Source organism: Shewanella decolorationis (assembly GCF_004354305.1).
Classification (GTDB): domain Bacteria; phylum Pseudomonadota; class Gammaproteobacteria; order Enterobacterales; family Shewanellaceae; genus Shewanella; species Shewanella decolorationis.
Map to the genome: position 1 here is coordinate 2,671,352 of NZ_CP037898.1, position 230,686 is coordinate 2,902,037.

A 230,686-nucleotide genomic window follows, 5' to 3' on the forward strand; every position below is an offset into this window, starting at 1 on the left:
CAGAGCGTAATCTTCTAGTTGCAGTATCGAGTACAGCACCGCATACAAGCTCACCAGCATAGTGCCGACAATTGCACCACGCTTAAGGCTGGCGGTGGCGCTGCCGACGTAGGCGGAGACCGACAGCACTGGAATACAGGCGGCGATTAGATACGCTTGCAGGAAGGCAAGGTGCTCCGAGAGTGACAGTAATAGCAGGTAGAACAGGGCCATGGCGCTGCCAACCAACATATATTGCACTGTGCTCAGGCTGGTCTTTTGACCCAGCTCGAAGATAAATAACATGATAAAAGTCAGTACGATAAATAGCAGACCGTATTTGACTGAGCGCTCAATCTTGCCGTAATGGGTCACAGGCTCAAACAGCATGGCATTGGCCACCACTTCCGTAAGTGTTGACTGGTTACTCTTAATAAACTCTTGCGGATAGTTACGGGTTAAGTGGCTGATATTCCAGCTGGCAGTAAATCCATTGGCGGTGATTTCACGCTCTGCTGGGAGCAAGCCCTTAAAACTCGGGTGCGGCCAGTCGGCATGGATATTCAGCAGGGTTTGTTCGCCTAATGGCAGGGCACTAATCGACTGAGATCCGCGCAGCGTCATCGCAAAGTTCACGCTAAAATCACTCGCTTCACCGACTTGAATCCCTTGGTTAAAGCCTTTCTCTAGGCCGCCAGTCGTCAAACCTGTGCCCGACATCAGTGAGCCAGAGAGTAAGACTGAATCGCCCGTCACCTCAATCTTTTCTACCTTATCAATTGCTTGATTCGATGATACCCCAAAGACTAAACGGGCATTTTGATTATCGAAGGCGATAAGGTTAGGAATGTCGTAACGGTTTAAGCGAAAGTCAGCTTGCCCCTTAAGCGCCGCGTTATACACCAGAGATTGATAAATGCCGCGGGTACGGAAATCATGTTTTAGGTCTAAATCGAGGCTGAGTTTTTTCGGCAGGATCACCAGCTCATCTTGATAGGTGCGCTTCACTTCGTGGCGGGTTTTGCCGTCGTTACTGACTTCTTCCTGCATCACAAAATAACTGTAGGGGATCACTAACGCTGGGCCGGAGAGGGTCTGCTGCTCGCCCCATGAGCGACCGATTTCATCGACCACACTGTTGTAAAGCATTTCGCGATCGGACGTCATATCCATAATGATCCCGAGCGGTAGCAAGGCCACAATCGACAGTATGCCAATGGTTAAGGCCTTTAATAGATTAGTGTTTTTTGCCGTTCCCTTTGCAGTGGTTGCTGCCCACGGCTCTTGTGTTGACATATCGGTTCCTTGATCACGATTGAGTTTTTTAAGGAGTGCGCGCGCCACTAAATAAATTGCGCCGCCAAACAGCGCCAAACTCAGTAACGTGAGCACCCAGAAAATAATGTTAAACATGGATTTCATTCCCTATGAAATACGCGCGAGTCGCCATTGCATACTGTTGGGCTAACTCGATATTACGGCGGGTATTAAAACAGATTTGCCCACGGGAGTTGCGGGCAAGTTGCTGATCAATAGTGGCAAAATTATGGCAATCGCCCTGATACGAGCTAAATTCTAGGTCTCTGCTCGGGGCTTTTTGCCAAATTTGGGGTGTTTGGCCTCAAAATCATCTTCCTTGCGGATATGTTTAAGTAGCGTTTCAAGACATTCCTTGAAGATTTCGGTTTCTTCCGAGTAGACGGCGGCATGGTGTGAGAACCATTGGTGTTTTTCACGCTCACGATTATTGGCGTCAGGCCAAATACGTAGCTCATATTCATCGCCAATCACGACAATCGCAAAGTCGACGGCGCCATTGGTAAAAGTAATGCATTGGGGTAGATATACGGGCTGCTCACCTTTGAATAGCTCGTACCAAATGGCTTCGTTACGCCAAGAGACTATGGGCAAAGGCGCTTTGATGGAGCAGCCAATGGAATGATGCTGGTTAAACAGGACGGCCTGAATATCCTCCATGGCAAAAGGTTGTAAATCGCCATTCTTTTCAGCGAGTGAGTACAGCATATTCATCAAAAATGGCAGCTTAGTGCCATTGCCAGTTTTGCGGCCGCAGAGTTTGGCTTCGCGGTAATAGATATTCATTCATCAATCCTTAATGACGGGCTAACCTTGGATGAGCGCGTTGTTCGTCTCAAGGTAAAGCGATAGCCCTTAGTGAGGAAATGGCTTATGTTAACTCAAGTTGCCCGTGAGCTGGCGAATTCGCGTTAAGTTTGCGAAATATCCGACAAAAGTGAGACAACCATCCCTTGGATAATAAGCCGATAATGGCATCAATTTGAGGTGGTTATTCAAGGTTATTGGCCTTTGGAGAGTGCATGTCGAGCCCTTTTTCACCCCGCGAGTGGTTACAGCTAAATATGCAACAGCAAGGTTTACTGCAGCCTCAGGCTTCAGTTAGCGAGCTGATTAGTCGCCTTGGTTATGTGCAAATCGACTCCATCAATGTGGTCGAACGGGCACATCACCATGTGTTACACAGCCGGATGCCGCAGTATCAAGCGCAGATGCTAGATACTGCGCTGGCGCAGGGGGAGATTTTTGAATATTGGTCCCATGCGGCGGCCTATCTGCCGATTGCCGACTATCGCTTTAGTTTGCAGCGTAAACAGCTGCTACAAAATGGCGGAAAACATTGGTTTGAGCCAGACGATAAGGTGATGCTGGAAGTGTGCGCCCGCATTCGCGCCGAAGGGCCACTCAAGGCTAGTGACTTTGAACATACCGAAGGTAAAAACGGCGCCTGGTGGGACTGGAAACCCGCCAAAAAGGCGCTAGAGCAGTTGTTTATGCGCGGCGAGCTAATGGTGGTGAGGCGGGAGAAATTTCAAAAGTGCTATGATTTGACGGAACGTGTGTTGCCTAGTCATATCAATACCCAAGCACCGAGCGAGAGCGAATTTGCCCGCCACTTGATTGAGCGTTATCTCGATGCCCATGCCTTTGGTTCAGCGGCACAAATCGCTTATCTGCGCAAAGGTATAAAAGCGCACGTGTCTGAGCAATTAGCCGCTATGCAGTCTCAGGGTGAGTTGGCAAGCTTTAAGGCCGAAGGGCAATGGTATTTTTATCGTCCCGAGCTGCACATAACCGCTGCGATGCCCAACCGAGTCTGGCTACTCAATCCCTTCGATAATCTATTAATTCAGCGGCAACGATTAAAGCAATGGTTTGATTTTGATTATCAAATTGAAGTCTATGTGCCCGCCGAAAAACGCCAATATGGCTATTACTCCCTCGCAATTTTGTGGCGTGACCGCTTTGTTGGCCGTGTTGATGTGAAAGCCGAGCGGCAAAGCGGTTTACTGCTATTACAACAGCTGACCTTAGAAACTGGATTCGATGGCATGGATGATGGCTTTTGTGCGGCATTTGAGGCGGCAGTCACTGAGTATGCGCGCTTTAATGGTTGCAGTCGCTGGAAACTGGTGAAGGCTAACCATAAGGCATTTAAACAAAAATACGCACGGCAGCAGAAGATCTAATCGGGAGCTTTGTTGTTATCTGAAGGCTTGTCTTTGGTTGGTACATCCATCCAGCGAAAGCACAGGTACAGCAGGGCCAAAAAGAACAGCGGCAGGGCGGCATAGCCTAAGGATAATGAACTCTTCTCCCCGCGCGCGAGCCAGTAGCAGGGAATGTACACTAAGGGATAAGCAAGGGTTCCCCACAGAAAACTCTTATTCATCAGTCGGTAAAACCAATGCACTTTAATCGTGGTTTGGCTGGCAAGTCCCATTAGGCTTGCGAGGACTACAAAAGGATAACTGAGCAGTGGCAGGCCGCCAAGGAGTAATAATCCCCAAAGGAGGTAGTCCTGATAGAAAGTGGTGCTTGTAGTATCCATTGTATTCTTCCCTGACGATTCGAATTCGAGCGCTTAAGTCTTGGCGCCCACAACTATTCTCACTCGGTAAGCCCTTGCTGCATTTTAAGCCAAAAGCCTTGTTGGCAGAGATTGCTAAAGGACTTTTGCTGCGGCGAAATCGCCATATCGGCCGTCACGACGCGATAACTCAGCCAATAATCGGCACAAACCGTGTCTGACTCATCAGCCTGTGTATCTTGCTCGCTTAATAGGCTGACCACAACCCCATTGTCGAAGTGATACAGGGTTAAGGATTCGCAAATTTCAGCATTATCGTCCCGATAACTGTGCTGCTCTTGGCTATGGCTTATCACAGAAACCGGGCTTGGATAGCCTTGAATGGCGCGGATATAGCTGGCGAGTTGTTGCATGATTTCCCTAAGTGACTCAATGCTTGAAGTGTTAAAAACAAAAAAGCACAGCTGCGCTATCGCTAACTGTGCTCTTTCAAACATGCATTATAAGTTAGTCCGCGGCGTTCAGCTTTTTCTCAAGCTCGTTAACTTGCGCCTGTAGGGCTTCTAACTTTTCGCGGGTTTTCAGTAGTACATGCTGCTGTACTTCAAATTCTTCACGGGAAACTAGATCTAACTTGAGCAATTGATTTTGCAGCACTTGCTTGCTGCGCTCTTCAAATTCGCCGGCAAATTGCTTCAGGCCGCTGGGCAGGCTATCGCTCAGTTGCTTCGCCATTTCTTCGATTTTCTTGGGGTTAATCATAATCTTGTCCGCCTCTTTACTGAATGGGTGGATTGTAACCTAGTACGTTGGCTTTCAAAAGAAAACCACCTAGCAAAACCTACGTCTTAAGGGACGTAGGTTTCACTTGGATGCGGTTAGCTGTTGTGGGCTAGCCCGCTGGTATCTTCGTCAAACACAGGTAAAGGTTCGTGTTTTTCAGCAAGATATGTATAAATTACTGGTAATACAAACAGGGTGAAAATGGTCCCAATCGATAAACCTGCGACAATTACAATACCAATATTAAAGCGTGCTACTGCGCCCGCACCGGAAGCAAACAATAGCGGTAATAGACCCGCAATCATCGCTGCCGTTGTCATCAAAATTGGGCGTAAGCGGATGGTTGCCGCCAGTTTAATCGCCTCAAGTTTAGACAGTCCGCGGTGGAGTTGTTCCTCTTTGGCCACTTCGCACATTAAGATCCCGTGTTTAGTGATAAGACCCACTAAGGTAATTAATCCTACCTGGGTGTAAATATTGATTTTGGCTAAGCCAAACACATGGGTCCACCCGAGTACAATCAAGGCGCCGCTAATTGCCAGAGGCACAGATACTAAGATGACTAATGGATCTTTAAGGCTTTCAAACTGGCTGGCGAGTACTAAGAAAATAATCGCAATCGCCAGCAAGAAGGTGGCATAAAGTGCAGAACCTTCAGTCACAAACTGGCGCGCTTCACCGAGGAAGTCGTAGCTATAACCTTTAGGTAGCTCGTTATCACCAATATTTTGCAAAAAGTTGATGGCATCACCAATGGCTACGCCTGGCGCGGCTACACCACCCACAGTCAAGGCATTCATTTGGTTAAAGTGCGGCAGTGAACGAGGCTCGGCCACCATTTCAATATCAACTAAGCTGGATAGTGGAATGGATTTACCATCGGCGGCTTTGACATAGTAATTAGCCAGCGATTCTGGGTTCGCCCGCAGTTTACGCTCTACCTGTGGGATCACTTCGTAGGAGCGACCATCCAAGTTAATGCGATTCACATAGCCATCACTCATCATAGTGGCGAGAGTGATCCCAATGTCTTGCATAGTAACACCATAGGTCCCTGCTAAATCACGCTTGATATGCAGTTTCATTGTGCCTGAATCAAATTTCAGGTTGATCTCTGAGTACACAAACAAGGGACTCTTTTGCACCTTTTCCAGTACGCCAGTACCGATTTGGAAGAGGCTAGCGAAGGAGTTTGATGTGGTAATCACAAACTGAATCGGTAAACCACTCGACGCCCCTGGCAGCTCAGGCATTTGGAACGTTGTAATCGCCATTCCAGGAATGTGTTTTACTTCTTTAGCAAAAAACTCCTGCATTTGTTTTTGGCTCTTATCCCGCTCACTCCAAGGCACTAATGGCGCAATCCCGAAGGCTTGGCTGGAGCTTGGTACGCCCACGAAGGCGAGTGACGCGGCGGATTCAGGCTGTGCCTTAATCATATCCGTGACTAAGCCCATATTGGCTTGAATGTAGTCCAAGTTGGCAGTTGAAGGTGCCGTGCCCATCATCATCACCACGCCTTTATCTTCGTTAGGCGCAAGTTCTGACGGGATAAACTTAAACAGTACTGGCAGTGAAGCGAACACGATAATCGCAAAGGCGACGATCACTGGACGATGTAACATCACCGCATCGAGCATGTTGCTGTAACGGCGAGTTAGACCGGTGAGGAAGTTTTCGACCCCCATTTCGAAGCGATTTGGCGTGGTATGGGGTTTAAGGATTTTGGCACACATCATGGGTGACAGTGTCAGTGCCACTATGCCCGAGATAAACACAGAACCTGCGAGCGTAAGGGCAAACTCCTTAAATAATGAGCCGGTGATCCCGCCCATTAGGGCAATCGGCGCATAAACCGCTGCGAGGGTAATGGTCATGGAGATCACTGGCACAGCGATTTCGCGGGTACCGATAATCGCGGCTCTAAAGGGCGACTCACCCAGCTTAATATGCCTGTCGACGTTTTCGACCACCACAATCGCATCGTCAACCACCAAACCAATGGCGAGCACCATGGCAAGCAGGGTCATGAGATTTAGCGTAAAACCAAACATCTGCATGATGATGGCAACCCCAATCAGCGAGAGCGGAATGGTTACAATGGGGATCACCACGGCGCGAAGCGAACCTAAGAATAGGGTGATCACCACGATAACAATAATCGCGGCTTCACCAATGGTTTTAACCACTTCTTTAATCGATTCATCAATTGCGAGTGAGGAGTCGTAGAGAATGCTCGAACCAATGGATGGCGGTAAGTTACGCTCGATTTCAGGTAATAGGGCGCGGGTATCTGCCGCGACGGTAAGCGGGTTAGCCGTTGGCGTGACATCAAGGCCGATGACCACGGCTTCTTTGCCATTGGCTAAGGCGCGGTAGATATCATGGCTCTTTTCGAGGCTGACATCGGCAATATCACCGAGACGAACGACTAAACCGTCTTTACTGCCGATCACTAAGCGTTTTAACTCTTCGATGGTGGCAACTTGAGTGTCTGCGGTACCGTTGAAAAGGGTGTAAACACTGTTGGTTTGACCCACAGCTGACTGGTAGTTGTTCGCCTGCAGTACTTGCATCACATCGCTGGATGAGAGGTTAAACGCCCCCATTCTGGCTGGATCGAGCCAAATACGCATGGCGTATTTGATACCACCGTATAAATTCACTTTAGCAACGCCGTCAATGGTAAAGAGCTGAGGTTTGACGACGCGCTCAAGGTAATCCGTTAGCTGGCTTGAGTTTATCTGGTCACTAAAAAATGAAATATAGAGCACAGAGGTTTGCGAGCCAGTGGACATTTCGACACTCGGATCTTCAGCCTCTTTGGGCAGTTGCGATCTGACCGAGTTCACCTTGGCGAGAATATCGGCCAAGGCGCCATTGGGATCGGTATTGAGCTTCATATACACAGAGATTTTCGAGGTGCCGAGGAAGCTCTCTGAGGTCATAAAGTCAACGTTATCGGCCTGCGCTAACGCTTGCTCTAACGGTTGAGTAATAAAACCTTGGATTAGATTTGCATCCGCACCGTAATAACTGGTCGATACCGTGACGACGGTATTCGTCATCTTTGGATATTCACGCACTTGCATGCTATTGAGGGCATTAAAGCCTAACAGCAGCAAGAGAAAGCTGATTGAGGCGGCGAGTACGGGTCGCCTAATAAAGATATCTGTAAAGCGCATTATCTTGCTCCTATTACAGCTTTGGCATAGTGTCGGAGTGGGTCAGGGCTTGGTCTTCAACCACTGTCACTTTACTGTTGTTACTGAGGCGAATTTGCCCCGAGGTGACAATGCGATCTCCCGCTTTTAACGCGCCACTCACTAGTGCGTTATTGCCGTTACGCTCTAATACCGTCAGGTTGATTTGCTCGACTCTAGCCAGTTTTTTACCGTTTTCCTCGACCTCTTTGATGAGGTAAATAGAGTTACCATAAAGGGTAAAGTTGATGGCCGTTTGTGGCAGTACAAACTGGTTATCGAGTTCAGGTAACAGGATGGAGACTCGGGCAAACATACCGCTACGCAGTTTGGCGTTATCGTTCGGAATGCGTGCTTGCACTTGGATCAGACCGCTTTGGTAAAATACGGCAGGTTCAATCGCGGCAATTTCACCTTCGAAGGGTTGCTCTGGATAAGAATCCACAAACACATGGATTTTTTGGCCTACAGCAATGCGAGGTAATTGGGTTTGCGGAATGGTAAAGCGGATTTTCATTGTGCTGATATCTTCAAGGCGCACAATATCGGTACCTGGCTGAAGGTATTCACCTAAGTTAATGTTACGAATCCCCACTAAACCACTGAAAGGCGCGCTGATTTCACGGCGCTCGATAGTGGCTTTTAAGCTTTCAATATCCGCCTGTAAGGCCAGATATTTAGATTCGCTATTATCTAAATCCTGTTTAGAGACTGACTTTTGCGTATAGAGTTTTGATAGGCGTTTAAAGTCGGCTTCAGCGGCGGGCAGTTGTACCATTTTGCTTTTAAGGTTGGCTCTTTCGACTTTGGCATCGAGTTCGGCCAGCAGTTGGCCCTTTTCCACACGGCTACCGTTTTCAAAATTAATGCTGGTGACGCGTCCTGCTAATTCGTTGGAGATGGTTACTCCTTGATGTGGCTCAACAAAACCAATCGCATCAATTGTAGGTTGCCATTTTTGCACATCTAACGTCATGGCTGTTACTGGGAACTCAGCTTCAGGCATATTGGCAATCGCCTCTGCGATTTTATTTTTTACCATCAGGTTAAAGCCGATCACTGAGCCAAAGGCAAGTACAGCGATCGCTAGCATACTTAGAGTCCATTTTTTCATGGTGCTAAAGATTCCTAAAGTTAAGTTAATTCGTCACAGAAATTGCCTGAAGGCAAAGCTCACATGCCTGCTGGATCTCTGTATCTGTACATTGCAAATGGCCGCGGCGTAGGCGTTTACCTATAGCAACAGCCGGCTCAAAGGCGATAGAAAATAACAAGGCATTATTCAATGGTTGGATGACGCCTTGATCTTTCGCCTGCTCAAATAGTTGATGTAGCTGCTGGAAAATCTCCCTTTCAAAGGCTTGATGCTCAGGCGCATCGACACCTGGAAGGTGGGAATACTGTGCAAAACTTAAATTGGCATGAGATTGCTCACGCCCCAGTGCCACTATGTTGAACCATAGACGGCGAAATTTTTGGTCAAAGCTGCCTTCATTAATGTTTTCAAGCAACTTGCTGGCAATTTGTTGTAATACGTCTTTACGCAGCTCAATGATCAAATCTTCTTTGTCTTTAAAGTAGCGATAAATCGTACCTGCGGCGACTCCGGCATCTGCGGCAAGCTTTTGCATTGAAAGATTATGTAATCCCTCTGTCGCAATAATTTTTTCGGCGGAGCGGAGTATTAAGTCGCGTTTATTATCCATTCAATTTCCAATATCTAAATGCATGAATGAACGTTCATTCATGCTGATTTTAATCGTTGAAATTGACCTTAGCAACAAGTTAGCTCAAAAAATGGCAAAAGTGTGATTTTGGAAAGTCCGCTTGTAATTAATTTTTCTGCTTGAGACTAATACCAATCGTATTAAATATCTGTTCATTCAGCGGGAGTTAAACGGGCTTTAGACAAGGCGAAGGCTGGCGCTCTGTCGAAAGCCTTAAACGCAGTATAAAGCCCGTTCAACCCCGCCCTGTGAGGCTCTGAACTGATTAGATATTTAATGTGATTGGTATTTAGGGCGTGGAATGAGATTTATCACTAGTTTCTTGTGCCTTCGCGATACACGGGGATTTGTTGGCCTTAAAACCTTCGCTTCTGCTATGATCCGATCCCCCTTCTGAAGACTTGTTTGGATATTGCGCGACGATGAAACTCAATCCTGCCCAAAATGATGCTGTTCATTATGTTTCGGGTCCCTGCTTAGTGTTAGCGGGCGCGGGCAGTGGCAAAACACGCGTAATTATCAACAAGATTGCCTACCTAGTGCAAAAGTGTGGCTACAATGCGCGCAATATCGCGGCGGTAACCTTTACCAACAAAGCCGCGCGCGAGATGAAGGAGCGTGTCGCACAGTCTATGGGGCGCAAAGAGGCTAGAGGGTTGTGGATTTCGACCTTCCACACACTCGGGCTTGAGATTGTAAAACGTGAGCATAAAGTGCTGGGATTAAAGCCAGGATTCTCGTTATTCGATGATCAAGACACGCTTGCGCTCCTCAAAGAACTGACTCAAAAAGAATTACAGGAAGATAAGGACCTACTCAAAGCCCTCGCGGGGGCGATTTCCAACTGGAAGGGGGGGCTGATTATTCCCGACCAGGCGCGCAAGCTGGCAAAGGATGAACAGCAACAGTTGTTTGCCATGTTGTATCAGCGTTATGCCCAGCATATGAAAGCCTACAACGCTTTGGATTTTGATGACTTAATTCTGCTACCAACCCTATTGCTAAGGCATCACGAAGAAGTGCGTACGCGCTGGCAAACCAAGATCCAATACCTGCTGGTGGACGAATATCAAGATACCAACACATCCCAGTATGAAATGGTTAAGTTACTGGTGGGCGAGCGCGCGCGTTTTACCGTGGTGGGGGACGATGACCAGTCCATCTATTCATGGCGCGGGGCTAAACCGCAGAACTTAGTGCTGTTGGGCAAAGACTTTCCCAAGCTTAAGCTGATTAAACTCGAACAGAATTATCGTTCTAGCCAGCGAATTTTGCGGGCGGCTAACATCCTTATCGCCAACAATCCCCATGTGTATGATAAGTCGTTATTTAGCGAACTGGCTTATGGTGAGCCGATGCGGGTGCTGTTTGCCGCCAATGAGGAGCAAGAAGCAGAGCGTGTCGTCGCCGAAATTATTCGCCACAAGTTTGTCGGTCGCACCCAATTTGGTGATTACGCGATTCTGTATCGGGGTAACCACCAGTCTCGCCTGCTTGAACGGGCATTGATGACTAACCGTATCCCTTACAAGTTAAGTGGCGGCACTTCGTTTTTTGCCCGTGCAGAGATTAAAGACATCATGGGCTACCTTAAATTGGTGGTAAATCCCGATGATGATAACGCCTTTTTGCGGGTGGTTAACTTACCTAAACGGGGTATAGGTCCATCCACCTTGGAGCGTTTGGGTAACTTTGCCAACGAGAAACACATCTCTATGTTCGAGGCGATTTTTGATCCTGAGCTGAATCATCATTTACCGCCTAATGCCATGTCGGCTTTGTATCAATTTGGTCGCTTTATTGTCGATACGGGTGAGCACGCTGAACGAGGCGAACCGGTTGAAGCCGTAAAACAGTTGATCCGTAAGATTAATTACGAAGACTATTTATACGAGACCAGTACCAGTGCTAAGGCCGCCGAGATGCGGATGAAAAATATCTCCGAGCTGTATCGCTGGGTGACGGAAATGCTCTCTGGGGATGAATTAGATGAACCTATGACCTTGCCGGAAGTGGTTAACCGCCTAACGCTTAGAGATATGATGGAGCGTAACAGCGAAGATGAAGGCGGCGATCAGGTGCAATTAATGACGCTGCATGCGTCTAAAGGGCTGGAATTCCCCTATGTGTTTATGGTGGGGGTTGAGGAGCGCATTCTGCCGCATCAAACCAGCATAGATGAAGATAACGTCGACGAAGAGCGTCGCCTGGCGTATGTGGGGATTACGCGCGCCCAGCGCGAGTTGTGGTTTACTCTTTGCCGTGAGCGTCGCCAGTTTGGTGAGACCATGCGCTGCGAGCCGAGCCGTTTTCTGCATGAGTTACCGCAGGATGATCTTATTTGGGAAAACCGCAAACCGCAGCAAACAGAGCAGGAGCGCATGCAGACTGGGCGCAGCCATATCTCGAATTTAAGGGATATGTTTAAAAAGCAGTAATCCTATGGTAAATCATATGATTACTGCCTTTAGGCACAAACCTGTTGTTCGATTTTCATCAATGGAAAAGGGTGAGCTAGGGCTCCCCCTTGGCCAAAACGGTAGCCTAAAGATTGGAAAATTTTCACTTGCTCGGTACTCTGAAGACCATCAACAAAGGTTTGTAAGTCTAAGGTTGAGGCCGCCTTTTGATAGGCTGACATCAGTTTTATATGTTGCTCATCCTGCAACTGTTTAGTGATGTTGGCATCGAGCTTTAAGCCCTTAATCGGTAAAAATAACAAGCTATTTAACGGACTGTGGCCGCTACCGTAGTGGCTAATCCCTAAATTCACGCCCAGTTTTTTCAATAACTCAAAGCCACTAATGTGATTTTCTGTCTCTTGTACTAAGGCTTTTTCATTAAAAAATAACCAAAGCTGTGGCATGACTAATTGGGTTTGTTTGAGGGTGTTTTTTAAACCACGGAGTACATGCTTATGTTTTAGGTGTTGGCTTGATAACATCAGATGTAAATCAATGGTTTCCCCGTGACTGACGTGTAGTTGATTTTGACTCTTATCTACCAAATTTATCAGATATTTATCTAGCTCAACCATGAGGTTTGCTTGTTCGGCTAATTTATTGAGAATATCCTGTGGAATCGTTCCCCACTGCGGGTGTTCCCAGATTAATCGACATTCAAGCGCTTGGGTTTTCAGTGTGTGTAAGTCGATAATAGGTAGAAAGCTCAACTGTAACTCGCCCGCGTGCAATGCCTGTTTAAAATCATTTTCGAAGGCAATATCCTGCATCTTTTGCTGGGAGGCGCTATCGTCGAAAATCACATAGCAGCCTTTGCCATTCGCCTTGGCTTGGTACATGGCTGTGTCGGCATTACGTAGCATGGACTCGCTGGTATCCAGCTTATTACCGCTAATGGTGATCCCAATACTGGCTCCTGAGTGGAATTCAACAGCGCCTAATTTGTAGGATTGTGAGATTTTTTGAATGACCCGTTCGGCCACATCACGGGCATCGTTGATACCGTTGATGGTATCAAGCAGGATTACAAACTCATCGCCACCGAGTCTTGCCAACGTATCGTTGCTACGGATGCAGCCGCGTAAGCGAGTTGCGGTCTCAATTAGGAATCTATCGCCCTCTAAATGACCCATAGTGTCGTTAATCTGCTTGAAGCGGTCGAGGTCGATAAACAGCAGAGCAAACTGCTCTAGGCTATGGCGCCGCACATGTTTGATAGCCTGATTGAGTCGCTCCATAAACATCGCACGATTTGGTAATCCTGTGAGCGCATCGTGCTTAGCATCATGGACAAGTTTGGCTTCCATATTGCGACGCTGGCGGATTTCTTTTTCAAGATCTTTATTCAGCTCGGCGAGGGCAGTGGTCCTCGCCGCGACTTTTTCTTCCAGATCCTCGTAGCTACGGCGTAATGATTCCGCAGCAAGCTTTTTCTCAATAGCAGCCCCAATATGCTGCGAGACAAAGGTCAATAACTCCAAATCTTTAGTTTGGTAGTTTTGGGTCATGCTAAAACTATAAATCGTCAGCGCGCCGCGGACTTCATCATGGATAAACAGAGGTATACCAATCCATTGATGCATTGTCTGAGTGTGATTTAAGGCTGGTGCCTTAGCATAAATCTCTTTCGAGGCAATCAAGCCATTAATGTCATTTTGATCCAAGAGCAATGGGCGCTTGTGTTTAAGCACATACTCCGTCAGCCCATCTTGTAGTGGCCTAGTTCCTGGGTGTTGGTTGCCTAATTGGGAAACATAAAATGGGAAGGTTAAATGTGTACCCGCTTCATTGAGCAGGGCGATATAACAGTTATTGGCTGGAATAAGATGGCGGATAACATTATGCAACTGAGCATAGAAATCAGGGTTATCAGAGCCAGAACTCGCCAGCTCGGCGATTTCAAATAATGATTTTTGCAGCCGCTCAGCTCTACGTCGCTCGTACACTTCTTGCTTGAGTTTATCGTAGGCTTGGCTGAGCTCCTTGGTACGTTGCTGAATGGCTTGTTCTAGTTGTTCTTGATGTTTAAGCCTTTCCATCACGCCGGCAATGTGGTGGCAAATAAAGGTCATTAACTCGACTTCGATATCGCCGTAACTGACATTGGTATCATAGGTTTGTACAACGAGAACCGCAGTGACCGTATCTTCATGTTTTATCGGCACCCCTAGCCAAAGGTGGCAGGGTGAACCTAGATTAAGTATCTCTCCAGCTTGAACAAGTTCATCTACTTTTGCTTCATTACACAGTAGGGTCTCACCAGTGCGGAATACATAACCAGTCAAACCTTGCTGCAACAGTGTTGATAGTGACTGCTCTGGATACAATTGAGAAGGATGGGCGTCTTTTTCATCGGCGAAGAAGGGAACAGAAATGACCCCCGTGGTGACATCCAGTGTTGCAATAAAAAAGTTATCGGCAGAGATCAGTTGCTTTAAGTGATGGTGTACACCTAAATAGAATTCTTCGAGGGACGGAACTTGCGTCGCGATATGGGATAATTCGAGTAACGCATTTTGAACTACTTCCGCACGCTTATACTTATTCGCCAAATATTTAAGGCGATTAAGTCTCTTTTTTAAGCGTTCAACCTCATGAGCTCGAGGTGGGGTAGTTTCATCTTCATCCCTAAACATGATACTCACTAATCAGTTCTGCGTTAATTGTTTACCAAACGTTATAATTAACATGAAATACCGTAACATCCAAGTCATATTTACGCTGTCATTCCGCTGAAAAAGCATGCTAATGTATCAAAACTTGAGCAGTCAGTAAAAAAAGTGCAAAACAGCTATAGACTCAAGGGCTATTTGTCCATACTATATGCGGCGCTAACCAAGGCGAGCGCCCATAGCTCAGCTGGATAGAGCGCACCCCTCCGGAGGGTGAGGCCGAAGGTTCGAATCCTTTTGGGCGCACCATCTCTCCGAATGAGTTGTGAGCTTGAGGTTAGCAGTAAAGTGAAATTCAGTGGTGATTGTAGCTCAGTTGGTAGAGTCCCGGATTGTGATTCCGGTTGTCGTGGGTTCGAGCCCCATCAGTCACCCCATTTCATTTAACATCTCGGTGATTAGCGCAGTCCGGTAGCGCATCCAGATTTTTGGATAAGAGCGGACCAGAGGGTTTTACTCTCTTTAGCTAAAGTAAATTTCGGTGATTAGCGCAGTCCGGTAGCGCATCTGGTTTGGGACCAGAGGGTCAGAGGTTCGAATCCTCTATCACCGACCACATTCTTCGCATAACTAGCGCGTTTGAATTTTCAAGCAAATAGTTAACAGTTACGGTGATTAGCGCAGTCCGGTAGCGCATCTGGTTTGGGACCAGAGGGTCAGAGGTTCGAATCCTCTATCACCGACCAATTACATTGAAGCCTCAGCATTCTTCGGAATATCTGGGGCTTTTTTGTATCTGTCTTTTAAACGCCTTGTTGTCTCGTCGTGATTGCGCAATGAGGTGTTGCGATACTTTATTCAATCTCCCCTTCAAATAATTAAGGCTCCCGAAGGCTGTCTCTCATACACAAATCCCTGAACAATGCTCAGGGATTTTTTTTGAACTCATTCCCCGCATTGTGATCAGATCGTCTAGGGCTAAATATTCGAGGCGATTATGATGAAGATGATGGATCCAGAGCAGTGGGCGCAATGTCAATTTGGGCACGCAAACCTCAACGACCCAAGACGTACACAAAGACTTGTTTCACTGGCTACCTCNATTANCCAACAACCCGGAGTTGCCGTGTCCAGACTTCCCTTATCCCCCGCTGAGATGGAAGGGGCCTACCGATTTATCCGCAATGAGAATATTCAAGCCAGTGATATTGCTGAAGCGGGTTTTCAAGCCACCGCGCAGCAAGCTCGAGAGCATGACATCTTGTTAGCACTAGAGGATACCACCTCGCTGACTTACAAGCATGACAGTGTCAGGGAGGAGTTAGGTCATACCAATCAAGGGGATAAAAACCGTGCCATTCTGGCGCATTCAATCTTGCTGTTTTCACCGCAAAGCCAGCAAGTCGTTGGGCTGATTGAGCAACAGCGTTGGACGCGGGATATCACTAAGCGCGGGCAACGCCGCCAACATGCTACTCGCCCTTACGAGGAAAAAGAGAGCTACAAATGGGAACAAGCCTCCGCCAATATGTCTGCCCGTTTAGGCGAGCATATCAACAAGGTGATTTCCGTCTGTGACCGTGAGGCTGATTTGTTTGAATATCTGACCTATAAAACCCAGCACCAACAGCGCTTTGTCGTCCGCTCGATGCAGAGCCGATGCATTCAAGAGCATGCACACAAACTCTATGACTACTCGAATACATTACCGCTTGCAGCGACGAAATCTCTCCTCATTCCTCAGAAAGGCGGAAGGAAAGCCCGGGCGGTGACGCTGGAAATGAGATATGCCCGAGTGACCCTCAAAGCTCCAGCCAACAAACGCACTCAGGCAGACATCCCTCTGTATTACGTCAGTGTCGTAGAGCAAAGTCATCGTGAAGAAAAACTGGCATGGCACTTACTCACCTCCGAACCTATCACATGCTCGAAGGAGGCACTGGAGGTTGTCGGCTATGACGAGCGCCGTTGGTTGATTGAAGATTACCACAAGGTATGGAAAAGCAGTGGCACCGCGGTGGAAGAGCTGAGAATGCAGTGCCGTGAGAATCTGGAGCGTATGAGTGTGATACTGGCTTTTATCGCCACACGCTGACTCCAGCTTCGCTTTATGAAGGTATCCAAAGCGGAAGTGGCAGCACAATGTTGTGAAACGCTATTGGGTCAGAAAGCGTGGAAATGACTTTGGTTGAAAATGGAGGGACGTCCGTTACCTCAACAGGCACCCGATATGCAGTGGGCGTACGAGCGTCTGGCCAGATTAGGGGGTTGGAAAGATACCAAGCGGACAGGTCGAGCTTGTGTAGAGGTATTGTGGGAAGGATGGTTTAGGTTACAAACCATCCTTGAGGGTTACGAATTGGCCATGTCTCTCAATCACGAAGACTTGTGATCAAGAGACAGGCATTAGCAGGCTTTTATCATTTTATAGGATTAGTTTGCCTATAGATTGCCCAGTTAAACTGGATATTTACCAAACGGACGGATTAGCACTTGATCCAATAGGAGCCATAGGGGATAATCCGCGTCGTTCAGTGCTCATCCCTTTGGTGATACACTCGAAGTTATGGTGACCCTAGGGTCCCCCCGCAATGATAACTTGTGAACTCGGCCAGGCCCGGAAGGGAGCAACCGCAGCAAGCGACTCGTGTGCCGGGGTGTCGGCTCTAGGGGAACCTCCAAATCTCCTCATTATGTTTTAATAATCTTTATCTTTAACCAAAAACATTTTCCGTAACAGCTTGAGCTTATGTAGTTAGCCAGTTCAGCTACATCATTCGTTAAAGCTTAAAGGCTAACCAATGACGTTATGCCATTAGTGCACGATTTAGTTGCCTGCATCTTCTTGCTGCATTCTTTTTTGTAGATTTTGTTTAAGAAAGGCGCGAGATTTCTCTAATGCGGCTTGGATTTCACGTTTTAGCTCTTGTAACTCATTGTAATCTTCGAAAAAATAGGTGTCGACAAGGTGGCGGATATATCGCACAGGCAGTTGATTAAGGGTCACACAGCAGAGATCGGCTAAATAATCCTCCGGCAATTCATCCATTAGGCCTTCATCGGATAACATTTCCATTAAGAGAACTTCGTAATAGTTACGGATTTCGAGTTGCATCGCTGTGCTCCATGATGATTTTTATTGAGTTTGCTACCACAAATGGTTGGCTGCAATAAAAAGTTGGCTATGTCTTTGGCTTAATTGTAGTGCGTCTCGGCTATAGCCGCCGCCAATTACTGCTGCAACAGGAATATTTGCTGCTTTTGCCATAGATAACACGGTTAAATCACGTTGATACAATCCCTGTTTGCTGATCATTAGGTGGCCTAAGTCGTCATCTTGGTGGATATCGACGCCAGCGTCATACAGTATGAGATCCGGCTGATGGAGGCGAATAAGCAGCTCGAGAGTCTGCTCGACGGTTTCCTGGTAAGCGCTATCATCCGAACCCTTAGTCAATTCAATATCATAGTGGGATTGCTGTTTGCGACTGGGGAAATTCTCTTTGCAGTGGATGGAGCAACTGATAATGCCTTGATGCCTGTGGCTAAGGGTAGCGGTGCCATCACCTTGGTGCACATCACAGTCAAAAATCAGCACTTTATGTAGCTGTTGCTCGGCCATCAGTTTGCGAGCGGCGATAATCAAGTCATTGAAAATACAGTAGCCACTGCCAAAGTCATAATAAGCATGGTGATAGCCGCCAGTTAAGTGAAGGGCGATACCCGTTTGTAGTGCCAAGCTTGCGGTCAAACTCGTCCCCGATACCGAATGCAAGGTGCGCTCAACCAAGGCTTCACTCCACGGAAAGCCGATGCGTCTTAAGGCCGCACTAGCTAAGCTGCCTTGGATAAATTGTTCGACATAATCTTGCTGATGCACCTGCATAACATCTTCAGCCGTCATCGGTGAGGGAGTATGGAATTGAGCTGGTACAGCCAGTTGATTATCGAGCAGATACTGGTAAAGACGCGCGTATTTTGTAGTGGGAAAGCGGTGGTGGGAGGGTAACGCCAGCTTGGAGTAGCTGGCGTGATAAACCAATGGGATCATCTTAATTAGAGTTGAGAAATCGCCCAGCTCATAAATTCTTTACGTGTTTTCTCATCGGCCTGCAACCACCAGTATTGCAACATTTGCTGTGGATTCGCACCAGCTGCTTTCGATGTATCAACTGGAGCGGTTAATGAGGTAGCGTTAACGGCTGCCTGCGCCGAAGTAGGAGCTGGCGTGGCAACCACTGCTGCTGTACCTGCAGCGCCCGTTGCTGCAGCTGCAGTTCCTGAGACGTCTACCGCTTGATTACCGCTAAAGAGACGGGAGACAAAGCTCTCTTCTTCAATATTGGTGTTTGTCACTTGATAATTTACCTGACCTTTATCTGCGCGGGTTAACACAACTTGAGGATTTTGAGCGAAGGTTTTAGGCTTTTTAACGACCTTGCCCTCTGCGGCTTGCAAATAATATTGATGATCGCCGTCCACTTCTAAGGTCACGATAAAAGGCGATGACTTAACGAAGGTTTGGCTGTCACTGAAATCGTCTTCAACCATCTCATGGTAACGGATGGCGATTTTGTGAGTGCCGGGTGCCAACTCTAAGCTGCTTTTGTGGTTGAATACGCTGGACTCGACTTTTTTGCCATCGAGGGCAAGGTATTCGAAGGACATAGGGATATTCAGATCTGCGGCAAAGGCTGAGGCAGAGCCGAGTAACACTAGCAGGCTGCTGATTGGCAAAAGTGATTTCATTGTTGCTCCTTAACGATTATGGCTCTGATGCGGACGTTCGAATGCTTGAATGCGATCTTCAATATAACTGATGGCTTGCCTGCATTTACCCAAACGACGATGCATCAAAAGGATGTCATTTTGCAAACGGATTTTGTCAGCACTATGACAGTTTTCAAGTTTTGACTCCATTTCTGCAATTTTTTGTTCAAATTTCTTCGCCCAATTCAGATGCTTGTTCAATTCGGCATAGATTTCGTGGCTATTTTGTAACACATTGCTGGCAATCCAAGCAAACCCGCTGGCTTGGTGCGACTGATTCTGCTGTTGGGCAAAGCGTGCGCGTTTACTGGCACGTTGTTGATTTTTAGACTTTATATCGATTGATGTCGTCAGTAACGCCCGTTTAACTGCGGTAAAACGATCTTGAATACGTTCACAACTTAAGGCGATGGTTTGCGGCGCCAATTTCAGGGCGATCTGCTTCTCTAACTGACCGATACTATTACGTATTTGTTCAATACAAGGCATCAGCTGAGCGCCATTTTGAATAAACAGCGATTGATTAAAGCGCTCAATATCTTGCAGGAGTTTGCGCTGGCTCGGCGCAAGATGACTGTCGTGTTGCAGCACTTCTTGCTCAAGGGTTGTTAGCTGATTTTTCAACGTGCTGATTAGCTGCGAAGTGTTCAAAACCATGCGCTCCACGCCAGATTAGCGGCAATTGACAGGACAATTAATATAAACAACGGCCGAATAAAAGGCATGCCAAATTTTATCGCGCAGCGGGCACCGATAAAGGAGCCGAGCATCATAGATAACCCCATCCACAGACCGATTTGCCAATGGACTTGCCCTAGAAAGCCAAAAATCGCCAGCGCCGTCAAGTTGCTAGTAAAGGTCATCGCTCTCGCGAGTGCACAACTGTGTAAAAGAGGCAATTTATATAATGAACCTGAACTCACGGTCCAAAAGGCACCAATGCCGGGGCCTGCAAAACCATCGTATATGCCTAATAATAAACCCTGTAGGCTTTGTTTTAGTTTAGGTTGGGCTTTTGTTGGTGCCTGACAATCGGTATCCGAGATAGCATTTGGGCTCAGCAAGCTGTAAATCGCGATGCCAATAATGAGCAGCGGCAAGGCTTTTTCGAGCCACTGAGCATTTAACAGGTACACCAACACACTGCCGAGTACCGCGCCAATAAAGGTGGCGATAAACGCCATATACCAAAAATTGGGTCTGAGCAGATGTTGGCGATAATAGGTCCAAGCCGCCATGGACGAGCCAAAACTGGCGGCAAATTTATTGGTACCTAAGGCGGTGTGGGGTGGGATCCCGAGGGTGAGCAGGGCTGGAATAGAGAGCAGGCCTCCACCACCGACCACGGCATCGATAAAACCTGCAATTAAGCCAATGACAGCCAACAGGGCCCAATTACTGGGCTCGAGTAATAACTCCAAATCTTAATCCTACTCAATGACTCGTCTAAAGGGGGGCAGTGCGTCTAGCAAGGATTTGCCGTAACGTTTGGTCACTAATCGTCTATCGAGGATAGTGACTCGGCCATAATCCTGCTCTTTACGCAGTAATCTACCACAACTTTGGATAAGCTTTCGCGATGCATCTGGAATGGTAAGTTGTAGAAACGGATTTCCGCCCTTTATTTTCACATACTCGGCATGGGCTTGCTCGACGGGTGAGGTTGGCACGGCAAAGGGCAGTTTAGTGACAATGAGGTTGGTGAGGTAATCCCCAGGTAAGTCTAGGCCTTCAGAAAAACTGCCGGTACCGAACAAGATACTCGGCTCACCTTTGTCGCACTTGGCTTTGTGGGTCTCAAGTAATTGCTGGCGCGGTGCATTACCTTGAATAAGAATTTCCTGCGTGAGCTTGCCCTCGAGCAGCTCAGCCACTTTCTCCATTTGCCAGTAAGAAGCAAACAACACTAAGGTGGCCATTTCGCCTTCAATCAGTTCCAAAATGTGTTCGGCAAGCTCAGCGGTATAGGCATCATCCGTCGGCTCGGTTTTCATCTTAGGTAAGTAGAGCGTGGCGTTATTCGGATAATCGAAGGGGGATTGCAGGGCGAGATAACGACTGCCGTCCTTTACCGATAATCCCACCTGATGGGCGAAATGGTCGAAGTTATTCAGCGCCCGCAGCGTTGCGCTGCATAATACGACGCCAGCCGCCTTTTGCCACAGCATAGACTCGAGCATAAACCCAACTTCAATCGGCGAGGCGCTAAACAGGTAATCGACCTGTTTGCCCGTGAGTAATTCAATCCAGCGGGCGAGGGGCGCGCCTTTAGTGGAATCTTCCTTGGCCATCATTTTCCAGAGCTTTTGCAGGTTTTCGAGTCGCTGCAACATAAAGCCCATTTCGGCCTGTAGCGCTTCTGCTTGATGCTTAGGAATATCGCCATCTTTTATCGCCTCGGCCAGCAATAATTGCATCTTGTTAAATTGCTTGAGGGCAAGATTAGAGGTGGCCGCGAGATTTTCGGCTGGGATTTTTAGTGCATCGGGCAATTTACCGTGTTCGAACCGATAGCGGCTCTCGGGATTGGCAAACTGTTTGGTTTGAGTGTCACAAAAGTGGGCGACTTGATTGAGCTGAGCGATTAAGTCACCGATATGATCCTGCATCGCCTGTGCTGGGGCGATAATATTGTTACTCTTTATCTGATTTTGTAACTTGGCGCTGGTCTTACCGACTTTTTCGAGCCAGTCGGCAGCGCCTCTAAGTGTTGCCTGTGCGCTAGAAAAGTCCCGGGCAACGATAGGTAAGTGATGGGCTTCGTCAATGACGTAAAATACGTCTTCGGGATCGGGTAAAATCACCCCACCACCGAGCTCTAAGTCTGCAAACAGCAAACTGTGGTTGGCGATCAGTACATCCCAGGTATCCACGTCCTCGCGGGCCTTGTGAAACGGGCAATTTCGATGACTGGCGAGTTGCCGATGACAACTATGTTTATCGCAGGCGATTTGCTGCCAGAGATGGTCTGGTATCGGTGTCGATAGCGTATCGATTTCACCGTTCCAGCGGCCTTCATTAAAGTCGCTGAGTAGCTCCTGCAGCATGGCAATTTGGCTGTTATCCGGCTTTGTTTGCCACATGGCCATTTGGGTACTGTTATCATCGCCGATCAGCATGGCAAGCTTGGATAAACAGACATAACGCTGGCGCCCTTTGACCAGACCGAAGCGAAAGTTTAGTCCTGATTGTTCGAGAAAAAACGGTAAGTCTTTGTGCAGTAACTGCTCCTGCAGCGCCACGGTTGCCGTAGCGATACAGACCTTTTTCTTACTCGCGAGTGCAAGCGGGATCGTGCCCAAAATATAAGACAATGATTTACCAATCCCCGTACCCGCTTCGACCACTATGATGCGTCTATCTTTGTCATAGTCGCCAGCTAGGGTCTTAGAGATTTCTGCCACCATAAAATTTTGCTCGCGGCGTGGCCTAAAATTAGGCAAAGAGGCGGCAATATCTTTATAGATAGCGCGGATCTGGTTTTTTACGTTGTCAGGTAACATGCGGCACTACTTTATCGAATTAATGCTGTACATAATAACAGTGATTGCATAGCCTAAGAAACTTTTCTGCCATTTTATGGCAATTTTATTCTGTGTCCCGAGAATCAATAAACAGCGAGAGCCTTAGAGTGAAACCGCAGTTGAATCCCCCCGAGAGTCTTGCACATGATACGGCTGCGCCTGTGAGTGTACAGGGACGCGTCCTCACACGCCATGCTATTACGCGCGGTGCAACGCTTGTGCTGCAGTATTATCTCGCCACCGTTTCAGGCCCTGTACTGGTGGAGTTACCTGACTCTGAGTACATTTGTTTTTGTCATCAAAGCGATATGGCGGCATTGCAGTTACAAACGCCGGGGCTGGCGCTGCGCTTTGTACCGCTTACGCTTAAAAGCTTTAAAAGACAATCCGTGGCGGCAATATATGCTCCATCGAGTAGTGTGTTTCGTCACTTGCAGCGGATAGCGACGGATGCGGGGATTCCCTTATTTGAGGCGGATATCCGTCCCGAGCAGCGTTTTTTAATCGAGCGTTTTGTGGCGCTCGATGTGGCATTTTTAGGGCATTTTGTCGGCAAAGTAGGCATAGATGGACAGTTACCTGTTTTTAGCGCCATACGGGCCAAAGCGGTTGCGCCGCAGCCAACAATTAAACTGCGCTCAATCTCCCTCGATTTTGAATGCAGTTTTGACGGTTTACTCTATTCCGTGGCCCTTTATGGACGCGATGTGCAATCTCAGCCCTATGAAAAAGTCATTATGGTGGGCGAGGCGCTGCCAGATGCTGCAATCTATATCGAATGGGTGAACGATGAGGCAGCGCTTATCCATCGTCTCATCGCTTGGTTTACTGAGTTTGATCCCGATGTGATCATTGGTTGGTCGGTGGTGACCTTTGATTTGGCCTTGTTATATCGGCGTGCGTTACTGCACCGGATCCCGCTGCGTATCGGTCGAGGTGGCGCGCTCCTTGAGTGGAAGGTGGAGAATAAATTTCGGCCAGAAACCTTAAGTTTGCCTGGGCGAGTGGTGCTCGATGGTATCGATTGGTTAAAGGCAGCCTTTTATCAATTCGAGCGTTACTCTTTGGAATTTGTCGCTCGAGCTTTACTGGGAGAAGGCAAAGCGATTCATGATGTGGAAAATCGAGCCCAAGAGATTGATGCGCTATTTGCCGAAAACAAACAAGGGCTTGCTCACTATAATCTGACCGATAGTCGCTTAGTGTGGGATATTTTTGAACATACTCAATTGTGGGATTTTGCCCTCGCTCGCGCCGAGTTAACGGGGTTAGAACTTGGGCGCGTAGGCGCCTCGGTCGCTGCATTCAACCACTTGTATCTACCGCATTTACATAGAGCGGGTTTCATCGCGCCTGCTGAGCCTGCCAGTCAAGGGATTGAAAGCCCTGGCGGTTATGTAATGGATTCTGTCCCTGGTTTTTATCAGCATATTTTAGTGTTTGACTTTAAAAGCCTTTATCCATCGATTATCCGAACTTTTTTAATTGATCCAAAAGGGTTAATTGAAGGTTTAGATAATGAGGATGGATCTGCATTAACTGAGCCTGAAACTGTTCCGGGTTTTTTGGGCGCGCGTTTTAATCGGCATCAACCTATTCTGCCCAAACTCATCCAAAATCTATCAGAGCAACGTGAAAAAGCTAAGCGGGAGGCGAATGCACCTTTATCGCAAGCGATTAAAATCATTATGAATTCGCTCTATGGGGTTTTAGGCTCCCAAGGCTGTGTGTTCCACGATGCGAAACTGGCAAGCTCCATCACCATGCGCGGTCATCAAATTATGAAACAAACCCGCGCGTGGATTGAGGAGATGGGCTACCAAGTCATTTATGGGGATACGGACTCCACCTTCGTCTATTTAGGCCCAGAACCCGATCTCAGTGATATTAATGCCTTAGGTAAGCAGATTGCCGCGCGAATGAATCAGCAATGGCAAAGTAAAATTGCGCAGGAGTTTCAGCTAGAAAGTTTTCTCGAGCTGCAATTTGAGCGCCACTACGAACAGTTTTTTATGCCGACCCTGCGCGGCTCGGAAGAGGGGAGTAAGAAGCGCTATGTTGGAGCGTGGCGTAACCATAGCGGAGCGTTAGAAATCACTTTTAAGGGAATGGAGCAAGTTCGTAGCGATTGGAGCCCCTTAGCCCGTAAGGTGCAGGCTGAACTCTATGAGCGCATGTTTAACCAACGGGATATTAGTGGTTATTTGGCTGATGTTATCGGCGAACTTCAAGCGGGCAAGCGCGATGATGAGTTAGTGTTTAGTAAACGTATGCGCCGAAATTTAGACGAATACACGGCTAAGTCTTCTCCCCATGTGAAAGTCGCGCGCCAGCTTTGTGAGTTAACAGGAAAGTCATCCTTTGGCAAGCGAGGGGCGCAGATTGATTATGTAATTACTGTAAACGGTCCTGAACCTGTTTCGCATAGATCGTCTACAATTGATTATCAGTACTACATAGATAAGCAAATAGGCTCTATTGCAGAGCCTGTTTTTTCAATAATGAAACTAAATTACACCAGCATTACGTCGAATCAGTTATTGTTAATTTAGTGTTTGCATTGTGGTTTTTATGTTTTATTTGCGGTTGTTTGTAGTGATTTAAGCTGTTTTGTAGAGGTTAAGCGCGACGTTTTTGTGATGTTTATCTAGATATTCCTTCGGTTTCGCTTGGAGAGTTTGATGAAAGTTTGCTACTCTCGGTGGGAAATTGTAAGGAAATATAACAACGGAATGACGTTGATAAAACTATAGACGAAAAGGTTAAGCACCAAATGAACAAAACGTTAGTAGCTACTGCGCTAGCAGCACTCTTTCTCGCCCCAACGGTATCAGCAATCGAAATCTACAAAGACAATAAAAATGCGGTAGAGATCGGTGGCTTTATTGATGCGCGCGTAATCAACACTCAAGGTGAAACTGAGGTTGTTAATGGTGCTTCTCGAATTAATTTTGGTTTCAGCCGTGAGTTAACACACGGTTGGAACGCCTTTGCCAAATTGGAATGGGGTGTGAACCCTGTCGGCAACAGCGATATTGTCTATAACAACCGCTTCGAATCAGTGCAAAATGAGTTTTTCTACAACCGTTTAGGTTACGCAGGCATTAGCCATGATGAATACGGCACTATCACTATTGGTAAGCAATGGGGTGCTTGGTATGACGTGGTTTACAACACCAACTACGGTTTCGTATGGGATGGTAACGCTGCGGGTGTTTACACCTTCAACAAAGATGACGGTGCGGTAAACGGTGTTGGTCGTGGTGATAAGGTTGTTCAATACCGTAATAGCATAGGCGATGTGAGTTTTGCGGTTCAGACACAATTAAAAAACAGCAGTTTCTATACCTGTGATATTGAAAATATCACAGAAGAAGCCTGTGAAGTGGAATGGAACGCTGGTAAGAAAGAAGCGCAACAAGTCACCTATGATTACACCTATGGCGGCTCTGTAACTTACAAAGCGACAGATAAGCTTAGCTTGATGGCGGGTATCAACCGCGGTGAATTTGATATTGCCTATGGCAATGGCGATCAAAAAACCGCTGTTGATTTGATCTACGGCGTGGGTGCAACTTGGGGCGACTTCGATAAAGATGGCTTATATGTTGCGGCCAACGTTCACAAAGAAGAAAACCATGATACCGATAACATTGGCCGCTTGATCAAAGATGCCTATGGTGTTGAAACTTTAGTTTCTTACAAGTTTGATAACGGTTTACGCCCATTTGTGTCTTACAACATTCTGGATGCCGGTAAAGATTATGTAATTCAACCAAACTTTAACGCCGATCCTAATGATGTGTTCAAGCGTCAGTTTGTAGTCGTAGGTTTACACTTTGTTTGGGATCCAAGCACGGTACTCTATGTTGAAGCACGTAAAGACTTCAGCGATTTTACCAGCGCAGACCAAGCGCAAGAAGCCAGAATGTCATTGTCAGAAGACGACGGTATCGCCATTGGTATCCGTTATACGCTTTAAGCCTCAGCTGTTTATCTAGAAACTAGATAACTAAAAGTTAACAAAAAACGCCAGTCAGCAATGACTGGCGTTTTTGTTTATGCCGCCGTCATTCAGGTCTCCCACAGTATCTTTTATTCATTTTGTTTTATTTGTTTATTTTATGTTGATTAAAGGTTTTATATGTGATTTTATTGTTTCTGTTGAGTACTCCGTTGTTTTGCGAGGTACTCCTGTTTGAAACTGCTTATTAAATAAGCGGATTATAATAAAGACATAATATGTCCAGGGAGATAGACAATGCATAAGAATAACTTTTTAGCCAAGTCTGTGCGTTTCGCATTGATTGGTGGTGTAGCTGCAACAAGTTTTGTTACTTTTGCAACTCTTGCTGCAGAAGCTGATGACAAATCTGCTAAAAAGGAAGAAGTAGAGCGTATTGAAGTTACAGGCTCTCGCATCAAAAGAACCGATATGGAAGGTGCTGTTCCTGTAACCGTAATCGATCGTGCTGCGATTGATATGTCAGGTCAAACGTCAGTTACTGATTTGCTTCGTAACACTACATTTAACTCTGCAGGTTCTTTCCGTCCACAATCAGGTAGCAGCGCTCAAGGAACGGCATCTCTTGATTTACGTGGCTTAGGCTCTAGTCGTACATTAGTTCTGGTAGATGGCCGTCGTCTGACCATGTCCCCTTCTACTGGTTCAAGCCAAGATTTAAACTCGATTCCATTAGGTGCTGTTGAACGTATTGAAGTGTTAACAGATGGCGCCTCAGCTATATATGGTTCTGATGCTATCGGTGGCGTAGTAAACGTTATCACTCGTAAAGATTTTAACGGTGTGCAATTAAGTTACACTGAGGGTACGCCAAGTATTCCGAAAGACGGTGGTGATAGAAGCGCTGGTAGCGTTTTATTCGGTTCCTCTGGCGAGTCTACATCGCTATTGGGCGGCGTTTCTTGGAACAAGCGTGATATTGTATTTGCCAGAGACTATCCATGGACAGAGCCCGGTGCATCGACTTACGGTAATAACTGGGTCAATTCTGGATTTAAATCTATTCCTGGTGGCTGTACTGAGGATAATTTTAATTTAGCTGGTGAAGGATGTTATTATAACTTTAACGCAACTAACGCTAATGAAGCCTCAACAGATAACCAATCATTGTTCCTCAAAGGTGAACATCAGATTAACGATGACTGGAAGGTTTTTTCTAATGCGAGTGTTGCAAAAACAGAGTCTTTTGGTCGATATGCTCCAGCACCTGATTTAGATACTGTTCGTGCTGATAGCTATAACAACCCAACCAATCCAGATGCGTGGTTCTATGATGCTCGTAATCCTGATGCAGTTGCTTATGACGCGACTGTAGTTGGGGCAAATAGAGACGTAACTGTTCGTCATCGCTTTGCTGCTCTAGGAAATCGAGACACAACTGTAACAAATTTAAATACTGATTTTCTTATCGGTGTTAACGGTATGATTGGTGATGTCGTTGAAACAGAAGCTGGTTTCCGCCGTGTTCGAAATAAATCTGATGAAATTGGTAATGGGTATTTAGCTAAAGCTACAGCTTGGGGCTTCGTAAATGACTTTAATCCTGGCTACTGTGAGGATGGTTCTTTTGATGCAGTCAATTGTCGTTATGGCTATGATCTCCAAAAACCTAGCTCAAACCCAGATTTAGTTCTTAAAGGTTCTGCTGCAACTACGGCTCGTATCAGTGAATTCAATATCGATGAAATTTATTTGAATGGCTCATTTGATATTGTCGAGTTACCAGCTGGGATGATTCAGATGTTTATCGGGGGCGAATACCGAAAAGAAACCTATTCAGATGCTTATGATGCTCAATCAGAGGCAGGGCTTATTGGAGGCTCAGCAGGCAACTCAGCAGGTGGAGACCGTAATGTTAAAGCTGCTTATTTTGAAACCTTAATTCCAGTATTTGAAAGTTTAGAGCTATCGATTGCAGGTCGCTACGATAACTATTCAGATTATGGATCTGATTTTTCTCCTAAAGTATCTTTACGCTATGAACCTATAGATGACATGGTGTTACGTGCATCTTATGGTAAAGGTTTCCGTGCACCAACGTTAGATATATTAACTCAAAAAACAGCATTCTCTGCAGATACTGTTGTAGATGAAGCAACTTGTAAATATTTCTTTGCCGGAGACCCTGTAACATTAAACAAGTGCCTAAAAGATGGTGTTCAAGTAGATGCTTACAGATTAGCAAATTCTGAATTGGGTTCTGAAAGTTCTACTCAAATGGCAGCTGGTATTGCATATCAACCTTTTGATTGGCTGAATTTTGCTGTTGACTACTACAATATTAAGATTGAAGATAGGATTGCGTTTTTTAGTTCACAAAATTTAATTGACCGAGAAGAAGCTGGTGACCCAATACCTGCAGGGCTTGGTGTTATTCGAGATTCTGACGGTGTAATTGACTATATCAATACTGGCTATGGCAACGAAGGTACATTAGAAACTTCGGGTTTAGATTTAAACTTAAGAACTAATTTTGATTTTGGTGATGTTGGTACATTAAGCCAAACCCTACAAATTAGTCATATGTTAGATTACAGTATTGATGGTGGACGTAATACAGTTAAAGACCCTGGATTACCGCAGCAACGTATTAGCTTATCGAACGTTTACACTGTAAGTGACTTCGATTTTGCATGGAACATTAACCTTGTTGGCGATCAATATGAAGATGTTGTTAATGGTGTGCAAGAAGGACATATAGGTTCTTGGGTTACACATGATATCCAAGTAACTTACAGCACTCCTTGGAACAGCAAATTAAGTGTTGGTGCAGAAAACGTTTTCGAAAAATACCCACAACTTATTGGCTATGATGGACGTGAGTATAACTACAACCTATATAACGGTTGGGGTCGTGTAGTTTACGCTCGTTTCACTCAGTCTTTCTAATATTTGATTTTAGCTGGGTATACAAAGGCGGGCTAATACCCGCCTTTTTCTATGGTGTTTTATGGAACAATGGACCAAATATTGGCGGAAAACCACCGCATTAAATAGTTTCGCCGAGGGACAAAGTGCTTTAGGCTATTACGGTGAGCTTGAACTCTTATGGCAAGCACAGTTAAAGCATTTGGCAAATAATGCCAGTTTATTGGATATTGGTACGGGTAATGGTGGATTAGCGGTACTCTGTTATCAATACGGTAGAATATTAAATTATCAATGGAGTATACATGCAATAGATGCGGCAGATATCAATCCAATATTAAATAAATATGAAGACCAGACTATCAACGCTGCAATATCGCAAATAAAATTTCAGGGTAATACTCCTGCAGAGGCTTTGCCTTATGCAAATGATTCTTTTGATCTCGTTTGTAGTCAGTTTGCAATCGAATATACCAATATTGAACTTGCTTTGCCAGAATGTATTCGAGTTTTAAAACACAATGGTAAGTTTGTGGCAATTATGCACCATCAAGATTCATCTATTGTAGCTGATTCATACATAGGCTTGCGGGTGTTAGATCTCTTCATGGTCGAATCAAATGTCTTTGTGAATATAAAAATGTTACTTGAGTTAGCCGCAGTACTTATTCTACAAGGGACAAATATCAAATCTAGCGAAAAATTCAATCAATTGAATCGAGCCCTGTTCCAACAATTCAAACAGTTGCAAGGTCATTTTTGTGATGAAGCAACCGCAAAATGGTGCCAACGGTTTATAGCATCAATTGTGCCGCTACTTTATGAGCTGACACCACAGAGTCCAGCACTATTAGAGGATTATCTAAGACAATTAGTTTTGTATCGATTACGATTAATGGATCAAATAAAGGCTACATTGACAACTAACCATCAGCATGAGATAGAGAAATTACTCTCAAAATATCAGGTTAAATATAGTTTGGAAAACGTAGTAATAGATAGGAAGATATTTGGGACTCTTCTTGAAGTAAATAAATTCAACTGATATAAACATTAGAGTTTTAATATGGCTTACAAAGGTAAAGTGAGATGAAAAAAGGAATTTTTTGGTTAGTCATCATGTTGTTTTCAAACTTAGCTGTTTGCGTAGAACAGCTTCCGGTAAGGGATTTTTTTGAACATTCTCAAGTAGTGTTGATGAAAATATCGCCAAACGGTAAAAATATTGCCTTTACCTATGAAGAGGGGAGCGAAGTGCGTTTGGCGGTAATGGACTTAGATAAGTCCAAAATTTTAAGTAGTTTTAGCTTTGGTGAAAATAAACATGTAGTAGGTTTCTACTGGGCTAATGATCACCGAGTGCTGATGGAAGTTACAGAAGTTAAAGGTAACTTAATGAGTATACGCGGTAATCAAGTCGATTTGTACGCTGCTAATATCGATGGAAAAAAACGCGATTTAATATTTAAGTCTGGCATGTCTGTTTATACAATTTTAAATTTACTGCCTGATGACCCTGATAACATATTAATCGGTAAATATCATTGGGCTGAAGATGATGGTATGCGGGCTTTTAAATTAAATATTAACAAAGCCACTGAGAAATTTTTGAATCAACAACCAAAGGGGGTGATATCTAAACTCATGGCTGATAACGCTGGTATTATCCGATTAGCAGTCGAGAATGCTGAAGGTGAGAACGAAGACTCATTTGATAATGAAACTTTTTTACACTTCTTGGATGACGGCAATTGGCAAAAGTTGACTTTAGAGACTAAAAGGGATAACCCTTATTTTAATCCAATCGGGTTTTCTGCCGATAATCGCAAAGCTTATTTCTCATCTAATTTTGATATTGAAAAAGACGATACCATTGGTTTGTTTTCCTACGATTTTGATACTAAAAAAGTGTCTTTGATTAGTCGGCATGTCGATTCTGATGTTAATTCGACTTTTTATGGTCACGATAATGAATTATTAGCATTAAATTATGTGTCAGCTCCACTAGAGTATGATTACTTAGATGCTAAAAATCCAGATGCATTGTTATTGGCCGGGCTAACTAAATCGTTTCCAGATGAGCAAGTGACTATTACTTCATTTTCTAAAAATGGTCAGTTAGCTATTTTGGGGGTCAGAAGCGATCGTAATCCAGGACAATATTATCTTTATGATAAAGAAGCTAAAAAGGCGCGATATTTAGCTTCAAAATTACCCAAGTTGGATAATAAGCCATTAGTACCAATGACTCTGGTAAAGTTTAAAAGCCGTGATGGAATTGATATCCATGGGCTGTTAACTGTTCCTGTCAATCAGGATAAAAACCTGCCGTTGATCGTCAATGTGCACGGTGGTCCCTTCGGCGTCTATGATGAGTGGCGTTTCAATCCTGAAGCTCAATTTTTTGCAAACCGTGGTTATGCTACCTTGCAGGTCAATTATCGTGGCTCAGGTGGCTATGGTGAAGATTTTGAAAAACTAGGTCGCTTACAGTGGGGTAAGGCGATGCAAGATGATGTGGCTGATGCTACTCATTGGGCAATTAAACAAGGCATTGCAGACCCAAATCGAATTTGTATTTATGGTGGCAGTTACGGTGGTTATGCGGCTTTATGGGGCGTGATAAAAGAACCTGATCTGTATAAATGCAGTGTCGGCTATGTGGGTGTTTATGACATGCAGCTGTTTTTTGATGGCGATGGCTCGGATGCGAGTCGCAGCAAATCAATTGCTGGATATTTAAAGACGCATGTTGGCGAAGGTACCGATTATCTTAAATCAATTTCACCTGTTGAAAATGTCAATAAAATCAAAGCTGACTTATTTATCGTGCACGGCTCAAAAGATGTGCGTGTGCCGATTGTGCATGCAAACAATTTAAAAAAAGCACTTGATAAAATAGGTAAACCTTACAAATGGATGGTAAAAGAAGAAGGACATGGTTTTTATCAAGTTGATAATCGAGAAGCACTTTATACCGAAATGTTAGCATTTTTTGAAAAAAATATTGGTAAAGGAGTGTTATAGACTGTTATTAGCCCAACCTGAACTATTTTGAGTTGGGCTAATCTAGCTGGTCCACATACTGCTTCAGTTTTTCATAGCCGTTCTTATGACTAAGGAATGGGAAGTTGTTTCCATAAAAAGCAGTCCCGCATGTTTCTTTAAAAATTAATGCGTGCACTATTTCATACGTTAATGCGAACCATAAGCATTCTATCTTCTTGATTCTCTGAAAGCATACTGATAGAGCCTGTAACATTGATCTGGGGTTGTACTTGAACTCAACCAAGGCCTTAGTACTTCTTTGAATGCTGTAATTTGTAGGATAAGCATGAAAGTTTTGGCTTTGCCGCGCACATTAACTTTCAGTTCTGATTAAAAAAACATCCCCCATAAAAAAATTCATAACTAAGACTTCTTTACACTCGTTTTTACGTGTCCCGAATGTTGACACAGGTCAACATTTTGTGAAATGATGCCAGCGGGTCTATGCCTGCAAAGGCATAGGAAAGGGAAGAAAAAACTAAGAATCACAAGAGAAAGATGAACTTACAGTAAGCATTTACTAAAGTAAGTCTTGCTTAAAGTGATGTTGCTGTTAAGTTAACTTTTTTATTCACTTCAAATTGGTTGGGAACTATGTCCAAGGTAAGCAATAGAACAAAAATCGCTACTGCACTTGTTGGCGTGCTGGCATTAGCGAGCAGCAACTTAGTAGTTGCAGATCCTCTTACCGACGTGCAAAAAGCGGATAGTATGATCCATGCTGATGCTGCTGCGTCGCAAAAGAACGTTGATAAGTATTTTGATCAAGCACAAGACATGCTCTTCGAGTATGGTTCTGTTGCTGATGAGCGTGAATCACTAAAGTCCTATAACGATTACGTTGCCAGCTTAGTTGCTGATCAACAAAAAACAATGGACTCGATTCAAAATGACATCAACGGCGTTGACAAACTGCGTCAAGGTGTTGTGCCTTTAATGTTTAAAATGGTTGAGTCTTTAGAACAATTCGTTCAATTAGATCTGCCATTTAACTCTGAAATTCGTGCTAACCGCGTAAAAGAGTTAAAAACACTGCTAAACACTGCTGAAGTGACTTTAGCTGAAAAATATCGTTTGATTCTGGATGCGTACAGCATCGAGCGTGAATACGGTAGTGCTGTTGCAGTTAACCAAGGTAAATTGACCCTAGATGGTAAAGAAGTATTGGTAGACTTCTTTAACTTAGGTCGCGTAGCTCTTTATGCTCAGAGCTTAGATCAGAAGACTGGCTGGATGTATAACCCACAAACTAAGGGTTGGGATAAGTTAGATGACAGCTATTTGCGTGAACTGACTAAAGGTATCCGCATTGCCCGTAAACAAGGCGCTCTAGATCTATTCGCGTTACCAATTCCTGCTGCGGAGACTGCACAATAATGAAGAAGTTAATTACTACAGCTGTATTAGCTGCAAGTTTTTCTTTAACTGCTGGTATGGCAAGCGCTGCTGATGCGCCTAAGACCATCGATCAATTATTGCAGCAAGTTAAAGTTGATCGCGCTGCTGAAGGCAAAGTTAACAGCAAACGTGAACAAGAGTTCCAAGCTGAGCGTGGCGATAAAGCGGCTCTGTTAAAGCGTGAAAAAGATGCTTTAGCGGCTGAAAAGCAACGCGGTAAAGACCTAAACCAAGCTTTCTTAGACAACGAGCGTAAAATTGCTCAGTTAGAAGAAGACCTGAAAACTGCTCAAGGTGACTTGGGTGAGATGTTCGGTGTGGTTAAAGGTGAAGCGGGCGATTTCGCTGGTAAATTAGCGAGCTCAAACGTCAGTGCACAATACCCAAATCGCGATAAATTTATCGCTGATTTAGGTGCGCGTAAGCAATTACCAAAAATCGAAGAGTTAGAGCAATTCTGGCAAGAACAATTATTCGAAATGGCACAATCTGGTAAGGTTGTTAAATTCGAAGGTTCTGTAACGGGGATTGACGGTAGCGTTAAAAACACCACTATTCACCGTATCGGTACTTACAACTTAACTGCTGATGGCAAGTATGTTGTTTACAACCATGAGTTAGGTTTAATTCAAGAGTTATCACAGCAGCCAGAAGGCTACCAAGTGAGTGCAGTGGGTAAGTGGGAACAAACTACTTCTGGTACTGCGCCATTCTATATCGACCCAGCTCGTGGCGTGCTGTTAAACATCTTCACTAACAAAGCAAGCTTTGAAGATCGTTTAGAAGCGGGTGGTACTATCGGTTACATCATTATCGCTCTGTTAGCATTAGGTCTGTTGATTTCTATCGAACGTCTAGTGACTATGACTATCATCGGCGCTCGTGTGAACAGCCAACGTAAGAACATTGATAAGCCAGGTAATAACGCCTTAGGCCGTATCCTGAAAGTGTATCAAGAGAACAAAGACGTTGACGTTGAAACATTAGAGCTGAAACTTGACGAAGCGATTCTAAAAGAAACGCCTGCGTTAGAGTCTCGCATTTCAATCATCAAAGTTCTGGCCGCTATTGCACCTATGATGGGTCTGTTAGGTACAGTAACGGGTATGATTGCAACCTTCCAAAGTATCCAATTATTCGGTACAGGCGATCCAAAACTGATGGCTGGCGGTATTTCTATGGCGCTGATCACTACAGTTCAAGGTCTGGTTGCGGCTCTGCCACTGATGTTAATGCACGCAGTTGTTGTTGCTCGTAGCAAGTCAATCGTGCAAGTTCTGGAAGAGCAAAGTGCTGGTATCATCGCAGCGCACGCTGAGAAGAGGGCTGACTAATGATGATCTACCTGATGGACATATGGGATTCCGTCAGGGGCTTCATGGCCTCCGGAGGCGACGTCCTCTGGTTAGTAGCGTTTGTGCTGTTCTTAATGTGGGTATTGATGCTTGAGCGTTACTGGTATCTTAATTGGATATCACCAAAGCAACATAAAGCAATCATAGCTGCATGGGATGCAAGAGAGGAAACCACCTCTTGGTATGCACACCGTATCCGTGAAGCTTGGCTGTCCCAAGCGAAGCAAGATTTGAATGCACGTATGCTGGTCATAAAAACCTTAGTAGCGATTTGTCCTATGATAGGTTTGTTAGGTACTGTTACCGGTATGATTTCAGTGTTCGATGTGATGGCAGTTCAGGGGACGAGTAATGCTCGTTTAATGGCGGCTGGTATTTCAATGGCAACAATGCCCACTATGGCGGGGATGGTTGCAGCATTATCGGGAGTATTCTTCAGTACTCGCCTTGATGCCAAAATGAAAATCAGCTTAGAAAAGCTAAAAGACAGCATGCCGCACCACTAGAGAGAGATTGAACATGGCACGTAAAAAGCATTCCAGTGTAGACGAGGAAGCGCAAATTGATATGACACCGATGCTCGACATCGTGTTTATCATGCTGATCTTCTTCATTGTAACAACGTCATTCGTGAAACCATCTGGTTTGGACTACAACAAACCAAAAGCTTCACAAGCGACTTCTAAGCCTTCGGCGAACATCTTTATCGGCGTCAGCAAAACTGGCGTGATCATGATGGAAAACCGTCAGGTTGATATCGAGCGTGTAACTGCAAACGTTGAGCGTATGCTAGCTGAAGCGCCTGAAGCAGCAGTGCTGATCCAGGCCGACAAAGATACGCAACACGGCTTAGTTGTTAAAGTTCTAGACCAAGTCAAAGCGGCTGGTATAGATAAGATTTCGGTATCTGCGGGGAACGATTAATATGCTAAGAGCACTAGTATCAATCATTATTGGTGCTGCTGTGACTTTTGGTCTGTTCGCTTTTATGGCGTTCTTGGTCGGTGGTGGGGCGCAACGCGCTGAAACATCGGCCGAGACCCCTGTAATTGAAATCACCATGGATAGACAGGATGCAAAAGCACAGAATAAACCAAGGGTAGTGCCTAAGCCGCCACCACCACCAGAGCAACCACAAAAGCCTGATACTACGCCACCAGACACTTCATCAAATATTGATACGTCTATGTCGTTCAATATGGGTGGTGTTGAAGCTGGTGGTCATAGTGCCGGTGGTTTCAAATTGGGTAATATGATGACGCGTGACGGCGATGCAACACCAATCGTCCGTATTGAGCCTCAATATCCAATTGCTGCGGCACGTGACGGTAAAGAAGGTTGGGTGCAGTTACGCTTTACCATTAACGAGTTGGGTGGTGTTGATGATGTTGAAATTATCAATGCTGAACCTAAACGTTTGTTTGATAAAGAAGCAATTCGTGCACTGAAAAAGTGGAAATATAAGCCAAAGATTGTTGATGGCAAGCCACTTAAACAACCTGGCATGACTGTGCAATTAGACTTCACTTTAGATAAAGGAGGCAAATAACAATGCGTAATGCAAATAAAATCGCAGTTGCGTTATTGCTGTCTCTTTGTGGTGGTGCATTATCGGTTTCATCAGCTGTTGCAGCTGAGAAATGTGAAGTAGATAAGCGTCAATCTAAAGCGGTAGGCGAAAGTGCTGCTAAAAAGGTTCAGAAATCCTTTGAAGCTTATACAAATGGTCAGCTTGATGAAGCAATCGCTATTTTGTTAGAAGCAAACCCAAAGAATGATTTCGATAAAGCGTATGTTGCGCGTATGCTCGGTAACTTCTATGCCGAAAAGGGCAAGATGGATACTGCGATCAAGTACCTGAAACAAGCCGTTGAAGCGGATATTTTAGGTGGAACAGATCACGCGGCGACACTGCGCCTCTATGCCGACTTATTGTTACAAGAGAAGAAGTTTAAGGAAGCGATTCCTTATTATTACAAGTGGATGGACTTTACTTGTAAGGCTGATTCTCAAATGTATCGTCGTATCGGTATTGCTTACACAGAACTGAAACAGTGGGACAAAGTGATTGAAGTGGCTGATAAAGGTCTTTCTCTCGCCGAAGCTCCTGATAAAGGTCTGTATCAGATGAAACTGACGTCTTACTTCAACCAGAAGAAGTATAAAAAAGCCGTTGGTGTGTTAGAAGTCATGGTGCCGTTATTCCCGGATGATGGCAGATTATGGGTTCAGTTAGCACAGTTTTATCTGATGGTAGAAGACTATGATAAGTCGCTCGCGACTTATGATTTGGCTTACCGTAATGGTTTCTTGGATACAGGAGCTAACATCACTCGTTTAGCTCAGCTAATGGCACAGAAAGGTGCGCCATACCAAGCTGCTAAAGTATTTGAGAAGAACATGAAGTCAGGTCTAATCACTCAGGATGCTAAATCCTATGAGATTCTGGCTGGTTTCTACCAAAACGCGAAAGAGTTCAAAGAAGCTGCTGAGTTTTATGGAAAAGCGGCTGCTATCAATAACGATGGCAAGCTGTACCTGAAACAAGGTCGTTTACTGAGTTTGAATGAGAAATACTCTGAAGCGATTCCTGTGCTTGAAAAAGCCATCTCTTTAGGTATTGAGCATCCAGGTGAAGCAAACTTCGAATTGGCGCTAGCCCATTTAAGTTTGAAACAGTACAAGTCAGCTTATAACCGCGCTGTATTAGCCGCGAAGGATAAGAAGACTGAGAAGAGTGCAAACAGCTATATCGCTTATATCAAAGAAAAAGCGCGTATGCACAACGTCGAACTGTAACTCACTGTATTCGCAATGCAGATCTAAAAAGCCCCGTAAGGGGCTTTTTCTTTATTGAAGTTTTATCAGTGCTTGCGATTGATTTTGATCGCGCTCTAGCTCCAATGACAACCTGGAGACATGATTAAATAATGATTCTATTTTTTGTTCTTGGCTCGGTAAGCAGATGCAGGCTGCGAGTTTATAATCAATCTTCAGCTTATGATTTTTTCCAAATTCTTGGTTAAACTCTTGAATATGTTTCGCTATCCTTTTTAAAACGACTTCCGTACCTTCCTCATCAATATTGAAAAGTCCTAACGCAAAATGGTTGTGATCTAACCTTGCAATCAAATCTGTCGCCCGTAGCAGTGCTTCTTGTACCTGTTTAGTAAAGAATTCGAGTAAATGGGGTTGTTTGACGGTTTCATGAATGTGAGGGCACAGATACAATAACGCCAAGCTTTGTTGCTCGCGTATGTGCCTGTGCCACTCTCGGTTGAATACTTCCATGAAATAGGTTTGGTTATAGACCCCTGTTTCAGGATCCCTAAAACCTGAGTTACGAAAAGAGTAGATCATAGATGAATCCCGTAAGCAGACTTTGAACTAAGTATAGGAAGAGTTTGGCTATCACGGACCCAAAAGGAGAAATATATAAGATGAAATTAAGTTTATTAGCGGGAACGATAGCGTTAGTGTTTGCTTTACAAGGCTGCTCAAAGCCGGAAACAACGACAGCAGTACAGGAAGGTACGACCCAAGCCGCTCCGGCGCAAAGTGAAGCTCAAACCGCTGAGTCTAAATACGCTGCCTTAGTCGATGCCTATTTTAAAGATTACTTAAAGTTAGAACCGATTTACGCCACTTTTGTCGGTGTTAATGATTACAACGCGCAGTTTGGTGGAGACTTAACCGAGGAATATCTTAAGGCGCGTCATGATCTTAATACCCGTTATTTAACGCAAGTGAGAGCGATTGACCTTGAGCAATTGCCAGCCGATTTACAACTCAGCTATGCGCTGTTTGTGTATGACCGCGAAATGGCCTTAGTAGACGAAACTTTCCCATCACGCTTTATGCCGATCAGCCAGTTCTACAGCACAGTGATCACTATGGTGCAACTGGGTAGCGGTGAAAGTGCACAGCCGTTTAACACAGTACAGGATTATCGTAACTGGGAGCAGCGTGTTAACGGCTTTATTGATTGGATCCAATTGGCCGAGAATCGCATGAATGAAGGTATTGCCAGTAAAGTGGTGTTACCGCGCGTGTTAGTTGAGCGGATTATTCCACAGCTTGATGCCATGCTTACTACGGATGCTAGCCAAAGCATTTTCTATTCACCGATTAATCACTTCCCAGAAGGGTTTTCGGATCAAGATAAAGCTGAGCTAACGGCAAGTTATCAGGCGATGATTAATGAGCGTTTAGTACCTGCATTAACGGGGCTGCGCGATTACTTCAAGCAGACTTATTTGCCTAAGTCACGTGCAACCGACGGTTGGTCTGGTCTGCCAAACGGTAAAGCTTGGTATCAGCATTTAGCCAATTCACATACCACCACAACCATGCCAGTGGATGAAATTCATCAAATCGGTCTGAATGAGGTTGCGCGTATTCTTTCTGAGATGGACAAAGTCCGTGAGCAGGTGGGTTTTAAAGGAGATTTAAAAGCCTTTTTCGCCTCCTTATCGTCTGAGCCACAATACTTCTATAACGATCGCCAAGGCCTAATCGATGGTTATATGGTGTTAAAAGATAAGATTAACCAAGTATTGCCACAGTATTTTAATGTGATGCCAAAGGCCGACTATGTGGTTAAACCGGTTGAAAGCTTTAGAGAGCAATCGGCTGCGGGCGCGTCCTATGAATCGCCAGCCGTGGATGGTAGTCGTCCTGGGGTGTTTTATATCAACACTTATAACCTGAAAGCGCAGCCGAAATGGGGCATGACGACGTTATCATTACATGAGGCCGCGCCTGGTCACCATTTTCAAATCGCCATTAAGCAAGAGCTCACTGGCGTGCCTGAGTTCCAACGTTTCAGTGGCTATACAGCCTTCGAAGAGGGCTGGGCGCTCTATGCTGAATACTTAGGTATCGAAATGGGGCTCTTTAGCGACTCTTATCAATACTTTGGTAAGCTGTCAGATGAAATGCTGCGTGCAATGCGTTTGGTGGTGGATACGGGATTACATGCCAAAGGCTGGAGCCGCGAGCAAGCGATTCAATATATGAAGGATAATTCGCCCATGGCCGAGTCGGATATTATTGCCGAAGTTGAGCGTTACATGGCGATTCCGGGGCAAGCGCTCTCCTACAAAGTAGGCCAGCTAAAAATCCTTGCCCTACGTGAGCGTGCTGAAAAAGCCCTAGGTGATAAGTTCGACCTCAAAGCTTTCCATGATCAGATCCTCACTTCTGGCTCGCTACCTATGGCGGTGATGGAGCAGAAAATCGATCGCTGGATTGCGGCGACTAAGGCTTAATACCGAGTCAATTATGTTGCGCCGTTATCGATAACAAAATCAATCACGGCGCAGTTTAAGACTTTTTAATTAAACAGAATGTTTTTATACTCAACATTCACATCCCGTTTTCAGTCATAAAACGGGAACCATATGATATTTGGGGCAAATGTCTCAGGATTATTCAGGGAGTTTTACCATGGTTCAGGCTACAGCAAGACATTTGTTAGTGAGCAGCGAAGAGCAGTGCCAAGCACTTAAACAACAGATCCTCGATGGTGCCGATTTTGCGCAAATCGCCCGCGCCCATTCCTCATGCCCATCGGGTGCTCAAGGTGGCGAATTAGGTTCATTCGGCCCAGGGATGATGGTGCGTGAATTTGATGAAGTGGTATTCAGTGCGCCTTTAAACGTGGTTCAAGGTCCAGTTAAAACCCAGTTTGGTTACCACTTACTTGAAGTGACCAGCCGCGGTTAATCGTCTCTTTGCCGAGAAAATGGCAGCGTTTGGCTGCCATTTTTTTTAGTTCGTCCATCCATTGGGGAGCCGCTATGCTTGAACTCTATACCGACAGATTAAGACTTCGCAGTTTACAAGAGCAGGATTGGCCACATTTCTTGGCATTACACCAAGATGCTGACATCAATCGCTATGTGCGTATTCCTGAAGCTCCCGAAGTGATCAGGCAAAAGTTTGAGCAGCGCTCAGCCACCTGGGACTATGCCTCTGGCGATTGGCTCACGCTGGTAATTGAAACCCTTGATTGCGGTGAGTTTATCGGTTTAACCGGGCTTCATTGCCATAGTGTGGAGGAGCAACGTGCCGAGGTCGGTTATTTGCTGGCGCACGCGGGGCAAGGTAAAGGGTATGCCACTGAGAGTTTACAGGCGGTTGTTGATTGGGCCTGTTTGAGTTTGTCAGTCCATAAATTGGTTGGGCACTGCGCCAAAGACAACATCGGTTCGGCTCGGGTGATGGAGAAATGTGGCTTTCAACTCGAAGGCCTGTTTCGGCAGCATTTTAAGATAGGCGATGAGTGGCAGGATGAATGTGCCTATGGGCTGCTCGCCGATGAAAGGCAAAGATAAGTTAAATTATCTGCATCCCATGGGACATGCTGCTATAATGCCGCAGGTTTATTTTTTGAGGCGTGTTTAAGTGGCGCAAATTAATCAGTTAGCTTTGTATCCTGGCGAAGATTTTATTGAATTGTACAAAGTATTAAAGGTACAAGGCATGTCGAATGCCGGTGGCGAAGCAAAGCATGTTATTGATGAAGGTTTGGTTACCGTCAATGGCGAAGTGGAAACGCGCAAACGTAAAAAAGTTGTTGCGGGTGACATCGTCAGCTTTAATGGTCAATCGGTTCAAATCATTGCGGCTGAATAAGCCAGATACTGTGGAGTAGGATATGCAATTTCCAGACGACGATAATGGCAAAATGCTGGCTGCGATGGCCGAAGCCGGAATTGACCTCACTAAAGCCCTAGATGTTGATTTCTTTTTAGTTTTCGATGATCAGCGTGATGCTGAATCTGCACTCGAAGAGTTAGCCAACTCCGATTTAGAAGGCGAAGTTGAGCTGAACCTTAACGATGAACTTGGCAAGTGGGAAATCATCGTATGCATCAACATGGTGCCGGACTACGATGACTTGGTTGAGCAAGAAACCATTCTCAATGATTTTGCGGCCGAGTTTGGCGGCATGACCGATGGATGGGGCGTGATGCAACACCAAGAAGGTGATGATGAGTTTATGGATGACGACCATGTTCACGATGAGCATTGCCATCATTGATAATTGATTTTAATAGTAAAGGAGCCGAATGGCTCCTTTACTATTTTTACGGTTACATTCCGTGATTCTTCATTTAATACGATTGGTATAAATTCATTGCTACAAATCGAAATGTAGACGGGTCAAACCGGGTCTTAGTTAAGAATATGGGGTTAAATGAATTAGTGAACACAGTTTGAAGGAGGACAGTATGCCGATTAGCATTCATCTTGCGGCAATGTTGAGCTTAGCGATAAGCGTGAATTATTTTTTGTCTGGCAAAAAGCAAATTAGCGATTCCTTCAAAGCGAACAATATTGATGAGTCGCATAAGCAAACATTGCGTAGCTTATTTCTATGCCAAATTGGTTTTTTTGTCACATCTTGCTTATGTTTATTCGCTTGTGCATTTGGAGTTGTTTCCAGTATGTACAGCTACGGTTTACTGCTTTTTATCGGACTTAACTATGGTATTTTCGCCATATGGCACTGCTACATTGCAATCTTGAGCCCACCTAATAACAAGCTGCGTTTGTACCTGTTGGGAATGATATTTTTATTGATCTCACTATGTTCTCTATTAGGCGCATTTATTTAGTGCGCCTATGGTTTTTCAGTGAACATGTTTAGAGTTGGCAGAGTGTTCAATCACTAGTTCTAGGCCGTACTGACGAACTAACTCTTGTAGCTTGCCATTTTGCTGCAGTTGATTTAACCAAAGATTGAGTTTTTCAGGGCTTAGCTGCGAATTTGGATTTAATAAGATCCCATGATAGTAATGTTGGTCCCATTGATTTGACACAAATAATCGTTGTTGTTCGTGGGGATTTGTTGCTAGGTAATAATTAAGATAGGAAATGGTGACTGGTGCAACTTCTGCCCGCTTTCGAAGTATGGTTTCAATCGATGCTTTATTACTATTAACAAAAACGACCTTAAATTCATTTTCAAGTTTTACCGGATCGGTTTCAAAGTGGGCAAAACGATAGTGGTAACCTTTAACGAGTGCCAGTGTTTTATCTTTAAGCTGTTCAAAAAATTCAGGGTCTTTTGCTTTTTCTTTCAAAGCGATAAAGATCTCGCCATCATGAATGTGCAAAGGAATAAAGGCGGTATCGAATTTTTCCCAGCCCCAATGGGGGTTTTCAAACATGATCATCTCAAATCGACCTGCTTCATAGGCTTTATATCGGTACTCAATACTCGTAGATACAAACTCAAAACTGATTTCTTGCTGAATTTGATTTAACGCATTGATAAGATCGAGTGTTAAGCCAGTATAACGTCCGTCTTCCTTTAAATTAACGTAGGGAGCAAATTGGTAGCCACCAACACGAATGATCGATTTTAACTGAACCGCTGAGAGTGTATTGGCCATGGCAATACCTGAAAAATGGATTACTAGGCAAAATAGTAAATTTATTATTATGGCTAGCCGCATAGATTCTCCCATTGGTCTTTAAGACTTAAGCTTATCTTTATGTGAGACAAGTTAATACAATTAATTATTGCACTGAAGTGAGTTAAATGCGTATTTTTGTGTAGTGGATGTTGCTTAGGGAGCTTTGAGATTGCGTAATCTTACCTCACAAGTCTATGAATGGTTGGAACAGGGACACATCACGTCCACCCAGGCAAACGATCTGTTTCGACAGTTATCCGTGCCGCCCAACGCCGTCCGTTGGCGCAGCCTATTGGCTCAGCTTTTACAATGGGCTGGGGCGTTAAGCTTTGCCTGCGGTGTGATTTTCTTTTTTGCCTTCAACTGGCAGTCACTCGAGCGAATGAGCAAGTTTGCGCTGATTGAAGCAGCGCTATTGATTAGCCTTGTCAGCTTTATTTGGTTGTATTATCGAAGTGCATCGAAGCGGCTCGTTGACCCAGCTCAATCATTATTTGGTGCAACCCTTGCCAATGCCGCGCTGCTAGTGGTGAGCCTGTTGGTGGGAGGATTGTTAGCGCTGGTCGGGCAAACCTATCAAACTGGCGCAGATCCTTGGCAGTTATTCGCCATATGGGCGCTTGCGATTCTTCCCTTTGCTTGGGTGGCAGGCTTTGATGGCCTATGGTTACTACTGGTGGGGCTGGTTAATTTAAGCCTTGGGCTTTATGTTGATACCACTTCGTACTGGTTAGATGAACAGCAGTGGTTATTTATCTTCGCCGTGATAAATCTGACGCTGTATTACGGTTTTGTATTTCTCGGCAGCACAAGCAAACGCTGGCATGCGCCGCTGGTACAGTATTCAACTTCCCTTGCAGCCATGGCGTGTTTTACCTTACTTGTGTGCTGGATGATTTTCGAGCCGAGCGATGCTAAGCCTCTGCTTGTGGGTGTGTGGGCTGGTTACATTGTTCATTTATTGTTTGGATTCTGGTGGTTCAGGTACAAGCGATTGCAGGTTTATCCTTTGGCATTGGGTGGCTTTAGTTTGATCACCGTCGGTGCGGCGTTGCTAACAGAGCTACTGTTTCACGATACTGACCCTATAGGCGGCTTTTTATTTATCGGGCTCTACATCATTTTGGCGAGCACAGGTCTGAGTTCGGTACTGAGGCGGTTACATAGGCAATTCAGTGTTGATTTAATGCAAAACGTCTGCGCGAGTGAGGGATTACACCATGAGTAAATTGAATCATGAGTTCAGTCCCGCAAGTGGCGTATCTGCAGCACAAACCCTGTGGGATAGTTTGTATGCTCAGGGCGCAGTAAACTCCGCTGAATTACCCGAATCCCAAGATATGCCCTGGTATATCGCCTTGATGCAAGCTGGAGCGGCTTGGATCGCCGCTTGGTTTTTACTAGGTTTTATGGTGTCACTTTTTGATAGCCTATTGGGGCGATTCGAAGGCGGTACAGCACTTTTTATTGGTGGCAGTTATTTAGGTTTAGGGCTTGCCTTATATTGGGGTGGGCGCCAACAGCACTTCTTGCAGCAGTTTGCCTTTGCCTCTTGTTTAAGCGGCACGCTTGCCTTGGCTTGGGGACTGTTTGATTTACTCGGCGATACCTTCAATCAGGCTTGGTATCTATGCATGGCGGCATTGTTTTTACTGCTTTGGGGGATTATCAAGCACGCTGTGGCCCAGTGGGTATTTGCATTTGGCTGTAGCGTCTGTGTCACCGGCTTGTTGGCCGAGTGGCATCTCTTATCGTTAACGCCGACGCTGTGGCTATTGCTATCAAGCATTATGCTATTCAATCTTCACCACACTGGGCACCACTATCAACGGGCGAGAATGTGGATTTTTGCCACGAGTGCAAATCTGCTCACCATTCAACTTATGTATGTGTTTAGTCTGGATAGGGAGTTTTCGCAGTTGTATGCCGTGGGTTGGCAGTCGGGTATAACCGCGCTTCATTTACTGGTCGTGTTTGCCATCTGTAGCTTTTTACTTCTGAGTCTGTGTAAACAATGGCAGTTCCCATTCACTCATCCCGCCATATTGTTCGCGTTTTTAGGGTTAGTGCTTATTAGTGCACTGTCTTTGCCTATGCAGGGCTTATCTACGGCTGTGCTACTCATATTGTTAGGGCACTACGGACACGAAGCGTGGCTTAAGGGGATGGGGATTGCCTCTGGGCTGGTGTTTGCGGCGGGCTATTATTATTCCCTAGAGACGACCTTGATGCTTAAATCTCTGTATTTGATGGGATTAGGCGGAGTGCTTCTTGTCGCGAGGCTACTTATGTGGCGCTTTTTCCCCATCACGCAAGTACCTGTTGTACCAAAGGAGCAAGCATAATGGATAAAGCGACCTTAGCATTAAGCCGTTATCATAAGCGTGCCTTAGTCTTAGCGGTGTTTACCGCCGCGGCACTGCTGATAAGCATCAACTGGCGAATCGCCCAGTTTGAACAGTTATTACAGGATGGCCAAGTAGTACGTTTTGCCTTAGCGCCAGTGGACCCTCGCTCGATTATGCAGGGGGATTATATGGCCTTGGAGTATGCCATTGCGCAGGAGGTGCGCGCCGCGTTGCCTGAAGGAATGACGCAGGGACAACTGTTATTGACGCTCGACTCGCAAAAGGTGGCGCACTTTGTCGGTATTTACCGTGACCAGCCCAAAGCCGCCGATCAACTCACCGTGGATTTTCGCCTACGTAATCATAGAGTAAAGCTGGCTTCAAATAGTTTTTTCTTTGAAGAGGGCCAAGCCGACCACTTCAGCCAAGCAAAGTATGGTGAGTTTAGAGTTAGCGCTCGGGGAGAATTGTTGTTAGTCAGCCTACTCGATGCGCAGTTGCAGCCGCTATAACAGGAAACCGAAGATGGTGAGCCATGCTCGCCATCTTTATCTGTTTTTCCTAGTTCAAACTGCTAAATTTTTGTCTAAATATCCATCTTAAGTTGCAACTTTGGTGCAACTAATTTGTAACCTTTATTCCCTATAGTATCGTCAGTTTTCGAAGCTGAATGCTTCGTGAAATGGTCAATCATAAACTCAAATATCAATATAAAAGATACTTTTAGGGGTCATTATGTTTAATAACAAAACGCTGTTGGCGTTAGCCATCAGTAGCATCTGTGGCGTTGCTCATGCTGCCGATAATCTGATTATTTCTGAATATGTTGAAGGCAGCGGCAATAACAAAGCCATTGAGCTGTACAACCCAACCGCCAACAGCATCGACTTAAGCCAGTATCAATTGCGCTTCTATTTTAATGGCAGCACAAATGTGGGCACGACTATCGCCCTGAATGGCACCTTAGCGGCAGGGGCAACTTATGTTGTCGCTGATAACGACGCATCGGCCGATATTCTGGCGGTGACGAATCAACAAAGCAGCGCGAGTTTTTTCAATGGTGATGATGCCATTGTGCTGACCTATCAAGACCAAGTGATTGATAGTTTGGGCCAAGTGGGTGTCGATCCCGGCAGTGAATGGGGCAGTGGTGATTTATCGACACAGGACAATACCCTGCGCCGCAATCCCGATCAGTTAATCGCCGATCCTATTATTGATGATGCTGTCAGCTTTAATACTTGGTTGGGTTTTGCTAAAGACGATATCTCTGATTTGGGTAAGTTCAGCGCGGGTACTCCAACCGATCCTGTTGAGCCGCCGCCGAGTTCATTAGCCTGTGGTGAAGCCTCAACGCCTATCCATGCCCTGCAAGGTTCGACTAATGTCAGTCCATTAAACGGACAAACCTTAGTGGTTGAGGCCATAGTGGTGAGTAATCAAGAAGCTGGCCTCAAGGGCATCTTCGTACAAATGGCCGACAACGAAGCTGATAACGATCCACAAACCTCGGAAGGGGTGTTTGTTTATACCGGTAATGCGCCTACGGGTTACGTGGCGGGCGATCGTGTACGCTTAAAGGCTAAAGTCACTGAATATCAAGGTTTAACGGAACTGACTACCGTTGCCGATCATAAACTTTGTGCAGCAGGACAAACCCTACCGACAGCCGCCGTGGTGACCTTGCCTGTGAATTCGAGCGATGACTTTGAACCCTTTGAAGGCATGCGCGTACGCTTTAGCCAAGATCTGGTCGTGAACGAAGTCTACAACTTAGGTCGCTATGGTGAAATTTCACTCGGTAGTAGCCGTCACTTTATTGGGACGCAAGTCGCCGCCCCAGGCGCCGATGCCTTGGCCGTCACGGCTGCTAATCTCAAAGACAGTATTTTACTCGACGATGGCTTAACGGCGCAGAACCCTGATCCTGTGATTTTCCCTGCGCCAGGTTTAAGCGCATCGAACACTGTGCGTGTGGGTGATAAAGCCACAAGCCTTACTGGTGTTATGCACTATGGCTTTAATCTTTATCGCATTATGCCGACTGAGCCAGTTAATTTTGTGGCAGAAAATCCGCGTCCACAATCGCCAGTGCTTGCCGAAGGCGGCAACCTGAAAGTCGCTAGCTTTAACGTACTGAACTACTTTAATGGCGATGGACAGGGCGGCGGTTTCCCTACTGCGCGCGGTGCCAATACCCTGAGTGAGTTTGAGCGTCAAAAAGCGAAGATTGTCAGCGCCATGGTGGGGATCAGTGCTGATGTGTTTGGTCTGATGGAAATCGAGAACGATGGCTTTGGTTCAAACTCGGCAATTGCCGATCTCGTGGCGGGCCTCAATGCCGCCGTGGGTGAAAATCGCTATGCCTATGTTATTCCAAAGGTTAATGGCACTAACTTAAGCGCAATTGGTACAGATGCGATTACCGTTGGTTTAATCTACCGCAGTGATAAGGTTAGCCCTCAGGGGGATGCGCGTATTTTATCAAGCGCTAACTCTCCCTTAGATGATGCCGCGCAGCCGCTATTCGACGACAGCAAGAACCGTCCTATGTTGACGCAAGCCTTCGTGCTTAATGGCAGTGAAGAGAGCGTGGTGGTTGCAGTTAATCACTTGAAATCTAAGGGCAGTGAGTGTGCTGGCGATCCAGACGTAAACGATGGCCAAGGTAACTGCAATATTACCCGTACACGCGCAGCAACGGCGGCTGGGCAGTGGCTTGCGGCGGAATATCCAGAGCAAGGCGTACTGCTGATTGGCGACTTAAACTCTTACGCCAAGGAAGATCCGCTAAGCGCATTGGCTAACGCAGGCTTTAGCGAGCTGTTCGCAAAACTCGAAAAAGCCAATCCTTATTCCTATGTATTCTCGGGCGAATCGGGCCAGTTAGACCACGCGCTCGCGAATGCTGCGTTAGTGGATAAAGTCGTGGATGTGACTGAGTGGCATATCAATACCGATGAGCCACGCGTGTTAGATTACAACGAAGAATTTAAAACCCCTGCGCAGGTGCAAGACCTATACGCCAGTGATGCTTATCGCTCATCGGATCATGATCCTGTGGTGATTTCACTTCTCCTTGAAGCTGAAAAAGTCGCCCCTGAAGCCAGCTTCACTCAGGTTGTGAATGGTGCGAGTGTACAATTTACCTCTATTTCAACAGATAGCGATGGCCAAATCGTTTCTACTCAGTGGGACTTTGGTGACAACACTCAAGCCATGGGAGAGGCCGTATCCCACACCTATGCGCAAACTGGTGATTATCTTGTGACGTTAACTGTGACCGATAATGACGGCTTAAGCCATAGCAGCTCGCAAATGGTGTCAGTGGTGGTTGAAAATGTGAAGAAACCACCCGTTGCTCAAATTCAGCGCATCAATCTATGGTTGGTCGACATGTTTATTTCGACTAGCTATGACACCGACGGTGTTATCAAGCAGCACAAATGGAAGTTTGACAACGGCACTCGCGCCAGTGGTCCCGTAGTGTTTCGTCAGGCTCGTCGTGGAGAGCATACAGTCGAGTTAACTGTGAAAGACAATGATAAATTAACGGATACGACAACACTGACATACCGTTAAGCGTTAGCCTCTTTCTTTAAATATCAAAAGCCTGCTGTTGCAGGCTTTTTACTTTGATTCACTTACTTAATTGACTATATTAACGGACTATAGCGTGCTTGAAATTCAAGCTAAGTCGCTGTAAGTACATCCTCGGTTAAGCTAAGATGACGCCACTTATGGATTTTTACTCACAGGGAGTACACTCATCGCAATGAATGCATACACCTTGGCATATCTCAATCAACATCAATTAACCTCAGTGATGAACCTGACTAAATGGCGTAAGCTTGAGCAGGCACTCCATGAGGCACCTGAGTTTGTGCCCCATGTGCGTTATAAGCTGCTAGAGGATGAGGGGCCAAACCCTGGTTTTACGCCAGTGTGGTGGGACGAGTTACTCGCAATTTGCGATAGGATTGAGTGGCTTGAGATTGATCCGCTCAAAAGAGAACACCGCGGCAGATTACTACCGGAAAAAACTACGGATTTTACTGATTACATCGAGGCGCAACTGCACAAGTATCGGCTCTCCTACAGTAAAGAAGCTCAAGGGATCCGGATTTGGGGCTATCTTCGCAGCGATGCGGCTATGCCAGTATTTTGTATTGCAGCTGGTGGAGAGATGATAAAGGAAGCGTAAGCAAATTCAGACGACAGATAAGAAATTGGGGCGTTAATTGATTAGCGCCCCGCTAAGGATTAAAGCACGATATAAAGCGGCCAGCCGAGTAGACCGACGAGTCCTTCTTTATGCTCGAATCTTTCTAAACGCTCAGGGGAGGCGTCGCTAAGCAGCAGTTCGCGATAGCTTTTCGCGAAATGCAGCGTACGCAGCAATGCTGGTGCAAAGTTTTTACCCAAATCTTTACCGATAGTCTCGGTCAGCTCCGCGGGAAGCTCCGCCAAGGCTTGTTGGGTTTGCTGCTCGATATACTCGAGGCTAAACCATTCGTCCTGCAAGCTGATTTTGGCAATGCGCTTTTTCAAATCTTGTCTGACTTTGGCATTATCAAACAACATTCGATACAGCACCGCTTCGGCCAATACGCTCTCCAGATTTAAGAAATCCAAAGGATCGTAGCTGGTTTGGGCATAAAACTGTGCCATTAGCGCCGCAATCGATTGCTGACGTTGGTGTTCGGCCAATGCGTCCTGGTAGGCCTCATAGCCCAGCCACTCTTCGGCGTCAGGTGGCGTAGAGACTTGTTCCAGCAGGAATTTATCCACGTCACCATAGAGCGACTTACCATTCACCAGCTTATGTTTGCTGACGACGCTGAGCATGCTCCAACCCTTTTGGAAGCATTTGACCACGCCATCGGCGGTGAGCAATAAACGCACTGCTTGCTGTTGATCCTGATCAGACAGTTCCATTAATCCGAGACTGACGACGCCAATCACATCGTGCGCCGCCTGTTCCAGTAAGTGCATCTTGTACTTGTTGTAGAACTTATCCGCCAATTTGAGGCTCATCAAAATGGCTTTAGATTTGATTTGTGCGAGCTGCTCACCGCTAAGGGTGTCGTCTGCTTGGCCTTTAGCCAACACCTTGCTCAGGTATGGGCCTTGGTCTAAATCACGCAGTACCAGTTGCATCTAGGGATCCTTAATCTAAAAAGCTAAACATATCATCCACTTCTGCGTATTCGTCCGTGACTTGGTTTTTCTCTTTTGCTTGGATAACCAGTTCATTGACGAACTTGTTAATGATCATTTCCCAGCCAGAGCTTTCGTTACGCAGCAGGTTTTTAATGGCTTTTTCTACATCGGGCGCCAGCTCATGGATTAACGCCATCAGACTACGCGGGTCATCGAGGCTTAAGCTATGGGCTTCTTCACTGGCGACACGGCTGTCATAGCCGACGGTGTCGGTATCTTCTTCATCATCATAATAATCGTTGAAGTGGTCTTCATCGTCGTGGCGCTCGCCCAGCATCATCTCGATAAAGGGGATAGACAGATAGAAGAGGCCAGCGGGATCTTCGGCAATACACTCTAAAATGGCAGTTTGTTTTTCTTCGCTGTCTTGGATGCGAATTAAATAAGTCAAAAAATCAAAGGTATGCTGAATGAGTTCTTCTGCATTATTCTTGATTTTTTCTTCCCAATACAAAGGTTGCTGACAGACGATGTCGCGAATTTGCTCTGGGGTCATCAGCTCCGACATAATTGACGGGCAGGATATATCGTGGTGACTGTTGATTTGCGTCAGGGTCACAATATCCATTTTTTCAATAACTTCGACTAATTGCTCATCGTTCATTGTGGTGGCGATGAGTTCGAAACGTTTACTGGCCTGTTTTGGCTCGACATCGGCGAGCTCTTTAATCTCGGCAACGGTTATTTCAATGAGACTAGTGTTCATTAGCGGTCCTCATCATCGTACTGATCGTAATAGCCATCTTCCTCTTCGCCGTCATCATCGTCGTCATCGGAATAATCGGCGTAATCACTGTCTTCGTCTTCAAAATCATCGTCAGCGCTACGTTTAGGGGCTGGCGCACTTTTGCCTTGGTTTTCCAGTAAATAGAGTACGGCGCAGCTTTCAATCAGCAAATCTTCTGAATAGGCGCGTACCGCCAACACTAAGGGTAAATCGGCATTGTTAAAGCCAATAGTGACCTTGAACTCATCCCATTCGGGCTGCGTTGCGGTGTTTATCCAGTGAGCCCACTTGAGCTTGGCATCACTTGGAAATTTGACTCGGCCATAGAGTGCTACAGGCAGGTACTCGGGCACCGACTCGAGCATTTTAGGATCAGCCTGTAATACTTTTTTGATTTGACTGGTAAATTGTTCCAGTGCCTTGGGGGTATCCGGGTCATCATAGGACTCGATATTGTCATAGGCATTGGTCTTAAGCTCATTAATGCGTGAGATATTCAGTTTTTTGGCCATGGGCATGTCTCAAAATAAAAGCTATCAAACAAACAGCTTCTTAAATAAATCGTGTTGCAATAAAAGGTCCAAATTAAGGGGCTTGGCAAACTAAGCTCATTAATTTGGCACTCCCAGTGTTGCACTGGAAAAAACCGCTTAAGGGTAAAACTGATCCCATAATTCGCGCATGGCGCCATTGGGATCGGTCACGATCACATTATTGAAGTCTCGGATAAACGCATTTCTAAGCTTGGGATCTGAGAGCACCTCATAAGCTTTTTTAACGCGCTCAAGTTGTTGTGATGCTTGCTCTTTTTCTTCATCAGAGGCACCTAACAACTTATCGGGATGGTATTTGTTTGAGAGCCGGCGATAGGCTTTTTTAATGTCGTCTTCTTTGGCGCTAGGTTTAATACCGAGCACACTAAAGTGGTTAATCATATTTGTACCTGCAGGCGATGGGTTGTTATCGCAAGATAAAAGCTAAGTGCTGATTATCTGTCAATTTGTGGAATTATGATTAGTCAGCGATGGATCATAGCAGAAATGCGCATTAGGCGGCAAACGACTCTGTTGGCATTTATGACTGAAATCGTGGCGTTAATTAGGCTTGATGACAATTGCCGGCGCTTTTGGAAATGAGATATATAAAGCCAAACAGGGGGGGGGGAAAAGATAAGTAACCTGTGTGAGTTGACTGCTGGTTACTTGGAAGGGATTTAAACCAACAACCTTCGCCCGCTGTTTGAGCCCGACGCGCGAGTAGTTACAACTGATTGAAACAAATAAGGGGCACAAGCAGTGAATTTTAGGCATAAAAAAACCAACTTAATGCTGGCCTAATGATATTAAGTCGATAATTGGTTGCGGGAGCTGGATTTAAACCAACAACCTTCGCCCGCTGTTTATAAGGGGCTGAGCCCGACGAGCGCGCTATGGTCATTTTTCTATATGAATTTTAGACACAAAAAAACCAGCTTAATGCTGGCCTACTTATAGTAAGTCGATAATTGGTTGCGGGAGCTGGATTTGAACCAACGACCTTCGGGTTATGAGCCCGACGAGCTACCAAGCTGCTCCATCCCGCGTCCGATTATTACTTCTATTTTTTATCCATCAATTGGTTGCGGGAGCTGGATTTGAACCAACGACCTTCGGGTTATGAGCCCGACGAGCTACCAAGCTGCTCCATCCCGCGTCCGATATTGATGATTTACAAGATTGGATATCTTTTTGAATATCATCACCTTGGCTTTAAATTGGTTGCGGGAGCTGGATTTGAACCAACGACCTTCGGGTTATGAGCCCGACGAGCTACCAAGCTGCTCCATCCCGCGTCCGTCTCTAAAGCGGGGCGAACTATAACGGCAGCGCAGTGGCATTGCAAGGAGGAATTTCAAAAAAATGGACGAGTGCTTAAATATAAATCGTAATGGGGGAATTTCGGACAATCTGAACGCTATGGCATGTTAAGAGATGGATAAAAGCGTGCTAACTGTCTGACTAAATCGAGTTTCGGCTAATAACTGTTTATCTTTTATGTCGCTTCACAGGTATAATGTCGCTTTGATTTTGACTGCGTATTGATTATCCCATGCTTAATTTTTTTGCTGCCGCCCCTAAGGGCTTTGAATATAGCTTAGCCCAAGAACTGACAGAATTTGGTACGACTGAGATTAAAGAGAGTGTTGCCGGTGTCTATTTTACCGCGCCGCTTGCCTTAGCCTACCGTATTACCCTGTGGACGCGTTTGGCCAGCCGTATCGTGTTGGTGATCTATAAGGGCCCCTGTGAGTCGGCGGAGCAATTATATAACGCAGCTTATTGTATTGATTGGTCAGCTCATTTCTCCAATCGCAACACCTTTAGTATCGATTTTCACGGCACTGGCGGTTTTATCAACAACACCCAGTTTGGTGCGTTAAAGATTAAAGATGCGATTGTTGACCGTTTCCGTGATGACGGTGATGCCCGTCCAAACGTCGCCCGTATCGATGCCGACATTAAAATCGATGCCCATTTCCGTAATGGGGTGCTCACCATTGCGATGAACTTCTCGGGACCTTCTTTGCATCAACGCGGTTATCGCTCTACGACGGGTGAAGCCCCGTTAAAAGAAAACCTCGCCGCTAACATGTTGGTACGCAGTGGCTGGAAAGCCGCGCCAACCACCTTACTCGATCCTTTCTGCGGTAGCGGTACTGTACTAATTGAGGCCGCATTAATGGCTGCAGATATTGCACCAGGGTTGCAGCGCAGCCGTTTTGGTTTTGAGCATTGGCGCCGCCACGATAAAGCCACATGGCAAGAAATTTTAGAAGAGGCCAAGGCGCGTGCATCTTTAGGTGTAAAACGCTGCGAAGTGAAGTTCTACGGCTCGGATATCGATTCGCGCTTAGTGGCGTTGGCAAAACGTAATGCACAAAACGCCGGTGTACTTGATTTGATTGACTTTAAAGTCGCTAATGTGCTCAATGTCGAGCCGCCCGCCGCCGAAGGTTACTTGATTACTAACCCTCCCTACGGTGAGCGTTTAGGCAGTGTGTCTGAATTATTACAGCTGTATTACCAATTAGGCGACAAGTTTAAAAAGGAGTTTGGCGGCTGGAAAGTGGCTATGCTCTGTAGCGATATCGAGCTGATTTCGGCACTGAAACTCAAAGCCGATAAGCAGATGAAGATGTTTAACGGTGCGCTGGAGTGTGCCTTTAACCTGTATACCTTGCACGCGCAAAGCACTCGTCGTGATACACCTGTACTGCCAGAAGGGGTGGACATTGCCGATATCGCGCCAGCATTTGCGAATCGTATTAAGAAAAATGCCAAGCAATTAGAAAAGTGGGCGAAAAAAGAAGGTATCGACAGCTACCGTTTATATGATGCCGATATTCCCGAATATAACGTAGCGGTCGACCGCTACTTAGACCATATCGTGGTGCAGGAATATATGGCGCCGGCCAGTATTCCTGAGGCCGTGACAAAACGTCGTTTAAGCGATGTGCTCTTGGCGCTACCTGCTGCGATTGGGGTCGAACCGCACAAGATCACCATGAAGACCCGTGAACGTCAAAAGGGCACCAATCAATATCAAAAGCTCGATGGGCGTAAGCTTGAGCTTATCACCACCGAATATGGCGCTAAGTTTAAGCTGAATCTGACGGGCTATTTGGATACTGGGTTGTTCCTCGACCACAGATTAACCCGCCGTTTAGTGGGACAAAAATCGAAAGGACGCCGTGTATTGAACCTGTTCTCTTACACAGGTTCTGCCTCTGTGCATGCCGCATTAGGTGGCGCTAAGTCGGTCACGACGGTTGATATGTCAAACACTTATCTTGCGTGGGCGAAGGAAAACTTTGCGCTAAATGATCTCAGTGGCAAACAGTATGAGTTTGTGCAGGCCGATTGTTTGCAATGGATCCGCGATAGTGCGCTCGAGAAATCCGCGCAATACGATTTGATTTTTATCGATCCGCCGACCTTCTCTAACTCCAAGCGGATGGAAGATTCCTTCGATGTGCAACGTGACCATGTGAATTTACTAGGCATGCTTATCAAGCTGTTAAGTCCAAACGGGGAGATAGTGTTCTCCAACAACAAACGCAAGTTTAAGATGGACACCGACACCTTGACCAAGATGAACATCAAGGTGGAAAACATCGATGATGTGACTTTACCCATGGATTACAAGCGCAATCCCCATATCCATAATACTTGGCTTATCACCCATGCATAATGTATTGCCTGAGAGCTACGTGCTGTACCACACCGAAGGCTGTCACTTATGTGAACTTGCAGCGACATTGCTTCATGCCGCCGAGGTGACTTATACGGCCATCGATATTTGCGATGATGAAGCCTTAGCTGAACGTTATGGCGTGTGTATTCCCGTGGTGAAGGCCGCGGATGAGCGTTGCCTCTTTTGGCCCTTTGACGCTACCCAATTACAAGAATTTTTAGGAGCTTAGTTTGAGTCTGGTTCGTATCAATAATGGCTCGTTAGCCTATGGTTATACTCCGCTGCTGCAAAATGCCGATTTCACTATCGAGCGCGGCGAGCGAGTGTGTATTGTTGGCCGCAACGGTGCGGGCAAGTCGAGTCTATTGAAGATTTTATCCGGCGATGTGCTGCTCGATGAAGGGGAATTCAACATCGATGGCAGCGTCACCGTTAGCCGTTTGCAACAAGATCCACCAAAGGCGGAGCAGGGCTCGGTTTACTCTTATATCGCTGCGGGCTTAAAGGAAGTCGGTGAAGCGTTAGAGCAATACCATCAACTGTCCCACGATGTGGCTTATGCCGAACCTGAGCTGATGGAGCGCATGCTTAATCAAATGCAAAAGCTGCAGGAAACGTTGGATCATCACAACGGTTGGCAGCTTGACTCGCGCATCAAACAAAATTGTGAGTTATTAGGTCTCGATCCCGATAAATCCTTAAGTGAATTATCCGGTGGTTGGCAGCGTAAAGTGGCGCTTGCCCGTGCCCTCGTGAGTGGGCCGGATTTATTGCTGCTCGATGAACCGACTAACCACTTAGATATCGATACCATCGAATGGCTGGAAAAATTCCTGCTGGATTTCCAAGGTGCTATTGTGTTTATCAGCCACGACAGGGGCTTTATTGCCCGCATGGCGACCCGCATCGTCGATTTAGACCGTGGCGTGGTGACCTCATGGCCTGGCAATTACCAAGCTTACCTCGATGGTAAGCAAGAATGGTTAAGGGTTGAAGCCGAGAAAAACGCCTTATTCGATAAGCGATTAGCCGAAGAAGAAGTCTGGATCCGCCAAGGCGTTAAGGCCCGTCGTACCCGTAACGAAGGCCGCGTGCGTGCACTCAAGGCGCTGCGTCAAGAACGCAGTGAGCGCTTGAATCGTCAGGGCAATGCCAAGATGGCGGTGGCCGATACCGAGCGTTCGGGTAAGTTAGTCTTCGATGTGAAGGACTTAAACTACAATCTGCCCGATAAAAATCTGGTTAAGAACTTTAATACCACGGTACTTCGAGGCGATCGTATTGCGCTTATCGGTCCAAACGGTTGTGGTAAATCGACCCTTATCAAGCTGTTGATAGAGAAGTTACAACCCCAATCGGGTGAGGTGAAAGTCGGTACTAAGTTAGAGATTGCCTATTTCGACCAATACCGTGAGGCGCTGGATCCTGAGCAAACCGTTGAAGACAACGTAGGTGAGGGTAAAAAGACCATCACCATTAATGGTCAAGACCGCCATATCTTAAGTTATTTGCAGGATTTCCTATTTTCGCCGATGCGCGCCCGTACGCCAGTAAAGGCATTATCGGGTGGTGAGAAAAACCGTTTATTACTGGCTAAGTTACTTATTCGTCCGGCTAACCTGATTATCCTCGACGAACCGACAAACGATCTTGATATTGAGACCCTAGAATTGCTAGAGTCGCTGCTGACTGAGTATCAAGGCACACTGTTGCTTGTGAGCCATGATAGGGCCTTTATCGATAACACTGTCACCAGCAGCTGGTGGTATGCGGGTAATGGGCATTGGAGCGAGTATGTTGGTGGTTATCAAGACGCAATTGACCAAGGGGCAAAGTTTTATTCTGAGGAACCTAGTCAACCAAACACGGTCGAAGCTCCTGCGACAGTAAAAACCGCTGAGGTAAAAGTGGCCGAGCCCGCCAAAGCCGCGAAAAAACTGTCCTATAAGTTACAGCGTGAATTAGAGGCCATGCCTGAGTTGATGGAAACATTAGAGGCAGAAATCCTCGAATTGCAAACCACAGTGGCAAGCCCAGATTTTTATAGCCAAACACAGGATAAAATCAATTTGGTATTGAACTTGTTGGCGGATAAAGAAAAGCAATTGGAAGTTTGCTTCGAGCGATGGGAAGAGCTTGAGTCACTGAAGTAAACCAATAATAAAAATGGGAATAGAATTAATGAAGTCAAAGTTGGATAAAGCCCTCTCCTTGGTTGCCTTAGGTGTCCTTGGCGTATTACACAGTGCCCATGCTGCACCCGTCTATGAAATTGTTAATATTGACAATTATGATTTGCAAGGCACGCTCGAAGGCACTCGTAATGGTTATGCCTTAGGCGTGAATGCCAACGATGAGTTAGTCGGTATCGCTAAAGGTAAGAAAAAACTCAGTACATCCGATGTGGAAGGTGGGGTTATCGACGTTGAAGATGGTATCGCCCCTGAAGAAACCATTACTTACTCCATTACTGCAGCTATTGTTGCTAATAACTTTGCGTTTATTGCCGCGCAAAATGGTGCAGCTGGTGCATGGTTACCAACGTTTGACAGTATTAATGGCACTACGCCACCGAGTGATACTTCAGTTGTCAACTCAGTTGATACTTTTTACTACGGTATCAACGATGCTGGCGTAAAAGTCGGCAGCATGACTGCACCTGAAAAGAAGACGGAAAATACCGCGACGACAGATGACGCAACCGACTACTGGTATTACCGTGATTACGAATATCGCGGTGTTGCAAAAGTTGGCGATAGCGAAATCCCATTACCGCCACCTTATACTCAGTATGTGAAAGATGATAAAACCGTTGAGTTAGGCGGTTGGTCTGCGGCGACGGCTGTAAATAATAATAATTTAATTGTTGGTTATGCCAGTACTGATATCAGTAAATATGGCGGCGATCGGGTTGCTTACTGTTTAGGTACTGATAATACTTTACCGTTAGATGTGTGTATTCAGCGTGAGCAATATCCCAATACCCAAGGTACTCGCAATATTCAGTACCAAACCCGTGCCTATGTATGGCAACTGGAGAATGGCGCCGCAACGGGTACCGCTTTACCCTTAGGATTAACCCCTGCTAGTGATAATACGCTGACGTTTACTGCCCAAGCTCTGGGAGTGAATAATGACGGTGTGGTGGCGGGACGCTCGCATGTTTACCGTAACGGTAATACTGATAACTTACGTCAAGATGCCGCCTATTGGAGCAAAGATGCTGAGGGCAACTATCAATACCATTGGATCCCTATGGGGGATTCTGTTTCGAGTTCAATTGCTTACGATGTAAACGACAGTGGTATTGTCGTGGGAAGCTATCGCAGCTATATCCAAGGATATTTACGCGATAAGTTCTTCTACTTTGATATCAATACACCAGAAGTGCCTTATGTAACCCCTAATGATTTTGCGGCGACGACAACGGATCTTTCCAGCAAACCCAAAGATATCAATAATAAAGGTCAAGTCGTTGGCTATATTGAAACTACCTACGATAAGGAAAAACCGCGACCAAAGGCGGGCTTCTTATATGAAAAGTCAACAGGTGAGTTCAGTAACCTTAATAACTTGCTGACCTGTGAATCTAAGGGTTTTGAAAAGGGAGCTGATGGAAATTGGGCTCGTCATAAAGTTGAAATCACGGATGGTTCAGGTAAAGTGCTTAGCTACAATAGTGATATTCTGGTTGTTGAAGCCGCGAGTATTAACGAAGAGGGAACCATTGTCGGTACCGCCTTTATCCGTAAGCCTTCATATCAGTTAGATGCTAATGGAAATGTTATCGTGGGTGAAAATGGCCTGCCACTGTTTGAACTGAGCGGTAATGGTGAGCCTGTTACAGCCTATATTCCACGTATGGTCGTGTTAAAACCAACCACAAACGGTGAAGCATGTTCTGTGGATGACAGCACTGATACCGGCAATTACGAACGTAAAGGTGCCGCATCTCTAGCTTGGTTATTGGCCTTACCTTTGGTCTGGTTACGTCGTCGCGTTCGCTAATTTTTCAGCTTAAATTCAGACTCAAAAAATCGAGGCAAAATGCCTCGATTTTTTTTAATCATGATCTCAATAGTTTAATAAATAGTCGATAAAATGAACGATTTTTTGATTGATCTCGGCGCTGAAAAGCACTATCTCTATGGATGAAGCTGTTGCTTCTATATCACGTAGAACAGAGGACGCTTGCATGAAAAGACAAAAACGAGATCGTTTAGACAGAGCTTTTTCCAAAGGATTCCAGGCTGGTATTGGGGGCCGCTCTAAAGAGCTTTGTCCTTATGCAAATCTTGATTCGCGATCACAGTGGTTAGGTGGTTGGCGTGAAGGTGTGGATGGCCGAGTTAACGGGCTATTTAATAAATAACGAGTGTTTCTCGTGGATTAAATAGCCCAAAACAGACAGAGTAATGCAGCATAATTGCCCTCAGACGAGGGCATTTTTGTATCGAGTTGTGTAGGGTTCAGCACTGATTAGAAGGTTGAAGTGTCGCTAAATACGCCAACTTTTAAATCGGTCGCGCTATAGATTTGACGACCATCGACTTCTAGGATGGCATCGGCAATACCCATGACTAACTTGCGATGAATAGTACGCTTGATATTTAGCTTGTAGGTGACTTTTTTCGCGCCGGGTAACACTTGTCCGGTAAATTTCACTTCACCTACGCCCAGTGCGCGGCCTTTACCCTCTGCGCCTTCCCAGCCGAGATAAAAACCCACTAACTGCCACATCGCATCTAAGCCTAAACAGCCAGGCATAACTGGGTCGCTGATAAAGTGGCAGCCAAAGAACCATAAGTCTGGATTAATATCGAGTTCAGCAACAATTTCACCTTTGCCGAATTCACCGCCGTTATCGTTAATGGTAATGATCCTGTCGATCATTAGCATGTTGTCTACGGGTAGGCGAGGGGAATTTGGACCAAATAATTTCCCATGGCCGCAGGCGATGAGTTCTTCTTTATTGAAACTGTTTGCTTTATTCATTGTTTTACTACTCCAGCAATAAGAGCCGCCAAGATTAGCGAACACGTGTAAGCTAAACAACTCCGATCAGCTAATTAATGGCGAAATAATCCCAGTTTTGCGAGTAACCTCGTTATTAGGCCAATCTCCTCTTCGCCATTTCCAGCCAGCTTATCGAGCCGTTCTTGCACTAAGCCGTATAAGGAATCTTCTGGGAAGTCATTATCTTCATTGGCCACTCCGGCGGGCATCTGCATCAGCAGCTCCACTGCTTCGTCCATATGCTCAATCGCATAGATATGGAATAAGCCTTTGCCTACAGCTGTAATGACTTTGGGATGCAGATTCAGCTGTAACACATTTGACTTAGGCATAATGACGCCCTGTTCACCGGTGAGACCGCGACGTTCACAGAGATTAAAGAAGCCTTCAATTTTCTCATTAATCCCCCCAATAGCTTGCACATTACCGAATTGATCTAAGGCGCCGGTAATTGCAAGCGACTGGATAATCGGCTGCTCGGCAATGGCCGACATCAAACAGCAATATTCTGCGAGCGAGGCGCTATCGCCATCGATCTCTTGATAAGACTGCTCGAATACAATGTTGGCATTAAGGTGTAACGGTGCATCGCGACCAAAAATACGATACAAACAGGCAGAAAGGATCATCATGCCTTTGGCGTGGATATTACCGCCTAGTTCCGACTTTCTTTCAATGTCGGCCACTTCTCCATCACCATAATGCACGGTTGCAGTGATCCGCGCGGGTTCGCCGTAGCTATGGTCAATCGCATCGATAACTGTCAGGCCATTGATCTGACCTACCATAGCGCCTTCAGTTGGCAGATTTATGAAATTGTCATCAAAACTTTGCCCAGAGAATTCCTCAGAGCTGTTATGACGGTAGTTGGCTTGTTCAAGTGCGCGCTCAACACTGGCGGCATTGATTGTGGCTTTGCCGCGATAAACCTTAGCCTGAGCTATTAATTGGGCAAAATCGAGCATAGACAGACTTAAACGGCGTTGATGTTCAGTTAACCTTGCGCTGTATCTAAATAGTGGCGCAAGGCTTGATTGCTCTAGGCCGACATTAACGCTCTGCGCTACGGCTTGTAACCAACTGGCATATTGCATTTCTTTAAAGCGTGTCAGATCGAGTTCACTTGCCAGCTCAGCAAGCAAGCTAAAATGGCGCTGAAATTGCCAGTCTTCAGAGCGGATTTGGCTGTAGATTAAGCCTGCGCCAATCAGAATAATTTTACAATTTAGCGGAACTGGGCTGAGGTGACTGCTTATCTGATACTCTTTTTGCGTCAAGATTTGCATCACCAAATCCCATAAACTTTCGCGCTTCCACAGTGATTCGGCGCAAATAAACACATAGTGACACTGGGCGAGTGCACCCGGTTGATATTTACTAATGCTGCCAGATTGCACCATACGGCCAAGTAGATCGGCACGGCGGATATTGCCACTCAGGTAACGGTAACTGACATTTTTCTCGGCGATGGCGCCTTGACTGTCTAGTGGTGCGTCATATTGCCAATGGAATTGAATCGCTTTTTCCACTGGTCTCGTCGCGACTAGATATGCTGCCGATAATGGCTCTACGGTTTCCATTAGGGCTTGCATGATTAATTGTCGGTCGATGCCAGGAAAATCGGCGAGGTAGAGCTGTTGATCGGCAATGGCGTTATGTAACTTAAAGGCATCCAATACACGTTCTTGCCCTAAAAGAAGGGCTTTTAACCCTGTGGCCGATTGCGGCAGGGTAGGAAGGTTAAATTCAGGCGCGAGTGAGGATGATGGTATCAAGAGTGAATTCATATAAGCATTTACCATAAAAAGTTACTGCGATTTTACCATACCAAGACGGCAAGTCTCTTACTGTATAGGTGTTTTTGCGTTGGTTTACTCAGATATTGCTGAAAATTTGTCGGCTGTTTGCCTGAAAAAACATCTTGGTGAACATAAGATGAGCATTTAACACAATATTGAAAAATTGCTGTTTACAAGCACCGGTGATGCTTATATCATTTGCGCCATTCGGAGGGGTGGCAGAGTGGTTTAATGCACCGGTCTTGAAAACCGGCGTGGGTTTATAGCCCACCCAGGGTTCAAATCCCTGCTCCTCCGCCATATTCTACGGAAAAGCCATCAGCAATGATGGCTTTTTTGTTTGCGGAATTTGAATCCCAGGGTTCCTTATTCGAAGCACAGCCCCTACGTTATATTCCGCGAAATGCCATCAGCTATGATGGATTTTTTGTTTATAGAATTCGAACTTTGTCACTTTCCTATAATGCATTTAACCGTCACTGAGCAGAGTTAGCTCGACCAACTAAGTGTTTGTCTAGTCCTGAAATAAGTTAACTCTCATTTACTTAAGCAAACTTGTATTTGCCTCGCGAGTTTCTTCCCATATTCTTAACTACTTATTAGTACGGGCACTTGCATCGCCAATTTGCCTTCATATGCCTTTAGTACGCTTTGATTTGAGTGACTTTATATCGAGCCTTTATTACGGCTATATAAAGTGGCTACTTTAAGGGATTGTTGAGTTAAATGGGTTAAAGGGGCGTGTGTATTGAGCGCAGCGTGTTTGTGCCTAAGTGGCCATAAGCGCCACCTTAAGTGTGAATACAAGGGATTTTGGGTGAAGATTAGACGTTATTCGATGGTTTTATCGACGGCTGCATATCAAATCGCCAATCAATTCAATTAATAATAAATTTAGGTTTACAACCCGAGGGGAGATAGCTATTATCTCGCTCGTTCGGAGGGGTGGCAGAGTGGTTTAATGCACCGGTCTTGAAAACCGGCGTGGGTTTATAGCCCACCCAGGGTTCAAATCCCTGCTCCTCCGCCATATTCTACGGAAAAGCCATCAGCAATGATGGCTTTTTTGTTTGCGGAATTTGAATCCCAGGGTTCCTTATTCGAAGCACAGCCCCTCCGCAATATTCCACAGATAAACCATCAGCAATGGTGGCTTTTTTGTTTTTGGCATTTGAACCCTCGGGTTCCTCATGCTAAGCGCTGCTTCTCCATCTAATGTTATACAAGACTGCTAAACAATTCGCGGCTCTTTGCATTTTGGCCTTCCATTCTATTGTGTTTAAAACTTGCGGCGTTGAGCACACTCTTGGCCATTTGCCGTGAATACCGAAACCAGCAGCGCCCTAAGCGCAGAATTTAAACTGGGTTAATGAGTCCGTTGTTCCTTTAAATATCATCTAGTTAACAATATTCATTTTATGCTTTGCGAAATGCCATTGTTGGGCTAAATTACCCTGATAACCTATATTCCGGTTGCGGTATTCTGATTTGACTACACTGTGTTAGTCGACATTGGTTAAAGGTGGATAAAAGTTGATATCGATATATTTAGTTGACGACCATGAGCTTGTAAGAACTGGGATCCGCCGCATCTTAGAAGATGAACGTGGGATCAAAGTCGTGGGAGAAGCGCCAGATGGCGAAACCGCGGTACAGTGGGCGAGACAAAATGAAGCCGATGTCATCTTAATGGACATGAATATGCCTGGGATGGGGGGGCTTGAAGCCACGCGTAAAATTTTACGTTATCAGCCCCATGCCAAGATTATTGTGTTAACTGTGCATACTGAAGATCCTTTCCCCAGCAAAGTGATGCAGGCGGGCGCGTCCGGTTATTTAACCAAAGGGGCGACACCTCCCGAAGTACTGCAAGCGATACGTCAGGTTTCCCGTGGTCAGCGTTATTTATCTCCAGAAATTGCCCAACAAATGGCATTGAGCCAATTCAATCCCGCCGATGAGAATCCGTTTAAAGCCTTGTCCGAGCGTGAGCTGCAAATTATGTTGATGATCACCAATGGTGAAAAGGTCAATGATATTTCTGAGCAGCTCAACTTAAGCCCAAAAACCGTTAACAGTTATCGTTACCGCTTGTTTGCCAAACTAGGGATCAGTGGTGATGTGGAGCTGACTCGTTTAGCGATCCGCTATAAAATGTTAGACGCTGGCCATTTCTAATGGCCGCTTGTGTCAATGTTTCTAACATGAATTAAGTGTTAGTTGTGAGTGTGAAGACGATATATCAAGTTGTGTTGAAGACCGTGAGTAAAAGAGTGGGTGTATAACGATGTCGACAGGTTTTAACGCCCAGAGTTTTTTACGCACGGTTTCATCCTCTGCTGGGGTTTATCGCATGTATGATGTCAATGGTGACGTCATCTATGTGGGTAAAGCCAAAGATCTTAAGAAGCGCTTATCTTCCTATTTCCGTAAAAACCTTGGAAATGTGAAAACCCAAGCGCTGGTGTCCCATATCCATCATATCGATGTGACGTTGACCCACAGCGAGACCGATGCGCTGCTGCTTGAGAATGACTATATCAAGCAGTACATGCCCAAATACAATGTGTTACTGCGGGACGATAAGTCATACCCTTATATTTTCTTGAGTCAGCACGAGCATCCACGCCTCGCATACCATCGCGGGCCGCAGCGGGAGAAGGGCTATTACTTTGGGCCTTATCCTAATGGCGGCGCGGTGCGTGAAAGTTTACACTTGATGCAAAAGCTGTTTCCTATCCGCCAGTGTGATGATCTCTATTATAAATCTCGCACTCGCCCCTGCCTGCAGTACCAGTTATCCCGTTGCAGTGCACCTTGCGTCGGTAAGGTCAGTAATGCGGAGTATGATGAGCAAGTTAAACTGGCGAGTCTGTTCTTAAAAGGGAAAGACAAGCAAGTCATCAGTGAACTCGTGGCTAAGATGGAAGAGGCTGCCGAGCAGCAAGCCTATGAGCAAGCCGCGCGTTTTCGCGATCAAATTATGGCGCTGCGCCGCGTGGCCGAGCAGCAAGAAGTCTCAGGTAATACTGGGGATATGGATGTTATCGGTGTGCATTACGCCTCGGGCATTGCCTGTTTTCACTTGCTATTTATCCGCGAAGGTAAAATTTTTGGTAGCCGCAGCTATTATCCAACGGTGCCTGCGCAAACGGATATCGAAGAAGTCTTACGTTCCTTCCTATTACAGTTTTATTTAAATGCCGATATTCAACGCACCATTCCTAAGGAAGTGGTGATAAGCCATCACTTTGAAGAATTGCATGAGTTAGAAGCGGCCGTCTCTGAGGCGTTAAACAAAAAGTTCAGCATCAAAACCAATGTGCGCGCCGATAGGGCAAGCTTTTTGCGCCTTGCGCTGACCAATGCCACCAATGCGGTGATGACGCGTCTGTCCCATAAAAACACCGTTGAACAGCGTTTTGTCTTGCTGGAGGAGATCCTCGAACTCAATGCGCCAATCCAGCGGATGGAGTGTTTCGATATCAGCCATACCATGGGGGAGAGCACGGTAGCCTCCTGCGTGGTGTTTAACCGCGAGGGGCCACATAAAGCCGAATACCGCCGCTACAATATCGAAGGCATTACGCCCGGCGATGATTATGCCGCGATGAAACAAGCCATTAGTCGTCGATTTGATAAAATCGATGCCAGCGGCAAAATTCCTGACATCTTATTTATCGACGGTGGCTTGGGCCAGCTACGTATCGCCCAGCAAATTGTTGATGAGAAATTTGTCAATTTAGATAAAGCGCCGCAACTGATTGGGGTGGCAAAGGGGGAGAGCCGTAAACCCGGGCTTGAAACCTTAATCTTTGGCGACACTGAAAGTAGCTTTTCCCTCGAAGATGACTCGCCAGCGCTGCACCTTATTCAACATATTCGCGATGAGTCCCACCGCTTTGCTATTACTGGCCATCGCAATCGTCGCCAGAAAACCCGTAACACCTCGACGCTCGAGTCGATTCCTGGGATTGGTCCTAAGCGGCGCAAGGCGCTATTGCAACATCTTGGTGGTTTACAGGAAGTGAAGGGGGCGAGTGTGGCCGAGTTAGCGAAAGTACCCGGTATTAGCATAGAAATGGCACAAACCATTCATGATACATTGCGAGGGTGATAAATTTAAGGCAAGATTGGCGCTGCTTTTGACTAACTGGTTTGATCATGCCGTTTAACTTACCTATAGCATTAACCCTTTTTAGGCTTTTTTTACTGCCCATCTTCGTGGTGCTTTTTTATCTGCCGTACAGTTGGACTCCCTTCGTTGCTGCATTTGTGTTTTGGCTTGCCGCCATTACCGATGCCTTGGATGGCTATGCCGCCCGAAAACTCAAGCAACTCACGCGTTTTGGGGCTTTTCTCGATCCCGTTGCCGATAAACTGATGGTGATCACCGCGCTGGTGTTGCTGGTGGAGCAATATGCCGATATCTGGTTAACGCTGCCGGCACTGTTTATGATTGGTCGCGAAATTGTGATTTCAGCCTTGCGTGAGTGGATGGCCGAATTAGGTAAGCGCGGGACGGTTGCGGTTTCTTGGATCGGCAAATATAAAACTGCTGCGCAGATGGTGGCGATTATTGGCCTGATCTGGCAATACAACCCACTCATGATCACCGCGGCATTTGTGCTGTTATATATCGCTGCCGTGTTAACCTTCTGGTCAATGATGAGTTACATTTTAGCCGCTTGGAAAGATTTAACGGCTGAATAGCACAATAAAAGATCAAAGAGATTATTTAGTGCGCAAGCAGTAAGTTATCGATAAAACAGCGGTTGACACTGCATCGTAAATAGGTAGAATGCCTCCCCGTAGACGAGAGACGAAGTGAAAACAAAATCTTAACTCTGCATGATGCGACATTAGCTCAGTTGGTAGAGCGATACCTTGCCAAGGTATAGGTCATCGGTTCGAACCCGATATGTCGCTCCAATCTAAATGATTGGAAAGATGGCGCGATGGCAGAATGGCTATGCTGCGGATTGCAAATCCGTCGATCTCGGTTCGACTCCGGGTCGCGCCTCCATAATTAAGATATTAATGACACGATTCCCGTCGTTAATATAAAGAGTTTGCCCGAGTGGTGGAATCGGTAGACACAAGGGATTTAAAATCCCTCGCTGGTAACAGCGTGCCAGTTCAAGTCTGGCCTCGGGTACCATTATTATAATGGTGACAGCTCAAAGCGAGCTGAAGCATTAAATTTCGTTATTTATATTTTTGAAATATAAGTAAAGTAACGAAGTAAAGAGTTAAACAATATCAACAGCACTGCTTGCGATATTCAGAGTTTGCCCGAGTGGTGGAATCGGTAGACACAAGGGATTTAAAATCCCTCGCTGGTAACAGCGTGCCAGTTCAAGTCTGGCCTCGGGTACCATTATTCTTAGTGAATAGTAAAAAGCCTCGACATTAGTCGGGGCTTTTTTGCATTTAAAGCACGCGATTTTTTCTAGGTTTGTTTTGACATGTTGTTGATTTAGAATGGATGGCCATATTTATTTAGTGTGTGATATTTTTTATGCACAAACCCCTTATATATCTCGATCTGAATATCGTAAGTGCTCAGGCAAACGGCAAGCTTACAATTCAGAAGCCTAATGATGCAGTGTTAGTCTATTCGAAAGAGCACTTTTCAGAGATACGAAGATCTGCCGATCCAGATAAGTACCTTGATGTGCTCGAAAGCTTTGACGCGCAATTAGTCGATTCAGAGTTAGACGCGTCATTCAAGGAGACTGGGCGAACGTTGCTAATACAAGGAAGCAGTCCTCAGCACCATTTCAACCAATATCTCGAAGCTATCAAGGACACTTCATACAATGAAGAAGTCATTTATCCTTTAATTGCGTGGGTCAATGGAGGGGCGGTGTTAGATAACCTTGTTCAAATGCCTGTAGTTATGAAGGAGCAGTTGTCCGAGCTCCTAGCTATACTGCCTGATGAGTATCGACATCGACTAGGGGATGTGGACGCGGTTCAAGATAGCTTTGAAAAAGCCATAAAAGACATATCGGAGAATGATAATCATATAATGCAAACTCGTGCGGCGTTTGGTGTTCCGAGATCCGGATTAACAAACATAGAAGGCCCCGACCAGCTTAAAAAGATATGGGAAATAGTCTCAACAAACGTTTCTCAGCCAACAATAGACGAGTTTTTTGGGTTCAAGCCCAACAACGTATTCGTGCCAGCAAACACTGAGGTGAAGTATGGCATCATCGCATGTTGCGCAATGTTCGATCTGTTAGGTTTTCACGCAGAGCAAAAGTCCCGAAAACTTGGATCTATCGCGAATGTTCAAAGCGACGCCCGACATATTGCCATGGCCGCAAGCTGCTCAGCCTTGTTGACATCTGATCATCGGATGGCTGAAAGAGCCAGAGCTATATACGAATACCTTCAAAACGGCACAACTGTCTGTGAGGTTCAAATAAGGAAATTGCAAAATCAGAAAAAGTAAATATTGTCAATAAAGTGGTTGCTAACTTCCGACGATGCTTTGGTTGAGCATTAAAAACGAAGGTTTATATGCCTTGCCCTCACAGGACTCAGATAAGTCTTGGAGTTTCGCTTTAAAATTAGTCTCTATTATCATTATTATAGGCACCTTTTGCTGCTTGCATTTTTATGTGATTAAAGCACAAGAACTCATATAAACGCCCTTAAAATGGATTGCTTGATGGCAGCTATGGCTGTAGTGCATGGTTAAGCGACTGACTTTGCGAGCTTTAAAATGGATGGAATATTTATTAGGCCTCTTACCATCAAAACTCATTATCAAACTTAAATCGTTAACTTGTATCCACAAAAAAGTGCCGTAGTTTAACGACACTTTATTCACATCCTATCCATTTACTGCTTGTTTAAGCGCTGTCGCTGCTTTAAAACTTGGCTGGTTAAAGCCTGCAATCTCCATCATCTCGCCAGTTTGTGGGTTCCGACCCGATTTAGGTAAATGGTAACGTAACTCGAAGGTGCCAAATTGTGGCAGGAAGACTTTCTCACCTTCGCTTAAGGCGATATGGATCTGTTGCAGGATCTGTTCGACAACAGGTTTAGTGCTGGCCTGGGACTGTTCAAGCGAAGTGGCAATACGTTGGATAAGTTGTGCTTTGTTCATTGAAACCTCTGAATTCAGCGAAAGAGCAGGAAAGGGGAGTTATAACAAGCTCGGGATCAGATTGAAAGCCTAGGTTTACCAAAGTGGCTTAACTGCTGCTTTATTGGTTAGTGGTGGTAACTCACCTTTTCTTTGAAACGGAAATACTCCCCATATAAGCAGCGTTAGGCCCTAAGTTGACCTGTAGCGTTTAGCGCTAAAGTGGACGTTAGAGGATCAAGCGTTTTAACACTGATAGTTACGACTGTTCCAACTTTGATAGGGTGTAAGAAATGGCATTGCTTTCGCTGTGTATAAACAACACTGTGTTTACTGAGCGCCCTTGCGGGCGCTGTAAGAGTTGGTTTAAGCGGTGGAATTATGGCTGGACTTATCGCGGGCTTAAGAAAATAACGTTTCTTCCAATGTGCGTCCTTTCAGCAGCATCTTATATTGCCAATGCTGCTGCTTAAATAGGGCGAGCAGGGCAGTTTCAAACTCATAATGGTGATTTGCCGTGTCATCTAATTGGATAACAAATACATGGGCTTGTTTTGAGGTGATATTCACTACACCGGGTATTTGACCTACTGTTTGGATAAGCGTTTCACTGTCGCAGTGTTCCATGGTGAGGGTGAGATAATCACTGCCGCTATTGGATGAGCGCATCGAAATGGATTGGCCCAACTCACCTTTATCTAGATACAGCACTTGGTCACAGAGCTTTTCGAGCTCGTCCAAGTTATGCGAGCTGATAACAAAGGTGGTTGTGGGCGAGAGCGTTCTGACGAGTTCACGGATTTTCTTAGCATTGGCCGGGTCGAGTCCTGCGGTGGGCTCGTCGAGTAATACCAGCTTGGGTGAGCCGATTAAGGCTTGGGCAATCGCCACTCGTTTACTCATTCCATGGCTTAGGCTCGGTGGCTTTTGCTGCGCCACCTCGGCTAAGTCCACTAAATTCAGTACTCGCAGGGCTTCTTGATTTGCCTGTTTGCTATCCATTCCTTGAAGACGCGCAAAGAAGCTTAACTGGCTGATAATGGTTAAATTGGGATCGAGCGTTGCATCCTGTGGAAGGGCGGCAATTTGGCCTAATAATGTAGGACTATTGGGCGCTTCTCCCAAAATATGCACCTTGCCCGCGCTTGGGGTGAGGTAACCGCAGAGCAGGCTAAACAGTGTGGTTTTACCTGCACCGTTAGGGCCAACCAAAGCGATAGGCGCTCCTGATTCGAGGGTTAAGTTAACGTTATTGAGCGCTTTTTTGCTGCCATAGTGTTTGGACAGTCCTTGGCATTGAATGAGGATCATAGTTGACTCCTTTGGATATAAATGCGGCCAAGGAAAAGGGCGAATGCGGTTTGTAATAGGGGAATAGGCGCGTAGACAAAGCTATTGAGTCCATTGGTGTTGACCATGTTCGACAGTTGAGCGCCCGGCAATATCCATTGTAACCCTTCAAATAAGCTGGATTGATTACCCAAAATCAGCAGTGCAATCGAGACGACCGTCCACAAGATGGTGGCGAGCACCATGGCCTGTCTAGCCGTGTTGGCATAGAGGGACAATAGGGTCATGACCGCGGTAAAGGGTAAAATCACGATAACTAGGTTGACGCCGACCAAGGCGCCCGACGTTAATGCGGGTAATAACAAACCAATATCGCGCGTTAATGCTAGTGCTATGGTGGCAAGGATGGTCAATAAGATCAGTAGACCTTGGATTAGGATTTGCCCTAAGAAGCGACCAAAAAGTAGGCTATCTTTGCTAGTTCTTATGGTATAGAAGCGCAATGTGCCGCGGGTTTTGTCTGAGGAGAACTGATCGGCGGCAATCAAAATACTGAACATCGGAAACAGATAAAGTGCAAAGCACCAGAAGATGGCCATTTCCGCCACGGGCCAGTCAAACAGTACATTGAGTGCTTGGTTGCCTAAGAGGCCGTCGATCAGATCTTTGATATTGGGCTGCATCAATAGGGTCGAAGCGCCTTGGATGGGGTAGAGCAATAGCATGCCCCACACTAATGCAAAGGCGATAAGGGCGATAATCCCGCGAAGGTTAAATAGAAATTTTCGACATTCAAAGCCAGCGATCAAAAGCATGTTGTTGAATGTACTGGGAGCGTTCGGTGTCATTCGCTGTCTCGTTAGTGAGTGAGCGGACAAACTTTCACGTTAGTCATCATTAAGAGCGACCATTCGCGAAAGTCGTCCGCGGCGCGGTTAGGATAAAGAAGCGATAAGCGAGTCTAACTTATCTTTAAGTTCAGCCACTTGCTCTTCAAGCTGCGTGACTCTCGCTTCCAGTTGTTGTCTATCCTGCTCGTTTAACGGGTGTGCATCTGTATTGGTGGCATTGGTGAATGACGCGGCGCTAATTTGCTCTGCACCTTGGGAGAATAACTCAGTATAACGACATTCACGCTTACCCGGCTCCCGTGGTAGCTGAGCTAGCACGGGTTTATCTCGCTCCATCAATTGCTTAATGCAGGCTTCCACTTCGAGCACATCTTTAAAGTCGTGCAGCCTGTTGCTGCGGGTACGCAATTCGCCCGGCGTTTGTGGGCCGCGAAGTAGCAGCAAACAGACAATGGCTACCGCCGCGCTGGAAAGTTGTAACTCGCTAAATTCGGTGTTACAGAATCTGTGCTTATATTTGACGACTCGGCTACCAAAGCCCGATTGCTCGCTGATTAAGCGCTTTTTATTCAATGAATCGAGGGCATCTTGAACCTGCGCTTCGCTTAAGTCCAATACGGGATCGCGGCTGGTTTTTTGATTACAGGCGAGGGTCAGGGCATTGAGTGAAAGCGGGTATTGCTCTGGGGTGGTGACTTCTTTTTCAAGTAGGCAACCGATAACTCTGGCTTCGTGTAACGTGAGTTCCATATAAGCTCCAAAGAAAAAAGCATGGCTTTGTTATAACAGAGCCATGCTTAATATCCTAGCGCTTGTCTGTAAACCGAGGTTTAAGGCCAACTATTTGTACAAATAAAGCACTAACATTAGGGGGCGAGAGTGCTAAGTTCCGTAATCGGTTGACTATTCTGCCTACTCAGTCTGCTTCCGTCAGGCGTAAGCCATCATCGTCGATACTTAATTTACCCGCTTTAAACAGGCCGCCGATGCTCTTCTTGAAGGCTTTTTTACTCATACCGAGTTGCTCGTAAATCACTTCGGCATCGGTTTTATCGGTCAGCGGTAAGAAGCCTCCCGCTTGCTTGAGTTTTACTAAGATAATGTGAGCGTGCTTATCGAGCTCTTGCTTACTGCCTTGCTGTAAGACCAGATCGATTTTGCCATCGCGGCGCACTTGTTTGATAAAGCCTTTAACCCTTTGGCCAAAACGCAGCTTTTGGAACACTTCATTTTGGTAAATCACGCCCCAGTGGGCATGGTTAATAATGGCTTTGTAGCCTAAATCTGTGGTGCCACCGATATATAAGTCGACCTGTTGACCCACTTCGTACTGAGCCGGGGTTTTATCGAGGAACTTATCGATTTTTGATGAGGCGACAATACGTTCATCCGCGCGGTTAACATGCACGTAGACGAGGTAAGAGCGGCCTTCTTCGATGGGTTTATGCTGCTCGCCAAAGGGCAGCAGTAGATCTTTATCTAATCCCCAGTCTAAAAATGCCCCGTAAGGACCCGTTGCCACGGCTTTTAAGTAGGCAAATTCTCCTACTTGCGCTAAAGGCTTACGAGTTGTGGCAATGACGATATCTTCAGAGTCCAGATATAAAAATACCTCCAGCCAGTCACCGACTTGGCAATCTTTTGGGGTGGCTTTGTTGGGCAGTAACACTTGGCCAAATTCGTGGGCATTTAAATACACACCGAAGCTGACTTGTTTTACCACCTCAAGTTTGCAGGTTTTTCCTATCTGTACCATGGAACTCTCTATCTAAGGATGTCATTCGGCGGTGATTATAACCGCTTTATCTGTAAACGGCAGCTTCCAGATAGGCTTTTACGTTGATAGTCGTAAATGAACAGTCGCGCTGCGATAAAATAATATTGCTGATGTGTGCAAATGTTATCGAATTATCTTGATTGGCTATTAAAAAATATTGAACGCACTTAGAGTGTGGGTGATATTTAATTTATTGATTTTAAATAGATAACTCTGCTTTTTGCTGGCCAGCCTGTTAATGCGGTGTTTATTATATTTTAATGAAAAATATTAAATGAGATTCTTGCTTGCATTCTGTGACATTGCGCGGTTTAATTGCGCCGTTTAACGACTTCGCTCGTTACAGACATGACAAATATTACGTGAGTTGTAATGATTTTATGGTTCACAGGTCATTCACCGTGTAACGTACAATTTATAATGGTTACATGGGGTTAAGAGGAATTGTTTAGCTAATGCACAAGCATCCATTTTTTGCTCTTTGCCTAAAAGCATCTCAATGCCAGCGCTCAATCGTTGTGCCCTATGACGATACTAGCCTTAAACATCTCACGTTAATCCGTATCAATTCTGGCCGCGAAGAAGCCAACAGTCCCCTGTTACAATAATCTTGCCTGTTATTAAGTGCGTAAGCGTTTGCTTAGCCACTTAATATGTAATGTTGTTCCTTTAGTGTTACCTATAGTTGTCGACATGCTTGAAACCCTCTTTGGATATTTGGGGTCTTGAGCGGTGATGCGACGCCTAATATAAGGGTTTTGAGTGTTTTTTGACCTCAAAGCGCGCTAAGGTTAATGCCATTGGTGAGAAACCAAGGCGATAAAAGGGAATATAAATGCCATCTCCTACTATCGCCAAAGTAATCAGAATCTGGGGTCTACCCCGGCTGCGTTAAGGAAAAACGCATCAATGTCACCTCTGCTGGGGGGATTTTGCTGCATTAAACAGGGTGAAAACATCCTAATTGTATGTCAGGTAACCGTATGATTACCTGGGTTTGTCGAACGGGCGGTCGTGCAAGAATGCAGTGGCCGTTTAACCCATTTTTTTATAGACGGGCTAAATAAAAATGAATGATTGGTCTATTGATGCTGCTCGTGCTGGGTACAACGTTACCCACTGGAGCCAAGGGTTTTATGGGATCAGCGACCAAGGTGAGGTGACAGTGTCGCCGGATCCTAAGAATCCTGATCACAAGATTGGCTTAAATGAGCTAGCAAAAGACATGGTTAAAGCAGGGGTCGCTTTACCTGTATTAGTTCGTTTCCCGCAAATTCTGCACCACAGAGTGAACAGTTTGTGCCAAGCATTCGACCAAGCGATACAAAAATATGAGTATCAGGCGGACTATTTGCTGGTTTACCCCATTAAAGTAAACCAACAAAAAACTGTGGTGGAAGAGATCCTTGCGAGCCAAGCATCAAAAGAAGTTCCACAATTAGGCCTAGAGGCAGGCAGTAAGCCAGAATTAATGGCCGTATTGGCCATGGCGCAAAAAGCCAGTTCAGTGATCGTATGTAACGGTTACAAAGATAACGAATACATTCGTTTAGCCTTAATTGGTGAAAAGTTAGGCCATAAGGTCTACATCGTTTTAGAAAAACTGTCTGAGCTGAAGATGGTGTTAGCCGAGTCTAAGCGTTTAGGAGTGAAACCTCGCTTAGGTCTACGTGCTCGCCTTGCCTTCCAAGGTAAAGGCAAGTGGCAAGCCAGCGGCGGCGAAAAATCGAAATTCGGTTTATCAGCAGCGCAAATTCTGACCGTGGTTGATCAGTTAAAACAAGAGGATATGTTAGATTCTCTGCAGTTACTGCACTTCCACTTAGGCTCGCAAATCGCCAACATCCGCGATATTCGTCAAGGTGTGAGCGAAGCGGCGCGTTTTTACTGTGAATTACGTGAGTTAGGCGCCAGCATTAACTGCTTCGACGTTGGCGGTGGTTTAGCGGTGGATTACGACGGTACCCGTAGCCAAAGTAACAACTCAATGAACTATGGCTTAAGCGAATACGCGAACAACATCGTCAACGTGCTTACCGATATCTGTAATGAATACGAGCAACCTATGCCACGTATTATTTCAGAATCTGGCCGTCACTTAACGGCGCACCATGCTGTGTTGATCACCGATGTGATTGGTACTGAAGCCTATCAGGTAGAAGAAATCCAGCCGCCTGCGGAAGAGTCACCACAGCTGCTGCACAACATGTGGCAATCTTGGACCGAGATCAGCGGCCGTGCCGATCAACGTGCTTTGATTGAGATTTACCACGATAGCCAAAGTGACCTGCAAGAAGCGCAATCGCTGTTTGCCTTAGGTCAATTAAGCTTGGCTGAACGTGCCTGGGCTGAGCAAACGAACCTGCGTGTATGTCACGAAGTGCAAGGTTTGTTAAGCACCAAAAACCGTTACCACAGACCGATTATCGATGAGTTAAACGAAAAATTAGCTGATAAGTTCTTCGTTAACTTCTCATTATTCCAATCGTTACCGGATGCTTGGGGTATCGATCAGGTGTTCCCTGTGCTGCCACTGTCTGGTTTAGACAAGGCGCCAGAGCGCCGCGCCGTGATGCTGGACATCACCTGTGACTCTGACGGTATTGTTGACCAATACGTAGACGGTCAAGGGATTGAAACCACGCTGCCTGTGCCAGCTTGGAGCGCTGAAAGTCCTTACTTGATCGGCTTCTTTATGGTGGGTGCATATCAAGAGATTTTAGGTGATATGCATAACCTGTTTGGTGACACCAACTCTGCTGTGGTGAGCATTGAAGAAAACGGGGTGACCAATATTGAGTCGGTCCTTGCAGGTGATACGGTTGCTGACGTACTGCGCTATGTTAACTTAGATGCCGTTGACTTTATGCGTACTTACGAAGAGTTAGTGAATCAGCACATTGCCGAAGACGAACGCGCCCAGATTTTAGAAGAACTGCAAGTGGGTCTGAAAGGTTACACTTATTTAGAAGATTTTTCTTAATATTGAGTGTGTTAAAAAAGTCGGCCTAGGGACACTTAGGCTGACTTTTGTTTTTTATAGCCTATTATTTTTGCTAGTGCGTTGCCAAGGTGAGTGTGTTGCTTTTTGCTGGCGAGTTGTAAAGGTGAGTGCGTTGCAAGGCCGGCACCTTGTAAAAGCTAGCTCGGTGGTTTTATTGCGGCGCTAGTCGTGTAAAAATAGCCGCGCGAAATTGATGGGTTACCAGTCTAAAAATGAGTTCGCTCGCTTAAACGAGTGTTGCCAGTGAACGATTAATGACTGCTATACCAATAGATAGATGCCCAAACACAGGGATAAGATGAGGCGAACGGCTTGATGTTTTTTGAAGGCGCGGAAAAAAAGCTTGAGATCAGACTCACCCCCAATATGGCATCACTACGTCAACAAGAGTGCGGTTTTTGGTGTACTTTGGTGGCCTGTGCCAATGCGGAAATCCTGTCTACAATCCGTAATCCTGCCTGCGATGCCTATCTGTTGAGTGAATCCAGTCTGTTTGTCTGGGATGATAAAATTTTGCTGCTCACCTGCGGTAATAGCACCTTAGTGGATGCCGCCTGCCATTTTATTAACGCCGTTGGTGTAGAGCATATTGCCGCGCTCTGTTATCAGCGCAAGAATGAATACCAAGCCCAGCTTCAAAGCACGAGTTTTGTGGACGATATCGCTAAATTGCGGACTTTGATCCCCGGAAAAGCCTTTCGAGTGGGCCATTTAGACTCACATCATCACTATTTGTTTTGTACCGACAATCTGTTTTGTATAGACAACCAAGCTATGCTCTCAACCGAGACTTGCTTAGAACTCATGATGTATCACATCCGTGGCGAGCTGGCTGATTACCTCAAACAGCCGTCACAAACTGAGCTGGGGATTTATCAACGCTTAGGTTTGCAGCAACTCTTCCCTAACTTTCAATTTGATATGCACTGTTTCCAGCCTACGGGATTTTCGTTGAATGGGATACGTGGAGCTGACTATATTAGCATACATATCACGCCATCGACGGGGCAGGGGGATAGCTCCTACGTCAGCTTTGAGACAAATCTGGATTTGGCTGTTTACCCCTATCCCCTAGTTGCCCAAATGATTAAGCTATTTATGCCCTCAAGTTGGGATCTGATCCGTTTTAACCAGCCGCTTATCACTGCTGGTTTTCCTGAACATTTATGTTTAGCACATGGTTCAATTGTGACTGAGCAAGGCTGCCAGATTGACTTTAATCACTATCAACAGCCTGAAACTGAAGCATTACAGCCTGTCTTCCTATAATCTTTTTCCGAATTGAGCTGGTTGTTCAATGGAACAATCGATAGCGAAAGTCGCTGGATGATAAGTGGATTTTTTCGCCACAAGCTGAAAATTTTTCATGAAAAATGGCCCTAATTTCGGGCCATTTAATGTTTGAGTGCGATTTTTTTGTACAATTGAACCTGAAAAGTTCAAACCGAGCCGTTAGTTATGCATTGACCATCATTCAGTAAATGCCTTGCTTAGCATTTACTGTTATTGCTGAGCTGCAATTTGTGCCAGCACCACTTGGTGATGATCGCTGGTTTTAAACTTATCAAACACATGGGCAATGGTGCCGTCGGTATTGATGAGGAAACTTAATCTATGGATACCATCATAGATTTTGCCCATAAACTTCTTCTCGCCCCACACGCCAAAGGCATCGGCCACGCTGTGGTCTTCATCGCTGAGTAGGGTAAAGTTAAGTGACTGTTTTTCAGCAAACTTGGCTAGTTTAGCTACAGGATCTGGGCTAATGCCAAGCACAGTCACTTTGTGGCTGTCGAGTTCGGCTTTGCTGTCGCGTAAACCGCAGGCTTGTACTGTGCAGCCTGGGGTTGAAGCTTTAGGGTAAAAGTAGACTAAAACCGGGCCACGCGTTAAGCATTCTTGTAGGGAAACAGCATTACCCTGTTGATCTTGAAGGGTAAATAGCGGCGCTTTGGCGCCAGCAGTTAATGTATTCATCAATTATCCTCTGTCGTTTCTTGAGGTCGTGCCTTCCATGCGTCGAATGGTGCAATCCAGTGCCATCTCCTCGGAGAGTTGATAGATACTCTTTTCGAGCTTTTCTAGTTCAACTTTTTCAGGAATATTGATGGTTAACGAAATCGTCTGCGTTTGCTCGCCGTTGTCGAGTTCTTCCGAGAAGGAGCGGACTGCTGCCAAGTCTAAGGAACGGTCGGCAAGGAACTGGGTAATGCGCTTCATGGTGCCGCGTTGATCCTTACCAGTAAAGCGTACTTCGAGGCGTGAAAGGTAATTTTGCGGCGTATGTTTAGAGGTGCGCTTCATCACTGTCATCAGTTCTAATTCAACACTAAGACTCGGGAGCAAGCTTTCAATTTTCGTTATGGATGCCCACGAACCTGACAACATCATGATTAAGGTAAATTCGTTACCAAATAATGCCATACGGCTGTCGACGATATCGCAGTCACAGTCGCTGGCAAGCCGAGCTAGTTTACTTACGAGTCCAGGACGGTCTACGCCCATTGCGGTTACGACCAGGAAATTGGTCATGAATTGTCCTCACTTTTTCGATATCATAGAGCGAAAACTCAGGGTTAGTGCCGAGTTTTTGTGCGGGATGTAATGCTACCATAACTAATTCAATTTGAGACCCCCGTTAATGCTTGTCATTAATGGTTGGCATCAGTACCATAGCGAATCCTGAAATTTTGGGGAAGTCAGATGATAAACGGAAGCATCGTAGCCTTAATCACGCCAATGAACAGTGATGGCTCAGTAGATTTTGCAAGTCTTGAAAGGTTAGTCGAATTCCATATTGACCAAGGCACAGACGCTATCGTCGCCGTGGGCACTACTGGCGAGTCAGCGACTCTGCCAATGAATGAGCACGTTACTGTGGTCGCGCAAACCGTTAAGTTTGCTGCTGGTCGTATTCCTGTGATTGGTGGTAATGGTGCAAATGCCACTGCAGAGGCCATCGAACTCACTAAGTCTTTATCAAAAGTAGGGGTTGCCGCCATGCTCGGTGTGACTCCTTACTACAATAAGCCAACGCAAAAGGGCTTAGTTGCACACTACAAAGCGGTGGCAGCGAGCACGGATATTCCCCAAATTCTGTATAACGTTCCCGGACGCACCGCCGTTGATATGAAGCCCGAAACCGTGGCTGAATTGGTGAGTGTAAGCAATATTATTGGCGTTAAAGAAGCCACAGGCGATGTATCTCGCGTTAAGCGCCTACGTGAGCTTTGTGGTAATGACTTTATGTTGTACAGCGGCGATGACGCCACGGCGAGAGAGTTTTTACTCCTTGGCGGTAATGGCGTGATTTCGGTTGCCAACAACATAGTGCCAAAAGCCTTTAAAGCCATGTGTGATGCAGCACTTGCTGGCAATGCCGAATTAGCAGCGAGTATTGATGAGCCGCTGCGTGGTCTGTACAGCACACTGTTTTGTGAAGCTAACCCAATCCCTGTGAAGTGGGCCGCTCACCGTATGGGACTGATTGAGTGTGGCCATATTCGTTTACCTTTGACTGAACTTTCTGAGCAATGTCATGGTCTGTTGTTAGATGCAATGACTCGTGCCCAGATAGAGGTTAAATAATTAATGTTAAAGAAAGTCACCCCGCTGTTTCTAGTTGCTGCTGTTGCAGCTTGTAGTACGCCATTAGAGCGTCGCCAAGCTAACGGTGGTGAAGACTATGTGCAGGCTGAGCAAGCGCCAATGCTAAAAATCCCTGAGGGATTAAAAACGCCGCCATACAATAAGGAATTTGAAGTGCCAGCCTTAGGTCCTAAGGCAAATCCTGCACTTATTGGTAAAAACCTCGATATCCGTCCACCACTGCAAGTGCTGCCAATGGCAGAAGGCACTCATGTGGAAGAGGGCAGTGATAATATCAAGATCGTGGTTGAATCGATTGATAATAGTGTCGATCTTAAGCAAGAGATCTTCACTAACTTAGACGGTTTCTTTGCAAAACAAGCGATTCCTATCCGTAGTCGTGATTTCGATAAAGGTAGTATCGAAACCGATTGGATTGAAAACCGTGAAGTTTTAGAGTCCAGTCTCTGGGGGTCAGATAAAGAGTATCTACTGCGTCAGCGCTATCGCTTCGATGTAGAAACTCGTCCACACGGTCGTACTGCAAACATCGTTATCCACTTGGTTGAACACCAAGAGTTTTATGATGGTAAAGAGCAGGATGTTTTACTCAGTGGTGAAGATAAGCAGCGCTACACCATTGATATGCTAAATAGCGCCATTGCCTACATGAGCGTTAAACGTGAGCAAGCCATTCAAGCTAACCGTTTGAAGCAGACCTTAGGGATCAATGTGGATTTAGTGACGCCTGAAGAAGGTGCCGCTTATTGGTCAGCTAAAGCGCCTTACAAGCAAGTATGGGATCGTCTACGTATCGTGCTGCCAGAAATGGGCTTTGAAATAGCCGATATGGATAGCGCTAAGGGCCTGTACTTCATCAAGTTTACCGACAACTCTGGTTTCTGGAGTTCGTTGTGGAACGACAATCAATTGTCCTTGAAGGAAGGCAGTTACCGTTTATTACTCGAAGACGGTGATAGCCCAGAGGAAACCAAAATCCTGCTGCGCGATGGTGAAGATCAACCGTTGTCGAATGATGTCGTAACTAACGTGTATAAGTCACTGTCAGATCTGATGAAAGAAGAGCGCAAACTGCGCTAATTCTATCTCTGTCAAAAAAGGGCGATTTATCGCCCTTTTTTGTGCCTGCTATTTGAGCACCGCTGTGCGTTATCTATACAGAATGGTGTTTCAGGATATTTCTGGCATATATCAATATTTACAGCATGGTTTTAGATAAACTGATTTGAATTTTGATATTTGTTGAAGTAATTCACTAAATACACCAAGTATCCTACTGTGTTATTAATCCTGTTCCCCCTTTCTGACTCAAATCGCTATTTATTACACAATTTGCGCATTTGCCGTAATTTGTAAGAAAAAGTAAAACGTATTGATGCAATGATGCGAGTGGGTAAACTAGCCGTCACTAATGCGAGTCATCATCATTTGGAAGCCAGATGAAAAAAATCATAATTATCATCGCCATTTTTGCTGCGGGCTGGTTTGGATACCAAAGTATGCAACCCCAAGAGACGCAGCAAGCAAAAGTTAAGCTCACCCCTAATGTGGTCATCGCGACGGCCGCCATGGCCCCAGTGCGTGACGAAGTCGAAGCCATAGGCACCAACAAGGCATATGAGTCTGTGACTATCACGCCTAAAGTCACCGATGTGGTTACTTCGCTCAAGTTTGATGATGGCGATATCGTCAAGAAGGGCGATTTATTAGTGCAACTGCAAAATGCCGAGCAAATTGCCAAAGTGAAAGTGGCGCAGGTGAAGGTGAGCGATAACCAGCGCGAATTAGCGCGGATCAGCTCTCTGGTGACCAGCCGCACAGTGGCGGAGCTAGAGCGTGACCGCCTGCAAACCTTAATCGATACCGCCCGCGCCGAGTTAGAGCAGGCGCAATCCTCCCTGAATGATCGCAGCATAGTGGCGCCCTTTAATGGTCGTTTAGGCCTGCGCCAAGTGAGTGTGGGTAGTTTAGTGACTCCGGGGACGGAGATCACCACACTCGATGATATCTCTAAGATTAAATTAGACTTTTCGGTGCCTGAGCGCTTTATTCAAGACCTGCAGCCAGGCAAGCAAGTCGAAGCTAAAGCCGTGGCATTCCCCGATGAAATTTTTAACGGCAAAGTGATTTCTATCGATAGCCGTGTAAACCCAACCACTCGCGCCGTGATTGTTCGCGCCGAAATCCCAAATCCTGATTTACGTTTACTGCCCGGCATGCTGATGAAGGTGAAACTCATCAAACGCAGCCGCGAAGCCTTGATGCTACCTGAGTCGGCGATTATCCCGATCCAAAAAGAGCACTTTGTTTACAGCGTCAATAAAGACAATGTGATTGAGCGTAAGCAAGTCACTATTGGTATTCGTACCCGCGGCTGGGTTGAAATCCTCGGTGGTTTAGAGATTGGTGAAAACGTGGTGATCCGCGGCCTTCTAAAGGTACACCCTGGTGATGTGGTGAAGACTCAATTGGCTGAAAAGTTTAGCTATCTTTCCGATGCTAATACGGAGCCAAGCGTATGATCCTGACAGATCTTTCCGTTAAACGGCCGGTATTTGCCTCGGTTATTAGCCTATTGCTGGTGGCCTTTGGTTTAGTGGCATTCGATAAGTTACCGCTGCGGGAATACCCTAACATCGATCCGCCAATTGTCTCGATTGAAACCAACTATCGCGGCGCCAGTGCGGCCGTGGTCGAGAGTCGTATCACCCAGCTGATTGAAGATAGGATCAGCGGCGTCGAAGGTATTCGCCATGTGAGTTCATCGAGCAGTGATGGTCGCTCGCAGGTGACCTTAGAGTTTGATATCAGCCGCAACATTGAAGATGCGGCCAACGATGTGCGCGATAGAATTTCGGGCCTGTTAGATAACTTACCCGAAGAAGCCGATCCCCCAGAGGTGCAAAAGGCCAACGGTGGCGATGAAGTGATTATGTGGCTCAACTTAGTGTCGGATCAAATGACCACATTAGAGCTGACCGATTACACCCGTCGCTATTTATCCGACCGTCTATCTGTAGTGGACGGGGTGTCGATGATCCGTATCGGTGGTGGCAAGGTCTACGCCATGCGCGTGTGGCTCGACAGACAAGCCTTAGCATCCCGAAGCCTTACTGTGGCCGATGTTGAAGCTGCGTTAAGGGCTGAAAACGTTGAGTTGCCTGCCGGTTCGCTTGAGTCTAAGGAACGTCACTTTACCGTGCGTTTAGAGCGTAGTTATCGCACCGCCGAGGACTTTGCCAATTTGGTGATTTCCCAAGGTGAAGATGGCTATCTCGTCAAACTTGGCGATGTGGCTAAGGTGGAAATTGGCTCAGAAGAAGAGCGCATCATGTTCCGCGGCAACAAGGAGGCCATGATTGGTCTTGGGGTGTCGAAACAGTCGACCGCCAACACTTTAGAAGTGGCCCGCGCCGTTAACGCCTTAGTCGATAAAATCAATCCAACCTTACCCGCTGGCATGTCGATTAAACGCAGCTACGACAGCTCAGTGTTTATCGAAGCCTCGATTAAAGAGGTGTACCAAACCCTGTTCACCGCCATGGTGCTGGTGATCATCGTGATTTATCTGTTCCTTGGCAGCGTGCGCGCTATGTTAATCCCCGCGATTACTGTGCCCGTGTCTTTGCTCGGCACGTTTATCGTGCTCTATGCGCTAGGATACACAATCAACCTGTTGACGCTGCTGGCGATGATCCTCGCCATCGGTATGGTGGTCGACGATGCGATTGTGATGCTGGAGAACATTCACCGCCGTATCGAAGAAGGGGATTCGCCCTTAAAGGCGGCATTCTTGGGCGCCCGTGAGGTGGCCTTTGCGGTTATCGCCACCACCTTAGTGCTAGTGGCGGTATTTATGCCGATCACTTTCCTCGAAGGGGACTTAGGTAAGCTCTTTAAGGAGTTTGCGGTGGCCATGAGCGCAGCGGTGATCTTCTCCAGTATCGTGGCTTTAACCTTAAGTCCGATGATGTGCTCTAAGCTGCTTAAACCGGCGTCGCAGGATTCGTGGTTAGTGCGTAAGGTCGATAGCATTATGACCGGCATTTCCCACAGCTATCAAAGCTCGCTTGAAAAAGCGATGACAAAACCTGTGCTGATGTCGGTTATTGTGTTGATTGCCCTTGGTAGCAGCGTGCTGCTCGCCCAAAAAGTGCCGCAGGAGTTTGCGCCGCAGGAGGATCGGGGTTCGTTATTTTTGATGGTAAACGGGCCACAGGGCGCGAGTTACGAATATATTGAATCCTACATGAACGAAGTGGAAAACCGTTTAATGCCGTTGGTGGACTCGGGCGACATTAAACGCTTGCTGATCCGTGCTCCCCGTGGCTTTGGCCGCGCCGCCGACTTCTCTAACGGGATGGCGATTATCGTGCTCGAAGATTGGGGACAACGTCGCCCGATGAAAGAAGTGATAGGCGATATTAACAAGCGCCTCGCCGATTTAGCCGGTGTGCAGGCCTTCCCTGTGATGCGTCAAGCCTTTGGCCGCGGCGTGGGTAAGCCAGTGCAGTTTGTGATTGGTGGCCCAAGCTACGAAGAATTGGCGCAATGGCGCGACATTATGATGGAAAAGGCGGCGGAAAATCCTAAACTGCTTGGCCTTGACCACGACTATAAAGAGACTAAACCGCAGCTTAGAGTGGTGATTGACAGGGACAGGGCGGCCAGCCTTGGGGTATCGATTTCCCATATCGGCCGTACTTTAGAGTCGATGTTAGGCTCGCGTTTAGTCACCACCTTTATGCGTGATGGCGAAGAGTACGATGTGATTGTGGAAGGGGAGCGCAGTAACCAAAATACTGCGGCCGATCTGCAAAATATCTATGTTCGCTCCGAACGGACGAAGGAGCTGATCCCATTATCCAACTTAGTTACGGTAGAAGAGTTTGCCGATGCCAGTTCCCTTAACCGTTACAACCGTATGCGGGCGATCACCATTGAGGCCAGCTTGGCGGATGGTTATAGCCTAGGTGAAGCGCTGGATTACCTCAATCAAGTGGCGCGTGCTTATCTTCCCGCGGAAGCGGTGATCAGCTATAAGGGACAATCCCTTGATTATCAAGAATCTGGCAGCTCAATGTACTTTGTGTTCCTGCTGGCGCTGGGGATTGTGTTCTTGGTATTAGCAGCGCAGTTTGAAAGCTATATTCACCCTATGGTGATCATGCTGACGGTACCGCTGGCCACAGTTGGCGCCTTAATTGGGCTGTGGTTTACGGGCCAGAGTCTGAATATCTACAGCCAGATTGGGATTATTATGTTGGTCGGTTTGGCGGCGAAAAACGGTATTCTGATCGTCGAATTTGCCAACCAGTTGCGGGATAAGGGCGTCGATTTCGACCGCGCCATTATTCAAGCCTCTTGTCAGCGTTTACGCCCCATCCTAATGACGGGGATTACCACTGCCGCGGGCGCAGTCCCTCTGGTATTGGCAACGGGTGCGGGTGCAGAAACCCGCTTTGTGATTGGTGTGGTGGTGCTTGCGGGCATTATGCTAGCGACGCTGTTTACCATTTATGTGATCCCAACTGCTTACGGTCTCTTTGCCCGTAACAGCGGCTCGCCAGAAGCCATTGCCCAGCAATTAGAAAAGGAGTTGGCGCAGGATTAATCCCACGCTAACGCTTAGCCCAAATAGGCGCTTGAGTACACTTAAGCGCCTATTTTATTTGGTTAACTCTATTCATTTACCTTCGATAGCTTGAATATAGCGAAAGGAGGTTTTCTCAAAGCCAATGGACTCGTAGTAGGCTTGGGTTTTCTCGCGGCGCATAGAGGTGGTGACCTCAAGCTGGCAACAACCTCGCTTACTTGCTCTGTCTTTGGCAAAGTCAATCAGTTGCGTCCCCACACCTAAGCCTCGACTGGCCTCAGTCACCACTAAAGCAGTAATGCGGCAGATTTGCTGCTGCGAGGGAAAATAATCAAAAAAGATCAAACTTATCAACCCAGCCACAACTCCCTCTGACTCTGCGAGATAGATTTCATCCGATCTTTTAGGAGCATCGAGATACTGCTGTAACTGCGGCTCGGTGGCATTGTAACCCAGCTGTAACAGTAAGCTAGTTATGGCATTAAGGTCGGCTATTTGTGCTTGTCTAATCGAAATGGCGCCCATCATACTTCCTTATTTTGTCCAGTATCTAGATTTCTATTAAGCAGGTAGTCTGCCAATACATGACTCTTGAGGTTGGCATATCTTAGGCTAACGCAAAGGGGTTAACGCATAAAAAATCCCACACTCATGGCTAAACCGACAAGCACTATAAAACCCCGCAACAGGGATTGGGGAATGCGATAAGCCAGCGCTGCGCCAAGATAGCCGCCGACAATCGCCATAATGGCAAGCAGTAACAGATATTGTCCATCAATCAGATTACCTAGGGCGTAAATCACCACGGCAATGGTGGTGAGTAGGGCGGAGAGTAAATTTTTAAGCCCGTTCATCCCATGTAATTGGGTTTGGCCGAGTAACCCAAAGGTGGCGAGTAAAATAATCCCTAATCCCCCGTTAAAATAACCGCCGTAAATACAGACGATGAAGATAATCATCATTGCCGTCAGTGGCTTGACGGTATTCACACGGGGGATGCTGGCATTCGCTAAGCGATTTTTCAGTAACCAAGGTCCGGCGATAAAGGCAAGTGTGGCCAGCAAAATCAGCCAAGGGACAAGATAAGCAAATACTTGCTCGCTGGTGCTTAGCAGTATCGCCGCGCCGAGGCATCCGCCAGCTATCGCAATCAGGCAGAGGGTTTTTAAGCTAAGATTTGCAGGATATTCAATCTCTTTTCGAAAACGCCATGCACTGGCAAGGTAGCCAGGGAGCAGGGCGGCGGTGCCCGTAGCGTTGGCCATCAGTGGTGGCACGCCGACAAACACAAGGGCAAATAAGGTGATAAAGCTGCCGCCGCCCGCCACCGCATTTAACATGCCGCCGAGTAAGCCTGCGAGGGCGATCAGTAACCAATCCATAGTGAATGCTCCGCTGCCATTGACCTGTTGAACGAGAACGTCAATTGCTTATAAAAACATCACCTTAACAGTAAGTCACTCAGATGAAAAGCCATCAATATTGCTAAGTCGCGGCAGATTAATGGCTTTGTTATGGGCGTGCTAAATCGGTTTAGGCATAAAACCTTGGCATTTAGTGCTATACAGTTAAATTATCGAAAGTTATTCAGACTTATGATGCCTTTATTCAGCGTGAAACAGTCCTGACTCAAAAATCACCGTAGCGATTGCCAAATGTTGATCGCTAAATACTTCTTCTCCCCAGCAATGTTGCCCACGCTCTTGATAGTACACATGGTAACTGGCATTCGATGGCGTAGCGACGCAGTACCAACCATCAAACGTCTGCTTGCTAAAGTTGACCCAATACTGCGCATCCGCCTGTTTGATCTGCTGAAGTAGCGCTTCATCTTGCGACAATAGCGCCGCAAGTTCGGCTGCGCTGGTGATCTTGTGCTCGGTTTTTAACTGATTGAGTAGTGCTTTGAGTGTCATTATTGAAGCCCTTTTATCCAGAGGCGCAATATTAGCGAATGGCTGAGGCAATCGAGGATTCGATTAAAGCGTCAAAAACATCGGCTTGGCCTGCAGGGATCAGTTGCCGGTGAATTTCGCGGCGCTTTGCACTGTCAAATAAACGCTCTGCAACCCAACCCGTTAAATAGAGTGAGGACAGACAACCTCCCGCGGTGGCAATATTGCCATTGACCACCAGAGCAGAGTCTTCCACCTCCACACCCATGGCTACCAATGCGGGTTTGGCATCGGGGTGCGTTGTTGCCGAGATATTGTCGAGTAAGCCTAACTTGGCAAAAAAGAATGAGCCCGCACAAATACTGCCAAGCAATTGCCGTGCGGGATCTAATTTAAGGGCCGACATAAACTCAGGATCCGCAAGTGCGGCAGGTACGCCTTTGTAGCCACTGCTGAATAATACCACATCAGCATCGGCGACTTGCGCGACATGACCATCGGTTTCTACCGTCATCCTCAAACTCGACCTGTGGCTAGGTTTGGTTCCGAGCACTTTGACTGTCCAATCGGTTGTTGTGCGGCCGAGAATATCGCGCATTAAAAAGAAATCGATATCAGTAAATTCATCGAATATCACAATCGCAATCTGGTACATCCTTTGTCCTCTTGTTTGCATTGGGATGACTTAAGGCTTGAATAGGCTCAGCCTTAAGTCTGGGTTATCAATATGGGTTATTGTAATGCATGGTTAATCAACATCTTAACTAGCACTTACGATGGATGCCGCTTGGCAAAAATAGCATGGGCATTAAAATCTTGGCTTTGCATTCTGGTTAATGTCTGGGTTAACACTTCATCGGCCGCATCTTCAATCTGCAGGATCTTCTCTGCTGCGACATAGTCGCTAAAGGCTGTGGAGACTTGCTCAAACAACGCTGTTATATCGCCAAATGCGGGATGACTGAATTGCGGGTTAGGTAACCCCTTAAGGGATCGCAGTTTTAGAAGCATTAACGCAGTCAATGGTAAATATGCGTGTGGCCCACTATCAAACTCAAAAAAGCACTTTTTATCGCCGATAACTGCTTGCTCTACCTGATGGTCACACAGGGTTTGCAACATAGTGCTGATGAATTCGATATCCTGTGTGTCCCAGTTATCTAAAAAGGGCGCATAGGGGAAAGGAGCCGTTTTTCGCAATGTCACTTGCACTTCACTAGTAAAAGGCGGCTCAATAACACCCAAATATCGCCCATATAACAACACCAAAAAATCACCGATAAACCCGTGGGAACGAATTATCCAGCCAGCGCGCCAGGCGGTGGCGTTCGCATTATATAACTCATCCGCTTCAGCTTTTAGTCCTGCTAACAACATAATCACAAGCTGAAATGCTCGTTCTGTTGCCCACATGGCATTAGCAATCTCACCTTTTGTTTCAATCTCGCGGTAAAAACGATAGTAGTCAATCGCAGTATCAAAATAACCATATGCTAGTGAGCACATCAATGGCTTAGCTTCAAGTATACCTGATTCAATATAGGTAAGTTGGGCCAGATAACCCCAATGGCGTTTGGGTACACCAAACTCAGCCCGAAATAATTGCCATTGACGAAAATCCTTATCGAATTCACGGTATTGCTTTACTCTTTCAAAACTATCAGTCTTCCCGCTATTGATATAATCGGTTAGTAGATGTTGATTGCGGGGAAATACATCTTGAGCATAATCGCGCATATGCTTACGACTGCGGCTGCGTTTATTGAGAAATTTAGCTAACAACTTGAGCATCCTTAGTATTTAGGCTGCGGCAAGTTTACCGCAACTGCATACAAGGTGGCTAACTGTGAAGTAAAACGACTGGATAGGTCATCTATCCAAACGATTTGTAAAGCAGGGGTGAATATGCAGAGCATTGCAGCAAACTGCGCTGATGCGTTGGCGACCATCGAAAAAAGGGACTTTTTCGTTGAGCCCCCAAGGATGGGTTTACGGCGTGTCGGCAGAGCATAAGTGCTGTTGCACTCGACAGTTAAGCAAAGCAATAAAAAGCCCAGAATCCTCTTCTGGGCTTTTTAAAACTAAAAAATCGGTTAACGCTCAACACTTTTTAAGCTAAAGCTTCAATCTAACGTAAGTTTCAAGCTTTATCGCTATAGGTTATTTGCACACGTTAAAAAACGCTTAAAACACCATCTGTGGTACATGATCTGGCACGATTAATTTGCCAGCGGTTTTGCTGACAATTTCTTCAACGCTGACACCGGGGGCGCGCTCTAACAGATGGAAGGCACCGTCTTTAATCTCGATAAAGGCTAAATCGGTAACAACACGTTTGATACAACCGTAGCCTGTGAGGGGCAATTCGCACACGGGTAACAGCTTAGAGTTACCGTACTTATCGGCGTGCATCATAGTCACGATAATATTTTCGGCACCCGCCACTAAATCCATTGCGCCGCCCATGCCCTTGATAAGCTTGCCCGGGATCATCCATGAGGCGATAGAACCATTTACATCGACCTCAAAGGCGCCGAGTACGGTTAAGTCAACATGGCCGCCACGGATCATGGCAAAGCTTTCGGCGGAAGAGAAAAACGAGGCACCTTTTACCGCGGTAACGGTTTGTTTGCCGGCGTTAATTAAATCCGGATCGATAGTTTCTTCCATCGGAAATTCACCCATGCCGAGCAGACCGTTTTCCGATTGCAGCATCACTTCCATACCTGCGGGAATATAGTTGGCCACGAGCGTGGGAATGCCAATACCGAGGTTGACGTAGTAGCCGTCTTGTAATTCTTTGGCAACGCGCTGTGCCAGTTGTTCTCTTGATAATGCCATGATCTTTATCCTTCCTTTACCTAGAGCCGCTATTAGCCTCAATTTTTTGTGCTTTTACTTGGGGCTCTAGTTTGAGCCAAGACTCTGTCGCTTTAGCTTGCGTTGTTAATCGTTCAGCGTTGCTTATTTCGCCGCTTTTACCGTGCGCTGCTCGATACGTTTCTCGAACTTGCCTTGGATGACGCGATCAACATAAATGCCGGGAGTATGGATATGATCAGGATCGAGCTCGCCCGGCTCCACAATAAACTCAGCCTCCACTACCGTGATTTTGCCCGCAGTCGCCATCATAGGGTTAAAGTTAGCGGCGGTTTTGCGGAACACTAAGTTACCCATAGTATCGGCCTTCCAGGCGCGAACGAGGGCAAAATCGGCGGTCAGAGATTCTTCTAACACATAGTGACGGCCTTTGATTTCACGGGTTTCTTTACCTTCCGCCACGGGGGTGCCGAAGCCAGTGGCGGTGAAAAATGCCGGAATGCCAGCACCGCCGGCGCGGATTTTTTCCGCCAGCGTGCCCTGCGGCGTTAAAATCACATTCAGTTCGCCCGAGAGCATTTGCTGTTCGAAGGTGGCGTTCTCACCCACGTAGGAGGCGATCATGGTCGAAATCTGGCGATGTTTTAACAATAAGCCCAGACCGAAATCATCCACACCGGCATTATTCGAAATGGCGGTTAAGCCTTTAACGCCCATCTTAACCATTTGATTGATTAAGCCTTCAGGAATACCACACAGGCCAAAACCGCCAACCATAATGGTCATATCATCGGATAAACCTGTTAACGCTTCTTCATAGCTGCTGACGACTTTATTGAGTCCTGCCATTTTGATGTCCTTTAAATTGTTATTCGTGTCCAATCATTTCTAGCACCTAGCACCTAGGCTTTGGCGCCCTGCAAGATTGCATTGGCGACTTTAGAGCCATTAAGACGATTTAATTGTTTGCTGATCCCAAAACCCGCTAATGCCAGTTTTTCTAAATCGATACCCGTCTTCAAACCGAGTCCATGGAGCATATAGACCAAGTCTTCACTCGCCAGATTGCCCGACGCGCCTTTTGCATACGGGCAACCACCGAGGCCCGCCACTGAGGCGTCAAAGCTGCGCACACCTAAGTCGAGGCAGGCGGTAATATTGGCTAATGCTTGGCCATAGGTGTCGTGGAAGTGCAGGGCGAGCATTTCAACCGGGACTCGCTCCATCACGGCTTGCAGCATTTTACGGGCTTTTAACGGCGTGCCTACACCGATAGTGTCGCCGAGCGAAATTTCGTAACAGCCCATTTTGTAAAGGATTTCAGACACTCTTGCCACTTCGCTCGCCGCGATTTCCCCTTCATAGGGGCAACCTAAAACGCAGGACACATAGCCACGCACTGGAATATTGGCGGCTTTTGCCATGTCCATCAATGGGATAAAGCGTTCAATCGACTCTTCAATCGAACAGTTGATATTGCGTTGGCTAAAGCTTTGTGACGCCGCGCCAAAGATAGCGACTTCGGAAGCTTTTGCATCCAGCGCCAGTTCTAAGCCTTTGACATTAGGGGTGAGGGCGCTGTAAACCACGCCCGCTTGACGGCGAATTTGGCGCAATACGTCACCGCTATCGGCCATTTGTGGCACCCATTTGGGTGACACAAAGCTGCCTGCTTCAATTCGCTTCACGCCCGCATCGGCGAGGGATTCGATTAAGGCGACTTTGGCCTGTGTTGGGACGGCGGCCTCATTCTGCAAGCCATCACGGGGCCCCATCTCGAATAGGCTAACCCTATCCGAGCTGGCGCTTAAGTTCGTAAGATCCAGCGCAGACATTTAGGCTTCCTCGCTCTGAGCTTTGGGCTCAACATGGAGCAGCACAGCGCCGTCGCTCACTAACTCGCCCGCCTTGAAGTAGAACTCGGTAACAATACCGTCGAAGGGCGCTTCGATGGTGTATTCCATCTTCATCGCTTCCATCACCAGTAGCCCTTGTCCCGCCTTCACCTCAGCACCGACTTCCACTAAGTGGGTCACGACTGTGCCGTTCATTGGGGCCTTGAGCTTATCTTCATTGCTAGACTCTGCCTCAACCACTTGGGTTTTTAGCGCCCTGAAGTGATAACTGCCTGAGGGTAAAAACAGCGTAAAATCATCGCCTTGGGCGCTGACAGGCACTTTACTCTTGTGGCCGTTGATTTCGGCTAATAGTAGGTCCTGCTTAAGCTCACCACTAAGGGACTTGCTTACATGACCTTCTTCCGTTGGCAGAGATAGCTGATAGTGATCGCCAAAGTCTAATAGCACCAATTGTTGTAACTCGTGGGCATCGTCGAGCAGGGCAATAGAATGTTGGCTGACACTGTTGAGTCTAAAGCCACTGACTTGGCCCCAAGGCGAGTAAGGATCGGCGCTATTGATCGCCTGCGCCTTGGCGGCTTCTTTACGGGCAAGCACTTGATACAGCGCGGCAAAGGCAAGTGCAGTGTCGGCTTCGCTCGAAGCACTGCCAATCAGCGCATCGCCGTAACGGTTGATAAAGTCGGTGCTAAAGTCTGCCTTGGCAAAGGCGGGATGCTCGGCAATATTGGCTAAAAATTCAATATTGTGTTTAAGCCCGCTGATTTGATAGGACTCGAGGGCATGCACTAGGCGTTGCAGCGCGCGTGGACGCGACTCATCCCACACAATCAGTTTGGCGATCATCGGATCATAAAAGTTACTGATCACATCGTTTTCACGGATGCCGGAATCGATACGCACATATTTGCTTTGCTCGGGTTCGCGCAGGAAGTTGAGCTTACCGCTGGCGGGTAAGAACTCATTTTGCGGATCTTCGGCGTAAATACGTACCTCAAAGGCGTGTCCATGGATACGCACTTCGTCCTGTTTAAGCGGTAACGGCTGGCCACTGGCGACCATTAACTGCCATTTGACTAAGTCTTGGCCCGTCACCATTTCGGTGACTGGATGCTCTACCTGCAGACGGGTATTCATCTCCATAAAGTAGAAGCTATTGTCGGTATCTAACAGGAATTCAACGGTTCCTGCACCGACATAATCGATGGCCTTGGCGGCAGCGACAGCGGCTTCACCCATTTGGGCGCGCAGCTCATCGCTTAAACCGGGCGCTGGGGCTTCTTCGACCACTTTTTGATGGCGACGCTGAATCGAGCAGTCGCGATCCGATAGGTAAATCGCATTACCAAAGGTATCGGCAAACACTTGCACTTCGACATGGCGAGGCTGGCGTAAATAACGCTCCATCAATAATTTATCGTTACCGAAGGAGGAGGACGCTTCACGGCGCGCCGAGTTGATGGCGTCCATGATTTCGCCTTCATGCTCAACGATACGCATGCCTTTGCCACCGCCACCGTAGGCGGCTTTAATCAGCATGGGGAAACCGATTTTTAAGGCTTCGGCCTTGAGTGTCGCGTCGGTTTGATCGTCGCCATGGTAACCTGGCACTAAAGGCACTTGGGCCGCCGTCATAATGGCTTTGGCCGCGCTCTTACTGCCCATGGCATCGATGGCATCGCTGCCTGGGCCAACAAACACGATTCCGGCCGCCTCACACTTACGGGCAAAATCGGCGTTTTCCGATAAGAAGCCATAACCTGGGTGAATGGCTTGCGCCTGGGCTTTTTTGGCTATTTCGATAATCAAGTCGCCCTTGAGGTAAGAATCCGCTGGGGCGCTGCCACCTAAGTAAAACGATTCGTCGGCCATGGCAACATGGCGGGCGTTTTTATCGGCATCGGAATATAAGGCTACGGTGCGAGCGCCCATGGCCTGCGCGGTTTTGATAATGCGGCAGGCAATTTCACCACGGTTAGCAATTAAAAGCTTAGTAAACATGCTGTTAGTCAACATCGGCTTGGTCAACATTAAAGTGCTCCTTGAGTATCTGTTGGCGTGTGCCAGTTCGGCTGACGTTTTTCGAAAAAGGCGTTTAAACCTTCTTGGCCTTCATCAGATACCCGAATGCGGGCGATGCGCTCGCTAGTGTAATCAATCGTATCTTGGTCTATCACGCCATCTTCGAGGCGGGCGAGTAGGGTCTTCACCCACGCCATTCCCTGCGGACTGTTGGCGAGCAACGCGGTGATAATAGGTTGGGCTGCGGCCTCAAGATCGTCGTTTATCTCATGGATAACATTGAGTTTGAGCGCCGTTGGCGCATCAAAACGCTCCGCGGTGAGCATATAGCGGCGTGAGGCGCGATTACCCATGGCGCGGGCAACGTAGGGGCTAATCACCGCAGGGATCAGCCCTAGTTTGACTTCGCTTAAGCAGAAGCTTGCACGCTCGGTGGCGATGGCAATATCACTGGCGCAGATTAACCCAAGCGCGCCGCCAAAGGCCGCACCTTGGACTAAGGCGATAGTAGGTTTTGGAAAGGTATCTAAATCCTGCATCAGCTTAGCCAGCGCCTTGGCGTCATTCAGATTTTGCTCAAAATCCATCTTGGCTTGTTTGCGCATCCAGTTTAAGTCGGCGCCTGCGCTGAAGTTTTTGCCATTGGCTTTTAATACCAACAGTTTGCAGTCTTTGTGCTCGGCAAAATAACCGAGGACGGCGATCATCTCGCTGATCATCACCTCATCGAAGGCATTGTGCACTTCGGCTCGGTTAAGAATTAACTCGCCCACGCCGTTATTCAGCGCATAGCTGACGTGCTGCAAATTAGCTAAGGATTGAGTGCTAGTGTTCTGGTGTTGTGTGTCAGTCATTATTAGTTATTCCCTCTATGATTGATACGTAAGGCATCGCAAGATGCGTTACATACGGAAGACGCCGAAACGGGTGTCTTCGATAGGGGCATTTAATGCGGCTGACAGGGCAAGGCCCACCACATCACGGGTTTGCGCTGGGTCGATAATGCCGTCATCCCACAGGCGGGCGCTGGCATGGTAGGGATGACCCTCTTTATCGTACTGGGCAATAATCGGTGCTTTAAAGGCTTTTTCATCCTCTGCGGACCATGCTTCGCCTTTACGGGCTAAACCGTCGCGGCGCACTGTGGCTAATACGCCAGCGGCCTGCTCGCCACCCATCACAGAGATGCGCGCATTGGGCCACATCCACATCATGGTCGGCTCGAAGGCGCGGCCACACATGCCGTAGTTACCCGCGCCGTAGCTGCCACCGATAATCACGGTAAATTTTGGTACATTGGCACAGGATACTGCGGTCACCATTTTGGCACCGTGTTTAGCAATACCTTCGTGTTCGTACTTTTTACCCACCATAAAGCCAGTGATGTTTTGCAGGAACAGCAGCGGGATCTTGCGCTGGCAGCACAGCTCGATAAAGTGCGCGCCTTTTTGCGCCGATTCTGAGAATAAAATGCCGTTGTTGGCGACAATCCCCACGGGATAGCCGTGAATGCGGGCAAAACCACAGACCAAAGTCGCGCCATAGTTGGCCTTAAACTCATCGAAATCGGAGTCGTCGACGATGCGGGCGATGACTTCTTTGACATCGAAGGGCTTTTTCAAGTCGGTGCCGACGATGCCGTAGAGTTCGTTGATATCAAACTTAGGCGGCTTAACTGGGCTCAGCAGACTATTGATTTGTTTTTGATGATTCAGACGCAGCACTGCGCGGCGGGCAAGCTCTAAGGCATGCACATCGTTTTGGGCTAAGTGATCCGCCACACCCGAAATTTTAGTGTGTACGTCGGCGCCGCCAAGTTCTTCGGCGCTGACTTCTTCACCGGTCGCGGCTTTAACTAACGGCGGACCAGCTAAGAAGATAGTACCTTGTTCTTTAACGATAATAGATTCATCGGCCATGGCAGGGACATAGGCGCCGCCCGCGGTACACAGACCCATCACCACCGCAATTTGCGGAATACCCTTGGCGGACATTTGCGCTTGGTTGTAGAAAATCCGGCCGAAATGGTCGCGGTCCGGGAACACTTCATCCTGACGGGGCAAGTTAGCGCCGCCCGAGTCGACTAAATAGATACAGGGCAGATGGCAGCGGCTGGCAATTTCTTGGGCGCGTAGATGTTTTTTAACCGTAATTGGGTAATAAGTGCCGCCTTTGACCGTGGCATCGTTGGCGATAATCATGCATTCTACGCCGCTAACGCGGCCGATTCCGGCGATAATCCCTGCGGCGGGCACTTCTTCGTCATAGACTTCAAATGCCGCAAATTGCGACAATTCTAAAAAGGGCGAACCTGCGTCGAGCAATTTCTCAACCCGTTGACGGGGCAGGAGTTTACCGCGGGCTAAATGGCGCTCAAGGGCAACGGGGCCGCCGCCGAGCTCAATTTTGGCGAGTTTAGTTTTGAGATCGGCCACGAGGGCGGCCATATCGTCGGATTTGGCTTTAAATTCATCGCTACGGGCGTTGATACGACTGCTTAATTGCGTCACTTTGATTGTCCTTATAAAGCGGTAACTCAGTATCAGTTGGCTCGGTGGGCGAGGAGCATGAAAGGCTAAAGCTCGTCATGCGTCGTTCGCCCTAGGCTGCTTATTTCGATTCGTTAAAGAGTTCGCGGCCAATCAGCATACGGCGAATTTCTGAGGTGCCAGCGCCAATCTCATAGAGTTTGGCATCGCGCAGTAAGCGGCCAGTCGCATACTCGTTGACGTAACCGTTACCGCCGAGCAATTGAATGGCATCCAGTGCCATTTTTGTTGCCAGCTCTGCGCTGTAAAGGATGGCGCCCGCGGCGTCTTTGCGAGTGGTTTCACCGCGATCGCAGGATTTCGCCACGCTATACACATAGGCTTTAGCGGCGTTCATACCTGTGTACATATCGGCTAATTTGCCTTGTATTAATTGGAATTCACCGATGGATTTGCCAAATTGTTCACGCTCGTGGATATAAGGCACGACGATGTCCATACAGGCGTTCATGATCCCCAGCGGGCCGCCTGAGAGCACGACGCGCTCGTAATCTAGGCCGCTCATCAGCACTTTGACGCCATTGTTGAGGCCACCGAGAATGTTTTCCTCTGGCACTTCGACATCTTCAAACACCAGCTCACAGGTGTTTGAACCGCGCATTCCCAGTTTGTCGAGTTTTTGTGCTTGGCTGAAACCTTTAAAACCACGCTCAACGATAAAGGCCGTGATACCGTGTGCGCCTTTGGTTAAGTCGGTTTTGGCATAAATCACATAGGTATTGGCATCGGGACCGTTGGTGATCCACATTTTGTTGCCGTTGAGGATATAGCGGTCGCCTTCTTTACGGGCGTGCAGCTTCATCGAAACCACATCTGACCCTGCATTGGGTTCACTCATCGCCAGTGCGCCGATATGTTCACCGCTGACCAGCTTTGGTAGGTACTTGGCTTTTTGCTCAGCATTACCGTTACGGTTAATTTGGTTTACACACAGGTTGGAGTGGGCGCCGTAGCTTAATCCGATAGAGGCCGAGGCGCGGGAAATCTCTTCCATGGCGACCACGTGGGCGAGGTAGCCCATATTTGCTCCGCCGTATTCCTCTGGCACTGTGACACCTAAGAGTCCCATTCCACCGAGCACGGGCCAAATTTCGTTAGGGAAGGCGTTGTCGTGGTCGACTTTGGCGGCAATAGGGGCGATTTCGTGTTTAGCAAAATCGTGCACCGCATCGCGCAGCATATCGACTTCTTCGCCTAGGCCAAAATTGAGACTGGTGTAGAGTGAGTTCATTGCTTGTGTCCTATCTTAGGTTCTAATTTATATTTTTATGATTATTAGGTGCTTGAGTCTTTAAAACCGTCTTACAGTGCGTGATATGTCCCTGTCACGCGGTCGTACCAACTGAGGTGTTGATTAATGCTATCCTCGCAAGCCTCGAAGGGATTAGGCCTTGGCCTTGCTTTCTTCTAGGGCGAGACGGCATTGCTGCTCGGCAGAATTTAGCTCCATCAGAACCACTTTAATGTCATCCATTTGCTGCTGTAGCGCGGATTTCTTTTCTTCCACTAGGGCAAGCATGGTATTGAGCTGGGTGGTGCTGCTCTTGTCGGCATCGTAAAGTTCGAATAGGCGGCGGGTTTCCGCGAGGGAGAACCCAAGGCGCTTGCCGCGAAGGATAAGTTTGAGTCGAACCCTGTCCTTAAGACTGTAAATACGGGTTTGACCGCGACGTTTTGGCTTAAGTAAGCCTTGGTCTTCGTAAAAACGAATGCTTCGGGTCGTGATATCAAACTCTTTGGAGAGATCACTGATCGAATAAGTCGTTTGTGGCGTGTTAGTTGCGCTCATTCAGGCACCTTAGTTAATCATTTTTTAGCAAGATATATGAAGTTTACGTAAAGGTAAAGATTGCGGTGTGGTTAGTCTGATATTTTTGTCAATTCTTGTTGCCACTCGCTAGAGTGACCTCAGTTCAACCTATTGATATTAATGGTCTAAATACTGAGTCGGAAAGGCTCTGTCAACGCGGGGAAGTGCCGCGTTGCCCTCGTCTTACAATTGGGCAACGCAGCGCAGTGGATTGAGCAAGCAACTTGTATCAAAAGCCGCGATTATCGGCGATTACTCCATGGTGTTGAGCAAACCATCATCGGCTAACACACCCTCATAGGTTGGGCGGTTTAACGCCTCTATAAGGATCGGATCGCGTTTATATACATCATTGTAAAACTTGATTTTCCCGTCCTTTAAGGTGACTGTCCAATACATGATCAAAATATCTAAGGGTTCATCTAAGAACAGGTTTTCCGTTTTTCCCTCACTTAATTTGTTACTGAGTGTGCTACTTGACCAATTGGCATTGGCACTCAGCAATTTATCCGCCAGCACGAGCGGATCTTTGACTCGAATACAGCCATGACTAAAGGCTCTATCCGTTTGTTCAAACAGACTTTTAGCTGGCGTATCATGCAGATAAATTGAGTATTGATTAGGGAAGATAAACTTAACTAATCCCAGTGAGTTATCTTCACCCGGGTCTTGCACAAACCAGTAGAGGAAGTTTTTGCGCGTCATGCTGTGCCAATCGATGCCGCTTGCATCCACGGGCGTGCCCGAGCCTTCGACCACTTTAAAGTGTTTCTTCTGTAAATAGTCGGGATCTTTACGCAAGTGATTGATGATTTCTGTGGAGATGCTGCGGGGCACTGTCCAAGTGGGGTTGACAACTACGTATTTTAACTTGGATTTAAACAGCGGCGTTTTAGCATTAATTTTGCCGATGATAATGTCGGTTCGCCAGCTTAAGCTGTTGTCTTTAAAGAGTAACAGCTCGTAACCTGCCAAGTTGACGATAAGATAATTGGTGGGCAAATTTGCCGATAACCAGCGTGCTCGCTCAAGGTTGATACGGATCTGATCGACCCGTTGCGAGTAGGGCACATTCAGCGCCGCCATAGTGCCCGCACCAATCACGCCATCGGCTTTGAGACTATGGTCGGTTTGGAATTGACGCACCGCGGCTTCAAGCGTGCTGTCGTAAGTTAAGGGCTGGTTCACCGCTACGCTATTGTCCGCTGGCGCGCTTGCCGCTATGTAACCTAACTCTGTTAGCCGTGTGGCAATGCCTTGTACCGAAGGGGAAGTGCTGCCGGGTTTGATGACTTCCATGTAGGGAATGGGCCTAAAGGGATAGCGTGCCGCTAAGTTTTTGTACTGGGCAAGATACTGTTTTAGTTGGTGATAGGGCGCAATCTTAGGCGCTAAGCCTGCAATAGCATCAGCCACAGTGTGTGCTTTAATGTGTTCTTCAAGCTGTTTTAATGTGGTATCAAAATCCAGATGGGTTTCATCATAATTCCAGGTTTTGCCGAGCATGCTGGGATTCACTTTACCGTTTAGCAAGTGAATGGTGTAGGTGATGATCCCATCGCTTAGCAGCACTTCAAATACATTGCTGCGGTATTCATCCTGCCAATTCGAGGCACTGAGCTGTTGGTAAAGTTCGACTAGCTTGGAGTAGTGATAATCTTCCTTCGACAACCCTTCATCATCGGCACTTTTAATCACATCGAGCATAGTGCCCGCGTAGTCTTTGTCTTGCCAGAGCGGCTGATATTGACGCACTTGGTAGACCCGCGACAGTAGCTTGGCGCTAATAATCTGAGTATTGTCGACCTTGGCTCGTTCACCAATAGATAAGGGTTCGAGTAAGGTCTCTAGCTGCTGAGTTGACGCAATGCCGTTCGCGCTAACGAGACTGAGGACCAGGAGTAAGGTGGGTTTAAAGCGATTAAAGCGCATCATAATGCGTTTTCTTTCCATGAAAAATTCCATTAAAACATAAGATTATGTGGAATTATTATGTACAGCAAGGGATAAGCACAATAATCCAACATGTTTAACAATTTTAGCGGCTATATCCCTTAGTCTAATGGGGGAATAGCACGGGGCAGGTCATAATCTTCCATGGAAGGAAGGGGAGAGTTTCATCTGTGGTAACACGGGTGAGTGTCATGATGGGAGGCCTTATGACAGATGTTGGACAACAATTACATCGGACATCTATTGCGGATAAACAGGCATTTTGGCAACAAGCCGCCAAGGCCTTAGACTGGGTTACGCCAAGCAAACAAATATTAGATGAAAGCGAGGCACCGTTTTATCACTGGTTTAGCGATGGCGAGTTAAATACTTGCTACAACGCGGTGGACAGGCACGTGTTGGCAGGGCGTGGTGAGCAAATTGCTATTCATTACGTGAGCCCTGTGACGGAAACAGAATACAGCATTACTTACCGAGAGTTGCAGGCTCAAGTGGCAAGGCTTGCGGGCTATTTGCAAAGTGTTGGCGTGACCAAGGGGGACCGTGTCGTCATCTACATGCCCATGGTGCCCGAGACTGCCTATGCCATGCTTGCCTGCGCGCGCATTGGTGCTATTCATTCGGTGGTCTTCGGCGGCTTTGCGGCTAATGAGCTGGCTACCCGTATCAATGATGCTAAGCCAAAGTTGGTAATGTCGGCCTCCTGCGGGATTGAGCCTTCGGGCGTGGTGCCCTATAAACCCCTACTGGACAAAGCATTAAATGAAGCGGTGCACAAAGTCGAGCACTGCTTGATTTTAAATCGCCCCCAATATGAGGCGCAAATGCAAGCGGGGCGAGATAAGGATTGGCAAACCGCTTTATGCGCTAGCGACAGTGCAGATTGTGTGACGGTAAAAGCCACCGATCCCTTGTATGTGCTTTATACCTCAGGTACCACAGGTCAACCTAAAGGAGTGGTGCGAGACAATGGCGGTCATGCGGTGGCATTGGCTTGGTCCATGGCCAATATTTACGATATTGCCCAAGGGGATGTGTTTTGGGCGGCGTCGGATGTGGGCTGGGTTGTAGGACACTCCTATATTGTCTATGGTCCGCTGCTTGTCGGGGCGACGACGCTGTTATATGAAGGCAAACCCGTAGGCACACCAGACCCAGGCGCTTTTTGGCGCACGATTGCTAAGTATCAAGTTAAAAGCTTTTTCACCGCGCCTACGGCGATCCGCGCCATTAAGCGCGAGGATCCCGATGGCGAATTTATCCAAGGTGTTGATTTAAACTGCCTGAAGAATGTCTTTTTAGCAGGGGAGCGTTGCGATCCCGATACCTTGCATTGGGCCGAAGCTAAACTGCATAAACCCGTTATCGACCATTGGTGGCAAACCGAAACGGGCTGGCCTGTGGCGGCAAACCTGATGGGCGTAGCACCGATTGCGGTTAAAGCGGGATCGCCCGGTCGACCCGTCCCTGGATATGAGGTCGATGTGGTCGATGAACTGGGCGCCAAAGTGGCGGCGAATGTCTCAGGTAACGTGGTCATCAAATTGCCGCTGCCACCGGGTACGCTCACTACGCTCTGGCAAAATAATAAACGCTATCAAGACAGTTACTTATCTATGTATCCAGGCTATTACCTTACGGGGGATGCGGGTTACATGGATGAAGATGGCTATCTCTATATCATGAGCCGTATCGATGACATTATTAACGTAGCCGGCCATCGACTCTCCACTGGGCGGTTTGAAGAGGTACTCTGTCAGCATCCCGATGTGGCCGAAGCGGCCGTGATTGGTGTCGATGACAAACTCAAAGGCCAAGTGCCACTGGGGTTAGTGGTGCTTAAAAAAGGTGTGGTGATTACGGATGAAGAACTGCATAAGCAGTTAATTGCACTGGTTCGTCAAGAAATTGGTCCTGTCGCGTCCTTTAGGTTGGTGAGTGCGATTCAAAAACTGCCGAAAACCCGCTCGGGTAAAATCCTGCGCGGCACTATGCGTAAAATTGCCGACAATCAGCAATATACGGCGCCAGCGACGATTGAAGATCCTCAAACCCTCGATTTAGTTCGCACGACCTTAACCCGCATGGGCTATGCCGATGCCCTTGTGGGCTAAGTGACAAGGCAGTAGTGTGCGGTCAAAAATGAGGGCCGTACTGCCAAGATAAAGCGATAGTCTCATGAGTGCAGTCTCATCAGGCTATCGCTTTAATTTTTGCGAAAAGGGCTGAAGTCCAAGGCTTGCTCTTAGATGTCACTATTTGTTAGTCTAGCCCGCATACTTAATTGTCAAGCTTTTACAAAGCACGATTAAGGCATTGGATCTTAAGCTTTATACCTAGATTCAAATTGTTAGAGACATTAAACATTTCACAACGGCTTAGGGACGACCCTAAATCCGCCGATATCAATTTGGGGACGACCCCGTATGGGAGTTCTCTATGAGCTGGTTTCTATTAATTCTTGCTGGGCTATTTGAAATTGGTTGGGCTATCGGGCTTAAATACACCGACGGTTTTAGTCGTTTCTGGCCGAGTGTGTTTACTGTGCTCTCCATGACCGTGAGTGTGCTGCTATTGGGGCTGGCGGTTAAACCGCTACCGATAGGCACAGCGTATGGGGTTTGGGTCGGCATAGGTGCCATGGGCACGGCAATTGCGGGCATTATTCTCTTAGGCGAGGGCGTGAGTCTGCTGAAAATCGCCAGCTTAATCCTGATTTTGCTTGGTGTACTCGGCTTAAAACTCGCTCACTAATTAATTCCCTTCCCTAGGGAAGCGTTCGCCCCAGATGTATACGATTGGTAAAGATGTTTGAAGAAATCTAGGAATATTCTCCTGAAAAAACAACAAATCTTAGGCTGTAATCGAGATTGCCAATCGTATGCATCGTCTATTGTCTCTGGTAATTAAGTTACAAAGCCCGATATAATTACACCTCCAAATTGGTTATTTCTAACCTCTGTGACCCGTGGGAATTATATAATGCAAAACCACAGCAATCTTAATGACATTGGCGTAATTGGCCTTGGCGTGATGGGCAAAAACCTTGCGCTAAACATTGCCGACAATCAATATCGCGTCAGTGCTTTCGACCTCGATCCTGTTAAAGTCAACGGTGTTTTACAGCAAGAAAAACAAGAACGTGTAGGACAGGATCTGCGTATTACAGGCTGTGCTAATCTTTCAGAAATGTTAGCAAGCCTCGCTCAACCCCGTATTCTCGTGCTGTCTGTCCCTGCGGGTGTGCCTGTGGATGGGGTATGTCATGCCTTGATTTCTGCCGGTATCGAAGCGGACGACATCGTTATCGATACGGGCAACAGTCTTTGGACGGATACCGTTGAGCGCGAAAAGCGTTACCAAGGGAAATTTATCTTCTTCAGCTCGGCGGTTTCGGGCGGAGAAGTGGGTGCTCGTTTTGGCCCTTCATTAATGCCAAGTGGCGATCTTGGGGCTTGGCAGCATGTGGCGCCGATTTGGAAGGCCATTGCCGCTAAGGTTGATCCTCAAACAGGGCTGCCAATTGAGCGTTTTGAGCCGGGTAATCCCGTGACCGAAGGTGAGCCTTGCACGACCTATATTGGTCCTGCTGGCGCCGGACATTATGTGAAAATGGTGCATAACGGGATTGAATACGCCGATATGCAGCTGATTTGCGAAGCCTATCAGTTAATGCACGATGGCTTAGGCATGAGTGCAGCTCAAGTGGGTGAGGTGTTTGAACGCTGGAATAAGGGCAGTTTAAACAGCTATCTGATGGGGATCAGCGCCGAGGTGCTCAAACAGGCGGATCCGCTAACGGGTCAGCCATTAGTTGAGATGATCCTCGATAAAGCAGGGCAAAAGGGCACAGGCCTATGGACTGCGGTAAGCAGTTTGCAAATTGGTTGTCCGGCTCCCACTATTGCCGAAGCGGTTTATGCGCGCGCGGTCAGCACCCAAAAATCCCTCCGTGTTCAGCTCTGTAAAAAGCTCTCAGGTCCTGCCTCTGTGGCGATGGATGATGCTCAAAAAGCCGTTTTAATCGATGCCTTAGAGAGTGCGCTCTATTGCGCTAAAGTGTGTTGCTACGCCCAAGGTTTCCAACTCATGGCGATGACGGCGCAGGAGCAAAAATGGCAGCTCGATTTTGCTGAAATCGCTAAGATTTGGCGTGCGGGTTGTATTATTCGTGCTACCTTCTTGCAATCTATCACTCAAGCTTATCAAGCGGATGCGGACCTAAGCTGTTTATTGATGGCCGACACCTTTGCAACGACCTTGTCGGAAAAACAAACCGAGTGGCGCAGTGCTGTGGCGGCGGCAGTGATGCAAGGGATCCCCGTACCTTGTATTAGTTCGGCACTGGCCTATTACGACAGTTACCGCAGCGAGACCCTGCCAGCAAACTTGCTTCAAGGACAAAGGGACTTTTTCGGTGCCCATACCTTTGAGCGCTTAGATAAGCCCGCTGGCGAGAAATATCATTTAGATTGGAGTGCGCCTAATAGGACGCTCATTAAACTCTAGATAAATTAATTTGAATAGCCCCTAGAAATAGGGGCTTTTTAATTTATTAGTTTAAATAAAAATCATGTGTGATTGTTATGTGTTAAAAATATAATTTTTAAAAAGTATTCCATTCTTTTTTAATGGGTATTTTTGAGTTTGTAATATTGTAAAAGAGTTTTATGTTACAAAGTGTAAAATAACATGTCATTTAAATGGTTTGTTGTTCTGTAATTTTCTGATTTCAATTAAATTCATAACGCACTGTTTTTATTTGTTTATTTTATTTTTACGATAAAGTATTTCTATTTCTTGATTTTGTTTATCTTGAGCGTTTTCTACTGATTATATAAATTAATAAAATTATTCAATCTTCCATTCTGTTTATATTTGTTTTCATAACTATTTCCTTTGTGTTAAATCTTTGCATCCCATTTGATGCTTGTGTTTTACAAGAAATCATAGGGTATAACTAAAATAACAGCACTTAATGCGGAATAAGATTAATCAACATTATTACACCAAATTAAGTTGCAAAAAGTAATGACAAGAAGGAATGTCTACTATGCGTATGTCCATTGTTGCATTAAGCATCACGGCGGCCTTATTGGCTGGCTGTGGGAGCGATGATAAGAAGACTCCGGCACCTGTGCCTAAAGTGAATACCGCCCCGACCACGGCGGATATGACTGTTGATGTGTCACAGTCGATTCTGTTTACAGGAAAATTGGAGGCGACTGATGCCGAAGGTGGTTTAACTTATTCTTTAGTAGACCCTGCCGATCTTAAACTAGGCACTTTTACGTTAGTGAATAAAAACACTGGTGAATTTACCTATGCATCCGATGCCAGTGAAGGGACTGAAGTGGTTCGGTTCAAAGTGTCTGACGGCCAGTTACAGGCTGAAGCCAATCTGACAATCAATATTAAACATGGCGATCCACTCTTTACCTACCAATGGCATTTAAAAAACACCGGGCAGAATGCTTTTGCGGCTCATCGCGGTGTGGCCGGTGAAGATATGAATGTAAGCGGTGCGATTTCAGATAATGCCATGGGGCAAGGCGTCATTGTTGCAGTGGTCGATAGCGGCTTAGAGATTGCTCATCCAGATCTAACAAATAACACTGTAAATGGTGGTTCGTACAATTTAATTACTGGTACGGTTGACCCTACACCTTTCTCCGGTTCTGCTGATGCTGCCCATGGTACTGCTGTTGGAGGGATTATTGCTGCGGAAGGTTGGAACGGTATTGGTGGGCGTGGCGTGGCACCCAAGGCAAAATTAATCGGCTTTAATTTCTTAGATGAAGACCCGACAGGTAAAGTGAAAAGCACTCAGACATTTGAAAACTTTGCTAAATCCCATGGTGCCAGTGCCTATAGCGATAGTGCGCGTGTCTTTAACCAAAGCTATGGTTACAGCGTGCCATTCCCGCATGGGTTTAATGAGGATGAGACTGAAGTTTATCAAGACATTACGACAAAAAGTTTCGATGGCAAAGGCAGTGTTTTCGTTAAATCTGCGGGTAACGGTTATAAATATTACCGTTGGAATACTTTTTGGGTTCCGGGAGATTACTTCACCGCAACGGCAGAAAATCCTGCTAACCATGGCTTACCTTTCCATAATTCTAACATGTCCTCTGACAATGCTAACGTCTATAACTTAGTGGTCAGTGCAATTAATGCTAAGGGTGAACTTTCTAGCTATTCATCTGTGGGCTCGAATATTTTTGTCACAGCCCCCGGTGGTGAATATGGCGATGACGATCCAGCGATTGTGACAACCGACTTTATGGGATGTGAGAAGGGCTCTGCAATTGCAGAAGATAGACCAAGCACACCATTCCACGGCGGTTCAAATCCTTTAAACCCTAACTGTGATTACACATCGACAATGAACGGCACCTCCTCTGCAGCACCCAACACTTCGGGGGCAGTTGCTGTCATCATGGGTGCGAATCCAGATCTGACTTGGCGTGATGTTCGCTATATTTTGGCGAAGACAGCTACCAAAGTGGATGCGGATATTGCGCCTAAAACCGTGACTATTGGTGAGGGTGACGGTGCGCCAGTATACACAGCTATCCCTGGTTGGTTGCAAAATGCGGCAGGCTTTTCATTCCATAACCTCTATGGTTTTGGTCGTGTGAATCTTACCGAAGCCGTTAAATTGGCCAAATCCTACGCGCAGGACTTAGGTGACTATGTTGTAACTGAATGGCAAGCAAGCGCTGCGCTAAACAAAGCGATTCCCGATGCAGATGTTAATGGCGTGAGTGATACCCTAGCGGTCGCTGACGATTTAGTGATTGAAGCCGTGCAAATTGAACTGACTGCCGATCACCTGCGTTTACCGGATTTAGCGGTCGAGCTGATTTCACCTTCGGGTACTAAGAGTGTGTTGATGACACCTTATAACGGTTTAGTTTACCAAGGTGTCATGGATAAAGATGATCCTGAAGACCTGGTCTCTGGCTACGATGCAACGCCCATGTTATCGAATGCCTTCTATGGTGAATCATCAAAAGGCGAATGGACGATTAAACTAATTGATGTGAATAGTGGCAGCTACTCCTTCATCAAGATTGATAGAGGCCGTGCACCTATTGAAATTCCTAATGAAGCTGATGGTAAGCTGAAAGGCTGGTCTATCCGTTTCCATGGCCATGTCGCCAAGTCTGCATCTTAAGGAGTAACCAATGAAAGCGTTAAATTTATCATTAGTGGCTGTTGCACTTTCACTGTCGCTGCAGGCGATGGCACATGACAAAGTCGATTTTTTAGAAGCACAAACTGAGACTAAAGGAATGAGCCGTGCCGAATTTTTAGGTTTGGATACGCCTTACTTTGTTAAAACTGAGACAGGGATTAAACAGGCTAAGCAGTTGGTCAAAGGGCAGAAAGTGGTCACCCAATCGGGTAAACCCTTTGCCGAAATGACGGGTAAGTTAGTGGTTAAGCTAAAGCCAGGTGCATCGGCTGACGATTTTGCTAAGGCCCATGGCCTTAAAGTAGATTGGCAAAATAACAATAACTTATTGTTACTGGCTGCCGAAGAGGGCACAGATCTACTCGGTTTAATCCAAGCGGTTAAAGCCTCGCCTGAAGTGGAGCGTGCCAAGCTAGACCGTGCACTCGCTAAGCAAGAAATCCAATAATCATGCTGTTACACTAACATTGAATAAAGGGCCGCAAGGCCCTTTATTATTGTAGTGACATGCTCGATAGAGGTTATACAACGGGGAAGTTGAGATAAAAATCATAGATAGTTAACTGCTTAATGGTAAATCATTTGGTTCCAGATGGGCTTGGCGATTACAATCTGCGGTAAAGGCTTATATCTGACCGCAAATACCTTGTTGGTGAAGACCACGAAGCTCAAGCACCTAACTCAAACACTTAACTCAAGCTACTAACTTAAACACCTCTATGAACTACTGGAATAGCGATAACTTTGAAGGATTAAAGGCAATAGGGGCCCAGTATTTGGCCAGGAAGGGGTATGAACTTTTTGGCGAATATTGCCTGCAAAAAGAGCAAGGACTGAAGAAGCAAGCGATTGCGACGGTCAATAAATTCGTGTCACACTGTAAGAGCTTATCCTTAGCCGAGCAGAGGCATATCGCAGAGGAGCTATCCTCCTTAGGCTTTTGGCACCGTGAAACACACCAGTTACTTGCTTATCCCCTTATCGTGCTGCTTAAAGGCGTGCTAACCCAATGGACGTTAGATGAGCCCAATAATCCTATCCCCCACAAATGGTTAGGCCTCATTGGCGAGGATATCGCCTCCTATGAAAGGGCGCTGACGCTCGAGCCGGCCGATGAAATTTGCCTCACTCAAGTCGCGTTGTCCCATTTAAGCAGTGTCGATTTTCAGACTTACCATCTATCTGAATCTGTATTGCTGGGGGATATATTGCGGGCAAAAGATTCGTTAGCGTCAGCACAAGCATTAATTGTGAGATTACAAACGCACGAGAGTAAATCAAGGCTGCAAAACCGGCATGATTATTACCAGTCGATGATCAATTGCTGGGAGGAGTATTCCACTCTTGTTGGGGTTGAGCCGTTTCCTGATTGGTGCGCAGCCAAAGGCGAACAGTTTGATTTTTGGTCAATTGTTTATTATCAACGCTGAGTTACTTTATTCGCCGTGAAGGCACGACTGGCTCAGGGGACAAGTTGCGTCACTGCGGCCGCAGATCACAGGATTGCCCTTAAACTTGAAATAGTCGCAGTGTTTGGTTCGTTGGAAATTATGCTGTTAGCACTATTCAATGGAGTGAAACTAATTGGACTAGGTTTTCCCACAGTGCCTGCGCTACTGGGCCTAATGGCGAGTGTGGTGGGCGCATCACATAGTAATCGAGTTGGATAAGGTTTTGCCTTTCCCGCAGTTCCAGTGGTAATAGGCTTCCATCCGCGAGGGCTTGTTCCACCAAATAATGTGGTAATTTTCCCCAGCCCATGCCGCTCTGAATGAGCATTCTCTTTGTATAAAAATCATTAACGTACCAACGGCGCTGTCCAGCTTGCACCCCAAATTCAATATTGGCGGTGCCAGTGCCAGTATCTTGGATCACAATTTGGTACTCGTTCACCAATTCGCGCACATGGCTCAGAGTGGGGTGTCGACTCAGTAAGCGCGGTGAGGCCACATCCAATAGACTGCCTGAAAATAAGTAAGCCAGCTCAAAATGGCTTGAGCGTATTGGCTCAATGCCGCCCGCTGAAATCGCAATATCGGCTTTGCCTTGATTTAAGGCTTCGAGCGCGCCGGTTAAATATTCTTGTTTAAGAATGATTTGAGTGTGAGGGAACTCATTTTGAGTTCGCTCTAGCATCGGCAAGATGCGGGTTAGATTAAAGGATGCTTCGAAGGCTAAGGTGATACTGGCCTCGTTACCTTTAGCTAAATGCTTAGCGACTTGTCGCATCTCCTGCGCTTCATTCAGCACACGCTGGGCGTATTGCAGCAGCTTTCGTCCCTCTTGGGTGAGCGTTAAGCGATACCCTTGGCGGTCGAATAGCACTAAATCTAACTGGGATTCCAGCTGTTTAATGCTCTGACTGATCGCAGGCTGAGTCTTATGAAGTTTGTCACTGGCGGCTTTTAGCGAGCCCGCGAGGGCGACGGTATTGAACATCAGCAGTTGTTCTAAGGTCATGGCAAGGCTCTTAAACAAGTAAATAATTATTTTAGGAGATGTTAGATATTATTCCATATTTATTTACTTTTTGTCGGCTCATAATTCCGTCCTATAGCAGTAGTGGGCTCAATGCGAGTCCACTACTTTGCGTTTAGGGTGCCGTTTAGCGAGGGTTCACGCTGAACAGGGTCTAAAAGAGATGAGTAATGAGGTAGTTATGTCGATAAATCAATTATGTTTAGCTAAAGGCAATGAAGATAAAACCGCGGCCGATACTGATCCTCAAAAACTCTTTATCTGTGCCAATACCTTAAATCGTGCGGCGGTGGTGGTGACGCTGGCGATGAGCATAGTGTTTTTATTCTCGGGTATGGGCAAGTTACTCAGTGTGCCGTTTTTCCATGTGCCCTTTAGCGTAATGAATTTGCCCACGGGTTTTGGCTATTTTATCGGTGTGATTGAAGTGCTGGGCGCCATTGGCATTGGCTGGCGTGAATATCGAGTCCTGTCGGCGACCGCATTACTGTCGGTGATGATGGGGGCCATTTACTACCACTTTAATTACGAAACCACCCTGAGCGCGTTACCCGCACTGTCTTTATCTGCGCTGTTGTTTTTAATCATCAAGCTCGATGAAATCGTTGATAGATTAGTGCGTTTCCAACGTCAGCTGGTGGACATGAAAGCGGCTTTCTAATTCTTAGCCACAAGGCTGGCAAGATCTGATTTACAAGTGATAACTAACGGTTTAATCAAGAGAAGTTTATTATGACGCACGCGAATTCCGCTTTAATGCCAGTGTTATTTGTTCCCCATGGTGGCGGGCCTTTACCGCTACTCAATGATGCAAATCATCGGGAGTTAAGGGCATTTTTATCCAAGGTTTCAGATACTATCCCAACACCCAAGGCCATTGTATTGGTGACGGCCCACTGGGAAGAGGCGCAGGTGACACTGTCGAGCCATCCCCATCCAGGCATGCTGTTCGATTATTATGGCTTTCCCCCTGAGGCCTATACGCTTTCTTATCCCGCACCTGGTGAGCCGCAGCTTGCAGAAACCATTGCTGGATTGCTTAAGGCGAGTGGAATCGAGGTGCGGCTGAATAATCAACGTGCATTCGACCATGGCACCTTTGTACCACTTAAGTTGATGTATCCAGAGGCCAATATTCCTGTGGTGCAGATGTCTTTAGTGCAAGACCTCGACCCGAGTGCCCATATCGCTATCGGTGAAGCATTAGCATCATTACGCACCCAAGGGGTATTGATTGTGGGTTCCGGTATGTCGTTTCACAATATGAGGGCGTTTTTCTCCAGCGATCCTAAGGTGTTGCCTCGCAGCAAAGCGTTTGATACTTGGTTAACGAATGTGGTGACATCAGGCGATAACCACGCTAAGGCACAATTAATCGATTGGCAATCGGCGCCTGAGGCACGTTTTAGCCACCCAAGGGAAGAACACTTAATCCCTTTACATGTGTGTTTTGGGGCGGCGCATTTGCAGACGCCAAAAGCCACGCATCAATTTAGTGGTGTGTTATTAAACACCGCAATATCGGGTTATCTCTGGTCTTAATTTGCCCCTAAAAGCAAAAGGTTCGTCATGTTGCGTATTAAACGCATCGTGACGAACCTTTTTGTATTTTAAGCTTAGTCTATTTTTACCTAGCCGCCCTGTGGGCTGGTTTTTAACTCAACTCTGGGGCAATCCCGAAACCTTGATATCCTGTTTAGGCGGTAAACACCAATCCCACACTGAATAGGGTGCTGAAAATCATAGTGAGTTTTGCCGTGCGTCCCAATAGTGGATTGAGCGCCTCACCGGATACTGCATAGAAATCGCTGCTAAGTTTACGGGCGATAAGCAGGGATAAACCCGCGAGCAGTACTGGTAAGCCCGGCAGAATGCCCAGTAAGAATCCCGCTATCACTAAACCAAAGGGCAAGTAAATTAACGCTTGATACAAGACTTTGGCCTGCGCCTCGCCAATCCTAACTGCGAGCGTATGTTTGCCTGCTTGGGTGTCGGTACGAATATCACGGGTGTTGTTGACCAACATAATGGCGGCGTTAAATAAGCCAATTGCACAGCCAAGTAGCCAGGCATTCAAATTAGTGTCACCCGCCTGAAGATAATAACTGCCGACCACAGCGACCAAGCCAAAAAACACAAAGGCGGCGACTTCACCTAGCCCGTGTGATGCCAAAGGATAAGGGCCGCCGCTGTAACCTAGGGCACCTAAAATTGCCGCTGCCGCTAAAATCGCAATCGGCCAGCCGCCATGCCAAATCAAATATGAGCCCACGGTTAATGCCAGCACTAAGCATAGGATCATGGCATTACGGACTTTATGGGGGGGGATCATACCACTTTGGGTCACGCGTACCGGCCCGATACGTTCGGCGGTATCGATACCATTTTTAAAATCAAAATAGTCATTGGCGAGGTTGACGGCGATCTGCAATAGGATGGCGCATAACATTGAGGTGGCGGCAATTAGCCAGCTAAAACGCTCAAGGTGCAGTGCCAGAATATTACCGATTAACAGGGGACCGATTGCCGCGGGTAAAGTGCGGGGTCTAATGGCTAAAATCCAAGGATTCATGATGTCCAGTCGTTATCTGAAAAAAGAATTGGGTAGTGAACAGCGCCATAGCATAACAAGAATTTGCCTTAAAGTGAGTACTATCTAATACACGCATGTAACAGAGTTTGAATTGGCGCACAGATGTTTCGCTTTTAGGGGAAAGATTTGCCGCCAAGTTCAAAGAAAATCTATAGGGGCTGTGCTTTTATAGCCTATGTTGCTCCCGCATGTTCGTGAGTGAAGCTAGCTAAGTTTATCGAGATTTAAACCCCAAGGTTAAGTGCCTCAATAGGACTTTACTGAGGTGAAATGAGCTCGTCACGTTTATGTTAAAGATAAGGACCGGTGGGATGCGTTTCGATAATCAAGTAGCGTTGATAACAGGTGCTGGCTCAGGGCTAGGGAGAGCTTATGCCATTATGTTGGCTGAACGGGGTGCTAAAGTAGCTCTAGTTGACCAACCTAAAGTATGCCCATCTCAAAGCAAGGCATTGATTACAACTAATACTGAACTGCTACAAACCCATGAAACCATTTTAAAACTCGGGGGAGAATGCCTGTATTTTGAAGTGGATGTTAGCCAGCAGGATGATGTCAAGGCGATGGTGAATCGCCTACAGCAAGATTGGCAACGCGTGGATATTTTGGTCAATAACGCCGGGGTTTACGGCGCCTGCCCGTTCGAGCATATCCAACAAGCAGACTGGCAGCGACAGTTTGATGTGGATGTCAACGGTAGCTTTTATCTTACTCAAGCGATTTGGCCGCTGATGAAAGCCCAAGGTTATGGCCGAATTTTGATGACCACAGGGGTGTCGGCGTTGTTTGGCGACTTACATCAGGTTCCGTTTAGCGCCGCCAAGATGGCCCTCGTCGGTATGGTTAATAGCCTTGCTTTAGAGGGCGAGCAATATAATATCCATATCAATAGCCTGTGCCCACAGGCGCTCACGGCCATGACCCATAAACATTTAGCCCCAGCGATTCAACCGCTGTTTTCCTTTGATACGGTCACGGCGACCATGGCATTTTTAGTCAGTGGTGCCGCACCGAATGGCCAACATTTGCTCGCGGGGGCGGGCAGCGTGAGTCATGGAATGTTTGCCGAATTTCAGTCTATTTACTTCAGCGAAGGCCAGTGTACGCCAGATAAATTAGCCAAGTATTGGCCTGAGCTTTATCAAGCGTTTCCGGTTAATCTGCATACCTGCGGTGAAGATAAAGTGCTGGCTTGGTCAAAACAGAGTGCCTTTGATCATCATATTAAGATTGAGTAGTAGGTATGCGGGTAATGGCACTAATAACGAACAAGATACGATAAGCTATTGACTCTCTACTGGTCAGCCCTAGTCTACCTGAGTTACCCTTGGGCATTAGTTGCTAATTTTCAGTAGGATCCTATGAGTCAGGTATTAGACGATCTCTTATCATTATTATCCCTTGAGCAAATTGAAATCGGGCTGTTTCGTGGCCAAAGCCAAGACTTAGGATTTGGGCACGTATTTGGTGGCCAAGTGATGGGCCAGGCACTGAGCGCCGCTAAGCAAACCGTGCCTGCCGAGCGTAAAGTGCATTCGCTACACTCTTATTTTTTACGCGCAGGGGATGAGAAGCTACCCATAGTCTATGAAGTAGAGAATATGCGTGACGGCGGCAGTTTCAGTGCCAGACGCGTGAGCGCAATACAAAAGGGGCGGCCGATTTTTCATATGACCTGCTCGTTCCAAGAACCCGAGGCGGGCTTTGACCATCAGGCCAAAATGCCTGAGGTGCCGGGTCCTGAAGGTTTGTTGAATCAAAATGAGCTGGCGATGACCTTAAGGGATAAAGTGCCCGCGCGCATTCTTGAAAAGTTTATGGAAGACGCGCCGATTGAGATGCGGTTAGTCAATCCCTTGCATCCCTTCGCGCCCAAAGAAACTGAACCCTATCGCTATGTGTGGCTAAGAGCGAATGGCCCAATGCCAACGGATACCCATATTCACGAATATTTGCTGGCCTACGCCTCTGACTTTAACTTTTTAGTCACGGCGGCTCAGCCCCATGGAGTGTCGTTTTTAACGCCGGGGATCCGCATGGCAACAATCGATCATGCGATGTGGTTCCATCGCCCGATTAATATGGGAGAATGGTTGCTTTATAGTATCGACAGCCCAACCGCCAGCGGTGGACGGGGTTACGTACGAGGCCAATTTTTTAATCAGCAGGGTGAGCTTGTCGCATCGACGACCCAAGAGGGGCTGATCCGTATGGTAAAAGGAAGTTAATATGTTGATAAAAATAAAGTTGTTTCTTTCATTCTTACTGATGACATTTGCCTTAAGTGGCTGTGTGACGGTTCAACCCGATCCTCCGGTGGTGGTGAATGGAGCCGCGGGCTATTTGGAGAAAATTCTCCTGCCCCAAGGCAGTGAAATTACCATTGCGATTATCGATTTGAACACTCCCGGCGTCATCATTGCCCAAAAGAGCTTTAATATCGCTCGGGCACCAGTGCCGTTTAAGTTTTTATTACCGGCACAATCAATCGACAAACGTATTAATTACGGCGTAGTGGCTATGATCAAGTATCAAGACAAGGTGATTTTTCAGACCTATGACCGATTCCCTGTGATTAATAATGGTAAATACACCACTGAAGTACTGATGAAAGCGGTTAGAGTCGAGCAGTAATGGGGACCGTTATTTAAGTCTTACCATCTTATCAATCAAGATTTAGTTAAAAGGGGAATTATTCCCCTTTTTTGTTGCTATTTTTTGCCGTTGACCTTGTTACTCCAAAAAGTATTTCATTCCGTAATGCATAAAGTACAAGCTTATTCTGCATAAATTTTTGATTTGAAATTGTTAAAAAATAATAATTAGGTGAAATAATTTCATATTAAATTGATGGATATTTATGGTTAGTCATGCTGTTTAGCGCGCTTTAGATTTATGCACATTTTTAGCGGATTTTTTGTTTTTATTTTTGTTTTTAAGTATTTGCTAAATTTGCGTCCATATTTTTTAACTAGTTACGCATTCTGTTAATGTATATTTTATTCAAATCTATTAGGTACGATGTTCTTAATAGTTGTTTTTACAGATAATTGTACCGTTAATTATCTGTTTCAATGTGTATCATCCCGTGTTAAAACGCTGCTGTAAAGTTCACTTGGTGCGGGCATTTTATTATGTCTCCGTGCTGAATAAATATTAAAAATTGAACTTTGTAGAAAAATTATGTTTAGCGAAGGAAGCGAGAATGAAAACAAAAATTGCATTAGCAGTGTCTATGGCACTGCTGTCATCTGCAGCAAATGCGCAGACAGTATTATCTCCAACGGGTGAAACAATTCAGTTAGATATTCCTGCCGAATTATTAAATGATTCGACTCGAGGTCAATTAACCGCGGTTAACAACCAAGATGTAAAATTTATTCCTGAGCCAGAGTTTGCCGAAGGTGAGCATACTTATATTGTTCGCTTGCGTGACAGTGCTGTCGCGAATTATCAAGGGGATATTCCTGGCTTCAAAGCAACTAGCCCACAACATGTACAGTCGACCTCACAGGCAAAAGGCAACGGTAAGACAGGCAATGTTAAACTTAACGCCGCGGCTCCTGAGGTGAAAAACTACGTTAGTTTCCTTAAGGTCAAACAAGAACGCTTTTTAACAAGTGCCAGTGCTGCTATTGGTACGCAGCTGGAGCCATTAACGTCCTATCAATATGCACTCAATGGTATCGCAGTGCGTATGACGCAGGCGCAAGCGATAAAAATGGCTGAGTTACCTGAGGTTATTTATATCGAGCGTGAGCGTATCGAACAGCTTGAGACCGATGTGAGTCAGGCACTGATCGGCTCCCCAAAGGTGTGGGACGGTAGTGCTACTGGCACCAAGGCCATGGGTGAGGGTGTGATAGTCGCGATCATCGACTCGGGTATTAACTCTGATCATGCCTCGTTTGCCGATATTGGTGGTGATGGTTATGACCATACAAACCCCTTAGGACAAGGGATTTATATTGGTGATTGTAAAACCGATTTTGCCAGCATGTGTAACGATAAGCTGATTGGTGTGCGTAGTTACCCTGAAATCACCGATATCTATGACGACGAAAAGATTTTTGGTGCGACGCCCCCCGCTAAAAATGGTGAAGACTACGGTGGCCATGGCTCGCACGTGGCCAGCACCGCGGCAGGGAATATCTTGCTTGATGTGCCTTATGTTCAAGGAGAGAAGGGCAAATTAGAAGGTTCAGGTATCCCTACAGATATTAAGTTTGCACAGATTTCAGGTGTCGCGCCCCACGCTAATATTATCGCTTACCAAATTTGTAAGCCTGGGGATGCGGGTGACAAGTATTCGGGTTGCCCGACTGTGCCTATCCTTAAAGCCATTGATGATGCGATTAAAGATGGCGTTGACGTGATTAACTTTTCCATCAGTGGCGGTGGTAATCCCTGGAATAGTGCCACTGAACAGGGTTTTTTAGCGGCACGTAATGCAGGTATTTTTGCTGCAGTCGCAGCTGGGAATACTCGTCCAGCGACCGCAACCAGTGCCGCAATCACCCAATCACCTTATTCGACTCCCAAAAATGCTCCATGGTATACCTCTGTGGCTAATTCGACACATGGTCGAACTATTAAACCAACTGTTGAATTTAATGGGAAAAATTATCTTTATACATTAGGTGATGGCCCTGCGATTGTTGAGTCTGTTACTGGTCCAGTAGTATATGCAGGCGCACTTGATGCTAATAATTTTGAAGGCTGTAATGCTTTTGCGGCTGATGCTTTCAAAGACAAGATTGCGGTAATAAAGCGGGGCACATGTGCTTTTTCTGTGAAAGTTGCAGGGGCATTAGCTGCGGGAGCGAAGGGAGTCATCATCTTTAATAGAGACGGTGAAGGTAAGGATATTGATTTTACGATGACAGGTTTAGCAGACCTCAATGTCCCTTCTATTTTGATCAGCAATCTAGATGGTATTGAACTTGTTAATAGTTTGGAAACTAATCCAAATCAACAGCTTACCATTGGTATCGCTCCTAAGGTTGTTGAACGTGAAGCTGATGTTCTTTCTAAAAGCTCGTTGATTGGTCCAAATGCGACCAATGATGTGATAGTGCCGTCGGTGGCCGCTCCGGGTTCGGATATTTACGCAGCTTATGCTGATCAACAATTTGGCCATGATAAATCGGGTACAGATCCAGCCGACTTTACTCTAATGTCGGGTACATCCATGGCAAGCCCCCATGTTGCGGGTGCGGGCGCGTTGTTAAAGTCACTGCACAAGGATTGGACGCCGGACAATATCCGCTCCGCATTAATGCTGACCGCAACGACCGCACAGGCGATGAAAAAAGCCGATGCTAAAACTGTTGCCGATCCGTTCGATGTGGGCGCTGGCCGTATTCGTGTCGATTTAGCGGCTAAAACCGGCTTAGTGATGGACGAAAGTGCCCTGAACTATGAAATTGCAAATCCCTTATTGAACGGCGATCCTCGTAAGCTCAACGTGCCTAGTATGGCTGATTCTCGTTGTGTCAATACCTGTACTTGGACCCGTACCGTAACCGCAACCCAAGATGGTAGCTGGATGGCGAAGGGCCAAGCGGTGACCGATAAGTTAGCAGTAACGGTATCGCCTGAAAGCTTTACCCTGAAAAAAGGTGCGAGCCAAACTATTACCGTGACCGCCGATGTAACACAAGTGGGCGCCGATTGGGGCTTTGGTAACTTAGTGCTTGAGTCGACCAGCTTCCCGACAGCGACTATGCCGATTGCCGCTAAGATTGGTAAGCGTAACCTGCCAAACTTGGTGAGCATTCAAGCGACTCGTAATGCGGATGAGATCACTCTTGAAGGCTTAAAGGCGGTGGATTTTGCTAGCGTTGGCGCCGAAGTGACGGGCCTCAAACTAAGCCAAACCATTGAGTCAAGCGTGAAGCAAGACTCGAATAATGCTTCATATACAGATGATCTTGAGGATGGCGTCAAAGTCTTTAAATTTGATGTTAATGATAATGCGCGCTTTTTCCGTGCATCGATTAGCTACACCACATCCCCTGATCTCGATATGTATGTACTACTCGACAAAAACGATGGTAGCAAACTTGCGCGAGTGGGGTCATCGGCGAAAGACGGTTCTGAGGAAAGTGTCTTACTCAACAATCCTGCTAAAGGCACTTACTATGTGATTGTGCAAAACTACAGCGCCTCATCAGCAACGGCTGATGATGTGTTTGGGTTAAAGCAATTGACCTTCTATAACGATGAAGCCGCAGGGGATAATTTTACGGCGACGCTTTCTGGCGATATTAAGGACTTTGACATTAAGCTAGCGTGGAAGGATGCGCTTAAAGTGGGTGACGATGGCTTAGCCATGCTGACTCTTACCACGGGCGATGACAAAGTGGCACCAGTGAAGCTCCCCGTCGTCTTTGAACGTGTTGGTGATGATGTGCTGTCGCCTCTAGGGAATATGCTGAGCGGTCAGTTAACACCGGGCGTGGCTAAGGTGATGAAAACCCGTATAGAAGCCAACAAAACTCAAGAAACACGCGTATATAACTTAGAAGCTATGCTGCCTGAAGGTCATGAAGTGGCTAACATCAGCCATGACGGTAAGCAAGATGGCAGTAAGATCACTTGGACGGTCGAGATGCCATCGGGCGCTGAAGCGAAAGACATCAGTTTTGAGCTGGTTCCACGTAAGGCGGGTGTTGATAATGAGTTAAGCCTGTCGAACAAGGTCAATAACGCGTCGTCAGAAACCTTGACTCAGAGCTATCAGTTTGATGTTGCTGAAGTGGCGCCTGTGGCTAAGGTTGAAGCGCCAACCGCAGTCCAAGAAGGTAAGCCGCTGTTTATCGATGCGAGTAAATCATCGGATGCGAACAATGACCCGCTGACCTACAAATGGACTCAGTTAGGCGGCACGAGCTTTAATTTTGACCCCGCCGCAGCCAAGTTAAACTTAGTGGCACCTAATGTGGATGGCGCGGCGCAAACAGTTTCATTCCAACTGACGGTATCCGATAACCACGGCAATAGCGATTCGAGCTTAGTGTCTGTCTCTATTACCGATACTCCGCCGAAGAAGGATGACGGTGGTGCTCTTGGCTGGTTAAGTTTATTACTGCTGCCATTTGCCTTTGGTCGCCGTAAACAGCGCTAACTTATTATGAGTTAAGCTATTTCACCTTAATTATTAGGTGACGCATTAAAAGGGCCGAGAATCGGCCCTTTCTATTGTGTACGTCTGTTAGCGGTTTTTCATTAAAAACTCCACAAAGGCGCGGTCTGCTTGGCTGACGGGGCGCTGCTTTTTCCACGCAATATGCAGATTTAAAAACACTGGTGGGTCAAAAGGCTTGGCGAGAATATCGTCTTTTGGACTAATGGCCATTTCGAGCACGCTGGTGATCCCAAACCCCTGGGAGACAATCTGTTTAATTAAGTTAATCAGGTTAGTCTCAAAGGCGATATTGGGCTTTTTACCCAGTTCTTTGGCTTGGGAGAGGATCCATTCCCGGTGGAAATAGCCGGTTTTAAACATCACTAATTCATGGTCAAAGAAGTCGTTGAGGCTGACGGCCGGATGATCGGCGAGCGGGTGCTCGGCGCCCATGGCGATCACCATCTGCTCACGGATCAACAATTGGCTATCGAAGTCACTCTGTAAATCTTGGGCGGTAATGATGGCGATATCCACTTCTTCCTGCTGTAGCATCCGCAGCGCGTCACGGGTACCGCCTTCAAACAGTGACAGCTTTAGCTCGGGATATTGATGGCGAAACGCCATAAGTCGAGAGGGCAGATAGAAGGAGCCCAGCATGCCCGGCACCGCGATCCTAACTTCCCCTGAGGTGAGATTCGCCATGGCGCGGATTTGCGCTTCGGCCTGTTTGATTTGTTTTAGGATCAAAGTGGCATGTTGATGCAGCACTAAGCCTTCGGCGGTGAGCGCGAGGTGCTTGTCATTCTTATTGCTGGTGCGATTAATCAGTGTCACCCCAAGCGACTGCTCGAGCCGTTTAATGCTTTGGCTTAGGGCTGGTTGCGCCATATTGAGCTTCTTGGCCGCGGCGGTAAAACTGCCGGTATTGGCCAGTGCATCTAAATGTTTAAGTTGGCGTATGTCCATGATGATTCATCTTTTATGCTGGATCGTATCTATGCTCGAGAGCACTGTGCTCTAAGGGTTAATCAGGCGCTACAACCCTGTACTGTCGTATATCGCATTGCTTGGCCGATAACAGGGTGTATCGCAACTGTTGGCTATAACAAAAATCAATAATTTCAATATAAATTATCTATTATTGTTATGTTATGCCCAGTGCTAATCTTTGTCTATCCTGAGAGTGATGCGTTATCGAGGCCAAAAGTGCAAGCCGTGTTAGACACTATTATCGACAGTAAACAACGTGATACCCGACTGATGTGGGCCCTGTGTGTGGCTTCCGTGGTGGTGTATATCAATCTGTATTTGATGCAGGGCATGTTACCGCTGATCGCCGAGCATTTTGCGGTATCTGGCTCTAAGGCAACCCTTATCCTCTCGGTCACCAGCTTTTCGCTGGCGTTTTCCCTATTAATTTATGCGGTCGTGTCCGACAGAATTGGCCGCCATACGCCGATTGTGGTGAGTCTCTGGCTACTGGCGCTGTCGAATCTGCTGTTGATTTGGGCAGGGGATTTTAATGCACTTGTCTACGTGCGCTTTCTACAGGGCGTGCTGTTAGCAGCGGTGCCCGCTATTGCCATGGCCTATTTTAAGGAGCAAATCTCGCCAAGCACTATGCTCAAAGCCGCGGGCATTTACATTATGGCCAACAGTATCGGTGGGATTGTCGGCCGGTTACTCGGCGGGGTTATGTCGCAGTTTTTATCTTGGCAAGAGTCCATGTGGTTGCTGTTTTTAGTCACGCTTGCGGGCGTTGCCTTAACCAGTTATTTATTGCCTTCTAGCGCCGATGCGCAGGCGGTCTCTGGCGGACAAACTACCTCGCCAACACTCTCAAAACGGGCACGTTTATTACAGGATGTTTATGGCTTTAGCCATCACCTAACCGATCCGCAAATGCGTTTAGCCTATGCCATCGGTGGCATCACTTTTATGATGATGGTGAATCAATTTAGCTTTATTCAGTTGCATTTGATGGCCGCGCCCTACGAGTGGAGCCGTTTCCAAGCGACGTTGATTTTCCTATGTTATTCCAGTGGCACAGTGGCCTCCTATTTTACTGCCAAGTGGCTGGCAAAATTTGGTCAGCACAAGTTATATCAATGGTCTTGGTGCTTGATGTTACTGGGCAGTTTATTGACCCTGTTCGATACCACTTTCACGATTTGTCTGGGCTTTTTGATGACGGCCTGTGGCTTCTTCTTAACCCACAGCTGCTGTAACTCCTTTGTGGCGATGCGCGCGAGTCGCGACCGCGCTAAGGCGACTTCGCTGTATCTGTGTTGTTATTACTTAGGCGCAGCGTTGGGCGGGCCTTACCTGATGTTGTTTTGGCATAAAGCAGAATGGCAGGGGGTAGTGATGGGGTCATTAACACTGCTTGCATTAATCGCCTTGTCCATCGCTCGGTTGCGTTATCACCAAACCCAGATGAGCCGAGTGGCGTTATAGTCTGCTAAGCCTGTTGGCGCTGCTACTCGCCATAGATTCAAAATTCGATAAACGCTTAGGCCAACGACTCCCCGTTGGCCTTTTTGTTCGCTTGATTTGCCTCATTTTTATCCGTGTTAACGGGATAAATAAAGCCGAACGCGACATTGCAGCGCTGTCCGGCATCGATTTCCTCACCTCTCACAGCATGATTTCCGCATTTTCGGAGTTTTAGGCAAGTAACCACGAGTTTCGTGGCTTCAATGTCTTGGTCGTTTTGTCGACAATTTCAGCATGAGTTGCCATGGCATTTAACGTATATCGCCTAAGTGACACCTCTATTCCCCATTAAGGATTGAATATGAAAACATCGAACGGTGCATTGTCTTTGGCGGCATTGTTGATCTCGGCATGGTTAGTCAATACAAGCTTGCCGGCCTTAGCGGCAACATCGGGCCATCAAGGTGATTTATCCCATGGTGCTAACAATTTTTATCGGAGTGAAACCCTGAGTATGCAAAAAGTCACTTTTCCAAACCAATACAAGATGAATGTTACGGGCAATCTGTATTTGCCTAAGGATATGAAGGCGGGCGAAAAACGCGCCGCCATTATCGTGGGCCACCCTATGGGCGCGGTAAAAGAACAAAGTGCGGTGCTCTATGCCCAGCAACTGGCCGAACGCGGCTTTGTAACCCTCGCCATCGACTTATCCTTCTGGGGGGGAGAGTGAGGGCAATCCCCGTAATGCCGTGCTGCCGGACATGTACGCCGAAGACTTTAGTGCCGCGGTAGACTTTCTGGGCACCAGCGAGTTTGCCGACAGGGAGCGCATAGGCGTACTCGGGATCTGTGGTAGCGGTGGTTTTGCCATTAGCGCCGCGAAAATTGATCCACGCATGAAAGCCATTGCCACCGTCAGCATGTATGACATGGGCGGATTTAGCCGTCATCTGTATGGTAAGTCGTTGACCTTAGCGCAGCGCAAACAAATGATCGCCGAGGCGGCCGCGCAGCGTTATGTGGAGTTTAGCGGTGGTCAAACCCAATACACCGGCGGCACACCCCATGAAATCGATGAAAACTCTCACCCCATTGCCAAGGAGTTTTATGACTTCTATCGCACCCCAAGGGGAGAGTTTACACCAGTGGGATCATCGCCTGAGCTGACGACGCATCCTACCCTGAGCAGTAACATTAAGTTTATGAATTTCTACCCATTTAACGATATTGAGTCTATTTCTCCGCGCCCCTTGTTATTTGTTGCTGGCGATGAAGCGCACTCACTGGAGTTTAGCCAAGAAGCCTACAGCCTAGCAGCAGAGCCTAAAGAGCTCTATCTGGTAAAAGGTGCTGGCCATGTTGACTTGTACGACAGAGTGAAGCTGATCCCCTTCGATAAGTTGACGCAATTTTTCACTCAGTATTTGTAATTTAGCTCACGGGCCAGCGCTTTTGCTGGCCTTGATGATTTCTCGCAGAGGCGTGTCATTTTACGTTTCTGCCTCAATCCACAGGGGATGAAATATGCAAACCATTGGATATGCCGCAGCGTCGGCGCAAAGCCCGCTAGAACCTTATCACTATGAGTGCCGTGAATTACGCGACAACGATGTCGCTATCGAAATTCTCTATAGCGGTGTCTGCCATAGCGATTTACACACAGTGAAAAACGACTGGGGTTGGACGGTGTATCCCACAGTGCCAGGCCATGAAATCGTTGGCCGCGTGGTGCAAGTGGGCAGCCAAGTTAACAAATACAAAGTGGGCGATCATGTCGCTGTGGGCTGTATGGTCGACAGTTGTCAGGAATGTACCCACTGTCATCACGGTGAAGAGCAGTTTTGTGAGCAGGGTTTTACCCAAACCTACAACAGTGCCGATAGGCACACCCAAGAGCTTACCAAGGGCGGCTATGCCAAGCATATCGTCGTGCGCCAAGAGTTTGTGCTGAGTATTCCAGCATCGCTCGACCTTGCTAAAGTCGCGCCCTTACTCTGTGCAGGGATCACTACCTATTCTCCCTTAAGAACCTGGAACGTTGGGCCTGGCAGTCAAGTTGCGGTCATTGGTATGGGCGGTTTAGGTCATATGGCGATCAAACTTGCGGCCGCGATGGGCGCCCATGTCACTGTGCTAAGCCGCTCGGAAAATAAGCGCAGCGATGCGCTCGAACTCGGTGCGGGTGACTTTTTGATCTCTTCAGATCTTGAGCGCATGCAGCAAGCCGCTAATCGCTTCGAGCTTATCATCGATACAGTGCCAACAAAGCATGACATTACCCCGTACCTGCCGTTACTGAATGTGGATGGCACGCTCACCTTAGTCGGTCAAGTGGGGCCGATTGCCGAAGTGAATACTGTGCCTATGGTGATGGGACGTCGCCGCATTGCCGCCTCACTTATTGGTGGCATTGCCGAGACCCAAGAGATGCTCGATTTCTGCGGCCGGATGAACATTTTGCCAGAGGTCGAGATGATCACAATGGAGCAGATTAATGAAGCCTTCGAACGGCTGGAGAAATCCGACGTGCATTACCGATTTGTGATCGATATGCAGGCATCTTCCTTCTAGGCTTAAGAAGGTTATTTCATTTGTTAAAAGGGCGGTTTGCGGACCATTCCCCATGCCGCCATCACTTTTAAATCAGCTTAAGACAACGTCAGCAAAGGAGTTTTTAATGAATACCTTAGAAACCGCATCTATGACACTGATCCCCGCAGGAACACAACAACCGATTAAGGGACCGAGTGAATGGTTTACCGGCGAGGTGGTGATCAGCAGCTTATTTAATGCGCCGCCACCAGCGCGGGTGGGTATGGCCGTAGTGAACTTTTCAGCGGGCGCGCGAACCCATTGGCATAGCCATCCACTCGGGCAAATGCTATTGGTTACCCAAGGCGAAGGTTGGACCAAGTGTGAAGGGGGGGAGCGCACTACAATTCGCCCAGGGGATTTGATTTGGTGTAATTGTGGTAAGCGTCATTGGCATGGTGCAACGGCATCATCCTCAATGCAGCATGTGGCCGTTCAAGAGGCGCTTGAGGGGAAAGCGGTCGATTGGTTTGAACCTGTCACTGATACTGTGTACTTAAATGGCGACAGTGTCGGCGAGTAACTCAATCACTGGCGAAAGTGTTCGGAATTATCGGAATTAAAAGCAAAAAAGGCGAACTCAGTGTTAATGCCACTCGCTTAAGAGCGAGTGGCATTTTTACTTGGATATTTCACCGTTTTCTTTAGCACCACACGCGGGTAGCTGGGCCGCTTCCTCTTCGGGGGTAAAATCAACCTTTTGCCATTTTCCCTCAGTCGTTTTAAGTGCTGTGGGATCGCTCCTGGACTCCCTCTGTCGCTCCAAGCAAACTCATCCTGGATTAAAAACAGGGCATTAATGAAACTTATTCTCTGTGGCTCAACTTTATGCTGCACTGCCATGGCAGCCATCTCTAGCCGAACAATATTGTAGGTCGTCAAGATCCCCCATCATTCTTGATACACCCCATCCTTCTTCTTGCTGCGCAGGACGGGTTTATTTTCCAGTTGATATTGCTTCAGCTCACCATAACCCCTCTCTATCTCCCATCGCTGCCAATACACCTTGAGCAAATCGTTCACTGGATAAGTGTCGGGACATAGGCAGGACGTGATAAACCCTTTGATATCACCTTTGGGTGATGGAATAAGGATAAGGCGGGCTTGCCAGCTCTCNCCCAGATAAGGCGCTTGTTGTTTAGCTTGGGGTGATACNGGCATCTCAACCAGATGGTCATACTCTGAGAATGACTCGATAATGCTATAGCGGGTCTTAGACTTTATCGGGGTTAACCAATGGGTGTTAGTCCCGCTTCCTTGCCAGCTGATGAGCAATTCGGCAGACATAAACCCACGGTCAAACAACGTGAGCGAATGCTCGGGAGCTGAGCCAACCAATTGCTGTGCGTAGTGAATTTCACTGTGGGTAACAGGCCCGAAAGCCGCATCAGAAAGTCAGTGGCTNCGAGTAGACATTAAGGTGACCGCCAGCACAGAGGGAAAANAAGCCGTGCTTTGTGCAAAGCCAAAGTNATGGTTTTCTTCAGTGTTATGCGTCTTAAAATACGTCCCATCAACACTGAGCAATTTCANTCCCGCTATCTCATCAAATTCACACTGTGTTTCCCACTGTGCAGCGGTTGTTTTGAACAGATAACGCATGGGCTCTGAACCCAACTTTTCTTTGGCTTTGATGATNCTACTGGTCGCCAGTGGNGGGAGCTCCCCCTTGGCGTCGGGAAAGGCCAGTGAGAGCGTATCACAGACTTGCTGAATCGAGCGGTTACGCATCAAACCAATGCCTAGAACCAACCAAACCGCTTGCTCTGCAGGGAAACGACGGGTTCGAAGTGATGCCCTGCCAGTTTGTTGTTGCACAGCCTCAGCCACCCAATCCATGGGAACATGTTTGGCGAATACATCAATATCCTGCGATTGGCAAAATTCAGCAGTAACAAGTAGCTCTTTAGAAAATTCAGACATAAAAAAATCAGCCGCAACTTAGGTTGCGGCTGATTATGAAGCCCTTGAAAGATCGTTCAACTATTTAAAACGATCTGTATTAAGTAAACACTTGGCCTTTACTATTTGCTTCGCGAAAGCTTTTATTGCTTCGCCAATATAAGGGATAAGCTCAGTTATCCCTTATCATCATTAACCTTCTACAGGGTAATGAACTTTCGCATTCGCCTTCAGTGACTCAATCAGACCGCGGTAATCCGCTTCGCTGTATTGTGCATTTAAGCGTTGTTTCAGCGCATTGACTAACTCATCGCTAACAGACTCTGCCGCGTTCACTTTATCCAGAGCAATCACTGCGTAGCCATTGGCTAAACCAACAGTGTCAACCACAGGTGCTGCACTCGGCGTTGGCATTTGGAAGGCTTTGCCTACAATCGCTGCATCTACGTCTTGTGCGCCACGGCCCAGTTTAGTCTTAGCCGTTAAAGTCACATCAGTCGCACCCGCTTTAACTTGGGTCATCAGCTCTTGAGCTTTAGCACGTGCCGCTTCGTTCGCTTGATCTTGCTTCAAACGCTCAGCGATGTCGGCCTTCACTTCGGCTAATGGCATAGTGCCCGCATCGTGATGTTCCTTCATACGGATAACCACAACATGGTTTGGCTCAAGCTCGATGACTTCACTGTTTAGGCCTTGGCGTAAAACAGTGTCAGAGAACGCCGCTTTTACCACATCAGGCTTATTCAATGCCGCTGGCACATCATCGCGTGAGAACATTGGCGTAGTCTTAATCTCAACACCCACCACTTTTGCGGTTTCGGCTAAGGTATCAGGCACTTCGTAGCTAGTATCAGCCAGTTTGCTCTGCAAGCTATAGAATTGATCGACTGCTTTCTTCTCTTGCAGCTGAGCTACAATCTTCGTTTTGACATCAGCAAATGGCACGGTAGTACCTGGCTGAATGTCTAACAGTTTGATGATATGGAAACCAAAATCAGTTTTCACTACGCCAGAATGCTGACCTTTTTGCAGGGCAAACAGCGCGGTATCAAAGCTTGGGTCCATCACACCAGGTTCAAACCAGTCTAATTTACCGCCCTGCTCCGCACTTAAGGTATCTTCAGAATTGGCTTTGGCTAACTCAGCAAAATCAGCACCGTTATCTAACTGCTTAGCTAAATCTTCAGCCTTGGCTTTTGCCGCCGCTTCATCGCTGCCAGGGCCAATCAGAATGTGCGCCGCTAAACGTTTCTCGTTAGACACATATTGCGTCTTGTGTTCATCGTAGTAAGCCTGAGCTTCTTCATCCGTCACTTTGCTGTCTTTAGCAAAATCAGCCGCGTTTAACTCAACATACTCTAAGCTCACCTTCTCAGGGCTCATAAACTGGCCTTGGTTGGTGTCGTAGTAGTTTTTAACTTGCTCGTCTGTCACAGAGGCATTCGCAAGGAATGGCGCAGAATCGACTACTAAGTAGCGAATGTCGCGAGTTTGACCTTGCAGCTCAGCTAATTGCTTAGCTTCACCAGGTAATACGAATTCAGTGCCCACTAACGCCGCAGTTAACTGACGACGGGTCATATCGACACGCATCATGCTTCTGAAAGTTTGTGGCTGGTAGCCTAACTGACGCAAAATCGCTTGATAACGGTCGTTATCGAATTTGCCATCGGTTTGGAAAGCGGGTTCTGATTTAATCGCCGTGATAATTTGCTCGTCAGACACACGCAGCCCCATCGCGGCGGCAGCTTGGTCAATCAATTTATCGGCCACTAAACGTTCGAGTACGCTCTGCTTGATGCTTTCTAGGTATCTTTCGTCGGCAGATAACGCAGCAAACATTTCACCCAGTTGTTGCTCCATACGAGCGCGTTCGCTCTGATAGGCCTGCTCTAACTCGGCTTTAGTGATTTTGTCACCGTTGACTTCTGCGGCAGGGACGTCCGATTTTGAGCCTAAATAGCTACTCACGCCTGCAAATGCAAAAGATAAAATCACAAGTACGAGAATGCCTTTAGCAATCACGCCTTGCGAACCGTCGCGGATCTTTTCTAACATCAGATTTCTCGCTCGTTGCGATTAACAAAATAAAAAGGCGCATCAACTTGAGATGCGCCTTTCTGTAATTTATGGGGATTATTCAGACGCTACCACTGGTAAGTGCTAAAACCCCGAGTAATGGTAGAAATTGTGCTTCAAAATCCATTACTTTCAATTCGTAAAAAGCACTGTTTAAACAGTGCTTATCATTACGAACGCCTTACAAAGGCTACGATATCAAAAATTAATTGACAGCGTCTTTCAGAGCTTTACCAGCTTTGAATGCTGGAATTTTTGCTGCTGCGATTTTGATTTCTTCACCCGTTTGTGGGTTGCGACCAGTACGCTCAGCACGTTCACGCACTTCAAAAGTACCAAAACCAACAAGAGAAATTTTATCGCCTTCTTTCAGACCTTCAGTCACAGCAGCGATAAAAGAGTCCAGTGCACGGCCAGCAGCGGCTTTAGAAATGTCAGCACCAGAAGCGATTTTCTCGATTAGTTCAGATTTGTTCATGTCATCCCCTTGAATGTAATTTTTTTGCGCCGCAACCAAATCCGTCTCTAGAGCGGTCTGCGGAGGCTTTTATAACAAGCTTGAATTCAAAGTTCAAGCTGAGTTCGAAAACCAAAGAAATAAAACTGGATACAGCTCAAAGCCAGTTGCGCCAAGGGCTTGGAGCAACCGACTCTCCACAGACCTAGGCTACCACAGGTCTGCGCTTTGTTAAGCCCCTTTTTTCATTTTTTTTAGCGTGATAGCGCATTTTCTTGCGTTATGCCAAGTTTTTAACCACTTCGAAGCCTTCAACCGGTCTTTCTAGCGCCAGTTTTAACACTTCGTCGACCCAACGCACGGGACGAATTTCCAAATCGGCAATCACATTGGCAGGAATTTCTTCCAGATCACGCTCGTTTTCTTTTGGAATAAGTACCAATTTAATGCCACCACGATGTGCTGCCAGCAGTTTTTCTTTTAAACCACCGATAGGTAGCACTTCACCGCGTAAGGTAATTTCACCCGTCATCGCCACATCGGCGCGCACTGGGTTACCCGTTAAGCTAGACACTAATGCAGTACACATTGCCGCGCCAGCAGATGGACCATCTTTTGGCGTCGCCCCTTCTGGCACGTGAACATGGATATCACGCTTCTCATAAAAGTCGCCGTTGATACCTAATTGTTCCGCACGGGCACGTACGACCGTCATTGCCGCTTGAATCGACTCTTGCATCACATCGCCAAGTGAGCCTGTGTAGGTCAACTTGCCTTTGCCTGGCACTGATGTCGCTTCAATGGTGAGCAGATCGCCACCCACTTCGGTCCACGCTAAACCTGTGACTTGACCGATTTGGTTGTTCGACTCCGCCTTACCATAGTCAAAACGCTGCACACCGAGGAAAGACTTAAGGTTGTCCGCAGTCACAGTGACTGACTTGATAGACTTATCCAGCAGGATCATTTTCACGACCTTGCGGCAGATCTTCGACAATTCACGCTCTAGTGCACGCACACCGGCTTCACGGGTGTAGTAGCGGATAATGCCGACTATCGCACTGTCTTCGATATGAATTTCGTTCGCTTTAAGACCGTTACGCTCGATTTGCTTGGTCAGTAAATGCTGCTTCGCAATATTGAGCTTCTCATCTTCGGTGTAACCCGACAGGCGAATAACTTCCATACGGTCCAGCAATGGGCCTGGAATATTCATCGAGTTTGAGGTCGCCACGAACATCACATCGGATAAGTCGTAGTCAACTTCGAGGTAATGGTCGTTAAAGGTCGCGTTTTGTTCAGGATCAAGCACCTCTAACAGTGCTGATGCTGGGTCGCCACGCATATCCGAACTCATTTTGTCGATTTCATCGAGCAAGAATAAGGGGTTTTTCACGCCCACTTTCGCCATCTTTTGAATGACTTTACCCGGCATAGAACCAATGTAAGTACGTCGATGACCACGGATTTCCGCTTCATCACGCACGCCGCCTAAGGCAACACGCACATACTTACGACCAGTTGCTTTAGCAATCGATTGACCTAATGAGGTTTTACCTACCCCTGGTGGGCCGACTAAGCACAGGATAGGCCCTTTAAGTTGACGCACACGACTCTGCACTGCCAAATATTCCAGAATCCGGTCTTTGACCTTTTCCAGACCATAGTGATCGGTATCCAGCACCTCTTGGGCTTTGGCTAAATCGCGTTTGATTTTAGATCGTTGGCTCCAAGGCACTGAGGTCATCCAATCCACGTAGCTGCGAACCACGGTCGCTTCGGCAGACATGGGTGACATCATGCGTAATTTATTCAGCTCGGCGACGGCCTTCTCTTTGGCATCACTTGGCATGTTGGCTTCTTCAATCTTACGATTTAAGACTTCAAACTCGTCATGGCCTTCGTCTAAGTCACCCAATTCTTTTTGGATGGCTTTCATCTGCTCGTTCAGATAATACTCACGCTGGCTCTTTTCCATCTGTTTTTTAACGCGGGTACGGATGCGTTTCTCGACCTGTAACAGGTCAATTTCCGACTCCATCATCGCCATTAAATATTCCAGACGCTCACCGACGTTAGTCATCTCTAGCACGGACTGTTTGTCTTCAAGCTTCAGTGGCATGTGGGCCGCCATGGTATCGGCAAGGCGCGCCGCTTCATCGATGCCCGAGAGTGAGGTCAAGACTTCAGGAGGGATCTTCTTGTTGAGCTTGATATAGCCTTCAAATTGGCCAATCGCGCTACGAACCAAGACTTCCTCTTCTTTGTCTTCCAAAGGCTCAGACTCAAGATACTCCGCCTTAGCCACAAAGAAATCCGCTTCTTGGGTATAACGGGTAATACGAGCTCGGCGACCACCTTCAACCAGTACTTTTACCGTACCATCAGGCAGTTTAAGCAGTTGCAGAATAGACGCCACTGTACCGACTTCAAAAATATCGTCTTTGGTCGGCTCGTCTAACTCAGCGTCACGCTGAGCGACTAAAATAATTTGCTTATCCTGGGCCATTGCCGTTTCGAGACAACGAATCGATTTTTCTCGGCCAACGAACAACGGAATTACCATATGGGGATAGACCACCACATCTCTCAGTGGTAGCACGGGGAGTTCGATATGCGCTTCACGCTCTAAGGTCATAGTTCGATTCCGTTTAGATGAAAGGGATTAGTTAAGGAGTATATTGGGGCGCTTTACAGGGTTTCAATGGGCAAAATAAAAAAAGGAGCCCGATGGACTCCTTGATTTTCAGATTATTAGCAATCAGTACAATTATTGCTCGCCAGAGGCTGCTTGCGCTTCGTTGCGCTCGTAAATCAGGATAGGTGCAGATTCACCATTCACCACAGATTCATCGACAACCGCCTTCACTACGCCCTCAATTGAAGGAATATCGTACATAGTATCGAGTAAAATACCTTCAACGATTGAACGTAGACCACGTGCACCGGTTTTGCGTGACATGGCTTTATGTGCAATCGCTTTGAGCGCATCTTCACGGAACTCTAGCTCAACCCCTTCCATCTCAAACAGCGCGTTGTATTGTTTTGTCAGCGCGTTTTTAGGCTCAGATAGGATTTGCACTAGGGCTTCTTCGTCCAGCTCGGTCAGCGTCGCGACAACGGGCAGACGGCCAATAAACTCAGGGATCAAGCCATATTTGACTAAATCTTCCGGCTCCACCTGAGATAAGGTTTGTGAAATCGTTGCCTTATCTTTTTCGCCCTTCACTTGCGCACCGAAACCAATACCGGAACCTACATGAGCACGCTGTTCAATCACTTTTTCAAGGCCAGCAAATGCACCACCACAGATAAACAGGATCTTAGAGGTATCCACCTGTAAGAACTCTTGCTGTGGATGCTTGCGACCACCTTGAGGCGGAACCGCGGCAACCGTACCTTCGATAAGTTTCAGCAGCGCTTGCTGCACGCCTTCACCCGATACGTCACGGGTAATCGATGGGTTATCCGATTTACGGCTGATCTTGTCGATTTCATCGATATAGACGATACCGCGCTGTGCCTTTTCAACATCGTAATCGCACTTTTGCAGCAGCTTTTGAATGATGTTTTCAACGTCTTCACCCACATAACCCGCTTCGGTTAAGGTGGTAGCGTCTGCCATAGTAAATGGGACATTCAATGAGCGCGCGAGCGTTTCGGCCAGCAGCGTCTTACCACTGCCCGTAGGACCAATCAGCAGAATGTTACTCTTGCCTAATTCCACACCATCTTTGGGGGAAGAATTTCTCAGGCGCTTATAGTGATTGTACACAGCGACAGACAGCACTTTTTTAGCTCTGTCCTGACCAATCACATAATCGTCTAAATGCGCACGCAACTCATGTGGCGTTGGCAATTTATCATTATCACGCTTAGGGGAGATTTCTTTAATCTCTTCACGAATGATGTCGTTACATAATTCAACACATTCGTCGCATACGTATACTGATGGGCCTGCAATCAGTTTTCTGACTTCATGCTGGCTCTTACCGCAAAAAGAGCAGTACAGCAATTTACCGCTGTCACCATTATTTTTGTTGTCGCCCATTAATTACCTCATTTGCAGTCTGCTCTACTGCTTGTCTTAAACTTGCTAACCCTTTACAGGGCTTTGCTTAACAAAGCATAGCCCAGTCAAAAGTAAAAATCAGCCGCGTTTAGTCATCACAGCGTCAACTAAACCATATTCAACCGCTTGAGTCGCACTCATGAAGTTGTCGCGATCGGTATCACGTTCAATCACTTCGAGTGGCTGGCCAGTGTGCTCTGACAACATCAGGTTCAGTTTATGCTTGATGCCTAAGATCTCTTGGGCATGAATCGCGATATCAGAAGCCTGACCTTGGAATCCACCCAGAGGTTGGTGGATCATCACGCGTGAGTTAGGTAAGCAGAAACGCTTGCCCTTTTCGCCACCGGCTAATAAAAACGCGCCCATGCTAGCCGCTTGACCGATACACACAGTGCTCACATTCGGCTTAATAAATTGCATGGTATCGTAAATCGCCATGCCCGCAGTGACTGAACCACCGGGTGAGTTGATATATAAGAAGATATCTTTATCTGGGCTTTCTGACTCGAGGAATAGCAACTGCGCCACAATCAGATTCGCCATATGCTCTTCAACTTGACCCACTAAAAAGATAATCCGCTCTTTTAACAGACGAGAATAAATATCGAATGAGCGTTCACCCTTAGCCGTCTGTTCGATCACCATAGGCACTAAAGCACTTTGTATGTCTGACGCATTATGCATTATTCATTTCCCTAAATAAAAATGGCTCGCATGAGGAGCCTCATACGAGCCATTATAAATGGCGAACTGCCAATCAAGTCAAGCTTAGGTTATGCGCGACCTGTAGCCTTGTTCATAAATTCTTCAAAAGCGACTTCTTTTTCGGTCACTTTGGCAGATTTTAGCAGTGCTTCAACAGCTTGCTCTTCAAGCGCAACGTTGCGCATGTTTTGCATCAGTTCTTTGTTGCTGTTGTAATAAGCAATCACTTCACTTGGATCTTCGTAAGCAGAAGCCATAGAAGCGATTAACGCTTGTACACGCTCATCTTCCGCTTTCAGCTCGTTAGTCTTGATAACTTCGCCTAATAACAGACCGATTTTCACGCGACGAGCCGCTTGCTCAGTGAATAATTCCGCTGGCAGTTCTGGCATGTTAGCCGTTTGACCGCCGAAACGTTGCATCGCTTGTTGACGCAGCACGTTAACTTCGCCATCGATCAGTGCTTTTGGCAGTTCGATGTCGTTGTTGGCTAATAAACCAGTGATCACTTGCTCTTTCACGTTTGCTTTTAACGCTTGCTCAAGTTCACGGTTCATGTTTTTACGGATTTCAGTTTTCAGCGCTTCTAAGCCACCTTCGCTGATACCGAATAATGCAGCAAACTCATCGTTTACTTCTGGTAAGTTAGCCGCTAACACTTCAGTTAAAGTGATAGCAAACTTAGCCGCTTTACCTTTTAAGTTTTCAGCGTGATATTCTTCAGGGAAAGTCACGTCGATAACGAATTCTTCACCCGCTTTGTGACCTAAGATACCCGCTTCGAAACCAGGGATCATACGGCCACTGCCTAATTGCAGTTCGAAATCGTCAGCTTTACCGCCTTCGAATTCAACACCGTCAACTGAACCAACAAAGTTCATTTTCACTTTGTCGCCGTCAGCTGCTTCACGCTCAACAGCGGCGAAAGTCGCGTGTTGCTTACGTAAGGTTTCGATCATGCTGTCTACGTCAGCATCGGTTACAGACGCTTTTGGTTGTTCTACTTCGATTGCATCTAAACCTTTCAGCTCAACTTCTGGGTAGATTTCGAAAGTCGCTACGAATTCGAATTTTTCACCGTCAGTCGCACCTGGTACGAAAGTAGGTGCGCCAGCTGGGTTTAATTTCTCAGCGATGATCGCTTCGATAAAGTTACGTTGCATCACTTCACCAGTGATGTCTTGACGAATAGCGGCGCCATAACGTTTGTTGATTACAGTAACAGGCACTTTGCCAGGACGGAAACCTGGGATACGAGCACGCTTAGCTTCACGTTGTAAACTGTCTTTAACCAGTTTTTCAATTTGTTCAGCAGGAACAGAAATGGTCAGGCGACGCTCTAGGCCTTGGGTTGCTTCAACAGAAACTTGCATTGTTTTACCTCGAAATTTGTCTAACGTCCTTTGTAATAGTCGAGTCATCAACTATTCAGGTATTCGTTTCTTGATCATTAAATTTGACTACAATGCCCACCACTATTGGCTTTCGGCACAGGTCGCTGTTAGTTGATATCTATCAAGACGCGACATTATAGCCACCGTTTTGTGCAGAGTCGAGCCTCTACGGCCGAATCTAGGGTATAAAAAAAGCGACCAGAGGTCGCTTTTTTTATTTTGTACTCAAAGTACTTAAAAATGGGGTGACTGATGGGGCTCGAACCCACGACAACCGGAATCACAATCCGGGACTCTACCAACTGAGCTACAATCACCACTGAAACTGGCACGCCCGGCAGGATTCGAACCTGCGACCATCCGCTTAGAAGGCGGATGCTCTATCCAACTGAGCTACGGGCGCATGGTTTACAGACTCTGCTGTATCCTAACCTACGTGGGATAACTAATTTAGATTATCCGCTATTACCCGCCCAAATTAACTGAATAATCATGAGCCAATAATATTAAAGTGGTCGGTGATAGAGGATTCGAACCTCTGACCCTCTGGTCCCAAACCAGATGCGCTACCGGACTGCGCTAATCACCGAGAATCATTGTTTTCAGAGCAAATGAGCACATCTGCTTGAGAACGGAGCGCATCTTAGCCCCTCACTTTGCACCCGTCAACGATTTTTTTAAGCATTCAAACTAGATGCTGAATTATCAGGCGAATACGCCTGTTTTTATCCATTTCGCCGCGGCTTTGACCATGACACACCCGCAACGCCCTGTTAAAATAGCCGCGATTGCCACTCTCTGTGTTAACGACAGTTTTCACCATCGCCCATATAAAGGATATCCTACACCCATGACAGCCCAAATAATCGACGGCAAGGCGATTGCTCAATCCATCCGTACACAACTTCGCGAAAAAGTAACCGCCCGTAAAGAGGCAGGACAACGCGTACCAGGTTTAGCCGTCATTCTCGTGGGAGCCGACCCCGCTTCTCAAGTTTATGTTGGTAGTAAACGTAAAGCCTGTGAAGAAGTGGGATTTATTTCTCGCTCCTACGATCTCGATACCAGTTATACCGAAGAAGCCTTATTAGCCCTTATCGACGAACTCAATGATGATCCGACGATCGACGGTATCTTAGTGCAGCTTCCTCTGCCTGCGCATATCGAAGACTCTAAAGTGATCGAGCGCATTCGCCCCGATAAAGATGTCGACGGTTTCCACCCCTATAACGTTGGCCGTTTAGCCCAGCGCATTCCTGTATTACGTTCATGTACCCCAATGGGGATCATGACCTTAATCAAATCAACGGGTGTTGATACCTATGGATTAGATGCTGTTGTGGTAGGTGCATCGAACATTGTCGGTCGACCGATGACACTGGAGCTATTGCTTGCGGGCTGCACCACAACCACATGCCATCGTTTTACAAAAAATCTCGAACAAAAAATCCGTCAGGCAGATTTAGTCGTGGTAGCCGTGGGTAAACCGGGCTTTATCCCAGGTGAATGGATTAAACCCGGCGCCATTGTTATCGATGTGGGTATTAACCGCTTAGAAAACGGCACCTTAGTGGGCGATGTGCAATACGATGCTGCTGCCCAAAACGCCAGCTTTATCACCCCAGTACCCGGTGGTGTCGGTCCTATGACGATTGCCAGCTTACTTGAAAATACCCTGTATGCTGCAGAGCAATATCACGACTAATCAGCTTCGCCATCGCGTAGATAATGGCTTAAATGATGGCGTAAGTTATGGCGTAAATCGCAGCATTTAAACCTGCTATTTAGCCATCTAAGCTCCAGTAGCCTGTAACGAATAACGTAAACTTAATCAAACGCGTGAAACCAATAAAAAACCTGCCATTGGCAGGTTTTTTATTATCGATGCAAATCTCACTTAGGCGATGAGGTTATTTCTTACGCCGACCTATTTCTTACGCCAAGTGGTACCACTTGGACCATCTTCTAAAACCACGCCAAGCTCATTTAACCGATTACGCGCAACATCAGCAGCAGGCCAATCTTTCTCGGCGCGGGCACGATTACGCTCAACGATAAGCGCTTCAATCTCTGCCACTTCATCATCGCTCCCCTCCCCCTTAAAGAAGGCATCGGGCGCTTGGTGCAATAAGCCCAATACATCGGCCAGTTGCTTCATGGCAACGGCCATAGCTGACGCCTGCGCCATATCGGTGGTTTTCAAACGGTTGATCTCACGCACCATATCGAAAAGCACTGAGTAGGCTTCTGGCGTATTAAAGTCATCGTCCATGGCCGCTTTAAATTTAGCGATAAACTCTTCCGCAGGTGCCGCTGTAACAGTCAGGTCAACATCTTTAATCGCAGTGTATAAACGCTCTAAGGCGGCACGAGCCTGCTTGAGGTTTTCTTCTGAGTAGTTGATTTGACTACGATAGTGACCCGATAGCAGGAAGTAACGCACGGTTTCAGCGTCGTAATGGCCTAATACATCACGGATGGTGAAGAAGTTACCTAAAGACTTTGACATCTTCTCGCGGTCAACCATCACCATGCCAGTGTGCATCCAGTAATTCACGTATGGCGTATCATGGGCGCAGCAAGACTGAGCAATTTCGTTCTCATGGTGCGGGAATTGTAAATCTGAACCGCCACCGTGAATATCAAAATGCAGACCTAAATGCTTACTGTTCATTGCCGAACATTCGATATGCCAGCCTGGACGACCTGGTCCCCATGGCGATTCCCATGTTGGCTCGCCCGGTTTAGACATTTTCCATAGCACGAAATCCATTGGATTTTGCTTGTTATCGTCAACCTCAACCCGTGCCCCCGCCTGTAATTGCTCCAGGTTCTGACCTGATAGACGGCCATACTCAGGGAAAGAAGCCACACTGAACAGCACATCGCCATCAGCTGCCACATAGGCATGCCCGCGAGCGAGTAAACGCTCAACCATATCGATGATTTCGGCAATGTGCAGAGTGGCACGTGGCTCGAAATCGGGACGGATCATATTCAGCGCATCGAAATCCTTGTGCATTTCCCCAATCAAGCGATCGGTTAAAGTATTGCAATCTTCTTGATTTTCGTTGGCGCGTTTGATGATTTTGTCATCAATGTCGGTGATGTTACGTTGAAAATTCACTTCATAACCCGCGTAACGCAGGTAGCGAACGATCATATCGAAGGAAACAAAAGTACGCCCATGGCCAATATGACACAGATCGTATACGGTCACCCCGCATACATACATCCCAACTTTCCCGGGAGTAATTGGCTTAAATTCCTGTTTTTGACGGGTAATACTGTTGTAAATCTTCAACATCGGCATTCTCTTCAATGATAGATTCGAGTGTAAAATCAAGGGGTCAGTCTACCACGCTGACAAGGGTTTTGAATACTGCACTTTGCGTGCAATCCGAGATAAGTTAGAATCGCGCCACTATTTACAGAGAGTATGAAAACATGATCACATTACACACTAATTTTGGCGACATTAAACTGCAACTGAACGCCGAAAAAGCACCGCTGACTGTGGCAAACTTTATGAAATATGTTGACGAAGGTTTCTTCGACGGCACCATTTTCCACCGTGTAATTGACGGCTTTATGATCCAAGGCGGTGGCTTTACCGCTGAAATGAGCCAAAAACGTTGCCATGAGCCAGTGAAAAACGAAGCCAACAACGGTTTATCAAACCGTACTGGTACTATCGCGATGGCGCGTACTTCAGATCCACACTCAGCGACGGCTCAGTTCTTCATCAACGTCAACGATAACACTTTCCTCGATTTCAAATCTGAAAGCATGCAAGGTTGGGGTTACTGCGTATTTGGTGAAGTGGTTGAAGGCATGGACATCGTTGAAAAAATCAAAGCTGTCAGCACTGGTAACCGTGGCATGCACCAAGATGTGCCATTAGAAGCGGTTGTGATTGAAAAAGTCAGTGCGGCCTAATCCCCTAGGATGCGAACCTTATTTATTGGCGATCTGCACTTAAGTGCCGATCGCCTCGATATCACCCAAGCCTTTAATCGTTTCCTCGATACTGAACTTGATGATGCCGATGCTCTCTATATTCTGGGGGATCTATTCGAGGTATGGGTCGGCGATGATTTAGCCGCGCCCTTTGCCCTCGAATTAGCATGCAAGCTCAAGCAAGTCTCCCAAAAATTGCCCATCTACTTTATTCACGGTAATCGCGACTTTATGTTAGGCAAACAATTTGCTGATGCTGCAGGCATGCAAATGTTGCCCGAAGTCACTTGCTTAGATCTCTATGGTGTTAATACAGTTATCTTGCACGGCGATAGCCTATGCACCTTAGATAAAGCCTACCAACGCTTTCGCAAATTACGCAGTTTTGCCTTCGCCCGTTGGCTTTATAGCTGTTTGCCGAAGAAAAAACGTCAAGCGATTGCCAATAAGATCCGCAGCAATAGTCAGAGCAGCAATCAACAAAAAAGCTATGTCATCATGGATGTGGAGCCGTGTGCGGTAGATGCGTTATTTACCCAAACCCACTGTAAACAGATGATCCATGGTCATACCCACAGACCCGCCATCCACGACTTAACTAATGACTGTAAACGAATTGTGGTCGGTGATTGGTACGAGCAAGGCAGTGTGTTGGTGGTCAGCGCCGACGGAGTGGAGTTAAAAAGCCTGCCTTTCGGCGCTAGCTAAGAAACGATTGATAGTAACGGTAATCAACAAATCATTTAGGCGCCAACATCAAAAACGTTATCGCCTCTAACTCCTAACGCCTCTAGCAAACACTTGATAGAGGCCGTTATTGGCTCTCCTCAACGAGGTTTGGATATTAGGCAACTAAAGGCTGACCACTGTGGAAATGGAACTCATCATCGGGCGCCATAATCAATTCAGCTTCCCTCTCGCCAAAATAAGCCACCCGTTCAGTAATATTTTCAGTCGAAACCAACTGCGCCAGCTTAAGATAATCCTCAAAATGACGCGCCTCAGAGCGCAGCAAGGACACATAAAACTTACTTAACTCTGGATCCAAGTAAGGCGCTAATTTGGCAAAACGCTCACAGGAGCGCGCCTCAATATACGCCCCTACAATCAACTTATCCCGCAGAATATCCTTCTCATGGGTGGTCACGTGGCTCATCATGCCCTTTGCGTAACGTCCCGCACGAATATTGCGATACGGAATGTGCCGTGCGTGCATTAACTCTAGCACTTGCTCAAAATGATGAAACTCTTCTTTTATCAAACGAATCAATGGCGGAATAAGATCCTGAGCAAAGGTAAAATGTTGATTCGGTTGTAGATTGGCAACCAGCTCGTTCTTTTTGACATCGCGAGCCAAAAACAGCTCGATATCGCGATCTTTGTGATAAACAAATTCCTCATAGGGTTTTGCCCACGCCAATAGCGATTGCCCGCTGTCTTTATCCAAGGCGTATCGCCTCAATAAGAACATCGCTGTCTGCGCTGCTTTTAGCTCACAATTACAATGGTCGATTAAGAGTTCATCTAACGAGGCAGAGGCTCTTGCTATATCAATCCAAGTTTGCGGCGTCTCACAACGAAGAAACGCATGAACAGGTGCCAGTAATTGCTGCATGGGATCACTCAAAATCATAAAAAATATCGTCATATTTTACGCGTAATTATCGACAAGCTATAGCGTTACCAGGCAGTAAACTTGACGAGTTGAACTTTTTGTTCAATAAATAATCTACACTTTAAGAACTGAGATCCTGATCACGGCACATCTCAATTCAAAGAGTAGGCAATCGGGAGTTAAAGGGATTGGAGAGCATTAACCCTGATTGCAGAGCTGTTATCAGCTCGTCTGACGTTTGGCGAGCCATCATCAATGCTGAACAAGGATAATTATAATGATACTGAATCACTTAATGGGGTTATACACTCATCCAAAACAAGAGTGGCACGCAATTGAGAAGAATCATGAGGCACTCAAAAGTAGCTTAAGTCACGTTATTCTCATTGCACTTATTCCGGCAGTTTGTAGCTTTATCGCCACCGCATATATTGGTTGGAATCCGGGTTCGGGTGATCCGATTTATCTCACACCACAAAGCGCCATGTTTATGTCTGTGGGAATGTACTTTGGTCTGATTGCGGGCGTCTTTGCCCTCGCCTATTTAGCCTACTGGATGGCAAAAACCTTCGATGCTCAACCTACTTTCACCCAGGCATTAGAACTCGCATCCTACACTGCAACACCGCTGTTTATGGTCGGTCTGGCGGCGCTCTACCCAGTACTCTGGTTTATTATGATTGTAGGGTTGATTGGCTTAGCCTACTCGGTTTATCTGCTGTACGCAGGTGTGCCCATCATTATGAATATCCCTGAAGAGAAAGGCTTTATTTACGCCAGCTCTATGGTCACTGCGGGTTTAGTGCTCTTGGTCGGTTTAATGGCCACCAGCGTTATCCTCTGGAGTATTGGCTTTGGTCCTATGTACCAATAAGGTATCAGTAGACGTTTAGTCGACATGTAAGGGATGGCTTAAAAGAAGCGATAACAGCTGATAAAAATGGTGAAATCTAAAAGATGTAAAAAGCAAAGGCCCTTAGGTTTTATATCACTAAGGGCCTTTTTATTCGTGAATGCCGTTCGTAACTAGCAGCGACAGCAATGCATCATTGCGGCAGCGATTATTGCAGCGAACGACTTGCTATTCAAACGAGTCACGCAGTGCAACTGTTAGGTTAAAAACTAAATGCTCGGCTGATGAATCTTTATTGTCAGCACAGAAATAACCTTCACGTTCAAACTGGTATGCTTTTTCCGCTGGCGCATTAGCAAGGCTGGCTTCAACTAAACCATTCACCACTTCAAGTGAGTTAGGGTTAAGTACTTCATCTACTGTCTCTGCTGCTGCAGGATTTGGATCCGTGAACAAGCGTTGGTATAAACGGAATTCAGCAGGTTTAGCTGTAGTCGCTTCAACCCAATGGATTACGCCTTTTACCTTGCGACCATCAGCAGGGTTTTTACCCAAGGTATCCGCATCGTAGCTACAGTAAACCGTGGTGATATTGCCTTCGCTGTCTTTGTCACAACGTTCAGCCTTAATCACATAAGCGTTACGCAGGCGCACTTCTTTGCCCATCACCAAACGTTTGTACTGCTTATTGGCTTCTTCTCTGAAATCCGCCACATCAATATACAGTTCGCGGCCAAAGGCAAGTTCGCGTGTGCCCATGCTTTCATCACTTGGGTGAGAAGCCGCTTGAATCGTCTCGATTTGACCTTCTGGGTAGTTCTCAATCACGACTTTTAATGGGCGCAGTACAGCCATCGCACGTGGCGCATGCTCATTAAGCTCTTCACGGATACAAGCATCAAGCATTGCTGCTTCAATCATGTTTTCTTGCTTAGTGATACCAATACGTTGGCAAAACTCGCGGATAGACGCTGGTGTATAACCACGACGGCGCAGGCCAGCAATTGTTGGCATACGTGGGTCATCCCATCCAGAAACTAATTTACGCGTCACTAAGTCATTTAATTTACGCTTAGACATCAGCGTATATTCAAGATTTAAGCGAGAAAATTCGTACTGACGAGTACGGTTCGGCGCTTGAAAATCATCTAAATTGTCAAGAACCCAATCGTATAGACGACGGTTGTCTTGGAACTCAAGCGTACATAACGAGTGAGTAATGTGCTCCAGCGCATCCGAAATACAATGAGTAAAGTCGTACATCGGGTAAATGCACCACTTGTCACCTGTTTGATGATGGTGAGCAAAACGAATACGGTAAATCACCGGATCTCGCATACACATGAAAGGCGATGCCATGTCGATTTTGGCACGCAGCGCACACTCGCCCTCTTTGAATTCACCCTTACGCATTTTTTCAAATAATTGCAGGTTTTCTTCAACTGAAGTGTCACGGTACGGGCTGTTTTTACCCGGCTCTTTTAAGGTGCCACGGTATTCGCGGGTTTCATCAGCATTGAGGAAACACACATAGGCTAAGCCTTTGTTGATTAACTCAACCGCGTATTGGTGTAATTGGTCGAAATAGTTAGAGGAATAACGAACCTCACCATCCCACTGGAATCCCAACCAACGCACATCCGCCTGAATAGAATTCACATAATCGATGTCTTCTTTTTCAGGATTGGTATCATCAAAACGTAAATTACAAAGGCCCTGGTAATCGCGCGCGATGCCGAAGTTCAAACAGATAGACTTAGCGTGACCTATATGTAAATAACCATTTGGCTCAGGAGGAAAACGCGTCTGCACGCTAGTGTGCTTACCGCTTTTCAGATCCTCATCAATGATATTACGGATAAAGTTACTCGGACGTACTTCAGTGTCCACATGACTCATGGAATTCCTCTTTGCGAACAATGGCAATTTTAACAAAACCCGCATGATCCTACAGATCTCGGCCAGTTACAATGCCCAGTATAAAAAACTATGGTTTATGGCATGGATAGTAAAACAATAAAAGCAGCCATGAAAGCTGCTTTTATCTTTGTCATTACTAAGCTGACATTTATTACTCAGCGGTTACTCGGTAATGATCCTAACACCTGGAATGATCTGTTGGGTTCTACGGCCCTTACGTTTGAGCCACAGATAGAACACCACAAGTGCCAGGAGGAAGAAACCAATCCACAGACTCGATTGCAGGGGATGCGCACTAAAGGTCGCCGCTTGGTAAGCAATGGTTGCACTGCCGTAGGCCAGTGAGAATGTCCAAGTGGCAGCAAAGGTTGCCCAGCGAGTACCAAACTCATTCACTAAGGCGCCCATCGCGGCGACACAGGGAGTATAGAGTAAGATAAACAGCAGATAAGCAAACGCCGCGACCTTAGTGGTAAAGCCTGACTGTAAGGCACTAAAGGTTGATGTTGCAACACCTTGCGCCTCTGCGGCAACATCGGTACTAGAGACATCACCCACAGATAACTTAAGTGGATCTTCCAAATCTAAACCGAATAAGTTAGCAGGAATCGTCGCCAACGCTTCGCTGAAACTATCAGCCAATGGAGTTAATTCACCATCGTCATGGGCGGCATTGGTATACAAGCTGTTGAGTGTACCAACGACCGCTTCTTTAGCGAAAATCCCCGTGATAATACCGACTGTCGCAGGCCAGTTATCTTGTTCAATCCCCATTGGAGCAAAGATAGGGGTGACTTTTTGGCTCGCCACACTTAAGAGTGACGCTTGGCTATCTTCATGGCCAAAAGTGCCATCAACCCCAATCGCATTGATAAAGTTCAGCAGTGTGACTACTAGTACGATAGTTTTACCCGCACCTAAGATAAAGCTCTTAGTCCGCTTACCAGTACGCACCATCACAGCTTTAAATTTTGGCAACTCATAGCTTGGTAGCTCCATCACCACCGCACTGCTAGTGCCGGGTAATAAGGTGCTGCGCAGTAATAATCCAGTGCCAATCGCCGCAAAAATCCCAATCACATACAGTAAAAACACTAGGTTTTGACCAGAATCAGGGAAGAAGGCCGCCGCAAATAGCGCATACACAGGTAAACGCGCACCGCAGGACATAAAGGGCGCCATCATACCAGTCACGATACGCTCACGCTCACTGCCTAAGGTACGAGTTGCCATAATGGCTGGCACCGAACACCCAAAGCCCACAATCATAGGCACGAAGGCTTTACCCGGTAAGCCAATACGGCGCATTAAGCCATCCACCACGAAGGCGGCGCGGGCCATATAGCCTGAGCTTTCAAGAATGGATAAACCGAGGAATAGCGCTGCGATAACCGGAATAAAGGTAGAAACGGTTTGAATACCTTGACCGACACCACCTGCGAGAATCGTTACAAGCCATGCTGGGGCGCCGATATTGCCAAGGAATGCGCCAAAATGGTCAACCAGCAATGCCCCCACAAACACATCGAAGAAATCGATAAACGCACTACCAATGTTGATGCTGAACATAAACATCAGATACATGACAAATAAAAACACCGGAATGCCAAGTACAGGATGTAAAACTAATTTATCGAGTTTATCGCTCAGTGTTAGGAAGCCATCTGCTTTCACTGAACCTTGGAATACACGCTCGACAAAGTTAAAACGTGTCGTGGCGACCAGTACTTCGATGTCATGTCCTTGCTGCGCGATTTGCTGGGTGCAAGTATTCACTTCATCCTGAAGTTCAGCATTTTTACAACTGCCACAACCAGAACCATTACCTAACATCGCCAAGGCGCGGCCACGGCTTAAGTTGGGATCTTTGCTGCAAAGGAGTTGCACGCCCGCTTCAATTTGCTCATCGTAATCGAGTATTAAAGGCGCTTCTGATACGCGGCCTTGGAGTAAGTCCAATACCTGCGCTTGCACTTTGGCCACATCGGCAGGGTCGCGAGAACACACGCCAATCACAGGGCAACCTAACTCTTGGCTCATTTTCTTTAAATCGACACGGATCCCACGCTTGATGGCCGCATCGATTTTATTCAATACCACCACCATAGGGATCGATAGCTCGCGAAGCTGTGCCGTCAAATAGAGGTGACGCTCGATATTGGTCGCATCAACTAAGTTAATGATGCCATCGACACGTTGTTCGGCGAGGTATTGCTGAGCGATCTGCTCATCGAGGGAACAATCACAACTGTTACCCGCGGGGAGTAAATCGTAAATACCGGGTAAGTCAGTTAAGTAAACGTCGGCGCCATTAAGAGTAAAATGACCGGTTTTTTTCTCAACGGTCACACCAGACCAGTTGCCAACTTGTTGATTCGCGCCTGTAAGCGCGTTAAAGAGTGTTGATTTTCCCGCGTTTGGGTTACCAACAGTGACGCAATGAAACTGCTTAGTCATTCGCCTTTTCCACCTCTATGATGTCTGCCAGATCTCTGCGCATACAAAGCTTACTGCCCCGAATATCTAACTCTAAACCAGAGCCCATTGGCGCTCTGCGGATCAACGAAAATCGTGTATTAGGGGTGATGCCCATGGATAATAATTTACGCTTCACTGTCTGCGGCAGATCTAATCGCCCGATTTCAGAAATAATGCCACGGTCACCGGGACTGAGTTCGCTTAACTTCATTACCTATTTCACCTTGTAACAGCTTCAGCTTGAAAAACTGCGCCCATTGTATCTGAGCGATGGCTCTAATAACTTTACCTAGATCAAGCTTTATGACTGGTAACGATAATAGTTTTCAATTGTGTTGGGTATTATGTGACAAAAATCTCAATGAATAAACGCCTGACAAAAAATAAAAATACTCACTAACTTTCTCTCGAGGTTGTGATGTAAATCTTATCCAACAAGCTATCAACAAATGCACCGCCAAAACAAAATGTGACGTTAATCACATTTATTGTTTATCTCTGCAAAATCATCGCTCTTTACTGTCAATCACCTTAAGAAGGTTAAGCAGTTGTCACTTAATTGTTCTAATATTAATCAGCTAAATTAGCGATGTCGAAAGCTTGAAAAATAACAAATAAAACGCACTCGGGAATAGATGAACATGGATATTGGGTTAAAGTTCAAAAGCATAACTCAGGTTATGCTTGCTGTGATGTTATCGATACTCAGCCTTTCAACGTTAGCGACACCTTGGGATGACAAGCCGCCCGAGGAGGTCGTCGCAACTTTGGACAAAAAATTTGCCGAAGGTAAGTACTCGGCTAAAGGGGCTGACACTTGCCTGATGTGCCATAAGAAAAGTGCCACTGTAATGGCAATTTTTGATGGCGTGCATGGTAATCCCAATATCAATGATTCCCCCATGGCCGACTTACAGTGTGAGGCTTGCCACGGTCCACTCGGTAATCATAACAAGGGCGGCAAAGAGCCGATGATCACCTTCGGCCAGCATTCCCCCGTCCCCGCGCAAAAACAAAACAGTGTCTGCATGAGTTGCCATAACGACGACCAACGCATCGCGTGGAAAGGTAACCACCATGACAATGCCGATATCCCCTGCAGTAGCTGTCACCAAGTACACGTAGCAAAAGACCCTATCAGCGACAAAGCCAACGAAGTGGCAATTTGTACCCAATGCCACACTCAACAAAAAGCGGATATGCACAAACGCTCATCCCATCCACTGCAATGGCAACAAATGGTCTGTAGCGATTGCCACAATCCCCATGGCAGTTTAAATGATGCCAGTCTGAAACAAATGAGCGTCAACGAAAACTGTTACAGCTGCCACGCTGAAAAACGCGGTCCTAAATTGTGGGAACATGCGCCAGTCACCGACAATTGCGCGAACTGCCATAACCCCCACGGCAGCGTCAACGAATCCATGCTCATTAGCAAACCGCCACAGTTATGCCAACAGTGCCACGCCTCCGATGGCCACAGCAGTAATGCTTACTTTGGTAATCAAACCAACGCCTTCACCTCGGGTAATTCCTGTATGAATTGCCATGGACAAGTGCATGGTTCAAACCATCCATCCGGCAAGTTGCTCCAGAGATAACAAGGGAATGATCATGCAAATAATGAACATATCGACTCCTAAAGCTTGTTTCTCACTCACATTAGTGGCTTGGGCGATTAGTGGCGTACTCAACACGGCCCATGCTGAAGGATATGAAATCCAAAAAGCGAATCGCAGTGGCGTAAAAAGTGAGGCTTGGAGCTGTAAGCAATGCCAGACCAAAACAGGGCGCCAAGGCAACGTCAGCGCCACGCTCGCCTACAATGACGGTGAAGACAGCCGTTTTGGTAATCGGACTGGCACGGATAAGGATGGCTTGGTCGGTGCCGTGGGCGCCGATATGCAATACCAAGCTGAGAGTGGTTACCAAACCCGGCTAGAGGCCGATAAACTGGGATTTGATACGGGTTCAGCCAAGCTCACCACAGGCCAACCCGGGCACTATCAAATCCAATTGGGTTATAAAGGGCTCGCAAATTACCAATACAATCAGCTAAAGAGCCCTTATCTCACCGATAACGATAAGATGCTCTTACCTGATAATTGGGTTGAGGGAGCAACGACCCAATCCATGCCGTTGCTGCAATCGAGTTTAATCGAGCAGGACTTAAGCATTACGCGGGATAGATTCAACCTCGGCGGTTACTATGCAGGCCATATCTCATCGAGCAGCCGCTACAAAGCCTCGGTAAACTACCAGCATGAAAACCGCAGCGGCGCGAAAAAGACCAGTGCAAATATTCTCACTAACAGTGTGATGTTGGCGCAGCCAATCGATGACAGCACAGATGAAATCGATGCCAGAGTCTATTTTGGCGGCGCTGGCTGGCAAGCGGGCATAAACAGCCAGATAAGCCAATACAAGAATGACCATCAGGCGCTGCTATGGCAATCGGCCTATACGCCCACATTTGGTGCGGCCTACTTTGGCCAAAATGCCGTCAACCCAGATAACAAGGCCTATCGGATCGCGGCCGAGGCCAGTGGTGGCCAAAATGGCCATAACATCCTAATGCACGCGGGTATCAGCAAAATGTCACAGGATGAGGCTTTTCTTCCTGCGACCATTAATGGCCCCTCCCCTGTACTGCCAACCGATAATTTAGATGCCCAAGTGGACATCCTAGATATGGTGCTTAAGTATTCAGGCCGCATCACACAGGATTTGAGTGTTCAAGCCAGTTATAACTATCAAGACAGGGAAAACAAGACAGCCCAACTAGATTTCCCACAGGTCGTGACCGACAGCTTTCATCAAGGCACAGAACAAAATCGCCTCTACGATAAACGCAGCAAACAATTCGACCTTAAAGGTAAATACCGCCTAACCCCGTCATCCTATGCTGAAGCAGGATATAGTCGTGATGAAATTATCTATTCTGAACTAGACAGGCAATCCGTTGACGAATCGGGGCTGTTTGCCAAACTTAGCTACCGTTATTCACCTGCTTGGTCAGCTTGGTTAAAGGGGGAAGCATTAGACCGCAATGGCAGTGAATACGATCCAGTGACCAGCACCCAAAGTCCAAGCAACCCTTGGCTGCGTAAATCCTACCTCGCGGACAGGAAACGTCAAAAAGTCACCCTACACACAGATTATCAAAGTGATATCGGCTTATCTGTGGGAGCGAGTTTACACAGCATCGACGATGACTATGACCACACCTTGGTCGGGCTCACCCAAGTCTCTTACCTTGGCTATGACGTTTCAGCACAGTATCTGATTAGCGATAATTTGAGTGTCAACGCCTACCTCAACCAAGACTGGCGCGATTCCGATCAGGCTGGAAGCAATCGTTTCTCAACCCCAGATTGGTACAGCACATCTGAAGAGAGATCGACCCTGATTGGCGCGGGTATCACCTATCAAAACCTGTTGGATAATCGGTTAGATCTGGGCTTGGACTACAGCTACTCCGACGGCCAAAGCGACACCGAAGTCACCTACGGTATCAACAGTCCCTACGGTGACTATTACAGTCGCAAGCACAATATTAACGCCTACGCCAAATATAAGCTGGCCGACAGTATGTCGTTACGCTTCGATTGGTTGTTCGAGAAATATCAAGATGCAAACTGGCAAAACCAAAACACCACTTGGGACACAGTCCCCAATGTGCTCAGTTTTGGCGACATCAGCCACGACTACAATGCTCATTACTTAGGTTTGACCTTAAGCTACCAAATGTAACTTAAGCACTGACAGCGTATTCCAAGGATAGAAATATGAACAAGTTTGCAAGATTTAGCACACAATTCAGTCTGTTACTGGCCTTAACCACCCTGCTTACCGCCTGTGGTGGCGGTGACGGTAACGATGGCTCACCCGGTGAGCCAGGTAAACCACCCGCAATGACGATTACTAGCCTAAACATCATGGTCGATAAAGTCGCCGTGACCGACGGCATCGCCCAAGTCGATTATCAGGTGAGCAACCAAGATGATGAAGCCGTAGTCGGTATTCCCTCGGCCACCTTCATTGCAGCGCAATTACTGCCTCAGGGTGCGACAGGTGCGGGTAATAGCAGTGAGTGGCAACATTTTACCTCTGAAACGTGCGCCGCTTCTTGCCCTGGCACGTTTGTCGACCATAAAAACGGCCATTACAGTTATCGTTTTAGTACCGCATTTAATGGCATGAATGGTGTGACATTCCTTAACGATGCCACCCAGCGAGTCGTCATCAAACTGGGCGGCGATGCACTAGCCGATGGCACGGCGCTCCCCATTACCAATCAACACTACGATTGGCAAACCTCGGGTAATACCCTAGCCTACACCCGTAACTTAGTTACCATTGAAACCTGTAATAGCTGCCACAGTAATTTGGCGTTCCATGGTGGACGCTACAACCAAGTTGAAACCTGCGTAACTTGCCATAACAGTAAAAAAGTCAGCAATCCTGCGGATATTTTCCCGCAAATGATCCACAGCAAACACTTAACGGGATTCCCTCAATCCATCAGTAATTGCCAGACTTGCCACGTCGATAATCCTGATTTAGCCGAGCGTCAAAACTGGCATAGGGTGCCCACTATGGAAGCTTGTGGAGCCTGCCATACCCAAATCAATTTCCCTGCGGGCCAAGGCCACCCTGCGCAAGCAGATAATAGCAATTGTGTTGCCTGCCATAATGCCGATTGGACCGCCAGCGTACACGGCAATGAAGATCAAATGGCCGCGTTAGCCCAGTTTAGCCCAAGCATCAGTAGTGCGAGCATGGATGCCAATGGCACAGTGACCGTTGCCGTGACGCTAAGCAATCCATCAACTGGTACTGTATACAGTGAGAGCGCAGATAAGCTCAAATTTATCAGCGACCTAAGGGTCTATGCTAACTGGGGAACCAGTTTCGATTACAGTACCCGCTCCGCGCGCTCAATTCGTCTGCCTGAGTCCACGCCAGTCTCTGGCAACAACGGCACTTACACTTATACTATTTCGGGTCTCACTATTCCGGCGGGAACTGAGGCCGACCACGGCGGCTTAGCAATTCAAGGTCGAGTTTGCGCCAAAGATAAAGTACTCGTGGATTGCAGCACTGAACTTGCCGAAGTTTTGGTTATCAAGGCAAGCCACAGTTACTTCGATATGTCAGCCTTAAGTGCCACTGGCAGACGCGAAGTCATTAGCAATGCCAACTGCGCTAGCTGCCACGGCGATCAACAACTGAATATTCATGGCGCACGTAACGATTTAGCGGGCCAATGCCAACTTTGCCACAACCCGAATATGCAGGCCGACGCCACGGCGGCAAATCCCTCCATTACCTCCTTTGACTTTAAACAGTTAATCCATGGGATCCATACCAGCCAATTTGCCGGTTTTGAGGACCTCAACTACCCAGGCAAAATCGGTAATTGTGCTCAATGCCATATCAAAGATGCAGCGGGAGTTTCAACGGTTGCCCTGCCCTTAAACTCTGCCGTTCAACCACTTGCGCTAAACAACGGCACCTTCACGAGTCCCATTGCCGCGGTGTGCAGTAACTGTCACTCAAGTGATACCACCCACAACCATATGATGCAGCAAGGTGCAGTATTTGCGGGAACAAAAGCCGACGCCACCGCAGGCACAGAAACCTGTGCTTTCTGCCACGGACAAGGCGCTGTTGCCGACGTATTAAAAGTCCACCCTATTAATTAACCCTATGATGCAGGCCGAAAAGGCCTGCTACTGCAAATATAAAAGGAACTCATACTATGCAGTCATCTACCCCTAAAGAAATAGTCAGATCTCAATCACATTACCCGCTTAAAGTGACTGATAAATACCAATGACTTAGTTAGCCTTACAGGTGGGATCTAATTCCACACATTAAATACGGCTAATGAGATTTATTCCTATTTGAGACGTGTTTAATGATGATTAAAACTATTGCAGGGAAATATCATGATGAAACGGTTCAATTTCAATACCGCAACAAAAGCGATGTTGGGTGCCGGTTTACTTTCACTTCTTCTCACTGGCTGTGGTGGCAGTGACGGTAAAGACGGTGAAGACGGTAAACCAGGCGTTGTTGGTGTTAATATTAACTCGACCTCAACATTAAAAGCTAAATTCACAAATGCAACTGTTGACGCAGGCAAGGTCACCGTTGATTTTACATTGGAAAATGCCAATGGTGTGGCTGTACTCGGCTTAACAAAAGATCACGATTTACGCTTTGGTATTGCTCAGCTCACCCATGTGACTGAAGCAGCGGACGATCCAGCGAAAACTGCAGATCGTGGCTATCAATGGCAAGCTTACATCAATGCTAAAAAAGAGCCTGGTACAATTCCATCAGGTGTTGATAATCTCAATCCATCGACCCAGTACCAAGCCAACGTTGAAACAGCCAGTAAATGCGACACTTGCTTGGTTGACCACGGTGACGGTAGTTACAGTTACACCTATCAAACCAACATTGCTAATGTCACTGAGCCATTAACCGTTACTTATAGCGCTGACGCGACTCAACGCGCCACAATGGAGCTTGAGCTGCCACAACTTGCTGCGAATGCGCATTTTGATTGGCAACCTTCGACAGGTAAAACAGAAGGCATCCAAACTCGCAATGTAGTTTCTATCAAAGCCTGTTACACCTGCCACCAACCAGAAAGCTTAGAGCTTCATGGTGGTCGTCGTATCGATATTGAAAACTGTGCCTCTTGCCATACTGCAACATCTGGCGACCCAGAGTCAGGCAATAGCATTGAATTCACTTATATGATCCATGCTATCCACAAAGGTGGCGAACGTCATACCTACGATGAAACAGGCGCAGAAGTACCTGCTCCTTATAAGATTGTCGGTTACGGTGGTAAAGTGATCGACTACGGCAAAGTAGGCTTCCCATTGAAACCTGCCGCGGACTGTTCTGCATGTCACGTTGAAGGTGCGGGTGCTCCAGCCAATGCAGACCTATTCAAAGCTGACTTAAGCAATCAAGCTTGTATTGGTTGCCATACTGAAAAACCATCTGCTCACCATAGCAGTACAGACTGTACCTCTTGCCACAATGCAACAGAGCCTTATGGCGGTACTGGCAGTGCAGCCAAACGTCATGGTGATGTACTGAAAGCCTATTCTGATACTCAAGCTATGGGCATTAAGTTTAGCAATGTGGGTGTGAATGACACCGGTAAGATTACCTTTGATGTTCAAGTCGTTGATAAAGATGGCAACGCTATCGATAAAGCACTTGTAAACCAAAGCTCACGCGTTGTTGTGGCATGGGATTCTGATAAAGATTACCCAAGCTATGCTGACGCCTCTTACAGCAACCGTCGTATCGCACTGAGCGAAGGCACTTACAACGAAGCGACCAAAACCTATACGTTAACTGGCACTAAGTTCAACCTGCCAGCGGATGCTAACGGTAAAACCTTTGAACTCTGGTCTACATTAGAAGTGTGTTTCAACAGCGGTGGTTACGGTGTTGCCGAAATCGTTCCAACCGATTGTAGTTTGCCGAACGTGCGCAAAGTGCCCGTGAAAGAAGCACCTTACCACTTCGTTTGGAAAGACAATGGTGTGGATAGCGCAGCAAAAGCTAAAACACGTCGTGAAATCATTGACCCAACTAAGTGTCAAGGCTGTCACAATCAGGAAATCCACCACTATGACAACGGCGTAAACTGCCAAACTTGTCATACATCGGATAAAACTCTGAAGACAGATGCGGCCTATCCAGGCGGCAAGATTCCAACCAGCTTTGCTTGGAAAGCGCACGAACGTGAAGGCCATTACCTCAAGTATGCGGGCGTTCAATCAGGTACTGTACTCAAGACCGATTGTTCAACCTGTCACACTGATAAAGGTATCACTCTTGGACGTGCTCCTGAGCGTGTATGGCGCTATGGCGACATCACCAACGGTGGGGCTGATATTTGGGTATCTTCAGATGCAGGTGCATGTTTAAGCTGTCACCAGAAGTATCTGTCTGATGCGGCTAAGTCTCACATTGAAGCCAACGGCGGTATCTTAAATGGTACCAGTGCTGCGGATGTTCAAACCCGTGCATCTGAAAGCTGTGCAACTTGCCATACTCCAACTCAGTTACGCGAAGCACACGGTAACTAAATAAACCGCCTCTTTAGCGATTAAAGAGACTGGACAAAAAGAGAGAGGTAACCCCTCTCTCTTTTTATTTTCCACCTCACAATCCGCCGTTTTTTTGATCTAAATTTATTTTTCCCCTGTGGTTTAACTACCTCTTTAGAAATAGAAAGATCCAAGTCACACATTAGCAAAGGCCTTGAAGATTTTAGAGGCATGTTAGGTTAGCCTTTCCTTGGGGAATTCTATTTCCAGCATCCACTTAGGTTGCCTTCGAGACCAAAGTACAGACAAAGAATCTGTCAGGCGCAGGAGATAAGCACTTAAGTAATGCCAAACCTATGCAGGGAAAAAAATGATGAACGCACAAAAATCAAAATTCGCACTGCTGCTAGCAGCAAGTGCCGTCACTATGGCCTTAACTGGCTGTGGTGGAAGCGATGGTAATGATGGTAAACCCGGTGAGCCAGGTGGCGAGCCAGCTCCCGCTATTCAAAAACTCAATTTTACCTTTAACAAATCTGTTGTGACTAACGGTGTCCCAAGTGTGGAATTCACCGTGACTAACGAAGATGATTTGCCTGTGGTGGGCCTGCAAAAAATGCGCTTTGCTGCTGCTCAGCTGATTCCTCAAGGTGCAACAGGTGCTGGTAATGCCTCTCAATGGCAATACTTTGGTGATGAAACCTGCGATGTGGCATCAACTTGTCCTGGTACCTTCGTGGACATGAAGAACGGCCACTACAGCTACACCTTCAAGATGAATCTCACTGCCAACGCTAAGATCACCTATAACGACCAACTGGCTCAACGTGTTCTGATCCGCGCTTACAACACGCCATTACCAGACGGCACACAAGTCCCTAACAGCAACGCTTATGTTGATTTTACCGCTGACACTGGTGCAACACCGGGTTACAGCCGTAAAGTCGTCGCCACAGAAAGCTGTAATGCTTGTCACCAAGACTTAGCCAATGTGAAACACGGCGGCGCTTACTCAGATGTTAACTACTGCGCGACTTGCCATACATCAGGTAAAGTGGGAGTAGGTAAAGAATTTAACGTGTTAGTCCACGCTAAACATAAAGACCTCACCTTAGGTTCGTTAGAAAGCTGCCAAAGCTGTCACGTTGAAACCGAAGCCGCACCTGATTGGGGCAACTGGTCACGTATCCCAACTGCCGCCACCTGTGGTAGCTGCCATACAGCCGTTGATTTTGCCGCAGGCAAGGGCCACTCTCAGCAGTTAGATAACTCTAACTGTATCGCTTGCCACAACAGCAATTGGACTGCCGAGTTACATACAGGTAAAACCGCTGAGAAGAAAGCGGTTATGGCTCAGTTAGGTATGTCTGCCACACTCGCGGGTCAAGAAGACAATACTGCGGTATTAACCGTATCTATCTTAGATAAAGACGGTAATGCCATCGATGCAGCCAGCGTACAAGATAAGATCAAACGTTTAGAAACGATCACTAACGTCGGTCCTAACTTCCCGATCATGGGCTACAACAAGAGCCCAGGTAGCGGTGCTGCTAAGGTAGCCAAAGACCTCGTTAAAGATGGTGCACTGCAAGATGGTGTGACCTTAGTTGACGGTAAACTGGTATTCACCACCCCTGCACTGCCATTTGGAGCGGGTGATACTGACACCGCCTTTACCTTTATCGGTCTGGAAATGTGTAACACTGGTACCACGCTGACGGCTTGTACTGCAGATAGCACAACCACCAGCATGAAAGCTGACTTAGTCTTCGGTACTAAATCAGGCAATGCACCCAGCATGCGCCATGTGAACTCAGTGAACTTCAGCACTTGTCAAAACTGTCACAGTGATACTTTCGAGCTACACAAAGGTCACCACTCAGGCTTTGTGATGACTGAACAAGTTTCACATGCTAAAGACGCAAGCGGTAAGCCAATTGTCGGTGTGGATGCCTGTGTGGCCTGTCATACCCCAGATGGTACCTATGCAAGCGGTGCAAACAAAGGTGGTTTCGAAATGAAACTGCACGTGGTTCACGGTGAGCAAGGCGTTATCAAAGAATGTACTCAGTGCCACAACGACTTCAACTTAGACGCATTCAAAGTGAAGGGTGCACTGGCCACTTCTGCTGGTAAATACACCACGCCAATCACAGCAACTTGTACTTCATGCCACGCGCCAGAATCAATTGGCCACGGCTTAGAAAATATGGGCGCGATTGTGAACGGTGATTATGTTCAAGCCAACCAAGCGGCACAGTCAGAAACCTGTTTCTACTGCCATACCCCAACAGTTGCAGATCACACTCAAGTGAAAATGTAATTTGCCCAAGCAGGGGGAGTTCGCTCCCCCTTTCTTGAATTTTGTTGGGACAAATTGGGAAGCCTATTATGAAGAACAACCACAAAATGAAAAACCTGCTGCCGGCATTGATGATGTCTGCGGTCATGGCATTTGCCATCGCACCGAGCGCTCACGCCTCCAAGTGGGATGAAAAAATGACGCCTGAGCAAGTCGAAGCGACCTTAGATAAGAAGTTTGCCGAAGGCAACTACTCACCCAAAGGCGCCGACTCTTGCTTGATGTGCCATAAAAAATCCGAAAAAGTCATGGACCTTTTCAAAGGTGTCCACGGCGCCATTGACTCCACTAAGAGCCCAATGGCTGGCCTACAATGTGAGGCTTGCCACGGACCAATGGGTCAACACAACAAGGGCGGCAACGAGCCGATGATCACTTTTGGTAAGCAATCGACCTTAAGTGCCGACAAGCAAAACAGCGTATGTATGAGCTGTCACCAAGACGATAAGCGTATGTCTTGGAATGGCGGTCACCATGACAACGCCGATGTTGCTTGTGCCTCGTGCCACCAAGTACACGTCGCGAAAGACCCAGTGTTATCTAAAAACACTGAGATGGACGTCTGTACAAGCTGCCACACTAAGCAAAAAGCGGATATGAACAAACGCTCAAGTCACCCACTCAAATGGGCACAAATGACCTGTAGCGACTGTCACAATCCCCATGGGAGCATGACAGATTCCGACTTGAACAAGCCAAGCATTAACGAAACCTGTTATGCCTGTCACGCCGAGAAACGCGGCCCAAAACTCTGGGAGCATGCACCCGTCACTGAGAGTTGTGTTACTTGCCACAATCCTCACGGTAGTGTGAATGATGCCATGCTGAAAACCCGTGCGCCGCAGTTATGTCAGCAATGTCACGCTAGCGATGGCCACGCCAGCAACGCCTACTTAGGTAACACTGGTTTAGGTTCAAATGTCGGTGACAACGCCTTTACGGGTGGAAGAAGCTGCTTAAATTGCCATAGTCAGGTTCATGGTTCTAACCATCCATCTGGCAAGCTATTACAGCGCTAAGGAGACGAGAAGATGAAATTCAAACTCAATTTGATCACTCTAGCGTTATTAGCCAACACAGGTTTCGCCGTCGCTGCCGATGGTTATGGCCTCGCCAATGCCAATACTGACAAAGTGAAACTCTCAGCATGGAGCTGTAAAGGCTGCGTGGTTGAAACTGGCACATCTGGCACTGTGGGTGTTGGTGTAGGTTATAACAGCGAAGAGGATATTCGCTCAGCCAATGCCTTTGGGACATCCAATGAAGTAGCTGGCAAATTTGATGCCGATTTACGCTTTAAAGGTGAAAAGGGTTACCGTGCCAATGTTGAAGCTTATCAACTCGGTATGGATGGCGGTCGTTTGGATGTGAATGCTGGCAAACAAGGTCAGTACAACGTCAATGTTAACTATCGCCAAATTGCCACCTACGACAGCAATAGTGCCCTCTCGCCCTATTCTGGTATCGGCGGCAATAACCTGACCTTGCCCGATAACTGGGTCACCGCAGGTTCGAGCAGCCAAATGCCACTGTTGATGGACAGCCTGAACAGCCTTGAGTTATCACTGAAACGTGAGCGCACAGGCTTAGGGTTCGAATATCAAGGCGAATCCCTGTGGAGCACCTATGTTAACTACATGCGTGAAGAAAAAACCGGCTTAAAACAAGCCTCTGGTAGCTTCTTCAACCAATCTATGATGTTGGCAGAACCCGTGGATTACACCACTGACACCATAGAAGCAGGCGTGAAACTCAAGGGTGATCGTTGGTTCACTGCGCTCAGTTACAATGGTTCGATTTTCAAAAATGAATACAACCAGCTGAACTTTGACAGTGCCTTCAACCCCACCTTTGGTGCCCAAACCCAAGGTACGATGGCACTCGATCCCGATAATCAGGCACACACAGTGTCGCTGATGGGTCAGTATAACGACGGCAGTAACTCACTGTCTGGCCGTATTTTAACCGGACAAATGAGCCAAGATCAGGCATTGGTGACGGATAACTACCGTTATGCAAATCAGCTTAATACTGATGCTGTTGATGCCAAAGTCGACCTACTGGGTATGAACCTAAAAGTCGTTAGCAAAGTCAGCAAAGACCTTCGCTTAACAGGTAGTTACGATTATTACGATCGTGACAATAATACCCAAGTGGAAGAATGGACTCAGATCAGCATCAATAATGTCAACGGTAAGGTGGCTTATAACACCCCTTACGATAATCGTACGCAACGCTTTAAAGTTGCTGCTGATTATCGCATTACCCGCGATATTAAACTCGATGGTGGTTATGACTTCAAACGCGACCAACGTGATTATCAAGACCGTGAAACCACGGATGAAAATACCGTTTGGGCCCGTTTACGTGTCAACAGCTTCGATACCTGGGACATGTGGGTAAAAGGCAGTTACGGTAACCGTGACGGCTCACAATACCAAGCGTCTGAATGGACCTCTTCTGAAACCAACAGCCTATTACGTAAGTACAATCTGGCTGACCGTGACAGAACCCAAGTCGAAGCGCGGATCACCCATACGCCGCTCGAAAGCCTGACTATCGATGTCGGTGCCCGTTATGCGCTGGATGATTATACCGATACTGTGATTGGCTTAACTGAGTCAAAAGACACCAGTTATGATGCCAATATCAGCTATATGATCACCGCTGACTTACTGGCAACCGCCTTCTACAACTATCAAACCATTGAGTCTGAACAAGCGGGTAGCAGCAATTACAGCACCCCAACCTGGACTGGCTTTATTGAAGACAAGGTCGATGTGGTCGGTGCAGGTATTAGCTACAACAATCTGCTGGAGAACAAGTTACGCCTAGGACTGGACTACACCTATTCCAACTCCGACAGCAACACTCAAGTCAGACAAGGTATCACTGGCGACTATGGTGATTATTTTGCCAAAGTGCACAACATTAACTTATACGCTCAATATCAAGCCACCGAGAAACTCGCGCTGCGCTTCGATTACAAAATTGAGAACTATAAGGACAATGACGCCGCCAACGATATCGCCGTTGATGGCATTTGGAACGTCGTAGGTTTTGGTACTAATAGCCATGACTACACCGCACAAATGCTGATGCTGAGCATGAGTTACAAGCTCTAATCTGCGTTTATTGATAGTCAAAAGCCCGCACTGCGGGCTTTTTTATTGCCAACAAAAACTTACCGCGCTTTGAATGCAAGTTCTGGCTATTCCAAAAGCAAAAATCTTGAATAAGATCAGACTCTGGAGCAAAACTCGCACTCAAAATAAGGTATTCCTTGAGTTCACAAGCACTTTAGCGGATGTTAATTCAGCCCGTTAATTTTCAGTGGATATTTGATGTCGTTCTTCACTTCTTGGCGTTTATCGCCTCTGCCTGCCTTTGTCGGCTTAAGTTTGCTCTCTACCCCTGCCTTAGCATTTGATTCAAGCGGTGGCTCGGCAAGCTTATTTATCATCGTAGGTCTTGGCGGATTTACCTTGCTCAATAGCTTAATGCAAGGGTTGTTCTTTTTTGCAGGTCAGTATCGTAATCCCATCTTTGCTAAACGCCACGTGCTGAGCGCACTCATAGTACCTCTACTCGCCTTTGCCTTAACTCTTTATGATCACCGCTCTTGGAGCGACTTTGCCCTCAATCTCGGCATGATCATTGTGGGAGTAGGATTGATTTTATTGCCGCTGCAGTTGCGTCAACTTAACCAGCCCAGTAACCAACATGCTAACTGGTTACTGAATCTTGGCGCCATACTCGTGTTAGGTATCAGTTATCTAGTGCCGCCCTGCGCACTATTTGCGATGATTCTTGCGCATATTGCTATAGCCTCACGCCCCAACACAGAAGCCCAAAAACTCATCGCCAAAACATTGAGTTATCTTATATTAGCTGCGTCCTATGCGCTTTTTGGCTACTGGCTCTTTCATTTATTAAGCAAATTTGGGGCTTGATGATGACAGACACTTCACGCCCAGCTATCGAGCCAAATTGCTCCACAGAGCTAAGTGAACTGCTCCAGCAAATCCGTGCTTGCCAACAGTGTCAGGCCGAGTTGCCCTTGCCGCCTAAACCTATCTTGCAAGCCAGTAGCCAAGCACGGATCTTAATCGCTGGCCAAGCCCCCGGCGTAAAAACTCACCATAAGGGCATTCCCTTCGACGATGCTAGCGGTGAGCGGCTTAGGGCGTGGCTAAATGTCAGTCGGGAGCAATTTTATGACCCAGCGCGGTTTGCCATAGTGCCGATGGGATTTTGCTTTCCGGGAACCATTGAGCGCAACGGTAAAAAGCAGGGCGATAAACCGCCCCGCCCCGAGTGCGCTGCAACCTGGCATGAAAAGTTACTCGCCTTGATGCCACAGATAGAGTTAGTGCTCGTCCTTGGCCAATATGCGATTGAATACCATCTACACTCAAAAATGACTGTCACCCAAGCGTGTGAACAATGGCAGCATTATTGGCCCAATGTGATCGTGTTACCCCACCCTAGCCCTAGAAATAACCTTTGGCTAAAACAACATCCCGAATTTGAACGAGTACTTATTCCTAAGATAAGATCACGTATCGCGGCATTATTAAATTCTTAATTGAAATAGGCACAGACCATGTATCTGCTCGATTCTGCCATCGCCAAGCAAATTGTAAGTCGTACGATGAAAATCATCGGACACAATATCAATGTGATGAATGGTCAAGGGGTGATTTTAGGATCAGGCGATCCCAAACGAATGGGTTCAGTCCACGAAGGCGCATTGTTAGCCATAGCACAAAATCGTAATGTAGAACTGAGCGAAGAAGTCGCCTCTGGTTTACATGGCGTCAAACCCGGCATTAATTTACCCTTGCATTATCAAGGACAAATCATTGGGGTGATTGGGATTACAGGCGATCCGGCCGAGTTAACCCACTACGGTGAGCTGCTAAAAATGACCGCTGAGATGATTGTCGAGCAAGCTAATTTGCAGGATAAGTTGCAGTGGGAAAACCGCCAGCGTGAGGAATTTATTCTGCAGTTGATTAAGGCACAAACCGATGATGATGAGCAATTGCACCGCTGGTCCAGGCAGCTCGATATTGATATCAATCTGCCGCGAGTGGCCGCCATTATTGAGGTCAGCGAAAAGCAATCCACGCCAACCCAGCACAAATCTGATGCCTTTTCTCCATTAGTCCAGAGCGGGCAAAGCACAGACGAGCATAATCCCAGAGTCAGCGAAACGCTCAAGCAAGTGCTGCATTTACTGCAAAACCCCGACAGAGGCAACTTGATTGCCATGACCTCCATGTCGCAATTGGTGATCTTAAAACCCGCCTTTCTGGATGGAAAACAATGGGATCCCGAGCTTGAAAATCAACGTATCGATAAACTGCTACAACGTTTGCCCGCGCAAATGGATTTAAGTTTTAAAATCGCCCTTGGGCATTTTTTTCCTGAGAAAGGCGGTATTGCGCGCTCCTACCAAACCGCCCAAGAAACCTTGAGCATCGGCAAGCAACTTAACCCCGAAGGGACTAAATACCTGTTTGAAGATTACTCGTTACAAGTACTACTGTCGGGACTCAAGCATGATTGGCGTGGCCAAGCACTCACAAATGCCTATCAGCAATTAGCCAAGGCCGATAAAAACGGCCAGCTACGTAAAACCTTAGCCGCCTATATCACCCACTTTGGCGATGTGCAGCAATGTGCAGATGCACTATTTATTCATCGAAATACCTTGCGATATCGATTAGATAAAATTCAGCAACTCACTAACACCGATATCCATTCCCTGCATGGGCTATTAAGTCTTTATCTTGGGCAGTTGATAGATACCTCCAATTATCAGTTGGAGTAATAATCGTCGCGGGATAGCCCAATCAGAATTTGCGCCTAAGCCTTTCAGCCTCATAGCAATATTGCGCAATATTAATGAAAGATTTTTCCGCTTTGTCCTTTCCTATACCTAAAGGTGTCACCCATACGGTTAATCATTAAGGAAAGAAGTCCCATGCAGCCATTTCATGTCAAACTTAGCTTATTCACCACCGCTTGCCTAATGGTCGGCTCAATGTTTGCAGCCCCAATCGCCAACGCGGCAGAGCGAACCATTGCCGAATTAGTCGATGCTGTAAACGGCACGCCAGATGCGGCGAGTCGCGAAGCGGGTAAAAAAGTGAAACTGCGTAATCATACAAAAGGGTTTTGTACCTCGGGTTACTTTGCCCCCAATCCTAAATTACACGATTCACTCAACATTCCCTTTTTTAACCAAAATCCCATTAAAGTGACCGCCCGTTTTTCCCTCGGCGGTACCAATCCTAAACTTTCCGATAAAACCCCAGGGCGCTTTATGTCACTCAAAATTGATGGCGATAAAGAAAACCTGAACTTTGTCACTACCAATGTGCCGATATTCTTTGCCAGCAATCTGGATGATTTTTTTACCTTTCAGACTAAAGTGAAACAAGGTGCCGAGGGTAAACAATGGCTGCTCGATAATAAACCCGATGCCAAAGCCTTCTTCGACTATCTAAAACAATTGCCGCCGAGCCCGAGCTTTGCCAATAGTCGCTACTTTGGCGTAAACAGCTTTCTGTTTACCGACAAGCAAAATAACAGCATTGCGGGTAAATGGATTTTTGAACCCGTAGAGGGCACCGCAGCACTCACTCCGCAAGCATTGGCACAGCTTGGTGATGACTTTCTCAAGCCCGAGTTACTCAAGCGAATTCAGTCTCAACCGGCCAAATGGGATCTGTATATTCAGTTAGCGGAACAGGGCGATGAGATTAATAATCCGACTGTGCTCTGGCCCGAAAACCGCCAGCGCATTCTCGTCGGCCAAGTGGTGATTGATGGTAAGCGCGACAGCGATCCTCAAGTGCAACAATGCGATAAAAGCATCTTTAACCCTCTGCTCCTGCCCAAAGGCATAGCAGCGTCAGATGACCCAATTCTCAATGCCCGCACCGCGGCATATGTCGAGTCCTTTATCCGTCGTCAATAAGCACGGCTCACGGTGCGGTTCGCATTAGCAAAACAATATTCTTAGCATTACATTCGAATTCACGGTCATTATTTTGTGCACACGCACAAAATAATGGCCAATTCCGCCTGTAATTCCGTCGATTTACCCAAAGCTATTCAGTTTACAGTGTTCAATAATAGGCTGACCTTAAAGCAACCTTTATTTGACTTGGGGTTAAATAAAGACTGCGCCCTACAAAAACAGCCAAAACCACTTAAGAACTTCAGCCAAGACTGAACGGGACAACCTATGAACTTAGTGCTCATCCTCATCGGCGTGATTGCATTTATTGTTATCGCGACCTCAAAATTTAAGCTCCATCCGTTTTTAACCTTAATTCTGGCCGCCTTTATCGCCGCCTTCGCCTACGGTTTACCGAGTGGCGATATTGCCAAAACCATCACCACAGGCTTTGGTAATATCCTAGGTTATATCGGCCTTGTAATCGTGCTCGGGACCATTATCGGCATCATTCTCGAAAAAAGTGGCGCCGCCATTACCATGGCTGATGTGGTGATTAAAGTCTTGGGTAAACGCTTCCCCACACTTACTATGTCCATCATCGGTTATTTAGTGTCGATTCCGGTGTTTTGTGACTCGGGTTTTGTGATCTTAAACTCGCTTAAACAATCCATGGCCAACCGCATGAAGGTTTCGAGCGTGTCCATGAGTGTGGCATTAGCCACAGGTCTTTATGCCACTCACACCTTCGTGCCGCCCACGCCAGGCCCTATCGCCGCGGCGGGTAACTTAGGGTTAGAGTCCAACTTAGGCTTAGTGATTGGTGTTGGTTTATTTGTTGCTGCCGTTGCCTCACTTGCGGGCATGCTATGGGCGAACCGTTTTGCCAGTGTTGAACCCGATGGTGAAGGCGCGGAAGAACTCAAAGCTCAAGCTGCCGATTTTGAAGCCTTAAAGCAAAGCTATGGCACACTCCCTAGCCCATTAAAGGCATTTGCACCGATTTTTGTGCCTATCCTATTAATTTGCTTAGGTTCTATCGCTAACTTCCCTTCTGCGCCACTGGGCAAAGAAGGCCTATTCAGCCTGTTGGTTTTCCTTGGCCAACCCGTTAACGCCCTACTTATCGGTCTGTTCCTGTCACTGCTGTTACTAAAAAGCGCTAACAAGATTGCCGAGTTTAGTGAGCGAATCAGCCAAGGCCTCGTTGCCGCAGCACCGATTATTTTGATCACCGGTGCCGGTGGTGCCTTTGGTGCTGTATTAAAAGCCACACCTATTGGTGACTTCCTCGGCAGCTCACTGTCGGCGCTAGGAGTGGGGATCTTTATGCCCTTTATCGTCGCCGCCGCGCTGAAATCGGCTCAAGGTTCATCAACGGTCGCACTCGTCGCAACCTCAGCTCTAGTCGCGCCTATGCTGGGCGATATTGGTCTTGGTAGCGATATGGGCCGTGTGTTAACCGTAATGGCCATTGGTGCCGGCGCCATGACAGTCTCCCACGCCAACGACAGTTTCTTTTGGGTGGTGACTCAATTTAGCCGCATGAGCGTTAAACAAGCCTATAAAGCCCAAACCATGGCGACCCTTATCCAAGGCGTCACCTCCATGCTGGCCGTGTATGTACTAAGCTTAGTGCTGCTCTAAGCCGCACTTTTCTCATCCTTGGGCGCATCCGTGCGCCCAAAAAGCTGTAGGATTTTGAATGAAGATAGTTATCGCCCCCGATTCCTTTAAAGAAAGCTTAAGCGCACTCGATGTAGCTAATGCGATCGAACAAGGCTTAACACAAGTGATCCCAGACTGTGAGATTGTCAAAATCCCCGTCGCCGATGGCGGCGAAGGCACAGTGCAATCTATGGTCGATGCCACTGGCGGCAGCATTGTCAATTTAGAGGTCATGGGGCCACTCGGCCATAAAGTCAACGCCCATTACGGTATTTTAGGCCAGCAAGCCCAAGGTACGATTGCTGTGATTGAAATGGCCTCCGCCTCGGGTTTACACCATGTACCAAGGGACAAGCGTAACCCGCTGCTTACCACCAGTTATGGTACGGGCGAGCTGATTTGTGATGCGCTCAATCGCGGGATAAAACACATTATTTTAGGCTTAGGCGGCAGTGCGACTAATGATGGCGGCGCAGGTATGGCCCAAGCGCTGGATATTTTACTGCTGGATAAACAAGGTAAAACCTTAAGTGCGGGTGGCGCGGCGCTGTCTCAGCTTGCCAGTATCGATATAAGCCACGCTCACCCGCTACTGAAAGTATGTACCTTTGAAGTGGCCTGCGATGTCGATAATCCCCTGTGCGGTGAGCGTGGTGCCTCGGCCATATTTGGCCCGCAAAAAGGCGCAACGCCCGAGATGGTGAGCATTTTAGACGCAGCACTAAGCCACTATGCCGATGTGATAGCCCAAAGCGGCGTCACCGATCACCGCAACCAGGCTGGCGCGGGCGCGGCGGGTGGTATGGGGCTCGGCGTAATGGCTTTTTTAGGCGCAGAGCTTAAACCCGGTGTCGAGATTGTGATGCAAACGGTGGGATTGGCAGACAAAATTCGCGGCGCAGATCTTGTTATCACAGGCGAAGGCCGAATCGATGGCCAGACCATATTTGGCAAAACCCCGATGGGCGTCTTAAAGCAAGCGCAGCTGCAAAATATTCCGACTATCGGGATTGCGGGTTGCCTTGGCGACAATGCTAATGCCGTGCTAGAGGAAGGCATGGCGGCGATTTTCCCCATCATTCCACACTTAAGTCCACTGGACGATGTACTGGCGAATGCCAAAACAAATCTGACCAATACCGCCCGCAATATTGCCGCGGTCTTGATGCTGGGCCAGCGTTAACTTTACCTTAGTGTTGTGATAGCTAACGACATACACCTAAGGCGCTATTCATAGCGCCTTTGTTTATTCTGTAACCCAAGCACTAACTCAAGTGGTGTTTTAGTGCTTGATGCCTAAAAGGCCTTGCAGTAAAGTGAGCTCCCTTTTTGGTAATCCGTAAACGGGTTTAAGCGCCATGTATTTGGTTATACTCTTAATCACCTTTGCGGTTTCACTCTAAGAATTAATAGACGGCAAGCCCCATGACCCAAAAACTCCCTCGCCAAGCCATCGCATCCGAAGACAGTTTGATGCGAATTTTCACTGTGCCCGAAGATGCGGAATCCACCTTAAGCATTATCGAGCAGAAGCTTTCCGAGGACTTAGCCGGCTTTTTGGGTGACAGCATTGCCGCGCTGGAAAAGCCGCTCTCCGAAATCGAAACCGATTTTCAAGCCTTTGAAATTCCAAGCCAGCCGCGTTTTGTCTCCGACTACACCGACGAAATTATGCAAAACCTGGTGGCGCATTCGGTGCATACAGCTGCGCCCAGTTTTATCGGCCATATGACCTCGGCACTGCCCTATTTCGTGTTACCACTGTCGAAAATGATGGTGGGGCTGAATCAAAACTTGGTCAAAATTGAAACCTCCAAGGCTTTTACGCCGCTTGAGCGTCAAGTGCTCGGCATGATGCACCATTTGGTTTACGCTCAAAATGATGATTTTTATCGTAATTGGATGCACAGCGCCAACCATTCCCTTGGCGCATTTTGCTCCGGCGGCACAGTGGCTAACATCACCGCCCTGTGGATTGCCCGCAACCAATTACTCAAGGCCGATGGCGACTTTAAAGGCGTGACCCGCGAAGGTTTAATTAAGGCGCTGCGCCACTATGGCTTCGATGATTTAGCGATTCTGGTCTCCGAGCGCGGCCACTACTCCTTAGGTAAGGCCGTCGATCTACTCGGTATCGGTCGCGACAATATCATCAGCATCCCAACCGATGGCAATAACAAAGTCGATGTAGCAAAAATGCGCGAAGTTGCCGCGGAACTAGCGAATAAACGCATTAAAGTCATGGCGATTGTGGGTGTGGCTGGCACTACTGAGACAGGCAATATCGACCCACTGCGCGAACTTGCGGCATTAGCAAGTGAGCTAAACTGCCACTTCCATGTGGATGCGGCTTGGGGCGGCGCAAGCTTATTATCCAATAAATACCGTCACTTACTCGATGGTATTGAACTCGCAGACTCAGTCACCATCGATGCCCATAAGCAAATGTATGTCCCCATGGGCGCGGGCATGGTGCTATTTAAAAACCCTGAGTTTGCCCATGCCATTGCCCACCACGCCGAATATATTTTGCGCCGAGGCTCTAAGGATTTAGGCAGCCAAACGCTCGAAGGCTCACGCCCCGGCATGGCGATGTTAGTGCATGCCTGCTTGCAGATTATCGGTCGCGATGGTTACGAAATCCTGATCAACAACAGTCTTGAAAAAGCCCGTTATTTTGCCGAGCAAATCGACGCACACCCTGACTTTGAGCTAGTTACCGCGCCTGAGCTGTGCCTGCTCACCTATCGTTATGTACCCGCGGAGGTGCAGGCCGCCATGCAAGTGGCGATTGAACAAGGCGATAAGACCAAACTCGCTCATTTTAATGAGCTGCTCGATGGCCTAACCCAATTTATTCAAAAACACCAACGCGAACAGGGCAAATCCTTTGTCTCCCGCACCCGCATTCAACCCGCCCGCTACTTTAGACAACCCACAGTGGTGTTTCGCGTTGTATTAGCCAACCCTTTAACTAGCCATGAGATCCTAAATCAAGTGCTTATCGAGCAAGGCGAAATTGCTGCTTTGGATAACGAGTTCTTACCTGCGCTATTAGCTATGGTCGCTGAATAGCGAGTGATTTAGCGTAAGCGTTAAATTTCATTTAAATCCAGAGTGTTAATCAAAAACAGCCGCAAATATTTGCGGCTGTTTTTGTTTGTAGGCTAAATTGGCGGAAAACTTGGTGAGATAACAAAGAGTAAAGGTTTATGTTCAGTCGTAGATACGCCGAATTCAATTGCTTCCGTGACACGCCGTGAAGCCATCCATGGCGGCTCTGCGATGATATCCATATCATCGAAGGTCACGTCCACAATCGAATTCGGCTTAGCAAATCTCAGTGTAATCTGCGGCAACGTTTGAAAAGATGGGAGTTTAACTCTTAGGATACGCAACCTCACGGCGGGTTAACGTGTCTACGCTTCACAGCGTTGGCTATGTGCGCTTATAGGTGTACGGGATTTTAGGCGGGGGAAAGCGTACCTGTTAATGGGTACTTCTAATAATAGCTATGCCAAACCACATTTCACTGCTACATGCTTGCCACTATCAGTTAAAAGTATAGATTTAGATGTTGTACCAATAGTGATCAACCTCATGTTTTTCAGTGAACTCATCGCCGCATCAACAGCAATTTTACTCCATTTCTTAGTATCAATATATTTGTATATATTAACTTCCAATATTGCACCATCCCCCTTTTCATTAGCACTTTCAACTATCACTGAAAAAATTTCAAATGAAAGTCTATCAGGGAAAGTCTCATCTATATAATTAATGTGCTCGACATCGAGGTGTTTAGATAAATCTTCGTTATTTTCATACTTACTCAACTTTCGCGTAAGAGAATCGATGTTAGCCACAAAATTTACATTATCACTTTCGAGCAGCTGATACTTTCCTCGCAGAGTATTTAAGTCCATATCTCTTTGCTTGAGCAACTTATCAAGCTCTAACGCTTTATCTATCAACTCTTTATTTTTGATGTTGACATCATTCAGATTTAGCAACAACTCTTTTAATTCAATACCATTCTTTTCTATATCTTTATTTTTTGAGTTAATAACTTCAACGTAATACTTATCTTTACCTAAAATTTCCTGCCTTAAAATCAAAGAGTCATCAAGGGTTAATACTTCGTTGTTTTCAATTTCATTCCTTTTCCTCTTTAAATCACCCTGAACTTCTAAATGATGTCTGTAAACAATCTTCGCAGGTATTGGATATATGTATATATAAGCCAATGCAGACAGAAAAGGAAAAGCAACTCCATTTGTTAACCAATAACCAAGAGGCTCATAAAAACTTGTTTGTAAAACTGTTGTACTGACTAAAATATCAATTGCATTGTATTTTTCATATGGCTTCATTGATGAGAATAAAACAATTAAAATTTTATAGTTCCATAAACACCAAGAAATTATAAAGCTACTCGATAACGGACTTGATACTCTGTCATATAGAGTAGCTTTAATGGAATTTGAAATTTGCTCAAGCATAAATAACTCAAAGTTGTTCTCATCTAACACAATGATAACGTCAACATCTTGTTTTTTGCTAGCATTTTTATGATGTTAGACTCACAACTTCAACATTTTTAGAATTTAATGAAACACCCATTGTTAAATTTCTAAAAGTGGTTGTAAGCATTACTCGGTTTGCTTTGCATGACTTGCAAATAACACAAAAGCAGAAGGAGTTCACCATCCCCTCGGAGTTGCCGCAGGGCGAATAGACAAATTGCGTGAGTCTTGCCATGGATGGCAAGCTAGCTTTCGCAGGTGCAGGGACGCATCCTTCGGAAGCGATAGCAAATTTGGCAATGAGCACAAGGGGCTTTCAACTCCGTTAGGGGCGTCTTGGAGCATCCAAGGAGGATAGGACGAGCAGTCCTCCTTGGTCGGGTGTGGGGTGAAGCCCCACGACTTTGACTTTGCTTTTAAATAATTTAACGAAGAAAGATTCCACAACTGTTTAACAAAACACCCATTGTTAAATCCTTGGCAAATCCTAATTGTGAGTAACAGACTATCTGCCATACCAAAGGCTTAGCGGGATTCGGGTGCAGGGGTGAAACCCCATGACCTCGCTGTTGGTTTTTACACCACGACAGAGTAATCTAGCCAAAATCAACAATGGGGTGTTCTATGGACAGAAAATCATTATTGCTAGTGACACTTATCCTGCCTTTTTCGGCCAATGCCGCCGTATACCAATGTGCCGATGGAAAATATCAGGCCGATCCCTGTGATGAAAATAGCCAACCCGTAGATCTCAGCGGCGTCGGTAGCGTCGTTAAAGGCCCTGATATTACCCATGCAAACGCTATTACTCACTCGGATAAAAAACAAGAAATTAGCGATTTTATTGATAAACAACGTATTAGCCGTGAAATCACTAAACTAGAAAACGACCGAAAACTCATTATCGACCAAAGGGATAAACGTATTGTCGAGCTAAGAAACGATAGAAGTTACGCCAATAACAATCTTGCCGGTGCGACTTGGGAGCAAAGCTTGGCACAAGAAATGTCGGCGGTGGCGCAGCAAGCTGATACACAGGTTGCGTCTATCGATAGGCAAATAGAACAATTACGACTCAAGTTAAAGTAGATAAAGTGCAGCTACTCAAGCTTTCCCATGCCAAATAGATAAGAACCAATACAAGGAATGGCGATGTACTTTATTGCGGCTTTTGGCCTATTGATGCTGTTCTTTAGCCTTGTAATGGTCGTCAGGCCTGCGGCTTTCGCTAACGGTATCATTGCATTTAGCGAGCAGCCCTACTTCCATATTACTGAAGTGGTTAGCCGTATTATTGCGGGTGTGATTTTTATCCAATATTGCGCCGATACCCGATTTCCACAGATCTTTTTGGCGATAGGCATTGTCTTACTCTGTGTGGGAATAGGCTTGGCATGCACACCGCCGAGTAAACATCGTAAATTTGCCCTATGGTCTGCCCAAGCGTTTAAAAATCAATTTCGCTTAATCGGTGTTGTTTCCGTCCCGCTGTCTTTGCTACTGATTTATGCCGCTGGCGTTGTCTAAAACCCAGTGACAATCCATACATAATTCCACGACTTTAGTACCAAGTGTAAAAGCGCAAGATTCGGGTCGAGTTGCATGCCCCAACCCTTCACTATGTCTCTATCGGCGCATATTGGCCGAGGCAATTAATGGAGACATATCTATGGCAGTGTTACAGGGAAAGATCGCAATCATTACTGGGGCAAGTTCGGGGATTGGCTATGCCACCGCAAAACGCTTTGCCCGTGAAGGCGCAAAACTGGTACTGGGGGCGCGCCGCGGCGCCATATTGGCCTCATTGGTGGATGAGATAATCACCCAAGGCGGTGAAGCGGTTTATCTGGCGGGCGATGTGACCGACGAGGTGTATGCCAGTGATTTAGTGGCACTTGCCGTCGAGCAGTATGGTGGATTGGATATCGCCTTTAATAATGCCGGTATTAATGGTGAGTTAGGCGTAGATTCGGATGCGCTTAGCCGTGCCGAATGGGAAAACACCCTAACAACCAACCTTACCAGTGCATTTTTAGCGGCAAAATATCAATTGCCACAAATGCTTAAACGTGGCGCAGGGTCGATTATTTTTACATCTTCCTTTGTTGGCTATACCATAGGCTTTCCGCAAACGGCGGCCTATGCGGCAAGTAAAGCGGGGATGATTGGCTTAACCCAATCCTTGGCCGTTGAATACGGCGCACGCGGCATTAGGGTCAATGCGCTATTGCCTGGCGGCACTGATACACCGATGGGGCGGGAGTTTGCTAATACCCCAGAGGCCATGGCCTTTGTGAAGAATCTTCATGCCCTAAAGCGCCTCGCAGATCCTGCGGAAATCGCCCAATCGGCGCTATATCTCGCCTCCGATGCGGCTAGTTTTACCACAGGGATAGCCTTATTGGTCGATGGTGGTGTGTCCATCTGTAAAACCTAGGGAATGGATAACGATGACCCAAGATTACGAGCGAATTGCGCGTGCCATTGACTTTATTCGTCAGCATGTGGGTCATCAACCCTCACTGGCAGAGATTGCGGCGCACGTCCATTTAAGTGAATTCCATTTCCAGCGGCTCTTTAGTCGCTGGGCTGGGATCACTCCCAAACGTTACTTGCAGGCCTTAACCCTAGAGCGGGCAAAACAGTTATTGCAGCAGCCGTCCCACTCGACCTTAAGTGCCAGTTATGAGTTAGGCCTGAGCAGTGGCTCGCGCTTATACGATCATTTTGTGCAACTCGAGGCGGTCACCCCCTTCGAATATCGACAAAAAGGCTTAGGGATCAGCATTGCCTATGGCTATCATCCTACGCCCTTCGGGTTGGCCTTTATCGCCCAAACGGCCCGGGGCATTTGCCAGTTTGATTTTGTCGATATGCAGCAAATTCAATCGCCATTGGAACGTTTAAAGCAAAGCTGGAGTCAGGCCACCATTTATGAGGACACAGCGCAAACAGCAAGCTTAATCGATCACCTCTTTAGCCAGTACTTTGCGGGCTCGAGTGCCGCAGAGGTTAATTTAACAGCACCTAATACTCAGGCTATACACCAAGGCGAGCCAGCCCCGCTCTCACTCTGGGTAAAAGGCACTAATTTTCAGCTTAACGTGTGGCGCGCCCTGCTGAATTTACCTAAGGGAGAGGTCGCCTCCTATGGTGATATTGCCAAGGCCATTGGCAAGCCTAAGGCCTCACGCGCCGTCGGTACGGCGATTGGTGCTAATCCGGTGGCATTACTTATCCCCTGCCATAGAGTGCTACGTCAAAGTGGTGAACTTGGCGGCTATCGCTGGGGTGAAACCCGTAAACATGCCATATTGGCAAGGGAAGCGGCCTATTGTGAGTAAAAGATCCACCAGCGGGTTTAACTGGGCTTTCCAGTGCTTAACGGCGCTCGACTCTTAACTGCGCTCAACTCTTAGCGGCGCGACGACCCAATTTTTAGCCATTGAATAATCAGGGAGGCAAACATGCCGACGCATTCCCCATACCAACTGGGACCTAACCCGAATGACAAATCCCCCTTAAAAGGATTTCCTCAGGTAGGTTTTCTGAAGAACTTTATTAGCCGCGACAATATTATCGTCGGCGATTACACCTATTATGACGACCCTGCGGGGCCAGAGCGTTTCGAGTCAAACGTGCTTTATCACTTTGACTTTATTGGCGATAAGCTGATTATTGGTAAATTTTGTGCCATTGCAAGGGACGTAAAATTCATTATGAATGGCGCCAATCACCAGGTATCTGGCTTTTCCACTTATCCCTTTTATATCTTCGGCAATGGTTGGGAGAAGGCGGCGCCAGCCCCCGAGGATTTACCCTTTAAGGGCGACACCCACATAGGCCATGATGTGTGGATAGGTTATAACGCCACCATTATGCCCGGCGTCAACGTCGGCCACGGCGCCATTATTGCCAGTCAAGCCGTGGTCACTAAGGATGTACCACCCTACGCCATCGTCGGCGGTAACCCCGCGACTGTGATTAAATTGCGATTCGAGCCCGAGGTAATAGATAAGTTACTCGCCATTGCGTGGTGGGACTGGCCGATTGAGAAAATCAGCGAGCATTTACCTGCCATTGTAGGCGCCGATCTTAGCCAATTAGCCCGCGTGGCCGATGGGATACATACGCAGCCCTAAGCGTTGGTGTCAGAAAACAACGCACAGAACTTCCCAAAAAACACGGCAAAGCGCAATTTTGTACAAAAGTGTCGAGGCGTTCTGGGTTACTATCTGGCAAAACAAGCGTTAAACGCCTTGGTCTTGATAAACCAACTCGCCCATTCATCCAGTCGATAAAGGAGGCCGAATGAACACTGAACATGCGGCCTACCACATAGCCAATGAGCTTGGGGGCCTTGAGCTACTTAATGCCCGCTACCATAAGCAAAATTTTAGTCGCCATACCCACGAAGGTTACACGGTTGGCGTGATTGAAACGGGTGCCCAGCGTTTTTATCGCACTGGTGGCAACCATGTAGCACCCAAGCACAGCATTATTCTTGTCAATGCCGACGAAGTGCATAATGGTTGTAGCGCCACCGAGGACGGCTGGTCCTATCGTGCTATGTATCCCGTCCCTGCTCAATTTGCCAATATGACTCAGGAGTTCACTTCAAGTCGCGGCGCGCCCTATTTCCCGCAACCCGTAGTGCAGGATCCCGAGCTTGCCGAATTGCTGCGCCTCACTTTTAGCACCTTAGATACCTCGGAAAATAGGCTACTGCGCGAAAGTCTGGTCTATTCGAGCCTGACGCAACTTATGGCGCGCCATGGCCGAAATTATCCCAGTGAACACTTGGAGGCAAACGCTAAGCCTGCGTTAGCACTGGTAAAATCCTTTATTGACGATCATCCCGCGGCCGATATCTCCCTCGAAGAGTTGGCAACACTCGCGGGATTAAGCCCCTATTATTTGCTTAGACAATTCCAACGTTGTTATGGTCTGCCGCCCCACGCCTATCAGACTCAAGCCAGAGTCAGACTGGCAAAACAGAAAATAGGCCAAGGAATCAAACTGCTGGATGTTGCCATGGAATGTGGTTTCCATGATCAAAGCCATTTAAACCGCCATTTTAAAAAGACTGTCGGGATCACCCCAGGGCAATTTGCCAAGGAGATTGGCCGCAATATTATCCAAGCTTAAGCCCTGATTTTACGTTAGCCTTAACCCCTTATATTCTTTTTATCCCAGCCGTAGTGAGGAGTCAGAGTGTCTGAGCCGTATATTGTCCACACCCATACATCCAGTAAGACCAAGGCGTTTTTCAAGGGCACACTCGCCATGTTGCCACTCACCATTGCCGTGGTGCCTTGGGGGATCCTCGCAGGCTCGTTCGCGATTGAGGTCGGTCTGACACCAATTGAAAGTCAGGCCATGTCGGCCATTATTTTTGCGGGCGCCGCACAATTGGTCGCACTCGGTATGGTTAAGGCGGGGATTGGTCTGTGGAGCATTTTAATCACGACTTTGCTGATCACTTCGCGTCACTTGCTGTATGCCATGGCGATGCGCAGCCAAATCAGCCCCTTACCACTGAAATGGCGCCTCAGTCTGGGCTTTTTACTGACCGATGAACTCTTTGCCATCGCCAACCAAGGCAAGCTGCATAAATTCGATCCTTGGTACGCGCTGGGCGGCGGCCTGAGTTTTTACCTCGGTTGGAACCTCGCCACCCTGCTCGGCATTATCGCCGGCAATGCCATCGATAACTTGGGTGAATTAGGACTCGACTTTGCCATTGCCGCGACCTTTATTGCCCTCGTAGTCCCCACAGTGAAAAAGCCTTCCATCCTAGTCTGTGTTCTGGTTTCGCTCACCTTAGCCGTGGTATGCGCCGTACTGGATATTCAGGCGGGACTGTTAATTGCCGCCCTCTCGGGAATGAGCGCTGGCGTGCTCTATGCCAAAGTCACGGGCGAAGATAAACCAGCCCCAAAAACCGACACGACAGCCACCCAAACGGAGGAAACTCTATGATCTGGTTAATGATTTTTTCAATGGCGGCGGTGGTGTTTATCAGTCGGCATTTACTGCTCGAGCCAAAACTACCGCTAAGGCTAAGTAAAAATACCCAGACATTTTTGAGTTATTCGGCGCCCGCCGTACTCACGGCCATCTTTGCACCTATCGTATTCGTGCAGGAGGGAAAACTCGATTTAAGCTTAGATAACAGCTACTTGATATGCGCTGTGGTCGCAACGGTATTAGCATTTGTCACGCGTAATACCCTATTGACCACAGTGCTTAGTATGGGATTATTTTTCACTATTCATTAAGGCGTTAATCTTACCGTCTATACAACCGTAAAAATACCTTTAAGACAAAGCTAAAATACAAGAGAATAGTGACTTAATGATATTTTTCACATAAAGTCAAAAAGTCACTACTTGGATTGATTAAGAAGTCCTTGCCAACAATAGATGTCATTTCCGCCTCAGAAACCAGTGGATTATTAATCTTAAAAACGATCCTGCGATTAATATTGCTTTTTAATAAAAGATCACAGTGTCTTTGGTAAAAAAATGTATCAAACTGGCCATTTTCAATAATTCGCTGTAGGCCGACTTGTATTCTTTTTGCTAAACGAGGTTGACTTGGAGATACGTAATAATAGGTAGCTAATGGAATATAAAGTAAAATATTATCGTCTACGATTAAATCGGGATATTTTTTATTAAATTGCTCCACTTCCTGAAAGATTTCATTAACTCCACGACCAAATGTAACAAAACGCCCAACAGATAACATATTGAATAAATTATCATATTGAGTACTCTCTATCACATTGAACCCTGCTTTTTGCATGGCAACTTTAGTCGACCATTGACTACCCGAGCCCGTATCTAACGTCATTAACTCTGCTAAAGTCTTTACATTCGCCATCAGTGGTAAATTATCTTTCTTGATAATAAATAGTCTAAATCCTTGGATCCCTTTGCGGATTGGTATTTTTACGGGAATAAGCTGCTGATCCCAAGTAGCATTAGAGGCTTCTGCCATTACATTAATATTTTTACCTTCTAATAACTCCCTAAAGATTCGATTTCGACTCATCACAACACCAGACATCTCTAGCGTAGCCTCACCAAAATCATCCTTAGTTGCATCAATAACCAATGCCAATAGATCATAGGTATATTGATATCTATGATCATTATCGGACTCGGGAGGATTAATGATAAAAGCGTCAGTTGCGAATGACTGTGAAGGAAAAAAGCATGTACCAATATAAACCAGCATAATTAAAAAACTAAAATGCCTAAATATCATCATGTACATGCCCACTACATATATGAAAGCTGTCCCTATCGTTTGATTCTAGCAGAACGTATCAACAGCGAGTAATAGACTGCACTATTTTTGTGCATTTTGTGAATCCATCAGGCAAATATAATCCTCTAATTCCTGCCCGGGCGTTGGTTCAAAATGGCGGTTAAGCCTTAATAACCCAGTGATACGATCGACCCGAAAGTTACGAAAATCCTGACGTAATTCACACCAGGTTAGCAAGGTCCAAGTACCGCGCCAAAAATAGATGGCCAGCGGCCGCACTTCGCGCTCGGTAAGAGCCTTATTCACATCTTGATAGAAGAGTTTGACGTATTCACGGCGCTGTGCCGCATTACGCAGCGGATCGAGAAACTGAAACTCGTTGGAATCTAAATAAAAATCCGGCGAAAACATCAAGGATTGATAGGCTTGCAAACGCTTAGGTAGTACGGCCTCCACTTTTATCATCGCCTGACGCGCTGCGCTGCCAAGCTCTTTGCCGCCCCATGTTTGCACCATACGCATGCCGACTTGAATCGCCTCTAATTCGGCCTCGTTAAACATCAGTGGCGGCACATTCACTTCGTGGCGCAATAGATAGCCCACGCCCGCCTCCCCTTCAATGGGAATGCCGCTCAAACACAAATCCTGTACATCGCGGTACACTGTGCGGGTCGATACTTCTAAACGATCCGCCAGCTCTTGGGCGGTCGTCAGTCGTCGATGTTTAAGAATTTGCACTATTTGAAATAGGCGGTCGGCACGGCGCATGGACAGTAATCACACCTTAAATTGGCTTGGCTGCGAAAGTTAAGGGATCTTACCCGCTAAAGAGGGCCAGCCCAAGCGATTGTGTATAGGCACAGTGTTATTGATTCAGCCTACACAATCCCGATATAAATCTCGACCTTATCGGCGCTTCGATACACTTCAAAATCCGTTTGATAATCACGCTGGTGTGGGCAATCAGGCGCACTAAAGTAGTGCCAAATCTGTCCCCAAAGGTCAACCACGCAGTGGGGCATTTCCCCCTCGGCACTGAACTTAAGGTAATTTCCCTCACGTAGCAGCAACGCAGTAAAAGGGCCGGTCTCGCTGACAGACTCAACGCTTTTACCCACTAAAACCGAATAGTCTCCCGTCATATCGGATTCATAGTCGTAGTAAACCCCATACATGGGAGAGTCGAGCATCGTCGTGAGTTGTGATGACTCAAAGAATGTCTGCCAAAGCGCTGCAATCTTGCCGCCCTCAGCCGCCATTTCGGCGTTATTATTGGTACGCGTACTCAGCCCAAGCATAGGTTGAGCCGCCATAAAAACCTGTTCCATTATCCTTTCACCTTCATCACTGAAATTTGCTGTTGCTTGTTTAAGGCTATCGCTAGACGTTATTGCTCGTCGCTATTATCCGCAGAACTGACTTTATCCACTTAAATTAAAGAACTGCTTAAAAATCAGTACCAAGAGCCGTGCCAAGGCACGACTCTTTAGGATATTCATTACTGATTTTGCGACCAGAGACCGACTTTATTGCCTTCGCTATCCACAAACAGCGCGATATAACCACAACTGCCGTCCTTGATAGGCGTCACAGGCAATAACATAGTCACATTGGCGGCCACGAGTTTATCCACTAAAGGTTGCAATTGCGCGCTGAAATGCAGGTATACAGTGCTACCGTCCATCGACGGTTTGCTCATGCTGCATTTAACGAGGCCAATGCTTGGTGCGCCTTCATCCTCTGTTTCAATCGTGGCGTATTGCATGTCTTCCATATCGTCACGCTTAAATTCAACCCCGAAATGTTGTTGATAAAAAGCGATGGCACGATCCATATCACTGACAGGAATTTCACCCCAGACTAACGGTGCAATTGATAACATTTTCACATTCTCCTTGTTGAAAAATGCCGATGATTCATCATGTTATAAATGTGATTCACCAGCGGACGACAACAAGAATAAAACAAGGCTACTGACAACATCATGTCAGTAGCCTTTGAGTGAAGCTGATTTATTGAGTGCGCTCAAGGCGCTTATTTAGGCAAACTCGCCTGATGGGCTAAAATAAACGCCTCCATCGCCTGAGTAGCCCGAGCTTGGGCGCTGGCTAAGGTGTCTTGCGCCGTCATAGGTTCGACTACCTCGTAATAGCACTTAATTTTAGGCTCAGTACCCGACGGCCGTACTATCACCCGCGCGCCATTTGCTAAGCGGTAAGTTAATACATCACTGGCGGGCAGATTGATTTTCTCGACCTTGCCATCGGCAAAACGGCGCTCTAACGCCTTGAGATCATCAGTCGACACCACGGCATGCTCACCAATTGCTAACGGCGGATGTTCACGCAGATAGGCGCCGATATTAGGCGTGTCGGGTTTTAAGGCAATGCTAACTTGGGCATTGAGATGGAAACCCTGCTCGCGGTAAATCTGCTCGAGTCTATCCCAAATGGTTTGCCCTTTGGCGGCAAGCTCGGCGGTTAATTGGGCGAAGGCGACGAGAGCTGACAGGCCGTCCTTATCCCACACCATGTTACCGACGGTGTAACCCAGTGCCTCTTCGTAGGCAAACAGGAATTGATTGTCAGGCTGACTCTGCGCAATTCCCACATTCATCAGCCACTTAAAACCGGTGAGCGTGGTATAGCTTTCAACGCCAAAGCCTTTGGCAATTTTAGATAACAAACTAGAAGACACTATGGTAGTGCCCACCAGACGTTGATCCTTGCTCGCATGGCTTAACAGATAATGACCAAAGAGCACGCCTACTTGGTCACCCGTTAGCATTTGATATTCGCCATCATCTTTGCGTACTGCAACCGCAAATCTGTCCGCATCGGGGTCATTGGCACAGGCGAGCATGGCGCCATGCTTTTTCGCTTCGGCGATGACTAAGTCCATCGCGCCCTTTTCTTCCGGATTAGGGAAGTTAACCGTTGGAAAATCCCCATCGGGCTCGCGCTGCGCCGCCACCGAATACACTTGGGTAAAACCCGCATCCTTGAGCACAGTTTCCGCCATTTCAGCGCCCACACCGTGCATGGCGGTATAGGCAAGGCTGACCTTTTCGGGCGCAGTGTTATTTTGCAGCACATTGGCGTGCCTCACGCCGCGGCGATAGGTTTCGTAATAATCCTCCTGCAACCAAATAAGCTTGCCCTGTTTGGTCGCCTCAACATGATCCATAAACGGAATAGCTTGGGTTGCCGCCAGCTCAATCTTAGCGGCGATGCCTGAGTCATGGGGCGGGATAATCTGCGCGCCGTTTTCCCAATACACTTTGTAGCCGTTGTATTGTGGCGGGTTATGGCTGGCGGTCACCACAATGCCCGCAGCGGCATTAAAATGCTTAACCCCAAAGGCCACCAGCGGCGTTGGCGCGACTTTGGCGGTGAGTCGCACCTTAATGCCCATCGCGGTAAGCACACTGGCGGTATCATGGGCGAAAGTGCGTGAATCGTGGCGGCCATCGAAACCAATCACGACCCCGCGCTCGGCCGCATCTTTAATTTGTTCGAGTAAATAGGCACCAAGCCCAGCTGATGTTTGACGGATCACTAGGCGATTCATGCCCATGGGACCTGCACCCACCACACCGCGTAATCCGGCGGTTCCAAATTCTAAACGTCCCGCAAAACGAGCTTCGAGTTCGGCATCATTTCCGGCATCGATTAAGGCTTGCAGTTGTGCCTGAGTACGGGGATCGGGGTCATTTTCGAGCCAATGCTTAACCTGTAATTGCAAATGGGTATTCATAGGGGGCCTCAGTGAAAATCATTTTCAATTACCTTAGGAAAATCCATGCCGAAGAACAAGCAAATTTGCACTAATTTCACCGTCATCCCATGAGTTTTAATCTTTCAGGATTAGTTTTTGAGCGATTTAACCATTGATTTACAAAGTGAAATAAATACTCTTGGAGATTCACATAACTGGACGCTAACCCAGCCCTAAGCAATACAAGCGTCTTACGCTTAGTTGCTTAATAGCCCTAGAACGGTGAAGCTAAATAACCGCTAACAGAATAAAAAACGCACTATCCATGCTTTAAGCCAGATAGTGCGTGAGTTGTAGAGCCGTTTTGATTAGGACATGTGAAGTTTCGAAATTCAATATTGCCCCTTGTGGCAGGGCTTGGTTGGCGTTTCTGCAGTGTTATTGTCCAATAAAGGAGAATAACGACATTGCATGAACATTGCCTTGCAGAAACACCAAGCTATTTCGGCAAAAATTCCCAAAACATCAACACGCCCTAGTCATTTACAGTTTAAAGATGTTGTCCCTCGCGTCGCGGTCAATCAATTTAACAAAGGGATCGACACCGACATAGCTTGGTTTTTCATCCAACGTAAGAGTGAGTTTATTTTCGCCACTGACTAAATGATGTTTTTCAAGCAACAAAATTTGCTTTTCATCTTTTAGCTTATCTGGGTCCACACTAAATGCCCCGATATCAACCTGCATATCCAAAGGCTGTTCGGTTTCTTCACCTTTACCACTGGCAACTTTACGACTCGCGTAAATATTTAATTCAACTTGCGTTTTTCCATTAGGAAGAACCGTTGCCACTGCATTCGTTAATCGCAAATCATAGAGCGTGATGTCATTGAAAGATTCATCGATAAAACGCGACTGAACCTCATCTGTACCCTGCTTGAGATTACTCACTAAATCTACTGTGGTAGGGAAAGGATCATTACGGTACTGATAGCGAGTTAAGAAGGCTTTGAGATTAGCGTTTAGCTTAGCTTCACCCAACACATCCTTAATAGCCATCATCACCACAGAACCTTTTTGGTAATGAATGTACTGCTGGTTTTCACTACGCAATAACGGCTGTTCTTTTATCGATTCAGATGAGCGGCCACGCAGATAGCGATCAAGCTCATATTTCAAGAACTTGCGGATCATTTTATCGCCATACTTATGCTCTAACACCATCAGCGCCGAATACTGTGACAGACTTTCAGAGATCACCGCACTGCCCTGAACATCCGCAGCCCCCACTTGGTGTCCCCACCACTGGTGAGCGACTTCATGGGCAGTGACATAATATACAGGGTCGATATTATCCTCATTGCGTAAATCGGTAATAAAGCCAATACGCTCTGAGTAAGGCACAGTATTCGCGAAACTTTGTGCGAAACTTCGGTATCCAGGAAACTCCATAATACGCATTTGCTTATGCTGATACGGGCCAAATGCCGCAGTGTAATAATCGATTGAATCCTTAACCGACTCCACCATCCGAGCTACGTTCCAAGGATGATCCACATGGTAATAGACCTCCACGGCAACCCCATTATGTTCAACTTTTTCAACTTGGTAGCGACCTGAGATAATGGCATAGAAGTTCACCATTGGACTGTCCATTAAATAATGGAAGTACTGGCGACCATCTTGCTGCCACTGCTTTTGCAAATAACCTGGCGCGAGGGCAATTTGATCCGCACTGGTCGAAACCGTCGCTTCAAATTGGATAAAGTCGCCATCTACGCCAAAGAAGTTTTGTCGATAATAACGACTGTCTTCCAGCTTGTTCGCCCGCTCTTTTTCTGTCAGTCCGCGTTTTTGGCGCTCATGGCGATCCATAAGCTCGTAACCATCTTGATAACCAAATAAGGGTAATAGCTCAAGATTATTGATAAAAGTGCCATTTTCTACGACAGACAAATCAAAACCAGACTCGGCAATACCGACAGACTCACGCACTAATTCGATATTTCCTGCAACTGTCTGCCCCGGCAACACTGGCGCAGAAAAACTTAACCAGGTATTACGGAAACGACGATCAAACTCGCCTAACGTCGCATTAGGAATAGTGATCTTTACCGTGTCCGCTTGGGTGTGCTCGGGCAGTTGCACCAGCATCTTTTCAATTGGCTTATCCGATTTATTTTGCCATTCAAACATTACCTTAGCGGCTATTTTGCGTTGCTCAGGAAAAATATCGATATTCGCATTAACCTTAGTGGTCACTAAAATAGGCATGCCTTGATATTGCTTGAACGTCTTTTCGTAATCGGCTTGTAAATCTGTGGTTTCGTCTTGGGTAAGGTAATGATTAACCACCTTAGTTTGATAGAACAGGTAACTACCAGATCCAATAAATACCACTAAGCCCGCCACAACGATGGCCTTGCCACTGAGACCAAGCTGATAACCCAATAATCCTAATCGAGTTTTAAGACTTTGTTGCGGTCCTCTGTGGTATAAACCATAGCCCAACACGAACAGTATTAAGCTAAAAGCGCCCCAATAAATCATGTACAAACTATGGCTTAGCAGACCCCAACCATAGCCGTTCATATCCGAGTAACTTAAGCTAGGTGATTGGGCAAAGTTATACAAACTATGGCCAAATCCCCAATTTGCCATCACGAATGTCGTCAGGTAATAAGCCACAAACAGCCCCATACCTGCATATTTGTTCGGGCTAAGCACTTGTAAGAAAAATGCCAGTATTGAAGAGAGTAATAATGGCAGTAAATAATAAAACCCAAGACGAATAAGGTATTGAGATATTTCTAAATTACCTTGGCCCTTTATCAGTTGGAACACTATTGTGGTTGACATCGCCAGCACATACAGCAAGGTCATCACAATAAGTACTGCAACTAACTTTGACGCCCAAAAACATAGATTAGACACAGGCGCACTATCAACAATATCCCCCATGCCAGAGGTACGTTCGCGCCAGACAATTTCAGCGCTGTAATAAATCAGTACGATAACCATTAATAATCCGGTCGCACCGGCAATGTTATCCACCATATCCTGAGTTAAAGGCCAGTTAGAGGTACCGTACCATCCAAAATCATCAAACATTGGGCCAACTAAGTTGAATACTGTTAACACCCCTAGTACCAAAAAGGGGGCTGTTAACAGCACTTGCTTCACCTCAAACTTAACCCGAGTCCAAAATTGCAAGCGCGCGTTGATTTCAGTGCGAGTCGATAGTCTAGATAAAGGGACTAATTCAGGGATCTTTTCAACTTTAATGGATTTTTTATCGCGTTTTTTCGTTAATGTGGGCTGGCGGAAAATCCCTGACAAAGCCAGTAATACGCAGGCGATCGCAAGCCACAGTGCTCGATTTTGTAGCACGAGTCCTGACAATTCGAGTAACTGGTGATTCTTCTCACTAATCGTCCAATAACGGGTCACTTCAGCGAACGTGCGCAGTGCAAAGGGGTCGAGTAATGCCGCGATAGTACGATACTGCGGTTGGCTCGCCATTTCACCTGTCAGCGTGTAAAGCACCAACATAGCCACGGCCGTCAAATATAAGGCCATCAAAGATCGGAAACGGCTTGCCATGGCATAAAATAGGCATGAAATCAGCAGTAAACTTGGAACCGATAACTGAAAATAAGGTATCAAATAGTGGCTAAGGACAAAGGGCCCAAAGCGACTCCCGTCAACCCAAGGCATAAATGAACCTAATATCAAGCCAATAGGTACAAAGGCGAATACGGCAAGCACTACCATAAAGCTGCCTAAAAAACGCCCAAATTGATAGGCGAAAGGCGATAGCGGTTTACTGTAAATCAGCTCCTCCATTAAATGCTGATGATTACGAATGGCGGTGCTACCGACAAAATTTACAACAGCAAACATAGAAATAAGCCCCATGATGAGCAAGGTTTGGCTAATACCAAAAGGGCTATTTTTCAATACTTCACCACCGCTACCAATTTGAATATTATTGGAGGCGACTGATAAAAAGCTCATTAAAAACAATAACAAAGAAACAACGTAAAATGATGGCTGACGCAAATAATAACGCCACTCAAATCTCAACATAGATAACAGCATAGGGAGTCTCCTTAAGCTGCCTGATGGCGATGGCTGTGCAATGTTGAGAAATACAAATCCTCAAGCCCTGCAGCGGCTGGCGTGAACCCATCAGGGCATGTATCGGCCATCACATTTAATACCGTTCGGCCAGCAAGTAATCGTTTTGAGATGACCGGTAATACATTCTCAAGTTGTTGCGCTTCCGCTTGATCAACGGTTTTAGTCCAAATCTTCTCAGTTAACTCACTGACCAATTGCTGTGGATTCCCCTGTAATAGGATTTTTCCCGAGGCGAGCACCGCCATATTCGGGCAGAGTTCCGACACGTCCTCAACGATGTGAGTTGAGAGGATAACGACTTTTTCCTCACCCAAACTCACTAATAAATTGTGAAAACGATTGCGCTCTTCAGGATCGAGCCCTGCGGTTGGCTCATCAACAATCAATAATTTAGGATCGCCAAGTAACGCCTGTGCAATCCCAAAACGTTGCCGCATACCGCCGGAAAAGCCACTTACCGCCTTATTTTTATGTTGATATAAGTTAGTATGGGCCAATAAGCCCTCCACGATTTCTTTGCGTTGCTTGCTTTGATTGATGCCTTTTAACACCGCTAGGTGGTCCAATAAGTCAAAGGCGCTAATCCGCGGATAAACATTAAAGTCCTGCGGTAAGTAACCTAAGGTTTTACGCAATGCCTGTGGATCCGCTAAGACATCAATACCGTCGAAAACGATGCTGCCACTGTCAGCGCTTTGCAGTGCAGCAATAGTTCGCATCAAAGAAGACTTACCCGCTCCATTCGGGCCTAGTAGGCCAAACATCCCCTTCGAAATGGTTAAGTTAACCCCATCGAGCGCCCTAACACCGTTATCATAGGTTTTGGTTAAATTTGTAATAGCTAGCATGCTTCCCTCTTGCTTTTATGTTTAAAATAACGCCAATTTATCACAAATATTTAACTAAAACACCAGTTACTAATGTATTCAGTCACTTACCGAATGACCGACTAAATAATGCAAAGAGAAACAATCGATAGAATTAAAAGCAAAGGGCCCGAAATGGGCCCTTTAATATTGAAATGACTGATAATAGTGAATGAGGTCACTTTATCCATACAGCAAACACTAAATACAATTCCTTACACAAATTGCGTCTTAACGGGAAGGCAGCGTGCCATCAAACACTCGCACTTTAATATTCTTCTTCAGATTTTCCTGATCCTGTTGCCATTCCTGCCACTGTGTGAGGCTTATGCTCAGCTGCAAAGAAAAATCTGTAGAGATCCATTGTGTCTGTCCCTGCGCATATTGTGGCAGTGGCACAATATTTTTAGGACCATTGAAGGATTCAGAGCATTGGAAGGATTTAAAGTACACTTGGTCAATCGCCAGATCGAGCTTACTCGGCGTCGTCATACATTGACCGCTTCCAGGCTCTTGATAGGAAGCAAATTGGTACATAATCGCCGGGGTATTGTTGCTGCTATCGGGCACGGAAGCCGTTTGATGGCAAGATAAGCAACTACTTAGGGCATTATCCGCCGGCCCGTTTAGCCTGCCATTACACCCTAGATGCCCTGCATTGGTTTTCTCATTTAAACGTCCAACCACCTCTTGAAACACAGCGCTATCTTTAAGGCCTGACACCGGGTTTTGTGGAAAGGCCGCCGCACCTACGTTTACAGGAGGAGTATCATTGCCCCACATAAGTCCAAGGGGTGAGATCCGGTTCCACGGATTTTTCTCTTTTGCCTTAAATTGGCCGTCGGCCACAAAGGTGCCATAGGCCCAGCCTACTGGGGAGCGGCTGTCACGTACCGCGATATCAAACTGTAGCAAATACACATCGGCGACCGAACGTGGACACTGCTCAGTTTCTTGCTGGAAGCTACAGGCACTACCATCAGCATTTTTACATTCACAAAAATCACTCGAACTGATATTGGCTTGCCATACAGGCATATTTTCTAAGAAGGGATAATTATTGGGTGTCGCCGTGGTAAACAGCAATTTGCCAATCACACTGCCTTCATTAAAGGCGAAATTGGCTTGGGGCATCACAGGTGCAGCAGCCCCCGTCCACACCTTAGCCAAGCTGCCAGCAGCCTGAGGGTTATAAAAGCCTACGGCCCACATGGTGGTTTTAATATCGCCTTGGTCTTTCACCGCCATAGTGACGGGGGCTTCACGGGTTAATCCATGGATAAATTCGCGTCCACTCATGGGATCGTAGGTTTGATAAGGAATATGGTACCAAGCACGTACCTTGTTATTACACAGATCCCAGTCGGTATTGACGTCACCACTGTCGATATTGCCCGCTTGGATATACTGCATAACAGCCCAAAGATAATTCCACGCTTGGGTGTTCTTATCCTTTTCAGAGAGATTTTTATCGAAGGGATTGAAATTGAGCCATGGCATTTGCTGATCGGCTTTAGCTGTTGAGTAGGCATCACTTAACTGAAAAATCGGCCCCTTCCAGCCAGGATAAGCCTGATTGATGATCACTTGGTTATCCCACATGCCGGTTTTGGTAAAAGCCGGGTCTTGAAAGTAACTCGGGTAAGTTCCCGTACAAGTGGAACTTGAAGGGGCAGGTGTTTGGCCGGTTTGAGTTCCAGCGGCGTGGGCATTGGCTCCGAGCAAAGCGCCAATCAATAAACTCGCAAGAGGTAATTTCATAGCTTCATCCTTGAAAGTATTCGTCATCTTTAGGGTTTGCACTGCACCTTGGCAATGCCAATTAAGCATAGACTAATTTTCCATGTCACGATTTTGCCTTCAGTAGACAGTAAAAAGGCCATTTAGCATGGGCTAAATGGCCTTGAGACATCAAAAAGTGATTAGGCTTACTTCTGCTCGCGCGTCTTCCACAGGGAGAATAATACCCCCGCCAGCAAGAGGCCGAAGGTGACGCCAAGGGATAAGGCCGTTGGGATCTTAAAGTCCACAATGCCCTCATGATTAAAGTACACCAGTCCGACTTTCACGCCGATAAACACCAACACCACCGATAGCGCGTATTTGAGGTACTCGAAACGATGCACCATGGCCGCGAGGGCGAAATACAATGCCCGCAGACCTAAAATCGCAAAAATATTAGAGGTATAGACGATAAAGGGATCTTGGGTAATCGCAAAAATTGCCGGGATACTGTCCACTGCAAACACCAGATCCGCGGTTTCGACTAAGATCAACGCCAAGAACAAGGGCGTTGCCCACCAGCCTTTGCTGAGTTGATGATCCTCTCCCCTTACCCAAAACTTCTCTTGATGAAGGCTTGGGGTAAAACGCATTTTAGAACGTAACCACTTGTAAAACTTATTATCTTGGATATCACCATGCTCATCATCGGAAAAGAGCATCTTAATACCCGTGAAAATCAAGAACAGGCCGAATAACACCAACACGCCTTGGTACTGCGCGACCAGCGCCGCGCCTAAGCCAATCATAATGGCGCGCAGCACGATAACGCCCATAATCCCCCAGAATAACACTCGGTGTTGATACAAACGGGGAATGCCTAAGCTACTGAAAATAAGCGCGATAACGAAGACGTTATCCATAGATAAGGACTTTTCGATAAGGTAACCCGTGAGATATTCCATCCCCGCAGTCGAGCCCTTGTACCACCATAACCAAGCGCCGAACAACAGCCCCATACAAATATAAAAGGCCGATAATTTAAGGCTCTCTGCCACGGTAATTTCGTGCTGCTCTTTGTGTAGCACACCTAAATCGAAGGCTAACAATGCCAACACAAAGCCAAAAAACATTAACCAAACCCATATCGGGTAACCCACAAATAGCGTGGTAAAAAAATCCATAACACTCCCTAAAACCTAAAAGTACCGAGTTTTCTCGGCCACATCGCCATGCTCGATCTTAATACTTTGCGACACCAAAAACAGTGAAACAGGGGGGGAAACCTTAAAATATCAGATTAAAATTTGTTTAAATCCATACTATGCAGCCAAATCAACTCATTACACTAGACCCTATCATCAGAGCATTTGTCGTACTCTGCAGATCTAAGCCTAGCTCTAACACTTACGGGATCACGGAGTAGAATAATCGCGTGAGTTCATCACGAATCACGCCTTAGCCAGCACAAATCGACAGTATTTTTCGCTAAGACGATAAAAAACGAGGTGTTTCAGCGCACTGTTTAACACTTGAGCATTAAGCCAAAATGAAAAATTTCGCGGGCAAGAATAGCCGTTTGAAATAGCGAGAATGGTAAGCGAGACCACTCGCCACAAGGAATGAAAAAGTGATTCGATAAGAAGTAAAAAACTATTCGCGCCCGAGCATGCGGCGCGCGACTAATACCACAAGATGCAGTAACAGCAAGCCACTAAAGGCTGAGCAGAAAAACAGTAAGGCGATAGAGTTGACCTCTCGAGGAGCGTCACTGTAGAGATACCACCACAACGGCCAACCGATAAGCGACAGCAGCGTCAACTGCCACATGCAGCGTTTGCAGCGGCCAATCTTTTGCCGAAAAATCGAAGTATTACAATCGTCGCAGGCCATTAACTTTTTAATCCAGTAAGTTACCGTGACGGCATAGGATATCACCCAGTCAGCCCCGTGCTAAATAACGCACTAGAGCGATGCCTTAAGGCGCCTCATACCCTCTTCTATCGACACTAAGGCATGATAGCCAAAGTCCCGTTTTGCCGCGCTGATATCGAAATAATGGCTACAGGATAGCTGTTTAGCAACAAAGCGCGTCATTATCGGCTCTTCTTGTTTATTCAGCAGTCGATACGCCGTTTCTAACACAGCGCCCACCACATAGGCCAGAGTCTGCGGCACCCGCGCGGTCACCGGCGGCAGCCCATCACAGGCTAGGATAAGGTTCAACATCTTGGCCATAGTCACAGGCTCGTCGTTACTGACAAAATAGGCTTTCCCTTGGCACTTAGGCGAGACTTGGCAAAGCTCCACGGCCGCCAGAATATGGGCATAGGCGGCGTTATCGATATAAATGGTATCGACCAGTTTATCCTCGCGCCCCACCAGCTTGAGCTTACCTAAACGACCGCGGGCTAGCACCCTAGGCACCAGATGCGGATCATTAGGCCCCCAAATCAAATGCGGCCGCAGGGCAACCGTCTTTAACGCATACGTCGATGCGGTTATCGATGCTTGATTGGCATCGAGCATCATCTTCTCTGCAATCGCCTTGGAGTGAGCATAATAATTTAAAAAGCGGCTGGCGTAGGGCGTCGACTCATCGATACCCGATTCATCTTCGCCCGCAAAGGTCACGCTAGGAGTGCTGGTATAGACTAATTTAGTGATTTTAAGCGCTTTACAAGCGGCAATCACATTAGCGGCGCCCTTCACATTGGGGCAAAAATAACTGTCTCTGTCGCCCCAGACACCCGCTTTTGAGGCCACATGGAACACGATATCGCAGCCCTGCATCGCCTGTTTGACTTGCTCTGGATTGGCTAAATCCCCCTGCACCATAGTCACACCAAGAGCTTCAAGCTCAGGATAATGGCCACGGGCAAAGCCAGTCACCTTAATCCCAGCCGCGACCAAACGCAGGCAAATGGCCTTACCCAAAAATCCACCCGCGCCGGTCACAAAGGCATGGCTGACCTTAGCGGCCAAGGCATAAAGCGCGGCTTGCTCACGCGGTTCAAAGTCTGTTTGAGCGAGGTTATCAGGGCGGCCAGTTGGCATCGCATCAGCTTGGTGAACAGCAGGATTGTCAGTCATATCGCATTCCGTGACAGTGAGTGTCATCTTAGTATTCAATTCAGTGATTAAGTGCAATAAGGCACCACTCGCGGCAAAACGTGCCACGAACAAACAGTCGAAAGTTCGACCCTATTTAAGTTAAAAATGAGCTAAATTGAAATCAGCCTTTGGTTTGCGATTGCGCCCAAACGGCTAATTTTTCTCTAAATATTTTGGCATTGTGGCGCACATCCACGGGGAAGTCGGGATGAATGAGAAAACGCCGAATCCCCTGAGTTTGGCTATATTGCTCGGCAATCGCCATCAGCTCTTGATACAGCTGCGCGCTCTTATTACACACCAAGGATTGGTCAAGCTCAATGCAGATGAGGGGTTCAATCTCACTTGCGCCACCTTGCCCCTTCACCTTGATCCCCACTAACGCCGAACGCTTCACATTCGGATGGGTATTAAAAATACGCTCACTCGGAATGGAATAGTAACGTTTAACAAACTGCCCACCTTGGGTGGCATCCACTCTATGGGCTTTACGGCCACACATCCACAACCGGCCACTGTCGTCCAGATAGCCAAGATCGCCCATGCGATGCCTGAAGGTTTGCTGCTCGCGGTCCCAAATTTTGGCCGCCGTCGTTGCCTTTTCGCGGCGATAATAGGACTGGCTCACCATAGGGCCTGTGACCACTATTTCGCCAATTTCCCCCGCGTTAAGACGCAAGCCATTATCCCACTCTGGGATATCAGCTTCAGTGATGGCGATAATCTCGATACTGACGCCATCGATAGCGCGGCCGACACAAATTCCACCGCCATTATCCGTGGTTTGAGTCGTGGTAAATAGTTCATCGCTGGCGATCATGCTGATAGGTAAGGATTCGGTAGCGCCGTAGGAATTGAGTACAGGCACGCCATCATTGAGCATTTTGCTAAAACGGGCTATCGAGGCAATGGTCGCGGGCGCCCCAGCGGAAATCACGCGTTTCACACTGCTGAGTTTGTGCTGCTTTTTCGATTCGGTTTGTTCACCGGCGCGGCCTAAACGCTCAAGCAAGGCAGGATTAACAAAGATATTGCTGCATTGATATTTCTCAATAGCGGCAAATAAAAATTCAGGATTGGCCGTGATAGGTTTGCTGGCATCCATTTCAGGCACAATCGATGCCATACCGAGCGCCGGACCAAAGAGGGAGAATAGCGGGAATGTCGCCAAATCACGCTCGCCATGTGCAATGCCATAATCCTGCTTTAGCGCCTGAATTTGCGCCTCAAACATACCGTGACTATAGACAACGCCCTTTGGCGTACCCGTGCTGCCGCTGGTAAACAGAATCGCCGCCATCTCGTCATGCTCAAGCAGCGCCATCGGGTACTCGCCCTGTTCCGGCAACTTTGCCGGAGGTGACTGAGTAGCAGATGACTTAGCTGTTGATAAGAGTATCGACGCTAAACTTGGCGCGCCTGTGAGTACGCGCGATAGCATGCCAGCAACTCCGCTTAGATTGCCATCCACATTGATAAGATGCTTCACGCTGCCCTTGCCCCAGCCTAATAAGCGTCTGGCGATATGGGCTTTAGGAATCCCGATAAAGGCATCGGGCGCAGCTTCAATAAAACATTGCTTAAGATTTTTAATCCCCATGCCCGGGTCAACCAGCACGGGAATAATCCCCGCTTTGAACAAGGCGAAAGTTAACGCAAAAAAATCCAGACTCGGGGTGACCATCAGCACCGCCTTCATCCCCCGCGTCAGCCCATGGGCATTGAGCGCGAAGGCGATGGCATTGCTTTGTTTATCGAGGCTAATAAAGTCGAGTTCTTGGTATGTCAGGTTGGCAAGGGATTTACCCTTGCCCTGTTGCACCGCAACCGCGAGATGATGAGGAATATGATGGGCGGCCTGCTTTAAATGCCGACAGATATTGGCATCGCTTGCTTGCTCGACGGCAGATGTCCCATGGCCGAGCTGCACATCCTCCACCCTAGCCATTAATGTGCGGCCTGTGGCGCTTGAGTCTCTGCCTCAGGCTCTGTGACCTGTACAGTTTCAACGGGCTGCACTTCTGGCTCAGGCGTTTGCGCCTCAGCCATAAAGTGTTTGATATGGGTAATCACCTCATCGCTCGCATCTTCGAGGATATAGTGACCACAATCGGCAAATTCATGCACCTGTGCATGGGGCATATGTTCGCGCCATTTGGCTAAAAAGTGTTTATCGAACACAAAGTCCTGTAATCCCCAGCAAATCAGTGTCGGCACCTTGGCAAACTTTGGCAGACTGGCGGCGATATCCGACACCAGTTGATAGTTTCTGTCACCCGGTTTTAGCGGAATATCCTGCACAAAGCGCAGGGTCGAAATACGATTTGCCCATGAGTTAAACGGCGCGACGTAGGCCTCACGGATGTACTTGGACATCGGCTGACGCTTCACCCCAACATAGGAGGCAATCGATGAAAAGGCATTAAAACCACGCACTAACACTATGCCGAGCAACGTATTGCGGCAGATCCACAGCGCCAGCGGTAAAGGCTTAGTGTCGGGCAAATGGAAGGCGCCAGTATTTAAAATCACCAGACGTTTAATGCGCTCAGGGTAGCGCGCCGCATAGCCCATGCCTATCATGCCGCCCCAGTCGTGGACGACTAAGGTAATGTTTTCTTTTACCTTTAGGCTGTCGAGCAGCGCCTCTAAATCATCAATGCGACTCTTAAGGGTGTAATCGTAACCGCTGTCATCCGGCTTATCCGACAGGCCGCAACCAATATGGTCGGGCACGATACACTGGTGCGTATCCTTAAGGGCACTCACGAGATTACGGTAATAAAAACTCCAACTTGGATTACCGTGCACCATGACCACAGGCTCACCTTGGCCTTCATTGATGTAATGCAGCTTGTTGCCATTACGGCTAAGAAAATGACGTTTAAACGGCAACAGAGTGTCTAACATGACGCTTCCTATCTTTTGTTCTAATTGTTTTGTATTGGTAGCCTGTGCTGGCAAATTCGCCTTCACCTATGCTCATCGCTAATGCTTATAGCTCTAAACCAATAAGCATAAAAATGCCCTAGCAAACCTTGCTCTCAAGCGTCGGCTAAGGCAGATAACAATCTTGGAAAACTACCACTTAATACCCAGCATCATGCAGTTCAAACCACTGCCGATACCTAAAAAGCTCACCTGATCCCCAGGGCGTAAAAAGCCTTGATCGTGTGCCATGGCCGCAGTGACGGGTAAAGAGACTGTGCCCATATTGCCAAGCAGTTGATATGTTGGGAATTCTTTTTCAGGTGGAATATTTAACGCACTCAAGACCTGTTTACGATTTGAAGCGCCGACCTGATGACAGATCACTTTATCGACCTGCTCGACCAACCAATTTCGCTGAGCGAGGAAATGCTCCCACGTGTGTTTTGCCAGCTCGACCCCTTCTTTGAGCAAGGTCACCGCATCGGTACGCATAAACTCACGGTAAATATTATGCCCTACTTCCTGCAAGCCCCACTGACACAGTTGATGGTGCTGCGGCGCAGATAAATGGGAGGCGCCAAGCAGCTGATGCTTACGCACATTAGTCAGCGGCAAACTGCCATCGGTGAGGATCACCGCTACCGCGCCAGAGCCGCCGGTTAAGGTCGCCAGCGACTGGGCAAAATTCTGCATGGTCGGGTCGGCCAGCATATTATCAATGGTCACATCGACAATATCCCGCGCCGATTCGCAGGACACCACCATGCCCGCCTTAATTTGCCCAAGCTCGATACGGTTGGCAATGTCTAAAATGCCCGATAACACCCCAAGACAGGCGTTGCTGATATCGTAAATCGCCGTGTCCTTCGACACACCTAAGGCCGCCGCAATCCGGCAGGCGGTGGCGGGTTCGTGCTGATCACGGCAAACGCCGGTATACACCACTGCGCCCAGTTCGGCGACTTCTATTCCCGTTTCTGCTATCGCCTTGTGCGCCGCTTTAATCGCTCCATCGGATAATTGATGCCCTTTAGGCCACCAACGGCGTTCGGTAATGCCCGTTAACGCCGCAAGTTGCCCCATAGGAATGCGAAATTTTTGATATAGAGGCGCGAGGCGAGATTCTAGCTCGCTACTGGAAACCACCACAGGTGCCAGTTCATAGGCAAGGCTATTAATAAATACGCGGGAATATTTCATGAAACTGTTTTATTCGCTCACTAAGATCACTGATCTTTTGGGTCAGTTTTTAGTTGTTATTTGTCATTAAGGCGACATTTGAACAAGAAAAGCCCGATGATTCAATAAAAAACCATCTTTCGCCTTAGACTTGTCTCACAGAGCTTATAAACCCTTGTGACGATCATGCCGCCTATCCGTTAATTCAAAATGAACTAATAAAGAAATACTTTATAAAAAACAGTCAGGTATAACATTAAATAGTAGATTGTTTTTTACTCGCTCAATTTTTGCGCCAAAATCAGCGCATTTCTGGGTGTCACACTGTTTGCACAAAATTCCCTCAGGGTCACCCGATAGCCACTTTCCTGCAAAAAGCAGCAACGATCGAGAATTAACCACAGCTCCAGCGCACGGCGGAATAAATGCGCAGCCAAATCGATGCGTCGGGTTAACCTTTGTCGCTGTTTGCCTATTTCAAGCCAAACGTCAAAATCACAATCTGCATCTAAGGTTACCGCCTTTTGCGCCGCTGCCCACTGACAAAAGTCGGCAAAACTGCCGCTCAGTTGACTCTGTTTTACTGCGGGTAGCGGCAAATAAGCATCGATACCGCGACAATGCCGCTGCAACGCATCAAATCCGAGCCGCCAAGCGATTTCCTGATGCCGCAGCGCCTGTTGTTTCGGATTGGCGATCACACTTTGCTGCAATGGCAATTGCAAATCATGGCGAGTTAACGTCAAGCCACTTTGTTGAGCAAGCGTCGATAAGCCTTGGTATTGATTGGCTTGAATTAAATGATAACAGCAAGGTGAAATCGCCAGTGCCTGTGTGCCCGCCGCTGCGGCCAATTGCAGTAAACGCACATGCAAATCGCCACAGGCATGCAGCGCCACCGCCTGTTGCTGGGCGCAAAAAGGATTGGTCTGATCAGCGGTATTTTCGTCGGCTTTATCTTCGATAGCGAAGGCATCGACGCAGATAAAGCGCTGTGATAATTGCCATTTATCGGCAAAGGCTTGGCCTTCTTCACAGAGCATCGCCTGCCATTCGAGGCTTAACACATCCACACCACGTGCTTTGGCTATTAAGCGGCCTAAATGCCCTTTGCCCGCACACCACTCGAGCACGGGTAATCCCGCATCGGGCAAATGCTGCACAAAGGCGGTGATCTGCTCCCACTTACGGCCTTTTATATGGGCACTAAAGTGAGCCATCTCAGTAAGATCAATACTAGGTGAAGTAGCAGTTTCAATATCGTCAGAGCCAATATCAGGGCCTATATCTGAGGCAATATCGGAGCCAAGCGAGAGCTCAGCGATGGACAATGTGAGTAAAGCCAGATCCCACTCGAGTCCTAACGCGGCAAGATCCTGCTTAAGTGCGGGAGATAAGGCATCGACTAACGCCGATTGCTCGGCATCCAAGGCATCGAGCACAGCATCATCGAGCGCCCAAAGGGTTGTCGCTAAGGTCGGAAATTGCGCCTGCCAAGGCAGTGTTTTCGCCTCAAAGGCGCGCACTTGCCACAGGGCACTGCCCTGCTCAAGTAATTTATCTAATTGGATAAATTGCGCTGCCAGCCGGCCTTTATTGTGATCGTTAATTTGATTCACGCTGATTTTTACCACTCACCTTTGCTAACACACCCTAGGAATCGATTCACTTTGTGAACTGCTCAAGTTGAACACACAATGGCCTTGAGCCTTAACGATTAAGGCTTTCTAATATCAATCTAATACCAGTGCCCAAATGGCGCTTAAAGCTGCTACTATTCGCCGTAATTTGTGCCTTTAAGGCACTCAATGACCCTAATGTGCACTTAGCTGATAACTCACCTTAGCCATTGAGTACCATATTAAAAACACGGTTTTAGAGGAAAAATATGCTCTCCCCCTGCGTTGCCCGCTGTGGCTTAAATGATGAAGATTATTGCATGGGCTGTTTTCGCCATATCGATGAGATTGTTGCTTGGCGCGATGCCAGCGATGCAGAGCACGCCGCGATTATCGCGCAACTTCCCGCCCGCAAAGCCCATTTCGAAGGCGACGACAATAAACAGATCCTAAGCCGCGCCAAATGGTTGGAAGCCGAGGCTCGACTTGCAAAAAAAGCCTGAAAATTTCAGGCTTTTTACTTTTATCGCTACTTTTTCATCATCGCCTTTAAATCCGCAAAGGGATTATAGGTCGCGGCCGCTTGCTTGGTTTCGGTGGTGCTACCGTAGCGGATCAGTTCTTCGAAGCGTGAATGCTCATTATCGTGACAATACAGGCACAATAATTCCCAATTCGAGCCGTCAGATGGGTTGTTATCGTGGTTGTGATCTCTGTGGTGAACCGTCAACTCGCTTAAATTTTTTGAGGTAAATTCGCGGGTACAGCGGCCACAGATCCAAGGATATAATTTGAGCGCTTGCTCGCGGTAACCGCCCTCACGCTTTGCACGGTATTCGCGCTCTTGGGCTAAGACTTGATCTAACTTACTCTGGCCTGGATTTGCTGACATGCTCACACCTAACTGATGACCCCTAAAAAAGTGCCCCAAGGATAATCCGAGTTATTCCTTGGGGCAATATTTCTGACACGCAAAATGTTTAGGCGATATGTCCTTGGTCAGCATTGGACAAGTGCAAATAATGCAGGTATTTCTCGTATTGGGTGACCACATCCGCCAATAACTGCTCTTCGGTATAACCCATCACGTCATAGTGCTGGCCGCCCTGCTCTAAGTACACTTCGGCGCGATAATACCAATTGTTGCCCTGCTCTAACTCTTCACCGACGGGATTAACGATTTCAAAGCAGCGCATCCGCACACCGTATACGAAGGGTTGATAGGCTTCGTTGCTGATCACCAATCGCACTTTGCCGTCGAGATACTCAAGGTCAGCTGTGAGACCCTTGCTCATAAATTGCTGACACACCTTAGATAACGCCGGTGTCGCGACATTATTGAGGAAGATACGCGCCTCATCTTCGGTAGGATGCGACACTAAGACTTCGATACGCTCCTCCCAGCTGATATTGGTCTTAGCATATTGCACACTAGTGGTATGGAGCTGCACGCTGTTGATCTTCAGCCAATCGTCCTTCAGCGCCTTATACAGTCCCAAACACATCAGCAGCATCACACATAAAAATGGCATCGCACTGGCAATGGCTGCGGTTTGGAGTGCCTGTAACCCACCCGCGATGAGCAGTACCGAGGCCACCACGCCCTGCAGCAATGCCCAAAACACCCGTTGCCAAACGGGCGCATTGTTATCGCCCCCCGAGGTCAGGTTGTCGATTACTAAGGATCCCGAGTCAGATGAGGTCACAAAAAAGGTCACCACTAAACAAATCCCAATGCCCGATAACAGATGCGGGAACGGCATATGTTCAAAAAACACAAACAGCGCCACGGGCACATTGGTATTCACCGCTTCGCTCAGGTAGGTCGCGCCTTGGTTCATAATGGCGTCGATGGCCGAGTTACCAAATACCGTCATCCATAAAAAGGTCAGCGCCGAAGGCACAAATAAAATGCCGACTAAAAACTCACGTATGGTACGGCCGCGACTCACCCGCGCAATAAAAGTGCCGACAAAAGGTGACCACGAAATCCACCAGCCCCAGTAGAGTAGCGTCCAACCACCTAGCCAGTCTTCCTTATGCTGATAGGCATACAGATTAAAGGTTTTATTAACGATATCACTCAGATAACTACCGGTATTTTGCACAAAGGCCTGCAACAACATCACGGTTGGGCCAAGAATTAATACAATCAGCAGCAGAATAAGGGCCAAGCCTAAGTTAAGCTCGCTTAAGCGCTTCACCCCTTTATCGAGGCCCGAAAATACCGACAGAGTGGCGAGCAAGGTAATGCCAATAATCAGCGACACTTGCACCGTGGTGTTATTAGGCAGTTGCTCGAATAAATAGCTTAGCCCCGAGTTAACCTGCAACACCCCAAACCCGAGGGAAGTCGCGACCCCAAACATAGTCCCCAATACCGCAAAGGTATCGACGCAGTGGCCAATCGGGCCGTGGATGCGCTCACCGATTAAGGGATAGAGGGCGCTGCGGGGTAACAGTGGCAGCTTATGCCGATAGGCAAAATAGGCCAAGCTCAGGGCAACCACCCCGTAAATCGCCCAGGCATGTATGCCCCAATGGAAGAAAGTAATCTTCATCGCTTCTTTGGCGGCGGCCAAACTCTCAGGCGTTGCATCGGGCGGCGCTAAGTAATGCATCACGGGTTCGGCAACGCCGAAGAACATCAATCCAATCCCCATCCCCGCCGAAAACAGCATGGCAATCCAGCTCTTATAGCTATAGTCGGGCACGGCATGATCGGGGCCGAGCTTAATATCGCCAAAGCGACTGACCATGACAAAGATGATAAAAATCAGAAAAATCGCTACACCAAGGATATACAACCAGCCCGCTTTAGCCTCTAGCCACGACTGCATGGATTTGAAAAAGTGATTGGCCTCGGTCGGCCAAATAGCGCAGATCATCACCATGAATGTGATAAAAAAGACCGACGAATAAAAAACCGGTGGATTAATACTCGACTTGATAGACATAAAACTCCCTTGTTCTAGCCAGTTCCCTATTAAGATCCCTTCGATGTTGAAGAGATAGCACAATAATAGGTAACCCTAGCCTCAGCAGTATGTGGTCAGGATGAAATAGGCATAAATAATTCATGACAAGAGCTCGCGGTCAGCAATACCTTGTGATGTCATACTCATGTTGAAAACGCTTCCCCACTTCCCCGTTTGCTCGACGCTTTTGCTTAATAGCAAAGGCGGCAAACAACGGCTCAATAAACCGCTAAACCGCCGCTAATGCCATTTGAGAGCATATCGCACTCTCAAAGACAGCGAACATCGACACCATGCGACCGGATCGCAGGGTTCAACCTCAATGGCGACATAATGCATATAAGCGGTTCGATATTGGTGATATCGAGGATGAGGGATGCAAAGCGCGATTAGCGGCTAACGGTTAACCAGTAACAAATATCGACTCGGCCTTGCTTAAGCTCTACTGGAGTGCCTTCGAACAGAGACCACATGCTGTCGAAAACTGACTCAATAGAGACACAGATAATGCTAAACAGCAGTCGCTGGATCAGCATAAAAAATGGCGACCTATTAAGTCGCCATCGGATTGTACCACAAAAAATGCACCTATTTGACGTAAAAAACCAAAATCAACTTATTCAGCTTTAGTTTTTACCGTTGCCGCGCCCGGCGTTTGTGAGATCCCCGCCGTTAAATTAAAGCGCATCGCCTCTTCAAAAGACCAATCCACTAAAATCAAATCTTCACGTTTGACGAGACTCGTCACCCCCGCCATTTGGTAACTGAGTTGGAATAACACAGGCACCCAATCCCCTTCGGGTAAGGCATCGAGCAATGGCTGTGGCGGCGTATCCGTCATAATAAAGCCCACCACATAGCCACCATTGGCCTGTTTAACTAACACGGTTTGCTGAGTATTGGGTTTGCCCTCACGGTTCATTAAGGAAGCGATATCACGGATACTGCCATAGACAGATTTAAACAGCGGAAAACGCATCAGCTGACGTTCAATCCAGCCATAGATCCAGACAATAGGACTCACCGAAAACAACAGGCCCACCGCAAACACTATGGCCACGACTAAGATAAAGCCCGCGCCGACAAAATGTTGGTTAATCCCTACCAACTCTAAAATAAAAATCCCTAAACCATCTAACGATACAAACAATGACCAAAACAACCACAGGCTTAACGCCATCGGCAGCAGGTTCATCAAGCCACGGGCTAAGGTTTTCTTCATTACAATCTCATCAAATCCAATGGGATAAAAATAGGCATAAATTATTTACGCTAAAAAACGCGTTAAATGCTACCACAGAGTCACTTTTGCACCAGCACTTGATGTAAGGTAAGGCGCAGAACCTTAGGGCGTGTTGACGTTTCGAGATTAGATTTTGTTCGTTCTGGCAAGTACGTGCTCGCGAAACGAGGAAGGATGTGTAGTTACTCAACTCAAATGACGAGCGGCTCTTATGACAGAAAGTAAGAGCAAGGGCTTGCCAGACGAACCCTTCGGGCAGCATTTGGCTGACGTTTCTGCTGCGTTATCGTCCGTTTATGTAGAATAACTACACAGCACGGACTTTGCCTTGCATAAAAGCCAGCCAAATTGCTGCAAAAACAACCATGAAACGTCAACACGCCCTAATAACAAACCGCTACAGCATCGAGGGAAAGAATATGCGCGTGACCCGCCTAGACCATTTAGTGTTAACCGTGAAAGATATCGAGGCCAGTGTCGACTTTTATCAACGCGTGTTAGGGATGAAAAAGTCCATCTTTGGTCAGGGCCGAATTGCCTTAAGCTTTGGCGATCAAAAAATCAATCTGCACCAAGCAGGCGCCGAATTTGAACCTAAGGCAAACCTTGCCACGCCCGGCAGTGCCGATCTCTGCTTTGTAGTTAGCCACAATATCGAAGAAGTGATTAACCACTTAAACGCTCTTGAGGTTGAAATTATCGAAGGCCCAGTACTGCGCACCGGTGCTACAGGCCGGATTAACTCCGTCTATATCCGCGACCCCGATTTGAATCTATTGGAATTATCCGAATATCTGCCCGCCCGCGCGTTATGATGCCTCAAACAAGCCTTGTTTGATGTCAGCAAAAAAAGGAAAAGCAACTAGCTGCATTAATCGAGAGCAAACGGAATTGCCTCTCTGAACTTGAGCGTCTTAATCAAGCCTAGTAGTAATGCAAAAAACGATAGATAACTACAGCCAGGCATAAAGCGCGGAATTCTAAAATGTTAACCGATGATGAAAGGAAAACAGGAATAGACACTCCCATTTGAAAATGTGCTCAATATCTCGCACGACAACAAATAAGTGCTTTTATAACATTATCTATTTGATTTACAATATTTTTCACTTAACAAAACCAACAAACACAATTAGCTCAACATTCATTTAAATAGGTTTATATTTTGAAAGGAAAAGTTGTCTCATACCTTGCGACTAAAAAGTATGGGTTTATCCAAGGCGATGATGGTGAGAGTTATTTTTTGCATTTTTCCGAGCTTTTAAACAGGAAAGATGAAGGCAAGTTAGTCAAAGGCAGTATTGTCGATTTTGATCCCACGCCCACACCTAAAGGCCTAGCCGCTAAAGCAATCAGTTTGCCTGAAGTCTTTATCAGGGAGCGATTAGTTAACTTTTTTACCACTAGAGACAGTCGCCCCAAAAATGGCACAGTCATAGCCAGTTTTCCCATTGCTACCCGTTTTTTTAAGGATCCCAGCGAGGGAAGACGTCATTTAGAACAGCTTGCAAAGCATTGTGGATGCAATGCAGTACTGAATGTAAATTTTGAGAAAGACACTTTCTCGAAAGGAAATTATCGCTATACGGTACACGCCTTCAAAGGTGAACTCGCCCTAGTAACCGAGAAAGTTCCTGCTGACTCTCAAGAACTGGTTATCGCCTCTGCACAGTTACTCGAAAAACGAAAAGCAGATGTAGAACAGGCCGTTAAACAAATGAGTGAAGCCGAAAATTTAGCACGACAAAATCAGCTGTCTGGTTGTCTAGGTACCCTTGCCATCATCACGCTCATACCGCTCGCTTTGGTGCTCAGTGCTATAGCTGTTTTTCCTGCTTAGCGAGTCTAAAACAAGTCGATAGTGTTATTTATTAGCATAGTTGCATCAGTAACGCGGATTGATCAGCAAATACATACAAAATTCGCGACTCAGCTCATGCATTTTAATTAGGTTGTTTTCTTCAACTGTGGTTTATAGCTGTAAAGTATGATGGTAAATAAAACCGTTAAAGCCAGTGTTGAAGTTATTTATGGAATAAAATGCCATGGCAAAAATATGTTTTGAAACGGGAATAGATAGACTTAATTGGACTGTCGATACGCGTATTGACGATGCACTAGAGTATATTGCGACGAATACTGGATCACGGCAAGGTTGCTTATTAGCATTAAAGTCTCACTATTATGCTAAATCCTTGTTGTCATGGTTTAAGGATGGAGATTTAGAGCAACTTCGCCAACATGCCTATACCTCCGCAAAGTTGTATCGACTCTACTACCAGAGAGCAAATAGCGAGTGGCAAGGTGCATTTTGCCACTTTATGGCACTGATAAGTGATCATGAACCTTTGATAAACTGGCACAGCCAGTTTATCTCTCCTCTTTACCGAGTAACAGGCGGGAAAGCAGTGCGCAACCGTGTGGGCTGCCCTGAATATCATGCGTTCCAAGCGATTTTAGCGCTTCAAGGTAAATGGGATTTGTTGGGGGAACGTGCTGAATATATTTTAGCCAATCCACCAGGTAAGAAAATGGCAAAGTACCAAATTGACCATGAGTTCTATCTAGCGTTGGCAAAAGGGGATGTACCTGCGATGGAGCAGGTATTGAACAACCTTACGGGCCCGAAAGCTAAAGTGCGCAATTTTGATGGCGCACTGGGATTAACCGAGCATTTAATGTCGTTGTTTGGCTTTATTTACGCGAAAATGGCTTGGCGTGCTGGATATCAGGTACAAGTGGATAGTCCTTATTTGCCTATGGAATGGCTACCGATATCCCCTCTTATCGCGTATCGTGATGAATATGACTTCTTAGCCGATTTTGATATATTTCAGCTATTTACTAACGAAATGGCACCTTACTCGCCTGTGAGTGAAGTGGATAAACGAGTCGATATTACTGTTGGATCATCACCCTTTGTTTAAAATTGAGATTTTATATGAGCATATTTGATATTTTTAAAAATAAATCACCAGTAAATGTCGATAAACAGATGCAAGATATCAGTTATCAAATGAATGAATATTCAACAGATGCTCGTCGTCGGAGTGACATATTTCTCACAGTTGCAGAACAGCAAGGTCTAGAAGTATTACCTGGTCGATTTGGAGGTGAATATAATAATGACATGCTTGCGGCCGGCGAGAAAAACGGACAATTTTTATTAATGCTTGGCATGAAAATTACAGGTTCTGACGGCGGTATTCAGCTAGATAAACAATCAATGGGTTGTTTTTTGCAATTTTCTAAGCCTTGGTTAGATATGGTCATCTACTCACTGCGTTTATCTGGTACGCAATTAGCCATCGCAGATAAAATTGAAAGACACGTAAAAGATAACACTATTTCGCTAGCGATTGCGTTTATTGATATGGAGACGAAAAAGCTCAATATAATTCCGCTCACTATTCAAGATTGATAACTTAAAAACGAGGTAAAACTAGGTTAAAAATTATAGGCGAAAAAGTAGACCCCAAAATTTAACGACGCGGTAAATAATCTCCGACTGTATATTGCTTAAGCATTAAACAAGAAAGTTTGTATACCGCTATCTCGCAGAACCTGACTAACTATCGAACAATCTATCTCAGAACTGATTACCACTGTTCTAGCCACATAGGGTGCTGGTCATGTCACTTTATTGGTTTGTAATAGATGGATTAATTTAGTCCTACTTAAAGTGCAATTTTACAAACTCGATAAACAATCGCACCCGCATGGGGAGGTGGTCGCGGTCCCGATATAGCATGGATAAAGTGCGGGCTTTGCTACTCCAATCAGGTAGGACATGATTCACTTCCCCCTGCGCTATCATAGGTAGCGCAAAATAATCCGGCACGTACCCGATACCTATTCCTGTTTTGATGGCATGGGTCAGTAGCATCAGTTCATCTACCTCCAGCCTGACCCCCTTGTTCGGGTGATAATCAAACTCTTCGCCAGTGGTTTTGTGCACCAATTGCCAAGGTATCATAGGGCGGCAAATGATGGTTGGGTGACCGCATAACTTGTCTGGCGTAGTAATGCACGAAATGTCGTAGTCAGGGTGAGAACACAAAATAAAGTGAATGTGTTTTAACGGTCTAGCAATCCAGTTTTCCACCACTGGATTGCCCACTCTAAACGCCACATCCATGCCTTCCGCTTCAATATCGATAAGCGAGTTTGAAAAGCTCAAATCCAACTGAATATCGGGATATTGCAGCAGAAAATCATAAAAAATCGACCGCAGGAAATGAGTGCCAGAATTGATCGGCGCGGAAATCCGGATTTTCCCCTGTGGCTGGTACTTATCCCGATGCAAGTCTTCATCAATATTATTGAGTTCATCAAACAGGGCTACAGAGCGCTCAAAATACTGCTCACCAATACTGGTTAAGATAACGCGGTGAGCGTCTCGATTGAGCAATCTTAATTGCAAATCGGTCTCTAGCTGGCGGATACGGCGACTCAAGGTGGAGAGCGGCATACCTAAGGATTGGGCGGCCTCCTTAAAACTCCCTGAACGTGCCACAGCACAAAAACAGCGCAGATCGTCCAACGAATAGTTAGGTTTCATTATTGGCATTTACCGTCTTACTTTTGCTTGTTTATCCAATTATTGAAATCAATACACTAAGGCTCAGTATTTGACAAGTCATCTGGAGTGGCGATGAAATCTGATCCAACGATAAAAGCAGTGATCCTGCTGATTATCTGCACCTTCTTTTGGGGAAGTTGCTTTCCCATTGGTAAACAAGTGTTAAGCGAAGTGCATGCCTTGACCTTAGTGTTCTGGCGCTTTGTGATTGCCGCGGCCTGTCTCGCTATCTACCTCAAACTCGTCCGTATGCCGAAATTGCACTTAAGCATCAATCAATGGTTGTGGATTATTCTGGTCAGCGCGGTAGGAATAGGCGGACTTAACCTTGGCCTGTTTACGGGATTGGCCTCAACCAATGCGACGAACGGCTCATTAATCATGGCCCTTAGCCCGCTGATCACATCATTAATCGCCTGTGTTGCCCTGCGTACTCTGCCATCGTTTGCCCAGTGCTTTAGTTTGCTGGTGAGCCTGACTGGCGTGCTGATGGTGATCACCAATGGGCACCTTGAAACCCTCTTCTCAATGCAGATAAACCACGGAGATAAATTGATATTTGGCGGCATGCTGGCCTGGAGTTTTTACACCTATTTCAGCCAAGGTATCAGCCGCTGGATGCCAGTCATCCCTTATACCTTTATCGGCATGTTGAGTGGCGCCACCGTGATTGGCGCTTTATGTTTGGCCTCGCCAGAGGTGCATCCCTTCGCAGAGCTAGTAAATAGTTCGGCGTTAGGCATAGCTGAAGTGGTCTATATCGGCGTATTTGGTACGGTGGCGGGCTATTTGTTGTGGTTAAATGGCGTGCGTCAGTTAGGCTCAGCCAACGCATCACTGTTTTTTAACTTTGTCCCCATCTTCTCCGTATTAACCTCATTTATGCTCGGCCAAGCCGTGACCGAGTTGCAACTGTTAGGGATTATCGTGGTTATTGCAGGTTTACTGCTACCGCGAATTGTACGGTTTAAGCGCGAACCCAAAGTGTGCCCTGAATCCTAGCCAAACCTCAAATAACATAATAAAGGCGGGAAGTTTCCCGCCTTTATTATTGGCATTAGCGCCTAGGATAAGTCATTTCAGTTATTGGGCTGTTTTGCTCCACCGTAAAAAAGCTTATCCCCCAAAGCGAGATAAGTTTGTCGTCAGGTGTGTAGGATGAATTGTCATTGTTTCCCCAGTGACACGCCGTGAATATGTCCCTATAGGCTCAACGGCGACATCCATGTCGCCAACGGTCACTGTTGCAACAATGGCAATCTTAACGACCATTGAACGGTTCATTTGACTAAAAAACTAATGCCCCAAAGCGAGATAAGTTTGTCGTCAGGTGTGTAGGATGAATTATCATTGTTTCCCCAGTGACACGCCGTGAATATGTCCCTATAGGCTCGACGGCGACATCCATGTCGCCAACGGTCACTGTTGCAACAGTGACAATTTTGACGACCATTGAACTGCTCATCTGACTAAAAGGCTAATGCCCCATTCCTTGTTTCGGTTCGTTGGCTCAATAGAAAACTCCTACTCTTGTTGCCATACAAAATCTCATCCATTTACCTAATGTTTGGACCTAACGTAAAGCGACTAACAATGTATGGGTATACAGTCGTATTTAAACTTAGGTGTTTTGGTATGATTTTCAGACAAAATCAGTGCGCACTAATTCCATCCGAAATAAATAAAACTCTATAAAATCAGGTGAATATAGTAACTGAATTTTAGTTAATAGGTTTGGAAAACGCGCATGCGCGTTTTTCCAGATGGTGTATTTGGCAGAAAGCTGATAAGTTCTTTGCATACAGATAGTTAACTGTGCGCGTTTTTACTGGTCCAACGAGGTAAACGCGCATGCGCACGAATAAAATGTTATGTTTTTAAGGAGATATCATGCAAGGGTATGAAATTGTACATTCTTCCCAAATTGATGGGGAATTTGAAGGTTTTGATGATGAGGTTTTGTTCCAATTAATGGATGGAACATGCTGGGTTCAAGATGAATATAAGTACTGGTATTACTACTCTTACTGTCCTCAAGTACATATTCTTCGACGTAATGGCAGGCTCTATCTTCAGGTTGATGGTCAAGATGAAATTGTTCCAATCCGTCAAATAGACGGTGTCATGAAAAGTAGAATAAATGGAGATTTCAAAGGCTGGGAAGGTGAAACATCTTATCAATTACAAAACGGACAAGTCTGGCAACAATCTCAATACAAATATCAGTATAAATATGCTCACCGACCTGAAGTTCTTATTTATAACCCAGGCGGTGGTAATGTTATGCATGTAGCTGGCACATCAGCAAAAGTACTGCGTGTAAAGTAAAAACATAACAAACTGTTTAAGAGTGATTCGCAACGCGTGGTATTTTTGCTATCCGTTGCGTTTAGTGTTTAAGGTGGTATGCGGAAGCTTCGGTATAGCGTTGCTCACACCTTAACAGGGCGTTAAGTGTAAAACCATGCTCCAGATAAACGAAGAAAAGTGGAACATATACGACCCAGATAGAATCCTTAGCTATAAACTGGAGGGATTCGATACTAGCGCATTGAAGTTTGGAGCTGATATCCATCCGAGAGAAGATATGATGCAGCTTACTCACAAAGAATCAAATTGTATTATAGATTTTGGGTACTACGGCTGTGAAATAAAACTGGATGGTTTTTACGCTGTTCATGTTATCGACGGAAATCTAGAGGAAGCTTGGTATCACCCTCTAGAAAGACATGAATCCATAGGTTTTTTGCAAGGTATTGCTAATGTACAAAACATGCTCGCCAAATACACTTAACAAGTTGCTCAAGTTCACTCCGGCCGCAAAAAGTGCGGCCTCCGCGGGACAACCTACACTAAGTTTCGGTAGCCCCTTAGTAATGCGTTATGCCTAAGGAGCTGTGATGAAGTTTTTAGCTGTCATAGCCATCTTGTTCTCTCTTCATGCGGAAGCTACTGAAGAGAAATTGCTGTGCGAACATAGAGAATTGCGTATTGAGCCAGATATGCAAATGAAGGAAAGTTTTTTCACTGGAAGTAATGCGGAGTCAGCTAAATCTGAATTAGAGAAGCTTGATTTAAGCAGCAATGATTTGATGATTCAGTTCGCCATTGAAAACAACAGCCGAATTGTGCGTGGCTATAAACTGCGAGCCAGAGCTATCGAGTCCGACAATAAGGAAGATATCAAATCTTTCTGCGATTTCTATGTGTCTGAGGCTTTCTATCACGACTAAAGGCAAACAAGGCGCAGTAACACGCAACTTACAAACTGCTATAGTACTTGGCGTTAATCCATAGAAATTTTTACCCGGAACTGACGAGTTAGAATTAAGTCTTTAACTCGAAAATGTCCCAAAGCGTGCTGAGTAAGATTATTAAGTCTACAGGCTACAGCAATGCTAAACAGGTGAGCTATGGTGATTAGCGAGACGACCGTCCGCCCACTGACGGGGCGGTCGAGCATCCAAGGAAGGACTTGCTGCGCGTCGTAGAGCAAACACCATGGCTCGTCCATCCTCATAACAAACAATCTCGCCAGCCTTCTTACCGTCTATTCATGGCCATCAACCAGTTAAACATCTAAACAAAAACGCTCTGCGGTTAGGCAGAGCGTTTGCGGATAAAGCCGTGTGATAAAAGGCGTTTAGTCCTTTAAATCCTTTTCCATATCTTCGTAGGAAGTATGGCGAACGTCTTTACCTTTCACGTAGTAAATAATGTATTCGCAGATATTTTTACAACGATCGCCGACACGCTCAACCGCACGGGCGGCCCAGAGTACGTCTAATACATCGGGGATTGAGCGTGGATCTTCCATCATGTAGGTCATTAATTGACGGATAATGCCTTCGTATTCACGGTCGAGCTTGGCATCTTCTTTGTGAAGTTCCAGCGCCGAATCAGCATCCATACGGGCTAAGGCATCGAGCGTTGAGTGCAGCATACGAATCGCATGGCGACCCATATTTTCAATGCTGACTAATAACGGTTGCTGATTATTCAAACGCTTATCTAATGCGGCCTTGGCAATACGCACGCAGGCATCACCGATACGCTCAAGATCGGCAATCGATTTTGAAATCGCGATGATCAGACGTAAGTCGCTCGCCGCTGGTTGGCGTTTGGCGATAATGCGGGTGCATTCTTCGTCAATCGAGACTTCCATGCCATTCACTTTGTGATCGCCGGTGATCACCTTTTGCGCTAATTCGGCATCTAAGGTGCTTAAGGCGTCGATAGCTTGCTCTAACTGACGCTCAACCAAGCCACCCATGGCGAGTACACGGTTACGGATATCATCTAACTCGGCGTTAAATTGCCCAGAGATATGTTTGTTTAAATTCATATTTTCCATTTGGCCAACCTTTTACTCAACTGTATCAACGCCTAGATGGAGTTTGCAATGCTTAACTCGGTTCTAGGCGGTGGCTTATTTCGTTAATCGCTTATCACTCACATCACCACTGCCAAAGGCAAGGTGATTAACCGTAACGGCCAGTAATGTAATCTTCGGTCTTACGTTTTTTCGGTGTGGTGAAAATAGTGTTGGTATCGGCGTATTCCACCAATTCGCCCATATACATAAAGGCCGTTTGGTCCGACACCCGCGCAGCTTGTTGCATGTTGTGGGTAACGATAACCACTGTGTACTTAGTCTTAAGCTCAGTGATCAGCTCTTCGATGGTTAAGGTTGAAATTGGGTCGAGGGCCGAAGTCGGTTCGTCGAGCAGTAAAACTTCGGGCTCGATGGCAATCGCACGGGCAATGACGAGACGTTGCTGCTGACCGCCGGATAAACCAAAGGCGTTATCGTGCAGACGGTCTTTCACTTCATCCCAAATCGCCGCGCCGCGTAGCGAACGCTCGGCCGCTTCGTCGAGTTCACGGCGGTTGTTAATGCCCTGCAGACGCAGACCATAAACCACGTTTTCGTAAATCGACTTAGGGAATGGGTTAGGACGCTGGAACACCATACCTACGTTACGGCGCAGGGCGGCAACGTCAATTTTTTTGTCATAAATATTTTGACCGTGCAGCAAAATCTCGCCGTCGATATGGCAATTGTCGACCAGATCGTTCATGCGGTTAATGCAGCGCAATAAGGTGGATTTACCACAACCGCTAGGGCCGATAAACGCCGTAACTTGCTTCTTTGGGATCTTCATCGACACATTAAACAGCGCTTGCTTGTCGCCATAGCGCAGGTCTAAGTTGCGGATCTCCAGTGCGGTATCGTTCTGGCTCAAGTTTGCTAAGTCAAAGTTGTTGGTTTTCATGGCTGTCGAATCTATAGAAATCATATTCAGTCCTAATACTTTCAGGATAATCGCTGATTAATGCTCAAGCGAACGATATTTTTCACGTAAGTGGTTACGCACACTAATCGCGGTTAAGTTCAGTGCCACAATCACTGTTACCAGCAAGAAGGAGGTGGCGTATACCAGAGGACGTGCCGCTTCAACGTTAGGACTCTGGAAGCCCACATCATAAATATGGAAGCCTAAGTGCATGAATTTACGTTCTAAATGCACGAACGGGAAGTTTAAGTCCAGTGGCAATGTCGGTGCTAATTTCACTACACCCACCAACATTAACGGTGCCACCTCACCCGCAGCGCGGGCCACGGCTAAAATCAGCCCCGTCATAATCGCAGGGCTTGCCATCGGGATCACAATCCGCCACAGGGTTTCGGCCTTAGTCGCGCCCAAAGCCAAACTGCCTTGACGCACCGCGCTAGGAATACGGCTTAAGCCTTCTTCGGTCGATACAATCACCACTGGCAGGGTCAGAATCGCTAATGTCAGCGCCGACCAAATCACCCCTGGCGAACCAAAGGTCGGTGATGGTAAGGCTTCGGCGTAAAACAGTTGGTCAATCGAGCCACCCATCATGTATACGAAAAACCCTAAACCAAACACACCGTACACAATCGATGGCACACCCGCTAAGTTGATTACCGCAATGCGGATCATCTTAGTGATTGGGCCTTTTTTGGCATATTCATGTAGGTAAATCGCAGCAATCACCCCGAATGGCGTCACGATAATCGCCATCAACAGCACCATAAACACGGTACCGAAAATCGCAGGGAACACGCCGCCCTCGGTGTTGGCTTCGCGTGGGTCGTCGCTGACAAAGCGGCCTAGTCCCACAAACCATTTACCGATTTTACCCATCAAGCCTAAGTGGTTGACGTAGGTAACATCAAGAACCGAATCCAGCTTAAGCTCGACCTCAACACCACGCATATCACGCACGATAACGGAGTCGCGCGCCGCTTCATCACGCAGGGCAAACAGCTCTTTTTCAAGCAGTTTATAGTCTTGTTCGAGCGCCACTTTCGCCGCAGCTAATTCTTGCTTACGGCTATCGGTCAACTCACCATCTAACTCGTAACGGCGCTCTTTTAAACGCAGTTTTTCAATCTTGTAGTTAATCGCACCAATATCTTGCTTTTGCAGTGATAACGCTTTGTCAGACAAAGCAACGGCACGGTCGATATGCTCCATTAAGGAGGATTCAAGCGCATCGTTTTTAAGCTCTAAGCGTTTACCGTTTTCAATCACGGCCACTGGGTAGCCATAAAAGTTACCGTTTTTAGCACGCTCGAGCATGGCCACATCGGCAGGCTCACTACGGCTGATAATGTCTGTTGCTAAAATCCAGCGGAAATCTAAGCCCACAAACTCACGGTTACCGGTTTTCACTAAGTAACGCGTCACAAACTCACCGGGTGGCTGTTTAAACACGTGGCCCGCGGCGGTTAAGCGTTCGGTTGGCACTTCTTCCCTATCGTAAATCTCACCGATTAAGGTTGAACGTGCGCCAGTGTTATCTTCGAGTTCCCATTGATAAATCGTTGCAGGCCAAAAGTAGCTTAATCCGCGCCATGCAATGAGCAGTAACAGGCCTAATACTGCAATCAAACTGATGCTCACCGCGCCACCTGTCATCCAAATCCATGGCGAGCCTGATTTTACCCACTTACCCATTGCACAAACCTCTCAAGGTCATTGGCGAAATAGTATTTAGTATCATTATCTTATCTCCATTACAGCGAGCTATAGCGGTCACGCAGACGCTGTCTTACCACTTCGGCAATAGTGTTAAAGAAGAAGGTAAATACGAACAGAACGAAGGCCGCGAGGAACAGCACACGGTAGTGCGAGCTGCCAATCGCTGACTCTGGCATTTCCACCGCGATGTTAGCCGCCAGCGTACGCATACCTTCAAACACGCTCCATTCCATGATGGCGGTGTTACCCGTTGCCATCAGTACGATCATGGTTTCACCCACAGCGCGGCCTAGACCCATCATCACCGCAGAGAAAATCCCCGGGCTTGCGGTCAACAGCACTACACGTGTCAGGGTTTGCCAAGGCGTCGCGCCCAGTGCCAAACTGCCGTTGGATAAATGGCGTGGCACAGAGAAAATCGCGTCTTCGGCAATCGAGAAAATCGTTGGAATAACCGCAAAGCCCATGGCGATACCCACGACCAGCGCGTTACGTTGGTCGAAGGTGATGCCTAATTCGTTAGTGATAAATTGACGAGTGTTGCTATCAAACAGCGCCACTTCAATCATCGGACTAATGGCAAAGGAGAACCAACCCACAAAGCAGATAACCGGAATGAGCATCAGCTCTTGATAGACTTCAGGCAGACGTTGTTTCCAAGTACCGGGTAATTTGCTCCAAGAATAGGCCGACACCAGAATCGCCGTCGGCAGCAGTACCAGCAGCACTAAGATGCCCGGCAAGTGCTCTTCAATCAGCGGAGCTAACCAAAGTCCGGCGAGGAAACCTAAGATAACCGTCGGTAAGGCTTCCATGATTTCAATCGTTGGCTTAACAATGCCGCGCACCTTTGGCGACATAAAGTAAGCAGTGTAGATGGCGCCCGCAATCGCTAATGGCACGGCAAAGAGCATGGCGTAGAACGCCGCCTTCATAGTGCCGTAGGCCAATGGCATTAAGCTAAGTTTGGCTTCAAAGTCATCGCTCCCCGAGGTGGATTGCCACACAAACTTAGGCTCTGGGTAACCTTCGTACCACACCTTATTCCACAGCGCGCTCCAAGACACTTCTGGGTGCGAGTTTTCCACGTGGAAGATATTCAGTTGCTTGTTCGCTTCGACCACTAGGCCGTTAGAACGGGGGCTAAAGCCCATGACACCTGGGTTTTTAAGGTCAAACTTTTCATCAAACAGTTCGCGCTCACTGGTGGTATACAGGAGTGATAACTCACCCTCAGGGCTCACCACGGCAAAACTTTTACGGTAGAACTCAGAGGCAATCGAGGCCACTGGCGCTAAATCGGTAAACTCACGGATCTCTTTGTATAAACGGCCTTTTGGACCATTCACTTGGAAGTACTGGGTCACTACACCTGAGTCGTAGCTCACCAGAATCGAGCTGGCACCGGCGAGTAAGGCAATGTTGTTAACCTTAGACTTTTCCTTTTCCGCATCGATTACCTGCATTAAATCCAGGCTTTCAACATCACGGATATTGTAGATAAACACCTTGTTGCCCATTTGCAGCATCAATTGGCGTTGATCCGGTGTCATCAATTGGTGTGCGACTTTTTTTGGTGCATCAGGTAACAGTGCGCCCGTGGTCGTCCATTCCACCTCTTCGGTCATCATGTTTTCTTGACCTTCGAGACGGCTTAAACGCCAAGCGCCATTGTCATCTTGGTAGGCGAAGCTGATTTTATCGTTGCTGTAACTAAAGGCTAAATGATGGATAGCGCTGCCCGACTCATCGATAGTGATCGGCGCTTCACCCGCGCTGTAACGCAGTTTTGGGGTAATAAGACGCTTGTTATCGGGATAGCTTAAGCCAAACTCAATCCCTACGATTAAAGCTTGGCCGTTACTTAAGCCAAGCGCGAAGCGTTGTTCACTCGGCGCAGCAACGGCGGCGCTGGTCACGCTCACACCAGCAGGTAATGGCGGTGTAAAACTGGAGAGTAAGCTGCCATCGGCAACCGTGTAGAAATCCACTTGGCCATCGGCGGCCACGCGATACATGACCTCATTTTGCTCGTCGGCACCAACCATCAGAGTCGCGACTTCAGCATGTTGATAACTCACGCTTTTTACCGGAGTCACATCCGCGCTGTCGAAAATGGGTTTAATCACGTACAGCAAATAGAAGAAGATCAACAATAAGGCGACAAACACCATAGTGCCGCCAATCGTGACCCCAATTTGAGCCGCTTTATCCTTAAATGCCCTGCGACTTGAACGTCCGCCTTTCAGCATACTTTGCGGCGCAGAACCAGGTTGAATGACCTGACTTTCCATTAAGAACCTCTATTATTAAAGCCTGTGAGTTTTTTCGCTAGGAATTGCGAAATGCTATGCTTACACTGTTTGAGCATAAACTGAGCAATAACAACACCCTTCATTCTAAGTGCGTTGAATTATATGACGCAAAGATGACAGTTGTGTTACACCCGATTTTAAAACAGGTGCCTTTTACAAAAAATAGGAGTCAGTCGCCATGCTACGATATTTAATCACGCTTCAAGCACCTGATAGAAAAGGATTAGTTGAACAAGTCGCCCACGCCGTGAGTCGCCATGGCGGCAACTGGTTAGACTCAGAGCTGCGCCATATCGACGGGATTTTTGCCGCCATATTGTTACTCGAGGTGCCTTCCTTGAAAATGGACGAGCTGATTGAAGCCTTGGAATGCATCGACGGCCTCACCCTCACCTATTCAAAAACCTCGGTCGCCTTCAAACCCATTAAGCGGCTAACCTACAGCCTAGTATCCTACGACAGGCCCGGATTAGTGCTGGATATTTCCAATCGGATCACCGCACTAGGTATCAATATCGAGCAGTTTAGCAGCCAGTTTGAGACCGCAGGCCATACCGGCATCGCCCTGTTTCGCGCCACCATTGGCTTAGGCTTAACCGACCTCGCCCAAGAGGAACAACTGGTGCAATCCCTTTATGCACTCGGTGATGACTTAGTGCTGGATAAACTCAGCCGTTAACCCTCAACTCCTTCAACAAAAAACGCCGCGGGCACTCCCTGCGGCGTTTTTTATGGCAAGCTAGCTGACTTTCTGGTGCCGAGACTTAATCAAATAGCGCAGCGGCACTTGGGAAATCAACATCCCCAGCAGCATCAAGCCGCAACCCAACAAGGCGCGCAGTCCTAGGCTTTCACCAAGGAACATAATACCGCCGATGGCCGCAAACACGGTTTCTAAACTCAAAATAATCGCCGCGTGCGCAGGATGTGCATGCTTTTGCGCCAGCACTTGCAAAGTGTAGGCAATTCCCACTGAAATCAGCCCCGCATAGGCCAGAGAGCCCCAGGCTGCAATCACCTTATCGACAATCGTCACCTCAATGGCCGCCGACACCAGCAGGCTTAATACGCCGCACACTAAAAATTGCATCATGGCGAGTAACACTGGCGAAATTCGCTTGGCAAAATGGTCCACCGCCAGAATATGCATGGCCCAAAACAGCGCGCCAATCAATTGCAACGTATCGCCATAACCGAGGTGAAAGCCGTCTTTAATACTTAAAAAATACAGCCCCACCACGGCGATACCACAGCCCACCCAAGTATTTGCACCGGTAGCATGTTTCAGCGCTAAGCCCAATATCGGTACTAACACGATATAAAGCCCTGTGATAAAACCCGCATTGGCCGCCGTGGTATAAAGCAGTCCCACCTGTTGTAGCGATGCGCCAGCGAATAACAGTACACCCACCACCCCGCAGCCAATGGCGAAGTCTTTGGGCGTACCGAGATGAATTTTGCCTTGCCGAGCCAAATACCACACCAGAGGAACGAGTGACACAGTACCAATTAAGAAACGTAGACCGTTGAATGCAAAGGGCGATAAATGCTCCATCCCTAAGGTTTGGGCGACAAAACCAAAACCCCAAATGGCGGCGGCGAGCAGGAGTAAAAAATTGGCTGGCAAGATACAGTCTCTATCATTGAAAAGGATGACAAGATTACCCAGATGCTGGGCGCTTGTCCAAATCTGTTGCGATACTGTTAGCGTTTAAACAGTGCTACTGGCGAGTTTTGCCTTGTAGACTGTTGGCCTGACTCAAGATTTCATTTAAAAACACTGAGTCAGATTGCTTTGCCAATTGCACCGCTTTGTTGGAAGCATCAATCGCGAGGGCGGTTTGACCATCAAGATCGTAGGCGGTTGCTAAGCTATCCCAGAGCACCTCAGACATAGGAAACACCTTTATCCCCTCCTGTAAAATCTCCACACCCCACGCCGTTTTTTGCTCATAGCTGGCCTTGAGACCATAGACATTGTACTGCTGGGCAGAAAGCGGAAACTCATAGCCGAAGACCGCCGTTTGCTGCTGATAAAACTGCTTTAACGCCTTTAGCGGCATCACCGCGATTTCGGGCACCGCATTCCAACCTGCAAACAGCGTCTTTAATGCCTCAACATTGCCGATAAGCGGGGTGCTGTCATGGGTTTCTTCGGGGAAGTGTTTATCAAACCATTGCAGCATGCGAGCTGAAGAATGCTTCACTGACGAGCTGTTACCCAAGGTATTTTGCAATTGGGTGATTTGGGCAGCAAAGGCGCTGGCCATCTCGTTGGGTTCACTGGCGATACTCAAAAACCAGCGCATGGGTTTTGTCCGTTTGGCGACGGCTAACTTAGCGGACTCCTGTACGAGCCAATTATTGTCCCACCAAAGGCTTGGGCTGATGGATATCGCCGCATTAAACCGGGTATCGGGCGTCAGTGCCACATAACTGCTGAATAGCCCAGCCATAGAGTGTCCCGACAGTATGTGGTAATCGGCCATGCGATATTTCTGGCCCAAGCTGCTGAGTAGTTCTGTTTCTAGAAACTGCCGATAGTTTTCAGCCCCACCGCTTCGGTCTTTAAACTGTTCTAATTGGGTCGGCGTAAACGACTTTAAACGATGATTCGAACTGACTCCCACGACAATCAACTCTGGGATAATGGCATAGCTACTTAAAAAGCCGACATTCGCGGCAATATGCTCAAATTGTGTCGAGCCATCCAAGACAACTAAAACGGGATAACGAAAATCGTTGGAATGACCATAGGTTTCGGGGAGTTTGATTTGCAAGTTAATGTCATCATTCAATATTTCAGAATGGATCTGCATCTTGTCTGTCTGCGCCATCACCTGCATCGACAGGAAAAAAATCAGTCCTAATACCATCCGCATCGTTAACCTCCCTAAATAATGGCAGCTAAGTTACTGGTTTTTATCAAGACACTCAAATGATTAACACTTTGACTAAACTAAATAACCCTCATTACGCCAAAATGGCATTAAGACTCTCAATCGAGAATTCCTATCTAAACTCGGCGGGATAATCTTGTATACTGCACGCCACGCAATGACGAATGCATAAGTGCGCTGGGATGTCTTACCAAACCCAGTGACACCATAAAAAAACTAGGAACACCTATGTTAGGAACGCTAAAAAAGCTGCGCGCACATTTAGATGAGGCGCAACAAGTACAGTATCAACTGGTTGTTGGCGACGAGTTGCTGCCACTGAATCCCTTAATTGGCAAGCCGCTGACTCTTACCCACACGGGTAACATCTTCTGCTGTAACTGCGGCAAAAAGACCAAAAAGAGCTATTCGCAAGGCCATTGCTTTGTGTGTATGCAAAAGCTCGCCAGCTGCGATATGTGCATTATGAAGCCCGAAACCTGTCACTTTGACCAAGGAACTTGCCGCGAGCCAGAGTGGGCGCAAAGCCATTGTTTTGTGCCGCATTATGTTTATCTATCCAATACTTCGGGCATCAAGGTCGGCATCACCCGCCACACCCAATTGCCTACTCGCTGGATAGACCAAGGCGCGACTCAAGGTTTACCGATTTTTAAAGTGTCGACACGACAAATCTCGGGTTTAGTGGAAGTGGAATTAGCCAAACTCATCAACGATAAAACCCACTGGCAAACCATGCTTAAGGGCCACGCCGACGATATCGACCTACATGCGAAGGCTGCGGAACTGATCCCGCAAATTGAGGCTAAGTTGCACGAAATCGGCATGCAAAAAGGCGATTACAGCATAGAGCGATTGCAGGAAGAAATTCAGGCTATCCATTATCCAATTGAGACCTTCCCGAAAAAAATCACTTCACATAATTTTGATAAGGAAGTCGTGGTCAGTGGAATTTTGCGGGGTATTAAAGGCCAATATCTGATCTTCGATACAGGCGTGATTAATATTCGTAAATTCACATCCTATGAAGTCAGCGTAGCGTTAGCTGACTAAAAAACTTTATGTCAATTGAGTGTGTTGGTGTCTCTGACAGCTATCAACACTTACATCGATATCAAAGACCCCTTTTTTTATGTCTACGATACCCATATCCCTAGTCCAGAGCATTAACTAGGGATATGGGCTGATAGCCCTATTGCACTGCATGGGTGGCGGGCAGCGATAGCAGCATTTCCTCGATTGAGCTATCGAAGCGGGCTTTGAGTTCATCCATATCTTTAATGTTGGCAAAGCCTTGGCCAAGGACTCGCCATATTATTTCGTAGGGTTGCCCCGCGATGCCCGTCGGTTTAAAAAAGCTAATCAGCACTGAGCCTTTATCGTATTTTTTAAGGTCAACACCTTGGTTCGATAAACCCGGCACTAAACCTGCGGCGGCGAGTATCTGCTCATCCGACATTTGTGTGCCCATGGCAACACCAAACCCTACTTGAAAATCTGCCAGCTGCGGATCTTCAACCCAGCGAAATCCCTTAGTAAGTAAGACTTTTTTTAGGGTGTCCTGCATATGTTGTAGGACTTGCTGTTTATCGAGTCTGCGATCGACAAAGATCTTCTGTAAGGTGGGATGCCAGGTATAGGTCATGGCACTCGGTGGTAGTTGGCTCAAATCCCCCGAGGTCACCACTGTGGTTCGTAGCGCCTGCGAATCTTCAACAGTCACACAGGCCGTGAGTCCTACTAGGCCGAAAGTCAGCAACGTCATTACACGCCATATGGTTTGCGTTAAATTCATACTCATTCCCTTATTGCTATTATTTTTGAAGCTTAAGGATAGTTATTATTCCCAAGACTGAAAGTCGATATACATCATAGTGTTAAAACGATGTTATCTACAAGCGTCAAAACTAAGTTGAATCTGGGCATTCGCCTCTTTCCAATTCGTTATGATTTGTTACTTTATAAAGCCCGAACTGTGTATAGGCGCAGCACCATTTACCCGCTAGAATGCCTCGCCTAGCGACTACTACTTGCATAGTCATGGCGCAACAATCGGGGAATACTCCGACTCACAATGCTAAAAACAACAATAAATAAGGTGTGAAAATTATCTATGGAGTTAATACTCGCTATCGCGTTGTTTGCCTTCTCATCGGGGATCACCCCTGGGCCTAACAACATTATGCTCATGACCTCTGGAGTTAACTTTGGCGTTAAACGCAGTATTCCGCATCTGATGGGGATTAGCCTTGGCTTTCCCACTATGATCCTCGCCATCGGCTTAGGCTTAAGTGCCCTATTTCAAGCCTACCCAATTATCCACCAAGTGATTAAAGTCATTGGGATTGTGTATCTTCTGTACCTGTCTTGGCTGATTGCCAACAGCAGTAGCAAGATGGAGGGCAAAAGCGTCGCTAAACCCTTTAGCTTTTTGCAAGCCGCCGCATTTCAATGGGTTAACCCTAAAGGCTGGATTATGGCCGTGGGCGCAATTGCCACTTTTACCTCGGTGCAACAGGATCTCACACCGCAAGTGATTACCATTGCCACGGTGTTTTTATGTGTGGCCTTTCCCTGCGCCGTGGTGTGGCTTGGGTTTGGCGTGGCGCTTAAACGCATTTTGAAAAACGAACGCCAACAGAAGATCTTTAATATCACTATGGCCATCTTGCTTGTGGCGTCTATCATCCCTATGATCGCCCCCTAATTTTGGCCGTAAGAGTTAAGCACTAGCATGAATGAGATAGAACTGATCACTCAACAAACCGATAACTGGGTGAAAAAAGTGATCATGAAATACAATATTTGCCCCTTTGCCAGACGTGAGGTGGAGCGTGGCAGTATTCGCTATCTCGTTGTTGAACAAACCAAAGTCAAGCTAGTGCTTAAGGCCTTGATTGAAGAATGCCAATACCTAGATGCCCACCCAGAGCACGAAACCACACTGTTTATTCTGCCGTGGGGTTTTGAGGGCTTTTACACTTACCTCGATCTCGTTGATATGGCGAATGACGCCTTATTCGACAACGACTATGAAGGCGTGTATCAGCTCGCGCATTTTCATCCCGACTATTGCTTCGAGGATGAACCACAGGACTCGGCCGCCAATTTCACCAACCGCGCGCCCTACCCAACCCTGCATATTATTCGCGAGACCAGCATGGAGTTAGCCCTTGCTAACTACAACGACCCCGAATCAATTCCCGAGCGCAATATTCAATTTTGTGAGCGTAAAGGTAGCGAGTTTTTTATTAAATTACTCGCCGAGTGCATGGGGAAATAGCTTTTATTTCAAAGTCATAAACTCAATAACTCTAAACTTAGGCTTTAGGACAGGTCGCACTGCTTTTCATCCAATCACAGGATTTGTGTGTTCCATTTCTCATTGCCATAGCGACGATTCTTATAGCTATCGATACGCCATTCATCGGCCTTTTTAAGGACAATAAACAGATACTCATCTTCGAAGTGAGTGTTGGTTTTGACATAGATTTCAGCTCTGCTCTTGTGTTTTAAGTTAACGAGCAGCTCAAGGGGATGGTCACAACCATTAAACTTTGAAGGAAAACCAAAGGAGTTGCGAACTTTACCGCCGTAAACACGGGGCTTATCGGTACAAAACCCATCGAATAAGGGGGAGATTTGTTCATTGAGCAGTGCAAACCAATCGGTCCGCTCTGCATAGTGGAACTCAGTTTCGGGCACGGCCTTTCTTAAGGCTTCTTCCTCTGCTTGATATTTAGCGTAGAGATTATTTTCGATCTCATTCCAACTTTGGCTGAAAGATAACACACGCTGTGTTAAATACGCTTTTAATTCAATGTCATTCATTGACTGTATTGACTCCTTTCTAGGTCGATTTATTTGCGAAGCAGAAGGAGCACTCATCGCACAAAGCGGCAACGCCATGCTCTTATCCTTAAAACAGCTTATTTAAACCAGCCTTTGATACTAGTCAGTAGTGAGCGGCTGTAAAAAGGCACCCCCTTGGCTTGGCAAAATGTCGCGATTGGCTCGACGCTGTCGCCATGTAAATGGTGCACTTTAATAGGCCAGCTGTCCTGCCCCAGTTGACGCTCGAGCAACTTCAGATCGCCACGAATACGATTAATATCCTCTAAGTTTTCAGCGGGTAACTGGATCACTAGGCTTAAGGCATGGTCCGAAGTACTACGAATAAAGTCCAAGCGTGACGATTCCAGCAGATAGGCCTTCTCGACAGTTTTATAGTTCGACAATAACCCTTTGAGCTGGGCGAAATGGGGATACTCATGGGGCTCGATATTACCAAATAACGAGAGCGCGCCCCTGTGCTCCACCAGCTCAAGCTGCGATGACAACATCAAGCGTACTTCGTGTGCATCCAAGGATTTCGACATATTGCTGTTAGGATTCAGCGCCATATCGCTCCCCGATTGCAGCAGCACTTGGAACAGCGTCTCGGCATCGAGCGTCATCACCCCATGGTGCGCAGTGCCTTCGCTCTTCATCAATTCGATAGCCTTATCGACGGCGGTTTGAGATGTGAAAATCGGCGTAAAAGGATGATCACTACCATCGTCGAGGGGGACATACCACTGCATGATGCCGATAGCCATCGCACCTTCGCCCGCCTCGGGCGCCTCAGTGCTACTCTCACTCAAGATAAACAGGGTTGATTGGCTAAGTTGTTGATAAAAATCGGCCGCATAGAGATTGTCTTGGAGGGCCTTCACAAAAATTTGTTCGAGTGGGGTTGTCGCTTCTAAGGTGTACAACATTGGCAAACTTCCTGTTATTAAGCGATTCAGTCCTTTACTATCAAAGAGTTAAAAATAATTTTTAGCCATTCGATTCACACTGACCTGATTAAATCGCGTTGGCATAGTAAAACATTGAGGGCGTCGAATCGAGCAAAACATCCCACAATTAGAATCAGAGCAGGCACTTAGCATTGTACCGAGCCTGCGCAGTCGCAAACTCGGCACTCAGGAGTAACTGATTGATAAGGTTACAGACTTAATCCCCACACCTCGAAGGCATCGCGGCAAAGCTGCTCACGAAAATCCGGATGAGCGATATTGATCAAGGCCTGTGCCCGCTCGCGCAGGGAGCGACCACGTAGGTTCGCCGCGCCATACTCGGTCACTATGTAATGCACATGGGCACGGGTCGTTACCACCCCAGCACCGGGCGATAACACAGGAGCAATGCGGGAAATCTTGCCGCCCGAGGCGATACTTGGCAAGGCAATCACTGAGCGGCCGCCTTCGGATAACCCCGCGCCACGAATAAAGTCCATCTGCCCGCCAACACCCGAATAAATCTTAGTGCCTATCGAATCGGCGCAAACTTGGCCCGAAAGATCGACCTGCAGCGCCGAGTTAATCGCCATCACATTAGGGTTTTTACGGATAATAGAGGTATCGTTCACCTGCTCAATATCCATAAAAATGACCGCTGGATTATCATCCACATAGTCGTATAACTTCTGGCTACCTAAGGCGAAACCTGTGACCAGTTTTCCGGGGTAAAAACGTTTCTTGCTGTTGTTAATTACGCCCTTTTCGACCAGCTGCAAAATCCCGTCGGAAAATAGTTCGGTATGCACACCTAAGTCTTTGTGTTCGGTCAGACAGGACAACACCGCATCGGGAATCGCGCCAATGCCCATCTGCAAACAATCGCCATCGCGCACTAACTCGGCCACATTTTTACCTATTGCCAAACTCACGGCATCGCCGGTGGCAAAGGCATGGATGGGCAAACTCGCGCTCTGTTCATACACGGCGGCAAAACGGTCGATATGAATAAAACCATCGCCGTGGGTGCGGGGCATTTGCGGGTTGATATGGGCGATGATTTTACCCGCCACTTGGCAGGCGGCTAAGGTAGCCTCTACCGAAATGCCCAAGGAACACATGCCGTGTTTATCGGGCGGCGACACTTGGATAATCGCGGTATCAATTTTTTGCTCGCCGGAGCGAAATAACTTAGGCACTTCCGAGAGGAAAATCGGCACATAATCCGCATCACCACTTTGCAATAATGGCCGAGTCGGCACCCCGCCGAAGAAACAGCGATGGCGCAAATGCCCCTGTAAACTCGGGTGACTTAAGGACTCGGCGCCTTCGGTATGTAGCTGTAATAAGGTGAGATTTTCAAGGGTGAGCGCATGTTTTGCCAGCGCATCTAATAAGACTCTGGGGGTCGCCCCCATGGAATGGGTCCACAGGGTTTCGCCATTTTGAATGAGCGATACCGCTTCAAGGGCACTTTGACACACAATCGCAGGCATACAGAATTCCTTCGCTTAGCTGATCCCCATTCCTTTGCGCATGTTGTGGCGAGGATGCGCCACACGCTTTGCATCTCCACTCCCCCAAGGGATCCGCAAAGCCAATACCGCAAAGGAACATTTTAATAGCAGCAGTGTAAGCGAGTTCTAAAGTAACTAACATCCATTTCAACGACTTAGTCCAATTCTTTACCAATACTTTGCGTTAAGTCAAAACTCGCGCCCAAAGCGAGAGCCTTAATCCAAACGTTTGGAGAATCGTAGACTGGCCACCAGCAGCCCTAAACAGGTAAAGCCAATCATCCACAACGCATCAAATTGCAAGTCACTCACCTGGGCATCCCTCAACACAATCGCGCGGGACATGCGCATAAAGTGCGTCGCGGGTAACGCCTCGGCAATCCACTGTGCCGCCACGGGCATGGCCTCGTAGGGAAACATAAAGCCCGACAACAGAATCGACGGCAGCAGGATAAACACCGTCATCTGCATCGACTGCAACTGGGTTTTCGCTATGGTCGAAATCACTAGGCCTAAGGTCAAACTGGCGCAGATAAACAGCATAGCTGCCAGCGCAATCGAGTCTAAGCCGCCACGAATCGGCACGGCAAACAGTAAATGTCCTGCGGTAAGAATAATGGCCAATTGCACAAAGCCCACTAATACATAAGGCGTGATTTTACCTAGCATTAGCTCGAGCGGCCTCACTGGCGTAGTGATTAAAAACTCCATATTGCCCTGCTCTCGCTCACGCACAATTGCGGCCGAGGTAAACATCACCATGGTCATAGTCAAAATGACCCCTAAGAGGCCGGGGACGATATTCACCACAGAACGCTGCTCAGGGTTAAAATACTGCACTACCTCAAAACTGGGGGGATTCGATTTGACCGCCCTGCCCGCAATCTCATCCAGTGGCATTTGCCTTAAACTGCGAATGGTGGAGGCAACCACAGTATCCGAGCCATCCACCAACCATTGCCCCACAGGCTCGGCAAAATAGGCCTGTCCCGCAAAGGCGGGATGTCGCACTAAACGCTCGTCGAGATCGGCGCCTAAATACAACACGGCTTTCACTTCGCCCCGAGTGATGGCCGCATCCGCCTCGGCGGCGCTGAAGTAGCGATGTTTAAAATCAACGACTTGAGTCGCTTCTACCGCCTTAACCAAGGCGCGGCTATAAGCTGAATCGCTTAAGTTCACTAAACCTGCGGGCAAATGGCGCGCATCGGTGTTGATGGCATAACCAAAAAGCATTAACTGCACTAAGGGGATCATCACTATCATGCCGAAGGTCATGCGATCCCGCGATAACTGCCTGAGTTCTTTGACCACAACCGCCCAAATTCTACGTAGCATCTAGGGCCTCCTCTGTAGTGGCCTGACTGCCAATCGGCGGCGTTAGCTGGGCACGCCCACCCGTGCAGGTGACAAACACATCCTCAAGGCTGGGGCGCACTTCGGTCAGTGCTCGCCCCGCAACCCTTGGGCTTAACCAAGCCAGTGGATCTGCAATCGAACTTTGCACTAATACCCGTAAACGACTGCCAATCTGCGCCGCCGATAATACGTTGGCGTCGCTGATAAGCGACTGTTTAAGCTTACGTAAATCCTCACCAGAGACTTCAACGACCCGCGCGCCCATGGCCGCCATTAATTGTTGCGGCGAGCCGTCGGCGCGTTTTATCCCGCGCTCTAAAATCGCCAGACCATGGCAACGCTCGGCCTCATCCATATAGTGGGTCGAGACTAGAATCGTGGTGCCTTGGGCGCAGAGATCGAACAGCCGCTCCCAAAACTCGCGGCGATTTTCAGGGTCGACCGCCGACGTCGGCTCATCGAGAAATAACAGCTCGGGGTGATGCAAGGTCGCGGCGGCTAAGGCTAGACGCTGCTTTTGCCCACCACTCATGGAGCCCGCCATTTGCTTCTCGCGCCCCACCAAATCGTACAGGCTTAATAACTCGGCCAAACGCGCCTTGGTTTGGCGACGATTCAGCCCATAAATTTGCGCCACAAACTCAAGGTTTTCCCGCACCGACAGATTGTCGTAGAGGGAGAATTTTTGCGTCATATAGCCAATGCGGCGGCGCAGTTTTTCCTCGGCGCCGGGCAAGGTTTCCCCCAACACCCGAATATCCCCCGAGGTCGGGCTAAGCAGCCCAGTCAACATCCGAATAGAGGTCGACTTGCCGCAGCCATTGGGGCCTAAAAACCCATAAATCGTGCCCTTGGGAATCGCCAAATCAAGATCTTCGACCGCATTGATGCCGCCAAAGGCGCGGGTCATACCGCGGGTTTCGATAGCAAACTCAGAAGCCGTGCTTGATGTTTCTGCCGTAGATGTCCCAGCGACTAATCCCCCTGCTGAAGCCTGTTGAGTGCTCATGGCAGCTGTACCTCAAGGGCCATTCCCGAGGGTAAATCCTGCCCTTCTGGCGCAATATCAATATCGGTGAGATACATCAGTCTCGCCCTATCGCGTTCATTTAAGGCATAAAAAGGAGTGTAAGCCGGTTGACTGCGAATATTACGCACTGTGCCAGCAATAGGCTGCGCGCGGCCATCGACCAGGATCTTCACTTGGCTTCCCGCCTTAACCCTATCGAGCCAAGTTGCTGGCAGATACACCCGCACATAGGGATGCTCAATTGCTAATAAACCAATGAGTTGACTGCCTGCGGCCACCCTATCGCCCACCCGCCAAGGTAAGGTATCCACCACTGCGGGTCTTGCCGCTACTAGGCTTAAATCCTTAAGGGCCTTTTGCTGCTGCGCCACGCTAGCCATGGCCGCCTCGACTGCGGCTCTGGCTTGTTCGAGTTGCTCGCTACGGGTGCCGTTTTGCAGCAGTCTAAGGCTCTGCTCGGCTTCGGCCTGCTTGGCAAGGCTGGTATCACGCGCCGCGCGCGCCGTATCTAAGTCCGCTTGGCTAAGCACCTTAGTCTTAAATAACCGCTGCGTGCGCTCAAAATTCTGCTGCGCCTCTTTCACACTGGCATTGGCACCATCGAGGGCCGCCCGGGCTTTATCTATGTCTTCCGAGCGGGCCCCCGTCACGGCTTCTTCCAACTTGGCCTGCGCTTGCTTAAGCTCGGCCTGACGTTGACCTAAGCGCGCCTTAGCGGCTGTGCTATCCAGCTCGAGTAACACCTCCCCCGCCTGCACTTGCTGGCCTTCGACAACATTAATCCGGTTGATCAGCTCCCCCACGGGTGCGGTGAGGGTTAACCTGTCGCGCTCGACGGTGCCCAGCACACGGGGCGATTCATCGCCGCAGGCCGTCAGTTGCAGTAACAATGCCGCGCCCAATAGACTCGTCACCAACTTTGCCCATCTTTGAGGGGAAAGTCGCCGCGCCTTAACCGACATCACTGTTAACCTATTGGTTAAAATCATCATTCACTCCTAGGTTCACGTAATACGCCCTGAGTAAACACCTGCATATTGTGTAGTGCCAAACGTTGTAAATCCGCAGCATTGGCACCAAAAAGGCCAAACTGACGCATCAAAACTGGGGGCGCGATCAGCGGAAATACCATCAAACTGATAAAACTCAGGCGCACTAAATTGGGATCGAGGCCTTCTTTGAGTAATCCAGCGTTTACTAATCCCGACTCGACCCATTGGCGCGAGAGGGACAGAATTTGCTCAAACACCGACAACATGATCCGATAGGCCTCGGTGCCATCACCTTCCTGCAACACACGCACGATTAGTCGGGGTAATCCGGGATTAGGTGCCATCACCCGATAATAGGTTTGCATCAGTTCACCTATATCATTGGGTGCTTGAGAGCTGGAGATTTCACGCAAACGCGCAATTACAGGTGCGAGAGTTTCCCGCACCATCTGCTCAAATAAGCCAGCCTTAGAGCCAAAGTAATAGCGGATAAGCGCGGCATCCACTTCGGCCTCACGGGCAATTTCACGGGTAGAAACGGTGGGATAACTGCGTTCACTAAAGAGCGTCACCGCGGCGGCGATCAGCCGTTGGCGCGCATCAGAGTTGCCTTTCGGGCGACCCGCAGTCATGGACTGCCCAGGTTGGGCGGCAAAGGGAACCACACCTCTTGGGCGACGAGAGATCAGCGACATAAGCCTCTCCAGCAAAATTCATCTATTGAGGAATATACTGAAAAGCTGCTGGAAAAGGCAGCAGTTAAATTCCTCATTTTGATTAAAACTGAGGAATTTAACCTAAAGGGCTTAAGCCTAAGATATCAGAGGGTTAAAACCATTTTTAAGGCTGGTGTTTATCTTTAATGAAATCCTAAGTCCCTTTCACTATGGCGCTTAAACGTGCGATAAATTGCTGCACAGCTTCAAGGGTATCGAAACTAAACGCCAATCCGTAGTGGGTTTCGTTAAGGCTCTTATGTAAGCGCTTGGGAAATCGCGTCATTTCCGCATTGTGGTAATAGTCATACTTGGCATGTACGCCCGCTAAGGTGGCCAGTTCGCTGGAAAACACCTCAAAGGCCGGGCGGATAATCAGTTGCGCGGTTTTGCCCTCCATATGCAGATAAAAAGCTTCCTTAGTCTCTGGCAACATATATTCGGTAATGCTCTTCACCGAAAAATTGCTGCGGCAATGCAGCTCGGTTAAACAGCGGCTCATTTCCTGTTGTGTAATAGCCAAAAGCGCCTCCTGAAAGTGTAAACATCTTGATATACAGAACAATAAACTGATTAGTGGTTCAGTGTTAATAAAAATAATTTCCCACAGCTTTAGGCAAATTTAAACAGCTTAATACGCCATGCGTTTTATTAGCGTTTACTGATCAAGTAATTAGCGTGTCCCTGCTCCCTATTAAAACACAGTCAAAAGATTGTCGCTATGTCATTAAATTGTATAGTGAATTTTTGCTTGCCAGCAGAAAATGTTGCGGCTAGGTTAATAACCCAGAGTGGAAGTCTGGCCAGTTTAACCGCCGATGCAAAAGCCAAAGCGGTGATGTGTTTTAGGCTTCCATTCCCAAGGTTTCGCCGTATTGATTTAAACCTGACAAATGATTGCCATGCCGAACGCTGCGACTTAACGCCATTCACCCGACACTCAATGGTCGTTAGCAATGGACTGCAAGGCCGTGCTCTATCACTAAGAGATGAGAAACACCCATGAAGATAAAAAACACCTTAATGCTCTTGGGTCTGTTAGCTGTCAGCCCTGCGGTTTTTGCCGCAACAGGTATCGCCTTTGTCCACGGAACCGGAAAACAAACCAATGCGTTAGCCGACTATTGGACATCGGAATTTGTTAACTCGGTGCGCCAAGGGATCCCCGTTCCCAATAATTACACCGTGATTAACTGCGACTTTGACCAATATATGTGGGAAGAAGCAGCTGCGGGTTGCCTCGCCACTCAGCTCAATAGCTTTATCCAAGCGAAGAATATTGATGATTTAATCCTGCTCACCCACTCCAATGGCGGTAATGTGGTGCGCTGGATTTTATCCAACCCCACCTGGGACAGCCGCTATCCTGCGGTGATCAACGCCACCTCTAGAGTCATCGCCCTTGCGCCATCGAGTGGCGGCACGCCGCTGGCCGATGCGGTCAATCAGGGCAATGTGTTCGAAACCACCCTAGGCTGGCTCTTAGGTTATGGCAGTAATGCGGTCAAACAGCAGCAAGTCGGCTGGATGGCAAACTACAACAACACTTGGCTCCACGGCACCACTGGTCGCCCGAGTTTAGGTAAACCCTTCGAGGTGGTTGTCGGCTCGGATGTGGATTCCGCCATTTGGGATAGCGACAGCTACTGCGCAGGCTATCAATATCAGGTCGCTCTCGAGA

The 230,686-nt window shown here is 47.0% G+C and carries 192 protein-coding genes, 16 tRNA genes, 1 other RNA gene and 2 pseudogenes (2 of these 211 cut by a window edge); 109 read left to right on the plus strand and 102 right to left on the minus strand.

What is annotated here, in order from left to right:
* On the minus strand, nt 1-1,392 hold the 5' portion of the coding sequence (gene creD, locus EYR25_RS12155; protein ID WP_133180370.1) for a cell envelope integrity protein CreD. It extends 84 nt beyond the left edge of the window; 1,392 of the gene's 1,476 nt are visible here — the first part of the coding sequence; it begins with the start codon at nt 1,390-1,392; its stop codon lies beyond the left edge, outside the window.
* A 162-nt stretch (nt 1,393-1,554) separates the two neighbouring features.
* Nucleotides 1,555-2,082, minus strand: a complete 528-nt coding sequence (locus EYR25_RS12160; RefSeq protein ID WP_133180372.1) for a hypothetical protein — start codon at nt 2,080-2,082, stop codon at nt 1,555-1,557.
* A 236-nt stretch (nt 2,083-2,318) separates the two neighbouring features.
* On the opposite strand from EYR25_RS12160, the gene EYR25_RS12165 reads away from it, so the two are divergent.
* Nucleotides 2,319-3,485: a winged helix-turn-helix domain-containing protein gene (locus EYR25_RS12165; RefSeq protein WP_133180374.1), complete on the plus strand. Its 1,167-nt coding sequence runs from the start codon at nt 2,319-2,321 to the stop codon at nt 3,483-3,485.
* Here the strand turns inward: EYR25_RS12165 and EYR25_RS12170 are convergent.
* The 6 genes from EYR25_RS12170 to EYR25_RS12195 all read right to left on the minus strand — a co-directional run bounded on the left by EYR25_RS12170 (nt 3,482) and on the right by EYR25_RS12195 (nt 9,518).
* Entirely contained in the window at nt 3,482-3,847 is a 366-nt protein-coding gene (locus EYR25_RS12170; RefSeq protein ID WP_133180376.1) for a hypothetical protein, read from the minus strand. The genes EYR25_RS12165 and EYR25_RS12170 overlap by 4 nt on opposite strands.
* A gap of 59 nt (nt 3,848-3,906) precedes the next feature.
* Complete coding sequence (locus EYR25_RS12175; RefSeq protein ID WP_133180378.1) at nt 3,907-4,239, minus strand: hypothetical protein; 333 nt, start codon at nt 4,237-4,239, stop codon at nt 3,907-3,909.
* A gap of 94 nt (nt 4,240-4,333) precedes the next feature.
* Nucleotides 4,334-4,588 carry a ubiquinone biosynthesis accessory factor UbiK gene (gene ubiK / locus EYR25_RS12180; RefSeq protein ID WP_011621181.1) on the minus strand — a complete coding sequence of 85 codons (255 nt, stop codon included), beginning with the start codon at nt 4,586-4,588 and terminating at the stop codon, nt 4,334-4,336.
* Between the two features lie 116 nt (nt 4,589-4,704).
* Nucleotides 4,705-7,794, minus strand: coding sequence for a multidrug efflux RND transporter permease subunit (locus EYR25_RS12185; RefSeq protein ID WP_133180380.1), 3,090 nt, complete (start codon nt 7,792-7,794; stop codon nt 4,705-4,707).
* 13 nt (nt 7,795-7,807) lie between these two features.
* Nucleotides 7,808-8,926, minus strand: a complete 1,119-nt coding sequence (locus EYR25_RS12190) for an efflux RND transporter periplasmic adaptor subunit (RefSeq protein WP_133180382.1) — start codon at nt 8,924-8,926, stop codon at nt 7,808-7,810.
* A gap of 25 nt (nt 8,927-8,951) precedes the next feature.
* A complete protein-coding gene (locus EYR25_RS12195; RefSeq protein WP_023266068.1) occupies nt 8,952-9,518 on the minus strand; it encodes a TetR/AcrR family transcriptional regulator in 567 nt (188 codons plus the stop codon).
* 443 nt (nt 9,519-9,961) lie between these two features.
* Between EYR25_RS12195 and rep the strand changes: the two genes are divergently transcribed.
* On the plus strand, nt 9,962-11,977 hold the full coding sequence (rep, locus tag EYR25_RS12200; RefSeq protein ID WP_133180385.1) for a DNA helicase Rep: 2,016 nt from the start codon (nt 9,962-9,964) through the stop codon (nt 11,975-11,977).
* Between the two features lie 29 nt (nt 11,978-12,006).
* On the opposite strand, the gene EYR25_RS12205 is transcribed toward rep, so the two are convergent.
* Entirely contained in the window at nt 12,007-14,637 is a 2,631-nt protein-coding gene (locus EYR25_RS12205; protein ID WP_133182845.1) for a sensor domain-containing phosphodiesterase, read from the minus strand.
* Nucleotides 14,638-14,845: 208 nt separating this feature from the next.
* On the opposite strand from EYR25_RS12205, the gene EYR25_RS12210 reads away from it, so the two are divergent.
* The 6 genes and pseudogenes from EYR25_RS12210 (at nt 14,846) to ffs (ending at nt 17,286) form a co-directional block, all read left to right on the plus strand.
* Nucleotides 14,846-14,922: transfer RNA gene (locus EYR25_RS12210), tRNA-Arg, on the plus strand.
* 52 nt (nt 14,923-14,974) lie between these two features.
* Nucleotides 14,975-15,050: transfer RNA gene (locus EYR25_RS12215), tRNA-His, on the plus strand.
* A 102-nt stretch (nt 15,051-15,152) separates the two neighbouring features.
* Nucleotides 15,153-15,229, plus strand: a tRNA-Pro gene (locus EYR25_RS12220).
* A gap of 53 nt (nt 15,230-15,282) precedes the next feature.
* A tRNA-Pro gene (locus tag EYR25_RS12225) sits at nt 15,283-15,359 on the plus strand.
* A 263-nt stretch (nt 15,360-15,622) separates the two neighbouring features.
* Nucleotides 15,623-17,005: pseudogene (locus tag EYR25_RS12230) on the plus strand (IS4-like element ISUnCu8 family transposase).
* A gap of 183 nt (nt 17,006-17,188) precedes the next feature.
* Nucleotides 17,189-17,286: signal recognition particle sRNA small type (ffs, locus tag EYR25_RS12235), an RNA gene on the plus strand.
* A gap of 154 nt (nt 17,287-17,440) precedes the next feature.
* Here the strand turns inward: ffs and EYR25_RS12240 are convergent.
* Genes EYR25_RS12240 through dinG form a run of 6 tightly spaced genes read right to left on the minus strand, consistent with a single transcriptional unit; the run spans nt 17,441 to nt 22,886 of the window.
* Nucleotides 17,441-17,728, minus strand: coding sequence for a late competence development ComFB family protein (locus EYR25_RS12240; protein ID WP_023265299.1), 288 nt, complete (start codon nt 17,726-17,728; stop codon nt 17,441-17,443).
* Between the two features lie 33 nt (nt 17,729-17,761).
* Nucleotides 17,762-18,664: a histone deacetylase family protein gene (locus tag EYR25_RS12245; RefSeq protein ID WP_133180387.1), complete on the minus strand. Its 903-nt coding sequence runs from the start codon at nt 18,662-18,664 to the stop codon at nt 17,762-17,764.
* A gap of 5 nt (nt 18,665-18,669) precedes the next feature.
* Nucleotides 18,670-19,362: a DUF2057 domain-containing protein gene (locus EYR25_RS12250; RefSeq protein ID WP_023265301.1), complete on the minus strand. Its 693-nt coding sequence runs from the start codon at nt 19,360-19,362 to the stop codon at nt 18,670-18,672.
* Nucleotides 19,363-19,371: 9 nt separating this feature from the next.
* A complete protein-coding gene (locus tag EYR25_RS12255; protein ID WP_207953653.1) occupies nt 19,372-20,040 on the minus strand; it encodes a primosomal replication protein in 669 nt (222 codons plus the stop codon).
* Nucleotides 20,031-20,804, minus strand: coding sequence for a sulfite exporter TauE/SafE family protein (locus EYR25_RS12260; RefSeq protein ID WP_133180391.1), 774 nt, complete (start codon nt 20,802-20,804; stop codon nt 20,031-20,033). Before EYR25_RS12260 ends, EYR25_RS12255 begins: the two co-directional genes overlap by 10 nt.
* A gap of 9 nt (nt 20,805-20,813) precedes the next feature.
* Nucleotides 20,814-22,886, minus strand: a complete 2,073-nt coding sequence (dinG, locus tag EYR25_RS12265) for an ATP-dependent DNA helicase DinG (protein WP_023265304.1) — start codon at nt 22,884-22,886, stop codon at nt 20,814-20,816.
* A 140-nt stretch (nt 22,887-23,026) separates the two neighbouring features.
* Between dinG and EYR25_RS12270 the strand changes: the two genes are divergently transcribed.
* From EYR25_RS12270 to EYR25_RS12320, 11 genes are all read left to right on the plus strand, one after another.
* On the plus strand, nt 23,027-25,459 hold the full coding sequence (locus EYR25_RS12270; RefSeq protein WP_133182847.1) for a DNA polymerase II: 2,433 nt from the start codon (nt 23,027-23,029) through the stop codon (nt 25,457-25,459).
* 221 nt (nt 25,460-25,680) lie between these two features.
* Nucleotides 25,681-26,889 carry a porin gene (locus EYR25_RS12275; protein ID WP_023265306.1) on the plus strand — a complete coding sequence of 403 codons (1,209 nt, stop codon included), beginning with the start codon at nt 25,681-25,683 and terminating at the stop codon, nt 26,887-26,889.
* 279 nt (nt 26,890-27,168) lie between these two features.
* The gene (locus tag EYR25_RS12280; RefSeq protein WP_133180393.1) at nt 27,169-29,820 is read left to right on the plus strand and encodes a TonB-dependent receptor plug domain-containing protein; all 2,652 of its coding nucleotides are present in this window, start codon (nt 27,169-27,171) and stop codon (nt 29,818-29,820) included.
* 61 nt (nt 29,821-29,881) lie between these two features.
* Nucleotides 29,882-30,844 (plus strand): class I SAM-dependent methyltransferase, encoded by a 963-nt coding sequence (locus EYR25_RS12285; RefSeq protein ID WP_133180395.1) that lies wholly within the window; start codon nt 29,882-29,884, stop codon nt 30,842-30,844.
* Between the two features lie 44 nt (nt 30,845-30,888).
* Entirely contained in the window at nt 30,889-32,826 is a 1,938-nt protein-coding gene (locus EYR25_RS12290; RefSeq protein ID WP_133180397.1) for a S9 family peptidase, read from the plus strand.
* A gap of 615 nt (nt 32,827-33,441) precedes the next feature.
* Nucleotides 33,442-34,224 (plus strand): DUF3450 domain-containing protein, encoded by a 783-nt coding sequence (locus EYR25_RS12295; protein ID WP_023265311.1) that lies wholly within the window; start codon nt 33,442-33,444, stop codon nt 34,222-34,224.
* A complete protein-coding gene (locus tag EYR25_RS12300; protein ID WP_023265312.1) occupies nt 34,224-35,579 on the plus strand; it encodes a MotA/TolQ/ExbB proton channel family protein in 1,356 nt (451 codons plus the stop codon). Before EYR25_RS12295 ends, EYR25_RS12300 begins: the two co-directional genes overlap by 1 nt.
* Nucleotides 35,579-36,106, plus strand: coding sequence for a MotA/TolQ/ExbB proton channel family protein (locus tag EYR25_RS12305; protein WP_011623216.1), 528 nt, complete (start codon nt 35,579-35,581; stop codon nt 36,104-36,106). The genes EYR25_RS12300 and EYR25_RS12305 overlap by 1 nt, the downstream gene beginning before the upstream one ends.
* 13 nt (nt 36,107-36,119) lie before the next feature.
* The gene (locus tag EYR25_RS12310) at nt 36,120-36,524 is read left to right on the plus strand and encodes an ExbD/TolR family protein (protein ID WP_011623215.1); all 405 of its coding nucleotides are present in this window, start codon (nt 36,120-36,122) and stop codon (nt 36,522-36,524) included.
* A gap of 1 nt (nt 36,525) precedes the next feature.
* Nucleotides 36,526-37,149 carry an energy transducer TonB gene (locus tag EYR25_RS12315; protein ID WP_023265313.1) on the plus strand — a complete coding sequence of 208 codons (624 nt, stop codon included), beginning with the start codon at nt 36,526-36,528 and terminating at the stop codon, nt 37,147-37,149.
* A 2-nt stretch (nt 37,150-37,151) separates the two neighbouring features.
* A complete protein-coding gene (locus tag EYR25_RS12320; protein ID WP_023265314.1) occupies nt 37,152-38,399 on the plus strand; it encodes a tetratricopeptide repeat protein in 1,248 nt (415 codons plus the stop codon).
* Nucleotides 38,400-38,450: 51 nt separating this feature from the next.
* Here the strand turns inward: EYR25_RS12320 and EYR25_RS12325 are convergent, their stop codons facing one another.
* Nucleotides 38,451-38,960, minus strand: coding sequence for a diguanylate cyclase domain-containing protein (locus tag EYR25_RS12325; RefSeq protein ID WP_023265315.1), 510 nt, complete (start codon nt 38,958-38,960; stop codon nt 38,451-38,453).
* An 80-nt stretch (nt 38,961-39,040) separates the two neighbouring features.
* On the opposite strand from EYR25_RS12325, the gene EYR25_RS12330 reads away from it, so the two are divergent.
* The 6 genes from EYR25_RS12330 to EYR25_RS12355 all read left to right on the plus strand — a co-directional run bounded on the left by EYR25_RS12330 (nt 39,041) and on the right by EYR25_RS12355 (nt 43,225).
* Nucleotides 39,041-40,870, plus strand: coding sequence for a DUF885 domain-containing protein (locus EYR25_RS12330; protein WP_133180399.1), 1,830 nt, complete (start codon nt 39,041-39,043; stop codon nt 40,868-40,870).
* 178 nt (nt 40,871-41,048) lie between these two features.
* Entirely contained in the window at nt 41,049-41,327 is a 279-nt protein-coding gene (locus EYR25_RS12335) for a peptidylprolyl isomerase (protein WP_011623210.1), read from the plus strand.
* Nucleotides 41,328-41,401: 74 nt separating this feature from the next.
* A complete protein-coding gene (locus EYR25_RS12340) occupies nt 41,402-41,938 on the plus strand; it encodes a GNAT family N-acetyltransferase (protein ID WP_133180401.1) in 537 nt (178 codons plus the stop codon).
* Nucleotides 41,939-42,008: 70 nt separating this feature from the next.
* A complete protein-coding gene (locus EYR25_RS12345) occupies nt 42,009-42,239 on the plus strand; it encodes an RNA-binding S4 domain-containing protein (RefSeq protein WP_023265319.1) in 231 nt (76 codons plus the stop codon).
* 22 nt (nt 42,240-42,261) lie between these two features.
* Complete coding sequence (locus tag EYR25_RS12350) at nt 42,262-42,648, plus strand: ribonuclease E inhibitor RraB (RefSeq protein ID WP_011717512.1); 387 nt, start codon at nt 42,262-42,264, stop codon at nt 42,646-42,648.
* Between the two features lie 190 nt (nt 42,649-42,838).
* Complete coding sequence (locus tag EYR25_RS12355; RefSeq protein WP_133180403.1) at nt 42,839-43,225, plus strand: hypothetical protein; 387 nt, start codon at nt 42,839-42,841, stop codon at nt 43,223-43,225.
* Between the two features lie 15 nt (nt 43,226-43,240).
* Here the strand turns inward: EYR25_RS12355 and EYR25_RS12360 are convergent, their stop codons facing one another.
* Nucleotides 43,241-44,068 carry a substrate-binding periplasmic protein gene (locus EYR25_RS12360; RefSeq protein ID WP_133182850.1) on the minus strand — a complete coding sequence of 276 codons (828 nt, stop codon included), beginning with the start codon at nt 44,066-44,068 and terminating at the stop codon, nt 43,241-43,243.
* Nucleotides 44,069-44,198: 130 nt separating this feature from the next.
* Here EYR25_RS12360 and EYR25_RS12365 point away from each other — a divergent pair, with 130 nt between their 5' ends.
* From EYR25_RS12365 to EYR25_RS12385, 5 genes are all read left to right on the plus strand, one after another.
* Nucleotides 44,199-45,257 (plus strand): DUF2157 domain-containing protein, encoded by a 1,059-nt coding sequence (locus EYR25_RS12365; RefSeq protein ID WP_133180405.1) that lies wholly within the window; start codon nt 44,199-44,201, stop codon nt 45,255-45,257.
* Nucleotides 45,250-46,374: a DUF4401 domain-containing protein gene (locus EYR25_RS12370; protein ID WP_133180407.1), complete on the plus strand. Its 1,125-nt coding sequence runs from the start codon at nt 45,250-45,252 to the stop codon at nt 46,372-46,374. Before EYR25_RS12365 ends, EYR25_RS12370 begins: the two co-directional genes overlap by 8 nt.
* A complete protein-coding gene (locus EYR25_RS12375; RefSeq protein WP_133180409.1) occupies nt 46,374-46,889 on the plus strand; it encodes a GDYXXLXY domain-containing protein in 516 nt (171 codons plus the stop codon). The genes EYR25_RS12370 and EYR25_RS12375 overlap by 1 nt, the downstream gene beginning before the upstream one ends.
* A 223-nt stretch (nt 46,890-47,112) precedes the next feature.
* Complete coding sequence (locus tag EYR25_RS12380; RefSeq protein WP_133180411.1) at nt 47,113-49,959, plus strand: ExeM/NucH family extracellular endonuclease; 2,847 nt, start codon at nt 47,113-47,115, stop codon at nt 49,957-49,959.
* Nucleotides 49,960-50,152: 193 nt separating this feature from the next.
* A complete protein-coding gene (locus EYR25_RS12385) occupies nt 50,153-50,581 on the plus strand; it encodes a DUF6678 family protein (protein WP_133180414.1) in 429 nt (142 codons plus the stop codon).
* 59 nt (nt 50,582-50,640) lie between these two features.
* Here the strand turns inward: EYR25_RS12385 and atcC are convergent, their stop codons facing one another.
* The 7 genes from atcC to EYR25_RS12420 form a co-directional block, all read right to left on the minus strand.
* The gene (atcC, locus tag EYR25_RS12390) at nt 50,641-51,537 is read right to left on the minus strand and encodes a cold adaptation protein AtcC (RefSeq protein WP_133180416.1); all 897 of its coding nucleotides are present in this window, start codon (nt 51,535-51,537) and stop codon (nt 50,641-50,643) included.
* Nucleotides 51,538-51,547: 10 nt separating this feature from the next.
* Nucleotides 51,548-52,306: a cold adaptation protein AtcB gene (gene atcB, locus EYR25_RS12395; RefSeq protein ID WP_023265328.1), complete on the minus strand. Its 759-nt coding sequence runs from the start codon at nt 52,304-52,306 to the stop codon at nt 51,548-51,550.
* Nucleotides 52,306-52,839 (minus strand): cold adaptation protein AtcA, encoded by a 534-nt coding sequence (gene atcA, locus EYR25_RS12400; protein ID WP_165953495.1) that lies wholly within the window; start codon nt 52,837-52,839, stop codon nt 52,306-52,308. Before atcA ends, atcB begins: the two co-directional genes overlap by 1 nt.
* A gap of 138 nt (nt 52,840-52,977) precedes the next feature.
* A complete protein-coding gene (gene atcJ, locus EYR25_RS12405) occupies nt 52,978-53,262 on the minus strand; it encodes a cold adaptation protein ActJcold adaptation protein ActJ (RefSeq protein ID WP_011622321.1) in 285 nt (94 codons plus the stop codon).
* A 570-nt stretch (nt 53,263-53,832) separates the two neighbouring features.
* A tRNA-Met gene (locus EYR25_RS12410) sits at nt 53,833-53,909 on the minus strand.
* A gap of 33 nt (nt 53,910-53,942) precedes the next feature.
* Nucleotides 53,943-54,019: transfer RNA gene (locus tag EYR25_RS12415), tRNA-Met, on the minus strand.
* A gap of 62 nt (nt 54,020-54,081) precedes the next feature.
* Nucleotides 54,082-54,158: transfer RNA gene (locus tag EYR25_RS12420), tRNA-Met, on the minus strand.
* A gap of 257 nt (nt 54,159-54,415) precedes the next feature.
* Here EYR25_RS12420 and rlmKL point away from each other — a divergent pair.
* The 5 genes from rlmKL to rmf all read left to right on the plus strand — a co-directional run bounded on the left by rlmKL (nt 54,416) and on the right by rmf (nt 60,932).
* Entirely contained in the window at nt 54,416-56,557 is a 2,142-nt protein-coding gene (gene rlmKL / locus EYR25_RS12425) for a bifunctional 23S rRNA (guanine(2069)-N(7))-methyltransferase RlmK/23S rRNA (guanine(2445)-N(2))-methyltransferase RlmL (RefSeq protein ID WP_133180420.1), read from the plus strand.
* On the plus strand, nt 56,550-56,789 hold the full coding sequence (locus EYR25_RS12430) for a glutaredoxin family protein (protein WP_133180422.1): 240 nt from the start codon (nt 56,550-56,552) through the stop codon (nt 56,787-56,789). The genes rlmKL and EYR25_RS12430 overlap by 8 nt, the downstream gene beginning before the upstream one ends.
* A 1-nt stretch (nt 56,790) precedes the next feature.
* Nucleotides 56,791-58,713 carry an ABC transporter ATP-binding protein gene (locus tag EYR25_RS12435; protein WP_133180424.1) on the plus strand — a complete coding sequence of 641 codons (1,923 nt, stop codon included), beginning with the start codon at nt 56,791-56,793 and terminating at the stop codon, nt 58,711-58,713.
* A 28-nt stretch (nt 58,714-58,741) separates the two neighbouring features.
* Nucleotides 58,742-60,568: a DUF3466 family protein gene (locus tag EYR25_RS12440; RefSeq protein ID WP_133180427.1), complete on the plus strand. Its 1,827-nt coding sequence runs from the start codon at nt 58,742-58,744 to the stop codon at nt 60,566-60,568.
* Between the two features lie 187 nt (nt 60,569-60,755).
* On the plus strand, nt 60,756-60,932 hold the full coding sequence (gene rmf, locus EYR25_RS12445; RefSeq protein WP_011071969.1) for a ribosome modulation factor: 177 nt from the start codon (nt 60,756-60,758) through the stop codon (nt 60,930-60,932).
* Nucleotides 60,933-61,039: 107 nt separating this feature from the next.
* Here the strand turns inward: rmf and fabA are convergent, their stop codons facing one another.
* Both fabA and EYR25_RS12455 read right to left on the minus strand, forming a co-directional pair.
* Nucleotides 61,040-61,555: a bifunctional 3-hydroxydecanoyl-ACP dehydratase/trans-2-decenoyl-ACP isomerase gene (fabA, locus tag EYR25_RS12450; RefSeq protein ID WP_011622326.1), complete on the minus strand. Its 516-nt coding sequence runs from the start codon at nt 61,553-61,555 to the stop codon at nt 61,040-61,042.
* 74 nt (nt 61,556-61,629) lie between these two features.
* A complete protein-coding gene (locus tag EYR25_RS12455; protein WP_039977350.1) occupies nt 61,630-63,363 on the minus strand; it encodes an AAA family ATPase in 1,734 nt (577 codons plus the stop codon).
* Between the two features lie 221 nt (nt 63,364-63,584).
* On the opposite strand from EYR25_RS12455, the gene EYR25_RS12460 reads away from it, so the two are divergent.
* From EYR25_RS12460 to EYR25_RS12505, 10 genes are all read left to right on the plus strand, one after another.
* Nucleotides 63,585-63,675 (plus strand) — tRNA-Ser (locus EYR25_RS12460).
* A 639-nt stretch (nt 63,676-64,314) separates the two neighbouring features.
* Nucleotides 64,315-64,405: transfer RNA gene (locus EYR25_RS12465), tRNA-Ser, on the plus strand.
* A gap of 503 nt (nt 64,406-64,908) precedes the next feature.
* Nucleotides 64,909-65,553 (plus strand): UvrY/SirA/GacA family response regulator transcription factor, encoded by a 645-nt coding sequence (gene uvrY / locus EYR25_RS12470; RefSeq protein ID WP_011622328.1) that lies wholly within the window; start codon nt 64,909-64,911, stop codon nt 65,551-65,553.
* Nucleotides 65,554-65,662: 109 nt separating this feature from the next.
* Nucleotides 65,663-67,492: an excinuclease ABC subunit UvrC gene (gene uvrC, locus EYR25_RS12475; protein ID WP_133180429.1), complete on the plus strand. Its 1,830-nt coding sequence runs from the start codon at nt 65,663-65,665 to the stop codon at nt 67,490-67,492.
* A 47-nt stretch (nt 67,493-67,539) separates the two neighbouring features.
* Nucleotides 67,540-68,088, plus strand: coding sequence for a CDP-diacylglycerol--glycerol-3-phosphate 3-phosphatidyltransferase (gene pgsA, locus EYR25_RS12480; RefSeq protein WP_011625896.1), 549 nt, complete (start codon nt 67,540-67,542; stop codon nt 68,086-68,088).
* Nucleotides 68,089-68,231: 143 nt separating this feature from the next.
* Nucleotides 68,232-68,307 (plus strand) — tRNA-Gly (locus tag EYR25_RS12485).
* 20 nt (nt 68,308-68,327) lie between these two features.
* A tRNA-Cys gene (locus EYR25_RS12490) sits at nt 68,328-68,401 on the plus strand.
* Between the two features lie 48 nt (nt 68,402-68,449).
* Nucleotides 68,450-68,536: transfer RNA gene (locus EYR25_RS12495), tRNA-Leu, on the plus strand.
* Between the two features lie 132 nt (nt 68,537-68,668).
* Nucleotides 68,669-68,755 (plus strand) — tRNA-Leu (locus EYR25_RS12500).
* Between the two features lie 141 nt (nt 68,756-68,896).
* Nucleotides 68,897-69,838: a hypothetical protein gene (locus EYR25_RS12505; protein WP_133180431.1), complete on the plus strand. Its 942-nt coding sequence runs from the start codon at nt 68,897-68,899 to the stop codon at nt 69,836-69,838.
* A gap of 384 nt (nt 69,839-70,222) precedes the next feature.
* Here the strand turns inward: EYR25_RS12505 and EYR25_RS12510 are convergent, their stop codons facing one another.
* The 5 genes from EYR25_RS12510 to EYR25_RS12530 all read right to left on the minus strand — a co-directional run bounded on the left by EYR25_RS12510 (nt 70,223) and on the right by EYR25_RS12530 (nt 74,374).
* On the minus strand, nt 70,223-70,498 hold the full coding sequence (locus EYR25_RS12510) for an HU family DNA-binding protein (protein WP_133180433.1): 276 nt from the start codon (nt 70,496-70,498) through the stop codon (nt 70,223-70,225).
* Nucleotides 70,499-70,879: 381 nt separating this feature from the next.
* Complete coding sequence (locus EYR25_RS12515) at nt 70,880-71,788, minus strand: ABC transporter ATP-binding protein (protein ID WP_133180435.1); 909 nt, start codon at nt 71,786-71,788, stop codon at nt 70,880-70,882.
* Nucleotides 71,785-72,615: an ABC transporter permease subunit gene (locus tag EYR25_RS12520; RefSeq protein ID WP_133180437.1), complete on the minus strand. Its 831-nt coding sequence runs from the start codon at nt 72,613-72,615 to the stop codon at nt 71,785-71,787. The genes EYR25_RS12515 and EYR25_RS12520 overlap by 4 nt, the downstream gene beginning before the upstream one ends.
* 87 nt (nt 72,616-72,702) lie before the next feature.
* Complete coding sequence (locus tag EYR25_RS12525) at nt 72,703-73,368, minus strand: YceH family protein (RefSeq protein ID WP_133180439.1); 666 nt, start codon at nt 73,366-73,368, stop codon at nt 72,703-72,705.
* A 166-nt stretch (nt 73,369-73,534) separates the two neighbouring features.
* Complete coding sequence (locus EYR25_RS12530) at nt 73,535-74,374, minus strand: CvfB family protein (RefSeq protein WP_023265812.1); 840 nt, start codon at nt 74,372-74,374, stop codon at nt 73,535-73,537.
* 476 nt (nt 74,375-74,850) lie between these two features.
* On the opposite strand from EYR25_RS12530, the gene EYR25_RS12535 reads away from it, so the two are divergent.
* From EYR25_RS12535 to EYR25_RS12545, 3 genes are all read left to right on the plus strand, one after another.
* Nucleotides 74,851-75,003 carry a hypothetical protein gene (locus tag EYR25_RS12535; RefSeq protein WP_011071981.1) on the plus strand — a complete coding sequence of 51 codons (153 nt, stop codon included), beginning with the start codon at nt 74,851-74,853 and terminating at the stop codon, nt 75,001-75,003.
* A 461-nt stretch (nt 75,004-75,464) separates the two neighbouring features.
* The gene (gene speA, locus EYR25_RS12540) at nt 75,465-77,378 is read left to right on the plus strand and encodes a biosynthetic arginine decarboxylase (protein WP_133180441.1); all 1,914 of its coding nucleotides are present in this window, start codon (nt 75,465-75,467) and stop codon (nt 77,376-77,378) included.
* A gap of 336 nt (nt 77,379-77,714) precedes the next feature.
* Nucleotides 77,715-78,668 carry an adenosylmethionine decarboxylase gene (locus EYR25_RS12545; protein WP_133182852.1) on the plus strand — a complete coding sequence of 318 codons (954 nt, stop codon included), beginning with the start codon at nt 77,715-77,717 and terminating at the stop codon, nt 78,666-78,668.
* A gap of 234 nt (nt 78,669-78,902) precedes the next feature.
* Here EYR25_RS12545 and bcp read toward each other — a convergent pair whose 3' ends face one another.
* Entirely contained in the window at nt 78,903-79,376 is a 474-nt protein-coding gene (bcp, locus tag EYR25_RS12550) for a thioredoxin-dependent thiol peroxidase (protein WP_133180443.1), read from the minus strand.
* A 3-nt stretch (nt 79,377-79,379) separates the two neighbouring features.
* The gene (locus tag EYR25_RS12555) at nt 79,380-79,931 is read right to left on the minus strand and encodes a glycine cleavage system transcriptional repressor (RefSeq protein ID WP_023265816.1); all 552 of its coding nucleotides are present in this window, start codon (nt 79,929-79,931) and stop codon (nt 79,380-79,382) included.
* 171 nt (nt 79,932-80,102) lie between these two features.
* Here EYR25_RS12555 and dapA point away from each other — a divergent pair, with 171 nt between their 5' ends.
* The 4 genes from dapA (at nt 80,103) to EYR25_RS12575 (ending at nt 86,622) form a co-directional block, all read left to right on the plus strand.
* Nucleotides 80,103-80,987, plus strand: a complete 885-nt coding sequence (gene dapA / locus EYR25_RS12560; protein ID WP_133180445.1) for a 4-hydroxy-tetrahydrodipicolinate synthase — start codon at nt 80,103-80,105, stop codon at nt 80,985-80,987.
* Between the two features lie 3 nt (nt 80,988-80,990).
* Nucleotides 80,991-82,088 carry an outer membrane protein assembly factor BamC gene (gene bamC, locus EYR25_RS12565; RefSeq protein WP_023265818.1) on the plus strand — a complete coding sequence of 366 codons (1,098 nt, stop codon included), beginning with the start codon at nt 80,991-80,993 and terminating at the stop codon, nt 82,086-82,088.
* Between the two features lie 359 nt (nt 82,089-82,447).
* Complete coding sequence (locus tag EYR25_RS12570; protein WP_133180447.1) at nt 82,448-83,530, plus strand: efflux RND transporter periplasmic adaptor subunit; 1,083 nt, start codon at nt 82,448-82,450, stop codon at nt 83,528-83,530.
* Nucleotides 83,527-86,622 (plus strand): efflux RND transporter permease subunit, encoded by a 3,096-nt coding sequence (locus EYR25_RS12575; protein ID WP_133180449.1) that lies wholly within the window; start codon nt 83,527-83,529, stop codon nt 86,620-86,622. Before EYR25_RS12570 ends, EYR25_RS12575 begins: the two co-directional genes overlap by 4 nt.
* Nucleotides 86,623-86,694: 72 nt before the next feature.
* On the opposite strand, the gene EYR25_RS12580 is transcribed toward EYR25_RS12575, so the two are convergent.
* From EYR25_RS12580 to EYR25_RS12645, 14 genes are all read right to left on the minus strand, one after another.
* A complete protein-coding gene (locus EYR25_RS12580; protein ID WP_039977362.1) occupies nt 86,695-87,129 on the minus strand; it encodes a GNAT family N-acetyltransferase in 435 nt (144 codons plus the stop codon).
* A gap of 101 nt (nt 87,130-87,230) precedes the next feature.
* Nucleotides 87,231-87,986 (minus strand): sulfite exporter TauE/SafE family protein, encoded by a 756-nt coding sequence (locus tag EYR25_RS12585; protein WP_133180451.1) that lies wholly within the window; start codon nt 87,984-87,986, stop codon nt 87,231-87,233.
* A 222-nt stretch (nt 87,987-88,208) separates the two neighbouring features.
* Nucleotides 88,209-88,520: a cytoplasmic protein gene (locus EYR25_RS12590; protein WP_133180453.1), complete on the minus strand. Its 312-nt coding sequence runs from the start codon at nt 88,518-88,520 to the stop codon at nt 88,209-88,211.
* 31 nt (nt 88,521-88,551) lie between these two features.
* Nucleotides 88,552-89,154: a DJ-1/PfpI family protein gene (locus EYR25_RS12595; protein ID WP_133180455.1), complete on the minus strand. Its 603-nt coding sequence runs from the start codon at nt 89,152-89,154 to the stop codon at nt 88,552-88,554.
* 116 nt (nt 89,155-89,270) lie between these two features.
* On the minus strand, nt 89,271-90,290 hold the full coding sequence (locus EYR25_RS12600; RefSeq protein ID WP_243729881.1) for a hypothetical protein: 1,020 nt from the start codon (nt 90,288-90,290) through the stop codon (nt 89,271-89,273).
* Between the two features lie 393 nt (nt 90,291-90,683).
* Nucleotides 90,684-91,340 (minus strand): 3-oxoacid CoA-transferase subunit B, encoded by a 657-nt coding sequence (locus tag EYR25_RS12605; protein WP_133180459.1) that lies wholly within the window; start codon nt 91,338-91,340, stop codon nt 90,684-90,686.
* Between the two features lie 123 nt (nt 91,341-91,463).
* Entirely contained in the window at nt 91,464-92,168 is a 705-nt protein-coding gene (locus tag EYR25_RS12610; RefSeq protein WP_133180461.1) for a CoA transferase subunit A, read from the minus strand.
* A gap of 53 nt (nt 92,169-92,221) precedes the next feature.
* Complete coding sequence (locus EYR25_RS12615) at nt 92,222-93,154, minus strand: hydroxymethylglutaryl-CoA lyase (protein WP_133180463.1); 933 nt, start codon at nt 93,152-93,154, stop codon at nt 92,222-92,224.
* The gene (locus EYR25_RS12620) at nt 93,155-95,194 is read right to left on the minus strand and encodes an acetyl/propionyl/methylcrotonyl-CoA carboxylase subunit alpha (RefSeq protein WP_165953572.1); all 2,040 of its coding nucleotides are present in this window, start codon (nt 95,192-95,194) and stop codon (nt 93,155-93,157) included.
* 14 nt (nt 95,195-95,208) lie between these two features.
* A complete protein-coding gene (locus EYR25_RS12625; protein ID WP_133180467.1) occupies nt 95,209-96,054 on the minus strand; it encodes an enoyl-CoA hydratase-related protein in 846 nt (281 codons plus the stop codon).
* Between the two features lie 48 nt (nt 96,055-96,102).
* Nucleotides 96,103-97,710 carry a carboxyl transferase domain-containing protein gene (locus EYR25_RS12630; protein ID WP_133180469.1) on the minus strand — a complete coding sequence of 536 codons (1,608 nt, stop codon included), beginning with the start codon at nt 97,708-97,710 and terminating at the stop codon, nt 96,103-96,105.
* A gap of 100 nt (nt 97,711-97,810) precedes the next feature.
* The gene (locus EYR25_RS12635; RefSeq protein ID WP_133180471.1) at nt 97,811-98,980 is read right to left on the minus strand and encodes an isovaleryl-CoA dehydrogenase; all 1,170 of its coding nucleotides are present in this window, start codon (nt 98,978-98,980) and stop codon (nt 97,811-97,813) included.
* A gap of 153 nt (nt 98,981-99,133) precedes the next feature.
* Complete coding sequence (locus EYR25_RS12640) at nt 99,134-99,538, minus strand: MerR family transcriptional regulator (RefSeq protein ID WP_011623082.1); 405 nt, start codon at nt 99,536-99,538, stop codon at nt 99,134-99,136.
* Between the two features lie 273 nt (nt 99,539-99,811).
* Entirely contained in the window at nt 99,812-101,512 is a 1,701-nt protein-coding gene (locus EYR25_RS12645) for a L,D-transpeptidase family protein (RefSeq protein WP_243729882.1), read from the minus strand.
* 206 nt (nt 101,513-101,718) lie between these two features.
* On the opposite strand from EYR25_RS12645, the gene EYR25_RS12650 reads away from it, so the two are divergent.
* The 6 genes from EYR25_RS12650 to EYR25_RS12675 all read left to right on the plus strand — a co-directional run bounded on the left by EYR25_RS12650 (nt 101,719) and on the right by EYR25_RS12675 (nt 110,146).
* Complete coding sequence (locus tag EYR25_RS12650; protein WP_133180473.1) at nt 101,719-103,626, plus strand: propionyl-CoA synthetase; 1,908 nt, start codon at nt 101,719-101,721, stop codon at nt 103,624-103,626.
* Between the two features lie 325 nt (nt 103,627-103,951).
* Entirely contained in the window at nt 103,952-104,266 is a 315-nt protein-coding gene (sugE, locus tag EYR25_RS12655; RefSeq protein ID WP_133180476.1) for a quaternary ammonium compound efflux SMR transporter SugE, read from the plus strand.
* Nucleotides 104,267-104,494: 228 nt separating this feature from the next.
* Entirely contained in the window at nt 104,495-106,021 is a 1,527-nt protein-coding gene (gene gndA / locus EYR25_RS12660) for an NADP-dependent phosphogluconate dehydrogenase (protein ID WP_133180478.1), read from the plus strand.
* Nucleotides 106,022-106,565: 544 nt separating this feature from the next.
* A complete protein-coding gene (locus tag EYR25_RS12665; protein ID WP_133180480.1) occupies nt 106,566-108,695 on the plus strand; it encodes a S8 family serine peptidase in 2,130 nt (709 codons plus the stop codon).
* A 10-nt stretch (nt 108,696-108,705) separates the two neighbouring features.
* Nucleotides 108,706-109,164: a hypothetical protein gene (locus EYR25_RS12670; protein WP_133180482.1), complete on the plus strand. Its 459-nt coding sequence runs from the start codon at nt 108,706-108,708 to the stop codon at nt 109,162-109,164.
* Between the two features lie 328 nt (nt 109,165-109,492).
* Nucleotides 109,493-110,146 (plus strand): hypothetical protein, encoded by a 654-nt coding sequence (locus EYR25_RS12675; protein WP_243729883.1) that lies wholly within the window; start codon nt 109,493-109,495, stop codon nt 110,144-110,146.
* Nucleotides 110,147-110,282: 136 nt separating this feature from the next.
* On the opposite strand, the gene EYR25_RS12680 is transcribed toward EYR25_RS12675, so the two are convergent.
* A complete protein-coding gene (locus EYR25_RS12680) occupies nt 110,283-111,176 on the minus strand; it encodes a LysR family transcriptional regulator (RefSeq protein ID WP_133180487.1) in 894 nt (297 codons plus the stop codon).
* Between the two features lie 199 nt (nt 111,177-111,375).
* Here EYR25_RS12680 and EYR25_RS12685 point away from each other — a divergent pair, with 199 nt between their 5' ends.
* Nucleotides 111,376-111,855, plus strand: a complete 480-nt coding sequence (locus EYR25_RS12685; protein WP_133180489.1) for a DoxX family protein — start codon at nt 111,376-111,378, stop codon at nt 111,853-111,855.
* A gap of 71 nt (nt 111,856-111,926) precedes the next feature.
* Nucleotides 111,927-112,736: a DODA-type extradiol aromatic ring-opening family dioxygenase gene (locus tag EYR25_RS12690; protein WP_133180492.1), complete on the plus strand. Its 810-nt coding sequence runs from the start codon at nt 111,927-111,929 to the stop codon at nt 112,734-112,736.
* 154 nt (nt 112,737-112,890) lie between these two features.
* On the opposite strand, the gene EYR25_RS12695 is transcribed toward EYR25_RS12690, so the two are convergent.
* The gene (locus EYR25_RS12695) at nt 112,891-113,766 is read right to left on the minus strand and encodes a 1,4-dihydroxy-2-naphthoate polyprenyltransferase (RefSeq protein ID WP_023265840.1); all 876 of its coding nucleotides are present in this window, start codon (nt 113,764-113,766) and stop codon (nt 112,891-112,893) included.
* Between the two features lie 332 nt (nt 113,767-114,098).
* Here EYR25_RS12695 and EYR25_RS12700 point away from each other — a divergent pair, with 332 nt between their 5' ends.
* The 4 genes from EYR25_RS12700 (at nt 114,099) to EYR25_RS12715 (ending at nt 120,916) form a co-directional block, all read left to right on the plus strand.
* The gene (locus EYR25_RS12700; protein ID WP_023265841.1) at nt 114,099-115,025 is read left to right on the plus strand and encodes an SDR family NAD(P)-dependent oxidoreductase; all 927 of its coding nucleotides are present in this window, start codon (nt 114,099-114,101) and stop codon (nt 115,023-115,025) included.
* Nucleotides 115,026-115,148: 123 nt separating this feature from the next.
* Nucleotides 115,149-116,015, plus strand: a complete 867-nt coding sequence (gene tesB, locus EYR25_RS12705) for an acyl-CoA thioesterase II (RefSeq protein WP_133180494.1) — start codon at nt 115,149-115,151, stop codon at nt 116,013-116,015.
* A 1-nt stretch (nt 116,016) separates the two neighbouring features.
* On the plus strand, nt 116,017-116,421 hold the full coding sequence (locus EYR25_RS12710) for a YbaY family lipoprotein (protein ID WP_133180496.1): 405 nt from the start codon (nt 116,017-116,019) through the stop codon (nt 116,419-116,421).
* Nucleotides 116,422-116,992: 571 nt separating this feature from the next.
* Complete coding sequence (locus EYR25_RS12715) at nt 116,993-120,916, plus strand: S8 family serine peptidase (RefSeq protein WP_133180498.1); 3,924 nt, start codon at nt 116,993-116,995, stop codon at nt 120,914-120,916.
* Nucleotides 120,917-121,003: 87 nt separating this feature from the next.
* Here the strand turns inward: EYR25_RS12715 and EYR25_RS12720 are convergent, their stop codons facing one another.
* On the minus strand, nt 121,004-121,885 hold the full coding sequence (locus EYR25_RS12720; protein ID WP_011622400.1) for a LysR family transcriptional regulator: 882 nt from the start codon (nt 121,883-121,885) through the stop codon (nt 121,004-121,006).
* A 240-nt stretch (nt 121,886-122,125) separates the two neighbouring features.
* On the opposite strand from EYR25_RS12720, the gene EYR25_RS12725 reads away from it, so the two are divergent.
* The 5 genes from EYR25_RS12725 to EYR25_RS12740 all read left to right on the plus strand — a co-directional run bounded on the left by EYR25_RS12725 (nt 122,126) and on the right by EYR25_RS12740 (nt 126,473).
* Nucleotides 122,126-123,376 carry an MFS transporter gene (locus EYR25_RS12725; RefSeq protein ID WP_133180500.1) on the plus strand — a complete coding sequence of 417 codons (1,251 nt, stop codon included), beginning with the start codon at nt 122,126-122,128 and terminating at the stop codon, nt 123,374-123,376.
* 340 nt (nt 123,377-123,716) lie between these two features.
* On the plus strand, nt 123,717-124,088 hold the full coding sequence (locus tag EYR25_RS21370) for an alpha/beta hydrolase (RefSeq protein WP_243729884.1): 372 nt from the start codon (nt 123,717-123,719) through the stop codon (nt 124,086-124,088).
* A 31-nt stretch (nt 124,089-124,119) separates the two neighbouring features.
* Complete coding sequence (locus EYR25_RS21375) at nt 124,120-124,788, plus strand: alpha/beta hydrolase (protein ID WP_243729885.1); 669 nt, start codon at nt 124,120-124,122, stop codon at nt 124,786-124,788.
* Between the two features lie 94 nt (nt 124,789-124,882).
* Nucleotides 124,883-125,929, plus strand: a complete 1,047-nt coding sequence (locus tag EYR25_RS12735; RefSeq protein WP_133180502.1) for an NAD(P)-dependent alcohol dehydrogenase — start codon at nt 124,883-124,885, stop codon at nt 125,927-125,929.
* Between the two features lie 106 nt (nt 125,930-126,035).
* Nucleotides 126,036-126,473, plus strand: a complete 438-nt coding sequence (locus EYR25_RS12740) for a (R)-mandelonitrile lyase (protein ID WP_133180504.1) — start codon at nt 126,036-126,038, stop codon at nt 126,471-126,473.
* A 368-nt stretch (nt 126,474-126,841) separates the two neighbouring features.
* On the opposite strand, the pseudogene EYR25_RS21290 reads toward EYR25_RS12740, so the two are convergent.
* The 11 genes and pseudogenes from EYR25_RS21290 to EYR25_RS12790 all read right to left on the minus strand — a co-directional run.
* Nucleotides 126,842-127,327, minus strand: a pseudogene (locus tag EYR25_RS21290) (IS4 family transposase); the annotation flags it as partial.
* 18 nt (nt 127,328-127,345) lie between these two features.
* The gene (locus EYR25_RS21295) at nt 127,346-127,873 is read right to left on the minus strand and encodes a transposase domain-containing protein (protein WP_207953654.1); all 528 of its coding nucleotides are present in this window, start codon (nt 127,871-127,873) and stop codon (nt 127,346-127,348) included.
* A gap of 171 nt (nt 127,874-128,044) precedes the next feature.
* Complete coding sequence (gene ppiD, locus EYR25_RS12750) at nt 128,045-129,910, minus strand: peptidylprolyl isomerase (protein WP_133180506.1); 1,866 nt, start codon at nt 129,908-129,910, stop codon at nt 128,045-128,047.
* A 226-nt stretch (nt 129,911-130,136) separates the two neighbouring features.
* Nucleotides 130,137-130,424 (minus strand): nucleoid-associated protein HU-beta, encoded by a 288-nt coding sequence (gene hupB, locus EYR25_RS12755; protein WP_255211589.1) that lies wholly within the window; start codon nt 130,422-130,424, stop codon nt 130,137-130,139.
* A 244-nt stretch (nt 130,425-130,668) separates the two neighbouring features.
* Nucleotides 130,669-133,026 carry an endopeptidase La gene (gene lon / locus EYR25_RS12760; RefSeq protein ID WP_086902562.1) on the minus strand — a complete coding sequence of 786 codons (2,358 nt, stop codon included), beginning with the start codon at nt 133,024-133,026 and terminating at the stop codon, nt 130,669-130,671.
* A gap of 132 nt (nt 133,027-133,158) precedes the next feature.
* Nucleotides 133,159-134,439 carry an ATP-dependent protease ATP-binding subunit ClpX gene (gene clpX / locus EYR25_RS12765; protein WP_011717549.1) on the minus strand — a complete coding sequence of 427 codons (1,281 nt, stop codon included), beginning with the start codon at nt 134,437-134,439 and terminating at the stop codon, nt 133,159-133,161.
* A 99-nt stretch (nt 134,440-134,538) separates the two neighbouring features.
* Entirely contained in the window at nt 134,539-135,147 is a 609-nt protein-coding gene (gene clpP / locus EYR25_RS12770) for an ATP-dependent Clp endopeptidase proteolytic subunit ClpP (RefSeq protein WP_011717550.1), read from the minus strand.
* Nucleotides 135,148-135,236: 89 nt separating this feature from the next.
* Nucleotides 135,237-136,541: a trigger factor gene (gene tig / locus EYR25_RS12775; protein WP_133180508.1), complete on the minus strand. Its 1,305-nt coding sequence runs from the start codon at nt 136,539-136,541 to the stop codon at nt 135,237-135,239.
* A gap of 262 nt (nt 136,542-136,803) precedes the next feature.
* Nucleotides 136,804-136,879, minus strand: a tRNA-His gene (locus EYR25_RS12780).
* 9 nt (nt 136,880-136,888) lie between these two features.
* A tRNA-Arg gene (locus EYR25_RS12785) sits at nt 136,889-136,965 on the minus strand.
* 109 nt (nt 136,966-137,074) lie between these two features.
* A tRNA-Pro gene (locus tag EYR25_RS12790) sits at nt 137,075-137,151 on the minus strand.
* Between the two features lie 261 nt (nt 137,152-137,412).
* Here EYR25_RS12790 and folD point away from each other — a divergent pair.
* Entirely contained in the window at nt 137,413-138,267 is an 855-nt protein-coding gene (gene folD / locus EYR25_RS12795) for a bifunctional methylenetetrahydrofolate dehydrogenase/methenyltetrahydrofolate cyclohydrolase FolD (protein ID WP_133180510.1), read from the plus strand.
* A 222-nt stretch (nt 138,268-138,489) separates the two neighbouring features.
* Here the strand turns inward: folD and cysS are convergent, their stop codons facing one another.
* A complete protein-coding gene (cysS, locus tag EYR25_RS12800; RefSeq protein ID WP_133180512.1) occupies nt 138,490-139,869 on the minus strand; it encodes a cysteine--tRNA ligase in 1,380 nt (459 codons plus the stop codon).
* Between the two features lie 140 nt (nt 139,870-140,009).
* Here cysS and EYR25_RS12805 point away from each other — a divergent pair, with 140 nt between their 5' ends.
* Both EYR25_RS12805 and EYR25_RS12810 read left to right on the plus strand, forming a co-directional pair.
* The gene (locus EYR25_RS12805) at nt 140,010-140,501 is read left to right on the plus strand and encodes a peptidylprolyl isomerase (RefSeq protein ID WP_011623251.1); all 492 of its coding nucleotides are present in this window, start codon (nt 140,010-140,012) and stop codon (nt 140,499-140,501) included.
* 9 nt (nt 140,502-140,510) lie between these two features.
* A complete protein-coding gene (locus EYR25_RS12810; protein ID WP_133180514.1) occupies nt 140,511-141,230 on the plus strand; it encodes a UDP-2,3-diacylglucosamine diphosphatase in 720 nt (239 codons plus the stop codon).
* 136 nt (nt 141,231-141,366) lie between these two features.
* On the opposite strand, the gene miaE is transcribed toward EYR25_RS12810, so the two are convergent.
* On the minus strand, nt 141,367-142,137 hold the full coding sequence (miaE, locus tag EYR25_RS12815; protein WP_039978362.1) for a tRNA isopentenyl-2-thiomethyl-A-37 hydroxylase MiaE: 771 nt from the start codon (nt 142,135-142,137) through the stop codon (nt 141,367-141,369).
* A 277-nt stretch (nt 142,138-142,414) separates the two neighbouring features.
* Between miaE and EYR25_RS12820 the strand changes: the two genes are divergently transcribed.
* Nucleotides 142,415-143,011: a Yip1 family protein gene (locus tag EYR25_RS12820; protein ID WP_039978328.1), complete on the plus strand. Its 597-nt coding sequence runs from the start codon at nt 142,415-142,417 to the stop codon at nt 143,009-143,011.
* A 207-nt stretch (nt 143,012-143,218) separates the two neighbouring features.
* On the opposite strand, the gene glnS is transcribed toward EYR25_RS12820, so the two are convergent.
* The 3 genes from glnS to EYR25_RS12835 all read right to left on the minus strand — a co-directional run bounded on the left by glnS (nt 143,219) and on the right by EYR25_RS12835 (nt 147,599).
* Entirely contained in the window at nt 143,219-144,889 is a 1,671-nt protein-coding gene (gene glnS, locus EYR25_RS12825) for a glutamine--tRNA ligase (RefSeq protein WP_023267514.1), read from the minus strand.
* Between the two features lie 183 nt (nt 144,890-145,072).
* Nucleotides 145,073-147,367 (minus strand): Fe(2+) transporter permease subunit FeoB, encoded by a 2,295-nt coding sequence (gene feoB, locus EYR25_RS12830; protein ID WP_023267513.1) that lies wholly within the window; start codon nt 147,365-147,367, stop codon nt 145,073-145,075.
* The gene (locus EYR25_RS12835; protein WP_011623257.1) at nt 147,360-147,599 is read right to left on the minus strand and encodes a FeoA family protein; all 240 of its coding nucleotides are present in this window, start codon (nt 147,597-147,599) and stop codon (nt 147,360-147,362) included. The genes feoB and EYR25_RS12835 overlap by 8 nt, the downstream gene beginning before the upstream one ends.
* Nucleotides 147,600-148,023: 424 nt before the next feature.
* Between EYR25_RS12835 and EYR25_RS12840 the strand changes: the two genes are divergently transcribed.
* From EYR25_RS12840 to panP, 14 genes are all read left to right on the plus strand, one after another.
* Nucleotides 148,024-148,989, plus strand: a complete 966-nt coding sequence (locus tag EYR25_RS12840) for a DmsE family decaheme c-type cytochrome (RefSeq protein ID WP_133180516.1) — start codon at nt 148,024-148,026, stop codon at nt 148,987-148,989.
* Nucleotides 148,990-149,002: 13 nt separating this feature from the next.
* A complete protein-coding gene (locus EYR25_RS12845; protein WP_133180518.1) occupies nt 149,003-151,141 on the plus strand; it encodes an MtrB/PioB family decaheme-associated outer membrane protein in 2,139 nt (712 codons plus the stop codon).
* Between the two features lie 35 nt (nt 151,142-151,176).
* Nucleotides 151,177-153,096: an OmcA/MtrC family decaheme c-type cytochrome gene (locus EYR25_RS12850; RefSeq protein ID WP_133180520.1), complete on the plus strand. Its 1,920-nt coding sequence runs from the start codon at nt 151,177-151,179 to the stop codon at nt 153,094-153,096.
* 246 nt (nt 153,097-153,342) lie between these two features.
* On the plus strand, nt 153,343-155,517 hold the full coding sequence (locus tag EYR25_RS12855; protein ID WP_133180522.1) for an OmcA/MtrC family decaheme c-type cytochrome: 2,175 nt from the start codon (nt 153,343-153,345) through the stop codon (nt 155,515-155,517).
* 331 nt (nt 155,518-155,848) lie between these two features.
* Complete coding sequence (locus tag EYR25_RS12860; RefSeq protein WP_133180524.1) at nt 155,849-157,801, plus strand: multiheme c-type cytochrome; 1,953 nt, start codon at nt 155,849-155,851, stop codon at nt 157,799-157,801.
* Between the two features lie 68 nt (nt 157,802-157,869).
* On the plus strand, nt 157,870-158,859 hold the full coding sequence (locus EYR25_RS12865; protein WP_133180526.1) for a DmsE family decaheme c-type cytochrome: 990 nt from the start codon (nt 157,870-157,872) through the stop codon (nt 158,857-158,859).
* Nucleotides 158,860-158,871: 12 nt separating this feature from the next.
* A complete protein-coding gene (locus EYR25_RS12870; protein ID WP_133180528.1) occupies nt 158,872-160,965 on the plus strand; it encodes an MtrB/PioB family decaheme-associated outer membrane protein in 2,094 nt (697 codons plus the stop codon).
* 219 nt (nt 160,966-161,184) lie between these two features.
* Nucleotides 161,185-161,793, plus strand: a complete 609-nt coding sequence (locus EYR25_RS12875; protein ID WP_133180530.1) for a hypothetical protein — start codon at nt 161,185-161,187, stop codon at nt 161,791-161,793.
* Nucleotides 161,793-162,428 (plus strand): uracil-DNA glycosylase family protein, encoded by a 636-nt coding sequence (locus tag EYR25_RS12880; protein ID WP_133180532.1) that lies wholly within the window; start codon nt 161,793-161,795, stop codon nt 162,426-162,428. The genes EYR25_RS12875 and EYR25_RS12880 overlap by 1 nt, the downstream gene beginning before the upstream one ends.
* A gap of 18 nt (nt 162,429-162,446) precedes the next feature.
* Nucleotides 162,447-163,679: a sugar diacid recognition domain-containing protein gene (locus EYR25_RS12885; protein ID WP_133180534.1), complete on the plus strand. Its 1,233-nt coding sequence runs from the start codon at nt 162,447-162,449 to the stop codon at nt 163,677-163,679.
* Nucleotides 163,680-163,832: 153 nt separating this feature from the next.
* Nucleotides 163,833-164,831, plus strand: coding sequence for a catalase family peroxidase (locus tag EYR25_RS12890; protein WP_133180536.1), 999 nt, complete (start codon nt 163,833-163,835; stop codon nt 164,829-164,831).
* 270 nt (nt 164,832-165,101) lie between these two features.
* Nucleotides 165,102-166,460, plus strand: coding sequence for a GntP family permease (locus tag EYR25_RS12895; protein ID WP_133180538.1), 1,359 nt, complete (start codon nt 165,102-165,104; stop codon nt 166,458-166,460).
* Between the two features lie 58 nt (nt 166,461-166,518).
* Nucleotides 166,519-167,664, plus strand: coding sequence for a glycerate kinase (locus tag EYR25_RS12900; protein WP_133180540.1), 1,146 nt, complete (start codon nt 166,519-166,521; stop codon nt 167,662-167,664).
* A gap of 242 nt (nt 167,665-167,906) precedes the next feature.
* The gene (gene panP / locus EYR25_RS12905; protein ID WP_133180542.1) at nt 167,907-169,556 is read left to right on the plus strand and encodes a pyridoxal-dependent aspartate 1-decarboxylase PanP; all 1,650 of its coding nucleotides are present in this window, start codon (nt 167,907-167,909) and stop codon (nt 169,554-169,556) included.
* A 437-nt stretch (nt 169,557-169,993) separates the two neighbouring features.
* On the opposite strand, the gene EYR25_RS12915 is transcribed toward panP, so the two are convergent.
* Complete coding sequence (locus tag EYR25_RS12915; RefSeq protein WP_133180544.1) at nt 169,994-170,983, minus strand: hypothetical protein; 990 nt, start codon at nt 170,981-170,983, stop codon at nt 169,994-169,996.
* A 648-nt stretch (nt 170,984-171,631) separates the two neighbouring features.
* Here EYR25_RS12915 and EYR25_RS12920 point away from each other — a divergent pair.
* The 8 genes from EYR25_RS12920 to EYR25_RS12955 all read left to right on the plus strand — a co-directional run bounded on the left by EYR25_RS12920 (nt 171,632) and on the right by EYR25_RS12955 (nt 177,288).
* Complete coding sequence (locus EYR25_RS12920; RefSeq protein WP_133180546.1) at nt 171,632-172,096, plus strand: hypothetical protein; 465 nt, start codon at nt 171,632-171,634, stop codon at nt 172,094-172,096.
* 63 nt (nt 172,097-172,159) lie between these two features.
* Nucleotides 172,160-172,534, plus strand: coding sequence for a hypothetical protein (locus EYR25_RS12925; protein ID WP_133180549.1), 375 nt, complete (start codon nt 172,160-172,162; stop codon nt 172,532-172,534).
* 142 nt (nt 172,535-172,676) lie between these two features.
* A complete protein-coding gene (locus tag EYR25_RS12930; RefSeq protein WP_133180551.1) occupies nt 172,677-173,444 on the plus strand; it encodes an SDR family oxidoreductase in 768 nt (255 codons plus the stop codon).
* A 13-nt stretch (nt 173,445-173,457) separates the two neighbouring features.
* On the plus strand, nt 173,458-174,351 hold the full coding sequence (locus tag EYR25_RS12935; protein ID WP_133180553.1) for a bifunctional transcriptional activator/DNA repair enzyme AdaA: 894 nt from the start codon (nt 173,458-173,460) through the stop codon (nt 174,349-174,351).
* A 123-nt stretch (nt 174,352-174,474) separates the two neighbouring features.
* Nucleotides 174,475-175,149, plus strand: a complete 675-nt coding sequence (locus EYR25_RS12940; RefSeq protein ID WP_133180556.1) for a Vat family streptogramin A O-acetyltransferase — start codon at nt 174,475-174,477, stop codon at nt 175,147-175,149.
* Nucleotides 175,150-175,318: 169 nt separating this feature from the next.
* Nucleotides 175,319-176,155, plus strand: a complete 837-nt coding sequence (locus EYR25_RS12945; protein WP_133180558.1) for a helix-turn-helix domain-containing protein — start codon at nt 175,319-175,321, stop codon at nt 176,153-176,155.
* 138 nt (nt 176,156-176,293) lie between these two features.
* Nucleotides 176,294-176,989: an AzlC family ABC transporter permease gene (locus EYR25_RS12950; protein ID WP_243729971.1), complete on the plus strand. Its 696-nt coding sequence runs from the start codon at nt 176,294-176,296 to the stop codon at nt 176,987-176,989.
* On the plus strand, nt 176,986-177,288 hold the full coding sequence (locus EYR25_RS12955) for an AzlD domain-containing protein (protein ID WP_088210713.1): 303 nt from the start codon (nt 176,986-176,988) through the stop codon (nt 177,286-177,288). The genes EYR25_RS12950 and EYR25_RS12955 overlap by 4 nt, the downstream gene beginning before the upstream one ends.
* Nucleotides 177,289-177,361: 73 nt before the next feature.
* Here EYR25_RS12955 and EYR25_RS12960 read toward each other — a convergent pair whose 3' ends face one another.
* The 15 genes from EYR25_RS12960 to EYR25_RS13030 form a co-directional block, all read right to left on the minus strand.
* Nucleotides 177,362-178,291: a hypothetical protein gene (locus tag EYR25_RS12960; RefSeq protein WP_243729887.1), complete on the minus strand. Its 930-nt coding sequence runs from the start codon at nt 178,289-178,291 to the stop codon at nt 177,362-177,364.
* A gap of 75 nt (nt 178,292-178,366) precedes the next feature.
* Nucleotides 178,367-179,053: a helix-turn-helix transcriptional regulator gene (locus EYR25_RS12965; RefSeq protein WP_133180563.1), complete on the minus strand. Its 687-nt coding sequence runs from the start codon at nt 179,051-179,053 to the stop codon at nt 178,367-178,369.
* A 110-nt stretch (nt 179,054-179,163) separates the two neighbouring features.
* Nucleotides 179,164-179,613, minus strand: a complete 450-nt coding sequence (locus tag EYR25_RS12970) for a GyrI-like domain-containing protein (RefSeq protein ID WP_133180566.1) — start codon at nt 179,611-179,613, stop codon at nt 179,164-179,166.
* 170 nt (nt 179,614-179,783) lie between these two features.
* Nucleotides 179,784-180,167, minus strand: coding sequence for a VOC family protein (locus EYR25_RS12975; protein ID WP_133180568.1), 384 nt, complete (start codon nt 180,165-180,167; stop codon nt 179,784-179,786).
* Nucleotides 180,168-180,319: 152 nt separating this feature from the next.
* Nucleotides 180,320-182,041 carry a phospho-sugar mutase gene (locus EYR25_RS12980; protein WP_133180570.1) on the minus strand — a complete coding sequence of 574 codons (1,722 nt, stop codon included), beginning with the start codon at nt 182,039-182,041 and terminating at the stop codon, nt 180,320-180,322.
* Between the two features lie 504 nt (nt 182,042-182,545).
* Entirely contained in the window at nt 182,546-186,103 is a 3,558-nt protein-coding gene (locus EYR25_RS12985; protein ID WP_133180572.1) for an ABC transporter permease/M1 family aminopeptidase, read from the minus strand.
* A gap of 11 nt (nt 186,104-186,114) precedes the next feature.
* Complete coding sequence (locus EYR25_RS12990) at nt 186,115-186,993, minus strand: ABC transporter ATP-binding protein (RefSeq protein WP_023267483.1); 879 nt, start codon at nt 186,991-186,993, stop codon at nt 186,115-186,117.
* A 249-nt stretch (nt 186,994-187,242) separates the two neighbouring features.
* Complete coding sequence (locus EYR25_RS12995) at nt 187,243-188,772, minus strand: hypothetical protein (RefSeq protein WP_133180574.1); 1,530 nt, start codon at nt 188,770-188,772, stop codon at nt 187,243-187,245.
* Between the two features lie 167 nt (nt 188,773-188,939).
* Nucleotides 188,940-189,917 (minus strand): TerC family protein, encoded by a 978-nt coding sequence (locus EYR25_RS13000; protein WP_133180576.1) that lies wholly within the window; start codon nt 189,915-189,917, stop codon nt 188,940-188,942.
* Between the two features lie 469 nt (nt 189,918-190,386).
* Complete coding sequence (locus tag EYR25_RS13005; RefSeq protein ID WP_133182861.1) at nt 190,387-190,626, minus strand: DUF3624 domain-containing protein; 240 nt, start codon at nt 190,624-190,626, stop codon at nt 190,387-190,389.
* A gap of 72 nt (nt 190,627-190,698) precedes the next feature.
* A complete protein-coding gene (gene oleD / locus EYR25_RS13010; protein WP_425057226.1) occupies nt 190,699-191,790 on the minus strand; it encodes a 2-alkyl-3-oxoalkanoate reductase in 1,092 nt (363 codons plus the stop codon).
* 178 nt (nt 191,791-191,968) lie between these two features.
* The gene (gene oleC / locus EYR25_RS13015; RefSeq protein WP_133180579.1) at nt 191,969-193,795 is read right to left on the minus strand and encodes an olefin beta-lactone synthetase; all 1,827 of its coding nucleotides are present in this window, start codon (nt 193,793-193,795) and stop codon (nt 191,969-191,971) included.
* Nucleotides 193,795-194,757, minus strand: coding sequence for an alpha/beta fold hydrolase (locus tag EYR25_RS13020; protein WP_133180581.1), 963 nt, complete (start codon nt 194,755-194,757; stop codon nt 193,795-193,797). Before EYR25_RS13020 ends, oleC begins: the two co-directional genes overlap by 1 nt.
* 171 nt (nt 194,758-194,928) lie before the next feature.
* A complete protein-coding gene (locus tag EYR25_RS13025; protein WP_011717598.1) occupies nt 194,929-195,978 on the minus strand; it encodes a 3-oxoacyl-ACP synthase III in 1,050 nt (349 codons plus the stop codon).
* A gap of 254 nt (nt 195,979-196,232) precedes the next feature.
* On the minus strand, nt 196,233-197,576 hold the full coding sequence (locus tag EYR25_RS13030) for a methyltransferase (RefSeq protein WP_133182863.1): 1,344 nt from the start codon (nt 197,574-197,576) through the stop codon (nt 196,233-196,235).
* A 269-nt stretch (nt 197,577-197,845) separates the two neighbouring features.
* Between EYR25_RS13030 and EYR25_RS13035 the strand changes: the two genes are divergently transcribed.
* Nucleotides 197,846-198,079, plus strand: a complete 234-nt coding sequence (locus EYR25_RS13035) for a DUF1289 domain-containing protein (RefSeq protein ID WP_023267474.1) — start codon at nt 197,846-197,848, stop codon at nt 198,077-198,079.
* Between the two features lie 26 nt (nt 198,080-198,105).
* Here EYR25_RS13035 and EYR25_RS13040 read toward each other — a convergent pair whose 3' ends face one another.
* The 4 genes from EYR25_RS13040 to EYR25_RS13050 all read right to left on the minus strand — a co-directional run bounded on the left by EYR25_RS13040 (nt 198,106) and on the right by EYR25_RS13050 (nt 201,776).
* Nucleotides 198,106-198,468 (minus strand): YajD family HNH nuclease, encoded by a 363-nt coding sequence (locus EYR25_RS13040; RefSeq protein ID WP_011717601.1) that lies wholly within the window; start codon nt 198,466-198,468, stop codon nt 198,106-198,108.
* An 88-nt stretch (nt 198,469-198,556) separates the two neighbouring features.
* Nucleotides 198,557-200,533, minus strand: a complete 1,977-nt coding sequence (locus EYR25_RS13045; RefSeq protein ID WP_133180583.1) for a BCCT family transporter — start codon at nt 200,531-200,533, stop codon at nt 198,557-198,559.
* A 410-nt stretch (nt 200,534-200,943) separates the two neighbouring features.
* Nucleotides 200,944-201,090 carry a hypothetical protein gene (locus tag EYR25_RS21215; RefSeq protein WP_165953497.1) on the minus strand — a complete coding sequence of 49 codons (147 nt, stop codon included), beginning with the start codon at nt 201,088-201,090 and terminating at the stop codon, nt 200,944-200,946.
* A gap of 80 nt (nt 201,091-201,170) precedes the next feature.
* Complete coding sequence (locus tag EYR25_RS13050; protein ID WP_133180585.1) at nt 201,171-201,776, minus strand: DUF502 domain-containing protein; 606 nt, start codon at nt 201,774-201,776, stop codon at nt 201,171-201,173.
* Between the two features lie 440 nt (nt 201,777-202,216).
* Here EYR25_RS13050 and EYR25_RS13055 point away from each other — a divergent pair, with 440 nt between their 5' ends.
* The 4 genes from EYR25_RS13055 (at nt 202,217) to EYR25_RS13070 (ending at nt 205,218) form a co-directional block, all read left to right on the plus strand.
* Entirely contained in the window at nt 202,217-202,612 is a 396-nt protein-coding gene (locus EYR25_RS13055; RefSeq protein WP_133180587.1) for a VOC family protein, read from the plus strand.
* 350 nt (nt 202,613-202,962) lie between these two features.
* On the plus strand, nt 202,963-203,637 hold the full coding sequence (locus EYR25_RS13060) for a cold-shock protein (protein WP_133180589.1): 675 nt from the start codon (nt 202,963-202,965) through the stop codon (nt 203,635-203,637).
* A gap of 205 nt (nt 203,638-203,842) precedes the next feature.
* Nucleotides 203,843-204,724 carry an Imm49 family immunity protein gene (locus EYR25_RS13065; RefSeq protein ID WP_133180591.1) on the plus strand — a complete coding sequence of 294 codons (882 nt, stop codon included), beginning with the start codon at nt 203,843-203,845 and terminating at the stop codon, nt 204,722-204,724.
* A 14-nt stretch (nt 204,725-204,738) separates the two neighbouring features.
* Nucleotides 204,739-205,218 carry a hypothetical protein gene (locus EYR25_RS13070; protein WP_133180593.1) on the plus strand — a complete coding sequence of 160 codons (480 nt, stop codon included), beginning with the start codon at nt 204,739-204,741 and terminating at the stop codon, nt 205,216-205,218.
* Nucleotides 205,219-205,470: 252 nt separating this feature from the next.
* Here the strand turns inward: EYR25_RS13070 and EYR25_RS13075 are convergent, their stop codons facing one another.
* Nucleotides 205,471-206,367 (minus strand): LysR family transcriptional regulator, encoded by an 897-nt coding sequence (locus EYR25_RS13075; RefSeq protein ID WP_243729889.1) that lies wholly within the window; start codon nt 206,365-206,367, stop codon nt 205,471-205,473.
* Between the two features lie 84 nt (nt 206,368-206,451).
* On the opposite strand from EYR25_RS13075, the gene EYR25_RS13080 reads away from it, so the two are divergent.
* From EYR25_RS13080 to EYR25_RS13100, 4 genes are all read left to right on the plus strand, one after another.
* Nucleotides 206,452-207,381 carry a DMT family transporter gene (locus EYR25_RS13080; protein ID WP_133180597.1) on the plus strand — a complete coding sequence of 310 codons (930 nt, stop codon included), beginning with the start codon at nt 206,452-206,454 and terminating at the stop codon, nt 207,379-207,381.
* Nucleotides 207,382-208,269: 888 nt separating this feature from the next.
* The gene (locus tag EYR25_RS13085; protein WP_133180599.1) at nt 208,270-208,707 is read left to right on the plus strand and encodes a hypothetical protein; all 438 of its coding nucleotides are present in this window, start codon (nt 208,270-208,272) and stop codon (nt 208,705-208,707) included.
* A 136-nt stretch (nt 208,708-208,843) separates the two neighbouring features.
* Nucleotides 208,844-209,173: a hypothetical protein gene (locus tag EYR25_RS13095; RefSeq protein WP_133180602.1), complete on the plus strand. Its 330-nt coding sequence runs from the start codon at nt 208,844-208,846 to the stop codon at nt 209,171-209,173.
* Nucleotides 209,174-209,279: 106 nt separating this feature from the next.
* Nucleotides 209,280-209,612, plus strand: coding sequence for a hypothetical protein (locus tag EYR25_RS13100; protein WP_133180605.1), 333 nt, complete (start codon nt 209,280-209,282; stop codon nt 209,610-209,612).
* Nucleotides 209,613-210,022: 410 nt separating this feature from the next.
* Here the strand turns inward: EYR25_RS13100 and phoU are convergent, their stop codons facing one another.
* The 4 genes from phoU to EYR25_RS13120 form a co-directional block, all read right to left on the minus strand.
* A complete protein-coding gene (phoU, locus tag EYR25_RS13105; protein ID WP_133180607.1) occupies nt 210,023-210,733 on the minus strand; it encodes a phosphate signaling complex protein PhoU in 711 nt (236 codons plus the stop codon).
* 127 nt (nt 210,734-210,860) lie between these two features.
* Nucleotides 210,861-211,679 (minus strand): phosphate ABC transporter ATP-binding protein PstB, encoded by an 819-nt coding sequence (gene pstB / locus EYR25_RS13110; RefSeq protein WP_011623310.1) that lies wholly within the window; start codon nt 211,677-211,679, stop codon nt 210,861-210,863.
* Between the two features lie 33 nt (nt 211,680-211,712).
* Complete coding sequence (pstA, locus tag EYR25_RS13115) at nt 211,713-213,371, minus strand: phosphate ABC transporter permease PstA (protein WP_011717614.1); 1,659 nt, start codon at nt 213,369-213,371, stop codon at nt 211,713-211,715.
* Between the two features lie 59 nt (nt 213,372-213,430).
* Nucleotides 213,431-215,689 (minus strand): ABC transporter permease subunit, encoded by a 2,259-nt coding sequence (locus EYR25_RS13120; protein WP_133180610.1) that lies wholly within the window; start codon nt 215,687-215,689, stop codon nt 213,431-213,433.
* 199 nt (nt 215,690-215,888) lie between these two features.
* Here EYR25_RS13120 and EYR25_RS13125 point away from each other — a divergent pair, with 199 nt between their 5' ends.
* A complete protein-coding gene (locus EYR25_RS13125) occupies nt 215,889-216,389 on the plus strand; it encodes a glycine cleavage system transcriptional repressor (protein WP_023267461.1) in 501 nt (166 codons plus the stop codon).
* Between the two features lie 60 nt (nt 216,390-216,449).
* Here EYR25_RS13125 and EYR25_RS13130 read toward each other — a convergent pair whose 3' ends face one another.
* Together EYR25_RS13130 and EYR25_RS13135 are read right to left on the minus strand one after the other, a co-directional pair.
* Nucleotides 216,450-217,337 (minus strand): DMT family transporter, encoded by an 888-nt coding sequence (locus EYR25_RS13130; protein ID WP_133180612.1) that lies wholly within the window; start codon nt 217,335-217,337, stop codon nt 216,450-216,452.
* Between the two features lie 94 nt (nt 217,338-217,431).
* The gene (locus tag EYR25_RS13135; RefSeq protein WP_039978309.1) at nt 217,432-218,592 is read right to left on the minus strand and encodes an alpha/beta hydrolase; all 1,161 of its coding nucleotides are present in this window, start codon (nt 218,590-218,592) and stop codon (nt 217,432-217,434) included.
* Between the two features lie 246 nt (nt 218,593-218,838).
* Here EYR25_RS13135 and EYR25_RS13140 point away from each other — a divergent pair, with 246 nt between their 5' ends.
* A complete protein-coding gene (locus EYR25_RS13140; protein ID WP_133180614.1) occupies nt 218,839-219,663 on the plus strand; it encodes a DUF2797 domain-containing protein in 825 nt (274 codons plus the stop codon).
* A gap of 139 nt (nt 219,664-219,802) precedes the next feature.
* Here EYR25_RS13140 and EYR25_RS13145 read toward each other — a convergent pair whose 3' ends face one another.
* Nucleotides 219,803-220,405, minus strand: a complete 603-nt coding sequence (locus EYR25_RS13145) for a DUF4136 domain-containing protein (RefSeq protein ID WP_133180616.1) — start codon at nt 220,403-220,405, stop codon at nt 219,803-219,805.
* A 318-nt stretch (nt 220,406-220,723) separates the two neighbouring features.
* Between EYR25_RS13145 and EYR25_RS13150 the strand changes: the two genes are divergently transcribed.
* Nucleotides 220,724-221,317 (plus strand): LysE family translocator, encoded by a 594-nt coding sequence (locus tag EYR25_RS13150; RefSeq protein ID WP_133180618.1) that lies wholly within the window; start codon nt 220,724-220,726, stop codon nt 221,315-221,317.
* Between the two features lie 27 nt (nt 221,318-221,344).
* The gene (locus EYR25_RS13155; protein WP_133180620.1) at nt 221,345-221,893 is read left to right on the plus strand and encodes a DUF1415 domain-containing protein; all 549 of its coding nucleotides are present in this window, start codon (nt 221,345-221,347) and stop codon (nt 221,891-221,893) included.
* 74 nt (nt 221,894-221,967) lie between these two features.
* Here the strand turns inward: EYR25_RS13155 and EYR25_RS13160 are convergent, their stop codons facing one another.
* The 8 genes from EYR25_RS13160 to EYR25_RS13195 form a co-directional block, all read right to left on the minus strand.
* Nucleotides 221,968-222,441: an NTF2 fold immunity protein gene (locus tag EYR25_RS13160; RefSeq protein WP_133180622.1), complete on the minus strand. Its 474-nt coding sequence runs from the start codon at nt 222,439-222,441 to the stop codon at nt 221,968-221,970.
* Nucleotides 222,442-222,539: 98 nt separating this feature from the next.
* On the minus strand, nt 222,540-223,370 hold the full coding sequence (locus EYR25_RS13165) for an SseB family protein (RefSeq protein WP_133180624.1): 831 nt from the start codon (nt 223,368-223,370) through the stop codon (nt 222,540-222,542).
* 230 nt (nt 223,371-223,600) lie between these two features.
* A complete protein-coding gene (locus EYR25_RS13170; RefSeq protein WP_133180626.1) occupies nt 223,601-224,887 on the minus strand; it encodes an acetyl-CoA hydrolase/transferase family protein in 1,287 nt (428 codons plus the stop codon).
* 237 nt (nt 224,888-225,124) lie between these two features.
* Complete coding sequence (locus tag EYR25_RS13175; RefSeq protein ID WP_133180628.1) at nt 225,125-226,246, minus strand: ABC transporter permease; 1,122 nt, start codon at nt 226,244-226,246, stop codon at nt 225,125-225,127.
* Complete coding sequence (locus tag EYR25_RS13180; protein WP_133182867.1) at nt 226,236-227,177, minus strand: ABC transporter ATP-binding protein; 942 nt, start codon at nt 227,175-227,177, stop codon at nt 226,236-226,238. The genes EYR25_RS13175 and EYR25_RS13180 overlap by 11 nt, the downstream gene beginning before the upstream one ends.
* Before the next feature lie 95 nt (nt 227,178-227,272).
* Complete coding sequence (locus tag EYR25_RS13185) at nt 227,273-228,286, minus strand: HlyD family secretion protein (RefSeq protein WP_133180631.1); 1,014 nt, start codon at nt 228,284-228,286, stop codon at nt 227,273-227,275.
* Nucleotides 228,286-228,984: a TetR/AcrR family transcriptional regulator gene (locus EYR25_RS13190; protein WP_133180633.1), complete on the minus strand. Its 699-nt coding sequence runs from the start codon at nt 228,982-228,984 to the stop codon at nt 228,286-228,288. Before EYR25_RS13190 ends, EYR25_RS13185 begins: the two co-directional genes overlap by 1 nt.
* A 175-nt stretch (nt 228,985-229,159) precedes the next feature.
* Nucleotides 229,160-229,507 (minus strand): hypothetical protein, encoded by a 348-nt coding sequence (locus tag EYR25_RS13195; RefSeq protein WP_023267442.1) that lies wholly within the window; start codon nt 229,505-229,507, stop codon nt 229,160-229,162.
* Nucleotides 229,508-230,007: 500 nt separating this feature from the next.
* Between EYR25_RS13195 and EYR25_RS13200 the strand changes: the two genes are divergently transcribed.
* Nucleotides 230,008-230,686, plus strand: the 5' portion of a protein-coding gene (locus EYR25_RS13200; RefSeq protein ID WP_133180635.1) for a lipase family protein. It continues 179 nt past the right edge of the window; 679 of the gene's 858 nt are visible here — the first part of the coding sequence; it begins with the start codon at nt 230,008-230,010; its stop codon lies off the right edge, out of view.

Coding starts and splice junctions, on each gene's coding strand:
- EYR25_RS12160 (WP_133180372.1), bottom strand. CDS start 2,082: ATGAATATCTATTACCGCGAAGCCAAACTCTGCGGCCGCAAAACTGGC.
- EYR25_RS12165 (WP_133180374.1), top strand. CDS start 2,319: ATGTCGAGCCCTTTTTCACCCCGCGAGTGGTTACAGCTAAATATGCAA.
- EYR25_RS12170 (WP_133180376.1), bottom strand. CDS start 3,847: ATGGATACTACAAGCACCACTTTCTATCAGGACTACCTCCTTTGGGGA.
- EYR25_RS12175 (WP_133180378.1), bottom strand. CDS start 4,239: ATGCAACAACTCGCCAGCTATATCCGCGCCATTCAAGGCTATCCAAGC.
- ubiK (WP_011621181.1), bottom strand. CDS start 4,588: ATGATTAACCCCAAGAAAATCGAAGAAATGGCGAAGCAACTGAGCGAT.
- EYR25_RS12185 (WP_133180380.1), bottom strand. CDS start 7,794: ATGCGCTTTACAGATATCTTTATTAGGCGACCCGTACTCGCCGCCTCA.
- EYR25_RS12190 (WP_133180382.1), bottom strand. CDS start 8,926: ATGAAAAAATGGACTCTAAGTATGCTAGCGATCGCTGTACTTGCCTTT.
- EYR25_RS12195 (WP_023266068.1), bottom strand. CDS start 9,518: ATGGATAATAAACGCGACTTAATACTCCGCTCCGCCGAAAAAATTATT.
- rep (WP_133180385.1), top strand. CDS start 9,962: ATGAAACTCAATCCTGCCCAAAATGATGCTGTTCATTATGTTTCGGGT.
- EYR25_RS12205 (WP_133182845.1), bottom strand. CDS start 14,637: ATGTTTAGGGATGAAGATGAAACTACCCCACCTCGAGCTCATGAGGTT.
- EYR25_RS12240 (WP_023265299.1), bottom strand. CDS start 17,728: ATGCAACTCGAAATCCGTAACTATTACGAAGTTCTCTTAATGGAAATG.
- EYR25_RS12245 (WP_133180387.1), bottom strand. CDS start 18,664: ATGATCCCATTGGTTTATCACGCCAGCTACTCCAAGCTGGCGTTACCC.
- EYR25_RS12250 (WP_023265301.1), bottom strand. CDS start 19,362: ATGAAATCACTTTTGCCAATCAGCAGCCTGCTAGTGTTACTCGGCTCT.
- EYR25_RS12255 (WP_207953653.1), bottom strand. CDS start 20,040: ATGGTTTTGAACACTTCGCAGCTAATCAGCACGTTGAAAAATCAGCTA.
- dinG (WP_023265304.1), bottom strand. CDS start 22,886: ATGTTACCTGACAACGTAAAAAACCAGATCCGCGCTATCTATAAAGAT.
- EYR25_RS12275 (WP_023265306.1), top strand. CDS start 25,681: ATGAACAAAACGTTAGTAGCTACTGCGCTAGCAGCACTCTTTCTCGCC.
- EYR25_RS12280 (WP_133180393.1), top strand. CDS start 27,169: ATGCATAAGAATAACTTTTTAGCCAAGTCTGTGCGTTTCGCATTGATT.
- EYR25_RS12285 (WP_133180395.1), top strand. CDS start 29,882: ATGGAACAATGGACCAAATATTGGCGGAAAACCACCGCATTAAATAGT.
- EYR25_RS12290 (WP_133180397.1), top strand. CDS start 30,889: ATGAAAAAAGGAATTTTTTGGTTAGTCATCATGTTGTTTTCAAACTTA.
- EYR25_RS12295 (WP_023265311.1), top strand. CDS start 33,442: ATGTCCAAGGTAAGCAATAGAACAAAAATCGCTACTGCACTTGTTGGC.
- EYR25_RS12300 (WP_023265312.1), top strand. CDS start 34,224: ATGAAGAAGTTAATTACTACAGCTGTATTAGCTGCAAGTTTTTCTTTA.
- EYR25_RS12305 (WP_011623216.1), top strand. CDS start 35,579: ATGATGATCTACCTGATGGACATATGGGATTCCGTCAGGGGCTTCATG.
- EYR25_RS12310 (WP_011623215.1), top strand. CDS start 36,120: ATGGCACGTAAAAAGCATTCCAGTGTAGACGAGGAAGCGCAAATTGAT.
- EYR25_RS12315 (WP_023265313.1), top strand. CDS start 36,526: ATGCTAAGAGCACTAGTATCAATCATTATTGGTGCTGCTGTGACTTTT.
- EYR25_RS12320 (WP_023265314.1), top strand. CDS start 37,152: ATGCGTAATGCAAATAAAATCGCAGTTGCGTTATTGCTGTCTCTTTGT.
- EYR25_RS12325 (WP_023265315.1), bottom strand. CDS start 38,960: ATGATCTACTCTTTTCGTAACTCAGGTTTTAGGGATCCTGAAACAGGG.
- EYR25_RS12330 (WP_133180399.1), top strand. CDS start 39,041: ATGAAATTAAGTTTATTAGCGGGAACGATAGCGTTAGTGTTTGCTTTA.
- EYR25_RS12335 (WP_011623210.1), top strand. CDS start 41,049: ATGGTTCAGGCTACAGCAAGACATTTGTTAGTGAGCAGCGAAGAGCAG.
- EYR25_RS12340 (WP_133180401.1), top strand. CDS start 41,402: ATGCTTGAACTCTATACCGACAGATTAAGACTTCGCAGTTTACAAGAG.
- EYR25_RS12350 (WP_011717512.1), top strand. CDS start 42,262: ATGCAATTTCCAGACGACGATAATGGCAAAATGCTGGCTGCGATGGCC.
- EYR25_RS12355 (WP_133180403.1), top strand. CDS start 42,839: ATGCCGATTAGCATTCATCTTGCGGCAATGTTGAGCTTAGCGATAAGC.
- EYR25_RS12360 (WP_133182850.1), bottom strand. CDS start 44,068: ATGCGGCTAGCCATAATAATAAATTTACTATTTTGCCTAGTAATCCAT.
- EYR25_RS12370 (WP_133180407.1), top strand. CDS start 45,250: ATGAGTAAATTGAATCATGAGTTCAGTCCCGCAAGTGGCGTATCTGCA.
- EYR25_RS12375 (WP_133180409.1), top strand. CDS start 46,374: ATGGATAAAGCGACCTTAGCATTAAGCCGTTATCATAAGCGTGCCTTA.
- EYR25_RS12380 (WP_133180411.1), top strand. CDS start 47,113: ATGTTTAATAACAAAACGCTGTTGGCGTTAGCCATCAGTAGCATCTGT.
- EYR25_RS12385 (WP_133180414.1), top strand. CDS start 50,153: ATGAATGCATACACCTTGGCATATCTCAATCAACATCAATTAACCTCA.
- atcC (WP_133180416.1), bottom strand. CDS start 51,537: ATGCAACTGGTACTGCGTGATTTAGACCAAGGCCCATACCTGAGCAAG.
- atcB (WP_023265328.1), bottom strand. CDS start 52,306: ATGAACACTAGTCTCATTGAAATAACCGTTGCCGAGATTAAAGAGCTC.
- atcA (WP_165953495.1), bottom strand. CDS start 52,839: ATGGCCAAAAAACTGAATATCTCACGCATTAATGAGCTTAAGACCAAT.
- atcJ (WP_011622321.1), bottom strand. CDS start 53,262: ATGATTAACCACTTTAGTGTGCTCGGTATTAAACCTAGCGCCAAAGAA.
- rlmKL (WP_133180420.1), top strand. CDS start 54,416: ATGCTTAATTTTTTTGCTGCCGCCCCTAAGGGCTTTGAATATAGCTTA.
- EYR25_RS12430 (WP_133180422.1), top strand. CDS start 56,550: ATGCATAATGTATTGCCTGAGAGCTACGTGCTGTACCACACCGAAGGC.
- EYR25_RS12440 (WP_133180427.1), top strand. CDS start 58,742: ATGAAGTCAAAGTTGGATAAAGCCCTCTCCTTGGTTGCCTTAGGTGTC.
- rmf (WP_011071969.1), top strand. CDS start 60,756: ATGAAAAGACAAAAACGAGATCGTTTAGACAGAGCTTTTTCCAAAGGA.
- fabA (WP_011622326.1), bottom strand. CDS start 61,555: ATGAATAAAGCAAACAGTTTCAATAAAGAAGAACTCATCGCCTGCGGC.
- EYR25_RS12455 (WP_039977350.1), bottom strand. CDS start 63,363: ATGAATTCACTCTTGATACCATCATCCTCACTCGCGCCTGAATTTAAC.
- uvrC (WP_133180429.1), top strand. CDS start 65,663: ATGTCGACAGGTTTTAACGCCCAGAGTTTTTTACGCACGGTTTCATCC.
- pgsA (WP_011625896.1), top strand. CDS start 67,540: ATGCCGTTTAACTTACCTATAGCATTAACCCTTTTTAGGCTTTTTTTA.
- EYR25_RS12505 (WP_133180431.1), top strand. CDS start 68,897: ATGCACAAACCCCTTATATATCTCGATCTGAATATCGTAAGTGCTCAG.
- EYR25_RS12510 (WP_133180433.1), bottom strand. CDS start 70,498: ATGAACAAAGCACAACTTATCCAACGTATTGCCACTTCGCTTGAACAG.
- EYR25_RS12515 (WP_133180435.1), bottom strand. CDS start 71,788: ATGATCCTCATTCAATGCCAAGGACTGTCCAAACACTATGGCAGCAAA.
- EYR25_RS12520 (WP_133180437.1), bottom strand. CDS start 72,615: ATGACACCGAACGCTCCCAGTACATTCAACAACATGCTTTTGATCGCT.
- EYR25_RS12525 (WP_133180439.1), bottom strand. CDS start 73,368: ATGGAACTCACGTTACACGAAGCCAGAGTTATCGGTTGCCTACTTGAA.
- EYR25_RS12530 (WP_023265812.1), bottom strand. CDS start 74,374: ATGGTACAGATAGGAAAAACCTGCAAACTTGAGGTGGTAAAACAAGTC.
- EYR25_RS12535 (WP_011071981.1), top strand. CDS start 74,851: ATGCACAAGCATCCATTTTTTGCTCTTTGCCTAAAAGCATCTCAATGC.
- speA (WP_133180441.1), top strand. CDS start 75,465: ATGAATGATTGGTCTATTGATGCTGCTCGTGCTGGGTACAACGTTACC.
- EYR25_RS12545 (WP_133182852.1), top strand. CDS start 77,715: ATGTTTTTTGAAGGCGCGGAAAAAAAGCTTGAGATCAGACTCACCCCC.
- bcp (WP_133180443.1), bottom strand. CDS start 79,376: ATGAATACATTAACTGCTGGCGCCAAAGCGCCGCTATTTACCCTTCAA.
- EYR25_RS12555 (WP_023265816.1), bottom strand. CDS start 79,931: ATGACCAATTTCCTGGTCGTAACCGCAATGGGCGTAGACCGTCCTGGA.
- dapA (WP_133180445.1), top strand. CDS start 80,103: ATGATAAACGGAAGCATCGTAGCCTTAATCACGCCAATGAACAGTGAT.
- bamC (WP_023265818.1), top strand. CDS start 80,991: ATGTTAAAGAAAGTCACCCCGCTGTTTCTAGTTGCTGCTGTTGCAGCT.
- EYR25_RS12570 (WP_133180447.1), top strand. CDS start 82,448: ATGAAAAAAATCATAATTATCATCGCCATTTTTGCTGCGGGCTGGTTT.
- EYR25_RS12575 (WP_133180449.1), top strand. CDS start 83,527: ATGATCCTGACAGATCTTTCCGTTAAACGGCCGGTATTTGCCTCGGTT.
- EYR25_RS12580 (WP_039977362.1), bottom strand. CDS start 87,129: ATGGGCGCCATTTCGATTAGACAAGCACAAATAGCCGACCTTAATGCC.
- EYR25_RS12585 (WP_133180451.1), bottom strand. CDS start 87,986: ATGGATTGGTTACTGATCGCCCTCGCAGGCTTACTCGGCGGCATGTTA.
- EYR25_RS12590 (WP_133180453.1), bottom strand. CDS start 88,520: ATGACACTCAAAGCACTACTCAATCAGTTAAAAACCGAGCACAAGATC.
- EYR25_RS12595 (WP_133180455.1), bottom strand. CDS start 89,154: ATGTACCAGATTGCGATTGTGATATTCGATGAATTTACTGATATCGAT.
- EYR25_RS12600 (WP_243729881.1), bottom strand. CDS start 90,290: ATGCTCAAGTTGTTAGCTAAATTTCTCAATAAACGCAGCCGCAGTCGT.
- EYR25_RS12605 (WP_133180459.1), bottom strand. CDS start 91,340: ATGGCATTATCAAGAGAACAACTGGCACAGCGCGTTGCCAAAGAATTA.
- EYR25_RS12610 (WP_133180461.1), bottom strand. CDS start 92,168: ATGGCAGGACTCAATAAAGTCGTCAGCAGCTATGAAGAAGCGTTAACA.
- EYR25_RS12615 (WP_133180463.1), bottom strand. CDS start 93,154: ATGTCTGCGCTGGATCTTACGAACTTAAGCGCCAGCTCGGATAGGGTT.
- EYR25_RS12620 (WP_165953572.1), bottom strand. CDS start 95,194: ATGTTGACTAACAGCATGTTTACTAAGCTTTTAATTGCTAACCGTGGT.
- EYR25_RS12625 (WP_133180467.1), bottom strand. CDS start 96,054: ATGACTGACACACAACACCAGAACACTAGCACTCAATCCTTAGCTAAT.
- EYR25_RS12635 (WP_133180471.1), bottom strand. CDS start 98,980: ATGAACTCACTCTACACCAGTCTCAATTTTGGCCTAGGCGAAGAAGTC.
- EYR25_RS12640 (WP_011623082.1), bottom strand. CDS start 99,538: ATGAGCGCAACTAACACGCCACAAACGACTTATTCGATCAGTGATCTC.
- EYR25_RS12645 (WP_243729882.1), bottom strand. CDS start 101,512: ATGGAAAGAAAACGCATTATGATGCGCTTTAATCGCTTTAAACCCACC.
- EYR25_RS12650 (WP_133180473.1), top strand. CDS start 101,719: ATGACAGATGTTGGACAACAATTACATCGGACATCTATTGCGGATAAA.
- sugE (WP_133180476.1), top strand. CDS start 103,952: ATGAGCTGGTTTCTATTAATTCTTGCTGGGCTATTTGAAATTGGTTGG.
- gndA (WP_133180478.1), top strand. CDS start 104,495: ATGCAAAACCACAGCAATCTTAATGACATTGGCGTAATTGGCCTTGGC.
- EYR25_RS12665 (WP_133180480.1), top strand. CDS start 106,566: ATGCGTATGTCCATTGTTGCATTAAGCATCACGGCGGCCTTATTGGCT.
- EYR25_RS12670 (WP_133180482.1), top strand. CDS start 108,706: ATGAAAGCGTTAAATTTATCATTAGTGGCTGTTGCACTTTCACTGTCG.
- EYR25_RS12680 (WP_133180487.1), bottom strand. CDS start 111,176: ATGACCTTAGAACAACTGCTGATGTTCAATACCGTCGCCCTCGCGGGC.
- EYR25_RS12685 (WP_133180489.1), top strand. CDS start 111,376: ATGTCGATAAATCAATTATGTTTAGCTAAAGGCAATGAAGATAAAACC.
- EYR25_RS12690 (WP_133180492.1), top strand. CDS start 111,927: ATGACGCACGCGAATTCCGCTTTAATGCCAGTGTTATTTGTTCCCCAT.
- EYR25_RS12695 (WP_023265840.1), bottom strand. CDS start 113,766: ATGAATCCTTGGATTTTAGCCATTAGACCCCGCACTTTACCCGCGGCA.
- EYR25_RS12700 (WP_023265841.1), top strand. CDS start 114,099: ATGCGTTTCGATAATCAAGTAGCGTTGATAACAGGTGCTGGCTCAGGG.
- tesB (WP_133180494.1), top strand. CDS start 115,149: ATGAGTCAGGTATTAGACGATCTCTTATCATTATTATCCCTTGAGCAA.
- EYR25_RS12710 (WP_133180496.1), top strand. CDS start 116,017: ATGTTGATAAAAATAAAGTTGTTTCTTTCATTCTTACTGATGACATTT.
- EYR25_RS12715 (WP_133180498.1), top strand. CDS start 116,993: ATGAAAACAAAAATTGCATTAGCAGTGTCTATGGCACTGCTGTCATCT.
- EYR25_RS12720 (WP_011622400.1), bottom strand. CDS start 121,885: ATGGACATACGCCAACTTAAACATTTAGATGCACTGGCCAATACCGGC.
- EYR25_RS21370 (WP_243729884.1), top strand. CDS start 123,717: ATGAAAACATCGAACGGTGCATTGTCTTTGGCGGCATTGTTGATCTCG.
- EYR25_RS21375 (WP_243729885.1), top strand. CDS start 124,120: ATGTACGCCGAAGACTTTAGTGCCGCGGTAGACTTTCTGGGCACCAGC.
- EYR25_RS12735 (WP_133180502.1), top strand. CDS start 124,883: ATGCAAACCATTGGATATGCCGCAGCGTCGGCGCAAAGCCCGCTAGAA.
- EYR25_RS12740 (WP_133180504.1), top strand. CDS start 126,036: ATGAATACCTTAGAAACCGCATCTATGACACTGATCCCCGCAGGAACA.
- ppiD (WP_133180506.1), bottom strand. CDS start 129,910: ATGTTAGAAAAGATCCGCGACGGTTCGCAAGGCGTGATTGCTAAAGGC.
- lon (WP_086902562.1), bottom strand. CDS start 133,026: ATGACCTTAGAGCGTGAAGCGCATATCGAACTCCCCGTGCTACCACTG.
- clpX (WP_011717549.1), bottom strand. CDS start 134,439: ATGGGCGACAACAAAAATAATGGTGACAGCGGTAAATTGCTGTACTGC.
- clpP (WP_011717550.1), bottom strand. CDS start 135,147: ATGCATAATGCGTCAGACATACAAAGTGCTTTAGTGCCTATGGTGATC.
- tig (WP_133180508.1), bottom strand. CDS start 136,541: ATGCAAGTTTCTGTTGAAGCAACCCAAGGCCTAGAGCGTCGCCTGACC.
- folD (WP_133180510.1), top strand. CDS start 137,413: ATGACAGCCCAAATAATCGACGGCAAGGCGATTGCTCAATCCATCCGT.
- cysS (WP_133180512.1), bottom strand. CDS start 139,869: ATGTTGAAGATTTACAACAGTATTACCCGTCAAAAACAGGAATTTAAG.
- EYR25_RS12805 (WP_011623251.1), top strand. CDS start 140,010: ATGATCACATTACACACTAATTTTGGCGACATTAAACTGCAACTGAAC.
- EYR25_RS12810 (WP_133180514.1), top strand. CDS start 140,511: ATGCGAACCTTATTTATTGGCGATCTGCACTTAAGTGCCGATCGCCTC.
- miaE (WP_039978362.1), bottom strand. CDS start 142,137: ATGCAGCAATTACTGGCACCTGTTCATGCGTTTCTTCGTTGTGAGACG.
- EYR25_RS12820 (WP_039978328.1), top strand. CDS start 142,415: ATGATACTGAATCACTTAATGGGGTTATACACTCATCCAAAACAAGAG.
- glnS (WP_023267514.1), bottom strand. CDS start 144,889: ATGAGTCATGTGGACACTGAAGTACGTCCGAGTAACTTTATCCGTAAT.
- feoB (WP_023267513.1), bottom strand. CDS start 147,367: ATGACTAAGCAGTTTCATTGCGTCACTGTTGGTAACCCAAACGCGGGA.
- EYR25_RS12835 (WP_011623257.1), bottom strand. CDS start 147,599: ATGAAGTTAAGCGAACTCAGTCCCGGTGACCGTGGCATTATTTCTGAA.
- EYR25_RS12840 (WP_133180516.1), top strand. CDS start 148,024: ATGAACATGGATATTGGGTTAAAGTTCAAAAGCATAACTCAGGTTATG.
- EYR25_RS12845 (WP_133180518.1), top strand. CDS start 149,003: ATGCAAATAATGAACATATCGACTCCTAAAGCTTGTTTCTCACTCACA.
- EYR25_RS12850 (WP_133180520.1), top strand. CDS start 151,177: ATGAACAAGTTTGCAAGATTTAGCACACAATTCAGTCTGTTACTGGCC.
- EYR25_RS12855 (WP_133180522.1), top strand. CDS start 153,343: ATGATGAAACGGTTCAATTTCAATACCGCAACAAAAGCGATGTTGGGT.
- EYR25_RS12860 (WP_133180524.1), top strand. CDS start 155,849: ATGATGAACGCACAAAAATCAAAATTCGCACTGCTGCTAGCAGCAAGT.
- EYR25_RS12865 (WP_133180526.1), top strand. CDS start 157,870: ATGAAGAACAACCACAAAATGAAAAACCTGCTGCCGGCATTGATGATG.
- EYR25_RS12870 (WP_133180528.1), top strand. CDS start 158,872: ATGAAATTCAAACTCAATTTGATCACTCTAGCGTTATTAGCCAACACA.
- EYR25_RS12875 (WP_133180530.1), top strand. CDS start 161,185: ATGTCGTTCTTCACTTCTTGGCGTTTATCGCCTCTGCCTGCCTTTGTC.
- EYR25_RS12880 (WP_133180532.1), top strand. CDS start 161,793: ATGATGACAGACACTTCACGCCCAGCTATCGAGCCAAATTGCTCCACA.
- EYR25_RS12885 (WP_133180534.1), top strand. CDS start 162,447: ATGTATCTGCTCGATTCTGCCATCGCCAAGCAAATTGTAAGTCGTACG.
- EYR25_RS12890 (WP_133180536.1), top strand. CDS start 163,833: ATGCAGCCATTTCATGTCAAACTTAGCTTATTCACCACCGCTTGCCTA.
- EYR25_RS12895 (WP_133180538.1), top strand. CDS start 165,102: ATGAACTTAGTGCTCATCCTCATCGGCGTGATTGCATTTATTGTTATC.
- EYR25_RS12900 (WP_133180540.1), top strand. CDS start 166,519: ATGAAGATAGTTATCGCCCCCGATTCCTTTAAAGAAAGCTTAAGCGCA.
- panP (WP_133180542.1), top strand. CDS start 167,907: ATGACCCAAAAACTCCCTCGCCAAGCCATCGCATCCGAAGACAGTTTG.
- EYR25_RS12915 (WP_133180544.1), bottom strand. CDS start 170,983: ATGCTTGAGCAAATTTCAAATTCCATTAAAGCTACTCTATATGACAGA.
- EYR25_RS12920 (WP_133180546.1), top strand. CDS start 171,632: ATGGACAGAAAATCATTATTGCTAGTGACACTTATCCTGCCTTTTTCG.
- EYR25_RS12925 (WP_133180549.1), top strand. CDS start 172,160: ATGTACTTTATTGCGGCTTTTGGCCTATTGATGCTGTTCTTTAGCCTT.
- EYR25_RS12930 (WP_133180551.1), top strand. CDS start 172,677: ATGGCAGTGTTACAGGGAAAGATCGCAATCATTACTGGGGCAAGTTCG.
- EYR25_RS12935 (WP_133180553.1), top strand. CDS start 173,458: ATGACCCAAGATTACGAGCGAATTGCGCGTGCCATTGACTTTATTCGT.
- EYR25_RS12940 (WP_133180556.1), top strand. CDS start 174,475: ATGCCGACGCATTCCCCATACCAACTGGGACCTAACCCGAATGACAAA.
- EYR25_RS12945 (WP_133180558.1), top strand. CDS start 175,319: ATGAACACTGAACATGCGGCCTACCACATAGCCAATGAGCTTGGGGGC.
- EYR25_RS12950 (WP_243729971.1), top strand. CDS start 176,294: ATGTTGCCACTCACCATTGCCGTGGTGCCTTGGGGGATCCTCGCAGGC.
- EYR25_RS12955 (WP_088210713.1), top strand. CDS start 176,986: ATGATCTGGTTAATGATTTTTTCAATGGCGGCGGTGGTGTTTATCAGT.
- EYR25_RS12960 (WP_243729887.1), bottom strand. CDS start 178,291: ATGTACATGATGATATTTAGGCATTTTAGTTTTTTAATTATGCTGGTT.
- EYR25_RS12965 (WP_133180563.1), bottom strand. CDS start 179,053: ATGCGCCGTGCCGACCGCCTATTTCAAATAGTGCAAATTCTTAAACAT.
- EYR25_RS12970 (WP_133180566.1), bottom strand. CDS start 179,613: ATGGAACAGGTTTTTATGGCGGCTCAACCTATGCTTGGGCTGAGTACG.
- EYR25_RS12975 (WP_133180568.1), bottom strand. CDS start 180,167: ATGTTATCAATTGCACCGTTAGTCTGGGGTGAAATTCCTGTCAGTGAT.
- EYR25_RS12980 (WP_133180570.1), bottom strand. CDS start 182,041: ATGAATACCCATTTGCAATTACAGGTTAAGCATTGGCTCGAAAATGAC.
- EYR25_RS12985 (WP_133180572.1), bottom strand. CDS start 186,103: ATGCTGTTATCTATGTTGAGATTTGAGTGGCGTTATTATTTGCGTCAG.
- EYR25_RS12990 (WP_023267483.1), bottom strand. CDS start 186,993: ATGCTAGCTATTACAAATTTAACCAAAACCTATGATAACGGTGTTAGG.
- EYR25_RS12995 (WP_133180574.1), bottom strand. CDS start 188,772: ATGAAATTACCTCTTGCGAGTTTATTGATTGGCGCTTTGCTCGGAGCC.
- EYR25_RS13000 (WP_133180576.1), bottom strand. CDS start 189,917: ATGGATTTTTTTACCACGCTATTTGTGGGTTACCCGATATGGGTTTGG.
- EYR25_RS13005 (WP_133182861.1), bottom strand. CDS start 190,626: ATGGCCTGCGACGATTGTAATACTTCGATTTTTCGGCAAAAGATTGGC.
- oleD (WP_425057226.1), bottom strand. CDS start 191,790: ATGCCAACTGGCCGCCCTGATAACCTCGCTCAAACAGACTTTGAACCG.
- oleC (WP_133180579.1), bottom strand. CDS start 193,795: ATGGCTAGGGTGGAGGATGTGCAGCTCGGCCATGGGACATCTGCCGTC.
- EYR25_RS13020 (WP_133180581.1), bottom strand. CDS start 194,757: ATGTTAGACACTCTGTTGCCGTTTAAACGTCATTTTCTTAGCCGTAAT.
- EYR25_RS13025 (WP_011717598.1), bottom strand. CDS start 195,978: ATGAAATATTCCCGCGTATTTATTAATAGCCTTGCCTATGAACTGGCA.
- EYR25_RS13035 (WP_023267474.1), top strand. CDS start 197,846: ATGCTCTCCCCCTGCGTTGCCCGCTGTGGCTTAAATGATGAAGATTAT.
- EYR25_RS13040 (WP_011717601.1), bottom strand. CDS start 198,468: ATGTCAGCAAATCCAGGCCAGAGTAAGTTAGATCAAGTCTTAGCCCAA.
- EYR25_RS13045 (WP_133180583.1), bottom strand. CDS start 200,533: ATGTCTATCAAGTCGAGTATTAATCCACCGGTTTTTTATTCGTCGGTC.
- EYR25_RS21215 (WP_165953497.1), bottom strand. CDS start 201,090: ATGCTGATCCAGCGACTGCTGTTTAGCATTATCTGTGTCTCTATTGAG.
- EYR25_RS13050 (WP_133180585.1), bottom strand. CDS start 201,776: ATGAAGAAAACCTTAGCCCGTGGCTTGATGAACCTGCTGCCGATGGCG.
- EYR25_RS13055 (WP_133180587.1), top strand. CDS start 202,217: ATGCGCGTGACCCGCCTAGACCATTTAGTGTTAACCGTGAAAGATATC.
- EYR25_RS13065 (WP_133180591.1), top strand. CDS start 203,843: ATGGCAAAAATATGTTTTGAAACGGGAATAGATAGACTTAATTGGACT.
- EYR25_RS13070 (WP_133180593.1), top strand. CDS start 204,739: ATGAGCATATTTGATATTTTTAAAAATAAATCACCAGTAAATGTCGAT.
- EYR25_RS13075 (WP_243729889.1), bottom strand. CDS start 206,367: ATGCCAATAATGAAACCTAACTATTCGTTGGACGATCTGCGCTGTTTT.
- EYR25_RS13080 (WP_133180597.1), top strand. CDS start 206,452: ATGAAATCTGATCCAACGATAAAAGCAGTGATCCTGCTGATTATCTGC.
- EYR25_RS13085 (WP_133180599.1), top strand. CDS start 208,270: ATGCAAGGGTATGAAATTGTACATTCTTCCCAAATTGATGGGGAATTT.
- EYR25_RS13095 (WP_133180602.1), top strand. CDS start 208,844: ATGCTCCAGATAAACGAAGAAAAGTGGAACATATACGACCCAGATAGA.
- EYR25_RS13100 (WP_133180605.1), top strand. CDS start 209,280: ATGAAGTTTTTAGCTGTCATAGCCATCTTGTTCTCTCTTCATGCGGAA.
- phoU (WP_133180607.1), bottom strand. CDS start 210,733: ATGGAAAATATGAATTTAAACAAACATATCTCTGGGCAATTTAACGCC.
- pstB (WP_011623310.1), bottom strand. CDS start 211,679: ATGATTTCTATAGATTCGACAGCCATGAAAACCAACAACTTTGACTTA.
- pstA (WP_011717614.1), bottom strand. CDS start 213,371: ATGGGTAAGTGGGTAAAATCAGGCTCGCCATGGATTTGGATGACAGGT.
- EYR25_RS13120 (WP_133180610.1), bottom strand. CDS start 215,689: ATGGAAAGTCAGGTCATTCAACCTGGTTCTGCGCCGCAAAGTATGCTG.
- EYR25_RS13125 (WP_023267461.1), top strand. CDS start 215,889: ATGCTACGATATTTAATCACGCTTCAAGCACCTGATAGAAAAGGATTA.
- EYR25_RS13135 (WP_039978309.1), bottom strand. CDS start 218,592: ATGCGGATGGTATTAGGACTGATTTTTTTCCTGTCGATGCAGGTGATG.
- EYR25_RS13140 (WP_133180614.1), top strand. CDS start 218,839: ATGTTAGGAACGCTAAAAAAGCTGCGCGCACATTTAGATGAGGCGCAA.
- EYR25_RS13145 (WP_133180616.1), bottom strand. CDS start 220,405: ATGAATTTAACGCAAACCATATGGCGTGTAATGACGTTGCTGACTTTC.
- EYR25_RS13150 (WP_133180618.1), top strand. CDS start 220,724: ATGGAGTTAATACTCGCTATCGCGTTGTTTGCCTTCTCATCGGGGATC.
- EYR25_RS13155 (WP_133180620.1), top strand. CDS start 221,345: ATGAATGAGATAGAACTGATCACTCAACAAACCGATAACTGGGTGAAA.
- EYR25_RS13160 (WP_133180622.1), bottom strand. CDS start 222,441: ATGAATGACATTGAATTAAAAGCGTATTTAACACAGCGTGTGTTATCT.
- EYR25_RS13165 (WP_133180624.1), bottom strand. CDS start 223,370: ATGTTGTACACCTTAGAAGCGACAACCCCACTCGAACAAATTTTTGTG.
- EYR25_RS13170 (WP_133180626.1), bottom strand. CDS start 224,887: ATGCCTGCGATTGTGTGTCAAAGTGCCCTTGAAGCGGTATCGCTCATT.
- EYR25_RS13175 (WP_133180628.1), bottom strand. CDS start 226,246: ATGCTACGTAGAATTTGGGCGGTTGTGGTCAAAGAACTCAGGCAGTTA.
- EYR25_RS13180 (WP_133182867.1), bottom strand. CDS start 227,177: ATGACCCGCGCCTTTGGCGGCATCAATGCGGTCGAAGATCTTGATTTG.
- EYR25_RS13185 (WP_133180631.1), bottom strand. CDS start 228,286: ATGATTTTAACCAATAGGTTAACAGTGATGTCGGTTAAGGCGCGGCGA.
- EYR25_RS13190 (WP_133180633.1), bottom strand. CDS start 228,984: ATGTCGCTGATCTCTCGTCGCCCAAGAGGTGTGGTTCCCTTTGCCGCC.
- EYR25_RS13195 (WP_023267442.1), bottom strand. CDS start 229,507: ATGAGCCGCTGTTTAACCGAGCTGCATTGCCGCAGCAATTTTTCGGTG.